Source organism: Fusobacterium ulcerans, from assembly GCF_003019675.1.
GTDB classification, from domain to species: domain Bacteria; phylum Fusobacteriota; class Fusobacteriia; order Fusobacteriales; family Fusobacteriaceae; genus Fusobacterium_A; species Fusobacterium_A ulcerans.
Window position 1 is genome coordinate 230,686 of record NZ_CP028105.1, and the last position, 230,686, is coordinate 461,371.

Annotated in this window: 227 protein-coding genes, 1 tRNA gene, 1 pseudogene and 3 riboswitches (2 of these 232 running past the window's edge); of the genes and pseudogenes, 63 read left to right on the plus strand and 166 right to left on the minus strand. The window is 30.3% G+C overall.

Annotation, left to right across the window (positions count from 1 at the left end):
- Positions 1-95 carry the final stretch of an RrF2 family transcriptional regulator gene (locus tag C4N20_RS01080; protein WP_005981767.1) on the plus strand. Its footprint begins 340 nt before the window's first position, so only the last 95 of its 435 coding nucleotides appear in the window; the start codon falls outside the window, past its left edge; its stop codon occupies positions 93-95.
- Positions 96-157: 62 nt separating this feature from the next.
- Here C4N20_RS01080 and C4N20_RS01085 read toward each other — a convergent pair whose 3' ends face one another.
- Both C4N20_RS01085 and C4N20_RS01090 read right to left on the minus strand, forming a co-directional pair.
- Positions 158-709 carry a toxin-antitoxin system YwqK family antitoxin gene (locus C4N20_RS01085; RefSeq protein ID WP_005981765.1) on the minus strand — a complete coding sequence of 184 codons (552 nt, stop codon included), beginning with the start codon at positions 707-709 and terminating at the stop codon, positions 158-160.
- A 94-nt stretch (positions 710-803) separates the two neighbouring features.
- The gene (locus C4N20_RS01090) at positions 804-1,928 is read right to left on the minus strand and encodes an ABC transporter ATP-binding protein (RefSeq protein WP_005981763.1); all 1,125 of its coding nucleotides are present in this window, start codon (positions 1,926-1,928) and stop codon (positions 804-806) included.
- A 137-nt stretch (positions 1,929-2,065) separates the two neighbouring features.
- Positions 2,066-2,157: riboswitch (SAM riboswitch) on the plus strand.
- 80 nt (positions 2,158-2,237) lie between these two features.
- Between C4N20_RS01090 and metF the strand changes: the two genes are divergently transcribed.
- The 3 genes from metF to C4N20_RS01105 are packed head-to-tail and all read left to right on the plus strand — an operon-like array spanning position 2,238 to position 6,802.
- Positions 2,238-3,119 (plus strand): methylenetetrahydrofolate reductase [NAD(P)H], encoded by an 882-nt coding sequence (metF, locus tag C4N20_RS01095; protein WP_005981760.1) that lies wholly within the window; start codon positions 2,238-2,240, stop codon positions 3,117-3,119.
- Positions 3,119-6,460, plus strand: coding sequence for a methionine synthase (gene metH / locus C4N20_RS01100; protein WP_005981758.1), 3,342 nt, complete (start codon positions 3,119-3,121; stop codon positions 6,458-6,460). Before metF ends, metH begins: the two co-directional genes overlap by 1 nt.
- A gap of 54 nt (positions 6,461-6,514) precedes the next feature.
- Positions 6,515-6,802, plus strand: a complete 288-nt coding sequence (locus C4N20_RS01105; RefSeq protein WP_005981756.1) for a putative quinol monooxygenase — start codon at positions 6,515-6,517, stop codon at positions 6,800-6,802.
- 43 nt (positions 6,803-6,845) lie between these two features.
- On the opposite strand, the gene C4N20_RS01110 is transcribed toward C4N20_RS01105, so the two are convergent.
- The 11 genes from C4N20_RS01110 to glmS all read right to left on the minus strand — a co-directional run bounded on the left by C4N20_RS01110 (position 6,846) and on the right by glmS (position 19,173).
- Positions 6,846-8,024, minus strand: a complete 1,179-nt coding sequence (locus tag C4N20_RS01110) for an NAD(P)-dependent malic enzyme (protein WP_005981753.1) — start codon at positions 8,022-8,024, stop codon at positions 6,846-6,848.
- Positions 8,025-8,383: 359 nt separating this feature from the next.
- On the minus strand, positions 8,384-8,593 hold the full coding sequence (locus C4N20_RS01115) for a hypothetical protein (RefSeq protein ID WP_005981751.1): 210 nt from the start codon (positions 8,591-8,593) through the stop codon (positions 8,384-8,386).
- 111 nt (positions 8,594-8,704) lie between these two features.
- A complete protein-coding gene (locus tag C4N20_RS01120; protein ID WP_005981749.1) occupies positions 8,705-9,856 on the minus strand; it encodes a CD0519/CD1768 family membrane protein in 1,152 nt (383 codons plus the stop codon).
- Between the two features lie 237 nt (positions 9,857-10,093).
- On the minus strand, positions 10,094-11,248 hold the full coding sequence (gene metK / locus C4N20_RS01125; protein ID WP_005981747.1) for a methionine adenosyltransferase: 1,155 nt from the start codon (positions 11,246-11,248) through the stop codon (positions 10,094-10,096).
- A 94-nt stretch (positions 11,249-11,342) separates the two neighbouring features.
- A riboswitch (SAM riboswitch) is annotated at positions 11,343-11,430 on the minus strand.
- A 61-nt stretch (positions 11,431-11,491) separates the two neighbouring features.
- Complete coding sequence (citF, locus tag C4N20_RS01130; protein WP_005981745.1) at positions 11,492-13,036, minus strand: citrate lyase subunit alpha; 1,545 nt, start codon at positions 13,034-13,036, stop codon at positions 11,492-11,494.
- Positions 13,037-13,061: 25 nt separating this feature from the next.
- Positions 13,062-13,934, minus strand: coding sequence for an HpcH/HpaI aldolase/citrate lyase family protein (locus C4N20_RS01135; RefSeq protein ID WP_005981742.1), 873 nt, complete (start codon positions 13,932-13,934; stop codon positions 13,062-13,064).
- Between the two features lie 35 nt (positions 13,935-13,969).
- On the minus strand, positions 13,970-14,230 hold the full coding sequence (gene citD, locus C4N20_RS01140) for a citrate lyase acyl carrier protein (RefSeq protein WP_005981741.1): 261 nt from the start codon (positions 14,228-14,230) through the stop codon (positions 13,970-13,972).
- A gap of 131 nt (positions 14,231-14,361) precedes the next feature.
- Complete coding sequence (locus C4N20_RS01145) at positions 14,362-15,606, minus strand: methylaspartate ammonia-lyase (protein WP_005981739.1); 1,245 nt, start codon at positions 15,604-15,606, stop codon at positions 14,362-14,364.
- Between the two features lie 186 nt (positions 15,607-15,792).
- Positions 15,793-17,265, minus strand: a complete 1,473-nt coding sequence (locus C4N20_RS01150; RefSeq protein ID WP_005981737.1) for a methylaspartate mutase subunit E — start codon at positions 17,263-17,265, stop codon at positions 15,793-15,795.
- Between the two features lie 26 nt (positions 17,266-17,291).
- Positions 17,292-18,698, minus strand: a complete 1,407-nt coding sequence (gene glmL / locus C4N20_RS01155) for a methylaspartate mutase accessory protein GlmL (RefSeq protein ID WP_005981735.1) — start codon at positions 18,696-18,698, stop codon at positions 17,292-17,294.
- Between the two features lie 55 nt (positions 18,699-18,753).
- Entirely contained in the window at positions 18,754-19,173 is a 420-nt protein-coding gene (glmS, locus tag C4N20_RS01160; RefSeq protein ID WP_005981733.1) for a methylaspartate mutase subunit S, read from the minus strand.
- A gap of 571 nt (positions 19,174-19,744) precedes the next feature.
- On the opposite strand from glmS, the gene C4N20_RS01165 reads away from it, so the two are divergent.
- The 16 genes from C4N20_RS01165 (at position 19,745) to gmhA (ending at position 38,127) form a co-directional block, all read left to right on the plus strand.
- A complete protein-coding gene (locus C4N20_RS01165) occupies positions 19,745-20,224 on the plus strand; it encodes a ribosome maturation factor RimP (protein ID WP_035959771.1) in 480 nt (159 codons plus the stop codon).
- 29 nt (positions 20,225-20,253) lie between these two features.
- Positions 20,254-21,339, plus strand: a complete 1,086-nt coding sequence (gene nusA, locus C4N20_RS01170; RefSeq protein WP_005981730.1) for a transcription termination factor NusA — start codon at positions 20,254-20,256, stop codon at positions 21,337-21,339.
- On the plus strand, positions 21,332-21,859 hold the full coding sequence (locus C4N20_RS01175; RefSeq protein WP_005981729.1) for a DUF448 domain-containing protein: 528 nt from the start codon (positions 21,332-21,334) through the stop codon (positions 21,857-21,859). The genes nusA and C4N20_RS01175 overlap by 8 nt, the downstream gene beginning before the upstream one ends.
- A gap of 20 nt (positions 21,860-21,879) precedes the next feature.
- Positions 21,880-24,117, plus strand: coding sequence for a translation initiation factor IF-2 (gene infB, locus C4N20_RS01180; protein WP_005981727.1), 2,238 nt, complete (start codon positions 21,880-21,882; stop codon positions 24,115-24,117).
- 45 nt (positions 24,118-24,162) lie between these two features.
- Positions 24,163-24,510 carry a 30S ribosome-binding factor RbfA gene (gene rbfA / locus C4N20_RS01185; RefSeq protein ID WP_005981725.1) on the plus strand — a complete coding sequence of 116 codons (348 nt, stop codon included), beginning with the start codon at positions 24,163-24,165 and terminating at the stop codon, positions 24,508-24,510.
- A 4-nt stretch (positions 24,511-24,514) separates the two neighbouring features.
- Positions 24,515-26,236, plus strand: coding sequence for a single-stranded-DNA-specific exonuclease RecJ (gene recJ / locus C4N20_RS01190; protein WP_227372257.1), 1,722 nt, complete (start codon positions 24,515-24,517; stop codon positions 26,234-26,236).
- Between the two features lie 14 nt (positions 26,237-26,250).
- Positions 26,251-27,537, plus strand: a complete 1,287-nt coding sequence (gene tig / locus C4N20_RS01195) for a trigger factor (protein WP_005981723.1) — start codon at positions 26,251-26,253, stop codon at positions 27,535-27,537.
- 107 nt (positions 27,538-27,644) lie between these two features.
- Entirely contained in the window at positions 27,645-28,220 is a 576-nt protein-coding gene (gene clpP / locus C4N20_RS01200; RefSeq protein ID WP_005981721.1) for an ATP-dependent Clp endopeptidase proteolytic subunit ClpP, read from the plus strand.
- An 11-nt stretch (positions 28,221-28,231) separates the two neighbouring features.
- Positions 28,232-29,482, plus strand: coding sequence for an ATP-dependent Clp protease ATP-binding subunit ClpX (gene clpX, locus C4N20_RS01205; RefSeq protein WP_005981719.1), 1,251 nt, complete (start codon positions 28,232-28,234; stop codon positions 29,480-29,482).
- Positions 29,483-29,495: 13 nt separating this feature from the next.
- Positions 29,496-31,805: an endopeptidase La gene (lon, locus tag C4N20_RS01210; RefSeq protein ID WP_005981717.1), complete on the plus strand. Its 2,310-nt coding sequence runs from the start codon at positions 29,496-29,498 to the stop codon at positions 31,803-31,805.
- 21 nt (positions 31,806-31,826) lie between these two features.
- Entirely contained in the window at positions 31,827-32,417 is a 591-nt protein-coding gene (gene yihA / locus C4N20_RS01215; RefSeq protein ID WP_005981715.1) for a ribosome biogenesis GTP-binding protein YihA/YsxC, read from the plus strand.
- A gap of 34 nt (positions 32,418-32,451) precedes the next feature.
- Positions 32,452-35,112 (plus strand): valine--tRNA ligase, encoded by a 2,661-nt coding sequence (locus C4N20_RS01220; RefSeq protein ID WP_005981713.1) that lies wholly within the window; start codon positions 32,452-32,454, stop codon positions 35,110-35,112.
- A 78-nt stretch (positions 35,113-35,190) separates the two neighbouring features.
- The gene (locus C4N20_RS01225) at positions 35,191-35,505 is read left to right on the plus strand and encodes a hypothetical protein (RefSeq protein ID WP_005981711.1); all 315 of its coding nucleotides are present in this window, start codon (positions 35,191-35,193) and stop codon (positions 35,503-35,505) included.
- Between the two features lie 85 nt (positions 35,506-35,590).
- Positions 35,591-36,373: a Cof-type HAD-IIB family hydrolase gene (locus C4N20_RS01230; RefSeq protein WP_005981709.1), complete on the plus strand. Its 783-nt coding sequence runs from the start codon at positions 35,591-35,593 to the stop codon at positions 36,371-36,373.
- Between the two features lie 297 nt (positions 36,374-36,670).
- On the plus strand, positions 36,671-37,543 hold the full coding sequence (locus C4N20_RS01235; protein ID WP_005950969.1) for a LysR family transcriptional regulator: 873 nt from the start codon (positions 36,671-36,673) through the stop codon (positions 37,541-37,543).
- A gap of 8 nt (positions 37,544-37,551) precedes the next feature.
- A complete protein-coding gene (gmhA, locus tag C4N20_RS01240) occupies positions 37,552-38,127 on the plus strand; it encodes a D-sedoheptulose 7-phosphate isomerase (protein ID WP_005981707.1) in 576 nt (191 codons plus the stop codon).
- Between the two features lie 151 nt (positions 38,128-38,278).
- Here gmhA and C4N20_RS01245 read toward each other — a convergent pair whose 3' ends face one another.
- The 29 genes from C4N20_RS01245 to C4N20_RS01385 all read right to left on the minus strand — a co-directional run bounded on the left by C4N20_RS01245 (position 38,279) and on the right by C4N20_RS01385 (position 74,905).
- On the minus strand, positions 38,279-39,193 hold the full coding sequence (locus C4N20_RS01245) for a hypothetical protein (protein WP_005981705.1): 915 nt from the start codon (positions 39,191-39,193) through the stop codon (positions 38,279-38,281).
- A gap of 10 nt (positions 39,194-39,203) precedes the next feature.
- Positions 39,204-40,637: an MBOAT family O-acyltransferase gene (locus C4N20_RS01250; RefSeq protein WP_005981704.1), complete on the minus strand. Its 1,434-nt coding sequence runs from the start codon at positions 40,635-40,637 to the stop codon at positions 39,204-39,206.
- Positions 40,638-40,835: 198 nt separating this feature from the next.
- A complete protein-coding gene (locus tag C4N20_RS01255) occupies positions 40,836-41,117 on the minus strand; it encodes an HU family DNA-binding protein (RefSeq protein ID WP_005981699.1) in 282 nt (93 codons plus the stop codon).
- On the minus strand, positions 41,107-41,418 hold the full coding sequence (locus C4N20_RS01260; protein ID WP_005981697.1) for an HU family DNA-binding protein: 312 nt from the start codon (positions 41,416-41,418) through the stop codon (positions 41,107-41,109). Before C4N20_RS01260 ends, C4N20_RS01255 begins: the two co-directional genes overlap by 11 nt.
- A 12-nt stretch (positions 41,419-41,430) precedes the next feature.
- The gene (locus tag C4N20_RS01265) at positions 41,431-43,146 is read right to left on the minus strand and encodes an ABC transporter ATP-binding protein (protein WP_005981695.1); all 1,716 of its coding nucleotides are present in this window, start codon (positions 43,144-43,146) and stop codon (positions 41,431-41,433) included.
- A gap of 10 nt (positions 43,147-43,156) precedes the next feature.
- On the minus strand, positions 43,157-43,840 hold the full coding sequence (locus tag C4N20_RS01270; protein ID WP_005981692.1) for an acylneuraminate cytidylyltransferase family protein: 684 nt from the start codon (positions 43,838-43,840) through the stop codon (positions 43,157-43,159).
- An 8-nt stretch (positions 43,841-43,848) separates the two neighbouring features.
- Positions 43,849-45,003, minus strand: a complete 1,155-nt coding sequence (gene neuC / locus C4N20_RS01275) for a UDP-N-acetylglucosamine 2-epimerase (protein WP_005981690.1) — start codon at positions 45,001-45,003, stop codon at positions 43,849-43,851.
- Positions 45,000-46,001 carry an N-acetylneuraminate synthase gene (gene neuB / locus C4N20_RS01280; RefSeq protein WP_005981688.1) on the minus strand — a complete coding sequence of 334 codons (1,002 nt, stop codon included), beginning with the start codon at positions 45,999-46,001 and terminating at the stop codon, positions 45,000-45,002. Before neuB ends, neuC begins: the two co-directional genes overlap by 4 nt.
- Positions 45,988-46,644 carry an acetyltransferase gene (locus tag C4N20_RS01285; RefSeq protein WP_005981686.1) on the minus strand — a complete coding sequence of 219 codons (657 nt, stop codon included), beginning with the start codon at positions 46,642-46,644 and terminating at the stop codon, positions 45,988-45,990. The genes neuB and C4N20_RS01285 overlap by 14 nt, the downstream gene beginning before the upstream one ends.
- Before the next feature lie 15 nt (positions 46,645-46,659).
- On the minus strand, positions 46,660-47,832 hold the full coding sequence (locus C4N20_RS01290; RefSeq protein ID WP_005981684.1) for a LegC family aminotransferase: 1,173 nt from the start codon (positions 47,830-47,832) through the stop codon (positions 46,660-46,662).
- A 16-nt stretch (positions 47,833-47,848) separates the two neighbouring features.
- Positions 47,849-49,258, minus strand: a complete 1,410-nt coding sequence (locus tag C4N20_RS01295; protein WP_005981681.1) for a polysaccharide biosynthesis protein — start codon at positions 49,256-49,258, stop codon at positions 47,849-47,851.
- Positions 49,255-50,394, minus strand: coding sequence for a hypothetical protein (locus C4N20_RS01300; protein ID WP_005981679.1), 1,140 nt, complete (start codon positions 50,392-50,394; stop codon positions 49,255-49,257). Before C4N20_RS01300 ends, C4N20_RS01295 begins: the two co-directional genes overlap by 4 nt.
- Positions 50,395-50,412: 18 nt before the next feature.
- A complete protein-coding gene (locus tag C4N20_RS01305; RefSeq protein ID WP_005981677.1) occupies positions 50,413-51,138 on the minus strand; it encodes a CDP-alcohol phosphatidyltransferase family protein in 726 nt (241 codons plus the stop codon).
- Positions 51,139-51,218: 80 nt separating this feature from the next.
- Positions 51,219-51,800 (minus strand): dTDP-4-dehydrorhamnose 3,5-epimerase, encoded by a 582-nt coding sequence (gene rfbC / locus C4N20_RS01310; protein ID WP_005981674.1) that lies wholly within the window; start codon positions 51,798-51,800, stop codon positions 51,219-51,221.
- A gap of 14 nt (positions 51,801-51,814) precedes the next feature.
- A complete protein-coding gene (rfbA, locus tag C4N20_RS01315; protein ID WP_005981672.1) occupies positions 51,815-52,678 on the minus strand; it encodes a glucose-1-phosphate thymidylyltransferase RfbA in 864 nt (287 codons plus the stop codon).
- Positions 52,679-52,680: 2 nt separating this feature from the next.
- Positions 52,681-53,748: a glycosyltransferase WbsX family protein gene (locus C4N20_RS01320; protein WP_005981670.1), complete on the minus strand. Its 1,068-nt coding sequence runs from the start codon at positions 53,746-53,748 to the stop codon at positions 52,681-52,683.
- 69 nt (positions 53,749-53,817) lie between these two features.
- The gene (locus C4N20_RS01325) at positions 53,818-54,816 is read right to left on the minus strand and encodes a glycosyltransferase family 2 protein (RefSeq protein WP_005981668.1); all 999 of its coding nucleotides are present in this window, start codon (positions 54,814-54,816) and stop codon (positions 53,818-53,820) included.
- Positions 54,817-54,937: 121 nt separating this feature from the next.
- Positions 54,938-55,708 carry a glycosyltransferase family 2 protein gene (locus C4N20_RS01330; protein ID WP_005981666.1) on the minus strand — a complete coding sequence of 257 codons (771 nt, stop codon included), beginning with the start codon at positions 55,706-55,708 and terminating at the stop codon, positions 54,938-54,940.
- 4 nt (positions 55,709-55,712) lie between these two features.
- Positions 55,713-57,023, minus strand: coding sequence for an exopolysaccharide biosynthesis polyprenyl glycosylphosphotransferase (locus C4N20_RS01335; protein WP_005981664.1), 1,311 nt, complete (start codon positions 57,021-57,023; stop codon positions 55,713-55,715).
- Between the two features lie 987 nt (positions 57,024-58,010).
- Complete coding sequence (locus C4N20_RS01340; RefSeq protein ID WP_005981661.1) at positions 58,011-59,255, minus strand: glutamate-5-semialdehyde dehydrogenase; 1,245 nt, start codon at positions 59,253-59,255, stop codon at positions 58,011-58,013.
- Positions 59,256-59,266: 11 nt separating this feature from the next.
- Positions 59,267-60,070: a glutamate 5-kinase gene (proB, locus tag C4N20_RS01345; RefSeq protein ID WP_172453958.1), complete on the minus strand. Its 804-nt coding sequence runs from the start codon at positions 60,068-60,070 to the stop codon at positions 59,267-59,269.
- 324 nt (positions 60,071-60,394) lie between these two features.
- A tRNA-Leu gene (locus C4N20_RS01350) sits at positions 60,395-60,480 on the minus strand.
- Positions 60,481-60,587: 107 nt separating this feature from the next.
- Positions 60,588-61,139, minus strand: coding sequence for a ribosome hibernation-promoting factor, HPF/YfiA family (hpf, locus tag C4N20_RS01355; protein WP_005981657.1), 552 nt, complete (start codon positions 61,137-61,139; stop codon positions 60,588-60,590).
- A gap of 107 nt (positions 61,140-61,246) precedes the next feature.
- Complete coding sequence (locus tag C4N20_RS01360; RefSeq protein WP_005981654.1) at positions 61,247-61,936, minus strand: ABC transporter ATP-binding protein; 690 nt, start codon at positions 61,934-61,936, stop codon at positions 61,247-61,249.
- Positions 61,929-63,092, minus strand: a complete 1,164-nt coding sequence (locus C4N20_RS01365) for an ABC transporter permease (RefSeq protein ID WP_005981651.1) — start codon at positions 63,090-63,092, stop codon at positions 61,929-61,931. The genes C4N20_RS01360 and C4N20_RS01365 overlap by 8 nt, the downstream gene beginning before the upstream one ends.
- 1 nt (position 63,093) lies before the next feature.
- Positions 63,094-65,370: a penicillin-binding protein 1C gene (pbpC, locus tag C4N20_RS01370; RefSeq protein WP_005981648.1), complete on the minus strand. Its 2,277-nt coding sequence runs from the start codon at positions 65,368-65,370 to the stop codon at positions 63,094-63,096.
- Positions 65,370-70,223 carry an alpha-2-macroglobulin family protein gene (locus C4N20_RS01375; protein ID WP_005981646.1) on the minus strand — a complete coding sequence of 1,618 codons (4,854 nt, stop codon included), beginning with the start codon at positions 70,221-70,223 and terminating at the stop codon, positions 65,370-65,372. Before C4N20_RS01375 ends, pbpC begins: the two co-directional genes overlap by 1 nt.
- Positions 70,224-70,241: 18 nt before the next feature.
- The gene (gene recQ, locus C4N20_RS01380) at positions 70,242-72,158 is read right to left on the minus strand and encodes a DNA helicase RecQ (RefSeq protein WP_008695933.1); all 1,917 of its coding nucleotides are present in this window, start codon (positions 72,156-72,158) and stop codon (positions 70,242-70,244) included.
- Between the two features lie 485 nt (positions 72,159-72,643).
- A complete protein-coding gene (locus C4N20_RS01385; RefSeq protein WP_005981642.1) occupies positions 72,644-74,905 on the minus strand; it encodes an adenosylcobalamin-dependent ribonucleoside-diphosphate reductase in 2,262 nt (753 codons plus the stop codon).
- A gap of 312 nt (positions 74,906-75,217) precedes the next feature.
- On the opposite strand from C4N20_RS01385, the gene mnmH reads away from it, so the two are divergent.
- Positions 75,218-76,246 carry a tRNA 2-selenouridine(34) synthase MnmH gene (gene mnmH, locus C4N20_RS01390; RefSeq protein WP_005981640.1) on the plus strand — a complete coding sequence of 343 codons (1,029 nt, stop codon included), beginning with the start codon at positions 75,218-75,220 and terminating at the stop codon, positions 76,244-76,246.
- An 85-nt stretch (positions 76,247-76,331) separates the two neighbouring features.
- On the opposite strand, the gene C4N20_RS01395 is transcribed toward mnmH, so the two are convergent.
- Positions 76,332-77,567 carry an aminopeptidase gene (locus C4N20_RS01395; RefSeq protein ID WP_005981638.1) on the minus strand — a complete coding sequence of 412 codons (1,236 nt, stop codon included), beginning with the start codon at positions 77,565-77,567 and terminating at the stop codon, positions 76,332-76,334.
- A 13-nt stretch (positions 77,568-77,580) separates the two neighbouring features.
- Entirely contained in the window at positions 77,581-78,222 is a 642-nt protein-coding gene (locus tag C4N20_RS01400; RefSeq protein ID WP_005981636.1) for an esterase/lipase family protein, read from the minus strand.
- A 160-nt stretch (positions 78,223-78,382) separates the two neighbouring features.
- Between C4N20_RS01400 and C4N20_RS01405 the strand changes: the two genes are divergently transcribed.
- The 3 genes from C4N20_RS01405 to C4N20_RS01415 are packed head-to-tail and all read left to right on the plus strand — an operon-like array spanning position 78,383 to position 82,235.
- A complete protein-coding gene (locus C4N20_RS01405) occupies positions 78,383-81,145 on the plus strand; it encodes a M16 family metallopeptidase (RefSeq protein WP_005981634.1) in 2,763 nt (920 codons plus the stop codon).
- A 20-nt stretch (positions 81,146-81,165) separates the two neighbouring features.
- Positions 81,166-81,495: a DUF1904 domain-containing protein gene (locus C4N20_RS01410; protein WP_005981631.1), complete on the plus strand. Its 330-nt coding sequence runs from the start codon at positions 81,166-81,168 to the stop codon at positions 81,493-81,495.
- Complete coding sequence (locus tag C4N20_RS01415) at positions 81,495-82,235, plus strand: YaaA family protein (RefSeq protein WP_005981629.1); 741 nt, start codon at positions 81,495-81,497, stop codon at positions 82,233-82,235. Before C4N20_RS01410 ends, C4N20_RS01415 begins: the two co-directional genes overlap by 1 nt.
- A gap of 55 nt (positions 82,236-82,290) precedes the next feature.
- On the opposite strand, the gene C4N20_RS01420 is transcribed toward C4N20_RS01415, so the two are convergent.
- The 19 genes from C4N20_RS01420 to C4N20_RS01510 all read right to left on the minus strand — a co-directional run bounded on the left by C4N20_RS01420 (position 82,291) and on the right by C4N20_RS01510 (position 97,835).
- A complete protein-coding gene (locus C4N20_RS01420) occupies positions 82,291-82,569 on the minus strand; it encodes a hypothetical protein (protein WP_005981628.1) in 279 nt (92 codons plus the stop codon).
- Between the two features lie 12 nt (positions 82,570-82,581).
- Complete coding sequence (locus C4N20_RS01425) at positions 82,582-83,157, minus strand: hypothetical protein (protein ID WP_005981626.1); 576 nt, start codon at positions 83,155-83,157, stop codon at positions 82,582-82,584.
- Positions 83,158-83,519: 362 nt separating this feature from the next.
- Positions 83,520-84,275: an MIP/aquaporin family protein gene (locus tag C4N20_RS01430; RefSeq protein ID WP_005981623.1), complete on the minus strand. Its 756-nt coding sequence runs from the start codon at positions 84,273-84,275 to the stop codon at positions 83,520-83,522.
- A 23-nt stretch (positions 84,276-84,298) separates the two neighbouring features.
- On the minus strand, positions 84,299-85,120 hold the full coding sequence (gene eutJ / locus C4N20_RS01435; RefSeq protein ID WP_005981621.1) for an ethanolamine utilization protein EutJ: 822 nt from the start codon (positions 85,118-85,120) through the stop codon (positions 84,299-84,301).
- A gap of 17 nt (positions 85,121-85,137) precedes the next feature.
- Positions 85,138-85,695: a BMC-T shell protein gene (locus tag C4N20_RS01440; RefSeq protein WP_005981619.1), complete on the minus strand. Its 558-nt coding sequence runs from the start codon at positions 85,693-85,695 to the stop codon at positions 85,138-85,140.
- 145 nt (positions 85,696-85,840) lie between these two features.
- Entirely contained in the window at positions 85,841-87,250 is a 1,410-nt protein-coding gene (locus tag C4N20_RS01445) for an aldehyde dehydrogenase family protein (RefSeq protein WP_005981617.1), read from the minus strand.
- Between the two features lie 12 nt (positions 87,251-87,262).
- Positions 87,263-88,258: a cob(I)yrinic acid a,c-diamide adenosyltransferase gene (locus C4N20_RS01450; RefSeq protein WP_005981615.1), complete on the minus strand. Its 996-nt coding sequence runs from the start codon at positions 88,256-88,258 to the stop codon at positions 87,263-87,265.
- A gap of 11 nt (positions 88,259-88,269) precedes the next feature.
- Complete coding sequence (locus C4N20_RS01455; protein WP_005981614.1) at positions 88,270-88,536, minus strand: EutN/CcmL family microcompartment protein; 267 nt, start codon at positions 88,534-88,536, stop codon at positions 88,270-88,272.
- A gap of 17 nt (positions 88,537-88,553) precedes the next feature.
- Positions 88,554-89,264: a flavoprotein gene (locus tag C4N20_RS01460; protein ID WP_005981613.1), complete on the minus strand. Its 711-nt coding sequence runs from the start codon at positions 89,262-89,264 to the stop codon at positions 88,554-88,556.
- A gap of 58 nt (positions 89,265-89,322) precedes the next feature.
- On the minus strand, positions 89,323-89,943 hold the full coding sequence (gene pduL, locus C4N20_RS01465; RefSeq protein ID WP_005981611.1) for a phosphate propanoyltransferase: 621 nt from the start codon (positions 89,941-89,943) through the stop codon (positions 89,323-89,325).
- Positions 89,944-89,951: 8 nt separating this feature from the next.
- Positions 89,952-90,230: a propanediol utilization microcompartment protein PduA gene (pduA, locus tag C4N20_RS01470; protein ID WP_005947636.1), complete on the minus strand. Its 279-nt coding sequence runs from the start codon at positions 90,228-90,230 to the stop codon at positions 89,952-89,954.
- Positions 90,231-90,279: 49 nt separating this feature from the next.
- Complete coding sequence (locus tag C4N20_RS01475; RefSeq protein WP_005981608.1) at positions 90,280-90,702, minus strand: BMC domain-containing protein; 423 nt, start codon at positions 90,700-90,702, stop codon at positions 90,280-90,282.
- Positions 90,703-91,071, minus strand: a complete 369-nt coding sequence (locus C4N20_RS01480; protein ID WP_005981606.1) for a glycerol dehydratase reactivase beta/small subunit family protein — start codon at positions 91,069-91,071, stop codon at positions 90,703-90,705.
- Entirely contained in the window at positions 91,068-92,888 is a 1,821-nt protein-coding gene (locus C4N20_RS01485; RefSeq protein WP_005981604.1) for a diol dehydratase reactivase subunit alpha, read from the minus strand. The genes C4N20_RS01480 and C4N20_RS01485 overlap by 4 nt, the downstream gene beginning before the upstream one ends.
- Positions 92,889-92,910: 22 nt before the next feature.
- Entirely contained in the window at positions 92,911-93,414 is a 504-nt protein-coding gene (locus tag C4N20_RS01490; protein ID WP_005981602.1) for a diol dehydratase small subunit, read from the minus strand.
- Positions 93,415-93,437: 23 nt separating this feature from the next.
- On the minus strand, positions 93,438-94,100 hold the full coding sequence (locus C4N20_RS01495) for a propanediol/glycerol family dehydratase medium subunit (protein WP_005981600.1): 663 nt from the start codon (positions 94,098-94,100) through the stop codon (positions 93,438-93,440).
- Between the two features lie 16 nt (positions 94,101-94,116).
- Positions 94,117-95,781, minus strand: a complete 1,665-nt coding sequence (locus tag C4N20_RS01500; RefSeq protein ID WP_005981598.1) for a propanediol/glycerol family dehydratase large subunit — start codon at positions 95,779-95,781, stop codon at positions 94,117-94,119.
- Between the two features lie 49 nt (positions 95,782-95,830).
- A complete protein-coding gene (pduB, locus tag C4N20_RS01505; RefSeq protein ID WP_005981596.1) occupies positions 95,831-96,616 on the minus strand; it encodes a propanediol utilization microcompartment protein PduB in 786 nt (261 codons plus the stop codon).
- Between the two features lie 112 nt (positions 96,617-96,728).
- Positions 96,729-97,835, minus strand: a complete 1,107-nt coding sequence (locus C4N20_RS01510; RefSeq protein ID WP_005981594.1) for an iron-containing alcohol dehydrogenase family protein — start codon at positions 97,833-97,835, stop codon at positions 96,729-96,731.
- Positions 97,836-97,987: 152 nt separating this feature from the next.
- Between C4N20_RS01510 and C4N20_RS01515 the strand changes: the two genes are divergently transcribed.
- Genes C4N20_RS01515 through C4N20_RS01525 form a run of 3 tightly spaced genes read left to right on the plus strand, consistent with a single transcriptional unit; the run spans position 97,988 to position 101,403 of the window.
- The gene (locus tag C4N20_RS01515; RefSeq protein WP_005981592.1) at positions 97,988-99,889 is read left to right on the plus strand and encodes a hybrid sensor histidine kinase/response regulator; all 1,902 of its coding nucleotides are present in this window, start codon (positions 97,988-97,990) and stop codon (positions 99,887-99,889) included.
- Positions 99,882-100,553, plus strand: coding sequence for a response regulator transcription factor (locus C4N20_RS01520; protein WP_005981590.1), 672 nt, complete (start codon positions 99,882-99,884; stop codon positions 100,551-100,553). Before C4N20_RS01515 ends, C4N20_RS01520 begins: the two co-directional genes overlap by 8 nt.
- A 16-nt stretch (positions 100,554-100,569) precedes the next feature.
- Positions 100,570-101,403: a PocR ligand-binding domain-containing protein gene (locus C4N20_RS01525; RefSeq protein ID WP_005981587.1), complete on the plus strand. Its 834-nt coding sequence runs from the start codon at positions 100,570-100,572 to the stop codon at positions 101,401-101,403.
- 59 nt (positions 101,404-101,462) lie between these two features.
- On the opposite strand, the gene mgtA is transcribed toward C4N20_RS01525, so the two are convergent.
- The 3 genes from mgtA to recA form a co-directional block, all read right to left on the minus strand.
- Positions 101,463-104,210 (minus strand): magnesium-translocating P-type ATPase, encoded by a 2,748-nt coding sequence (gene mgtA / locus C4N20_RS01530; protein ID WP_005981586.1) that lies wholly within the window; start codon positions 104,208-104,210, stop codon positions 101,463-101,465.
- A 285-nt stretch (positions 104,211-104,495) separates the two neighbouring features.
- Positions 104,496-104,657, minus strand: a riboswitch (M-box (ykoK) riboswitch).
- Positions 104,658-104,787: 130 nt separating this feature from the next.
- Positions 104,788-105,933, minus strand: a complete 1,146-nt coding sequence (nagA, locus tag C4N20_RS01540; RefSeq protein ID WP_005981584.1) for an N-acetylglucosamine-6-phosphate deacetylase — start codon at positions 105,931-105,933, stop codon at positions 104,788-104,790.
- Between the two features lie 193 nt (positions 105,934-106,126).
- Positions 106,127-107,248, minus strand: coding sequence for a recombinase RecA (recA, locus tag C4N20_RS01545; protein WP_005981580.1), 1,122 nt, complete (start codon positions 107,246-107,248; stop codon positions 106,127-106,129).
- A 130-nt stretch (positions 107,249-107,378) separates the two neighbouring features.
- Between recA and C4N20_RS01550 the strand changes: the two genes are divergently transcribed.
- The 6 genes from C4N20_RS01550 (at position 107,379) to C4N20_RS01575 (ending at position 112,269) form a co-directional block, all read left to right on the plus strand.
- The gene (locus C4N20_RS01550; RefSeq protein ID WP_005981579.1) at positions 107,379-108,788 is read left to right on the plus strand and encodes a BglG family transcription antiterminator; all 1,410 of its coding nucleotides are present in this window, start codon (positions 107,379-107,381) and stop codon (positions 108,786-108,788) included.
- Between the two features lie 18 nt (positions 108,789-108,806).
- Positions 108,807-109,181 carry a hypothetical protein gene (locus C4N20_RS01555; protein WP_005981577.1) on the plus strand — a complete coding sequence of 125 codons (375 nt, stop codon included), beginning with the start codon at positions 108,807-108,809 and terminating at the stop codon, positions 109,179-109,181.
- A 140-nt stretch (positions 109,182-109,321) separates the two neighbouring features.
- Complete coding sequence (locus C4N20_RS01560) at positions 109,322-109,972, plus strand: YczE/YyaS/YitT family protein (RefSeq protein WP_005981576.1); 651 nt, start codon at positions 109,322-109,324, stop codon at positions 109,970-109,972.
- Positions 109,973-110,039: 67 nt separating this feature from the next.
- Positions 110,040-111,017: a UDP-glucose 4-epimerase GalE gene (gene galE / locus C4N20_RS01565; protein ID WP_005981574.1), complete on the plus strand. Its 978-nt coding sequence runs from the start codon at positions 110,040-110,042 to the stop codon at positions 111,015-111,017.
- A 1-nt stretch (position 111,018) separates the two neighbouring features.
- Positions 111,019-111,345: a hypothetical protein gene (locus C4N20_RS01570; RefSeq protein WP_005981572.1), complete on the plus strand. Its 327-nt coding sequence runs from the start codon at positions 111,019-111,021 to the stop codon at positions 111,343-111,345.
- Between the two features lie 99 nt (positions 111,346-111,444).
- A complete protein-coding gene (locus C4N20_RS01575) occupies positions 111,445-112,269 on the plus strand; it encodes an EFR1 family ferrodoxin (RefSeq protein WP_005981569.1) in 825 nt (274 codons plus the stop codon).
- A gap of 44 nt (positions 112,270-112,313) precedes the next feature.
- Here C4N20_RS01575 and C4N20_RS01580 read toward each other — a convergent pair whose 3' ends face one another.
- The 7 genes from C4N20_RS01580 to C4N20_RS01610 form a co-directional block, all read right to left on the minus strand.
- Positions 112,314-112,985, minus strand: coding sequence for a murein L,D-transpeptidase catalytic domain family protein (locus C4N20_RS01580; RefSeq protein WP_005981567.1), 672 nt, complete (start codon positions 112,983-112,985; stop codon positions 112,314-112,316).
- Positions 112,986-113,001: 16 nt separating this feature from the next.
- Entirely contained in the window at positions 113,002-113,205 is a 204-nt protein-coding gene (locus tag C4N20_RS01585) for a hypothetical protein (protein WP_005981565.1), read from the minus strand.
- Between the two features lie 49 nt (positions 113,206-113,254).
- Positions 113,255-113,605, minus strand: a complete 351-nt coding sequence (locus tag C4N20_RS01590) for a hypothetical protein (protein WP_005981563.1) — start codon at positions 113,603-113,605, stop codon at positions 113,255-113,257.
- Between the two features lie 287 nt (positions 113,606-113,892).
- Entirely contained in the window at positions 113,893-114,744 is an 852-nt protein-coding gene (locus tag C4N20_RS01595) for an ankyrin repeat domain-containing protein (RefSeq protein WP_005981561.1), read from the minus strand.
- A gap of 16 nt (positions 114,745-114,760) precedes the next feature.
- The gene (typA, locus tag C4N20_RS01600; protein ID WP_005981559.1) at positions 114,761-116,578 is read right to left on the minus strand and encodes a translational GTPase TypA; all 1,818 of its coding nucleotides are present in this window, start codon (positions 116,576-116,578) and stop codon (positions 114,761-114,763) included.
- A 22-nt stretch (positions 116,579-116,600) separates the two neighbouring features.
- Positions 116,601-117,461: a tRNA pseudouridine(55) synthase TruB gene (gene truB / locus C4N20_RS01605; RefSeq protein ID WP_005981556.1), complete on the minus strand. Its 861-nt coding sequence runs from the start codon at positions 117,459-117,461 to the stop codon at positions 116,601-116,603.
- Between the two features lie 80 nt (positions 117,462-117,541).
- Positions 117,542-119,236, minus strand: a complete 1,695-nt coding sequence (locus tag C4N20_RS01610; RefSeq protein WP_005981553.1) for a putative glycoside hydrolase — start codon at positions 119,234-119,236, stop codon at positions 117,542-117,544.
- Positions 119,237-119,396: 160 nt separating this feature from the next.
- On the opposite strand from C4N20_RS01610, the gene C4N20_RS01615 reads away from it, so the two are divergent.
- From C4N20_RS01615 to C4N20_RS01650, 9 genes are all read left to right on the plus strand, one after another.
- Entirely contained in the window at positions 119,397-120,515 is a 1,119-nt protein-coding gene (locus tag C4N20_RS01615; protein WP_005981551.1) for an aminotransferase class I/II-fold pyridoxal phosphate-dependent enzyme, read from the plus strand.
- A complete protein-coding gene (locus C4N20_RS01620) occupies positions 120,493-121,086 on the plus strand; it encodes a pimeloyl-ACP methyl esterase BioG family protein (RefSeq protein WP_005981549.1) in 594 nt (197 codons plus the stop codon). Before C4N20_RS01615 ends, C4N20_RS01620 begins: the two co-directional genes overlap by 23 nt.
- A 1-nt stretch (position 121,087) precedes the next feature.
- Complete coding sequence (locus C4N20_RS01625; RefSeq protein ID WP_005981547.1) at positions 121,088-121,756, plus strand: methyltransferase domain-containing protein; 669 nt, start codon at positions 121,088-121,090, stop codon at positions 121,754-121,756.
- Between the two features lie 77 nt (positions 121,757-121,833).
- The gene (locus C4N20_RS01630) at positions 121,834-122,343 is read left to right on the plus strand and encodes a GNAT family N-acetyltransferase (RefSeq protein ID WP_005981545.1); all 510 of its coding nucleotides are present in this window, start codon (positions 121,834-121,836) and stop codon (positions 122,341-122,343) included.
- A 75-nt stretch (positions 122,344-122,418) separates the two neighbouring features.
- Positions 122,419-123,195, plus strand: coding sequence for a nitroreductase family protein (locus tag C4N20_RS01635; protein ID WP_005981543.1), 777 nt, complete (start codon positions 122,419-122,421; stop codon positions 123,193-123,195).
- A gap of 93 nt (positions 123,196-123,288) precedes the next feature.
- On the plus strand, positions 123,289-124,170 hold the full coding sequence (locus tag C4N20_RS01640; RefSeq protein WP_005981541.1) for a hypothetical protein: 882 nt from the start codon (positions 123,289-123,291) through the stop codon (positions 124,168-124,170).
- A gap of 100 nt (positions 124,171-124,270) precedes the next feature.
- Positions 124,271-124,393, plus strand: coding sequence for a hypothetical protein (locus C4N20_RS16780; protein ID WP_256390329.1), 123 nt, complete (start codon positions 124,271-124,273; stop codon positions 124,391-124,393).
- Positions 124,394-124,620: 227 nt separating this feature from the next.
- The gene (locus tag C4N20_RS01645; protein ID WP_005981539.1) at positions 124,621-125,355 is read left to right on the plus strand and encodes a basic amino acid ABC transporter substrate-binding protein; all 735 of its coding nucleotides are present in this window, start codon (positions 124,621-124,623) and stop codon (positions 125,353-125,355) included.
- 61 nt (positions 125,356-125,416) lie between these two features.
- On the plus strand, positions 125,417-126,616 hold the full coding sequence (locus tag C4N20_RS01650; RefSeq protein WP_005981537.1) for an argininosuccinate synthase: 1,200 nt from the start codon (positions 125,417-125,419) through the stop codon (positions 126,614-126,616).
- Between the two features lie 36 nt (positions 126,617-126,652).
- Here the strand turns inward: C4N20_RS01650 and C4N20_RS01655 are convergent, their stop codons facing one another.
- The 3 genes from C4N20_RS01655 to C4N20_RS01665 form a co-directional block, all read right to left on the minus strand.
- Positions 126,653-128,527 (minus strand): GGDEF domain-containing phosphodiesterase, encoded by a 1,875-nt coding sequence (locus tag C4N20_RS01655; protein WP_005981534.1) that lies wholly within the window; start codon positions 128,525-128,527, stop codon positions 126,653-126,655.
- A gap of 393 nt (positions 128,528-128,920) precedes the next feature.
- Positions 128,921-129,556 carry a DUF6037 family protein gene (locus C4N20_RS01660; protein ID WP_005981532.1) on the minus strand — a complete coding sequence of 212 codons (636 nt, stop codon included), beginning with the start codon at positions 129,554-129,556 and terminating at the stop codon, positions 128,921-128,923.
- A 369-nt stretch (positions 129,557-129,925) separates the two neighbouring features.
- A complete protein-coding gene (locus C4N20_RS01665) occupies positions 129,926-130,333 on the minus strand; it encodes a hypothetical protein (protein WP_005981530.1) in 408 nt (135 codons plus the stop codon).
- Between C4N20_RS01665 and C4N20_RS16825 the strand changes: the two genes are divergently transcribed.
- Entirely contained in the window at positions 130,324-130,584 is a 261-nt protein-coding gene (locus C4N20_RS16825; RefSeq protein WP_415050673.1) for a cyclic nucleotide-binding domain-containing protein, read from the plus strand. The genes C4N20_RS01665 and C4N20_RS16825 overlap by 10 nt on opposite strands.
- Positions 130,523-130,924, plus strand: coding sequence for a Crp/Fnr family transcriptional regulator (locus tag C4N20_RS01670; RefSeq protein WP_197712129.1), 402 nt, complete (start codon positions 130,523-130,525; stop codon positions 130,922-130,924). Before C4N20_RS16825 ends, C4N20_RS01670 begins: the two co-directional genes overlap by 62 nt.
- A 193-nt stretch (positions 130,925-131,117) precedes the next feature.
- On the opposite strand, the gene rlmD is transcribed toward C4N20_RS01670, so the two are convergent.
- The 8 genes from rlmD to C4N20_RS01710 form a co-directional block, all read right to left on the minus strand.
- Positions 131,118-132,473, minus strand: coding sequence for a 23S rRNA (uracil(1939)-C(5))-methyltransferase RlmD (gene rlmD / locus C4N20_RS01675; RefSeq protein ID WP_005981528.1), 1,356 nt, complete (start codon positions 132,471-132,473; stop codon positions 131,118-131,120).
- Positions 132,474-132,491: 18 nt separating this feature from the next.
- Positions 132,492-132,752, minus strand: a complete 261-nt coding sequence (locus C4N20_RS01680) for a hypothetical protein (RefSeq protein ID WP_005981526.1) — start codon at positions 132,750-132,752, stop codon at positions 132,492-132,494.
- Positions 132,753-132,754: 2 nt separating this feature from the next.
- A complete protein-coding gene (gene rsmH / locus C4N20_RS01685) occupies positions 132,755-133,696 on the minus strand; it encodes a 16S rRNA (cytosine(1402)-N(4))-methyltransferase RsmH (protein WP_005981524.1) in 942 nt (313 codons plus the stop codon).
- A gap of 80 nt (positions 133,697-133,776) precedes the next feature.
- Complete coding sequence (locus C4N20_RS01690) at positions 133,777-134,034, minus strand: YggT family protein (RefSeq protein ID WP_005981522.1); 258 nt, start codon at positions 134,032-134,034, stop codon at positions 133,777-133,779.
- A gap of 40 nt (positions 134,035-134,074) precedes the next feature.
- On the minus strand, positions 134,075-134,608 hold the full coding sequence (gene pgsA, locus C4N20_RS01695) for a CDP-diacylglycerol--glycerol-3-phosphate 3-phosphatidyltransferase (RefSeq protein ID WP_005981520.1): 534 nt from the start codon (positions 134,606-134,608) through the stop codon (positions 134,075-134,077).
- A gap of 29 nt (positions 134,609-134,637) precedes the next feature.
- Complete coding sequence (gene rimO / locus C4N20_RS01700; RefSeq protein ID WP_005981518.1) at positions 134,638-135,975, minus strand: 30S ribosomal protein S12 methylthiotransferase RimO; 1,338 nt, start codon at positions 135,973-135,975, stop codon at positions 134,638-134,640.
- A 74-nt stretch (positions 135,976-136,049) separates the two neighbouring features.
- Positions 136,050-138,149 carry a polyribonucleotide nucleotidyltransferase gene (pnp, locus tag C4N20_RS01705; protein ID WP_005981516.1) on the minus strand — a complete coding sequence of 700 codons (2,100 nt, stop codon included), beginning with the start codon at positions 138,147-138,149 and terminating at the stop codon, positions 136,050-136,052.
- A 317-nt stretch (positions 138,150-138,466) separates the two neighbouring features.
- Complete coding sequence (locus C4N20_RS01710; RefSeq protein ID WP_005981514.1) at positions 138,467-139,090, minus strand: hypothetical protein; 624 nt, start codon at positions 139,088-139,090, stop codon at positions 138,467-138,469.
- Positions 139,091-139,342: 252 nt separating this feature from the next.
- On the opposite strand from C4N20_RS01710, the gene C4N20_RS01715 reads away from it, so the two are divergent.
- Positions 139,343-141,658: a patatin-like phospholipase family protein gene (locus C4N20_RS01715; RefSeq protein WP_005981510.1), complete on the plus strand. Its 2,316-nt coding sequence runs from the start codon at positions 139,343-139,345 to the stop codon at positions 141,656-141,658.
- A gap of 18 nt (positions 141,659-141,676) precedes the next feature.
- Complete coding sequence (locus C4N20_RS01720) at positions 141,677-141,871, plus strand: hypothetical protein (protein WP_005981508.1); 195 nt, start codon at positions 141,677-141,679, stop codon at positions 141,869-141,871.
- A gap of 79 nt (positions 141,872-141,950) precedes the next feature.
- On the opposite strand, the gene C4N20_RS01725 is transcribed toward C4N20_RS01720, so the two are convergent.
- The 4 genes from C4N20_RS01725 to abc-f form a co-directional block, all read right to left on the minus strand.
- Positions 141,951-142,781 carry a TSUP family transporter gene (locus C4N20_RS01725; protein ID WP_005981505.1) on the minus strand — a complete coding sequence of 277 codons (831 nt, stop codon included), beginning with the start codon at positions 142,779-142,781 and terminating at the stop codon, positions 141,951-141,953.
- A 44-nt stretch (positions 142,782-142,825) separates the two neighbouring features.
- Positions 142,826-143,248 (minus strand): hypothetical protein, encoded by a 423-nt coding sequence (locus C4N20_RS01730; RefSeq protein ID WP_005981503.1) that lies wholly within the window; start codon positions 143,246-143,248, stop codon positions 142,826-142,828.
- 187 nt (positions 143,249-143,435) lie between these two features.
- Positions 143,436-144,404: a type I phosphomannose isomerase catalytic subunit gene (locus C4N20_RS01735; RefSeq protein ID WP_005981501.1), complete on the minus strand. Its 969-nt coding sequence runs from the start codon at positions 144,402-144,404 to the stop codon at positions 143,436-143,438.
- Between the two features lie 106 nt (positions 144,405-144,510).
- Positions 144,511-145,998, minus strand: a complete 1,488-nt coding sequence (gene abc-f / locus C4N20_RS01740; RefSeq protein ID WP_005981499.1) for a ribosomal protection-like ABC-F family protein — start codon at positions 145,996-145,998, stop codon at positions 144,511-144,513.
- Positions 145,999-146,509: 511 nt separating this feature from the next.
- Here abc-f and C4N20_RS01745 point away from each other — a divergent pair.
- The 4 genes from C4N20_RS01745 to C4N20_RS01760 all read left to right on the plus strand — a co-directional run bounded on the left by C4N20_RS01745 (position 146,510) and on the right by C4N20_RS01760 (position 150,527).
- Positions 146,510-148,570, plus strand: a complete 2,061-nt coding sequence (locus tag C4N20_RS01745; RefSeq protein ID WP_005981497.1) for a BglG family transcription antiterminator — start codon at positions 146,510-146,512, stop codon at positions 148,568-148,570.
- Between the two features lie 15 nt (positions 148,571-148,585).
- A complete protein-coding gene (locus tag C4N20_RS01750) occupies positions 148,586-149,026 on the plus strand; it encodes a PTS sugar transporter subunit IIA (protein ID WP_005981494.1) in 441 nt (146 codons plus the stop codon).
- 31 nt (positions 149,027-149,057) lie between these two features.
- The gene (locus C4N20_RS01755) at positions 149,058-150,125 is read left to right on the plus strand and encodes a PTS fructose transporter subunit EIIC (RefSeq protein ID WP_040490880.1); all 1,068 of its coding nucleotides are present in this window, start codon (positions 149,058-149,060) and stop codon (positions 150,123-150,125) included.
- Positions 150,126-150,209: 84 nt separating this feature from the next.
- Positions 150,210-150,527 (plus strand): PTS fructose-like transporter subunit IIB, encoded by a 318-nt coding sequence (locus tag C4N20_RS01760; RefSeq protein ID WP_040490879.1) that lies wholly within the window; start codon positions 150,210-150,212, stop codon positions 150,525-150,527.
- Between the two features lie 407 nt (positions 150,528-150,934).
- Here C4N20_RS01760 and C4N20_RS01765 read toward each other — a convergent pair whose 3' ends face one another.
- The gene (locus C4N20_RS01765; RefSeq protein ID WP_005981492.1) at positions 150,935-151,456 is read right to left on the minus strand and encodes a M23 family metallopeptidase; all 522 of its coding nucleotides are present in this window, start codon (positions 151,454-151,456) and stop codon (positions 150,935-150,937) included.
- Positions 151,457-151,578: 122 nt separating this feature from the next.
- Between C4N20_RS01765 and C4N20_RS01770 the strand changes: the two genes are divergently transcribed.
- A complete protein-coding gene (locus C4N20_RS01770; protein WP_005981490.1) occupies positions 151,579-151,974 on the plus strand; it encodes a cupin domain-containing protein in 396 nt (131 codons plus the stop codon).
- Here C4N20_RS01770 and C4N20_RS16645 read toward each other — a convergent pair.
- Positions 151,955-152,404: a helix-turn-helix domain-containing protein gene (locus C4N20_RS16645; protein WP_231940474.1), complete on the minus strand. Its 450-nt coding sequence runs from the start codon at positions 152,402-152,404 to the stop codon at positions 151,955-151,957. The genes C4N20_RS01770 and C4N20_RS16645 overlap by 20 nt on opposite strands.
- A 39-nt stretch (positions 152,405-152,443) precedes the next feature.
- Positions 152,444-152,728: an AraC family ligand binding domain-containing protein gene (locus C4N20_RS16650; RefSeq protein ID WP_040490878.1), complete on the minus strand. Its 285-nt coding sequence runs from the start codon at positions 152,726-152,728 to the stop codon at positions 152,444-152,446.
- 215 nt (positions 152,729-152,943) lie between these two features.
- On the opposite strand from C4N20_RS16650, the gene C4N20_RS01780 reads away from it, so the two are divergent.
- Positions 152,944-153,699: a peptidoglycan-binding domain-containing protein gene (locus tag C4N20_RS01780; RefSeq protein ID WP_005981488.1), complete on the plus strand. Its 756-nt coding sequence runs from the start codon at positions 152,944-152,946 to the stop codon at positions 153,697-153,699.
- Positions 153,700-153,881: 182 nt separating this feature from the next.
- The gene (locus C4N20_RS01785) at positions 153,882-154,106 is read left to right on the plus strand and encodes a hypothetical protein (RefSeq protein ID WP_005981486.1); all 225 of its coding nucleotides are present in this window, start codon (positions 153,882-153,884) and stop codon (positions 154,104-154,106) included.
- A 115-nt stretch (positions 154,107-154,221) separates the two neighbouring features.
- Here the strand turns inward: C4N20_RS01785 and C4N20_RS01790 are convergent, their stop codons facing one another.
- The 37 genes and pseudogenes from C4N20_RS01790 to C4N20_RS01965 all read right to left on the minus strand — a co-directional run bounded on the left by C4N20_RS01790 (position 154,222) and on the right by C4N20_RS01965 (position 183,223).
- Positions 154,222-154,803, minus strand: a complete 582-nt coding sequence (locus C4N20_RS01790) for a hypothetical protein (RefSeq protein WP_005981485.1) — start codon at positions 154,801-154,803, stop codon at positions 154,222-154,224.
- Between the two features lie 45 nt (positions 154,804-154,848).
- The gene (locus C4N20_RS01795; RefSeq protein ID WP_231940475.1) at positions 154,849-155,463 is read right to left on the minus strand and encodes an AfsR/SARP family transcriptional regulator; all 615 of its coding nucleotides are present in this window, start codon (positions 155,461-155,463) and stop codon (positions 154,849-154,851) included.
- A gap of 5 nt (positions 155,464-155,468) precedes the next feature.
- Positions 155,469-157,016 (minus strand): amidohydrolase, encoded by a 1,548-nt coding sequence (locus C4N20_RS01800; protein ID WP_005981481.1) that lies wholly within the window; start codon positions 157,014-157,016, stop codon positions 155,469-155,471.
- Positions 157,017-157,163: 147 nt separating this feature from the next.
- Complete coding sequence (locus C4N20_RS01805; protein WP_005981479.1) at positions 157,164-158,351, minus strand: M20 family metallopeptidase; 1,188 nt, start codon at positions 158,349-158,351, stop codon at positions 157,164-157,166.
- Between the two features lie 16 nt (positions 158,352-158,367).
- A complete protein-coding gene (gene nhaC / locus C4N20_RS01810) occupies positions 158,368-159,756 on the minus strand; it encodes a Na+/H+ antiporter NhaC (protein WP_005981477.1) in 1,389 nt (462 codons plus the stop codon).
- A gap of 254 nt (positions 159,757-160,010) precedes the next feature.
- A complete protein-coding gene (locus C4N20_RS01815) occupies positions 160,011-160,277 on the minus strand; it encodes an HU family DNA-binding protein (protein ID WP_005981474.1) in 267 nt (88 codons plus the stop codon).
- Positions 160,270-160,560 (minus strand): annotated as a pseudogene (locus C4N20_RS01820) (HU family DNA-binding protein). Before C4N20_RS01820 ends, C4N20_RS01815 begins: the two are co-directional and overlap by 8 nt.
- 19 nt (positions 160,561-160,579) lie before the next feature.
- Positions 160,580-163,840, minus strand: coding sequence for a hypothetical protein (locus C4N20_RS01825; protein WP_005981470.1), 3,261 nt, complete (start codon positions 163,838-163,840; stop codon positions 160,580-160,582).
- A 356-nt stretch (positions 163,841-164,196) separates the two neighbouring features.
- Positions 164,197-164,502 (minus strand): hypothetical protein, encoded by a 306-nt coding sequence (locus tag C4N20_RS01830; RefSeq protein WP_005981468.1) that lies wholly within the window; start codon positions 164,500-164,502, stop codon positions 164,197-164,199.
- 11 nt (positions 164,503-164,513) lie between these two features.
- A complete protein-coding gene (locus C4N20_RS01835) occupies positions 164,514-164,768 on the minus strand; it encodes a hypothetical protein (RefSeq protein ID WP_005981466.1) in 255 nt (84 codons plus the stop codon).
- Positions 164,769-164,886: 118 nt separating this feature from the next.
- Positions 164,887-165,375, minus strand: a complete 489-nt coding sequence (locus tag C4N20_RS01840) for a phage holin family protein (protein ID WP_005981464.1) — start codon at positions 165,373-165,375, stop codon at positions 164,887-164,889.
- A 3-nt stretch (positions 165,376-165,378) separates the two neighbouring features.
- Entirely contained in the window at positions 165,379-165,630 is a 252-nt protein-coding gene (locus C4N20_RS01845) for a hypothetical protein (protein ID WP_005981462.1), read from the minus strand.
- A 2-nt stretch (positions 165,631-165,632) separates the two neighbouring features.
- Positions 165,633-166,016, minus strand: coding sequence for a M15 family metallopeptidase (locus tag C4N20_RS01850; RefSeq protein ID WP_005981460.1), 384 nt, complete (start codon positions 166,014-166,016; stop codon positions 165,633-165,635).
- 15 nt (positions 166,017-166,031) lie between these two features.
- Positions 166,032-166,634 carry a DUF4376 domain-containing protein gene (locus tag C4N20_RS01855; protein ID WP_005981457.1) on the minus strand — a complete coding sequence of 201 codons (603 nt, stop codon included), beginning with the start codon at positions 166,632-166,634 and terminating at the stop codon, positions 166,032-166,034.
- Positions 166,635-166,646: 12 nt separating this feature from the next.
- Positions 166,647-167,342: a hypothetical protein gene (locus C4N20_RS01860; protein WP_005981455.1), complete on the minus strand. Its 696-nt coding sequence runs from the start codon at positions 167,340-167,342 to the stop codon at positions 166,647-166,649.
- On the minus strand, positions 167,343-167,873 hold the full coding sequence (locus C4N20_RS01865; protein WP_005981453.1) for a hypothetical protein: 531 nt from the start codon (positions 167,871-167,873) through the stop codon (positions 167,343-167,345). It abuts the gene before it with no gap.
- A gap of 4 nt (positions 167,874-167,877) precedes the next feature.
- Positions 167,878-169,032 carry a baseplate J/gp47 family protein gene (locus C4N20_RS01870; protein WP_005981451.1) on the minus strand — a complete coding sequence of 385 codons (1,155 nt, stop codon included), beginning with the start codon at positions 169,030-169,032 and terminating at the stop codon, positions 167,878-167,880.
- Complete coding sequence (locus tag C4N20_RS01875) at positions 169,029-169,379, minus strand: contractile injection system sheath initiator (protein WP_005981449.1); 351 nt, start codon at positions 169,377-169,379, stop codon at positions 169,029-169,031. Before C4N20_RS01875 ends, C4N20_RS01870 begins: the two co-directional genes overlap by 4 nt.
- A 9-nt stretch (positions 169,380-169,388) precedes the next feature.
- Positions 169,389-170,042 (minus strand): Gp138 family membrane-puncturing spike protein, encoded by a 654-nt coding sequence (locus C4N20_RS01880; RefSeq protein WP_005981447.1) that lies wholly within the window; start codon positions 170,040-170,042, stop codon positions 169,389-169,391.
- A gap of 5 nt (positions 170,043-170,047) precedes the next feature.
- Complete coding sequence (locus tag C4N20_RS01885) at positions 170,048-170,860, minus strand: hypothetical protein (RefSeq protein ID WP_005981445.1); 813 nt, start codon at positions 170,858-170,860, stop codon at positions 170,048-170,050.
- Positions 170,857-171,189, minus strand: a complete 333-nt coding sequence (locus tag C4N20_RS01890) for a phage baseplate plug family protein (protein ID WP_005981442.1) — start codon at positions 171,187-171,189, stop codon at positions 170,857-170,859. Before C4N20_RS01890 ends, C4N20_RS01885 begins: the two co-directional genes overlap by 4 nt.
- Positions 171,186-171,761: a phage baseplate protein gene (locus tag C4N20_RS01895; RefSeq protein ID WP_005981440.1), complete on the minus strand. Its 576-nt coding sequence runs from the start codon at positions 171,759-171,761 to the stop codon at positions 171,186-171,188. The genes C4N20_RS01890 and C4N20_RS01895 overlap by 4 nt, the downstream gene beginning before the upstream one ends.
- Entirely contained in the window at positions 171,754-173,448 is a 1,695-nt protein-coding gene (locus C4N20_RS01900) for a hypothetical protein (protein ID WP_005981438.1), read from the minus strand. The genes C4N20_RS01895 and C4N20_RS01900 overlap by 8 nt, the downstream gene beginning before the upstream one ends.
- A gap of 188 nt (positions 173,449-173,636) precedes the next feature.
- Positions 173,637-174,089, minus strand: coding sequence for a hypothetical protein (locus C4N20_RS01905; RefSeq protein WP_005981435.1), 453 nt, complete (start codon positions 174,087-174,089; stop codon positions 173,637-173,639).
- A 3-nt stretch (positions 174,090-174,092) separates the two neighbouring features.
- Complete coding sequence (locus C4N20_RS01910; protein ID WP_005981433.1) at positions 174,093-174,536, minus strand: phage structural protein; 444 nt, start codon at positions 174,534-174,536, stop codon at positions 174,093-174,095.
- Positions 174,537-174,548: 12 nt separating this feature from the next.
- Positions 174,549-175,547: a hypothetical protein gene (locus C4N20_RS01915; protein ID WP_005981432.1), complete on the minus strand. Its 999-nt coding sequence runs from the start codon at positions 175,545-175,547 to the stop codon at positions 174,549-174,551.
- Positions 175,540-176,040: a hypothetical protein gene (locus C4N20_RS01920; RefSeq protein ID WP_005981431.1), complete on the minus strand. Its 501-nt coding sequence runs from the start codon at positions 176,038-176,040 to the stop codon at positions 175,540-175,542. The genes C4N20_RS01915 and C4N20_RS01920 overlap by 8 nt, the downstream gene beginning before the upstream one ends.
- Entirely contained in the window at positions 176,033-176,365 is a 333-nt protein-coding gene (locus C4N20_RS01925) for a hypothetical protein (RefSeq protein WP_005981429.1), read from the minus strand. The genes C4N20_RS01920 and C4N20_RS01925 overlap by 8 nt, the downstream gene beginning before the upstream one ends.
- 2 nt (positions 176,366-176,367) lie before the next feature.
- On the minus strand, positions 176,368-176,820 hold the full coding sequence (locus C4N20_RS01930) for a hypothetical protein (protein ID WP_005981426.1): 453 nt from the start codon (positions 176,818-176,820) through the stop codon (positions 176,368-176,370).
- On the minus strand, positions 176,820-177,218 hold the full coding sequence (locus tag C4N20_RS01935) for a DnaT-like ssDNA-binding protein (protein ID WP_005981425.1): 399 nt from the start codon (positions 177,216-177,218) through the stop codon (positions 176,820-176,822). Before C4N20_RS01935 ends, C4N20_RS01930 begins: the two co-directional genes overlap by 1 nt.
- A gap of 1 nt (position 177,219) precedes the next feature.
- Positions 177,220-177,390: a hypothetical protein gene (locus C4N20_RS16450; RefSeq protein WP_005981423.1), complete on the minus strand. Its 171-nt coding sequence runs from the start codon at positions 177,388-177,390 to the stop codon at positions 177,220-177,222.
- 1 nt (position 177,391) lies between these two features.
- Positions 177,392-178,504 carry an SU10 major capsid protein gene (locus tag C4N20_RS01940; RefSeq protein ID WP_005981421.1) on the minus strand — a complete coding sequence of 371 codons (1,113 nt, stop codon included), beginning with the start codon at positions 178,502-178,504 and terminating at the stop codon, positions 177,392-177,394.
- A gap of 16 nt (positions 178,505-178,520) precedes the next feature.
- Positions 178,521-179,111: a phage scaffolding protein gene (locus C4N20_RS01945; RefSeq protein ID WP_005981419.1), complete on the minus strand. Its 591-nt coding sequence runs from the start codon at positions 179,109-179,111 to the stop codon at positions 178,521-178,523.
- Positions 179,111-179,899, minus strand: a complete 789-nt coding sequence (locus tag C4N20_RS01950; protein WP_005981417.1) for a minor capsid protein — start codon at positions 179,897-179,899, stop codon at positions 179,111-179,113. The genes C4N20_RS01945 and C4N20_RS01950 overlap by 1 nt, the downstream gene beginning before the upstream one ends.
- Entirely contained in the window at positions 179,899-181,392 is a 1,494-nt protein-coding gene (locus C4N20_RS01955) for a hypothetical protein (RefSeq protein WP_005981415.1), read from the minus strand. The genes C4N20_RS01950 and C4N20_RS01955 overlap by 1 nt, the downstream gene beginning before the upstream one ends.
- Before the next feature lie 111 nt (positions 181,393-181,503).
- Entirely contained in the window at positions 181,504-182,847 is a 1,344-nt protein-coding gene (locus tag C4N20_RS01960; RefSeq protein ID WP_040490877.1) for a PBSX family phage terminase large subunit, read from the minus strand.
- Positions 182,780-183,223, minus strand: a complete 444-nt coding sequence (locus C4N20_RS01965; RefSeq protein ID WP_005981411.1) for a helix-turn-helix domain-containing protein — start codon at positions 183,221-183,223, stop codon at positions 182,780-182,782. Before C4N20_RS01965 ends, C4N20_RS01960 begins: the two co-directional genes overlap by 68 nt.
- 205 nt (positions 183,224-183,428) lie before the next feature.
- Here C4N20_RS01965 and C4N20_RS01970 point away from each other — a divergent pair, with 205 nt between their 5' ends.
- Positions 183,429-183,926 carry a hypothetical protein gene (locus C4N20_RS01970; protein WP_005981409.1) on the plus strand — a complete coding sequence of 166 codons (498 nt, stop codon included), beginning with the start codon at positions 183,429-183,431 and terminating at the stop codon, positions 183,924-183,926.
- Positions 183,927-183,943: 17 nt separating this feature from the next.
- Here C4N20_RS01970 and C4N20_RS01975 read toward each other — a convergent pair whose 3' ends face one another.
- From C4N20_RS01975 to C4N20_RS02050, 18 genes are all read right to left on the minus strand, one after another.
- Positions 183,944-184,180 carry a helix-turn-helix domain-containing protein gene (locus C4N20_RS01975; protein ID WP_005981407.1) on the minus strand — a complete coding sequence of 79 codons (237 nt, stop codon included), beginning with the start codon at positions 184,178-184,180 and terminating at the stop codon, positions 183,944-183,946.
- A 114-nt stretch (positions 184,181-184,294) separates the two neighbouring features.
- Entirely contained in the window at positions 184,295-185,191 is an 897-nt protein-coding gene (locus tag C4N20_RS01980; protein ID WP_005981405.1) for a DNA adenine methylase, read from the minus strand.
- A gap of 267 nt (positions 185,192-185,458) precedes the next feature.
- Positions 185,459-185,596: a hypothetical protein gene (locus C4N20_RS16455; RefSeq protein ID WP_167537218.1), complete on the minus strand. Its 138-nt coding sequence runs from the start codon at positions 185,594-185,596 to the stop codon at positions 185,459-185,461.
- A 141-nt stretch (positions 185,597-185,737) separates the two neighbouring features.
- The gene (locus C4N20_RS01985; RefSeq protein WP_005981403.1) at positions 185,738-186,472 is read right to left on the minus strand and encodes a sigma-70 family RNA polymerase sigma factor; all 735 of its coding nucleotides are present in this window, start codon (positions 186,470-186,472) and stop codon (positions 185,738-185,740) included.
- Positions 186,473-186,565: 93 nt separating this feature from the next.
- The gene (locus tag C4N20_RS01990) at positions 186,566-187,159 is read right to left on the minus strand and encodes a hypothetical protein (RefSeq protein WP_005981401.1); all 594 of its coding nucleotides are present in this window, start codon (positions 187,157-187,159) and stop codon (positions 186,566-186,568) included.
- A gap of 40 nt (positions 187,160-187,199) precedes the next feature.
- Complete coding sequence (locus C4N20_RS01995) at positions 187,200-187,994, minus strand: prohibitin family protein (RefSeq protein ID WP_005981399.1); 795 nt, start codon at positions 187,992-187,994, stop codon at positions 187,200-187,202.
- Between the two features lie 17 nt (positions 187,995-188,011).
- On the minus strand, positions 188,012-188,161 hold the full coding sequence (locus C4N20_RS16460; RefSeq protein WP_167537217.1) for a hypothetical protein: 150 nt from the start codon (positions 188,159-188,161) through the stop codon (positions 188,012-188,014).
- A gap of 43 nt (positions 188,162-188,204) precedes the next feature.
- Complete coding sequence (locus C4N20_RS02000) at positions 188,205-188,438, minus strand: hypothetical protein (protein WP_005981395.1); 234 nt, start codon at positions 188,436-188,438, stop codon at positions 188,205-188,207.
- A 16-nt stretch (positions 188,439-188,454) separates the two neighbouring features.
- Positions 188,455-188,727, minus strand: coding sequence for a hypothetical protein (locus C4N20_RS02005; RefSeq protein ID WP_005981393.1), 273 nt, complete (start codon positions 188,725-188,727; stop codon positions 188,455-188,457).
- Entirely contained in the window at positions 188,724-189,101 is a 378-nt protein-coding gene (locus C4N20_RS02010) for a hypothetical protein (RefSeq protein ID WP_005981391.1), read from the minus strand. The genes C4N20_RS02005 and C4N20_RS02010 overlap by 4 nt, the downstream gene beginning before the upstream one ends.
- Positions 189,102-189,181: 80 nt before the next feature.
- Positions 189,182-189,583: a phage protein GemA/Gp16 family protein gene (locus C4N20_RS02015; RefSeq protein ID WP_005981389.1), complete on the minus strand. Its 402-nt coding sequence runs from the start codon at positions 189,581-189,583 to the stop codon at positions 189,182-189,184.
- Positions 189,584-189,585: 2 nt separating this feature from the next.
- Positions 189,586-190,230, minus strand: coding sequence for a DUF3164 family protein (locus C4N20_RS02020; RefSeq protein ID WP_005981387.1), 645 nt, complete (start codon positions 190,228-190,230; stop codon positions 189,586-189,588).
- 62 nt (positions 190,231-190,292) lie between these two features.
- Positions 190,293-190,544 (minus strand): hypothetical protein, encoded by a 252-nt coding sequence (locus C4N20_RS02025; RefSeq protein ID WP_005981384.1) that lies wholly within the window; start codon positions 190,542-190,544, stop codon positions 190,293-190,295.
- A gap of 10 nt (positions 190,545-190,554) precedes the next feature.
- Positions 190,555-191,523: an AAA family ATPase gene (locus tag C4N20_RS02030; RefSeq protein WP_005981383.1), complete on the minus strand. Its 969-nt coding sequence runs from the start codon at positions 191,521-191,523 to the stop codon at positions 190,555-190,557.
- Positions 191,524-191,532: 9 nt separating this feature from the next.
- On the minus strand, positions 191,533-193,422 hold the full coding sequence (locus tag C4N20_RS02035; protein WP_005981382.1) for a Mu transposase C-terminal domain-containing protein: 1,890 nt from the start codon (positions 193,420-193,422) through the stop codon (positions 191,533-191,535).
- A gap of 11 nt (positions 193,423-193,433) precedes the next feature.
- Positions 193,434-193,844 (minus strand): hypothetical protein, encoded by a 411-nt coding sequence (locus tag C4N20_RS02040; protein WP_005981380.1) that lies wholly within the window; start codon positions 193,842-193,844, stop codon positions 193,434-193,436.
- A gap of 208 nt (positions 193,845-194,052) precedes the next feature.
- Positions 194,053-194,838 (minus strand): phage integrase N-terminal SAM-like domain-containing protein, encoded by a 786-nt coding sequence (locus C4N20_RS02045; protein ID WP_005981375.1) that lies wholly within the window; start codon positions 194,836-194,838, stop codon positions 194,053-194,055.
- Positions 194,835-195,440 carry a BRO-N domain-containing protein gene (locus C4N20_RS02050; protein ID WP_005981373.1) on the minus strand — a complete coding sequence of 202 codons (606 nt, stop codon included), beginning with the start codon at positions 195,438-195,440 and terminating at the stop codon, positions 194,835-194,837. The genes C4N20_RS02045 and C4N20_RS02050 overlap by 4 nt, the downstream gene beginning before the upstream one ends.
- A gap of 366 nt (positions 195,441-195,806) precedes the next feature.
- Between C4N20_RS02050 and C4N20_RS02055 the strand changes: the two genes are divergently transcribed.
- Positions 195,807-196,424 carry an XRE family transcriptional regulator gene (locus C4N20_RS02055; protein WP_005981372.1) on the plus strand — a complete coding sequence of 206 codons (618 nt, stop codon included), beginning with the start codon at positions 195,807-195,809 and terminating at the stop codon, positions 196,422-196,424.
- A gap of 605 nt (positions 196,425-197,029) precedes the next feature.
- On the opposite strand, the gene C4N20_RS02060 is transcribed toward C4N20_RS02055, so the two are convergent.
- The 8 genes from C4N20_RS02060 to C4N20_RS02095 all read right to left on the minus strand — a co-directional run bounded on the left by C4N20_RS02060 (position 197,030) and on the right by C4N20_RS02095 (position 207,118).
- On the minus strand, positions 197,030-197,296 hold the full coding sequence (locus C4N20_RS02060) for a hypothetical protein (protein ID WP_005981369.1): 267 nt from the start codon (positions 197,294-197,296) through the stop codon (positions 197,030-197,032).
- Between the two features lie 408 nt (positions 197,297-197,704).
- Positions 197,705-197,944 (minus strand): helix-turn-helix domain-containing protein, encoded by a 240-nt coding sequence (locus C4N20_RS02065; RefSeq protein WP_005981974.1) that lies wholly within the window; start codon positions 197,942-197,944, stop codon positions 197,705-197,707.
- Positions 197,945-197,966: 22 nt separating this feature from the next.
- Positions 197,967-198,773 carry an ATP-binding protein gene (locus C4N20_RS02070; protein WP_106878538.1) on the minus strand — a complete coding sequence of 269 codons (807 nt, stop codon included), beginning with the start codon at positions 198,771-198,773 and terminating at the stop codon, positions 197,967-197,969.
- The gene (locus C4N20_RS02075; protein WP_106878534.1) at positions 198,760-199,617 is read right to left on the minus strand and encodes a hypothetical protein; all 858 of its coding nucleotides are present in this window, start codon (positions 199,615-199,617) and stop codon (positions 198,760-198,762) included. The genes C4N20_RS02070 and C4N20_RS02075 overlap by 14 nt, the downstream gene beginning before the upstream one ends.
- Positions 199,618-200,704: 1,087 nt before the next feature.
- A complete protein-coding gene (locus tag C4N20_RS02080; protein ID WP_005981365.1) occupies positions 200,705-201,205 on the minus strand; it encodes a type III toxin-antitoxin system ToxN/AbiQ family toxin in 501 nt (166 codons plus the stop codon).
- 693 nt (positions 201,206-201,898) lie between these two features.
- Positions 201,899-205,252, minus strand: a complete 3,354-nt coding sequence (gene cas13c / locus C4N20_RS02085) for a type VI-C CRISPR-associated RNA-guided ribonuclease Cas13c (protein WP_106878539.1) — start codon at positions 205,250-205,252, stop codon at positions 201,899-201,901.
- A 723-nt stretch (positions 205,253-205,975) separates the two neighbouring features.
- Entirely contained in the window at positions 205,976-206,788 is an 813-nt protein-coding gene (locus C4N20_RS02090; RefSeq protein ID WP_005981363.1) for a MerR family transcriptional regulator, read from the minus strand.
- A gap of 69 nt (positions 206,789-206,857) precedes the next feature.
- Positions 206,858-207,118: a UTRA domain-containing protein gene (locus C4N20_RS02095; protein WP_231940476.1), complete on the minus strand. Its 261-nt coding sequence runs from the start codon at positions 207,116-207,118 to the stop codon at positions 206,858-206,860.
- Positions 207,119-207,443: 325 nt separating this feature from the next.
- Here C4N20_RS02095 and C4N20_RS02100 point away from each other — a divergent pair, with 325 nt between their 5' ends.
- Positions 207,444-209,153 (plus strand): DUF6138 family protein, encoded by a 1,710-nt coding sequence (locus tag C4N20_RS02100; RefSeq protein ID WP_005981358.1) that lies wholly within the window; start codon positions 207,444-207,446, stop codon positions 209,151-209,153.
- Between the two features lie 130 nt (positions 209,154-209,283).
- Here the strand turns inward: C4N20_RS02100 and C4N20_RS02105 are convergent, their stop codons facing one another.
- The 3 genes from C4N20_RS02105 to C4N20_RS02115 all read right to left on the minus strand — a co-directional run bounded on the left by C4N20_RS02105 (position 209,284) and on the right by C4N20_RS02115 (position 212,497).
- Positions 209,284-209,751 carry a hypothetical protein gene (locus C4N20_RS02105; protein WP_005981357.1) on the minus strand — a complete coding sequence of 156 codons (468 nt, stop codon included), beginning with the start codon at positions 209,749-209,751 and terminating at the stop codon, positions 209,284-209,286.
- A 119-nt stretch (positions 209,752-209,870) separates the two neighbouring features.
- Positions 209,871-210,941: a M42 family metallopeptidase gene (locus C4N20_RS02110; RefSeq protein ID WP_005981355.1), complete on the minus strand. Its 1,071-nt coding sequence runs from the start codon at positions 210,939-210,941 to the stop codon at positions 209,871-209,873.
- Positions 210,942-210,970: 29 nt separating this feature from the next.
- Complete coding sequence (locus C4N20_RS02115) at positions 210,971-212,497, minus strand: ABC transporter substrate-binding protein (protein WP_005981353.1); 1,527 nt, start codon at positions 212,495-212,497, stop codon at positions 210,971-210,973.
- Positions 212,498-212,698: 201 nt separating this feature from the next.
- On the opposite strand from C4N20_RS02115, the gene C4N20_RS02120 reads away from it, so the two are divergent.
- The 6 genes from C4N20_RS02120 (at position 212,699) to C4N20_RS02145 (ending at position 220,322) form a co-directional block, all read left to right on the plus strand.
- The gene (locus tag C4N20_RS02120) at positions 212,699-213,751 is read left to right on the plus strand and encodes an aldose epimerase family protein (RefSeq protein ID WP_005981351.1); all 1,053 of its coding nucleotides are present in this window, start codon (positions 212,699-212,701) and stop codon (positions 213,749-213,751) included.
- Positions 213,752-213,765: 14 nt separating this feature from the next.
- Positions 213,766-214,041, plus strand: a complete 276-nt coding sequence (locus C4N20_RS02125; RefSeq protein WP_005981349.1) for a hypothetical protein — start codon at positions 213,766-213,768, stop codon at positions 214,039-214,041.
- Positions 214,041-214,643, plus strand: a complete 603-nt coding sequence (locus C4N20_RS02130) for a LysO family transporter (RefSeq protein ID WP_005981347.1) — start codon at positions 214,041-214,043, stop codon at positions 214,641-214,643. Before C4N20_RS02125 ends, C4N20_RS02130 begins: the two co-directional genes overlap by 1 nt.
- Positions 214,644-215,036: 393 nt before the next feature.
- Entirely contained in the window at positions 215,037-219,224 is a 4,188-nt protein-coding gene (locus tag C4N20_RS02135; protein WP_106878540.1) for an autotransporter outer membrane beta-barrel domain-containing protein, read from the plus strand.
- A 265-nt stretch (positions 219,225-219,489) separates the two neighbouring features.
- Positions 219,490-219,750, plus strand: a complete 261-nt coding sequence (locus C4N20_RS02140; protein WP_005981343.1) for a hypothetical protein — start codon at positions 219,490-219,492, stop codon at positions 219,748-219,750.
- A 26-nt stretch (positions 219,751-219,776) separates the two neighbouring features.
- On the plus strand, positions 219,777-220,322 hold the full coding sequence (locus tag C4N20_RS02145; protein WP_005981341.1) for a DJ-1 family glyoxalase III: 546 nt from the start codon (positions 219,777-219,779) through the stop codon (positions 220,320-220,322).
- A 227-nt stretch (positions 220,323-220,549) separates the two neighbouring features.
- Here the strand turns inward: C4N20_RS02145 and C4N20_RS02150 are convergent, their stop codons facing one another.
- The 9 genes from C4N20_RS02150 to mutL form a co-directional block, all read right to left on the minus strand.
- Positions 220,550-221,713 (minus strand): iron-containing alcohol dehydrogenase, encoded by a 1,164-nt coding sequence (locus tag C4N20_RS02150; protein WP_005981339.1) that lies wholly within the window; start codon positions 221,711-221,713, stop codon positions 220,550-220,552.
- Positions 221,714-221,868: 155 nt separating this feature from the next.
- Positions 221,869-222,561, minus strand: coding sequence for an LrgB family protein (locus tag C4N20_RS02155; RefSeq protein WP_005981337.1), 693 nt, complete (start codon positions 222,559-222,561; stop codon positions 221,869-221,871).
- Entirely contained in the window at positions 222,542-222,907 is a 366-nt protein-coding gene (locus C4N20_RS02160) for a CidA/LrgA family protein (protein ID WP_005981335.1), read from the minus strand. Before C4N20_RS02160 ends, C4N20_RS02155 begins: the two co-directional genes overlap by 20 nt.
- A 186-nt stretch (positions 222,908-223,093) precedes the next feature.
- Positions 223,094-224,575, minus strand: coding sequence for a lysine--tRNA ligase (gene lysS, locus C4N20_RS02165; protein ID WP_005981333.1), 1,482 nt, complete (start codon positions 224,573-224,575; stop codon positions 223,094-223,096).
- A gap of 28 nt (positions 224,576-224,603) precedes the next feature.
- The gene (locus tag C4N20_RS02170) at positions 224,604-226,016 is read right to left on the minus strand and encodes a tetratricopeptide repeat protein (RefSeq protein ID WP_005981331.1); all 1,413 of its coding nucleotides are present in this window, start codon (positions 226,014-226,016) and stop codon (positions 224,604-224,606) included.
- A gap of 57 nt (positions 226,017-226,073) precedes the next feature.
- On the minus strand, positions 226,074-226,442 hold the full coding sequence (locus C4N20_RS02175) for a hypothetical protein (protein WP_005981329.1): 369 nt from the start codon (positions 226,440-226,442) through the stop codon (positions 226,074-226,076).
- Complete coding sequence (locus C4N20_RS02180; RefSeq protein WP_005981327.1) at positions 226,442-226,777, minus strand: hypothetical protein; 336 nt, start codon at positions 226,775-226,777, stop codon at positions 226,442-226,444. The genes C4N20_RS02175 and C4N20_RS02180 overlap by 1 nt, the downstream gene beginning before the upstream one ends.
- A 50-nt stretch (positions 226,778-226,827) precedes the next feature.
- Entirely contained in the window at positions 226,828-227,295 is a 468-nt protein-coding gene (rlmH, locus tag C4N20_RS02185; RefSeq protein WP_005981325.1) for a 23S rRNA (pseudouridine(1915)-N(3))-methyltransferase RlmH, read from the minus strand.
- Positions 227,296-227,325: 30 nt separating this feature from the next.
- Entirely contained in the window at positions 227,326-229,272 is a 1,947-nt protein-coding gene (mutL, locus tag C4N20_RS02190; protein ID WP_005981323.1) for a DNA mismatch repair endonuclease MutL, read from the minus strand.
- A gap of 163 nt (positions 229,273-229,435) precedes the next feature.
- Here mutL and C4N20_RS02195 point away from each other — a divergent pair, with 163 nt between their 5' ends.
- Positions 229,436-230,686: the 5' portion of a transglycosylase SLT domain-containing protein gene (locus tag C4N20_RS02195; protein ID WP_005981320.1), read on the plus strand. The gene runs 597 nt beyond the window's last position; only the first 1,251 of its 1,848 coding nucleotides appear in the window; it begins with the start codon at positions 229,436-229,438; its stop codon lies beyond the right edge, outside the window.

The window sequence follows — 230,686 nt, forward strand, 5'->3', positions numbered from 1 at the left end:
AGGAATTAGAAAAAAAGATTTTGAAAAAAATTACTTTTGATATGATTATAAATAACAAAGTTAATCTAAAAAATATATTAGAAGATACTCTTTAATAATATAAAAGCTGCCTGCAAGGATATCCTTATCTTCAGGCAGCTGCTATTTTCTTTTCTGATTATCTAAATTGTTCAGAACCATTAGAATAATGGCACTCTTTTACTAATTTACCTTCTGCGTCATACTCTTTGTAAACACCATCTAATTTTCCATTGTCTCCATAGTTGCATTCTATATATAAAACACCATTTGAAAAATACTCTTTGTAAGAACCATACATAGCTCCATTTTTAAAATTAACATCAAGTTTCACTTGTCCATTCGGGAAATACTTTACATTTTTTGTTGTTGTTGAGTTGCTGACATGTTCTGACGATTTTTTTAATTTTCCATTTGGAAAAAATTCTTCATAAAGTCCAACTGTCTCTCCATTTACTAGAGTACGTCTAGAACTTAATTTTCCATCACTATAGAAAGTTTCATATACTCCATGGATATTTCCATCTTTATAGAATTTATGAGTTTCTACCTGACCATTCATATAATATGATTTATATTCTCCTTCTCTAATTCCATTTACATAATTTTTTTCTTCTTGAATTCTCCCATTATCGTAAGTTTTTACCCATAGTCCTTCTTTTTTTCCATCTTTATTATACTGATTTGTCATGATTATTCCCCCTTTGAATAATGATAATGATGTATAGTTAATATTAGTATACCTCATAATCTTTAAGAAATAAAGAGATTAAATTAAATTTTTCCTATTTTAATATATTTTTTTCTGTTTTATAATGGAAAATATGAATATTTAACATATTAAAGTCAAAAAATAGTTTTTTACCAAATGAAATGTTTTTAATTACATCTGTTGAAGCCCTTGCTGTAAACTCCTTTTCTCCTATTTTGAAATATATATATACTTCATTTCCCATGTTTTCAACAACACTTACTACACCCTGGGCTCTATTTTTTTCCTGACTGTTTTCATCTGAAACTTTTATATTTTCTGGTCTTATTCCAAACCAGATTTTTTCTCCAATATTATTTTTTGCTTTTTCAGCTTTTTCTTTATCCAAAATTAAATAGGTATCAGTATCCAGCTTTACTAGAACTTCTCCATTTTTTTCCAGAAGTTCTCCTTCAACTATGTTCATAGCTGGTGACCCGATAAACCCTGCTACAAATTTATTTACAGGAAAATTGTATATGTTCATAGGCGTATCTACCTGCATAACTTTTCCCTTATTGAGTACACATATTCTATCTCCCATAGTCATTGCTTCTACCTGATCATGAGTTACATATATCATCATAGTTTCTTTTCCTTCACTGAGAAGTTCCTTATGGAGCTGTGTTATCCTTACTCTCATAGACACTCTTAACTTAGCATCCAGATTAGAAAGAGGTTCATCAAAAAGAAATACTTTAGGCTCTCTTACTATGGCTCTTCCTAAGGCCACTCTCTGCTTCTGTCCACCTGACATCTCTTTAGGCTTTCTATCTAAAATATCGCTTATTTCCAATCTTTCAGCAGTTTCCCTCACTCTTTTATCTATCTCTTTTTTAGGAAATTTTGCCATTTTCAATCCAAAGGCCATATTTTCATAAGTAGTCATATGAGGATAAAGAGCATAGTTTTGAAATACCATGGCTATACCTCTGTCTTTAGGAGGAAGCTTATTGGCTAGTTTTCCCTCTATCCATAATTCTCCCTCTGTTATTTCCTCCAGTCCAGCTATCATTCTAAGCATAGTTGACTTGGCACAGCCAGAAGGACCTACAAGCACCATAAATTCTCCCGGCTTTATCTCTAAATCTATTCCATGAACAGCCTTAAAGCCGTTTGGATATACTTTTTCAATATTTTTTAAAATAACTCCGCTCATATCTGCTCCTTTTTCTGTATTCTTCAATAAGAATTATACCATATTTTTCCCCTATTGCATAAAGACAAAAGCTCAATCTTATATTTTTCCTCTATTGACAATAATTTTTGAATATGATACAATTCATGAAATAATTAAGTCCATAGAGAGAGATGGAGGGACAGGCCCTTTGATATCTCAGCAACCTGCTTTAAATGTAAGCGTGGTGCTAATTCCTGATAGATGGTTTAGATTCTAGAAATTTTAAGCTTTTTTCATCTATCAGGTGGAAAAAGCTTTTTTTATTGGATTCAAACAGGAGATGAGCAGATGAAAATTTCAGAATTATTTAAAAACAAAAAAACAGTTGTATCCTTTGAAGTATTTCCACCAAACACTATATATTCTTTAGAGGATGTTTATTCTTCCATTGATGAGCTGGCAAAATTACAGCCTGACTTCATGAGCGTCACATATGGAGCTGGGGGAGCAACTAGAGGAAGAACAGTAGAGATTGCATCAAAGATTAAGAATGATAATAAAATAGAAGCTCTGGCACACCTCACTTGTCTTGGAGCTAAGGCAAATGAAATTGATGATATATTAGAACAGTTAAGAAAAAATAATATAGAAAATATTCTTGCTTTGAGGGGAGACAAGCCTAAAGATGGACTTCCTGTTGAAGAGGGGGATTTTAAATATGCACAGGATCTTATTTCTTATGTAAAGGGAAGAAAGGATTTTTCAATAGGAGGGGCATATTATCCTGAGGGGCATCAGGAGACAAATGATCTTCTGGATCTCTTTAACTTAAAAACAAAAGTAGATTCTGGAACTGATTTTCTTATCTCTCAAATATTCTTTGATAACGAATCTTTCTATCGTTTCAGAGATAAAGTGGATAAGCTTCAAATAAATGTTCCATTAGTTGCTGGAATAATGCCTGTTGCTAATGCAAAGCAGATCAGAAAAATAACTTCAATGTGTGGATGCAGCATCCCTGAAAAATTTCAAAAAATATTAAACAGATATGAGGATAATCCTAAAGCATTGAAAGAGGCTGGAACTGCATATGCAACAGAGCAGATTATAGATTTAATAACTTCCGACATTGATGGAATACACCTGTATACTATGAATAAAGTAGATACAGCTAAAAAAATAATGGCAAATATAGCACATATAAGAGAAATTTCTGGAGGTAGCAGATAATGATAAATGAACTGAAAAAAAGAGTACTTGTATTAGATGGAGCTACTGGAACAGCTATCCAAAAATATAATCTTACTGATGAAGATTTTCAAGGTAAAAAAGGCTGCAATGAAATCCTGAATATAACAAGACCTGATGTAATAAAAGAGATACACACTAAGTATATTGAAGCTGGTGCTGACATTATAGAAACAAACTCATTCAACTGCAACAGAATATCTCTGAAAGATTATGAAATAGAAGATATGTCTTACACTCTTTCAAAAAAAGGAGCTGAACTGGCTAGAGAAACAGCAGATAATTTTTATAAAACTTCTGGGAAGAAAATATATGTTGCTGGTTCTATTGGTCCTACAAGCAAAAGTCTTTCTCTTCCAATGGGAGATGTTCCCTATGAAAGAGAAATTAACTTTGATCAGATGAAAAAAATCTATTCTGAGCAGATAGAAGGGGTCATAGATGGCGGTGTAGATTGCCTCTTGATAGAGACTATATTTGATGGACTAAGTGCCAAGGCTGCCCTTGTAGCTGCCGAGGAACTTTTTGAAAAAAAGAATATACAGCTTCCAATTATGATATCTGCAACTGTAAACAGACAGGGAAAAATTTTCTCAGGACAGAGCATAGAATCTTTAATTACAGCTTTGGACAGACCTTCAATTATTTCCTTTGGTCTTAACTGTTCTTTTGGAGCAAGGGATCTTATTCCAATGATAAAAAGAATAGCTTCTTTTACAGATAAATATATTTCTCTCTATCCTAATGCTGGACTTCCTAATGAAGAGGGAGAATATGAGGAGACTCCTGAGATAACTGCTGGATATTTAAAAGAATTAGTAGATGAAAAAAAGGTAAATATTCTTGGTGGATGCTGTGGAACACATTTTTCGCACATAAAAGCAATAGCTGATTTAGTAAAAGACAAAGAACCTAGACTTCCAGTTTCGAAAGAAAATAGATATTTTCTCTCTGGAAATGAAATATATGATTTCAGCAATAAATTCACAATAGTTGGAGAAAGAAATAATGTAGCTGGTTCTAAAATTTTCAAAACATTGATTGAAGAAAAAAACTATATAAAAGCTTTAGAAATAGCTCGTTCACAAATAGAAAAAGGAGCTGCTGTACTGGATATCAACCTTGATGACGGGCTGTTGATACCTCATGAGGAAATGGAAAGATTTTTAAGAATAATTCAAAATGATCCCATAGTCTCAAAAATTTCTATAATGATAGATTCATCAGACTTTTTCACTATTGAAACTGCCTTAAAAAACATAGCTGGAAAATCAATAGTAAATTCCATCTCTCTAAAAGAGGGAGAAGAAGCTTTCAGAAAAAAAGCCAGAATAATAAAAAAATATGGTGCTGCTATGGTTGTTATGGCTTTTGATGAAAATGGGCAGGGAGTCTCTTATGAAAGAAAGGTAGAAATCTGCAATCGTTCATATAAAATATTGGCTGAAGAAGGAGTTCCCAGCTCAGATATAGCTTTTGATCCAAATATACTGACTATAGGTACTGGAAGTGAAGATGACAGATATAATGGGCTGAATTTTATAAAAACAGTTCAATGGATAAAAGAAAATCTTCCTCAATGCAGTATCACTGGAGGACTTAGCAATTTATCCTTTGCCTTCAGAGGAAACAATCCTTTGAGAGCAGCTATACACTCTTTGTTTATTGAAAATGCAAAAGAAAAAGGAATGAATTTTGCTATAATGAATCCTGGTGAGAAAGCTCCTCAGCTTACTTCAGAAGAAAAAAATACAATCCTATCCTTAATAAACGGAGAAGAGGATTCTCTTGATTCTATATTGGAACTTGCTGTAAAATTAAAAAATGCCTCTGATCTTCTTAAAAAGAACAGCTCCTCTGCTCCTAAAATAATAAAGAATGATTTTGATTCTTTAAAGGACAGAATAGAAAATGCTCTTATTTACGGAGGCAGTACAACTTTTGATACAGATATAAATACTGCTATGGAAACTATGACACCTTTAGATATTATACAAAATATTCTGATGAAAGGTATGGATAAAATAGGTGTTCTTTTTGAAAAGGGAGAACTATACCTTCCACAGCTTATAAGATCAGCAAGTGTTATGAACAGAGCTGTTGATATTTTGAAACCTCATATGAAAATAGAAGCCAATATAGGAATAAAAGGCAAAGTTCTTATGGCTACTGTAGATGGAGATGTTCATGATATTGGTAAAAATATTGCTGGAACAGTTTTGAAATGCAATGGTTATGAAGTGATAGACTTAGGGGTAATGGTAAGCAAAGAAAAAATACTTGAAGAAGCTGTAAAAAACAATGTGGATATCATTACATTAAGCGGTCTTATCAGTCCTTCATTAAAAGAAATGAAAAAGATTCTTTCTCTTTTAGACATCAGCAAACTTTCTATCCCTGTATTAATTGCAGGAGCAGCTACTTCTAAATTGCATACTGCTGTAAAATTAGAGCCATTTTATCAAGGAAAAACTTTTCATACTACAGATGCTTTAGATACTCTTACAATAATAAATAAGTTGATTTATGGTGACAGAGATTTATTTATAACTGAAAAAACAAAAGAACTCAGAGAGTTATGCAAAGTATATTTGAATAATAAAAAAGACACTTCTAAAATATCAGTATCTCCTAAAGAAGATTTTACTTCAGAAGTTATAGCTCCTAAACAATTAGGAAAACAATATATAGAATTTCCTCTGCAAAAGATTGAAAAATATATTAACTGGAATTTTCTTCTTCATAATATGAAAGTAAAAAATACACCTTTAGAAGAAAATACACTAAATGATGCTAAGTATATTTTAGAAAAAATGAAAGAAAATGATATAAAGGTCAAATGTGCTTTTGGAATTTTCCCTTGCACAAAAGATTCTGATAATTTAACAATAAAAGATAGTGATAAAAATTGGTCTATCTCTTTTATAAGAGGGGAAGTAAAAAATAATGATATTGGAATAAGTGATTTTTTCAATGAAAATGACTTTATAGGGACTTTTATTATTTCAGTAAACAGCTCTCTATTTGATGAAGACAACTATATGAGCATAATGGAAAGCATTCTTCTTACAAGAATTGCTGAAGCTGCTTCTGAATTTATGGAAAATTATTTGAAAGAAGAAAATATCTGGCTGCCTAATATCAGACCTGCTATAGGTTATTCATCTATTCCAGATCATTCTATCAAGAAAACTATTTTCGAAATCACTGAAGGTGAAAGAACAGGAGCATATCTTACTAATAATTTTGCTATGTCTCCACTGAGTACTGTATGTGGTATTTATATTTCCAATCCAAAGAGTTTTTATTTTGATTTGAAATAATTTTAAATACCTGATACAGTATATTTATACTAAGAAAATTAAGGAGGCAATATTATGATAGTTGTATATGCAAAATCTATTGTACCTGAAAAAAATATTGATAAATATTTAGAGATAGCAAAAAAATTAGCAGAGGAAACAAGAAAAGAAAAAGGAAATATTTTTTATGAAATGGTACAGGACAAAAATAACAGAAGTGTTCTTGCTTTTATAGAGAAATGGGAAAATATGGAAGTTTTAGATAAACATATGAAAACTCCACATTTCACTACATTTGTTCCTCAATTAAATGAATTAAGAGAAGGAGAATCTGAACTCGCTATACATGAAGTTCTATTCTAAAAAAAATTGGCAGCCTGTATAAAACAGACTGCCTTTTTATTTATTAATCTCTGCATATTCCTTGTTCTTTTGCTACTTTTTCAACTGCTGCTGCTACTGCATCTGCAACTCTTTTATCAAAAGCATCTGGAATGATGTAATTTTCATTCATTTCTTCATCAGTAATAAGAGAAGCTAATCCTCTTGCTGCTGCAAGTTTCATTTCTTCAGTTATTTTTCTAGATTTTGCTCTTAAAGCCCCTTTGAATAATCCTGGGAATACAAGAACGTTATTTATTTGGTTAGGATAGTCTGATCTTCCAGTTCCTACTATTTTTGCTCCTCCTGCTAAAGCATCTTCTGGCATTATTTCAGGAGTAGGATTTGCCATTGCAAATATTACAGCATCTTTATTCATTGTTTTTACCATTTCAGTAGTAAGAATATTTCCTACAGATACTCCAACAAAAACGTCGGCTCCTTGTACTGCAAATGCTAAATCTCCAGCAAGATCATTAGGGTTAGTTATTTCAGCTAACTCTCTCTTAGAGAAGTCATAAGATTCTTTATCACTTTTTCTAAGGATTCCAGGTTTATCAAGAACTAATATTTCTTTTGCTCCTAAATCTCTTATAAGTTTAGTTATAGAACTTCCTGCTGCCCCTGCTCCATTTACTACAACTTTAGCATCAGAGAATTTTTTACCTACAACTTTGAAAGCATTGATAAGTCCAGCAGCAACTACTATTGCAGTTCCGTGTTGGTCATCATGGAATACAGGAATATCTAATTCTTTCTTTAATCTAGTTTCTATTTCTATACATCTTGGTGCTGATATATCTTCTAAGTTTACTCCTCCAAGTCCTGGAGCTAGTAATTTTACTGTTCTGATAATTTCTTCTGGATCTTTAGTATCTAAACAAATAGGAATTGCATCTACCCCTGCAAATTCTTTGAATAGTACACATTTACCTTCCATTACTGGAAGAGCTGCTTCTGGACCGATATCTCCAAGTCCTAATACTGCTGTTCCATCAGTAATAACTGCAACCATGTTTCCTTTTGCTGTATATTTATATACATCCTCTTTGTTAGCTGCTATTTTTCTGCAAGGTTCTGCAACACCTGGTGAATAAGCAAGACTCAAATCATCTTTATTAGCTACTTTCACTTTTGAAACTATTGATATCTTTCCTTTATTTTTTTCATGCATTTCTAGTGCTCTTTCGAATACTGTTGACATAATATCTCCCTCCGTTTATTATAAAATATTTTTTGAAAATTTATTTTCATTTATTGTGACAGTGCAAACTATATTCAAATAATATATATTTGCCTTTAAAGCTTTATATGATGTATTATATCCCCTTTTTGTACAAAAGTAAAGTATTTTCTTTTTTTCTTGTCTTATTTACGTATTTAATATCTAATATTGATATAATAAACTTAAACTAGTACATATATTTTCTGAAAATAAATTTTTAAAATATTTTTTTCATCCGTGTACAATATATATTGTTTATTATCTATTTTTCCAACAAAAATTTAGGTGATTGAAAAATTTTTTTTACTTTTCAACCACCTCCATTTAAAGCAATGTTCTTATTTTAGTATTCCCAATTTCTTTAATTTCTCTTCATTTTCCTCTACAAATTCTTCAGTAATAGCATAAGCTACAGTTTTAGTAACTACTATTGCTGTTCCATCAAAAGATATTTCCACTTTCCTATCTTTTTCCAAAAATTCTTCTCCTCTTTCTACAGCTTTAGCTAAATTCTCTGCGTCTATTCTTTCTTTTAATATGCCTCTCATAAAAATACCTCCTTCATTAGGTTTTCTTCTTCTTATATATTATACAAGATCAATTTTCCTTTCCTTTTTTTCAAATGAAAAAGAGGATGCAGTTCACATCCTCTGTTTTATCTATACAAATAATGAATACAAGAAGTTTGCTGCCATTCCAGCTGCCAATCCTCCAATAGTATGACTGAATATTGCTTTTCCAGTTAATTCTCTATATTTCAAACTGTCCATCATAGCTACATGAGTGCTTAAGTATCCGCTCCAGCACATTCCCATACTTGTAAAAACCGCTATCTCTCTTGGCCCTATTACGCCCTCTTTTATAAATTGAGGTACAAGTCCAATAGCAGCTCCCACTGCTCCAAGTGCTGTTATAGGAAAAGCTATTGCCTGTGGACTGGTAAATCCAAATAACGGCTTTAATATAAAATTAAGTTTTGCTCCAATTATTGGAAGTATTCCTATTCCTTCATAAGCTGCTCCTGTATAGCCACCTTGAGGCATACCATTTGTAAGCATAAGAACTGTTGTACATATGATAATTACTCCAGGAATTATCGCAATTCCCATATCTACTCCTACTTTTCCACCTTCCAGCATGGCTTCTAAAAATCTTCCAAAAATTGATCCTCTTCTTATTTCTCTTGTATCAAGAACAAATTTTTCTATTTCCTTTTCTTCTTCTGATTCTCCTATACTTTTAAAATATTTTTTACTATAATGCAGCATTAAATTTACACTTATTATACTTCCTACCACTGCTCCAAGATTTCCTATAAGGACTGCCTTAAAAAGATTTTCTTTCATAAGTCCACCTTGTGCCACCATAAATGCTGATACTATGAATCCCATCCCAAAAGATGTTCCCAAGTTAGTAAGAGCTGTAAACTGATAGTTCTTAAAATATTTTCTAAATTCTTTATTTGCTGCTAAACTAAGTACAGCTGGATTATCTGATATATATGTTGTCACTATTGCTAATGCTGAAGCTCCTGGCAATCTATACAAAGGATAAATTACAAAATAAAGCAATTTATTTATCAGGGATATCACTCCAAATTCAGATAATATTTCTGAAAGAGCTCCTGCTAATACTGCAACTCCCATTATAAAGAATACTGTGTTTATCAGAAGATCATGTGCCGTTCCCATTACAGTATTTATCATATTCACAGGTCCCATTATTTTAGCAGTTGTTATAAAAGATCCAGCTAATAATCCCAGACATATAAAAGCTTCTAAACTTATTGCTTTCTTTTTTAATTTTTCCATTATTATCTCCTTAGTGTTTACTTATACCTTAAAAGTATAACATCAGACATAAAAAGTGTCAATATTTTTGCACCTTAAAAGCTTTTTTATAATAAAAAAAGTGTCTCTCTAAGTATTGATTTTTCAACATCTAAAGACATACTTATATTAATATCCAGCTTTATGTTATTTTATTTCTACAAAAAAAGATCAAAAATCTGAAACATAATTTCAAATTTTTGATCCCTCTCTTTTTTACTATTTATTTAAAGCTTTTTTTAATTCTTCTACTTTATCAAGTTTTTCCCATGGAATATCTAAATCAGTTCTTCCTATATGTCCAAATGCTGCAAGATCTTGATATTTGAATTTTCCACTTCTCAATTCAAGTGCTCTTTCTATCCCTCTTGGTGTTAGATCAAATACTTTTTTAACAGCTTCTGCTAATTCAAATTCATCTACTTTTCCAGTTCCAAATGTATCTACTTTTACTGATGTTGGTTCTACAACTCCTATTGCATATGATAATTGGATTTCACATTTATCTGCAAGGTCTGCTGCAACTATATTTTTTGCAACCCATCTTGCTGCATAAGCTGCTGATCTATCTACTTTTGAAGGGTCTTTTCCAGAGAAAGCTCCTCCACCATGTCTAAAGAATCCTCCATATGTATCTACTATTATTTTTCTTCCAGTTACTCCTGTATCTCCGTGTGGTCCTCCAATTACAAATCTTCCTGTTGGATTGATATGGAAATGTTTTACTTGATCAGGATCAAGCCCATAAGATCTCAATACTGGTTTTACTACTTTTTCTATTACTTCTTCTTTTATTTGAGCTTGAGTTACATCTGGATTATGTTGTACAGACACTACTACTGTATCAACGTGATCTATCTTTCCATTTTCATCATAAGCTAAAGTTACTTGTGATTTTGCATCTGGTCTTGCCCATGGAAGTTCTTTTGCTCTAGTCATTTTAGTAAGTTTCACTAATATTTCTCTAGCTAATACAAGAGCTAACGGCATTAATTCTGGAGTTTCTTTTACAGCTCCTCCAAACATTATACCTTGGTCTCCTGCTCCTCCAATATCTACTCCCATAGCTATATCTGGTGATTGAGCATGGATAGCACTTAATACTCCACAGTTAGAATCGAATCCCATTCCTTCTTTATATCCGATTTCATCAATTTTACTTCTTACAATGTCTTGGATATCTATATATGTAGTAGTTGTGATTTCTCCTCCTACAACAACCTGTCCTGTTGTACAAAATACTTCACACGCTACTCTTGAATTTGGATCATCAGCAAGACATGCGTCTACTACTGCGTCTGAAATTTGATCTGATACCTTATCTGGGTGACCAGGTGATACAAATTCTGATGTGAAATAAGTTAAATTTTTCATTTTTCCTCCTTAAAATATATTAATAATTTAATGTGTCAAGATAAAAAAATCCCTTTCACCAGACAGATGAAAGGGATTAAGTGTTAAATCCAATATTCCATCTCTCAGGAGTTAGCACCACACTTAAAAAGCAGGTTGCTGAGATTTCAACGGGCCAGTCCCTCAATCTCTCTTGATGGTATTCTTTATATTTATCATTTACACCTTATTATATATTTTTTTACTATTTGTGTCAATAATTATTTAGTTATTTTTTACTTGTCTTACAACATCCACTATAGATCCGTCTCTGTACTGCACTACAGCAACTACTTTATCCTCAAATTCTATTGCTTCTTCTTTTCCAGTCATAGCTTCTGCTATTTCTTTTAGCTCTTCTATTGTTTTGATTGGAAGATTAGAATTTTTGAATTTTTCTATTAGATCTTTTCTTAATGGATTAATTGCTATTCCTCTTTCTGTTACCAGTACATCTACTGTTTCTCCAGGAGTTGTTACAGTAGTTATTCTGTCTTTTACTACTGATATTCTTGCATTTACTAATTGAGAAACTATTATACATAGTTTTGATCCAGCTGCTGTATCACTGTGTCCTCCAGATCCTCCCATGATAACTCCATCTGATCCTGTAGTTACGTTTACGTTGAAGTTTGTATCCATTTCTGTTGCACCTAGGATAACTATATCAAGCATATTTACTACTGAACCTTTATTATTTGCATTTGCATACATTGTTGCTGACATTTTTATATGGTTTGGATTTTCTTTTGCTGATTTGATTGCATTAAGGTCAAAACATTGTACATCAAATAGAGCTTTGAAAAGTCCATCTTTATACATATCAACTATATATCCTGTTATTCCTCCAGCAGCAAAACTTCCTACTATATTTTTTGATTTCATAAGATTTCTAACTTCTGCTGCAACTGCAAGTGATATTCCTCCTGCACCTGTTTGGAAGCTCATTCCATCTTTTAAATATCCTGATTGCTCTATGAATTTAGCTGTAAGATCAGCAACTTTTAATCCTATTGGGTTTTTAGTGATCTGAGTAGTTCCAGATACTATTCCTTTAGGATCTCCAATAGCATCTACTACTAATACATAGTCTATTAAAGTTTGATTGATTTCTATTGTTGTATTTGGATATGGAACTAAGTTATCAGTGATAGCTACTACTAATTTAGCATTTTCAACATCTGAGTGAGCATATCCTAAAGCTCCACATGCTGATTTTCCATCTACTCCATTTATATTTCCATATTCATCTGAAGTTGGAGCTGCAACAAAAGCTATATCTACTTCAACCTCTCCTGTTTCCATTATTCTTGCTCTTCCACCATGAGTATGCATAACTGCTGGTTTTTGCATTTTACCTTGTGATATTGCCTGAGCAACTGGTCCTGACATGTATCCAGCATATATTTGTGTTACTATTCCTTTTTCAATCATTTCTACTACTGGTTTATGGCATGGGAATATAGAACTTGCAACTAATGTTACATCTTTATATCCTCTTTTTGCTATTTCTGCCATTACTAAATTTAATACATAATCTCCATTTCTTAAATGGTGGTGGAAAGATACAACCATTCCATCTTTTAATGGAAGTTTATCCATTAATTTTTCAAAATCAGTATGAAGTTTTTTATCATTAGGAGTTACAGTTTTAAAGTTATAATTCTTTTTTACTACTCCAGTTGTATTTGCTAAATATCCATTATAATGATTGATTTTTCCGTATCCTTCTATAAAATCAGGAACTTCTCTTCCTAAAATATTTTTCATCTATAAACACCTCACATATTATTGATTAATCTATTAGACCAATAAGTCTTGCAACATCCAATGTATGAATAGCTCTATTTATAATTGGAAGGTCAACCATTTTTCCATCTAATGAGAATACTCCAAGACCTTCTTTAGCAGCTTCTTCTTTAGCAGCTATTACTCTTAAAGCATGATTGATTTCAGCTTGTGATGGACAGTAAGCTGCATGGATTGTATCTATTTGTCTTGGGTTTATAGCAAGTTTTCCTGTAAATCCTAACATTTTTGCTTTTAATGAGTCAGCCATTAATCCTTCATAGTCATTTGTATCTGTAAATGGAGTATCTATTGCATCTACTTTACAAGCTTTACATGCATTTACTACTTTTGTTCTTGCATAGAATAATTCGTCTGATGATTTAGTTCTTTTTACTCCCAAATCAACTGCAAGGTCTTCTCCACCTAACAAAACAGAAATTACTCTTGGACTTGATTTTATAGTTTCATATACTGTTTCTACTCCATAAGTAGTTTCTACTAGTGGGTGTATTTTTATACTTCCTGCTTCAAATCCCATTTCTTTTTCTATTTCATTTAATTTTTTATCTAATACAACTATATCTTCAGGACAAGCTTTTGGAAGAAGTATAGCATCTGGTTTCAATCTTGCTATTACATCTATATCTTTTTCTGCAAATGGAGTAGATAAAGGATTAACTCTTACTACTACTTCTACATCATCATATTTATTTGTTCTTAAAGCTTCACTTATCAAATATCTTGCAGCATCTTTTTCTGTTAATGCAACAGCATCTTCCAAGTCAAATATAACAGCGTCTGAACCGAATACAGCTGCTGTTTGAAGCATTCCTGGGTTATTTCCAGGCATAAATAACATAGTTCTTCTTAATTCCACGATAAACACCTCTCATATAAAAAATAATATAATTATTATAATCCTCTAGCAACAGCAGCTTCTATTCTTGCTCTGACAGTATAATCAAGAGCTCCCTTATCTTGAGCTTGAACTTTTACTCCATCAATCCCAAGTTCTACAAGTTTATTTTTTATAACTTCTCTTATATGAGCTCCAAATTGTTTTTCCACAGTACTTTCTAATTCAATTTCTATTCCGCTTTCAGCTGGAGTTAGAATCACAAATATATCATTTGATTCTAGAGTACCACATTTAGCAGCTTTCTTTATTGTCATTTGATTCACCTCATTATTAAATTCTAAATAAAATTCTCTATAAACATTAGGGCTAATTAAAGGAAAAAGGTAGTCATATAACTACCTTTTTCAAAATCAAAATAAATTATAATTATACTCTTAAAAGAAAACTATTTCTTTCTTCTGTTTACTAAAGCTTCAACTCTAGACATTTCGTTGAATACGATCATGTATCCTTCGTCAACACCCATTCCTGGTTTAGCAAGAACTTGAAGAGCTCCACAAGCCATACCGATGTTAGTAGTAACTTCAGCAGATCTGTTAGTTTCGTTACAAGTTCCTCCACAGTATGATCCGATTCCTACTTTGTTACAGTAAAGAATTGCATCAGCTATGTTGTTTACTCCTCCAAGGTCTGGAGTTTTGATTTGAACTACATGTCCAGCTTTTTTGTCAGCGAACAATTTAATATCTTCTAATGTATTACACCATTCGTCAGCAACTAATTCAACTGCAATTCCTCTAGCGTCTACTTCAGCAGTTAAAGCAGCAAGAGCTTCGATTTGTTTATCTCTGTCTTCAACGTCCATAGGTCCTTCTATTCTTAATTTGAATGGTTTTGCAGCTTCTACTAATGTAGCAATGTAGTCAGCCATTTTTTTAGTGTCACAATCAAATGCAGCACCGATAGTTCCATAAACGTCTATGTGGAATATTGGAGAATAGTCAGCATCAGTTCTTTGAGAAATGATTCTGTCTCTTAACCATTTTACATAGTCAAGTAAGATTTCCCCGTGTAATCCTAATTTTTCTTTTACATTGTTAATCAAAGCGTGAGGTAAAACGTCAGCTTCTTTGATTATCATTTTGTCAGCAGCAACATATCTGTCGTCTCCTGATTGAGTGAATATAGGTCTCTTAGTGATTTCTAATCCTGTATTGTAGTCAGCTTTAATAACTTCAGCTAAAGTTACTTTTCTAGCTTTTGCAACACCATCAAGTAAAGCTTGAGTGATTCCATATCTTATTGCAGTATGTAATCTTTTTCCATTAACTTCTAATGCATCAAATTCTTCAGCAAGAGATTTGAAGTTATCAAGTTCTCTTCCTATTAATTTTGGAGCGATTTCTTTTTGGATTACTGGAATAAAGTCTTTTGCTAGGAATAAAGGATCTCTTCCTCCCGCACCTGAGTATTGAACAGCAGCACAGTCTCCATGAGCAACTTGTCCATCTTCAAGAACTAGTAAAACAGAGATAGCTTCTCCTGCTTGTCTGATTGATTTGAATCCTGGTGTTACTGGAGTTCCTAGATAGAACATACCATCATGTCCAGCTCCTGCTTTTATTGCTCTTTGGTCATCAAAATAGAATCCTGTTTTTCCTGCAGAACATACTACATCTACAATTTTCATAATTAAGCCTCCTAAGATTTTAAATTGTGTGGGAATTTTGCAATTCCCACTTTCTTCCTAATTAAATATATAATCTATTTCCAACATAATTGCAACCAACATTTAAAAATTGATTTTCTAAATTATTTTGCATTTATCATATCAATTTTATACTATGATTTCTACAAATTTTATTCGTTAATCGAATTAATTGTTTTTCATATGTTCAGTTTCAGGTCTTCCAATAAGAGTTCCTTTTCCTACTGCGAATATATCATCAACAGTCATTTGGAATCCAACTGGTCTTCCTTCAAATTTAGCTCTTTCTTCTAATTGAGCTAGGTTAAAGTCTACTAATTCTTTGCTTAATGGTACGTTTCCAACAGCTAGGTATCTTACTTTACCTACGTTGTCTCTAGCTGGCATCATTTTACCTGCATTGTATTTAGATGGAGCGAATGGAACGTCTAGTACACCTTGTTCGAAAGCTTTAACTACACCAACAGCCCAGTCTCCTTCTCCTAATTCTAATACTTTATTTAAGATACATTTAGTTTCAGCTTTAATAACATCTATTTCTTTTGCTAATTCTGGAGACATTGATAATTGTTGTCCTTTAAGAAGGTTAAGAACCATTTTTGTAGCTTTAATTCCCATTGCATTAGCTTCTTTTGTAGGAACTCCAATAGCTTCATGAGGAGTTTTAACAATAACTTTTGTAGCTCCAGCAAGAGCAGCAGCAGAAGCACCATTAGAAATAACTCCAAATGCTTTAGCTTCATCTTCTGGGAATCCTCCCATCCATTGGTGGAATACAGTTGTTAAATCAATATCATTATATCCATACTCTTTGAAATACTCTTCTCCTTGCTCAGTTAATGCTCTAATAGCAGCAACGTCTTGGATTAAGTTTCCACATTGTCCATATCCTAAAGTAATATTTTTAACTCCTTGCTCAGCAGCTAGTAATCCTTCAAGGATTCCAACAGCATTTGACATTGATGGAGGAACTAATGTACCAGTTAATGGTCCAAATGGTTCTCTGTTGATTGATACTCCGTGCTCTTCATACCATCCAACTAGTCTGTCAACATATTGCCAGTCAATTAGTGTTCTTTCTAGAGAAACTGATTTAGCGTAAGGAACGTTATAACTGATTCCTCCACCCTCATCAGAAGTATATCCAGCTGCGATCATGATTTCAGAAAGTAGTCTAGCATCTGGAGTTCCATGTCTCATTTGTAGAGGTAGATCTATAGCTTCAACAACTTGTCTACATCCTGTAACTCCGTGGTTTACACCTGGGAATCCATTAAGAAGTGATCTTCCAGCTTTTTTAGATTCTTCTATTCCTTTTTCACAGTTTTCATATTTATTTTGTCTTGTATAAGAGTCGATAGTTGATGGAAGTAAGTCTGCTCCTCCAACTTTATCTAAGTAGTCTAATAATTCTATATGTTGTTCTATTAAAGCAACCCCTGCTCTAGGTTGTGCTAGAGTAATTCCTGCTTTTTTAGCATCTACTAATTTTTTAGAGAAGCTTTTTGATTCTGGTAATGCTTTATGGAAAGCTACAGCTTCTTCTAAGTTTACTTCTTTCCCTGTAGGCCACCCTTTTAAAACTTCTTCTCTCATTTCGAAGAACTCTTCTTCAGTCCATTTCTTAAATCTAAGTTTCATATTTAAATATTCCTCCTTATAATTTCTTATACTTCGACTAGATATTTTTTCATTATTCTAACAGCTAAGTTTGGATAATCCTGGGCTAACAGTCCCATTGATGACAATATATATGTTTTGTCTACAAGGAATTTTGGAGACATAGGTTTCAAGTGAACAGGATCTTGTTCATTGAAATTTCCAGCTTTTAATATTCCTTGAGGATTTAAACTATGAATGATAACTCCTCCTGTACCAATAACATAAGGTGCATCAGTCAAGTCTTTTCCACTTTGATTAAACATTGTTCCCATTGGAGTATAAACACACTCTAGCACTCCACAGTGTCTTGTCATTGCAATTTCAGTAGCTGCCATTGCCATTGCCTCATCAAATCTGATCTCTTCTTCATTTTGAGGCACCATCTTGATATGATCATGTCTATACTGACATGCAGCTTTCACATCAATTTGCTTTAATGAATCATGTAAATAGTTTCTTATTTTTCTTGTTCCTGCTGCTTCTAAAAGAGCTACTGATGAGTATCTCATTCCAAGATCTCCTTCTACAGTTCTTTTAGCAAATGGTTCTTCCAAACCTTTTATCATGATAGAAGGTTTTGTAGGATCTCCTTTAGCTATTGAGTGAACATCTGTTGTTGCTCCTCCAATATCTACTACTATTAAATCTCCTATTCCATCTTCATCATCAGTACCCTCTGCAAGTACCTCAGCAGCTTTTAATACAGCTGCTGGTGTAGGCATCAGTATACCTCTTATAAACTCTTCTGCGTTTTTCATTCCTTTAGCTTCTACTATTCTATTCATAAAAACTTTTCTGATTTCTTCACGAGAAGGTTCAACATTTAATTTATTTATTACAGGCATTACATTTTCTGTTACAAAATAATCTATTTCAGCTTCTTTGAAAATAGCTTCCACCTGGTCAATAGCTGCTTTATTTCCTGCAACTACAACTGGCACATCAAGTTTATACTCTGCAATCATTTTAGCATTATGAATGATACAGTCTTTATTACCACCGTCTGTTCCACCAGCTAATAATATTATGTCCAGAGGAGTAGCCTTGATTTCTTCAAGTTCTCTGTGATTTAATTCGTAAGCATATGTCTTTATTACTCTTGCTCCAGCTCCTAGAGCAGCTTTTTTAGCAGCTTCAGCTGTAAGTTCAGGTACAAGGCCTATTGCTACCATTTTCAATCCACCAGCAGCAGATGAACAGGCAGTTTTACTTACAAACTCCACAGAATCAAAATCAACCTTCTCATTTATTGCAGCTTTTAATTTGTCATAAGCCTTATTAAATCCGATCATGATATCTTCTTCAACTGTAGTAATATCCTTTGCTGTCGCTAAAATAACTTCATTATCCATATCTATAGCAGTAAGTTTAGTGTAAGTACTCCCAAAATCTATGGCTAGATAAACTTTCATAACAACCACTCTCTTTTATTGTAAAGTTTTTTTGAAAAATTTCAGTTGATTAAGATTAAGCAATCCCTAAATCTTTCTTTAAATCTTCTGTTGTATCTTCGATAGGAGTTCCTGGTCTGTAAACTCTATCAAATCCCATAGCTTTAAATCTTTCTTCTACTTCACTCCAAACTTGTTTTCCAACAACAATGTTTCCACCTACATAAAGGATGATGTCATTAAGTCCTGCTTCTTTACATTTTTCTCTCATTCCTTGACAATCTAGTTCCCCATGTCCATATAAAGAAGAAACTATTATAGCATCAGCACTCGTTTCAACAGCTGCGTTGATGAAGTCAGCTTGTGGTGATAAAACTCCGATGTTTACTACTTCAAATCCATTAGACTCTAAAACGTGATGAATAATTTTGTTTCCAACTGCGTGACAGTCTGATCCAATAACTCCAATTACAACTTTTTTTCCATTTTTTTCCATGAAAAATAGCCTCCTCTGTGTATGATATTTAAACTTTAATAATAATATACCTCTTTTTTGTAAAAAATCAAGCATTATTAATAATATGAATGATAAAAATTTATTTTTTTAATCACATATATAAAACTCGCTATTTTATGCCATTTTGTTAAATATTTGTTAATATTTTTCAATTACTGGTTAACAGATTTCCATTTTAGGTAATATTTCCTTTTTTATGTTGTAAAAAATATATTTCATAATTATAAAAAATATATGTTTTTTTTCATTTTTGAATAAAAAATGGTCAAACCAAGGTTTTTTATTAACATTTTTTTTGATTAATTACTTTACACTAAAATATTTTCAAAAAACTTTTTTTAATTGAATTTAAAAACTATCCTTACTTTTTCTTAAATATCCTTTGCTCATCTATGTTTTTCAATGAAACTTCCATTAGGAAAATTTGATTTTTTCAAGAATGTGTGTTATAATATCTTGAAAATAAATTATACTAGCTAATGTAGGGGAGTGGGTTTTGGTCCACTCCCTCTTTAGTAGTTATCTTGAAAGTGAGGTGAATACATACTTTATGGAAAAAAATAACAAGGAAAATATTTTGAAAAAAATTGAAACCATTGTTACCCCAGTAGTAAATGAAATGGAATTATCTCTTGTTGATATTGAATACCTTCAAGATGGAGGTTACTGGTATGTGAGAATATATGTTGAAAACCCTGAGGGAGATATAACTCTCGAAGATTGTGCAGCTATCAGTAATAAGATAGATGAAGACATTGACAAACTCATTGAACAAAGATTCTTCTTGGAAGTGTCTTCTCCAGGCATTGAAAGACCACTGAAGAAAATAGAAGATTATATCAGATTCAAGGGAGAAAAAGCTAAACTTAGTCTTAAACATAAAGTTGATGACAATAAAAACTTTGAAGGAATAATTACAGACTGTAAGGATAGTATTATATATTTAGAACTAGAAGATGAAAAAGTAATGGAAATTCCCTTTTCAGAAGTAAGAAAAGCCAATCTTGTTTATGAATTTGAAGAATTTTAATAGAATTTTCAGGAGGTAATGAAAATAATATGAAAAGTAAAGACGCTAAAGTTTTTTTAGAAGCCCTAGATGAATTAGAAAGAGAAAAAGGAATAAGTAAAGAAAATCTTCTTTTAACTGTTGAACAAGCTCTTTTGGCAGCTTACAAAAAAAATCATGGTGAAGAGGAAAATGTAGAAGTTGAAATCAACAGAGAAACTGGTGATGTAAAACTTTATGAGGTAAAAACTGTTGTAGAAACTGAAGACCTTTATGATGCAGCTATTGAAATCTCTCTTGATGATGCTCAAGAAATTAAAAAGAGAGTAAAAGTTGGTGATATAGTAAGAATAGAAATCAACTGTGAAGAGTTTAGAAGAAATGCTATCCAAAATGGAAAACAAATAGTTATCCAAAAAGTAAGAGAAGCTGAAAGACAATATATTTATGACAGATTCAAGGGAAAAGAAAATGATATCATTAATGGTATTATTAGAAGAATCGATGAGAAGAAAAATATATTTGTTGAGTTTGATGGTATAGAAGCTATCCTTCCTACCACTGAACAATCTCCAGCAGATACTTATAGAGTAGGAGAAAGACTTAAAGTATTCTTAGCAGAAGTTGAGAAAACTAATAAATTCCCTAAAATAGTTATTTCTAGAAAGCATGAAGGATTATTGAAAAAATTATTTGAACTTGAAATACCAGAAATTACATCTGGATTGATAGAAATAAAAGCAGTTGCCAGAGAAGCTGGTTCAAGAGCTAAAGTCGCTGTATATTCAGCTGATCCTAATATTGACACTGTAGGAGCATGTATAGGTCAAAAAGGACTTAGAATAAAAAATATAGTTAATGAATTAAATGGAGAAAAAATAGATATTGTTATTTGGAAAGAATCTGTTGAAGAATTTGTTTCGGCAGTATTAAGTCCAGCAAAGGTAAAAAGTGTTGAAGTTATTGAAGATGAAAATACTGCAAGAGTTATTGTTGATAATTCACAATTATCTCTGGCTATTGGTAAAAACGGGCAAAATGCTAGACTTGCTGCCAAATTAACTGGTATGAGAGTTGATATAAAAACTGAGAATAGTTCTAAAGAGGATTCTTTAGAAGGAGAACAAAGTGAGTAATCAGGATTTTCCAGAAAGAACTTGCTTGATCTGTAAGGATAAAAAAGATAAAAAAGATTTATTCAGATTGGTTAAAGCAGGGGATGATAAGTATGTTTTTGATGAAAAACAAAAGCAGCAAAGCAGAGGCTACTATGTCTGTAAAACTCATGAATGTCTTCAAAGACTTGCTAAGCATAAGAAGATAAAAATGAACACAGATGACCTGATGAAGATGTTGAGTCTTTTAAAAAAGGGAGAAAAGGACTATTTGAATATTTTGAAAGCAATGAAAAATTCACAAGTTTTATCTTTTGGAATGAATATGGTTTTAGATGAGATAGAGCATACTCATTTCTTAGTTCTGGCACAAGATATAAGCGAAAAAAATGAAAAAAAACTTTTGCTTAAAGCTAAAGAACTAAATATAAACTTTGTTTATTTTGGAAATAAAAATCAACTTGGAGATATTTTTGGCAAAGATGAAGTAAGTGTCGTCGGTGTTAAAAATAAAAAAATAGCCCGTGGCCTCATAAATTAACCTAATTTAGGAGGTAATTAATGAAAGTAAGAGTACATGAATTAGCTAAAAAATACGATATGGGAAATAAAGAGTTTTTAAATCTTTTAAAAGATGATATTAAAATTACTGTTTCATCTCATTTATCTGGTTTAGCTGAGGAAGATGTGAAAAAAATAGATAAATATTTTGAAAATATAAATAATAATAAAGAAGAAATGATTGTGAAGCCTGAAAAAACGACTTCAAATGGAAAAGGAGATAGTTTGAATAAAAAGGTTGTAGAAACAGAAACAGATGATATATTTGAAGAAGAAGGATTAGGTAACGGTAAAAAATCTCAACAAATAAAAATTGGAAAAGATAAGAAAAACTGGAAAGGAGCTAAACCAGCTTCTGGAGAGAAAACTACTGATGATGAAAAATCTAAAAAAAATAAAAAGAAAAAAGGAAGAAGAACTGACTTTGTTATGAAAACTGTTGATAATGCTGGTTCTGAAACTATTGAAGAAGATGGAGTAAAAATAATCAAGGTAAGAGGAGAGATCACTTTAGGTGATTTTGCATCAAGACTTGGTGTAGGTAGTGCTGAAATAATTAAAAAGCTTTTCCTTAAAGGACAAATGCTTACTATAAACAGCCCTATATCTATAGAGATGGCTGAAGAAATAGCTATGGATTATGATGCTTTAGTTGAAAAAGAAGAAGAAGTAGAATTAGAGTTTGGAGAAAAATTTGCTCTTGAGCTTGAAGACAAAGATGAAGATCTTGTTGAAAGACCTCCTGTTATTACTATTATGGGACACGTTGACCATGGTAAGACATCATTGCTTGATGCTATTAGAGCAAGTAATGTAGTTTCTGGAGAAGATGGTGGAATTACTCAAAAGATTGGAGCTTATCAAGTTGTTAAAAGTGGTAAAAAAATCACTTTCGTTGACACTCCTGGACATGAGGCTTTTACTGATATGAGAGCCAGAGGAGCACAAGTTACTGATATTGCTATATTAGTTGTTGCTGCTGATGATGGAGTTATGCCACAAACAATAGAAGCTCTGTCACATGCAAAAGCTGCTAATGTTCCTATTATTGTTGCAGTAAATAAAATTGATAAACCTGAAGCTAACCCACAAAAAGTAAAACAAGAGCTTATGGAACATGGACTTGTTTCTATTGAATGGGGAGGAGATACTGAATTTGTTGAAGTATCTGCTAAAAAACAATTAAACCTTGATACATTGCTTGATACTATACTTATCACAGCTGAGATTCTTGAACTTAAAGCTAACCCTAAGAAAAGAGCTAAAGGAGTTGTTCTTGAATCTAAACTTGATCCTAAAGTTGGACCTATCGCAGACATTCTTGTTCAAGAGGGTACACTAAAAATAGGTGATGTTATAGTTGCTGGAGAAGTTTATGGTAAAGTAAGAGCATTGATTAATGATAGAGGAGAAAGAGTAGAAAAAGTAGAACTTTCTCAGCCAGCTGAAATTATTGGTTTCAACCAAGTACCTCAAGCTGGAGATACTATGTATGTTATTCAAAATGAACAACATGCTAAAAGAATTGTTGAAGAAGTGGCCAAGGAGAGAAAACTTTCTGAAACTAGTAAGAAGACTATCTCGCTTGAATCATTATCAGAGCAATTTGATCATGAAAACCTTAAAGAACTTAACCTTGTATTAAGAGCTGATTCTAGAGGTTCTGTAGAAGCGTTAAGAGAATCATTGATGAAACTTTCAACTAATGAAGTTGCTGTTAATATTATTCAAGCTGCTTCTGGAGCAATTACAGAAAGTGACGTTAAACTTGCTGAAGTTTCAAATGCTATTATAATAGGTTTCCATGTAAGACCTACTACAAAAGCTATAAAAGAAGCTGATGTTAATGGTGTTGAAATAAGAACTTCAAATATCATTTATCACATCACTGAAGATATAGAGAAAGCTCTGACTGGTATGCTTGAACCTGAGTTCAAAGAAATATACCTTGGAAGAATTGAAATCAAAAAAGTATTTAAAGTTTCTAAAGTTGGAAACATAGCTGGATGCGTTGTTGTTGACGGAAAAGTTAAAAATGACTCAAATATCAGAATACTAAGAGATGGAATAGTTATGTATGAAGGAAAACTTTCTTCATTGAAAAGATATAAAGATGATGCTAAAGAAGTAGTTGCAGGACAAGAATGTGGACTTGGAGTAGAAAACTTTAACGATATCAAAGAAGGAGATATTGTTGAGGCATTTGAAATCCAAGAAATTAAAAGAACTCTGAAATAAGAAATAACTAGATCAATAGTTCATATAGAAAGAGAGTGATGAAAAATGAAAAGACAAAGATTAGCAGGAATAGAAAAAGAAATGGCTAGAGTTATATCTCAAGCTCTTCTTGAAGAAGTAAAAAATCCAAAAATAAAAGGTATTGTATCAGTTACAAGTGTGCATGTTACTGAAGACCTAAAATTTGCAGATGTATTTTTTAGTGTAATGGGACAGGAAGATGTAAATACTGATGAAGTATTAGAAGGATTAAATCAAATAAAAGGATTTCTAAGAAAAAGAGTAGCTGAAGAGATCGAAATCAGATATATCCCTGAAATAAGAGTTAAAATAGATGACTCTATTGAACATGCAGTAAAAATATCAAAACTTTTAAATGATTTGAAAAGGTAGTGGTATGATGCATTGGGAATATAGTTCGCTACCTCAGACTCTTATTGATACTAAGGCTGCTCAATGGAAGAAGAATAGATTACTTACTACCTTATTACTCAATAGAGGCTTTGAAGATGGAAAAAAAGCAGATGAATTTATAAGCCCAAAAATTTCTGATTTTAGAGACCCTTTCAAATTTGAAAAAATGGAAAAAGTAGTAGATAAAATTTTAGAAAAAAGAGAAAAAAAGGAAAAAGTTTTTATTTATGGAGATTATGATGTTGATGGAATAACAGCAGCTGTATTTCTTGTTCTAGTCTTCAGAAACATTGGAATAGAAGTAGACTATTACATTCCCAATAGAATGGAAGAAGGCTATGGACTGGATAAAAAAACCATTGACTTCATTAATAAAGAGAAGGGAAAACTGGTTATCACTGTTGATACTGGTGTCAATTCTATAGAAGATGTAAAATATGCAGAGAGTTTAGGGATAGATGTGATAGTCACTGACCATCATAAAAGTATAAAAGAGGAGGAAGATGATCATCTCCTTCTCTTGAATCCCAAATTAAGTGATACTTATGAATTCAAATACCTGTCTGGAGCTGGAGTTGCTTTAAAAGTAGCTCAGGGTGTATATCAAAAACTTAAAATTGATATAAAAGACCTGCACCAGTATATGGATATAGTTATGATTGGCACGGTTGCTGATGTTGTTCCTATGACAGATGAAAACAGAATAATAATTAAACAGGGTCTTAGAGCTTTGAAAAAAACTAAAGTAAAAGGGCTTATGTATCTTTTGAAATATCTTAAATTTCAAAATAAAACTATAAATACAACAGATGTAAGTTACTTTATATCTCCTCTAATCAATTCTCTTGGAAGAGTAGGAATTTCCAAAATGGGAGCTGATTTTTTCTTGAAAGAGGATGATTTTGAAATCTATAATATAATAGAAGAAATGAAAAAATCAAATAAGAAAAGAAGAGAACTTGAAAAAAATATATATGATGAGGCCAATCAGGAAATTGCAAAAGTAGGACTTAAAAATCTTAAATGTATATTCTTAAGTTCAGAAAAATGGCATCCTGGAGTTATTGGTGTTGTGTCTTCAAGATTAAGTGTAAAATATAACATTCCTGTAACACTTGTCGCATTTAAAGATGGAATAGGAAAAGCATCTTGCAGAAGTGTAAAAGGAATAAGTGTTTTCAATATATTTCAGAATATGGGTAAAAAGCTTGTTAGATTTGGTGGACACGATCTTGCGGCTGGCTTCATAGTAAAGTCTGAAAATTTTGAAGAGGTAAAAAATATTTTTGAAGCAAGTATAGAAAATATAAAAATAGAAAAAGAAAAAAAGAGTTTGAAAATAGATACAGAATATTCTATTGAAAACATTGATGAAGATATGTTTGAGACTATGGAAAGTATATCACCATATGGGCTTGAAAATCCACATCCTTTATTTATTGATAGAGATCTTTCCTTTGAAACTATCAAAAAATTTGGTGTAGATGAAAGACATTTTAATGGAATAATAAGAAAAAATGGAAAAAATTATCATATGGTAGCATTCGATCTAGGTCATAAAATAAACGAAATAGAAGCTAAAATTCAAAAGTTTGATATTGTTTATTACCCTGAAAAAACTCTGTATAGAGGAGAGGAAATTTTTCAAATCAGGGTAAAAGATATTAAAATAAAAGACGATTTTTATGAAATTTTTACTAAATAGATCAAGGAGGAAAAATGAAACACGAAATCAAAAAATTAGAAAATTCAGCAGTAGAAATCAAAATTTCTCTTACTACTGAAGAAGTAAGTCCTATTAAAAATGAGGTATTAGCAGAACTTGCAGGTAAAGCAGAAGTTCCTGGATTCAGAAAAGGGAAAGCTCCTCTAGACAAAGTTGAAGCTCAATTCAAAGATGCTCTAAAAGAGGAAGTTACTGAGAAAGTTTTACATAAATACTATGAAGAAGTAGTGAAAGCTGAAAACATCATGCCTATAAGCTATATTCACAGTGTAGTAACTAACCTTAATGATGCTTTTGATCTTACTTTCAAAGTTGATGTATATCCAACTGTTGAATTAGGAGAATATAAAGGATTAGAAGCTGAAAAAGAAACTTTTGAAATGACTGAAGAAGTTTTAAACAAAGAACTTGAAATCATGGTAAACAGCAAGTCTAAATTAGAAGATACTGAAGCTGGACACAAAGCTGAAATGGGAGATACTGTTGATCTTGCTTTTGAAGGATTTGTAGATGGTGTTCCTTTTGAAGGAGGAAAATCTGAATCTCATACTTTAAAATTAGGTTCTAAGATGTTTATTGATAATTTTGAAGACCAACTAGTTGGTTATACAGCTGGACAAGAAGGAGAAATTAATGTAACTTTCCCTGAGCAATATCACGCTGCTGATCTTGCTGGAAAACCTGCTGTTTTCAAAGTTAAAATCAACGCTATCAAAAAACTTGTTGTTCCTGAACTAAATGAAGAATTAGCTAAAGAATTAGGATTTGAATCTATTGAAGATCTTAAAGCTAAAAAAACTGAAGAAATCAAAGCTAGAGAAGAAGCTAGAATCAAAAATGAGTACATTGGTAAATTATTAGATAAAGTTGCTGCTAGTTCAAAAGTAGAAGTTCCTTTCTCTATGGTAGCTACTGAAGTTAAAAATAGAATCTCTGAAATGGAAAACCAACTTTCAGCTCAAGGTATAGGAATGGATATGTACCTACAAATGACTGGAATGGACAGAGCTAAATTAGAAAATCAAATCGCTCCTATGGCTGCTGGAAAAGTAAAAGTAGATCTTATACTTGAAGCTATAGCTAAAGCTGAAAACTTAGAAGTTTCTGAAGAAGAAGTTACTGCTAAAATGACAGAAGTTGCTAAATATTATGGAATGGATTTAGCTAAATTAGAAGAAGAATTAAAAACTCACAACAACTATGATAACTTTAAATATACATTAAAAGGTGAATGTATGATGCAAAAAGCTATCAACCTTTTAGTTGAAACTGCAAAATAATAATCACAATACTATAGGAAGCAGCTAGCTGCTTCCTATAGCTTAAATAAATAACTGAATAATGGAGAAATCTATCATTTTGTTATTTATTTAAGGAGGTAATATTTATGTATAGTCCAACAGTAGTAGAAAGTACAGGTAGATCAGAAAGGGCCTATGATATATATTCAAGACTTTTAAAAGATAGGATAATATTCTTAGGAACAGAAATAGATGATAATGTAGCAAATGCAATTGTGGCACAACTTCTTTTTCTTGAAGCTGAAGATCCTGATAAAGATATCATTATGTATATAAATAGTCCTGGTGGAGTAGTTACAGCAGGAATGGCTATATATGATACTATGAACTATATAAAACCTGATGTACAAACTGTCTGCATTGGTCAGGCAGCAAGTATGGGTGCTCTTCTTTTAGGGGCTGGAGCAAAAGGAAAAAGATATGCTCTAGAACATTCTAGAATAATGATTCACCAACCTTTAGGTGGAGCAAGAGGTCAGGCGACAGATATAGAAATACAGGCAAAAGAAATATTGAGAATGAAAGAGATGCTATCTCAAATAATGGCTGACTGCACAGGAAAATCACTTTCAGAAATCCTAAATGATACTGAAAGAGACAACTATATGTCAGCTGAAGAAGCAAAAAATTATGGTCTTATTGATCAAGTCTTTAAAAAATAAAGGAGAATGATATGAGTAAAAAAGCTAGATGTTCCTTCTGTGGAAGTACTGAAAATGAAGTTTCTAAATTATTCAGTGGAATAGATGGAGCTCTTATCTGTGACAGATGTATAGAAAGCTGTTTTGATATCCTTGAACTTTCTAACGAAAAAATGGGAGAAAAACTTCCAGAAGATATATCACCAGATTCTCTTTTGACACCAAAGGAGATAAAAGAAAAACTTGATGAATATGTAATTGGACAGGATGAAACAAAGAAAATCCTTTCAGTTGCCGTATATAATCATTATAAAAGAATATTAGATAAAAATACTCAGGAAAATGAGGATAATAATGTAGAGCTTCAAAAATCTAATGTCCTTTTAATCGGACCTACTGGTTCTGGTAAAACTCTTCTAGCACAAACTCTTGCAAGATGTCTAAGTGTGCCTTTTGCAATAGCTGATGCTACTACTCTTACTGAAGCAGGATATGTAGGAGATGACGTTGAGAATGTATTAGTAAGACTTCTGCAAGCTGCTGATTATGATGTAGATGCTGCTGAAAGAGGAATTATTTATATAGATGAAATAGATAAAATAGCAAGAAAATCAGAAAATGTATCTATTACAAGAGATGTTTCTGGTGAAGGAGTGCAACAGTCTCTTCTAAAAATAATAGAAGGAACTAAATCACAAGTACCACCTCAAGGTGGAAGAAAACATCCTAATCAGGAGCTTATTGAAATAGATACAGCAAATATCCTTTTCATAGTAGGAGGAGCTTTTGAAGGACTTGAAAAAGTAATAAAATCAAGAACTAATAAAAAAGTTATAGGTTTTGGTGCTGATGTAAAGAGTGAAACTGACGAAAGGGTTGGAGAAGTATTTATAAAAGTTTTACCTGAAGATTTGGTAAGACAAGGAATAATTCCAGAATTAGTTGGAAGACTTCCTGTTATAACTACTTTAAAAGATCTTGATGAAAAAGCTCTTATCAGAATACTTACAGAACCTAAAAACGCAATCGTTAAGCAGTACAAAAAACTGTTTGATTTAGAAGGAGTAGATTTAGAGTTTACTCCAGAAGCACTTAAAAAAATCGCCGTTCTTGCTCTTGAAAGAAAAATAGGAGCAAGAGGTCTTAGAGCAATAATAGAACAAACTATGCTTGAATTAATGTACGAAGTTCCTTCTGATGATTCTATATCTAAGGTTACAATTGGAGAAGAAGCCGTCCTTGATTCAACAAAAGCTATTATTGAAAAAGAACAAAAAAATTAGGAGGGATAACTTTATGAGTAAAACACTATTTTTACCTACTAGGGACTTAGTTATCTTCCCAGGTATAGTAACACCTATATATGTAGGTAGAGTAAAAAGTATCAATACACTGGAATCAGCTGTAAACAGCAAAAGCAAATTAGTACTAGGGATGCAGAAGGATCCTTCTAAAGAGAATCCTGATTTTCCTGAAGATATATACAATATTGGAGTAATAGTCAACATACTTCAAATAGTTAAAATGCCTAACAATAACATAAAAGTATTGGTAGAAGCAGAAGATAGAGTAACTATTGATGGAATAGAGGTAGGAGAGACTGAATATAAAGCTACATATAAAATTTTGAAATGTACTAATGGAAAAACTAAAGAAACTGAGGCAGTATATAGAAAAGTTTTAAGCTACTTTGAAAAATATGTAGGTTTAACTGGGAAGATATCTTCAGAACTTTTAGTCAACCTAAAAGGTATCAAAGATATTAATAATGCTTTTGATATTATTTCATCTAATCTTCCTGTAAAAAGTGAAATAAGACAGGAACTTTTAGAAATATTTGATATCAAAGAAAGAGGATATAAGCTATTAGAACTTCTTACTAACGAAATGGAAATAGCTTCTCTTGAAAAGAAAATAGATGATAAAGTAAAAACAAAAATGAACGAAGCTCAAAAAGCTTACTACATAAAAGAAAAAATATCTGCTATGAAAGAAGAATTGGGAGATTATTCACAAGATGATGATATGCTTGATCTTGTTGAAAAACTAAAGAAAGCTAAACTTCCTAAAGAAGTTAAACAAAAACTTGATGTTGAGATGAAAAAGCTTTCTAAAATGCCTCCATTCTCTGCTGAAGCAACAGTATCAAGAAATTATATTGAAACTGTACTTGATCTTCCATGGGAAAAAACTACTAAAGATATTCTTGACTTGAAAAAAGCCAATGAAATTTTAGAAAGAGATCACTATGGATTAAAAGATGCTAAAAACAGAGTTTTAGATTATCTTTCTGTGAAGAAACTTAATCCAAATATGAAAGGTGGAATCCTTTGTCTTGCAGGACCTCCTGGAATAGGAAAAACTTCCCTTGTTAAGTCTATAGCTGATGCTATGGGAAGAAAATTTGTAAGAGTGTCTCTTGGTGGAGTAAGAGATGAAGCTGAAATAAGAGGACACAGAAGAACATATATTGGTTCTATGCCTGGTAAACTTATCAAAGCTATGAAAGATGCTGGAACTAAAAACCCTGTTATCTTGCTGGATGAAATAGATAAAATGTCTAATGACTACAAAGGAGATCCAGCTTCAGCTATGCTTGAAGTACTTGATCCTGAACAAAACAGCCATTTTGAAGATCACTACGTTGATATGCCTTTTGACCTTTCAAAAGTATTCTTTGTAGCAACAGCAAATGATCTTAGAAATGTTTCTCCTCCTTTGAGAGACAGAATGGAAATAATAAATATCTCTTCATATACAGAGTTTGAAAAACTTCATATAGCTAAAAAATATCTTATCAAACAAGCTAAAGAAGAAAATGGACTTAAAGATTATGATATTCATATTCCTGATAGTGTCATCATGAAAATTATTGATGAATATACTAGAGAAGCTGGAGTAAGAAATCTAAAAAGAGAAATTATAACTCTTTGCAGAAAAATAGCTAGAGAAGTAGTTGAGCAAAAGAAAAAGAAATTCACAATAAAAAGCTCAAGTCTTGAAAAACTTTTAGGAAAACCTAAATTCAGACCTGAAAAGGCTAAGGAAAAACAACCTAAACAAGGTGTAGTAAATGGATTAGCATGGACTTCTGTAGGAGGAGTTACTCTTGAAGTACAAGGAGTCTCTATCCCTGGTAAAGGAGAAATATCTCTAACTGGAACATTAGGAAATGTAATGAAAGAATCAGCTCAAGTAGCATTTACTTATGTAAAAGCTAACCTTGATAAATATAAATTAGAAAACCCAGAATTCTTTGAAAAGAAGAATATACATCTTCACTTCCCAGAGGGAGCAACACCTAAAGATGGTCCTTCTGCTGGTATAACTATTGTTACAGCTATACTTTCTGTCCTTACTGGAAGACAGGTAAGACAGGATATAGCAATGACTGGTGAAGTTACTATTACTGGAGATGTCCTAGCAATAGGCGGAGTAAAAGAAAAAGTTATAGGAGCTCACAGAGCTGGTATCAGAGAAGTTATCCTTCCTGATGACAATAGAATGGATGAAAGTGATATTCCTTCTGAAGTAGCAAAAACTATGACTATCCACTTTGCTAAAACATATGATGATGTAGAAAAACTGGTTTTTGCAGACAAATAATTTTTTAAGTGAGGAAGATTTATGAATGTAAAACAGGCAGATTTTGTTAAATCGGCAGTTTATGAAAAAGATTACCCAGAGCAATTAAATAATATGGAATTTGCTTTTGTAGGAAGATCTAATGTAGGAAAATCCTCTTTAATCAACAGCATTACTGGTAGAAAAAAATTGGCAAAAACAAGTAAAACTCCAGGAAGGACTCAACTTATAAACTATTTCAAAATAAATAATGAATTCTTTATAGTTGACCTTCCAGGATATGGATTTGCCAAAGTACCTAAAGAGATGAAGGCTGAATGGGGAAAAACAATGGATAGATATATTGCCAGTCCAAGAAAAAAACTGGTATTTGTCCTTTTAGATATAAGAAGAATCCCTAGTCAGGAAGATATAGAAATGCTTGTATATCTTGATCACCATGATATCCCTTTTAAAATAATTTTTACTAAAATAGATAAAGTTTCAAATAATGAAAAATTTAAAGTAATGAAAGAAATAAAGAAAAAGATAGAATTTCATAATGAGGATGTTTTCTTTCATTCTTCACTTTCAGATAATGGAAAAGAAGATATTCTTAATTTTATAGAAACTATGTTGGAAAAGAATGATTAAATATTATATATAAGTTTATTGGGAGGAATTTTAAATGGAAGAACTTAATAAGACTTATTCCCCTAAGGAAATAGAGTCAAAATGGTATAAGATCTGGGAAGATTCTAAATACTTTGCAGGAAAAATGGAAGAAGGAAAAGAAAGCTATTCAATAGTTATCCCTCCTCCAAACGTCACTGGTATACTTCATATGGGGCATATACTTAATAACTCTATCCAAGATACTCTAGTAAGATATAAGAGAATGTGTGGTTATAATACTTTATGGCTTCCAGGATGTGACCATGCTGGAATAGCTACTCAAAATAAAGTTGAAAGAAAACTTGCTGAAGAGGGATTAAAAAAAGAAGATTTAGGAAGAGAAAAATTTATTGAAGAAACTTGGAAATGGAAAGAAAAGCATGGTGGTATTATCACTACTCAATTAAGAAAAATTGGTGCTTCTCTTGACTGGGACAGAGAAAGATTTACAATGGATGAAGGACTTTCAAAAGCTGTAAGAGAAATATTTGTTCACTTATATAATGATGGACTTATCTATCAAGGTGAATACATGGTAAACTGGTGCCCAAGATGTGGTACTGCTCTTGCTGACGATGAAGTTGAACATGTGGAAAAAGATGGTCATTTATGGCATGTTAAATATCCAGTAAAAGATTCTGATGAATTTATAATAATAGCTACTTCAAGACCTGAAACAATGCTGGCTGACGTAGCAGTTGCTGTACATCCTGAAGATGACAGATATAAACACCTTATAGGAAAAAAACTTATCCTTCCATTAGTAGGAAGAGAAATTCCTGTAATAGCTGATGATTATGTAGATAGAGAATTTGGAACTGGAGCTCTTAAAATAACTCCTGCTCATGACCCTAATGACTTTAATGTAGGGAAAAAACATGATCTTCCTATAATCAACATGCTTACAAAAGAAGCTACAGTTACTGATGAATTTCCTAAATATGCTGGACTAGACAGATTTGAAGCTAGAAAAGTAATGGTTGAAGAATTAAAAGAAACTGGAGCTCTTATTAAAGTAGAAAATATAAAACACAATGTAGGTCAATGCTATAGATGTCAAACTGTAGTTGAACCAAGAGTTTCTAAACAATGGTTTGTAAAAACTGAAACTTTAGCTCAAAAAGCTTTGGAAGTAGTAAGAAATGGTGAAATAAAAATCATGCCTAAGAGAATGGAGAAAATCTATTACAACTGGCTTGAAAATATAAGAGACTGGTGTATCTCAAGACAACTTTGGTGGGGACATAGAATCCCAGCATGGTATGGTCCTGATAAGTACATATTTGTAGCAAGAGATGAAAATGAAGCTAAAGAAATGGCTGTTAAACATTATGGAAAAGAAATGGAATTAATTCAGGAAGAAGATGTACTAGATACTTGGTTCTCATCTGCATTATGGCCTTTCTCTACAATGGGATGGCCTGAAAAAACTAAAGAACTTGAAACTTTCTATCCTACATCTACACTTGTAACAGGAGCAGATATCATCTTCTTCTGGGTAGCTAGAATGATCATGTTTGGGCTTTATGAAATGAAAGAGATTCCTTTCAAAGATGTATTCTTCCACGGAATTGTAAGAGATGAGCTTGGTAGAAAAATGTCTAAATCATTAGGAAATTCTCCTGATCCATTGAATTTAATAGAAGAATTCGGAGCAGATGCTATCAGATTCTCTATGATATATAACACATCTCAAGGGCAAGATGTACACTTCTCTGAGAAACTTCTTGAAATGGGAAGAAACTTTGCTAACAAAATATGGAACGTTGCAAGATTTGTTATCATGAACCTTGAAGGATTTGATGTAAAATCTGTAAATAAAGAAGAGCTTAAACTTGAATTGGTTGATAAATGGATATTCTCTAGAATGAATGAAACTTCTAAAGAAGTAGCTGACTACATTGATAAATTCCAATTAGATGACGCTGCTAAGGCTGTTTATGAATTCTTAAGAGGAGACTTCTGTGACTGGTATGTTGAACTTGCAAAAGTAAGACTATACAATGATGATGAAGCTGGAAAAGCATCTAAAACAACTGCTCAATATGTACTTTGGACAGTATTGGAAGCTGGACTTAGAATGCTTCACCCATTTATGCCGTTCATAACAGAAGAGATCTGGCAGAAAATTAAAGTTGAAGGAGATTCTATTATGATACAGCAATATCCTGTAGCTGATGAATCACTAATCAACAGAGACATAGAAAATTCATTTGAGTATATTAAAGATGTTATTTCTTCTTTAAGAAACATTAAAGCTGAAATGGGAATCTCTCCAGCTAAAGAAGTAAAAGTTGTTATCAAAACTTCTGATGAAATGGAACTAAAAACTCTTGAAGACAACTACATTTTCATAACTAAGTTAGCTAAAATAGAAGAACTTAAGTATGGTAAAGATATGGAAAAACCTGAACAAAGTGGATTCAGAGTAGCTGGAAATTCTGAAGTATATATGATACTTACTGGACTTTTAAATGCTGAAGTAGAAATCAAAAAAATTCAAGAACAGATAGAAAAAGTACAAAAAGATCTTGATAAAGTTAATGCTAAACTTTCTGATGAAAGATTTACTTCTAAAGCTCCTGCCCATATTCTGGAGAGAGAAAGAAGAATTCAAAAAGAACATCAAGATAAGATGGATAAACTTACTGAGAACCTTAAAAACTTTATGTAATATTAAAAATCTATTTTAAAAAACTTAAGAAAGTTGTATAATGAAATTGTAGAAGGCTTTTTTAAGGAGGTAGATCTTATGAATTTACAAGAGATGGTTTTCAGAGCCCTTTTGGACTTCGAAGCTCAAGGGGAAATATATATAGAAAAAGAGAGAGTAACACTTGGCTGTATGGCTAATGGAAGTGAAATGGAAACTGTAAGAAAGTTTTTAAATACTGTTGAACTACAGGAAAAATTTAAAGATTATCCTTTAAGTGAAATCAATAACGCTGTACAAAGTCTTGTAGAAAAAGATTTTATAAAAGCTAGAAGAGTTACTACTACTACTGGTGTTAACTTCTATGAAATTCTAAATAGTGAATGTGATTTAGAAGAGTTCTTAGAGGGATAAAAGTATTTTATTTTGAGAAAATAGGGCTGGCTCAAAAGTTAATTTTGACCAGCCTATTATTTTATCTTTATTTAAGGAGGATTAAATGATAAAAGCTGTATTTTTTGATATTGATGGAACTCTTGTAAGTTTTAATACTCATAAAGTTCCTGAAAGTACAATGAAAGCTTTTGAGCTGCTTCATGAGAAGGGAATAAAAACATTTGTTGCAACAGGAAGACATCCTTCAATTATGTCATTAGGCAACAATCTTGATCAATTAAAATTTGATGGCTATGTAACTCTTAATGGACAGTATTGTTTTAATGATAAAGAGATAATATATAAAAATAGTATATCTCCTGAAGATATAAAAAACCTTGTTGAATTTCTAAAAGACTATCCTCATCCTTGTGGTTTTGTAGAAGGAGATGGGGGAATGTATATTAATCATATAAATGATAATGTTAAAGCTGTTTTGGATGCTGTAAACCTTCCTATGCTTCCTATAAAGGATGTATCTAGAGCTTTAGAGAATGAAGTATTTCAGTTAAATCCTTATGTATCTCCTGAAGAGGAACATATTTTTATGAATGCATTAAAAAATTGTGAAGCTACAAGATGGAATCCACTATTTTTAGACGTCATCCCTGCTGGCGGAGGAAAACATGTAGCAGTGGAAAAAGTCAGAGAATATTATGGTTTTTCTAAAGAGGAAACTATGGCCTTTGGAGATGGGGGAAATGACATCACTATGCTTTCAAATGTAGGAATAGGAGTTGCCATGGGAAATGCTAATGATGATGTAAAAGAGATTGCTGATTATGTTACTGATACAGTAGATAATGATGGAATCTTTAAAGCTCTTAAGCATTTTTCTATTATTTAAAAAATATACAATTTTTTATATTAAATATATTAAAAAAACTCTTTTTATTAATTTTTTATTATTGTATCATTTCTAAAAATAAAGTTCAATATATAAAAAATTTATGTAACTGAACTTTTTATTTTAATTTTTAAAACTTATTGTATTAAATAAAAACATTATTCTATTTTTTTCAAAAAATAAAATAAAATATTTTAATTTTTTTTATAAAAAAGTTATGAAATATAAGATTTTTATGATAAAATAGATGTACGCATAGTTATTTATTACATATATATTTCTTTGGGGAGTGGTCAAATGGATTTACATTATTTAAAAATATTTTATGAAGTAGCAAAAGAGAAAAGTTTTACTAAGGCAGCAAGCAAACTTTACATCAATCAATCAGCTGTATCTATTCAAGTTAAAAAATTTGAAGAGATTTTAAATGCAAAACTTTTTGACAGAAGTTCTAAAAAAATTAAGCTTACTTATACTGGGGAAGCTCTATATAAAATGGCTGAAGATATATTCGACAAAGTTAAAAGAGCAGAAAAAGAAATATCTAGAATTATTGATCTGGATAGAGCTAGAATCTCTATAGGAGCTACATCTGTTATTGGTGAACCTCTTATCCCAAGATTAATGAAAGGATTTTCTAAGGCTCATGAAGAAATCGAGTATGATGTAACTATTGCTGATAAGGCATGGCTTTTAAAACTATTAAAAGAGGGAGATCTTGATATCCTGATCATAGATGAGGAACATATCACTGACTCTAACCTTGAAGTTTTAACTATTGAAAAAATGCCTTATGTTCTTGTAAGTAAAAAAGAGTATCATAGTATGGAAAGTGTGTCTAAAGATCCACTTATCACTAGAAAAACTATTCCTAATAATAATGAAGCTATTGCTGTAATTGAAGATAAATACAGAATATCTTTTGATACAAAGATATCTGTACTTGGAAACCTTGAAGTAATAAAAGGAATGGTAAGAGAAGAGATAGGAAATGTAATCCTTCCTTATTATGCAGTTCATAAAGAGATCGAAAGAGGAGAATTCAAAATAATCTATAAGGTTAATGAAGTAAAAGATGGATATCAGGTAGTTATCACAAAAGATAAGAAAAGCCTTATTCAAATTATCAAATTCATCAACTTTATACAGGATTACAAGATTCAATATTAGGAGGTTGAATGAACTTAATAGATTCATACAAGACAGAACTTGTACTTCTTGAAAATTTTATCAAGGAAGAAGAAAAAAGAAAAGAAACTGAAAAAGTTGCCAAAGTTTTGGCAGAGGTTTTCAACAATGGAAATAAAGTATTGATATGTGGTAATGGTGGAAGCAACTGTGATGCTCTGCACTTTGCAGAGGAATTTACAGGAAGATTCAGAGGAGACAGAAGAGCTCTTCCTGTTATAGCAATATCAGAATCATCTCATATAACTTGTGTAGGGAATGACTATGGATTTGATTATGTCTTTTCAAGAGGTGTAGAAGCCTATGGGAAGTCTGGAGATATGTTTATAGGTATTTCTACCAGCGGAAACTCTGGCAATGTAATTAAGGCTGTAGAGGCTGCTAAGAAGATAGGGATGAAAACTTGTGTCCTTCTGGGAAAAGATGGAGGAAAACTTAAAGGAATGTGTGATTATGAATTTATTATTCCTGGAAAAACTTCTGACAGAGTACAGGAGATACATATGATGATACTTCATATCATCATTGAAGGTGTAGAAAGAATAATGTTCCCTGAGAACTACTAATACAAAAAGAGCCTGAATAAATATATTCAAGCTCTTTTTTGATTTACAGTAACTACTCAATTTTCAAAGACGAAAAAAGATTCAAAATCATTTTTTGAATTTGAATCCTAACTTTATTATACAAATAATTACTCTTCTTGTAAAACACAAATTATAAAAGAGAGCTGATTTTATTATTTAATTCTTCTGAAAATTTGTTTGCTCCTTTCTCATTTAAATGTGTTACATCTTCAAAATATTCAATATTAGAATCTAAGTAATGAGAGTAATCTAAATAATCAATTCCAATATTACTTATAAAAAATTTTTTATATTTTTCTACTATCTCTTTTGGATAACATTTTTCTTCTACTTTTCTTAATGGAGCCATTACCATAAATACTTTTATATTATTTTTTTTACAATATTCTAATATATAAAAAAAATATTTTTTTTGTACTTCTAATATTTCCCATTCTCTTTTGACAGTATCAGATAATTGGCCTTTCTTATTAATTTGTTCATGATACCATCCATTTTCTTCTAATTTATAAGTTTTAATAATTTTTCTATTTTTCATTACTTCTAATAAGGTGTTTAATGAGATTTTAAATTTAGTAGCCTTTTCTTCAAAGTAAAAATTTAATTTATTGATAAAATTTTTACTATTCTCAAAATCTTTCATATATTCATTGGAAAATTTATTCCCATATATATAGTTTCTAGTATCACTAAGAAAAGAAAATTGAAAATAATCTACCCCCATAATTAAATATTTTATTTTTTTATTTGATTTATTTTCTACATATAATAATTTATAATACATTTGATTAAAAGAGTCATTATCATGAGCAAAATTATAAAAATTCCCAAATTTTAACTTGTCAGGATTAATTCCTCTATACATTCTTGAATTTCCCAAAATTATTCCATTATATTTTAGATTTTCAATTCTTTTAAAAGAATACTCTATTTGCTCTTTAGTTGTTAAGCCATATGTTTCTTTTAAAAATTTTGTTGTCAGAACATTTATTAAAAGAAAAATAAATATTCCTATTAAAATATCACTATAAAAACTTCTCTTCAATTTTTTCTCCTTAAAAATTAAAATATAAAAAATCAGATGTTGTACTAAGTAGAAATATACTTAATAGTATATACATAATCTTTTCACTTCTAATATTTTTCTTACTTTTCTCATAACTATTATTCATAAAAACCACTATTATTGTAGCTAGTAATAAGAATACTAAATTAATTTTATTTCCTAACATTCCTATAGTTAATTCTCTATATGACTTTGTCATTTCTCCTATTTGCCCCATATGTGTTCCCGTATATATTAATCCTTTTATATCAAACATTCCTTTTAGTACTTTTATTGCTCCATTTAATGTTTCTGCTCTAAAAAACACCCAAAATATATTTACTAGATTTATTGTTATAAACCATCCTAATAGTTTATTCATTTTTCTTCCACTATTTTTCCATACTCTATGTACTAGAATGCATATTCCATGTAAGCATCCCCATATAATAAAGTTCCATCCTGCTCCATGCCATATTCCACTTGCCATAAATACTATAAATAGATTTCTTAAAGTTTTTCTTTCCCCTAATCTATTTCCTCCAAGTGGAATATATAAATAATTTGTCATAAATCTCCCCAATGTCATATGCCATCTTTTCCAAAATTCCTGTATATTTATTGACTTATATGGTGAGTTGAAGTTTAATGGTAATACTATGTTAAACATAAGAGCTATTCCCATTGCCATATCACAATATCCGCTAAAATCAAAATATAGTTGTAATGTATATGATATTGAAGTCATCCATGCTTCTATAATATTTAATGTTTCCATTTGATCAAATCCTGCATTTGCAAAATTTGCTATTGTATCTGCTATTATTACTTTCTTAGCTAAACCAATGGAAAACATATATAGTCCTCTATTCATATTTTCATAATTTATTACCTTATTTCTTTTATCTTCAAATTGTGAAAGCATTTCATTTGGTAGTACTATTGGTCCTGCTATTAACTGTGGAAAAAATGTTACAAATAGACAATAACTTAAAAAATCATATTTCATACTTTTTTCATTGTAACTATCTATTACAAATGAAAGCTGTTGAAATGTAAAAAATGATATTCCTAATGGCAGTAGTATATGTAATAAGGTAAAATTTGTTCTAAATACTGTATTTATATTTTCTACAAAGAAATCATAATATTTAAAATATCCTAATAACCCTAAATTAAATATTACCCCTACTATCATCCATATTTTTCTTCCTCTTCCAGTTAAGCTTTTATGATTTAATTTATTTCCAATAAAATAATTTATTATTATTGAAGTTAAAATTAAATATAAATATGAAAGATGAAAATATGAATAAAAATATAGGGAAGCTATTACTAGCCACTCTTTAGCTATATTATTTTTACCATATCTATTTAAAGTAAAATATATTATTAATGTAATTGGTAAAAATAGGAAAATAAACTCATATGAATTAAATAACATTATTCCTCCAAGATTTAAATGTTCGCTTTTATGTATAAAAGAGAACTCTTTATTTTTTGCAAATACTCTTTATTTAATAATTTAATAAAAATATTATTAGAATTATTTTTTTAACTTTATTTATTAAAGTTTTTAACTTCTCTACCTTCAAAGGTTTTAAAACTTCGCCTTTATACATAAAAGCGAACTCTTTTTTTCTCAGTTTATTTCTAATATTTTTGACTGTACAAATTTTATTGTTTTTTTAGGAACTATTTCTCTTACTTCTTTTGAGGTTGGACTGCCTATTCTTCTTTTTTTTCTTTTTAAAAGTGAAAATGTTCCTTTATTTTTAAATTTTACTTCTTCATCCATAGCTATTACTTCTGCTATAAGGTTAAATATCTCTTCTATTTCTTCTCTTGCTTCTTTATCTTCTATTGTTTCATCTTGTTCTCTTCTCAATTTCTTGTAATATGATACAAATTCTCTAGTGTTCATATTCTTCCTCCATTAGAGTATTGAGTTCATTTACTTTATCTATCATTTTCATTCTAGGTTTAAATTTAATAACTTTCTTTTCTTCTGTTATCATCATTTCTCTAGTAGCTAGATTTAATATCTTTCTTGGTTTTACTTCTTTCTTTTCAAATATTCCCCAATCTTTTATTATTACTTTTTCTTCTTCTGCTAAAACATCAAAAAGAGCTTTCCAAAAAGAATCTAATCTTTCTTTTGCTTCTCTTATGCTTTTTAGATTCCTTCTTTCTTTGTATAAGGTTAAAAACTCTTTTTCTGTCATTTTATTTCCTTTCTATAATTCCTCTACCGATTTTACTATTCTTCCTACTTCTCCATTACTTATAACAAATATTCTATCACAGTCTTTTAATGTTGTAAGTCTATGAGCTACTATAATCAAAGTTCTATCTTTTGATACATCATAGATTTCTTTCATTATCTCTTCTTCAGTTTCATTATCTAAGGCTGACGTTGCTTCATCTAGTACTAATACTTCTGGATTATCATAAAGAGCTCTAGCTATTGCTATTCTCTGCTTCTGCCCTCCAGATAACATTATTCCTCTATCTCCTACTACTGTTTTTATTCCTTCTTTCTTCTTTAAAAATTCCCATATTCTTGCTTTTTTTAACGATTCTATTAATCTTTCTTCATTGTATTCTCTATTAAATACAACATTATCTGCTATTGTCCCATCAAAAAGATAGACTTCTTGTGGTATATATCCTATGCTTTGTCTCCAATATCCAATATTTTTATCTTCTAACTTTGTATCATCTAAATATACATTTCCATTTTTAGGTTTATATAGTCCTGTGATTAAATCTACAAGAGTTGTTTTTCCAGAGCCTGATTCTCCTACAAATGCTACTTTTTCTCCTTTAAATATATTTAGATTTATATTTTTTAGAACCTCTTTTCCTTTTTCAAATTCAAAACATACATCTTTTAATTCTATATTTTTATTAAACTCTATAGGATTATTTTCAATATTTTCAACTTCGTTTTCTAATTCATCAACTATGATATCAAGAGATTTTCTATAAAAAAGAATTCCTTGGTAATGAGTAATAATCCTATTTACTGATGGCAGTATTCTATATAACCCTATAAAAAATATTGATATTATTGGCATTATTTTAGCTAATCCATTTTCATCATACATTATTACAGAAAATATTATTAAAACTACCACTATTGAAAATCCTAAGAATTCTAAAATTAATCTTGGTACTGGTTGAGAAGACATATACTTTTTATCAACTTTTATATATTTATTACAAGAATTTTGAAAATTATTCATTATTTTCTCATCATTTGATTGTAATTTTATAAACTTATAGTTCCCAAATGTTGAGCCAATTATTTGATAATACTCTTCTATAGCTTTACTTCTTTCTATTCCCCATTTTTTTGTTTTATTTAATATTAGGTGTTTTATAAGAAGTATATTAATCCCCATAAATACAGTAACAAATAAAGTTATTTTTAAATCAACATATAACATTACCAAATATATAAAAAATACTACACATATTTCACTTAACATCATTAAGAAATTTTGAATCAATATAACTAATAAATTAGCTTCTGTTGTTATATTTTTCATAAGATCATTTGAGTTCTTTTTTATAAAGTTTTGATATGGATATTTCAAATAATTCTCCATTAACTTACATGTAAATTGATAATATGAATTTCGAGAAAAAGATACTAAAATATAATTAAAAAATATATTTAAAATATTTTTTATTAAAAATATTATTATTATAGTTATTCCAAAATAAAATATAAAATTCTTAGTACTTTCAAAGTTAAAAAAACTATATATTACTTTTAAATATTTATTCTCAAATATTATATTTTGATTAGTTACCATTGCCATAAATGGAACTATTGTTGATAGTCCTACTACTTCACTTAAAGAAATTATTATTGAAAAAACTGTTATTCCTAATAGCTTTTTCATTTCATTTTTAGAGAATAGTTTCTTTATTTTTTTTATCATCATTCTTTCCTTATTTATTTTTTATTAAATACTCAGCTATTTTAAAATCTAGTTCATCATCTATATCTATTGAATTTTCTTTTTCCATTATATATGCATAACTATCTTTATAATAAAAATCTTGATACTTTTTAAAATATTCTACATTCGCTATATAAAGAGCCCCATTAATTCTATAATATGTTTCTAACTCTTGCCTATTTTTATTTACATCAATTCCTTTTAAAAAAGAATCCATCCTTCTTTCTTCATTTAAAATATTTGCCCATAGAGGTGAATGTTCCATTTCACAAACTGAAACAACACTACTTGCTTTTTTTTCTAAGTACATTTTATAAGCTTCTATAATATTTTTTTCTGTTCTTAAAGGTGATGTTGGCTGCAACATTATAAATGAATCATATTTTTTTTCTACTCTATTTAAAATATCTAATATTACATCACTACTCTTAGCGTTATCATTTGCTAATTTTTTATCTCTTAAATATGGTACACTTCCTCCATATTTCTTTGCTATTTCTGCATATTTTTCTGAATCTGTTGATATTATTATATCCTCAAAAATTTTACTGTTTTGAGCTGCTTCTATAGTATAAGCAATCAATGGTTTCCCATTCATCATCTTTATATTTTTATCTTTTAATCCTTTTGAACCACTTCTAGCTGGAATTATTACTAATATCTTTTCTTTCATTCTATGCCTCACTTAATATCATAAAATTCTTTTTTTAAATTAATATTTTTAATATTTTTTATTATATCAACTATTTTAAAACTAACTTCTCCATTTCCATAAGGTGAAACAGTTTTTTGAACTTTTTCTTTATATTCATCAGTCAACATTATTTTTATCTTTTCTATTATTTCTTCTTTTATTGGATTACAGTTCAAAGTTGAAGAGCTTTGAATTCTTCCCTTTTGTCTATCTCCTATATTAAGATTTCCTACTTTTAAATATGGTAATTCTACTATTCCACTTGAAGAATTTCCTATTAATCCTTTTGAATATTTTAAAATGCTAAAATATTCTTCAACAGTCAGGGAAGAAAATACTTTATATTTATCATTATTTTTTTTAGAAAACTCTTCTATTTTTCTATTAATTGCCCTTCCACCAGAATCTGCATTACCTTTTATAAAAATAACATCTATATTTTCAATTTCTATTGCCTTTAATAATTCATTTAACTGAGATTCAGCTGTATTTTTTTCTAATGTTACTGGATGAAAAATTACAACAAATATCTTACTTGTGAATTTTATATCCAATTTTTCTTCAAGTTCATTTTTAGGTATTATTTTTAAATTTTTTATATTTTCTAGTCCAATAGCCCCAACATTAAAAACTCGTTCTGGACTTTCTCCAAGTTGAATTACTCTTTTTCGATATTCTTCAGTGCTTATAAAATGTAAGTAACTCATCTTAGTTATACAATGCCTAAAAAATTCATCATATGCCCCTTCTGTAGTTTCTCCTCCATGTAAATGGCAAACAGGAATTTTTAAAATACCTGCACATGAAACTAGAGAAAAAATTTCAAATCTATCTCCTAAAACAACTATTAAATCTGGAATTAGTCTTTCTAAAGCTTCTGAAAATAATATCATTCCTAAACCTACTGATTTGCAAATTCCACTGTCCTTATCTGAGCTTAATAAAATTTCTATTTTTTCATCTATTTTAAATCCATCTTCTTCTATTTGTTTATAAGTTAATCCAAATTCAGGAGATAAATGCATTCCTGTCACCAAAATCTGCAATTGTAATTGTTTCTCTTCTTTTATTCTTTTTATTAATGGTTTTAAAAGTCCATATTCAGCTCTAGTTCCAGTAACTATACATATCTTCTTTATCATATCTCTATCAACTCATCTTCTTCAAAATTTCTAATAGAACTCTTCCCTATAACTTCATCCCACTGCATTGGTGAAATTCCATTTCCTGGTCTCTTTACAGTTAAGTTTTCTTCTGTAAAAATTTCTCCTTTTTTTATATTTTTTTTAGCTACTATGCTTTTTCTAGCTATATCTTTATTCTTTTTTTCAGATTCACTTACTTCTTTTTGTTTTTTTCCTAAAGCTTCTTCTATATTTCTTATCCCTGTTACCATTTTCTTTAGTTCTTCTGGTTCAAGACTTGCTTTGTGATCTGGTCCTTCCATATTTTTATCTAAAGTAAAATGTTTTTCTATTATTCTTGCCCCTAAAGCTACTGCTGCTATAGAAACTTCTATTCCCAAAGTATGATCTGAATACCCTACTTCTACATTAAATTTTTCTTTTAATAACTCCATAGCTCTTAAATTAACATCTTCCATAGGTGTTGGGTATTCTGTATTGCAATGTAAAATTAATATTTTTTTATTTTCTTTTTTCAATATCTCTACAGCTTTACTTATTTCACACAAATCCGACATTCCTGTAGATAAGATTATCTCATCTGCTACTTCTGCTATTTTTCTTAAATAAGGAAGATTTGTTATTTCCCCAGAAGGTACTTTCCATATTTTCATTCCTAATTTTTTTAAAAATTCTATGCTATCCAAATCAAAGGGAGTTGATAAAAACTTTATTCTCATTTCATCACAATATCTTTTTAGTTCTATAAACTGTTCAAAAGACAATTCTAGTTTTTTTATCATTTCTAATTGGGATTCTTTGTTATTTGTATTTAATTTTTGATAGTTAGCTTTTTCTGTATTTCTAGAAACTAAATTTTTAGCTATAAATGTTTGAAATTTAATAGCATCCACTTTAGCTTCTACGGCTTTTTCTACCATTTTCTTAGCTAACTTCAAACTTCCATTATGATTTACTCCTGCTTCTGCTATTATAAAAACTTTATTTTTCTTCATATTCATTCCTTTTTATCACTTTAGCTGGATTTCCAACAACTGTACAATTATCTTCAATATCTCTTATAACTACTGTTCCTGCTCCTATTATTACATTTTTTCCTATTTTAATATTTGGTTTTATAATGCTCCCTGCTCCTATCCATGAATTTTCCTCAACTTTTACTCCACCACATAAAATTACTCCTGGAGAAATATGAACATAACTTTCTATAACATTATCATGTTCTATTATTGCTCCAGTATTTATAATTACATTCTCTTTTATAATGGTAAAAGAATTTATTGTAGTATTTGCCATAACTACTGTGCCTTTTCCAATCTGTACATTTATTCCTATAATAGAAGAGGGATGAATAATATTTAATAATTTTATAGTTTGGTATTTTTGTGATATTTTTTTTCTTGTTAAATTATCTCCGATAGCTATAACAAAGTAACTTTCTTCTTTTAGTTTTTCTATTAAAGAAATATTTCCTAATATAGGAAATCCAAAAATTTCCTTTTTATCTAAATTTTTAAAATTGTCATCTAAAAAGCCTAAAATATTTATTTTTTCATTCAACAATTCTTTTCTTTTTAATAAAATATCTAAAATTACCTTTGCATGTCCTCCTGCTCCAATAATTACAATATCTTTCATTTTTCCTCTACTTTCTCAACTTTTATATTTTTTTAATTTTTCTATTACTATATCTACCTCTTCCTCAGTAAGATTTGTACTACATGGTATATTTAATATTCTATCAATGTAATATAGAGATTTTTCCATTTCATAGGCTTCATTATTTAGATAAGGTTTCTGTTGATGAATGAGTCCCCATATTGGTCTAGACTGTATATTTTCTTCATTCAACTTCATTAAAAGTTCATCTTTATTTAATCCATATTTTTCTTTATCTACTAATAGAGAATAAAACCAATGGTTTGATCTGATATTCTTATTAAAAGTCATTAGTTTCAGTCCTTCTATTTTTTCTATTGCTTCTTTATATCTTTTATAGTTTCTAATTTTTATATTTATAAACTCCTCAAGCTGATCTATCTGTTCTGTTCCTAAGGCAGCTTGTAGATTAAGCATTCTGTAGTTATACCCAATTTCATCATGAATAAAATATAGTGGGTCAGTTTTTGCTTGCACTGATAAAAATCTTACTTTATCTAAAAGTTCTTGGTTATTTGAAACAACCATTCCTCCCCCACCAGTAGTTATTATCTTGTTTGCATTGAAAGAATAAACTCCAATATCTCCTATTGTTCCTGCAAATTTTCCTGTGTATCTTCCTGATATATAATAAGTTCCTAATGCTTCTGTTGAATCTTCTAATACTTTTAAATTATACTTTTGGGCTATATCCATTATTTTTTCCATATCAGCCATATTTCCAAAAACATGGACTACCACTATTACTTTTATTTGCTTTTTAGTTTTCTTGTTATAAAGTTTTCCCTTTATTATTTCACATTCTTCTCTACAAAATTTTTCTAATTTTATTGGGTCTATACAAAATGTATCATCACAATCTATAAATACTGGTTGTGCTCCTAAATAAGTTATTGGATTTACTGCTGCAATAAATGTTAATGTAGGGGCTATTACTTCCTCATCTCTTTCTACTCCCAATACTCTCAAAGCTGTATGAAGTCCTGCTGTTCCACTTTGTATTCCCACTGCTTCTTTTACTCCTACATATTTAGCTATTTTATCTTCAAATTCACTTATAAATCTTCCTCCAGTTGATACCCATCCACTCTCTAAACATTCACTTAGATTTCTTAGAATATTTTCTTTCCCCAGATTTGGAACTGATAAATTTATTACTCTTCCCATTTTCTTTTCCCCCATTTTATTTTGATTCTTTATATGTTGGAACTATTAATTTTAAAATATTTTTTATTTTCTCATTATTATATTCATTTAATGATTCTTTTAATTTTTCTAATAATTCTTCTAAATTATTGTTTTCAGATTTTAATTTAGCTATATATATCTTCTGTGATTCAGTTTTTTCACAATGTTTTACATCATAAAGTAATTCCTCATATAGCTTTTCTCCTGGTCTAAGTCCAGTTATTTCTATACCTATTTCTTTTTCTAATCCTGATAATTCTATCATTTTCTTTGCTAAATCTATTATTTTTATTGGTTCTCCCATATCAAGAACAAAAACTTCTCCCCCATTGCCAAGGCTTCCTGCTCTTAATACAAGTTGACTCGCTTCAGATATTGTCATAAAATACCTTATTATATCTGGATGAGTTACTGTTAAATTTTTTCTTTCTGCTATCTTCTTTTTAAAAATTGGAATAACACTTCCATTGCTTCCTAAAACATTACCAAATCTAACAGCCATAAATTTTGTTTTTCCTTTTTCATTATAGTGTTCCACAAGCATTTCAGTTACTCTTTTAGTTGTTCCCATAACACTTGTAGGATTTACTGCTTTATCTGTTGAAATTAAAACAAACTTTTCCACTCCATTTAATATTGAACTTTCAATTAGATTTTTAGTTCCATATATATTATTTTTTACAGCCTCTTCTGGGTTTCTCTCCATTAACGGCACATGTTTATGAGCTGCTGCATGAAATACTAATTGAGGTTTATATTTATCAAAAAGATATTCCATTTTTTTCTTATCTCTTATATTCCCTATTTCAATATTCAATTTAATTTCTGGATATGTTTCTCTTAAAAAAAGTTCTAGAAAATATAGATCATTTTCATTTATATCCAACAAAATCAATTCCTTAGGATTATACTTTACTATCTGTTTTGACAACTCACTTCCTATTGATCCTGCTGCTCCTGTAACTAGTATCTTCTTATTTTCTAAAAAAGTTTTTATCTGTAAAATATTATGCTGGACTACTTCTCTTCCTAATAAGTCTTCTATTTCAAAATCTTTTACTTGCGAGAAAAAATTCTTTGACATCATAAGTTGGGACATATTAGGAATAATTTTTATTTCTATCTTATTTAAATTTAATACTTTAATAAGTTTTTCTAAATCTTGTTTTGATATTGACGTACTAGCTATTATACAAATATCTACTTTATTTGATTTTAAAAATTTTTTTAAATTGTCACTTTTATCTTTTACTTCTATTCCTAAAAATTTTTTCCCCACTTTAAAATCATCATTATCCAAAAACCCTACAACATTATATTGAATTTTATCTTCTACTATTCCAGCAGCCACAGCTTTTCCTGCATATCCTGCTCCTATAATTAGTATCTTTTTTTTCATATTCATAATTTATCTCCATTAATAAATTGTAAAATACTATCTTTAGCAGATTTTAAATTTATTCCATCTCCAAGATATTCATTATAATATTTTTGATATTTCTCTTTGTTTATCCTTAATTTTGGTATATTCTTATAAGCAAAAACATCCATATTAATAATTATTATATCTAATACTTCTGCTATTTTTTTTACTTTTGATTTCATAAATTCTGAGAAATCATTGTTTTCTATTAAAATAATTGCTTTATTTTCTATCGTTCCTAATCCTATAGTAGTACTATAACTAGCTAAAATAAGTTTGCTTTTTTTTATTTCAGTTGCTGTCTGATTTTTTACTATTTTTCTTCCATTAAATGTTTCAAGTGAGTAATTAGATTTTGGATGAGCTGCAATTATAATTTTTGCACTAAATATTTTTTCTATATAATCAAAAAAATTATTAAGCTGTTTATAATATTTCTTTGAATTTATTTTTTTTTCTCCAAGAATATCAAAATCTGGATGATTTGGTAAATCTTGATCTAAAAAAACTATTTGATTTTCTTCTTTTTCTATATCGTTTATTTTCAAATAATTTTCAAGATCCTCTGACATTACTGCAATTTTTTCAATTTTTTTGTTTTTTAAAATTCCATCCTTAAATTTTATCCCAGCATATAATATTTTTATATTTTTTTCATTATATTTACTTAGCCAATTAAGTTTTTGACATTTAAGTAAGAACCTTATATGCAATATTACTTTTTTTATATTTAAAAGTTTTTTTAATCTTTTTTTTAAAAGATCCTTTCCATCTATTTGTGGAGTACATCCCCATTTCAGAAAAATAATTTTAATCTTTTTTTGAAAAACTTTTAAATAAAAATCTATTATTTCTTTTTCAATTCCTCCTTCTTTTACAAAAATAGAATCTATTGAAATCTTATCTATTTCATTTAATAATTCTATTTTTGTTTTAAATATTTTTTCATTTTTTTGAATAATTCTATTGTAAATTACAGGTTCATTTTTATAAAAAATATAATATAATGACCAATATTCATATTCTATTTTATTTTTTTCAAATTCATACATAAACAATCTTTTTTTATATGCTTCATTTAATGGAAGAAGCCCTACTACAATTATTTTTTTTTTCATATTAATTTCACCTTAATTTTATTTGATTTTATTTATCCATAACAAACTTTCTCTAATTAATATAATAAAAGTAAATATTATATTTAATAAAGCGTAAAAAATTATTATATCAGTATTAAAAAAATATAACAGTGTACTAAATAATATAAAATTAGGATAAATAGTAAATATTTCAATAATTCTTTTTATTTTTTCTTTTATTTTTTTTGAAAAATCTACTTCTTTTTCTCTGATTTTTGTTTCTTTTTCCTTTAAATTTTTTATTAAATAGAATGCATAAATATTTCTAGAATATAAATCCAAATAAGTTATCAGAAAAAAAATAGTTACTATTAAAGTACTATTATATTTTTTAGCATCCAACATAGATATTAAAAGTGAAATAGAAAATAATGGGTGATTGATTATATGAGCTGTGTAATCCAATTCTTTTCCATATTTTGAAAAATTGTTTGTTTCTCTTGCTACTTCCCCATCTGAACAATCCAAAATAAACCATAGTTGCATAAAAATAACCCCTATTAATTTTAAATAAATATTTGAAAAGCTAAAAAATATCGCTCCTATTATTCCTGAAATTATCATATGAATTGTTATTGTATTAGGTACTACTTTTTTCTTTATATAAAATGCTGAAAAATATGGAGAAATTCTTTTAGAAATTAAAAATCCTATTAAAAAATCTGATTTAATCGTTATTTTATTTGTTTGTTTAAGTTTAATAATAATATCATAATATGACATTCTATATTCCTTTCTATGCTTTCATTTATTTTATATTTAATTTAGTTTAAAAATTTTTAAACTCCTAAAAAATTAGTTTTTTATTTCTGTAAATTGTATATTTTTATATACTCTTTAAAAGTTTGATGCTTTTTATCTTTTTCTGATAAAACTATCCCCTCTTCTTTCAATCCATATTTTTCAAAATTCCAATTAATATTTATCTCTTTATCATTCCACATTATTCCCGAATCATATTGTGGCATATAAAAATCTGTACATTTATATTGAAATTCTGTTTCATCTTCTAAAGTGAGAAATCCATGTGCAAAGCCTTTTGGTATAAAAAATATTTTCTTGTTTTCTGCACTTAATTCTATTCCATACCATTTCCCATATGTACTGCTGTTTTTTCTAATATCTACAGCTACATCATATACAGAACCTTTTAGCACTCTTACAAGTTTTCCTTGAGGATGCTTAGTTTGAAAATGAAGCCCTCTTAGTACTCCTTTTTTAGATTTAGAATGATTATCTTGTACAAATTCTTCGAATATCCCAATTTCCTCAAATTCTTTTTTGTTATATGTTTCCAGAAAAAATCCTCTTTCATCTCCAAATATAGTTGGTTCTAATATGTATAATCCTTCTATTCCTGTTTCTATTTTTTTAAATTTACTCATATCTTCCCCTCTATCTATTTGATGAGATCCATCAAATATTCTCCATATTTAGATTTAAGCAGTGGCTTTGCTAGTTCACATACTTTTTCTTTTGTTATCCATCCATTTCTATATGCAATTTCTTCAAGGCAAGCCACCATTACTCCCTGTCTGCTTTGAATAGTTTTTACATAGTTTGCTGCTTCTAGTAGAGCTTCATGCGTTCCTGTATCAAGCCATGCCATTCCTCTTCCTAGACTTGTTACATTTAAAGTTCCCTCATTAAGATACATCTCATTTAGTGTTGTTATTTCCAATTCTCCTCTTTTTGAAGGTTTTACTTTTTTAGCTTTTTCTACTACTGTATTGTCATAGAAATATAGTCCTGGTACTGCATAATTAGATTTAGGCTTCTCTGGTTTCTCTTCTAATGATATTGCTCTATTATTTTCATCAAATTCTACTACTCCAAAATCTCTAGGATTTTGCACATAATAGCCAAATATTGTTGCGCCTTTTTTTCTTGATTCAGCTTCTTTGAGCATTCCTGTAAAACCATGACCATAGAATATATTATCTCCAAGAACTAAAGCACATGAATCATTTCCAATAAAGTCTTCTCCTATTAAAAATGCTTCTGCTAGTCCATTAGGCTGTTCCTGTACTGCATAACTTAGAGATATACCAAAATCAACCCCAGTCTGTAATAACTCTTCAAACATAGGAAGGTCTCTTGGAGTAGAAATAACTAAAATATCTTTTATTCCAGCTAGCATTAAAACTGATAAAGGATAATATATCATTGGCTTATCATATATTGGTGTTATCTGTTTTGATATTGATTTCGTTATTGGATAAAGTCTCGTTCCGCTTCCTCCAGCTAATATTATTCCTTTCATCTTCATACCTCTGTTTCCATAATTTCTTTTACTGCTTCTAAATAACCATATTCAAATTTTTCATCAGGTTCTAAGTACATCCCTTCAGCCCATTCATTCCATGCATTTAAAAAAATATATTCTATATTTTTTTCTTTCATTATTTTTTTTTGTTCTAATAAATACTCTTTAAACAATTTTGGAGTATTCCCTTTAATCACATATCCTCTTCGTCCATGTCTTGATGTATTATCCCAACCTGTAAATACTCCTGGAAAACATTTTTTATTGCTATATTTTTGTGATAATTCTAAACTATTTTTCATAAAAAATTCATATTCATATTTAGAGGGAAAATACAAATAATTTTTTTTAAAAGAAGATTTTAATTTTTGAAAAATTTTTTGAAATAAACTTCTTCTTTCTAAAGAAAGTAATGGTTCTCTGATAGCAACAGCTTCACTTTTCGATGATATTTTTTGATTTTTTAAACTATTTAGAGATTCTATTATATATATTCCAGAAAAATTTATTTCTTTGCATTTCTTATCAAAAAATGCTATTATTTCATCTATTTTATTTATATCTTTAGGATTATATATCATTAAAATAGGTTTGTTTTCTATTTTAATATACCTTTCATCTTTAAAAAAATTTTTTAGATATTTAAAATGTTCTTCCCAGTCTTCTTCCACTCCATATTCTTGTTTTATAAGAATTTCATTTAACCCATTCCAAGTTTTTTTCCAAGAGTGATTAGCCCAACAAAAACAAAAATTTTGTTTTATTTCTTTCCATTTAAGTAAATTTTCTGCTGGTTTCTCCAATATTTTTTTTCCTTTAAACCAATAATGATAATAACAAAACCCATATATTCCATACTCATTTCCTAATTTAGTTTGCCATTCTATTGTTTTTTTATTTAATAAATTGTAATAATTATCATTTAATGGCTTTAGTGGTTGATTTTGTCCTTTGAATAATTTTTTTCCATTTTTGACATTTGTCCATTCTGTAAAACCTTTTCCCCACCAAAGATTATTTTCTTTAATTTCATGAAATTGTGGCAAATAATATGCTATTATTTTCATTAAACTTATCTCCTTATTTTTCTTTTGTTTAAAAAAATTATATCTATATGATAAAATTGTAATAAGAGTTTAAATATATTTTTGTATTTTAATTAGTATTTTTAAAACACCATAGCATAACTTTGGACTTAATTTATAAAGTAAAATTAATATTTTATAAAAAAAATATTCTTTTTCAAAAATAAATTTCATATTTTGAATATTTTTTTCATATTTTCTTAATTCTTTTAAATAAATACTTTGTTCTATTTTTGTTGATTTTTTTTTAACTAACTCATTAATATTTCCAATAAATGTTATTGCATAAAAAAGATAAAAATATTTTTCCATTGTCTTTTTCTTTATAGAACTTAAAGTCCTTAAATTTTGTAATGATTTTAATGTATCTAGTTTCTTTAAACTTATTTCTTTGTTCATAGCTGAACCTTGTCTTTGAAAATAAATAAAATAACTTTTATTTACATAATAAAAATTCTCAGAAAAATTGATAACTCTAATTAAAAAATTATAATCCTCACTATATGTTAATTTTTTATCAAATATTATTTTATTTTCTTCTATTATTTTTTTTCTTATTATATTCGTTCCTGTTACAGCTTTACTTATTCTTCTTAAAAACAAATTTTTCAATATAAACTCTTTTGAATAATTTCCTTCTTTTATTTTCCTATTTCTTTTTTCATACAATTCATTATTTTTAGCAATAATATATGAAAAAAATAATATATCTGGTTCTTCTTTTTTTAATATTTCTGCTGTTTCTGATAAAAAATCATTTGTTATGTAATCATCTCCATCTAAAAAATAAATATATTTTCCTACTGCTATTTTGATTCCTTCATTTCTTGCCTCAGAAACTCCTGAATTTTTTTTATTGATTACATTTATTCTTTTATCTTTTTGAAAATATTCATCTAATATATTTTTAGTTTTATCTGTTGAACCATCATTCACTAAAATTAATTCAAAGTCATCAAAGGTTTGAGTTAAAATTGATTTAATTGTTTTTTCTATATATTTTTCTACGTTATAACATGGTACTATTATTGAAAAAAAAACTTTTCCCATTATATATCTCCTTTATAATTACTTATAACAGAAAAAAATTACTTTTTTTAGTTTATAAAAAAATTGATCTATAAATTTTTTTCATCTATTTTCTTCCTTTGTATTTTTATTAATTTTTTATTTAAATCCAGCCCCATTTATCGAAATATTTTATGGCTGATTTTATATGTTCCCACATCATTTTTTTATTCTTAAAAGATTCCTTTGCATGATTATGAAATATTTCTACTTCTGGATAAAAAATAATTTTTGATATTTCTCCTATTCTTCTACACAAATCAAAATCTTCCATATACATAAAGAATCTTTCATCAAAGCCATTTACTTTCACAAATATCTCTGTTCTTAAAAACATAAAACACCCTGATAACAATGGAACTTCCCTTATTTTCTCATACCCTAAATCTCTCATTTCATATAAATAGTCTTGTTTTTCTATTATTTTTTTAAAAGGACAAAATCTCCTTAAAAATAAATTCATTGGAGTTGGATATCTTTTACATAAATATTGAATCTCTCCATTAGGATGCTTAACTAATGGCATTAATTGCCCAATATCCTTATTTAATTCCATATATTCAAAAATTTTTTCCAATACTCCTCTATCAAAATAAATATCTGGGTTTATTATCAAATGATATTTAGAATTATTTTTTATTTTTTCTATGGTTTTGTTATGTCCATATCCATATCCTCCATTACAATCATTAAACATATATTCTATTCTCTGATCATTTAAATTTAAAATTTCAACTTCTAAATCATTACTAGGTGAGTTATCTGAAATCCAAACTTTTACTTTTAATTTTGTATTCAGAAAACTATTTAATATTTTTTTTAATTCTTCTTTGTTAGTTTTGTAAGTTACAATACTAGCTGTAATATCAAACATATCTTTATATTCCCTTCCCAAATATTACTGTTTTACACGTTTTAAAAAATATAATCATATCCATTACAAAATCTTGATGTTTTATATAATACAAATCATATTCCAGTTTTATCTCTGCATCTTCTAGTGAAGCACCATATGAATACATTACCTGTGCCCATCCTGTAAGTCCTGGCTGTACTGCATATCTTAACTTATAGTTTTTTATTTTCTTCTCATATTCTCTTCCTAGTTCATTCCATTCTGGTCTAGGGCCTACAAATGACATCTCTCCTCTTAGCACATTTATTAATTGTGGTAGTTCATCTAATCTTGTTTTTCTTATAAACTTTCCCACTGAAGTAATTCTATTGTCATTTTCTGAAGCATATTTTGAAAATTTCGCAGGATCATGTAGTTTCATACTTCTAAATTTGATTATTTCAAATTCATTTCCCTTCATTCCTATTCTCTTCTGCTTAAAAAATGCTGGATTTTTAATTACTTTCATTGGACTTTTAATCCCTATATCCAGTTTTACTAATATGTAAGTAAGGACTATAAAAGGCATAGCTATAATAAGCATTGATATTGATACTGTTATATCAAAGAATCTTTTTATTCTTTTTTGTAATGTATTATTTAAAACTACAAATCCATCTGACATTACTATCCAAAGATCATCTATCTTTTCTGTATCTATTTTTCCTTCACACTTTTCTAGAAAACTTATGTAATCTATTATTTTAATTCCCTGCAATTTCAAATCAGTTATTATATTTGAATAATTTATTATCTGCTTTCTGCTGGTAAAGATTATACTTTCTATATTTTTTTCTTTTACTATTTTTTCTATATCTGTTATTTTTCCAAGATATTTTTCTTTACTTTTTTCTTCATCATTTAAATAGCCTATATAGTTATACTGTTTATTTTTTTCTAAAATATCAGCTATTTTATCTGTATTTTCTCCACTATCAATTATTGCTATATTCACTATTTTTTTATTGCAAATAAGGAGCAGATATCTTAATATATTTTGAAATAAATCATAAAAAAGAAAAGCGTGTATAAATTCTATTTTTTTATAGAAGAAATAGAATATACAAAATCCACCAAAATTTATAGAAGTAGAATATATAAAATCTTTTGTCTTATACTGATAATTATTAAAGTTGAGAAGGTCTAGTAAGTAATAGAAGAAAGAAATTAAAATAAAGATTCCATATACAGCTGTATTTATACTCAATCCTAAATATATAAAAATATTTCTATACATAAAGAAGAGCATTAGAAAATATATTATTCTTATTTTCATATTTCTGCTATGTCTCATAATCCATCCCCATTTATCATTTGTTTCTTTTTTTATATTTTTCTATTTTATATATTTTTATCATTTATTTTCTTTATTTTATATATTTTGTAATATTTTTAATCCCAAATATACATTTAGTAGTTTTATTTAAATTGGATAGATTTCAACTTATATTCTCTAACTTCTATCCCTTTTTATTTTCATTCTTTCCAAAAACTTGAATCTTATATTTTTTTCAATTTTTAAAATTTAATATCTATTTTCAATTTTTGTAAAAATTGTTACTTCCAACTAATTTAAAAAAGTTCGCATTATTACAATAATGAGAACTTTTTCTCTTCCAAAACTCAATGAAATCGTTCTAACATTTCTTAAAAATGTCAAATTATAGGTTTTTTTAGTATTGACAATATTCTATTTTAGTAGTATCATTTCACTATACTAATCTATAATTCTAAAAAGTTTCGCGTATAAATTTTTTGAAAAAAATTTATACAGGACGCCTTTTTGTAATAATGCGAACATTTACACCTCCTAACTCCCCATTTTTTAAGGAGTCATTTTTTTACCCCTCTCTTTTGGACGTTTTTCTATTTCTCTTCTCTTATGTAACTTTTCCCTTTTCTTATATCAAAATTATTAATTTTTTATATATTTCATCATACTTTATTTGTTTTTCTATATTTCCCTTCTCTCATTTTTTTATTTCATATTTTTATTTTTTCTTTGTAAAATAGTTTTTAATTGAACCTGCTATTTTTATATAATTTCTTTTCCCTTGCTGTTTTTTATTTTTTAGTATATTGATTAAAAACTATGTATTTACACTGCATTTACTTCTTTTACATCTCTTATTAAAAAAGTATGATGTATTTCATATCTTAGTTTTATTTATTTTTTAAAAATCATCTTATTTTTCAATTTTCATATACATTTTAAATTTATTTTTAGGTACAAAAAAAGGAACCCTAATCATTTAAGGTTCCTTCTCTTATTTATCTTATTCTATTTTCTAACTTGTCCATTACCAAATATTACATACTTAGTAGTAGTCAATTCTTTCAGCCCCATAGGCCCTCTTGCATGAAGCTTTTGAGTACTGATACCTATCTCAGCTCCAAAACCAAACTGTCCTCCATCTGTAAATCTTGTAGAAGCATTTACATATACAGCTGCTGCATCTATTTCATTTAAGAATCTTTGAGCATTTGAATAGTCCTCTGTTATTATTGATTCAGAATGTTTAGTTCCATATTTTCCAATATGTTCTATTACCTCATCTAAAGTTTTTACAGTTTTTACTGCTAGAATGTAGTCTTCATATTCTGTAGCCCAGTCTTCTTCAGTAGCTTTTTTAGATTCAGGGATATATTTATTTACAGTTTCATCCCCTCTTATCTCCACATTTCTCTCCAGCAGCTCTTTTCCCATTACAGGAAGCAGTTCAGCTGCTATATCTTCATGTACCAGTATAGTCTCCACTGCATTACATACTCCTGGTCTTTGAGTTTTAGCATTGATTATTATATCTACAGCTTTTTTCAAATCTCCAGTTTTATCAACATATATATGGCAGTTTCCTATTCCTGTCTGTATACATGGTATAGTACTGTTGTTGATAACAGTATTTATTAGTCTGGCACTTCCTCTAGGGATAAGTACATCTATATATTCATTAGCTTTCATAAGTTCAGCAGCTTTTTCATGGCTTGTATCTTCAAGTATCTGTACAGTATCTTCTGAAAGTCCAGCCTCTCTCAATACTTCTTTAAATACACTTACAATAGCTACATTTGTTTTTATCGCTTCTTTTCCGCCTCTCAGGATAACTGCATTCCCGCTTTTTAAGCAAAGTCCAAAAGCATCAGCTGTTACATTAGGACGTGATTCAAATATTATAGCCACCACTCCTAGAGGAACTCTTTTTTGCTGAATGATAAGTCCATTAGGAAGTGTTTTCCCATATACATATTCTCCAACAGGATCATTAAGCATAGATATTTCTTTCAATCCTGCTGCCATATCTTCAATTCTTTTCTCTGTCAAAGTAAGTCTGTCTATAAAGGACTGTTTTACACCATTTGCAAGGGCGTTTTTTACATCCTCCTTATTTATTTCAATTATTCTTTCTTTATTCCTTATTAAAGCATCTGCTGCTCTTTGAAGTATATCATTTTTTACTCCAGTAGAAAGCTGAGCTGTTTTTACAGCAGCTTTTTTAGCAGCCTCTCCTATTCTTGATATTTCCATAATATTTCCTCCTAAGCTATACAATCAAAAACTGTTCCTATATCTTCCCCAGATATTAATCTTTCTACAAGAAGAGGGTTAGAACCATCAAGTATAGCCATTACTACACCACTATCAAAGCATTCTCTTGCTGCCAGAAGTTTTGTTTCCATACCTCCAACACTGAATTCGCTTCCCTTTTCTCCACCCATTTCCATTATATCGTCAGTAACTTTCTCTACATAAGCAATTCTTTGAGCATCTGGATTAGTTTTAGGATTAGAATCATATAGAGCGTCTATATCAGTAAGTATAATTAACAGATCAGCTTTCAGCAAAGAAGCCACACTTGCAGAAAGTCTGTCATTATCACTGAATTCTATTTCAAAAGTAGAAATAGTATCATTGGCATTGACAATAGGGATAACTCCATATTCCAGCAATGTTTCAAATGTATTGTTGGTATTAGTTTTTCTCTCTCCCTCTTTGAAATCATCTTTTGTCAAAAGTATTTGAGCTGTCTTCTGGCTGTACTCACTAAAAAAGTTTTGATATATATGCATAAGTTCAGCCTGCCCTACTGCTGCTGCTGCCTGTTTCTCTCTAGTTTCTTTAGGTCTTGTTTTAAAATCAAGCTTTTTAGATCCTACACCTATAGCTCCAGATGTTACAAGTACTACATCTCTCTCTTGATTTCTCAGATCACTGAGCACCCATACAAGTTTATTTAAAAGCCCTAGATTAAGGTTTCCATTTGCATAAGTCAATGTAGATGTTCCTACTTTTACCACTATTCTTTTGGCATTTTTAACTCTTTCTTTTATATCTCCATTCATTACAGACATCACCCCTCTAATATTTCATTTAATGATATTATTATACTAAATATTTCCAAGTTTTGCACATTTATTTTTATTTTTCTCTAAAAGTGATAAAATATTTTTTAAAATTCAAAAAATAAAAAAGAGCAGCTCAAAAACAAAAATAAAGGAAACTACATCAGTTACAGCAATGCAAACTCTGGCAGGGCAGTTCCCACAATGGCTCCAGCATAAAAAATAGAATTATCCCAGTTTTTTGTCAAATTATATTAATAAAAAGGTGCTGATACTATTTTTAGTACCAACACCAAATATTATACAATTATATTATTGAGAAAATGGTGCAGAAGAAGAGATTTGAACTCTCACGGGGGCACCCCCACTGCCGTCTGAAGACAGCGCGTCTACCATTCCGCCACTTCTGCATAGCCACTCTCGTAGTATATACCTATTACATTGAAATTTCAAGTATTTTTTCAAAAATTTAAAACCCCTTCCATCTCTGAAAGGGGTAATATTTACAAATATTTAATTATTTTTTAATTGCTGGCTCTACGTGTGCGTAGTCTCCATCTTTTCTCTTATAAACTATGTTCATCTCTCCTGTTTCACAGTTAGTGAATGGATAGAATACTCTATTCAATAATTCAAGTTGAAGTATAGCTTCTTCTATATCCATTGGTTTTGGAGGTAGATAAACTTTTACTACATTTACAGCAGCTTCTTTTTCAACTGTGTTAGTTTCAGGATCATATTTTATTTTTTTAACTCCTGGAACCTGTCCATAATTGATAGCTCTTTTTTCTTTGTGTTTTTTAAGCTGCGCCTCTATAATATCAGAAACTTGGTCAATAGCTGCATATAGGTCTGTATCTGTACAAGAAGCTTTTAAAGTACTTCCACTCAGATATGCCAATACTTCAGCTGTATGGCTGCTTCCAGTTTTAGTTCTCACTGCTGATAAGCTGACATCTAAATCTATAATACTATCGTGATACTTTTCAACCCTCCCTAGTTTAGTTTCCGCATACTTTTTGATTGCATCAGTTACAACTAATTGTTTTCCATGGATAGACATTTTCATAATACCACTTCCTTTTAAGTCCGCAAGTTCTCTTTGCTTTGTATAATATTATACTTCCTTTTTTCGAGATTTCCTCTTTTTTTATAGAAAAATTTTGAAAACTTTTTCTAATCATCTGTTAAATGCAGAATACCTTTTTTAAGATAGAGCTTTTTGTCCGAAATCTTTGCCAGATCTTTTGAATGTGTAACTACTATTATAGTCTGCTTTCTATTTTTATTAATATCTCTCAGTATATCGAAGATAGTTTCACTTGTCTCCTCATCCAGATTTCCTGTAGGCTCATCTGCCAAAAGTATTTTAGGTGAATTGATTAAGGCTCTGGCTATTGCTACTCTTTGTTTTTCTCCTCCAGATAATTGTGAAGGTTTGTGTTTTACTCTGTCTTTCAATCCAACCGCTTCCAATATTTCCATTGCTCTTTTTTCTACTTCTTTCCTGTTTTTAAAATCATTCACCAAAGCTGGAAGCATTACATTTTCCAAAGCTGTAAATTCAGGAAGCAGATAATGAAATTGAAATACAAAGCCTAACATTCCATTTTTTAAAATATCTTTCTTTTCATCAGAAAGTTTTTCCACTTCCTGACCACCAATATATATTTTTCCTTTATCTATTTTATCCAACAGTCCAATTATATTCAGCAGAGTAGATTTTCCAGATCCTGATCTTCCCAGTATTGAAATAAATTCTCCCTCTTCTACAGTTAAGCTTAAGTTTCTTATAATATGAAGTTTATCTATATTCCCACTGTAATATTTTTCTATATTTTCTAATCTCAATATCTCTCTACTCATGTCTCAATGCCTCCACAGTTTCCATCTTGGCAGCTCTATATGCTGGGAATACACTCGATACAAAGATTATTCCAATATTTGCTCCAATTATTACTCCTATCTCCTTAACAGATATTTCAACTGGTATTTTAGTAAGATAATAGATAGAAGTTATAAATGCAAGAGTATAATTCTTAATGTACCACAAGAAGCACAGAGAAATAATTGTTCCTATTACTATTCCTGCAATTCCCAAGAGCATTCCCTGTATAAGGAAAATCTTCATTATACTTTTTCTTGAAAATCCCATTGATCTCATTATCCCTATATCTTTTATTTTTTCTCTTACCAGCATATTCAGTGTTACCCACACTACAAACCCTGCTATTATTACGATTAAAGAAAATACCATTATCATAACGGTTTTTTCCAATGACAGTGCTGAAAGAAGATTTCTGTTGAGATCTCCCCATGTCCTTGAGAAAATCTTTGTCTCAGACATTATTTTATCAGCTATTTCAGGAGCCTTGTATGGATCATTTAATGTTACATCAATCTTATTTACTGTATCTCCACTGTACACAAGATATTGAGCAGCCTTCAGTGGAAGAATTATCATATTTATATCATAATCATAATATCCGCTCTGGAATACCCCTTCTATCTTGAATTTTATCTCTTTATTTTCTGATGAAATAATAGTCACTTCATCTCCAAGAGAAGCCCCAATATTCCTAAAAAGTTCCTTTCCTATGAGGACTCCATTTATTTTATCAGGAGATATGCTTCCCTCTACAATCTTTTTATCCAAATCCATTGCTTTCTTTGCACTTTCTAAATCAAAGCCTTCTATTTTTACTCCAGATATGTATCCTCCATATATTCCATTATATTTAAAGATACCCTGTGTTTCTATACTTGGAACTGCTCCCTTTACTCCGGGAATTTTTTCTATTTTTTCTTTTAACTCGTTATAATTTGATAATTTATCTCCATTCTCCACCAGTACATGACTTGTCATAGAAAGAATACTGTTTATCATATTTTTATCTAATCCATTTGCTATTCCAATAGAGACTATTAAAACTACTACCCCTATTGCTATTCCTAAAGTTGAAATAAGACTCTGTCTTTTTCTCTCAAATATATGTTTCTTTGCTATAAAAAACTCTACCATTCTACTTCCTTCCTGCTCTATTTTTTACTATTTCAAATTTTACTTTTTCTGTTTCACCATTTTCAGCTACTACAGTTATTTCATATTCTCCTTCTTTTAGATTGAGACTTTTTTCCTTGTCTCTGTCTCTTCCTATATATTCCTTATTGATATACCAATAGAGATTTTGTTTTTTTAGATTTGCTACTTTTACTATGACGCTCTTTTCTCCATCAAAATCTTTTGGTATAACTATCTTTAAGTTATTTATTGGATATATGAATTTTACACTTTTTTCTTTGATTTTGCTACTAAAAATATTTGAAACATCCATATTCTGTCTTATGAAATAGTTTATTATCTCAATAGGGTAGTTAAGCACTACTTTTTCCTCTTTTTCAGTAAAGTCTTCATTTCTTGAATCTATCTCTTCTCCATCTTTGTTTAAAAAAACTTTTTTATAATATGGAGAAAGCTTCAAAGGTTTAGCTCCCACAGGATAAAGTATTTCTTTTGATGGAACATCAAACTTCATTCTATACCCAGTTTCTTGATCTACTTTTATAATTTCGAGATCTTCTTCTGGAAGTTTAAACAGAGTTGTTTTCTTTGGAAGAACATTAAATACATTAAACAAAAGTTTTCCTGCACTGACTACTCCTGATAGATTGCTGTTGCTTTCCCCAGTAAAATTTCCTACCCACACAACTACTGTCCAGTCTGGTGTAACTCCAGCTGCCCATCCATCTCTTCGTCCATAGCTTGTTCCAGTTTTCCATGAAACAGGATTTTTTTCTCTATACATACTTTCAAGACCAGGTCTTTCCAGCTGTCTTATAGTATCCAATGTTAGATATGCTGCTCCTCTTGATATAAGCTGATCTCCCTTTTCTTCCTGCCCATCTCTTGTATATTTTAAATCTTTAAAATTTCCATAATTTCCCAGTCCAGTATATAGTTTAGCTATATTTTCCACACTTAGCTCTTTAGTTCCAAGTATTAGAGAAAGTCCATATCTTGATGGGTTATTGTCTTTGAAGTCCAATACCTCTTTCAAAAAATAGAAAAATTTATCATCTTTATATTCCTTTAATAAAGATACAAAAGGAATATTCAATGATTTTATAAGAGCTTCTCTCATTTCAATCAATCCATAATATTTTTTATTGGCATTTTGAGGACTGAAATTTGAAAAATATAAAGGAACATCTGGTATTTTTGACTCTGGAGCTGCTATTCCTTCATCTATTGCCAAAGCATAAAGGAAAGGTTTTAATACAGATCCTGGTGATCTTTTAGCAGTTATTCCATCTACCTGTCCATTTGTACTAAAGTCATAAAAATTCTGTGAACCTACATATACTTTTACTTCATAAGTTTTATTATCTACCACTAATACAGCTGCATTTCCTATTCCTTCACCTTTTAGGTATTCAGAATAATCCTTCACTACTTTTTCTATTTTTTCCTGTAGCTGGCTATTAATAGTACTGTTTATTATTTTTTCATTGCTCTCCTGTGTCAATCTTCTAGTGAGATGTGGAGCAAGGGATCTGAATCTATATCTTTTTTCAGGAATAGGTTCCATTTTTGATAAAGCATACTGCCTTTCATCTATTACCCCTCTGTCCAATAACTTTTTTAAAAGAGCATTTCTCTTATTTATAAGCCTGTCTCTGTTTCTTTCCACATGCATAAGCCCGGGAGAATTAGGGAGCACTGCTAACAGTGCTCCCTCTGCCCAAGTAAGTTCATCTGGATTTTTTTGAAAGTATAAAAGTGAAGCTGTCTTATAGCCTACAATATTTCCACCATATGGAGCATTATTCAGATACATTGATAATATCTCATCTTTACTGAATTTTCTTTCTATTTTCAGTGCATGAACTATCTCTTTGTATTTATTAAAATAACTCCTCTGTTTAGGTTCGAGAACTTTTGCCACCTGCATAGTAACAGTGCTGCCTCCAGTTCTCCTCCTCTGGAATATATTATCTCTCACAGCTCTGATTATCGCTTTTGCATCTACTCCCCTATGAGAATAGAAATTTTTATCTTCATAATTCAAAACTGCTTCTTTCAATTTTTCAGGTATTTTATCTGTACTTTTTAAATGCCATTGTTCATTTTTATTAAGATAAGCTCCAAGGATATCATTTTTATCATCTAACACCACCTGGCTGTATCTCTCTTCAAATGTACTTGATATTTTATCAGTATCATATTTTAAATATGTCCATGATGTAAGAATAATTCCACTCAGAACAATTCCTGAAAATATCAGATATCTTTTTTTCATTATTTGACCTCTACTTCAAATCCTTTTAGATAAGCTTCATAATTTTTATCATACATAGCTTCTGCCATAGTTCCAGGGAACTTATATTTTCCAACTGTTACTGTATTTATTTTAACAAAGAAGCTGTTTCCTGTTCTGCTGTAATTATTGAAGCCAAAGAACCACATAACTCTGTCATCTCTGATATCTTCATAATCTATATTAGTATTTCCCATTTTAGATTTTACCCATTCTGGATATTGCTGTTTCAATGCTCTTACATTTTCTATTTCCCATCCTGTAGGAAGTACCTGTGTTAATGCTACATCATCTATATAGAAATATCCTCTTGTATTTTCAGGAAGTACTTTTACTTCTAACCAGAATGTAGTTCCAGATGTAAGAGATTTAGGATTTATTTCTGCTCCATTAATATCATAGAATTTTCTCTCTATTTTGATATTTTTAGCGATGTCTTCTCCTTCATAGTTTACAGGAACTCCTTCCCAATAGTAATTAACAAACATATCTTTTGAATTACCAGAAACTATTTTGATATCTTTTACTTTATCAGAAATTGATTCTGTGTAAGTACCATTCTTAGTTGTAAATCTTTTTAGCTGTCCATCTATTTCTATAGTTCCAGATACCTCTTCTTTAGCTCCTGATTTTACCATTTCAGCTATAGTCATCAGAGAATACCCTGTACTTTGAGTAGACAGCCAGTTTTGCGACTGAAGAGCCTGAAGTAAATTGTTGTATAATTTTTCTTCTATCTTACCATATACTTTATAGTATGCTCCAAGTATAATAGCTTTATCTCTTAAATTTGAACCATAAGAATATCTATAGTAGTCATAATCATATTCAGGTACAGTAATTGGAAGAGAATTAGCAATATCTACTGCTATCTTATCTTCACCAATTAATTTATATGCTGCTGCCATGTACCATTTACTTGTTATTGAAAGGCTTCCCATATAATTTTCATATACAAGGTTCATTTCACTTATTTCAGGAGAACCAGCTGATGCTAATAAGTATAGAGTATATGCCTTTCTGTCTAAATCAGCACCTGCTATTTTACTTTGCTTTTTACTGAAATCAAGCCATCTGTTGTACATATCCTCTGGTACATAGTATCCATTATCTCTTGCACTTATCAGTAATTGTCCAATATAGTTAGTTACCCATAAGTCAGCATCTCTATTTCCAGGCCAGTATGTGAAAGATCCATCATAAAGCTGGAATTTTGATAATCTAGTAATTCCTGAATTAATATTAGCTGTTATTCTCTTTTTATCAAAAGCATTTTCAGAAGACAGCTCTTTTATAAATAATTGTGGAAGTATACTTGATGTAGTCTGCTCTGCACATCCATATGGATATCTGATAAGCCATTTAAGTCTTTGATCTATAGCCAGTATAGGTGAACTAGAAATAGTTAATGTACTTTCTACACTTCCTTCTATTGAATCTTTTGGTGCATTAAATACAATCTCTTTTCCACCTGGTACAGTTTTTATATCATTCAAATAAATATATGGATTATTTGAATTTACATCTATATCAGTAACTTCTTCATAATTATATTTATTAGATTTTGCACTTATAGTTATTTTATCTGCCCCTATTTTATTAGGAACTTTTTCTGTGAAGTATACTGTTTTCTTCTCTTTATTTTTCAAAGTGAATTTTTCAGTTTTTGTCTCTCCATTGTAATTTATACTTACAGTTATTTCTCCAAGACCATCTTCTAAAGCAAAGATTTCCACTGGAACTTTAAATTCATCTCCAACTTTCAATGTTCTAGGAAGTGAAGCATTCATAACTATTGGAGCTTTTACAGTAATTGTAGATTCTGCTTTTCCATACATTCCTTTATCTGCTCCTATTACCATAACTCTTACAGAACCCATATAGTTAGGCATTGTAAATTCTACTTCTCCTTCACCTTTATCATTAGTAGTAAGAACTCCTTTAAACATTGCCACTGGTTTAAATCTTTGAGCTTCTTCAAGTCCCATTTGTTTATTTCTAGATTTATCCATTGCTGACATTTCAGCTAGGAATTCTCCTCCTCCAGTTTTCAATACCTGATGCACTTCTCCAAAAGTTTTTCCTATGATTTCATTATAGTTGTCATAAGACATTATTTGAAGAGCTTCTTTTTGGTAGAAATAATTCCATGGATCTGGAGTTTTAAATGCTGTTATATCTAAAAGTCCTTCATCTACCACTGCTACTGTATATTCCATAGGTGTTCCAGCTTTATTTTTAACTTTTACACTAAACTTTTCATTTGGTCTTAATTCTTTTGGAGTATTTAATTCCAAGCTAAGTTTAGTTGCCTCATTTTTTACCATTAGAGGTACAGCACCATACAGTCTTAATGGTCTGTCATTTGTAAAGTTATTATAATCTTGGAATAAAGATATAGTTACATAAGCATTTGGGAACATTCCCTCAGTAATCTCTATTTCCTCTTCATTTTTAATATTATTAACATCTTTCCAGTATCTTTTTACTATTTGACCAGATTTTTCTATAGTAATAAGGGCTTTAGCTCCCTTTTCTCCTTCATATACAATCTTAGCCTTTTCTCCTATATTGTAAGATTTTTTATCAGTTTCCATTTTAAGTTTATCTACTTTTTTACTTACACTAGGATCCATCCAAGTACTTACATATAGATTTACTCCTGTACTCTGTTCTGTTTCTAAATCCTCTACTTCTACAAATATTTCTCCTGTTCCTTCTATTGGATAATCTATAATATATGGTTTATCTCCTGATACAAATTCCTGCTCATGAACAAAAGTAGTATTTGTATCTGTCTTTATTGATTTTAGGAAACTTCCATAATCATTATAGTCCCACCACCAAGAATATTCGTTTTTATATATTCTGTATTTCATTTTTCTTCCAGGAACAAGCTTATCTCCATCACTAGATACTGCTATAACCTGAAGATTTACTTTATCTCCACTCTTCATATATCTGTCAGATGGTATTTCCATTCCTACATATGTATCGAATTTCTTTAATGTTACTACACTTCTATCTAAAACAGGTCTTCCACTTGTTTCTAATACTTTAGTAGTAAGAGTTCCTGTTAAATTTATATTTTTAGGAGTAACTTTAGCAATATCAAAATTAATAGTTCCTTTTCCTTCACTGTTTAATACTCCCTCTTTATAATCTCTGTGATAGAAATTATATGATGTAGGATTTGTAAAAGTATAGTTTTTAAATTTTTCAAATCTTACATTCTCTTCTCTTATTTGCAGTTCACTGTTAAATCTCAAATCACTTCCAGGTGCACCAAAAAGATAATCTGAAGCAACTTTCACTTCAAAATTACCAGTTTCATTTATATCCACCACTTTAGGTGCATCAACATCAACTTTTATTTTATACGGAACTATAGTTTCCACAGGAATATCTTTTCTGAATGTAGTGCTTCCTACTTGTGCCTCTACTCTCCAGATACCAGTTTCTGAATCCAGATTAGTTTTGAAAGAATATGTATAGAATCCATTTTTCCCATTATTCAAAACATAGTTCTCCAAAAATTTCTTTCCTGTTGGAGTGTATATGTTTAATTTGATTGGATGATTTTCAGGGAAGCTGTCATCTGCATTTCTAGCTATTACAGAAAGATATATATCATCTCCAGGTCTGTATATTCCTCTGTCTGTATACATAAAACTTTTTACACCTTCAGTTGCGTATATACCATCTACAGCAAATCCATCATATGATAGAAGAGAATCACTTAATTTAAGTATTGATTTTTCATCTCCAAGTTCGCTTATAATATAGAAAATTTTATCTTTTCCATCAAAAGTTACCTCTCCATTTTCATTGGTAGTTTTTTCTTCAATTACCTGATTATTGAGAGTTATAGCTTTTACTTTAGCACCTTTTACAACACCATTTTTTGCTACATTAGTTACAGTTACCAGATAATTATCCTTAGTTTTTTGAGCAAGAATACCCATATCTGAAAGTAAAATAACTTTTCCTATTTTCCCGTTATTTTCAAAGAAACTGTACTGCTGCCAGTTTTCTACACCTTCTGGGAAAGTATAGTCTATTCCATCTTTATTAAAAGATAATTCAACTATAAAGAATCCCTTATAGTTTACCAGACTTCCTAATTCAATTTCTGTTTGAATCCATTTATTTTTAATATTATTCAGATCATAATCTTTTTCAAAAAGAACATCTCCAATTTTATAGAAATCTCCCTGCAATCCATAATTGAATACATTTCCATTTCCTTTAAATACAAAATTCTGTAAAAATTGAGTAGTATTATTTTCAAATACCTTTTTAACTTTTACATTTACTTTTTTTACATTAAGAGATTTAAAACTTATTCTCTTATCATTCACAGCTGGAAGGATTATCCCTTCATTTGAAAAAGCTATCTTAGGTTCTATTTCTTTAAAAGCTACTGTTGTATTGAAATTTTCATTTAATACAACTCCGTTTTTAGACTTCAATCCTTTTAAAATTTCTACTTGATATGTTTCTCCAGTAGAAAAATCTCCTCTTATGATTATCTTATTTTTCATTTTAATAATATCATAGCCATTTTCCCCATCAACTTTTATATATGCATCTATATCACTATTAAGTCCTATTTCATCAGAAAGAGTTATTTCAATATTAGGTTTTTCTCCAGATGCAGTTGTCACATCTAAAACTTTCAATTCTGTCTCTTTCGTTGGTGGAGCTACCACTTCATTTTCTGTTTTTGTTACCTCTGTTTTCTTTTCTGGTTCAATCGTTTGTTCTGGTGTTTTATCCCCCTGGCTGCATCCAAGTGTAGTCAATAAAACAAGAAATGCCAATATTTTTTTCATTGTAACCTCCTTAATGTTCTAACTAAATAATGACTTAATTAAAATTTCTCTTAATTTTTCTGAACTTATATTTATTTGTAATTTATTTTTTAAGTCTTCCAGTTTAGATTCTTCCAGATATTTATCTTCAACTATACTTTCAAGTCGGATAATCTCCATATCTTCATCTGAAAAACTATTAATAACCTTTAAAAATTCTTCCCCATAGTTTTTAAATTTCTGATTTCCTATTCCCCTTATCTTCAGCATATCCCATCTATTTTTAGGTTTTTTCTCTGCCATTTCCATAAGTGTCAGATCTGAAAATACTATATATGGTGCTACTTTTTCTTTTTCAGCTATTCTATTTCTTAACTGATTCAGGTTTTCAAATAATGGATCTTCATAATAATCAAATGTTACTTTTTCATCTACTCTTCTAAATACAGCAGTTTCATTTTTCAAAACTTTTCTGGCTCGTTCATTCAGCCTGAGCACTGGAAAACTTCCTGCACTTTGTTCAAGATATCCATCTGATATCAAAAAGTTTATAAATTCCTCTATCCAGTTTCTATCTCTCTCCTGCATTATTCCAAAAGTAGATAATTTATGGTATTCTTTTTTATCCATCTTAGTATCTGATTTTCCCACAAGTATGTTTGTCAAAGTGGATATTCCTATACTTTCTTTTGCTCTTCCTATGCAAGAAAGTATCTTTTGAGCTTCTACAGTAAGATCTTCAACATTTTTGAAAGATTTGCAGTTACCGCATTTTCCACAATAATTCTTTATTCTCTTATCTCCAAAATATTTCAATATATATTCTCTGTAACAACTCTCCAGATAGGCATACTCCACCATCTTATCAAGCTTTTCCATTTTCTCTTTCTTCAACTGATTTTCAGTTTCCTCATTCATCTCTATGAGATATTCCTGTGTTCCTACATCTTCTTCAAAATACATGAGAACAGCTTCAGCAGGGGCACCATCTCTTCCAGCACGTCCAGCTTCCTGATAGTAACTCTCCATATCCTTTGGTATATTTCTATGAAGTACAAATCTTACATTGGATTTATCTATTCCCATTCCAAAAGCATTTGTAGCTACCATTATTTTTATTTCATCTTTAATGAACTTCTCCTGAAAATCTTTTCTCTCTTTTTCAGTAAGCCCAGCATGGTATTTCCCCACACTAAATTCCCTAAGTTCAAGATAGGCATATAGGCTGTCTACCTCTTTTCTGGTAGAAGCATAGATTATTCCTGATTTTTTAGGTGCTTTTTTCAAGTAATCTACTATATAGGCTTCTGCAACTACATTTTTCACTACCTTAAAAAATATATTTTCCCTGTCAAATCCCGCAACATAGCTGAATGGATTTTTCATTTCAAGTTTTTCCTCTATATCCTGTCTTACTTCAGCAGTAGCTGTTGCTGTAAGAGCCAGCATCTGTATTGGCTTTCCTATCTTCTTTACAAAATTAGGTATTTCCAGATAACTTTTTCTGAAATCATGCCCCCATTGTGAAATACAATGTGCTTCATCTACAGCTATCATAGCTATATTCAGTTTTTTTATAAAAGTCACAAATTTCTCATTGGCAAGACGTTCAGGAGCTATATATATTATTTTCACATTTCCGCTTCTTATTCTCCCCATAGCATCAGAATATTCTTCTCTAGAGAGAGTAGAATTTATATATACACTTTTTATTCCTAAAAGCTTTAAAGTATCTACCTGATCCTTCATCAAAGATATCAGTGGAGAAATAACTATTGTTATTCCTTTAAAAAGAAGAGCTGGAATTTGATAGCATATAGATTTTCCTCCTCCAGTGCTCATTACTCCCAAAGTGTCTCTTCTTTGAAGAACTGAAGATACTATTACTTTCTGTCCATCTCTGAAATCATCATATCCATATATTTCTTTAAGCAGTCTTCTCGCTTCATTTTTCATTAATTTTTTCACCAACATCTATTCATTATATTTGCTAATATTATACCATTGAAATTAGTAAAAAGTAAGGGATGAAAAACCTCTGTAGTCATAATATCAATTTTAAAGAAGTAGATAATTTATAAATAGAAATATAATTTTTCAGTAATTACACAGTTAAGATTTTAATTGCTCTAATTACCAAGATCCAACTGTAGAACTGCTGTAATCATTTCTAATTTCCAAATTTCTAAAATTTTATCCAACTCTTTCTTATCTACATTCTGCCAAACTTCCTAAATTCCTGTTTCTATAGGGAATTTTATTTTAACATTTTTCATCTTTCCATACTACCAACTATCTTCTACTTTTTGTCTACTGCTAGTTGCATTTATATTTTTACAAAAAAAAAGAATAATCTGAAATCAGAAATTTATTTTTAGAACTTTCCAATGGAAATATTTCTAAATTTTACTCTGATTTTTGATCATTCTTTTCTTAATTAATTATTCACATTTAGAGAACCCACAGCTTCTGCAAGTATAGCATCCTCCAGTAACATCTATTATCTCTCCACATTCAGGACAACGAGTTACATAATCAGCTTCTCTCTCACTGCTTTCTATCTCTTTTCTCTCTTCTTCATCTATTTTTTGTATAGCTTTTTCGTGTGCATCCAGTCCCATCTCTTTTTCGAAATTCTTAAGAATGTTAAGGATAGCTGATGGACATGTATTTCCTTTACTTATTTCCTGATTTTTACTTCTTGCTACAGCAAATGATGTACATCCACTTACTCCTGCTATTGCTTTCTCCAGCATGAATAAATTTCCACCTAATCTAAGTATTCCTGACATATATATTGCCACTGCCTGAATATTTTTCTCACATCCACCTACACCACTTCTTATTACATACAGGTCTTGAATAGCTCTCTCACTTGGTGAGTACCCAATCATTACTTTAAGTTTTCCACAACCTATTCTCATAGTAGTTGGATAGTATATTGTATCTGGAGCTATTGGTTTCAGCTCTCCTCTAGGCATAGCTGGTAATTTTAATTCTTCTATTTTTTCTTCAACTTTAGGTGTTACAGTAAGTATTCCCTCTCTATCACATCCAGCTCTATAGATTGTCATTCCCTTCAGACCATTTTTCCAAGCTTCTAAATATAGTTTTTCAACTTCTTCAACAGAAACTTTATTTACAAGATTGATTGTTGATGAAATACTTGCATCTATTCTTTTCTGCCATATTCCCTGCATTTTTATTCTGTCATATGGATTAAGATTTTGTGCTGTAACAAAGTATTCTGGCAGATCATCTTCATCATCAATTTCATTTTCTTCCATATATTTTTTAGCAATTGGAATAAATACCTTATAGAATACATCTTCCCCATGTAAACTTTCTGTTTTTCTTATATAAGAGAATGCAAAGTTAGGTTCTATTCCTGTACTTGTCTCCAGCATTGTTCCTATTGAACCAGTAGGGGCTATAGTTAAAAGCTGTGAATTTCTAAGTCCATATTCTTCTATTAATTGAAGTGTCTCTATGCTTGCATTTTCCAATAGAAATTCTGATTTCAATACTTTATCTGCTTTATATTTAGGATATGCTCCAGACTCTTTAGCCAAAAGAGCACTTGCCTTTAATGCATTATCAATTATAACTTTTGCTATGTTATCACAAAATTCTAAAGATTCTGGTGATCCATATTTCATTCCAAGTTTTATTAAAAGGTCTCCTACTCCTAAGATTCCCAGTCCAATCTGTCTCCAGTCTCTTACTGATTCTCTCTGCTCCTCTAATGGATGCAGAGGAAGTCCTTCATCAAGTACATCATTAAGAGCTTTTACTGATTTTTGTACAGCATTTGCCAATCTATCAAAATCAAATTCTTTTCCCTCTACAAATGTCGGAAGAATAAGAGAACCTAAAAGACAGCTTCCTCCTGCTGGTAATGGCTCTTCTGCACATGGATTTGTTCCAGCATATTCAAACTCTTCATCTTCACTTAATAGATTCCATTTTGATATTCTATCCCAGAAAAGTACTCCTGGTTCAGCAAATTTCCAGTTTTGTCTTGCAAGTTCTTTAAAAAGTTTTCTTGCATCTATTTCTTTACTGATTACTTCACCAGTATCTTCTACTAAAAATTCAGTTACAAATTGCAGTCCTTCAACCACTGCTTTCATAAAATTAGCATCTACTCTTACAGAGATATTTGCTTTTTGTATTTTATTAAGGTCAGATTTGATAGATATAAATTCTGAAACATCTGGATGATTTACATCAATAGATATCATTAATGCTCCTCTTCTCCCTTTCTGTCCTATTATATCTGTAGTCAGGTTATACAGCTCCATAAAAGATATTGATCCTGTTGTATATTTTGCTGAGTTATTTACCTCCGATCCTTTTGGCCTCAATTTAGAAATGTCTACTCCGCATCCCCCGCCATAAGAATAAGTTCTTGCCAGTTTTTTAGCAGTATCAAATATAGATTCCAGATTATCTTCTGGAGGTGCTATAACATAACAATTTGAATAAGTTATTTTCCTTCCTAATTTATATAATCCTCTATTTGAAAGAATTCTTCCTGCAAAGATAAATTCTTTGTTAGCTATCATTTCTTTTAGTTCCTGATCTCCGCCAGAAACTCTCTCTAACCATTCATTGAATGTTTCTCCATCATATTTATATTTTTTTTCCCAAATATCCATTCCTAATTTGTTATCTTTTCCTAACCAGCTAGCTATATCCATGACTACCTCCCTGTTATGTTGACAAAAACATTATAGCATAATTCTTACAAAATATAGTGTTTAATTTTTCAAATAAAACTATATATAGTATGAATTTGATTTTTTTATATTTTCAAATTATCTCAACTATATATACTTTTTCCATGCTTTTTTCCCTTTTTTATTTTTTTTATAATTTATTTTTTCAAATATTTCAGTTATAATATATACATATTTTTAATAATAATTTTTTATTAAGATTCCACTCTTTATTGACTTTGAGTCGATAAAAGGTGTATATTATATATATTATGAATTTTGGGAGGATTTTTTATGAATACAATTACCTATAGGGAACTTTTAGAAATGGATAACTACGTTTTGGTTGATGTAAGAACTCCAAAAGAATTTGAAAGTGAACCTATCCCCAATGCTGTAAATATCCCTGTTTTATTGGATGAAGAAAGAGCTGCTGTTGGAACAGCTTATGTACAGCAATCAAAAGAATTAGCTAAAGAACTGGGGGTAAATTTTATTTCTAAAAGACTTCCTGAGATTTTTAAGCAGGTGCAGGAACTTTCCTCTAAAAATAGAAGAATAGTATTTTTCTGTGCAAGAGGTGGAATGAGAAGCGGAACTATGTGTTCACTTTTTCAGGCGTTAGGATATAAATGTATGAAGCTTGAAGGAGGATACAAAGCTTACAGAGAATTTGTCTATAAGTCAATTCCTGTTCTCAATGAAAAATTTAAATATGTCATTATCCATGGAAGAACAGGTATAGGAAAAACTAAAATACTTGCTAAACTTCAGGAAATGGGATACCCTGTATTAAATCTTGAAAAAATTGCAGATCACAAAGGATCTCATTTTGGAGCTCTTGGAGAGAAAAGAAAACAAAGCCAGAAAAGATTCGAAACAGAACTTTATGAATTTCTTGTTTCTAATAAAGAAGGATATATTCTTGCAGAAAGTGAAAGTAAAAGAATAGGAAATATCTATATCCCTGATTCTGTTTATGATTCTCTTGTTTCAGGATATCATTTAATAGCTGAAACTACTCCAGAACACAGAATAGAAATACTTATGGAAGATTATGCTGATGCTCCTGAAGAAGCTTTGAGAGAGTGCATCATGAAAATCAGTCGTTATACTTCTAAGAAAAATACAGAAAACTATCTGGAGCTTCTTGAAAACAAAAAGCTTCCAGAATTGGCTGCTGAATTGATAAAAGAATACTACGACCCTCTTTATCAGAAAAGTATAGACAAGTATCAATTTAATCATAAGATACAATATGCAACTACTGATGAAGGTGTAGAAAAGGTTATTGAGTTCCTAAGAGAAAAAGAATTTATATAAAATAAAAAATGAGGATGGCTAGCCATCTTCATTTTTATTTTGGTCTATACATTCCCCTGCCAAGGAACTCTATTTTATCACTTTATTACTTTTCAGTAAAGGCAAAATTTCCATTTTTCATTATCAAAGTTTCATTTCCAAGATGGTCTATTCCAATTACTTCCAAGTCAGAAGTTCCAACCATGAAATCTTCATGTACCATTGAAATATTTACCCCTTTTTCTCTAAGCTGACTCTCATCCATTTCACTTCCATTTTCTAAGCAAATAGGATAAGCCTGCCCCAATGCCAGATGACATGAAGCATTTTCATCAAAAAGAGTATTGTAAAATATAGTATTTGAATTTGAAATTGGCGAATCATATGGAACAAGTGCTACCTCTCCAAGATAAGATGATCCCTCATCACTTTTTAAAAGCTGTTTAAGAATTTCTTTTCCCTTTTCAGCAGAAAAATCTACTACTTTTCCCTCTTTAAATGTAAGTGAGAAATTTTCTATTAAATTACCTCCATAACTAAAAGGCTTGCTGCTGTAAACTATTCCATTAACTTCATCTTTTTTAGGCAGTGTAAATATTTCCTCAGTAGGCATATTTGCTACAAAATATACACCCTCTTTTGAAGTTTCTCCTCCTGCTGTCCAAATATGCCCCTCTGGAAGACCTATCTCCAGATTTGTTCCAAGTGAATTTTTATATATCAACTTTTTAAATTTCTTTTTATTAAGATAATTCATATTCTCTTTTAATGAGTTTAAATGTTTTTTCCATTCCTCTATTGGATTTTCTTTATCTGCTCTCACTATTGAGAAAATGAGATCCCATAATTTTTCTTTACTTTCTTCTTTAGTCAATTCTGGGAATATTTTTCCAGCCCAAGCATCAGTTGGTACAGATACTACACACCATTGATTATAGTTATTCAGTATTTTATCATAATATTCCTTCAATGCTCTGCTTCTGGCTCTCTGATATTTTGCGATTTTGTTTTGCTCTACATCTTTTAATAATTCTGGATCAGAAGCATATACACTTAGAAAAGCAGCTCCTTTTCTCATATATTCCATAACAGATTCTACCTGCCATTGTGGATAATTTTCAAATAGCTCCTCTGCTCCGTATAGATACTTATATTTCCCACATATCTCATCATTCCAATGAACTATTACTTCTTTTGCTCCATTTTTATATGCAGCCTCTACAATTTTTCTTGTAAAGTCAGCTGTTTCTACAGGAGAATTTATAACCAAAATCTGTCCCTGCTGAAGATTTATTCCAATCTTTACAGCAAGTTCTACATACTTCTCTATCTTTTTTTCCATTTGCTTCCTCCAATTAATCTACTCTAAACTGTCCCTTTGATATAAAATTATTTATATATTTTGCTGTTCCCATTTTTTTATGTATTTCATCATGGACAAGAGGAAGAAAAAGAGTATCCTTAGCATAACCCAGCATACATTCTTTAGAATTTACCAGACCATCATTATATTCTCCCAGCCATTTACTAAATATTCCATCTGTCTCTGTCCCTATAATCAATCCTATCTCTATCTTTCTATCTATTTCATATTCTTTTTTTCTTTTGAAAAGCCTCAATGGTTTAAATATAGTGTCCAACAGTGGAAAAATCCTTTTTAATCTTCTATGAACAACTGAATCTCTCAGAGGAGCAGCTATCAATACTATTTTATCAACAATGTCTTCTGCTTCTTTATCTCTCAAAGTTTCCTCAATTAATAGCCCTCCAAGCCCATATCCAATGAGAACAATTTCCTCTTTCTCACTAAGTCCACCATATTTTAGATCTAAAAGAAAACTTTTAAGCATCTCCACTGAAAATTTTATATCTGGAAAAGTAAGAGGAAAATTTAAGTTTTCTACTTTATACCCTAATGAAGTTAAATTTTGTTCCAATGGCTCCATATCTCTATAATCTCTATGAAATCCATGAATCAATACTATTCTGTAGCTCATCTTCTCACTTTCCTTTTTTTAATAATTTTATCAAAATCGTCTTTCTTTTTTATTATAACATTTTTTAGAGGAACTTGAAGAAAAAAAGATAAAAATTTCTAATCTCTTTTTGGTAAAATTATGCTATGATATATTTAAAACAACTTTGAGGTGATAATTAATGCAAAAATTTAAAAAATACATTTTTACTGTTCTACTTTTCATATTTTCTATAACTGTCTTTTCCAAGCCTTTGGAAAACAGCTCAAATCTAGTTACTGGAAAACTTCCAAATGGAATAACTTATTACATATACAAAAATAAAAAACCAGAAGAGAAGGCTGAACTTAATCTTGTAGTGAAAGCTGGTTCTCTGTATGAAACAGAGCAGGAGCAAGGGCTGGCTCATTTTCTTGAGCATATGGCTTTCAATGGTACTACAAAATATGAAAAAAATGATATGATAAAATACCTTCAATCTCTTGGATTAAATTTTGGAGGAGACTTAAATGCCTATACTTCTTTTGACAGAACTGTATATAAGCTGCAAGTTCCTTCAACTACAACTGAAGATATAGAAAAAGGTGTAGAAGTTCTTAGAGAATGGGCTACAGAAGTAACTCTGGCTCCTGATCAGGTAGAAAGTGAAAAGAAAGTTATTATAGAAGAGTGGAGATTAAGACAAGGTCTTTCTCAGAGACTTGGAGATATTCATAAAAAAGCTATCTTTGGTAATTCAAGATATTTTGACAGATTTCCAATAGGTCTTCCTGAAACTATTAATGGAGCTACTTCTGAAATCTTGAAAGGTTTCTATGACAGATGGTATCTTCCTGAGAATATGTCTGTAGTTGCAGTTGGAGATTTTGATCCTGTTCAGGTGGAAAATATAATCAAAAAATATTTCAACTACACAAGTGATAAAAAAGTTACTGTTCCAGAAGACTATAAGCTTGCTGAACTTAAAAATAATTATATAGTCTTTACTGATCCTGAAATCACATATAATACTTTCTATATGACAAAACTATTGGATAGAACTATTGTAAACACTGAAGAGGGAATGGAAACAAACATCATAGACCAGCTTCTTTTCAATATACTGAATACAAGGTTAGCTAATCTTTCTAAACAGGATAATTCTCCAATTATGGAAAGTCTTGTGTATAAATATTCTATCAACAACCACAGTGATATCTTTAGTGCAGTGGCTGCTGTAAGAGATGGAAGAATAGAAGAGGGAGCTGCTCTTCTCAATGCAGCTTTAAAAACATCTACAATAAAAGGAATAAACCAAACAGAACTTGAACTGGAAAAGAAAAATATTTATAACAGTTACAAAACTTTAGTTGCAAATAAAGAAAGCATCCAGCATGGAACATATATAAACGCCCTTGTGGAATACATCATGTCTGGAGACAGCTTCCTAGATGTAGATAAGGAATTTGAAGTATTCTCAAAAGAATTAGACAAAATAAGATTATCTGATCTTAATAGAAGAATGAAAGAAATATATGACAGCAATACTCTTTACTTCCTGACTGCTCCATCTACTGGAAAAGGTGTTCCAGATGAAAAGCAGCTTGAAAAAGTAATGACTGAGAGCAGAGATGCAAAAGATAATCTATTGGATTTTTCTTCAGCAAATGTAGAGCTTCCTCCTATTAAGGTAACAAATGGAAAAATAACTGAATCTAAAGATGGAGCTTTTACTCTTTCCAATGGAATTAAAGTATTATCTAAGTCAACAGACTTTGACAAAGATAAAATATATATAAAATTATTTAAAAAAGAGGGAAGCTCAGTTGATACATACCCTGAATATTTGAATTCTATATTCAGCAGCGATCTTGTAATGAGTTCTGGAGCAGCTAATATTTCTCCTAATGATTTAGAAAACTTCATGAAGGGAAAAAATTTCAGCGTGTCTCCATATATTACTGACTATGAGCAAGGAATTTCTATGACAACAGATAAAGAAAATCTTATCCCAGCTTTAGAATATATGAGCTATACTGTAAAAGAACCTAAAATTGATGATGTAATATTTAAAACAATGATAGAAAATACTAAAGAAACTATCCTAAATAGAAATAACTCTCCAAGAGCTGTATATAATGATGAAATTTCTAAACTATACAGTGGAAACAATCCAAGAAGGCTTCCTCTGTCTCTTGAAGATTTAGAAAAAGTTAATAAAGATGAAGCTTTAAATGTATTTAAGAATAAATTTGATGATTTTAATGGTTATCAATTATTAATAGTTGGTTCATTTGATGAAAAAGAACTTCCTGCACTCCTTGAGAAATATTTTGCTTCATTGCCTAGCAGTGAGAAAACAATTTCTCCTAAGCCGCTTGCTTTGAATATCCCTAAGGATATAGTAAAAAAAGAGGTAGTAAAGGGAATTGATAAAAAATCAACTGTAACTTTAATATTCCCATATAACAGTACTTATGGAGAAAAGGAAAGAATCCTGTACAGTGGTTTCTCAAGAGTATTAAATATAGCTCTTATTGAAGATATCAGAGAAAAAATAGGCGGTGTGTACTCTATCTCATCTAAAGTTTCTCTTTCACCTAATAATTTTGGTGAAGACAGAATGATAATAAGTTTCAGCTGTGACACTAAGAGAGCTGAAGAATTAACAAAAGCAGTCCTGCAAGTTATTTCTGATATGTCCAGCAAAGATATAGATCAGAAGAAAATAGACAGTATTATAAAAAACTATGAACTTTCATATAAAAATGAATTAAAAGAAAATGTATTCTGGTTAAATTATTTCTATCAAAAATCTACTGTTGATCCTGAATACAAAGTTCCTACTCCAGAAGAATATGCAAAAATAATGCAGAAAAAAGATTTAATGGACTTTGCTAAGAAAGCAATAAACTTAAATAACTACATCAATGTAACTTTGGTTCCTGAAAAGGAATCTTTATAATAAAAATTTAGGAGGAAATTATGCCACATTTAAAAGTTAGAGGAATGGATAAAAAAGCTTTAATTGAAAACAGCAAGGAGATAATTGATGGTCTTACTGAAATAATCAAGTGTGACAGAACTTGGTTTACTATTGAACATATGGATACTGAATATATCTATGATGGAAAAATAGTAGATGGATATACATTTGTTGAACTGTACTGGTTTGAAAGAACTCCAGAAGTAAAAGCTATGGTTGGTGAATTTTTAACAAGAGCTATTAAAAAAATAAATGGAGATAAAGACTGCTGTATTATCTTCTTCCCACTTCTTGGAGAAAACTACTGTGACAATGGGATATTTTTCTAATGAAGATCATATTTTCACCAAGTAAAGAGATGAGGAATAGGGATATATTATCTCTCCCCTCTTCTCCTATATTTTTCAAAGAAAAGAATAGTGAGCTTCTGAAAATGATTCAAAGTTTTTCTAAGGAAGAGATTGCAGAAATTATGAAAATTAAGGGTAAACTTTTGGAAGAAACTTTTGAGAATATAAGAAATTTCAATTCTTTAAAAGAGATATCTGCATTTTCATTATACAATGGAGTTTCATTTAAAAATCTGGAATTAGAAAAATATGATAAAAGCAATGTTGAATATGCTGAAAATACTCTCCTTATTCTTTCTGCTTTTTATGGAGTTTTACATCCCTCTGATTCTGTTAAGAATTATAGATTGGATATGACTATGAAGCTTTCTTCATCATCACTCTATTCTTTTTGGAACAGAGAGGTTACAGACTATATCAGCTGTCTTTTAAAAAATGATTCTGATAAAACTCTTATAAACCTTGCTTCAGGAGAGTATTCTAAGATGATAGAGAGAAAACATTTTCCATATAGAATTATTGATATTGATTTTAAAGAAAATAAAAATGGAAAATTTCAATCTGTCAGCAGCTTTGCAAAGCAGGGCAGAGGAAGTATGCTTAATTATCTCATCAAAAACAGGATTAATGTTGCAGAAAAAATCAAAGAATTTTCTGAGCTTGGATATTCAATTAATAATGAATTATCTGATAAGGATAAATTTATTTTTACTAGATAATATTAAAATGAAGGTACCTCATAAAAGTACCTTCGTTTTTTATAAATCCTGCTTACTAATCTGCTATCAGCAAGTTGTTTGGAAGAATTATTCCTCTTCCATCTCCCTCTTCAACATTTCCTGATTTTGTTGTTCCATTTTCTGTCCAAACAATATATAAAGATTTTCTTCTTCCTACTAAAGGATCTCCAGCAATATCATTTCCAGCTTTAAATTCTCTTTTTCCTGCTTTATATCCTGCTTTTATTTTTTCAGTTACATTTATTGTTTTTTCATGATATCCATACCCTGCAAAAATAATAGTATTTTGTTTTATTTTATTTATTAAATCCATAATTACTCCTCCTCAATTTTTATCTTGCCATTCTTTTTCTATATTATTCCATCTTCTTTTTACATCTTCTGGATGCTCTTTTCCCCACTTTAAACCTAATTTGAAATTAAGAATATCTTCTGGGATTAGTGAAACTTTTGTTTGCAGCCATTGATGCATCTTTCCACCTTTGCTCAAACAGAATTGATTATGATAATCTACCAGATAAACGAAAGTTTTTTCCCCCATATCTGGAAGTTTTTCCAGTGAAGCCACATGAGATATCATTTTCTTTGTATGCTCAATATCGAGTTCATCTATCTCTTTTCTATGAGCTTTTAGTTTTTCATTTAGTGGAGCTATATCCTTATCAAGCCTTAAAAGTTTATCAATTTCAGCTTGTGTAAAACCACATTTGCTTCTAAGAAAATTTCTAGCTCCCTCATTATGTTTCACATCAAACTGGCTTCTTCCAAAACTATATCCAGATATTCCCCCTGCAAAGCTAAACTTGCAAATAACATTTTCATTTCCACTGATTTCATTTAAGGCTATTACCTTCATAACCTTTTCCACATTAATACTTTCACATATTTCCTTTACTTTCATTCTTACCTCCTATTTTTTAGTAAGTATAAGCTTTATGTTGTTGTCTTTTTTTATGAATTCGTAATTAAATGACTTTCTTTTTCCAAACCATTCTTTATATCCAAGATTATACCATTTTTTTTAAAAGAAAAACATATCTTAGCTTAATAAAATTTATATTCTTTCAGTATATTTTTTTATATGTTATCTCATTAATTAAATATCCCATCTTTTTATAAAAATTTTAAAATTTTTCTTTCTATCTTTTAAAGAAAATTCTTAGAATTATTTTTGAATATAAAAAACACCCTCCATCTTAGCTAGCTAAAATTTTGGGTGCAGTTCAATTACAAAATTCTTTTCTCTTATGCAATATAATTATTTTAATTAAATATAGCTGTATATAAAAGTGCTCCTAAAACTGCTCCTATGATAGGGGCTATAATCGGCACCCATGCATATGCCCAGTCTGAACTTCCTTTATGTTTTATCGGAAGAAGAGCATGCATTATTCTAGGTCCTAAATCTCTTGCTGGGTTAAGAGCGTATCCTGTAGGCCCTCCAAAACTCATACCGATTGCCCAAACTAAAAATCCTACTAAAAGTCCACCTAGTATTCCAATATTTCCTGATGCCTCTGCTCCATTAGAAAGTGTAAAAGCAACTGCTGTATTCTTTGCATTTCCTATTCCTAATACTCCAAAAACAAACATAGCAGTAGCAAGTATTTCTGTTACACAGTTCCAAAAATAATTTCTTATAGCTGGTCCTGTACAGAATATAGCAAGTAATGCTCCTTGATTTTCCTCTTCATCGAAATGCAGTTTAAAAGTCAAAAATACTAAAAGACTTCCAAACATTGCTCCAAGTATTTGTGCTGCTATATATCCAAAAAGATATTCCCATTTTAAAGCCCCTATCACAGCTAATGCTATAGAAAGTGCTGGATTAAGATGTGCTCCGCTTATCCATCCTACTGTATATACTGCTGTTGCTATTCCTAGAGCCCAAGCTGCTGTGATTACCATCCAACCGGCTCCCTGTGCCTTAGATTTCGTCAATGAAACGTTTGCTACTACCCCTCCCCCAAAGAAAATAATGATGGCTGTTCCTATAAACTCTGCTAGATAAACATTCATATTCTAAACCCTCCTATATATTTTTACTCTAAACCTGTAAGTGCTATCCCTAGTGGTGTCACTAAAAGTGGTTTATAAGTTTTGATGACTTTTCTTTTGAGCTCTTTTTCAAAAACGCTTTCAAATTCTTTAAATGTGCAAGCTCCTCCAACTATATACACATCTTTTACATCAAAATCCTGAATAAATTTTTTAACTATAGAAGCCATTTTTTCAACTACCGGCCTGATTATTTGAAAAACTTCCCCTTCTCTTTTAATATCTTTTTTTATTTTTTCAGCTTCATCAAAAGTTATTCCATAATTTCCAGCAAGCACCAGAGACATATGAGTTCCTCCAGTAGGCTCATCTGCTGTAAAAATTACCTTCCCATCTTTTAAAATGCTTATTCCAGTAGTTCCTCCCCCGACATCTACAACTGCTCCATCTTTTATTTTTAAAACTTTTGCAGCTGCTGAAGGCTCATCCACTACCTTGATTACATCTATATCTGCCGATTCTATTACATTCACTATTGCTTTTACACTTCCACTCTCTACTCCAGGCGGTATAGCTGTAAATCCCTTATTAATTTCTATTCCAAGTTTATATTCAAGATTCTCTTTCATTTTTTTCACTATATTGATTGCTCCAATAAAATCCACTACTATCCCATCTTTTACAACAGATGACTGATAGCTTTCTCCTCCTACTGGAACTCCATTTTTGTCCACTACACACATTACAATATTAGCTGTTCCTAGATCCACTCCAACATAATATTCATCTTTTTCAAAGCTCAGATTTGGCTCTTCTATGGCTTTATCAAATTGCTTTATATATTCGTTTACTTTTTTAAGATTCATATTTATCTCCCTGTCTTCTAAAAATAAAAACTTTTTAAAAATTCTCTATTTGGTGAATTAATTACCTCTGAAGATATGAGTTCTTTTAACCCCATCCCTTCTATTTTATTCACTATATTTATTACAGATGAAGTATCCCCTTCAAATAAAATAACCCCTTTATTACACATACCCAGTCCTATTTTTATAGTCAATACTTCTACTGGACTTTCATCTTCTATATAGTCTGCTGTTTCTATAGCCTGTACAGTATTTGAAAATTCAAGAACTCCTAAACTTTTTACAGAGTCAGAAAATTTCACGCTTTTATTAATCTTTTTCAGAAGGTATTCATCTACTCCACTGACTAATCTTTCAGTTATATGTTTATGTTTTTCATTCTCTTTAATTTCACTTATATATTTTCTAAGACTCTCTATCTCCCCTTGATTTCCACTGCATATTATCATGTATCTTCCAGGACATAAAAGTTTTAATATTTCCATACTTACATTAAAATTCTTAGTTATTTCATCCAGTACAAAAAATCCTGTACTTATATTTTTAAATTCCAATAGAATCAATGATTTTTTCATTTTCTTCCTCCTCTCCCTTGTATCCTTCTTATGATTCTAAAATAAATATATTTTATTCCACAACTATAAAAAAGATATTTTTGAAGAAAAGACTGACTAAAAATTAAATTTATCTTTTAAATCAGTCTTTTCCTATTGATAAAAATTATTTTATAGATAATCCACCTACAAGAACGCATCTTCTGTTTCTTGCAAAACTCTTAGCTGATGTAAGTCCTTCTCCAGTAGGTCCAGCTATAGTAAATGTAGTATGTCCTTCTCCACCTACTCCGATTCCTGCAAAAGAAGGTCCATTTTTAACTAATATAGTAGTTTCCATATCTCTTGCATATTTTGTAAGTATGTCTATATTTTTAGAATGTATCATGGCAGTATGTCTAAGTCCATGTTCTAATTTTTTTGATACCTCTATTCCTTCTAAAGCATTCTTTACTCTAATAATAGGAAGTATTGGCATTAACAATTCCTCTACAGCAAATGGATGATCTTTGTCAGCCTCAGTAATAATAACTCTTATTTCACCTCCAACATTTATTCCTAAATCCTTTAGAATATATGAAGCATCCTTTCCAACATATGCTCTATTAGGAGATCCATTTTTCAAAACCATAGCAACAAGTCTATCTATTACTGATTTATCTTTTATTAAATATGCTCCATTTTTCTGCATTTCAAATATCAGATAATCTGTTATAGAATCTACTGCCACTACTTCTTTTTCAGCAATACATGGAAGATTGTTGTCAAAACTGCATCCTGCAACTATATCTCTTGCTGCTTTTTCAATATCAGCAGTTTCATCAACCAATACTGGTGGGTTCCCTGCTCCTGCACCAATGGCTTTTTTTCCACTTGACATTACACTTTTGACTACTCCCGGTCCCCCAGTAGCTACCAGCATTTTTATATCTGGATTTTCCATCATCCTATTTGTATTTTCTATGCTTGGTTCGGCAATAGTTACTACAAGATTTTCTGGCCCTCCAGCTTTTCTTACAGCTTCGTTTATTATCTCTACAGTTTTTATTGAAGTTCTCTTTGCTCCTGGGTGAGGGGCAAATACAACAGAGTTTCCTGCTGATATCATTCCAATAGAATTACATATTATTGTCTCACTTGGATTTGTTGATGGTGTTATAGCTCCTATCACTCCATATGGTGAAAGTTCCATAACTGTAAGTCCATCATCTCCACTGAAAGCAAATGCTCTTAAATCTTCTACTCCTGGAGTTTTTTCTATTGTCACCTGATGCTTCAGAGCTTTATCAGCTGCTCTTCCCATACCAGTTTCCTTTACTCCAAGTTCTGCTAATTCTACAACATAATCTTTCATTACTTCTCTAATAGAAGCTACTATTTTTTCTCTCATTTCTAATCTCGAGCTAAATAATATCTCCTGAGCTTTTTTTGCAGCTGCAATAGCTTCATCCATTGAAGAGAAAACTCCATTTTTAGGACTCTCACAGCTTTGACACCCTGCTTTTATATCTGTTTTCTTCAATTCCTTCATTATCAGAGCAACTATTTCATCCATGTTATTTGCTTCTAAATTCATATTAATTTCCTCCTAACTTTTACAAAAAGCTTCTACACAAGCTTTTGCAACTGTCATATCTTCATCTACTGTTCCTCCGCTCACTCCTACTGCTCCTACTATTTCACCATTTTTCTTCAGCGGAGAACCTCCGCCAAATACTACATACCTTTGATCTGTATGCAGTCCATATAGAGAGCCGTTAGGCTGAACCAGTTTTGCAAGTTCTGATGTTTCTATTTTTAAAGCTGCTGCTGTATATGCTTTTTTCAATGCTATTTCTATACTTGCCAATATAGCATTGTCCATTTTTTCTTCCAGTATAAGATTCCCTTCTGAATTAACAACTGCCAGAACAAAATCTTTCTTTATCTCTCTAGCTTTATTTTTCCCAGATTCCACTATTTTTTTTGCTTCCTCTAAAGACAGCAGATTCTTTTTTTCATAAACATTAATTTTTTCTATAATAGCATTTGAAATATGTCTTACTGCTTCCTGATCTTCTACTACTCTAGCTAAAACGAATAATATATCTGAAACTCTATTGACATACTTCAATACTTCAGGAGCTACTTCATCTCTTTCTTTTAAAGCTACTATTTTTCTTTCGCTTCTTCTCACTACTGTTCTGGCTACATGAAGAGCGGCAGATTCTATATTTTCCCCTGGAATAATAAACTTATATAATGGAAGAAGATTTTTTGAATATTCATCCATTATTTTTTCAAGATTTTCTATATCTGATATTTCTATTTTTTCTTTAAGTTTAGTTATTCCATTTTTATCACTTGCTAAATATGCCCCTATTACAAGAAATTTTTCCTGTATTTTATAGAGTATATCTTTTATTTCTTTATCCTTTATTAAAGCTCTGGCAGCTCCTATGAATGCAGCAGATTCATCTATATTTCCATAAGTATCTACTTTGATACTATTTTTTGATATCCTGCTCCCACCATATAGTCCTGTTTCTCCAGAATCTCCTTTTCTTGTATATACTTTCATTAAATTGGTGTAGACCTCTTTCATCTCTTCACCACCTAACTCTGCTCTATAGTATCAATTATAGCAACTATGGCTGAGTCGATGGGGATATGGTTTTCACCAAAAGCATACATAGACACACTTCCTCTAGTGACAAGAACCTGATCTCCAATTCCTGCTCCCACACTGTCTATGCTCACTATTTCTTTTCCTGTCACTGCTCCATTCATATCTATTGGAGCAATAATAAGGATTTTTTTACCATTAAGTCCTTCATCTTTTGTTGTTGATACTATTTTTCCTACGACTTTAGCTAAAAACATATATTATCAACTCCCAATTATTTTTCAGTTTCAAAAATGATTCCATTATTTTCAGCCTTTTCTCTTGCCAGAGTTGTTACAATTGTACTTTTAGATACTATAATTTTTTTATTCTTTATATCATAAATATCTTCAGCAGTGATTATTTTTTTCTCTTTCAGAGAATTTATTTCTAAATTTCTCCTGTTTAAAATATAGTCAGATAACTCACTGCTCTTTACAAATATAATTCCATAACTCTTCAGCTTTTCTATATTAAAGTTAATTTGGTTTCCATATGCTGTTTTATTATCTGCTATACATGAATCATATACTGCTACTATCTCTTTCTGAGCCAGCAGAGCTTTTGAAATAAGATAAGTTACTGCATTATCTCTAATTCCAACAGCAATCTTAGCACAGCTGTTTTTTGTAAGTAATGGAAGAATTATAATATCATTTTTTTTCAGAAGAGGTTCACAAGTCTCCATTTCAAACTTATCAATTACATTAAAATTTTGAAATTTCTCTTTCCTGACTATCTTTTCTCCTGCCTCTGAAAAAACTATATCCAGTTCATATCTTTCACTTATTTTTTTAAGCTCCAATATAACCTGTTCAAGATTTCCAGTTCCTCCATTGATTATAACCAAACCTCTATTTCTTTCTACTTTATATGCTGTTTCATTTAACTCAATTTTTTTTAATACTTCCTGGACAATGTAGTCCACCATCATATCAAAGTCCATTTGTCACCCCTCACAGGGTTTTTATATATGGGTGACCAAAAAGCCACCCATATTTTTATCAATCCCTTATTATTTTTACAAAATCATTATTTTTTAATCCAGAAGCATTTGATTCGTCCATATCCAGATGAATCTCCTTTGCCATATTATTTCCAACTCTCATGAGAACATTGTATAATAATACTTTTCTTTCTCCACATGTTTCAACTTTTACTATATCCCCATCTTTATACCCTTTTATATCAGCTATAAATTTAGGCATATGTATGTGTCTTCCAGCAACTATTACTCCATGCTCTTTTATTACTTCTCCTTTAGGACCTATTATTTTCACTCCTGGAGTTCCATCGAGTTTTCCAGATTCTCTTACTGGAGGTTTTACTCCCAGTTTAAAACTATCAGATATTGATATCTCCACCTGAGTTTCCTTTCTCACTGGTCCTAATACTCTGACCCCTTCGAATTTTCCTTTTGGTCCTTGGATAGTAACTGTTTCTTCTGCTGCAAACTGCCCTGGCTGTTTCATATCTTTCATTTTTGTAAGAACATGACTCTTACCAAATAATATTTCTAAGTCTTCTTGAGAAAGATGGATATGTCTGTTAGATACTCCGACTACCACATCATCAGAAATGATCTCTGTAAGCACCTCTCTCAAAATATTTTCCAGTGATTTCATTTAAAAGCCTATTTTACTAATTTTGGTAATAATTTTTCTGTATCAGCATGTGGTCTAGGAATTACATGGATAGATTGAACAGTTCCAACTCTTTCTGCTGCTGCTGCTCCAGCATCTACTGCTGCTTTTACTGCTCCTACATCTCCTCTTACCATTACAGTAACAAGTCCTGATCCTATTTTTTCATATCCTACTAATTCAACATTTGCAGATTTAGTCATAGCATCTGCTGCTTCGATTGCTCCTACAAGTCCTTTAGTTTCTATTAATCCTAATGCGTTACCCATTTTTATTCCTCCTCTGATTTTTTATTTTTTAATTTTTTTCTTGATGTTTTTATTTTTTTTTTAAAGGAGCTTCTATCTCCTCAACTACTTCTACTACTTCAATTTTTTCTTCAACTATATGTTCTGCAACTGTTTTTTCTTCTGATATTTCTGGAGTTTCAGTTTCTGCTTCTTCACAAGAACATTGACATTCTTCTTCAGTACTCTCTATCATTTTGGCTACTTCTTCAGATGGTCTTGCAATAACAAGATGACTCACTACAGTAGTAAGTTTTTCAGCTGCCATAACTGCTGCATCTACTGCTGCTTTTACTGCTGAAACTTCTCCCTCTATCTTTACAGTGACCATTCCTCCACCTTTTGTTAATTCATAGCCCAATAGTCTTACATTAGCTGCCTTTACTGCTGTATCTCCTGCTTCTACTGCTCCTACCAGTCCTACTACTTCTATTAATCCTAGTGAACTTATCATCTATTTTCCTCCTGTCATCTCTGGGATAATAAATGGATTTCCCTTTATGAGTCTGGCTCCATTTACTCCCACAGCTCTAAGGATATCTTCATCACTATCTAAATTATATCTAAATAATGGTTTATCCATTTCCAGTTTTTCCTGATATAAGGTTACTTCCTTTTCTCCTATTCCTATTCCTACACCTAATTTAGAGGATTTAGAAGCTGCACTTCCCATCTTTTCCGCATCAGTGTCTTCTGTTGGAACAAGAATGTATGGAATCTCTTCCTCTTCTATTCCCCATAAGATATTACTTAATTTCCCATTTATATCTATCTTTGATGAATAGAAAATATTTATTCCTATCTCTTCTTTTTCTCTTCTCATAACTGTCCCTCCTCATATGAAAGGGCCAGCCCTGTAGCAACTGCATTTCTTGGACCTTCTGTTCCTCTGATATTTCCTCTTCCTGCCACCACTCCATAATATGAAAGCTTGTCAGTCACCATTTGAGGAACTTCAAAGTCAAGAGCTGAACCTCCAACCAGAACTACATGATCTATATCTCTGATGTTTCCACTTGGAGAAACTTTTTTCAAAGCTCTTACAGCATTCACTACAAATACTTTTTCTTTGGCATCTCTTCTTACTTTTTTTATTTTTTCAATTGGTTCATCTATATCCAGAGGAATCATTTTTCCTTCTTTCAATATTATGACCCTTGCAAAGGCTCTTGGATCAAGAGTTTCTTCAAAGAATTCAACACTTCCATCTTCATGTCTGATATGGAAAAGACTTTCTACTTTTGCTAAAGGATATTTTTTTATATCTTCTGCCAGATCAAAGTTTTCTAATCCCAATTCTTTATCTATAAGCATTGTGACCATATTTCCTGCTCCAGCCAAATGACACGATGATATCCTTCCATCTCTTGTTATTACAGAGGCATCTGTAGATCCTGCTCCCATATCTATTATGGCAAGAGGTTTATTAGTTCCCGGAGTAGTCAAAGCTCCAATTATTGCCATTTCAGCCTCTACTCCTCCAACCATTACCTTTTTCCCTAATTTTTCCTGAAGATCCAAAGCTATTCTTTCCATTTGAAGTCTGTCAGCTTTTACCATAGCAGCTAATCCTATAGCATTTTCCATTGAAAATTCCTCTGCTATTCCACCTTTTACCTTTTTAGGAACAAAAGTGTTTACTGCCAGCAAGTCCTGTATTTTGATATTTTTAGGATCCTGATCTGTAAGCTGTGCCATAACTATTCTTACTTTTTCAAGCATACCTCCAGCATTTGTTCCAGTTTCTCCCCAGATATCACTTACAGGAAAACAAGCTTCCAGAGCTTCCATTATAGGTTCTGCCCCTTTATCCACTTCTATCTCTCTATTTTTTGACATTCCAGCTATATGTATTTTTCCAGCTGGAATTATTCTTGATTTTACATCTCCCTTAGGAGTTTTTATTACTACAGCTGATCTATTTCCTATCAGAGCTCTTGAAATAGGCACTATCATTTTAGTTTCTTCAGAATTAAGCTTGAATAGAGTTGCTATTCCATAAGGGTTTGAAAGCATAGATATAACCTTTCCCTTTTCAGCAACTTCCAAAGCTGTCAGCATATTTACAGGTATTTTTTCAAAGTACAGTACCTCATCTACAATAGGTATCTTTTTATTCAGTCTGTTATTTATCAGAACTGCATCATCCTTTTGGGCTACTGCCCCTCTTATATTTACACCTTTTGCTGTCATCTCATTTATTTTTCTTGCTGCTTCCTGAAAATCCATATTTTTTGATATAAGGGCTATCACATCTTCACCTGATAGTTTTTCATCTATATTCTCAATAAGAACAGATATCCCCACTCCTATCCCTGCTCCTCCTGGAGTAGTAGGATTATGACCTATCATAGTAGATTCAGTTATTATAGTTTCTGTTATTGTCTCCATTGCAACATCTCCTATAACAGGAGCAGCTTCATTTATTCTCACCATAGATAATTCAGACATATCTCTTCCAGCACTCTGGAAAGCTTTCTGCAAAGATGCAAATACACCTTTTACATTTTCCTTTGTACCTTTTATTCCAGTGGTTTTTACTATTCCACTGCTTAAAACATTGATATCTCCTCCATTTACTTCAGCAAGAGTACTTTCAGTTGTTGCATTTCCTATATCTATTCCTACAATAAGCTTCATTTTTCCTCCTAACAGGGAAAGATTAATCTTTTCTCAATCTGTCTCTTTTTTCATATAATTCTGCTGCTTCTCTGATGAACTGTGCATTTACAACAGCTTTATATTTGTTTTCTAATTCTTCTGCTATTGCTATAAGCTCAGCTTTTGTTGATCTATATGGTCTAAGACTGTTGTATATTTCAAGTATTCTTGCATCTGGCACTGCTATAAGCTCTGATGCTCTTCTTAGATTTCTTGCAAATGAATCTCTATTTACGCTTTCAGCTATTTGAGCCTGCATTTCAAGAGTTTCTGGAGCAATTCTACAGTCAGCAGCTCCTACTTGTCCACTCATTACATTCTCTATAGTAAATTCATCTAATCTTTTTCCAGTTGCTGATTTTACTGTATCAGCTTTCTTTTTACTCAATGGATAATCAGCTTTTCCATAACTTGATGCTGTTGTTGTATTTGAATTACTGCTCTCTCCTTTTGCCATTGAAAGCATAACTTCTCTTATCATTTTTTCAAGTAATTGTTGGTCCAAATTAATTCACCACCCTTAATTTTTTATTTAAAAACAGCTTTTAACTCCACAGGTTTAGCATCCTTTACTACATGTTCAGTTTCTTTTATATGCAGTAATGCTGCAATAGCTTGATACTTAGGTCTTGCCATCTGGTCATTCATTTGAGGAACTGGCTTTGGTGACTCACCTTTAGCATATTTAGCAGCATTTTTTCCTATCATTCTGTAATGCTCTCTTTCTAACAATGGAGCTTGTGGAAATAATTCAAGATTTGTTAAAGGAAAAAGATCTTTTTGATGAATAACTGTTGTCCCTTTAGACTGAATCCCTATACCAATCCCTGATCCACTAAGTTTTGCTCCATCATTTGCAAGTATAGATACATCTGAAGTTCTTAATACTCTGATAACTCTAGGTGTAAGCCCTTCCTCTTCTATCCCTGCCATTATTTCCTTCAGTACATCTTCGTGAGGAATATGAGTTATTGTTTCAGTTTGGAATTTTCCAAATGCTGGTGCTAAAGCTATTATAACTTCATCACTTTTAACTCCCTTTTTAGCCTCTCCTATTTCTACAAGTTCAAGATTTCCTGATCTATTTACTTCAACAGCTGGTTTTGATACTGGAGCTACTGCTCCTTCTCCAGCATATCTTTTTATAACTTCTTCAATTATTCCTCTGATTTCATTTTCATTCAGTTGCATCTGTTACCTCCCTGCTCTATTTGATTTTTGATGCATCTACTGCATTTCCGATATTTGAAAGTTCAGTCCATCTTTCAGGAGAGATTTGATATCCTGTTCCTGGTCCACTATAATCATTTTTGTCATTTACAGCACTGATTACATTAAAATCTTTATCTAAAATTGCTGATGTGTGTAAGTGATCTCCTGCAACTCTCAATTTCATTAATTTCAATAGATCTGAAGCAACATCATCAAATCCTTTTGACTTAAGAGCTTTTACTACATCTATTCCAGTAATTCCTCTTTCCATCATTTCACTTGCTGCTTTGATATCTGCAACCATATCTCTTTCAGGCATATCTTTACTTCCGTGAGCATAAGTAGCTGCTTCTACTTCTTCATCTGTAATTTCTGGAAGTCCTAAAGCCTCAAATACTGCTTGAATAGCTTTTGCTGCTTTATTTCTAACCTTAATTACATCTTCTTCTCTTACAGGTTTCAATCCTGCATCTATTCTTAAATCTCTTTGGATTATATTCCAGTCATCATAGTCCTCTGCATCCCAGTTTGATCCAGCAAACATATTGTCATAGTTAGGAGTTGAACTGTATCCTGAACAGATAAAGTCAGTTCCTGGTATCATCTGCATCAATGATCTTGCTACTCTTCTTAAATCAGAGTGAGTGAAAGTCTGATCGTTACTTGAAGCACATTCAAGGTCAAGCATCATAGCAACTAAGTTTTCTGCTAAGATTTCTCTTACTCCACCAGGTACTGCTCCAGGTACTCCTACACAACTTACTGATCCATTTTGTATTCCCTGCACCCCTGCTCCTTTAGTTATAAACAGGCAACGAGCTTCAAGATACAACATTGAGCATCCTTCTGCATATCCCATAAGAACTTCTGATCCGCTTCCTGATGTGTATCTCATTTTTAATCCTCTTGATGCATATGCTGATGCTAGGAAAGTTTTTGACCAAGGAGTGTCATCTCCATCTATGAATACAGGTTCTGTTCCATAAACTGAAACTGTTTCTGCATAAGCTGTAAGCCCTCTCATTCCTAATAAAAGCTCAGTAGCTTCCTCTACAGAACATTGAGTAAGTATTCCCGGTCTTCCTACTTGTGATCCAACTAATAGTGATATTGCATTAAAAGGTGCATATCTTGCTACTGCTACAGTTGTTTCTTCTTCTGAGAATCCTCTTAATGATCCCTCTGCTGCATCTGCTGCAATCTGTACAGGATTATCTTTGATATTTGTAACATGACATTGGTTTGATGGAGTTTTTCTTGCTCTCATTTTGTTAACTGCCATCATCATTTCCAACACTGTCATTTTCCCCATTACTTCAGCTACTTTTGCTGGAGTAAGAGAAAGAGTTATTTTCAATATTTCATCTCTTGATACATTTATATCAACTAATTTTCTTGCTATCTCTGTAGAATCCATGGCCATTACTTTTTCAGCATTTTCTGCTATAATTCCATAATCAGCAATAAAATAGTCCAAAAGGTCAAAGTTTTCTCTTTTCTTTCCATCAAGTTCAACTATTTTCCCATTTTCTACTTTCACACTTGGTTTTGGATCTAAAGGAGAGTTCATTGCTATTAACCCTACTTCAGGCCATTCTTTTACATATCCATCTTTATTTACAGGTCTTGCTCCTAATATTTCAAAACGCTTTGATCTCATTCTAACCTCCTATTTTTCTAACTCCATCATTTTAATTATGGTTCTCTTTCTAGATATATGGAGTTGCTGCTGAAGGAGCAGGTCCTCCCAAAGCTTCAAGAAGTTTTACTCCAACTTCTTTTGCAGCTAATATAGCTTGTCTTACAGCTCCAGAATCTCCACAGATAGTTAGTATAACTTCATTTGAGAAGCTAGTTCCTTTTGCTGGAGAAGAGTATGATAATACTTCAACGTTTGCAGCTTTTAAAGCAGTATCTGCTGTTACTACTCCAATTGCTGCTGGAGCTCCAACTATTATTCCAAATGATTTTCCTAAAGGTGCTCCAAAAGCTTTATTACAAGCATGAGATGCTCTCGCTGTATATTGAAGTTCTATATGTCCAGCATCATTTCCATAGACATCTCCAAACTTTTCAGTTACAGCATTTATTGCCACTTCCACTGCTCTTTTTGCATCTGATACATCTTCAGCTCCAAAAAGTATTAATGATCCATGCCCTGCTCCACCTTTGGTATCTCTAGGAAGTTCTATTGAGATAACTTCAGTATTAGTAGCTTTTACTGCTTCGTCAGCTGCCATTATGAAAGGCCCTGCACCAGTTCTAGCTCCTATTATTCCAATAGAACGATATTTTTTATCTATTCCCATTGCCTCATGAAGAGCTGGATCAACATTTGCTATTACCAATCCAATTCCATCCCCATGTGTAGTAACTCCTACAAACTCTGTTAAACGACATTCTTTTTTAGATGGAACACATCCTGAATTATTATTTTTTTCTTTCAGTTTTTCCATTACTTCTGCCATCATTTTTTCTACTAAATTTTCTTGCATTAATTTACCCCCTTATTTATTTTATGTATTTAAAGGTTTTATATTACATATCATTTTGATTATAAAAAGATAAAATGTCATAAAAATGTCATCTTTAATTTTTTTTAATACATTAAAAAACTTTTTTTAGAAGAATTTTCATATCTTCTAAACTGACTTTTTTTATATTTCCACTTGTACATATATCTTTTAAAGCTGACTCTGCCATTTCTGGTATAAGCTCCATATATTGTTTTTCATCTACTCCCATTTCTCTCACACAGCTGGGTATTCCCAGAGTTTTATTAAGTACTTCCACTGCTACTGCTAAACTCTCTGCTCCTTCTGCTACTGTACTGCATGGAAATTCCATTTCTTTTGCAATTTCATAATATCTTCTAGTTGTCTCTTCATCAGAAGAATTAAATCTTATTATAAATGGCAGTATAGTTCCATTTGATCTTCCGTGAGACTTATGGAATTTTCCTCCAATAGCGTGTGCCAGACTGTGATTTATCCCAAGTCCTGATTTTTCAAAAGCAAATCCTGCTATACACGAAGCTTTTCCCATCTCTGTTCTCGCTTCTCTATCCTCTATATTGCTGTACATTCTTAGAAGATTTTTAAATATCCCCCTTATTGCTGCCATTGCATATATTTGAGTATAAAGATTTGCACTTTTACAAGTATATGACTCTATTGCATGAGTAAGTGCATCTATTCCTCCATCTGCAACTACTACTTTAGGAAGCGTCTTGGTAAATTCTGGATCAAGCACTGCTATTTTAGGTATCATTCCATCATCTTTAATAGGTATTTTTACATTATTTTCTCTGTCTGTAATAACTGCATAAGAAGTTACTTCTGAACCAGTACCGCAAGTTGTTGGTACAGCTAAAACAGGTATTTCCTTCCCAGTATTTTTCATAAAATATGCTGCTGCTTTTGCTGAATCCAGTGTAGAGCCTCCTCCTAATGCTATTATCATTTCAGGAGAAAAATCTATTACCATATCCAATGCTTTTCTTATAGATTCCAGTGAAGGATCTACTTCTACTCCATCAAAGATTTCATATTGAATATTCATACTTTTTAAAATATTTTCTATTTTCTCTGCTAAACCAACTTTTCTCATCATTGAGTCAGTTATAAAAATAATCTTTCTAGACTGTAAATTTTTTAAAACTTCTCCAACCCCTATTCCGGCAAATATTTCAGTGGTTGCCTGAAAAATTTCCATAATTTTACCTCCTGATTTTAAAAAAAATGGTTGATATATTTAGAATATTAATATATTATTAAATTAAATTGTCACAATAATGTCATTTTATTTTTTTTCAATACAAATAATCTTAAATCATATCTTAGAAAAACAGATATCAGGAGATACCAATGAGAATTCATAAAAAAATAGCAGTTTCAAACACTATTACTTTTATTATATTTTTAATAATAATATTCTTTCTAATGAGGGAATATATTGACCTTTCTAGCATAAAAAATACTTCTATACTAAAAATAGCTGTATCTATTTTTATCTTTTTTCTATTCTCAAACTTTATAAGTAAATTTACACTTTTAAATATATATAATACATTAGAAAAATTTGATAAAACTATAACAATGGTTAACGAAAAATTTATAGTTGATTTAAAAAACGAATTTATGAACATGGAAGATTGTTTTTATAAAGTATTTTCATCAGTTAAGACAGATATTATGGATATTCTTGTAAAAGAAGGAGAGATAAAAAGAGAGAAGGAAAAAGCTGAAGCTCTCAGTGAAGAACTGAGATTATTAAATAAAAATCTAGAAAGCATTGTAGCAACAAGAACAAAGGAGCTGATTATTTCAAAAGAAATTGCTGAGTCAGCAAACAGAGCTAAAAATGAGTTCCTAGCTAAAATAAGTCATGAGATGCGGACACCTTTAACTCCAATAATTGGTTATTCTCGTCTATTACTTAAAGAATTTCCTGATTCACCCCTTAAAGATAAACTTGATATAATACACACTTCTGGAGTAAAGCTTTTAAACTTCACTAATGAACTTTTAGATTTTTCTAAAATAGAAGCTGGAAAAGTAGATTTAAATTATGAATCTTTCAATATAAAAGAACTATTTCAAGATATCTATCATGAGCATAGCACCCTTGCATCAAGCAAGAATATCAAATTTAAAATAGAGTTTTCTGCCAATGAAGTAATAATCTACTCAGATAAAATGAAAATATACGAAATAGCTAAAAATCTTATTCATAATGCTATCAAATACACTGAAAAAGGTTTTGTTTTATGTGAAGTTGATATAAAAGATTCTTATCTGTCTTTCAATGTATATGACAGTGGAATAGGAATTTCTAAAACTAATATAAACTATATTTTTGAAAGTTTTGGCCAGATAAATAAACAGTCTTCTGGGGCAGGGTTGGGACTCAGTATTACAAAAAAACTTGTGGAGATACTCAATGGTACTATTGAAGTGGAAAGTAAAGTTTTAATAGGTACAACTTTTAAAGTGAAAATCCCTATTGAAATTTTTCATAGAAAAAATGAGAATTTCTCTGCTATCCTTACAAAAATTTTAAATTCTAATAACCAAAATATAAAATCTATAATATTAAAAAGCATCTTAAAGTTTCCTATCAGACTTAAAAATTTAAAGTCTGCCTATAAAAAACAGGATGTGGAAAAAATAAGAGAGATCAATCACCTTATACTAGGAACATATGGCAATCTCAATCTTACTCTTATTTATGACATATCAAAGAATATTTCTAATGAACTAAAGAAAGAACATATCAATTTTGACAGTATACTTTCCCACATTGAAGAGCTTGAAAGAATGACGCACACTTTGGACTACAGCGATCTTTTCAATGTATATTTAAATTTTAAGAATAAAAAAATTAAACTTCTTATTGCAGAAGATGTTGAAGAAAACAGAGACTTCTTAAAAGCTATACTTGAATCACCTTTGATAGAGGTTATCTGTGTAGAAAATGGTCTTCTAGCTTTAAAAGAGATACATAACCAAAAATTTGATATTGTATTTCTTGATATACAGATGCCTGTAATGGATGGAGTTCAGGCTATATCCCATATAAAATCAAAAGCTGAATTAAAGGATATTCCAGTAATAGCTCTTACTGCTCAAGCTATAATCGGAGATAAAGAAAAATATCTTCCCTATGGTTTTGATGGTTATATTACGAAACCTATTAATGAATCTGTTTTATTCAGTTATTTAGAATATTTTACATTTAGTGGAAAAAAAGGTGATAATAATGATTAACTTATTAATTATTGAAGATTCTGAGGAGACAAGAGACTTTCTGAAAGTTATTCTTTCTGAGGAGGCAAATATCAATATTTTAGAAGCTTCATCAGTTGCAGAGGGATTAAAAATAGTTAAAAGGGATATTCCCAATATTATTCTTTTAGATTTATCATTACCAGATGGAAGTGGAAGTTCCATTTGTAAAGAAGTAAGAGGAAATTCTGAATTTTATGGTTCTCCATTTATTCTTGCACTTACTGCTGATACTTCTCAGGAAAGTGTAAATACAAATCTGGAATTAGGCTGTGATGATTATATCAAGAAACCTTTTGATCCTAAGGAACTTCTTATAAGAATAAAAAAATTTACCAGCAGAATACCAAAGGACAAAGAATTTTTACAATATGAAAATATAAAAATATTTCTAAATAATAAAGTTGTCACTTATAATAACGAAAATATAGTACTTTCAAAAAATGAATTTGAACTGCTCTCATATTTTATTCTAAATAGAGGACTTTTGCTCACAAGAGTAACCATTCTGGATAATGTATGGAATGAAAATTTTGATATTAGTGATAAAGCTGTAGATCAGTGTTTAAAAAGATTAAGAAAAAAACTTCCTATTTTAAATGAAGTTTTAATTTCAAAAAGAGGTTTTGGCTATATATTAAAATAAGGAGAATGATATTTTTATGAATAATTCAGAAAAAAATAGTAAATTTCCAGAATTTTTAGATATTGAGTTTTTTCAAATACTTCAGGACAGATTGGCAGAAGAGTTTGGAATTGGAAGCGTCATAACAGATATAAATGGACTCCCCTTAACTACACCAAGCAATTTTTCCGATTTTTGTATTAAACATACTAGAGGAACAGAAATTGGAATGAAGAAATGCATGCTTTGTGATGCTTATGGGGGATTAAAAGCGAAATCTCTAAAAAAGCCCATTGTTTATAGATGTCATGCAGGATTGATAGATTTTGCCAGCCCTATTATAATGGGAGATACTTTAGTTGGCTGTTTTCTTTGTGGACAGGTTCTTTCTGAGAAACCAGATGAAGATAAATTTAGAAAAATAGCTCATGAAATAGGAATTGATGAAGATATATATATTGAAGCTTTGAGAAAAGTAAAAATACTCCCTTATGAAAAAATAGAGTATATAGCTGATTTTGTCTATGAAATCTCTTCAAGAATATCTAATTTTACCTCTCACCAGAATACTGGAATGTCTGCCAGTGAATGTTGCAGAAAAAGTATGGAAGAATTTGATAATTTTTTAGACAGAGTAAAAAACAAAAATCTTTCTTTAGAAAAAAATATAGTTAAAAATGGATTTCAATTTAATTATATTTTAAATAAAATACATGATACCTTATTTAAAAAGTTTTCCATTGATGAGGAAAAACTTTATCAAATTGAAGAAAATATGAATACTTTTTCAAATGAAACATTTAAAATGACAGAAAAAATAAAAGACACAGGTAAAAATTTCAGTTCTTTTGATATAAATGAATTAAAATAAAAAATATATCTTATCAAAAAGAGGATGCAATTCCAAAACTGCATCCTCTTTTTTAAATTCTATAAAAGCTCTCCATAACGTCTTACATATATCTTTTTCAAGAATGTAACCAATACCATATAAAGTATAACTGTAACTATAAGGAAAGGCCAATATACAGCTGGTAGAACTGTAAGACCTATCATCTCTCCAAGTTTTGTATATGGAATTAATGAAAGGAACAATATTCCACTGCAAGTAAGGAAAGTTACTGATAATGAAGCTCTGCTTTGAATAAATGGAATTTTTGGTGTTCTTATCATATGGATAACCAGTGTCTGCGTCCACATAGATTCAACAAACCATCCTGTTTGAAACAAAGCTATAAACATAGTTCTCATTGATTCATCTGATGCAGGAATCATATGATAAGGAAGTCCTCCAGATACAAACATTGGGCATATTATAAAATAAAGTACAAGATATGTTGTTATATCAAATATTGAACTTGTAGGCCCTATCCATAGCATAAATTTTCCAACAGATGAAGCATCCCATTTTCTTGGTATTCTCAGAAATTCATCATCTACATTATCCCAAGGAATAGCAGTACAAGAAAGATCATAAATCAAGTTTAAAAATATTAATTGTACACTCATCATAGGTAAAAATGGAATGAAAGCACTTGCTGCAAGTACTGAGAACATATTTCCAAAATTTGATGAAGCTGTCATTTTTATATATTTTATCATATTGGCATATGTTTTACGTCCCTCTATTATTCCCTCTTCAAGCACCATAAGATCTTTTTCCAAAAGAATAATATCTGCTGATTCTTTCGCAATATCCACTGCTGTATCCACTGATATTCCTATATCTGCTGCCTTCATAGCAGCTGCATCATTTATTCCGTCTCCCATAAATCCAACAGTATGTCCATTGTCACGAAGTACTTTCACTATTCTAGCTTTTTGATCAGGAGAAAGTTTTGCAAAGACGCTTATATTTTCTGCTGCTTTTCCTAATTCATAATCACTCATTTTTTCTAAGTCAGAACCTAAAAGTATCTTCTCTACTTTAAGTCCCACTTTTTGGCATATACTTCTTGTAACCTTATCATTATCCCCTGTTAGAATTTTAGTAGTTACTCCATATTCTTTTAATGCCTGTATAGCTCTGGCAGTCGTCTCTTTTGGCGGATCAAGGAAAGCAAGGTACCCTATAAGAACCATGTCACATTCATCTTTCACTCCAAAAGCACCAACTGGAGATGGATTTGTTTTTTGTGCTACTGCTATAACTCTCATTCCATCTTCATTTAAATTATCTACTGTTTGAAGTATATCTTTTTTTAATTCCTCATTTAAAAGTTCTACTTTTCCTTTATATTCCACAAATTTACATATAGAAAGCATTTCCTCTACTGCTCCCTTAGTAATCATCTGTGTTTTTCCATTACCGCCTTCAACAACCACTGTCATACGACGACGAGAAAAATCAAATGGTATCTCATCTACTTTTTTATACATCTCATTTAATTTTCTTAAAGAAACATCCTCTCTGCTTTCCTCTTCTGTCCTTTGAATTATAGATACATCCATGAGATTTTTAAGCCCTGTCTGATACCAGCTGTTAAGAAAAGCATGACGAAGAACACGGCTGTCCTCTTTTCCATGGACATCCATATGATATTCCAATACTACTTTATCCTGTGTCAAAGTTCCAGTTTTATCTGTACAAAGAATGTCCATAGCTCCAAAATTCTGAATAGAATTAAGATTTTTTACTATAGTCTTTTTCTTTGACATAGATACTGCACCCTTTGCCAGACAAGTAGTCACTATCATAGGAAGCATTTCAGGAGTAAGTCCTACTGCTATTGATACTGCAAAAAGAAAAGCCTGTATCCAGTTTCCTTTTGTTATTCCATTAATAAAAAATACCACTGGAACCATTACCAGCATGAAACGGATAAGCACCCATGAAACTGAGTTTACACCTTTTTCAAAGCTTGTAACTACCGGCTCTTCTGATATTGATTGTGCCATTGAACCAAATATAGTATCATCACCAACAGAAATTACTACTCCAGTAGCTGCCCCACTGATAACATTACTTCCCATAAATGCCAAATTATTATACTCAGTAAGAGTTTCCTTTTTTTCTTTTGATACCTCTGGTATTTTCTCCAAAGGTTCACTTTCTCCAGTTAAAGCCGACTGGCTAATAAATAAATCCTTAGCTTCAATTATTCTCATATCTGCTGGAATCATATCTCCAGCTGCAAGATGGACTATATCTCCCACTACAACTTCTTCCAGAGGTATCTCTTTTTTTCCATCTTCCAGTCTTTCTACACATGTAGTAGTGGTAATCATTTCAAGAAGCCTTTCTGCTGCATTATTGCTTCTTGCCTCTTGTATAAAACGAAGTGCTCCTGATATCAGTACCATAGTTAAAATTATTGTTACAGTCATAATATCTATATCTTCAGGAGTATTATGATAAATAGGAAGAATAATATCTGTTATTCCAGATACTATTGCTAAGCAAAAAAGTATTGCTGTAAAAGGATTTATAAAAGCATCACATATCTTTTTGAAAAGAGATTTTTTCTTTCCTTGTGTCACCTTATTTTTTCCATACTTTTCTTTAGAAAATTTTACTCTCTCCTTTGCTATCCCTTTTACTGTACTTCCTAATCTCTTTAATATGTCAGCAGTATCATTATTTGCTGCATATTCCATTCTTACATTTACCTCGTCTCTGTGGACTGATTTTTCTGTGATTTTTCTTAGATTAGTTTTTTTCATTTTTTCTTTCATCATTGGTCTGTTCCTCCTTTACTTTCTAATAAGTTTCTGAAAGCAGCAGAACATAGCTGAAAGAACAAAGATTATATATTATATATTTTTACAGAGCAGAAGGATGGACATTCAGCCTCATCTATTCTGCTCATACTCTGCCCTTTCAGGTCTGTACTGTTACTATTTCCCGTGTCCATCCTTCTCACCTCGCTATTTTCTAAAAATTATTTTTAATAAAAAAATCCCATACCAAAGCAAAAACAATGGTATGGGAAAATATCCCAAAATACAAAAATCACTATAATATGATTTACGCCACCGTTTGAGCTTTAACTCTACAGGGCGGTGAAGTTGCATTAGATGATACCTTGGTTTCGATATCGCCTGTTCAAACCAACGCATAGTGTCTCCACTATTTTGCGGCAGCAACCCATATCCCTGTAGTAGCCTTACCTACCGGATCTATTTTATTCATGTCTATTGTAGATGTTATTCTTATTTTTGTCAAGAACTTTTTTTGTCACCAAAATCAAAACCAGGTTCTTTTCAAGAATAGATCATCAAAATGAATTGTATTTTTATATTATTTTTTATTTTTTTAAGCTTGATATTTTAATTTGCCCTTTACAAAAGTCATATCAACAGAATAATCGTCATTTAATACAACAAGGTCTGCATCTTTTCCTTCTGATATCTCTCCAGTATTAAGTCCAAATTCTTTAGCTGCATTTGTACTTGTCATTTTAACTGCATCAAAGATACTGTATCCTAATTCAATAACATTTTTAAATGCTTTATCTAAAGTAAGTACACTTCCAGCCAGTGAATCATTACCTACAAGTCTTGCCTGACTGTCTTTTACATAAACATCAAGTTCTCCAAGTTTATAATTTCCATCAGGAAGTCCAGTTGCACTCATAGCATCTGTAATACATTCTACTTTATCTACACCTTTTGCTTTTAACAAAAGTCTTACTGCTTCTGGATGTACATGTATTTTATCAAATATAATTTCTGCCATTACAGCATCATTAGTTAATACTGCCCCTACTACTCCAGGTTCTCTGTGAGTAAATCCTCTCATTCCGTTATATGTATGTGTTGAGTGACTTAATCCAGCTTTTATAGCTTTCTGCACATCATCAAAATTTACAGCTGAATGTCCTACTGATACCACTACACCATTTTCTTTTAAAAATTTGATTGCTTCAAGTGTAGTTTCATCTTTAGGTGATAATGAAAATAATTTTACAAGTCCCGGTTTTACACTTAAATATTCTTTTATTTCTTCTATACCAGCTGGCTTCATATATTTTTCATTTTGAGCACCTTTATATTGTATATCAAAATAAGGTCCTTCCATATGAGCTCCAAATATATTTGCTCCGTCTAATTCTTTATCTTGTACTTCTGCTACTTTCTCCAAAACATTTTTCAATATTTCTTTTGTACTTGTAAGAGTTGTAGCTAGAAAATTAGTAGTTCCATGTTTCACTACAAATGATGAAATAGTTTTTAATGCTTCCACAGTACCATCCATAGCGTCTGCTCCATATGCCCCGTGGATATGTGCATCAATAAATCCAGGTACTACATATTTTCCTTTTAAATCTATTCCATTTTCATATAATGGATTTTCTTTTTCTGTTATTTTTTTTATTTTACCATCTATTATTAATAAATCTCCTGAAACAATTCTATTTGCCAAAACAAATTTCCCATTTTTTAAAAGTATTTTTTCCATATACCTCATCTCCTCTTGGGGTTTTGAATTTTAAAAACATAATTTTTATCTTATAATAATATTTTATTACATTTTCTACTTTTTCTCAACCATTTTTTTATTCTTGCCCAAAGAGAAACTTCAGCATATAAATAATTTCCTCTGCCAGATTTAAATATCTTCATAAAACAGCTCCTATCTTTATCTGTAAAAATTATATGTCCTCTTCAATAATTCCTTCATTTTCTCCATCAAAATCCAATCCGTCACTTTCATCAGATTCAGTACTTTCTGTAGGCTTCTTTTTAGAAGGTTTATTACCTAATTCGCCTTTTTCAATTATTTCAAGTACTTTTTTCTCTATCTGTTCAAATAATTCCGGTTCTGCTTCAAGTCTTGCTTTCACATTCTCTTTACCCTGTCCCAGTCTTATATCTCCAAAACTGAACCAAGCTCCTGATTTTGCAACTATATCATTGCTCAAAGCTATTTCCATTATCTCTCCTACTCTAGTTATTCCTCTTCCATACATTATCTGGAATGAAGCTTCTTTAAATGGAGGTGCTACCTTATTTTTAGTAACTTTTACAACAGTTTCATTTCCTATTACTTCATCACCTTGCTTTACAGAACCTATTCTTTTTACTTCCAATCTTACTGATGAATAGAATTTTAAAGCTTTTCCTCCAGTAGTTGTAGTTTGAGGTCCAAATCCAAATCCACCTATTTTATCTCTGATCTGATTTATAAATACCATTGTTGTTTTTGATTTATTTAACGATGCAGTAAGTTTTCTCAAAGCTTTTGACATAAGCCTTGCTTGAAGTCCCATCTGCTGATCTCCCATTTCTCCATCTATTTCTACTTTTGGTACAAGAGCAGCTACCGAATCCACTACTATAATATCTACAGCGTTTGATCTTACAAGCATATCTGCTATTTCAAGAGCCTGTTCTCCATAGTCTGGCTGAGATATTAACAGTTCATCTACATCTACTCCTAAAGCTTTGGCATACACAGGATCCAAAGCATGTTCAGCATCTATAAATGCTGCTATACCTCCAGCCTTTTGTGCCTCTGCCACTATATGAAGAGCTATTGTTGTTTTCCCTGAACTTTCAGCTCCATATACTTCAATTACTCTTCCTCTAGGAACCCCCCCTACACCTAGTGCCATATTAAGATTCAAGCTCCCAGTTGAAATAACTTCTACATGCATACTTAGATTATCTCCAAGTTTCATTATAGATCCATCTCCAAACTCTTTTGATATTTGTTTTATAGCCAGATCTAATGCTTTTTCCTTACTTACTTCTTCATTTTTTTTAGCTGCCATTATAACCACCTCTTTTTTTAACTATATATATTTATGTATAGATACTACCATATTTTTTTCCTTTTGTCACTTAATTTTCATAATTTTTTCCTATAATAAAATATAATATAAAAACTAGAGGAGTGTTCTAATGATTTTAACAAAACGTTCTCTTAAAATTATTAACTTATTCCTCACTGGGAATAAGTTTACAATTGATGAACTTGCAGATTTTTTTTCCATAACAAATAGGACTGTAGCAAACAACATAAAAACAATTAAATCTTTTTTAGAAAGCAATGATTTAAATTCTTTAGTAGAAAACAATGGTGTTTACTACATTAAAAACAAGGATTTTAGATTGATATCTCATCTTATTTCCAAAGAAGTTATCACTGTAGAAGAGAGAAAAGAGTATATTATCTTAAAACTACTTACAGATAACCTTATAACATTAAATCCAATAGCTGAAGAACTTGGAATAACAAGAAGAGCTCTCAACTATGATATGATAGATATAAAAGAATTTTTTTTACAAAAAGATATTGGACTCATTCCAGTAGCTGGAAAAGGGGTTACTTTAGTTGGAAAAGAAGCTGACATGAGGCAGCTTCTTAGTCAGTTTATAGAAAAGCTGTTGATAAAAAAAGGAAATATTAATAAAATATTTCAAAAATTCTTAAAGGTGTTTAATGAAAATTGCAGTATATCCTTAATAGATAGGATGCTCATGGAGGTTACAAGAGATATAAATATTACTCTGCCTCCAGAAAGTTTCTATTACGTTATAGGCATCATACTATCTGGAAAATTAAGGAAAAATTTCAAGGATGATTCTTTAAAAGTAGAAAATAATTCCCATTCTCCAAAATATCAGAATCTTAAAGAAAAACTATTAAACAATATCCATATACCTATTGAAGATTATGAAACTGACCAGATCATATCTGTTTTTCTTGATTCAGACATTGAAACTTATAAAGGAGAGTATAAGTTAAAACCAAAGATTGAAGAATTTCTTTCTATTTTAAAAGAAAAATTAAATATTAATTTTACTATTGATGAGAATTTTTTGATGATACTTTCATATTCATTTACCCTTTCTAATTATAAGGCTGAATTTAATATAAGTCAGCATCAAAAGAAAATCTCTCATGTACCTGAATCATGTGAAGATATTTTTGAAGTTGTAGATGAATTTACTAAAAAAGTATTTAGGCAGTTTCATACTGATGATCTTCTTTTCATCACTTTACTGCTAAAAAATCATATTTTGAAATCTGATGATTCTAAAACAAGCAGAAAAAGTATTTTGATAATAGATAATTCCATAAAACATTTTTTAGGAAAACTTGTCTCGAAATATCTTAAAAACTTTTATAAGATAAATAACATAACTATAATCTCTAGTTATGAACTGGATTGTTTTTTCTCATCTAATATCAAACCAGATTTGATTCTAACTCTTGACAATGGTAAAATAAATACTAATATTCCTATAATCAAGCTTGATTTTGCAGAACTATGGCCTAACCTGAATTTTTTAGAATACTACTTTTAATTCTTTGGAGGTACATTTATGAAAAAACAGCTTATAGGATTAATGCTGGTTATGTCTTCTTTTGCTTTTGCTGGAGGAGATAATACATTTGATTTATTAGAAGAAAAAATGGAATTGAAACATTCTTATATCACTGATGGTACACATAAATTAAAAATTGATGATATTGATATAGGAGTAGTTAATGGAACACCCTTTGTCGTTATAGAAACTGACAGTCTTTTCACTGATAGAGCCTGGAAAGAATTTAATAAAAAAGCTTATAACGATGTGGCTAAAGATATAGCAGATGAAATAAGAGCTGCTTTAAATACAGATGCTGAAGTAAATATTTCACTTATTTTAGATAAAGAATTTGGAAAAGACAAAGTTCTTTCAGAAGCTCAATATTAAAATATATTAAATATACATTCAACTATAAGAACATATCAAAAATAAATTTTGATATGTTCTTTTTCTTTTGATATAGTTGATATTTTATGCTATAATCAAAAATTAGGGAATATACTTTATTTTAATAAGTGAGGGAAAGAATGAATTTGAATATGGTCAAGAAATATGCACTTTGGATTTTTTCAATTTTTGTAAATGCGTTTGGTAATTTTTTATTAATCAAAGGCGATATTGGAAGCGGCCCTTGGGTTGCTGCAAGTATAGGAATGTCAAAAGTTTTTCTTCTTCAGATAGGTATATGTACCATTATTCTCAATTTTTTAGTTTTTATACCTATTATCTTTATAAGTAAAAAATTTGAAATTTTCAAACTTGCTGGTTCTTTTTTTGTAGCATATATATTTGGAAAATTTCTTGATTTCTTTTTAAATGTATTTTCATGGGTGCATCCTGAGCATATAATTTCTAAAATACTTTTTTTCATAATTGGAAATCTTGTACTCAGCTGTGGAATATCTGTCTATCTCAGACTTAACATAGCTATGAATCCTTTTGACCAGTTTTTAAAAACTGTCAATGACTATCTCATTCCTGATATGAAAAAAGCAAATTATGTATATCTGGGTGTTCCATTTGTTATAGCTCTTCTTTTTGGAGCTTACAATAAATCTCTTCAAGGTATTGGAATAGGAACAGTGATTATGCTTTTTTTTAATGGAAGTTTCATAAAAATGTTCAATAAAAAAGTGTCTATCCCTGACAATATTTTGACCCCTAGAAAATATATCTAAATTTACCATTCAAACTTACTTTTTTTAATGTTATAATATGTTGATACTAGTTTATTAGGAGGTCCTTATGAAAAATATTTTAGTTACAGGAGGGGCTGGATACATAGGAAGTCATGCTGCGGCTGAACTTCTTGATTCTGGTTATTCTGTTGTTGTCATAGATAGTTTGGAAAATGGTTTTATGAAGCTTGTAGATAAAAGAGCAAAATTCTATCATGGAAATGTTCAGGATAGTAATATGATGGATAAAATATTTACTGAAAACAAAATAGATGCTGTTATGCACTTTGCAGGATATATAAAAGTTCCTGAAAGCGTTGTAGAACCCAATAAATATTATATGAACAATACTTATACTGTTATGTGTCTGTTGGAATCAATGAGAAAAAATAATATTAAAAATATAGTTTTTTCTTCTACAGCAGCTGTTTATGGAGATGTAAAAGAACCTGAACCTGTAGATGAAAACCACTCAAAAGATCCTATCAATCCTTATGGAATGAGTAAACTTATGTCTGAAAGAATTATTATGGATTGTGCTGAAGCTTATGGATTAAATTATTCTATATTCAGATATTTTAACGTAGGTGGAGCTCATGAAAAGCATGATATAGGTCAGATGGGTGAAGGAATCACTGCACTTATCCCACTTATATTAAAAGCTGCTAAAGGAACTATTCCTAAGCTCTCTATCTATGGAAATGATTTTGATACTAAAGATGGAACTGGAGTGAGAGATTACATTCATGTTGTAGATTTAGTAAGAGCTCATATACTTTCCCTCAAAAAATTAGATGAAAATGTAAGCGGTATATATAATCTTGGAAATGGCAGTGGTTTTACAGTTCTTGAAATGCTTAATGCTGCAAGAGAGGTAACTAAAATAGATATCCCAGCAGAAATTACATCAAGAAGACCTGGAGATCCTCCTTGTGTTATAGCTTCAAGTGAAAAAGCTATAGCTGAACTTGGATGGAAACCTTATTATACTGATGTAAAAGATATTATAAGAACTGCATGGGAATGGAATTTAAAGGTGAATTAATATGAAACCAAAATTAACTACAAAACTCTATTATCAATATGTTGGGAATGTCCCATGGCTGAAAAATGAAGTGTTGAATGGAAAATATGATGCTTTAAAATATCTATTAGCTGTGGAGGAAAAAAGTAAAAGTAATTTTTTTATAAATATATACAAAGATCCAGATGATGATAATATTAGATATGTTTCTTTCTTCATCACAGATAAATTTCTCAGTGTATTTTCTGTAAAAAAATCTCTTGGAGAATTTGTTATATTTAGCAAAGAAAATTTTGTTAAGCTTTTTAATTTTTTAAAAGAAACTACAGTTGAAAATATAGAAGAATAATATAGAAGTACCTCTGTATCTTTCAAGATACATGAGGTATTTTTTTATAAAATATGTTATCATATTTATAGGAATTATTTATGTAAAAGGAGGAATAACATGAAGATAAAAAAAGTATGGGCAGTATATTTTAGTGCAACTGGAACTACAAAAAAAATAGTTACAAAAATAGCATCCACTATGGCTGAGAAAATGAATGCTGAGTTTAAGATTTTTGATTTTACTCTTTTAAATGCAAGAAAAGACATTCTTTCCTTTGAAAAAGATGATTGTGTAGTTTTAGGAACACCAGTATATGCTGGACGTGTTCCTAACCTCCTTTTAAAATATTTAGCTGCTATTCAGGGAAATGGAGCTCTTGCTGTTCCTATTGTCTTATTTGGAAATAGAAACTATGATGACGCTCTGATTGAACTTAGAGATATTCTGGAAAAAAATAACTTCCATACTGTTGGAGCAGGAGCATTTGTTGGAGAACATTCATTTTCAAATATACTTGCTAAAAACAGACCAGATGAAAAAGATATACTTATAGCTGAAAATTTAGGTGAAAAAGTCTTTGAAAAATTATCAAATTCAGCATTTTATCCTGATTCTCCTATTGAAGTAACTGGGGGTCCTTATCCTTATCGAGGTTATTATCAGCCTCTCGATAAAGAAAATAACCCTATTGATATGAGGAAGGTTAAACCTCTCACAAATAATAACTGCACTGATTGTAAAATATGTGTGTCTGCCTGTCCTTTAGGTTCCATTGAGTACGATGATGTATCTAAGGTTACTGGTATATGTATGAAATGTGGAGCCTGTATAAAGAAATGTCCTGTACATGCAAAATATTATACTGATGAAAGTTTTCTTTTTCATAAACATGATTTAGAAGAAAAATTTACAAGAAGAGCTGAACCTGAAATATTCATATAACAAAAAACCTCTAAACTAAATCAATAGTCTAGAGGTTTTATTTTTTAAAGATTTAAACTTACATATCTTTCTTTAGTTAATTTTAATTTGTCTGCATAAACATATATGATGCTTCTTCCTTTAATAGCATCAATTATCTCATGATTCATATCCACAGGGACTGCAAAACATCCAAAGCTTCTTCCCAGCCTTCCAGATGTTTTTATCATTTCAGGATTAGCATAATCAGCACCATGTACCACTATATTTCTTTTCATAGCGTTATCATTTATTCCTTTTTCTAATCCTGCAAGTCTTAATGAGTATCCATTACTTCCCTTATATGGTGCCTCTGTCATATAAAATCCTAAAGAACTCTTATTAGATTCTGCTACATTGGAAAAATTTTCTGCATATAGATCTCCAGTATTTTTCCCATGAGATACATAGGATTTAAAAAGAATTTCTTTATTTTCTAAATCTAAAACATACATTCTTTCTTCTGTTGAAGGTCGAGAAAAATCCACGATTGTAAGAATGTTTTTCTCTTTCTTATCAATCTTATTAAATCCTTCTACACCCTGTACAAAAACATCATATCTTATAAGTCCGTTTAATTTCATCTCATTATATAGCTCTTTTGCATGAAATTGTGTACAAGCAGTTCCATTTGCAAAAACTGCTACTGATAAAAATAACCCCATGATTAATGCTATCGACTTTTTTCTTAAATCCATCCCCTTTTACTCCTTATTAACTAAATCTTTTCACTAAAAGTTCCGCTATTTTAAAAACTATAAATAAGGCAATAGCACAATATGATATCAATAATAGAGTAGCTCCAAATCTATTGTCATACTCATATTCATCCTCAATTTCCTTATTTGTCTCATCATCTATTTTACTATTCATTAATTCTAATTCTTCCAATTCTATTTTCTCTTTTACACTTAACATTTTTATTCCTCCATTTTTTATAATTGTTATTTAAAAATGAAAGAATATATCAGATTCGCAATACTCTTTCTCGATACCGAGAAAGTATGGTGTATAAAGGTTTCTTATACTGTTTATTCTCAATTTTTTCATGAGTGATTATTTTTTCTTCTTGAATGTTGCTTTCTATTAAGATTTCTGGTAGGAAATCTTTCCATACAGCTACATCTGTGTTATTGTTGTCTGTTAAATTTGCAGAGACATAATTTTGAATTGGTTGTTTTTCATGTAAAAGAATTAGATTTTCTTGTGTGCTTCTCACTATCAAAGGAGGGCTAGTGGTCTTTATATTTAAAGTTGAGGTAAAAAACAAAAAGACAAATGCCATAAAATAATACACAATCCCTGTTTTTATCTTCATTTTAAATACCACCTCCTTTTATGTAAATAGTCTTTGTTAATTTATATTTTACTATTTTATTTAAAGAATTTCCACTTTTTTTTGACAAATTTTAATATATTCTATATTTTTGAAAATTTCACAATATAATATATGAGTATTTTTATAGCTTTAAAGATACAATAAGTCTCAATTTTTATTATTTTTTTTAATAAAAATAGTAACTTTTTTATTATTAAGCATATACAAAAAAGAGAATGACACATAAGCAGAGGTTTTCTCTAAACTTTTAGTCATTCTCTTGTTAATTATCTTATTCCTTTTGAATTTAAAAATTTTATCATAGATTCATTTCTATTATCTTTTGCTATTGATAAAGCACTATCTCCATAGGACATATAATTCGGATTCACTCCCATTTCCAGAAGTTTTTCTATTACAGAAATATAGTTGTGGGATACTGCTCTCAGATAAACTTCTCCTAAGATATTCTCTCCATTTTTATTTTCTGCATTCAAATTATAATTGGTATGGTCTAATAATTTTAATAGAATCTTTTCATCTTGAGCATAGTATATTGGAAAATTTCCTTTTAAATCCTGTTTATTAAAATCTCCTCCACTATTTTTCATAGCATCTATAAGGGAAGTATCCTTCCCAACTGCTGCTCTAAATACTGGTGTCCAGCCACTTTCTTCCACAGCATTTACATCTGCTCCATGCTCAGTGATATATTTACTATAACTTAAAGGTTTGTTTTCTATGAAATAACTTAATAAAGTTTTTTCACTACTATTCTTTTTATTTATATCTGATCCTGCTTTTACCATTTGTTCCAAAGCATTTAGACTCCTTACATAAAATATAGGGGTCTTTCCCTCTTCAAAAGTTTCTTCTAAATCTACCCCTCTTACAAGGAGCATATCTAAAACCTTTTGACTGTCATTTTCCAATGCCACTATTAAAAGACTTTTTCCATCCTTATTTTTGTATGCAACTGGAAAATCTGATGCAAAAAAATTATTTAAAAGCATTGTATTATCAGTTTCCACAGCATTCAGCACCTCTTCTGATGTAGGTACATGAATATTTTTGTTTCCAAAACTGCTGCAACTAATAATTGTGATAGATATTATGAAAAGTGTCAGTAGTTTTTTCATATTTTACCTCTCTTAATTAATCTTCGTTTCTCTTCTCAAATTTTCTTCTTTCTCCCTCTTTAAGGACTTTCTTTCTCAATCTGATATTTGTTGGAGTTACTTCAACTAATTCATCTTCTGCTATATAATCAAGAGCCTGCTCTAAACTGAATCTTCTAGGAGTAGCTAATTTAACTGCATCATCAGTTCCTGCCGCTCTCATATTAGTAAGTTTTTTAGTTTTGCAAACATTTACTACAAGATCGTTTTCTCTGTTATGTTCTCCAACTATCATTCCTTCATACACAGGAACACCTGGATCAAGGAAAAGTATTCCTCTGTCTTGAATATTATTAAGAGCATATGGAACTGTTACTCCTGGCTCAGTTGCTATAAGAACACCTTTAGTTCTCATAGGGATTTCTCCTTTATGAGGTTCGAAGCTAAAGAATGAATGATTGATTATTCCAGTTCCTTTAGTATCTGTAAGGAATTCATTTCTAAATCCTATAAGTCCTCTTGCTGGTACTTTAAACTCTAAACGAGTATACCCATCAGCACCAGGAACCATAGATACCATTTCCCCTTTTCTGCTTCCTATTTTTTCTATAACTACACCTGTATAACATTCATCAACATCAATAAGAGCCATTTCAATAGGTTCCATTTTTTGTCCATTTTCTTCTTTCATAAGAACTCTTGGCTTTGAAACCTGTATTTCAAATCCTTCTCTTCTCATATTTTCAAGAAGTATAGAAAGTTGAAGTTCTCCTCTTCCTTTTACAACGAAAGCATCTGGAGCGTCAGTTGCTTCTACTCTCATACTTACATTTGTTTGAAGTTCTTTTTGCAGTCTTTCCCATATATGTCTAGAAGTTACAAATTTTCCTTCTTTTCCAGCAAACGGCGAATCATTTACCATGAATGTCATTGCAAGAGTTGGCTCATCTATATCGATAAGTGGTAAAGCTACTGGATCATTTACATCAGCAAATGTTTCTCCAATATCGATATTATCTATACCAGCTATACAAACTATATCTCCAGCTTGGGCTTCTTGAACCTCAGTTCTTTTCAATCCTTCATATCCATAAAGAACTGAAATTTTACCCTTAACCATTTTTCCATCTCTTTTTATTAACATAACTTCCTGATTTCTTCTTACAATTCCGTTATGTATTCTTCCTACAGCTAATTTTCCAACATAGTTGTCGTAAGCTATATTAGTAATAAGGAACTGCATTGGTTTTTCAGGATCTCCCTCTGGATCATCAACGTGATCAAGAATAGTTTCAAATAATGGAGTCATATCATCACTTACATCAGTAAGTTCTTTTTTAGCAAATCCACCTTTTCCAGAAGCATATACTACTGGGAAATCTAATTGAAGATCATTTGCATTTAATTCTATGAAAAGATCGTAAACCATGTACAATACCTCTTCTGGTCTTGCATTTGGTTTATCTACTTTATTAACTACAACTATTGGTCTATGTCCTTGCTCCAATGCTTTTTTCAAAACATATTTAGTCTGAGGCATAGGTCCTTCAAAAGCGTCAACTAATAGTACAACTGATTCAACCATTTTCATGATTCTTTGTACCTCTCCTCCAAAGTCAGCATGGCCTGGAGTATCAACTATATTAATTTTATAGTCCTTATACTGTACAGATGCATTTTTAGAGAAAATAGTTATTCCTCTTTCTTTTTCAATGTCATTTGAGTCCATTACTCTTTCTTCTACTTTTTCAAGTTCGTGGCTCCCAAATACTCCTGCCTGTCTTAAAAGACAGTCTACTAGTGTTGTTTTTCCGTGGTCAACATGGGCAATTATTGCTATGTTTTTGATTTTCATTCTTCAACCTTCCTTACGGGAATTAAAAATATTTATATCCCTTTAATAAATTATTACTTACATTACATAATCCTAAAAATTTTCCAGCATCATCATATATCCTATATCTACCATCAGCAGCTGTGAATCTTACTGTATTACCATTGAGGAAAAGAACCATATTCTTTTCTCCTTCCAATGTTATTTTAGGATATTTAAAGAAATCTTCTACACTGCATAAAAAATCTAGCTTTTCTTCAAGAGACATAGCTTCTATCTCTTCCAGTGTATAAGAATTTTTGATACTTGAACTTCCCACTTTTTCTCTCACTAAAGATGTCATTGTAGCAAGAGTTCCTAAAGCTTTTCCTATATCATCTATCAATGAACGGATATATGTTCCTTTTGAAACATCACATCTGATTTTTCCTTTTACTCCATCAAATTCTATGATATCTATAGACTTTATCTCTATTAATCTGGCTTTTCTTTCAATTTCTATTCCCTGTCTTGCCAATTCATAAAGTTTTTTTCCATCTACCTTTAAAGCTGAATACATAGGTGGTATCTGTTCTATTTCTCCAATGAAATTTTTCAATACCTCTTGAAGTTTATCCAAAGTAATATCATTGACTTCTCTTTTTTCTATTACCTGCCCCTCTGTATCATAGGTATCTGTTCTATATCCAAGTTCAAATCCTGCTGTATAAGTCTTTTCATATCCCTCTATATCCTGAACCATTTTTGTTGCTTTGCCTATACATACGACTAAAACACCTTGGGCTAAAGGATCTAAAGTTCCTGTATGACCTATTTTTCTTTCATGCAGAATTCTTCTCAATTTTCTTACGACATCAAAAGAAGTTATTCCGCTAGGTTTATTCACATTAATTATACCTTCCAAAATATCAACTCCTACACAGAACTATCCTTTATTATAACATATCTTATTCAATATTCAAACACTTTTATTAATTTTTCTATTTATGGCTTTTTCACTTCCTCAGTTTTCTTTACCTCAGTTGCTTTTTTAGTTGCCTCTTTTTCTTTTACAGGCTCTGCTTTTTTATCTGAAGGTGGATTTTTTTCTATTCTGTATCTATTTGTAGGACTCCATAAAATATATTCATTTATTCCTAAATCTTTTAGAGCTTTTACCTGTAATTCTATTTGCTCAGGTCCATAAGTTATATATCCCTTTACCCATCTAGCAGTAAAAGCCTGTATCCATGGTCTAATCATAGCTGGTGTATCTATATTGGCATTTCTGTTCATTGAATCCTGAGTTGAACGATATACAGTTTTATATGGTTCAGCATCTGGAACAGGAAGTCCATAAACTCCTTTTCCATAGTGGCTTGGATATATCATTGGACAGATATAATCAACCACATTACTTACAGACTCCCAGTGCTGTCCAAGAGCCATATCATCTGGAAGGCTTCCCACCTGACCATATACATCAGCTGCAATATATACTCCTAAAGGTTCTAATTCTTTTCTTGCATACTGAAGATATTTTTGTATAGTTTCAGGTTTTGATTCTTTGTTAGGATTTCTGTAATCAAGGTCTTTGTCAAGCTTTCCACCATTGGAAGCTGGAAATCTTACATAATCAAACTGTATTTCATCGAATCCTGCAAGAGCAGCTTCTTTAGCTACTGCTATATTGTATTCCCATAGATATCTGTCATGAGGAGATACCCATATAACTCCGTCGCTATTTGTAAAAGGTTTCCCAGTAGATTTAGTAATAATAGCTTTATCTGGATTAGCTTTTGCATAAGTAGGATCCTTAAAAGATACTACTCTTGCTATAGTATAAATATTATTATCTTTCATTTTTTTCATAAATTTATCAATATCTTTTATTGGAGATCTTCTGTTAGCATTTGGATTATATTTTTCTCCTGCTTTCATTTTAAATAAAAGTGTTCCATCATCCTCTTTTACATCTATTACAAAAGCATTAATCTTAGTTCTCTTAGATAGAGCTATAAGATCATCTACTCTTTTTGTCAATGAAGCTGAACTGCTTGTTACATATATTCCCCTTACTTCTCTTCTTTTATTCTCAGGATAATTTTTTTTCTCTATTGGAGAAAAATCAAGATTCTTCCATTCCTTAGGAAGAGTCGCCCCAAGACTGTCTACCAACTGCTTGCTTTTTATCCAACCAGTTCTCTTCTCTCTATTTTTTTGATATGATATTTTTTCCCAATTTTCAACAGTAGTAGTTTTTTGAACCTCTGTTTTCCCATCTGGTTTTTTTACAGTTTTTTCTTTTACTATTTCAACTTTTTTCTCCTCAATAACTTCTAATCTTGTTCCTATTTTTAAATTATCTTCTGCTTTAGGCGTTATTTTGGCTTCTTTAAAAACTCTTATATTCCCCTTGGCATATTTATATTTGTCATTTATTATTTCAGAAGTTTTTTCTTGAACATCATCATCTTTTACTGTTGATGTTTCTTCTATTTTTTCTGTTTCTTCTGTTGTTTTTTTATCATCTTCCAGTTTTTGCTCTAATACTGCTTTTTCTTCTGGCAATGATTGCTCTCCCAAAGACATACCTTTAGTAATGTCCACTGTTGCAACCAGAAATACTATATAACAAAATATTGAAAATAGTACCTTTCTGATAAACCATACCTGTTGCTTCGTTCTCTTATGTTTCACTTAAATCCCTCCAAATATTTCACGTAATCGCTCTTATTATTTTATACCATTTAGGAAAATTTATCTATATTGAAATTTTATTCATTCTATTTTGTGAATTGAAATATTGCTTTTTTAGTGCTATGATTGTATATACTTTAAATAAAGATGGTGAATTTTAATGAAAAAAGAAATTTTAATAAAAGAACTTTGTGATCTTAAATCTACTAACAATTTTAGAAAATTAAAGGAATGTGATAATTCCCTTATAAACCTTTCATCTAATGATTATTTAGGAATTGCAAATGATAAAGATCTATTAAATGAATTTTACTCTAAATACACCCCAAAACTTTCTTCAAGTTCTTCCAGACTAATAGATGGTTCATATTCTGAGGTTATGCAGTTGGAAAAAGAGCTTGAAAATATTTATAAAAATTCAGCTATATTATTTAATTCTGGGTTTGATGCTAATTCCTCTATAATAGAAACTTTTTATAATAAAAAATCATTAATACTCACTGACAGATTAAATCATGCCAGTATTTATGATGGTATTCTTAATAGTGAAGCTGTTTTTATGAGATATAAACACTTGGATATGGAAAATCTTGAAAAACTTCTTATAAAATACAGAGACAGCTATGATGATATTCTTGTAGTGTCAGAAACAGTCTACAGTATGGATGGAGATATGGCTGATCTTGAAAAACTTATTCAATTAAAAAAAATATATAACTTTGATCTTATGATAGATGAAGCTCACTCTTATGGAGTTTATGGTTATGGAATAGCTAAAGAACTTGATATTGTTAATGAGATTGACTTCCTTGTGATTCCCTTAGGAAAAGGTGGAGGCTCTGTAGGAGCATATGTTATCTGCTCTCAATTATCAAAAGATTACATAATTAATAAAAGTAGAAAATTTATATACAGCACTGCTCTTCCACCTGTTAATCATATGTGGAATCTTTTTATATTGAAAAAAATTCCAGACTTTAAAGATAAAATGAAAAAACTTCAGGAAATAAAAGAATATACTTTCGCTCTTTTGAAAGAAAATCATATAGAAACTATATCTTCAACTCATATAATCAGTATAATAATAGGGGACAACTCAAAAATTATAAAAATATCTGACAATATGAGAAAAAAAGGATTTCTGCTTTATGGAGTGAAAGAACCCACAGTTCCCAAAGGAACAGCCAGATTTAGAATAGGCTTGAATCCTTCTCTTTCAAAAGAAGATATCTCAAGATTTGTAAAGGAGTTAAAATATGAAATTGATACTATTTTTTAACGGTTGGGGAATGGATGAAAATATTATTTCTCACATAGAAGTTCCTGCTGAATATATTTTAAAAGTATTAAATTTTCCATATAACCTTGATGATAATATTTTTCAGCAATATGATCAAGTTATTCCTATTGGTTGGTCTTTTGGAAGTTATTATCTTGCTAAATATCTAACAGAAAAAAATATAAAGTGTAAAAAAATAATCTCATTAAATGGTTCTCCAGAAATGATTGGAAAAAATGGAATTTCTCAAGGAGTGTTTGATCTTACTCTTAATACTCTTACTCCTGATACTTTGCAGAAGTTCTATGGAAATATGGGTATTGACAGTACCTTTTCTCCAGCAGAAAAAGTTTTTCAGGATATAAAAGATGAATTGCAATATTTTAAAGATAATTATGTCCCACAAAAAAATGTATTTACTCATGCTTTTATTGGAGAAAAGGATAAAATAATTCCTGCCTCAAGACAAAAAAAATATTTTGAAGCTAATGGAACTATCATTACTGAAATACCTTGTGGACATTATCCATTTTCTATAATAAAAAACTGGGATATTTTGATTGGAGAATAACATGACTTTTGACAAAAATTTTAGTACTTATGATAAAAATGCAATAGTTCAAAAAAAAGCAGCTGCTAATTTAGCTGAATATATAAAAAATGATATTTCTCTATCTAAAAATATGAACAAAGTCATTGAACTGGGGTGTGGAACTGGAATATTTACAAGGGAATTTCTTTCTAGGAATACCCCTGCTTCTCTCATTCTTAATGATTTTTTTGATGTAAGGGAATATCTATCAAACTTAGATTATGACGATTTTATCCAAGGGGATATTGAAAATATTCCTATTCCAAAAGCTGATATCATAATTTCAAGTTCAGCTTTTCAGTGGGTAACTTCTTTCAAAAAATTGATAGATAATATTTCCAGCTCAAGTAATAATTTGGCTTTTTCTATTTACACAAAAGGAAATTTAAAAGAGATAAATGATCACTTTAATATCTCATTAAATTATTTAGAAAACAGTGAAATTAATAAGATATTAAAAGAAAAATTCAAAAATATAAACTTCAAGAAAGAAACGATAATTCTTAAATTCAACAGTCCTTTAGAAGCATTAAGACATTTGAAAAATACTGGTGTTACAGGATTTCAAAAGACAAGTATAAGCAAAATACGCTCTTTTACTTCCTGCACTCTGACTTATGAAATAAGTTATTTTATCTGCAAAGCTTAGCTGTTTAAAAAGTCTGCTGGCTATTTATAGTAGTCTTATATATTTTTAGAATAATGTATATACAGGGAGAGATACAAATGAATCTAAAACTAATAAAAATGAATGAAATATATAAAGAGCAGCTAAACAATATGATGGAAGAATGGTATGCTGCTGGAGAAAAAATTGTTCCATATGCAATTGTCAAAACAGATTATCATGATTTTACAAATTATGTAATTAATTTAGAATCACCAATTGGGATTGCTGGATTTGTTCCAACTTCCACTTTCTTTTGTTTAGATATTGACAGAAATATACTCGTTGGAGCAATAAATATCAGACACTGCTTAAATCAAAATCTTTTGCTCAATGGAGGACATATTGGAGATGGAGTTCGCCCCTCAGAAAGAAGAAAAGGAATAGCTACAAAAATGATCAGTTTGGCACTTGAAGAATGCAAAAAACTTGGAATACATAAAGTATTGATGGTTTGTGATAAAAAAAATATAGGTTCAGCCAAAAGTATTATTAATAATGGTGGAGTTTTAGAAAACGAGATCATTGTTAATGGAATTGTTGAACAACGTTACTGGATAGAAAATTAAATAAGAAAATATTTTAATTCTTAAAAATACATAGTATACTATTTTTAAGAATATTCTTATCTCGGGAGGTATTTTATGAATTGTTTAGATCTTATCATGAAAAGAAAATCAGTAAGAGTGTATGAGGAAAAAGAAATTCCGATAGAAGTAAAAGATAAAATATTAGCAGCAACTTTTCAAGCTCCCACTGCTGGTAATATGATGATGTATTCTATTATTGAAATAGATGATCAGTCTATTAAAGATAAGCTTGTGAAAACTTGCGACAATCAAGGAATGATTGGAAAAGCTCCTCTTCTCCTTTTATTTCTAGCTGATTTTCAAAGATGGATGGATTACATAGAAGCCTCTGGAGTAAAAGATTTTAATAAAGAAAATAACTTTGAAGAATATATTCCAAAGGAAGGGGATATGTTCCTTGCCATCAATGATGCTCTGATAGCTGCTCAAACCGCTGTCCTTGCTACTGAAGATCTTGGACTTGGAAGCTGCTATATTGGTGATATCATGGAAAATTTTGAAATACACAAAGAACTTTTTAATCTTCCTAAATATACTCTGCCTATTACTATGTTGTGTATTGGGTATCCTACTGAGCAACAGAAGAACAGAACAATGAGAAGAAGATATTTTTCTAAAGATATGATTGTTCATAAAAATAGTTACAGAAAACCTTCTGTGGAAGAATTCAAAGCTATGGATAAGAAAATAGTTGAAAAAGACTCTCCTGTGTTCCTTCCAGGATGCCACAATCAAGCTATCCATATGTATAAAAGAAAAATAACTTCTGATTTTATGTCTGAAATGAATCGTTCAGTTAAAGCAATGATAGATTCTTGGATGGAAGATTAAAATTTAACTTTATTATATTAAAAAAGTATTCAAAATATCTGTAAAATATAGTATAATTTTAAGGTATTAAAACTTTAACAAGGGGGAAAATCTATGAAAAAAATTATTATTGCTGCTGCACTTATCATCAGCTGTGCAAGTTTTGCAGAAACACCTAAAAAGGAAAAACCAGTTCTTGAGTGGAGTGTACAGCCTCAATTAGGTATCATCAAAGGGGATTACTACAAAAATGAAAAAAGATTCCGTCAAGGACATCTTGGAACTTTAGAAGTTGTAAAAAAAGATGGAAAAATTGTTTTAGTTGAATTTAACGAAATGACTAGACCTAACTACTACAACCGTTACTTCCAAAACGTTTCAAAGCGTATGTCTTCTTACAACTTCAAAATGGGAGAAGCTAAAGGAGCTGCTTGGATTCAGGGAGTTTTAAAAGCTGAAAAACAAATGATGGATGAACAAAGATTAACTGGAGATTTTGATACAGTAGCAGGAGCTTCTAACAGTATTCAGCAATCTATGGTTCCATTAGCTGCTGAACTTGCTCCAGCAACTGAAAAACCTTCTAAAGCTAAATTCTACAGTATAGCTGAAGATCTTGGAAAAGGAATTACTGGAAGATTAAAAGTTGTTGTTGAAGATGGAAAAATCATTTCTTGCAGATATGATGAAATCTTTGCAGATTCTCCTGAAGATATCAAACTTCCTAGACAAAAACAATACTACAGACAATCAAAATATGAAAGTGTAGATTTCGATGAAGATTCTCGTATTGGATTCAATATTCAAATGGATGAACTTAATGATAAAGTTGTAGCTACTCAAAATATGCTTGATCTTACAGGGCTTCCTGCAACTGAAGAAACTGGAGATTATAAAAAATCAGGATTCACTATCCGTAATACTGCATGGGACAACTATTTAAAACTTGCAGAGAAACTTCAAACTGAAATGAAAAAGGATAAAGTTATCAAATAATAAAAATAATTTTTCAAAAAATCTTTTTTAAAAAAAGATTGACTTCAAAAATATGTTGTGATATTATTAGCTTATTAAAAAATAAAAAAGGAGGGTCATCATGTTAAAGGCATTAAAATTGAGGAACAGGAAATATACTACAAATGCATATTCTATCTTTTTTAATGAATCTGATAACATTATGGCTTATTCTAAAAAAGATGTTTTTTTGAGGCATAGGTAATAGTTTATTTCCTGAAAATATTTTGAAGATTAATAAAATTCAATTTATACTAAAGGTATGAGCTATATTTCTATTCAAAGAAGCATCAGCCATATCACTGTGTATTTTATATTTTAAAATATCAACAGATCAGCATTAAAAAATTTGCTGGTCTGTTTTTTTTATACCCAAATATAACCAAAACATTTATTATAAATATATTAAAAAATTAAAGGGAGGAAAAAATTATGAAAAAATTATTTTGTGCAGTTATGTTATTATTTATGGGGATTGTTGGAAGTGTAAGCTTTGCTAAAGAAAACAAAGTTCTTTATGTTGGGACTAATGCTGAATTTCAGCCATTTGAATATCTTGAAGATGGAAAAATAGTTGGATTTGATGTGGAGCTTATGGAGGAAATTGCCAAGCTACTGGGAAAAGAGATCGAATGGAAAAATATAGCTTTTGATGGACTACTTCCAGCTCTGCAAGCTAAAAAACTAGATGTGATTATAGCTGGAATGACAGCTACAGAGGAGAGAAAAAAATTCGTCAACTTCTCAGAAACTTATTATACATCTAATCAAATGATTCTGATAAACAAAGAAAATCCAGTAGTTGAATCTTTTGATAAACTTGCTGGTCACAATGTTGGAGTTATTCTCGGATATACAGGGGACATTGCTGTAAGTGCAATAGATGGAGTTAAAGTTCAGAGATACAATGGAGCAGCAGAAGCTATAATGGCTCTTAAAGCTAAAAAAGTAGATGCAGTAGTTTTAGACTCTGAACCAGCTAAAAACTATGCTAAACAAAATAAGGAACTTGGACTTATCAACACTGATGTATCTAAAGAAGAATATGCAATAGCTGTTGGAAAAGACAACAAAGCTCTTGCTGATAATATAGACAAGGCTCTAAAGACACTTAATGAAAACGGAACTTATGATAAACTTATTCAAAAATATTTTGGAGATAAATAAAATTTGAATATAACTAAAAGATTATAAATAGATTATTTTAAAACTTAAGGGAGGAATAAAAATGAAAGAGAAAGTTGTTTTAGCATATTCAGGGGGATTAGATACTTCAGTTATCATTCCATGGTTAAAGGAAAATTATGATTTTGATGTTATAGCTGTGGCAGTAGATGTTGGACAAAAAGATGATTTTGCAGCTGTTGAGAAAAAAGCTTTACAGATAGGGGCTTCAAAATTCTATGCTGCTGATAAAAAAGAGGAATTAGTTAATGATTTCATAATTCCTATGCTTAAATCAGGAGCTAAATATGAAGGAACATATCTATTGGGAACATCTATAGCCAGACCTGTAATAGCTAAAGCTCTTGTTGAAATTGCTCAACAGGAAGGTGCTTCTTACATAGTTCATGGAGCTACTGGAAAAGGTAACGACCAAGTAAGATTTGAATTAGGTATCAAAGCTCTTGCACCTAATATGAAAGTTATTGCCCCTTGGCGTATCTGGGATATCAAATCTCGTAAACAGGAAATTGAATATTTGAAATCTCATGGAATAGAACTTCCATTTAAAGAAAATACTTCTTACAGTAGAGATGAAAACCTATTTCATATAAGCCATGAAGGACTCGAACTTGAAAGTCCTCATAATGCCCCTGACTACAATCATGTATTGCAGTGGGTGCTTCCTCTGGAGAAAACAAGTGATACTCCTGAGTGCATATCTATAGATTTTGAAAAGGGGGTTCCTGTAAAACTTAATGGAAAATCTATGTCAGCTCTTGATATTATCAACTCTTTAAACGAAATAGGAGCAAAGCATGGAGTGGGAGTTATAGATCTTGTTGAAAACCGTCTGGTTGGAATGAAATCTCGTGGAGTATATGAAACTCCTGGTGGAACTATACTTTTTTTTGCACATGAAGAACTTGAAAGATTATGTATGGACAGAGAATCTCTTCAGGCAAAAATGAAACTTTCTAATGATATGGCTAAATTGATATACAATGGTCAGTGGTTTACTAGATATAGAAAGGCTCTATCAGCTTTTGTAGAAGTAACTCAGGAATTTATAACTGGAACTGTAAATCTTAAACTTTACAAAGGAAATATTCTGTTAAATGGTATGGATTCTAAATATTCTCTATACTCTGAAGAATTCTCTACATTTGATGAGGATACTGTATATAATCAAAAAGATGCTGAAGGATTTATCAATCTTTTTGGACTTCCTATTAAAATAGAGGCTCTTTTAAGAAATAAATAATCTACAAAAAAAGAGGATGATTATTAAAATATAATTTTAATAATCATTCTCTTTATTCCATTCTATCCAATTTATATTTTCTAATTTTTCAAATTCTTCTATAGGCATAGGTTTATAGAATACATATCCCTGTATTCTGTCACACCCAGCTTCTCTTAAAAAGTTTACCTGCTCCTGTTCTTCTATCCCTTCAGCTACAGTTTTCATATTAAGATTCTTTGCTAATTGTATTATTCCTTTTATAATTATTTTTTCTCTTTCTTTATCCTCGCTGTCATTAAAAAATACAGAGTCCATTTTAAGAATGTCCACTTTCATATCTTTTAAAGCATTCAAAGATGAGTATCCATTTCCAAAATCATCTATTGCACAAAGAAATCCATTTTGATGAAGGTCTTTTATTATCTCTTTTACTCTTTTTATATCATTAAATATAGCAGATTCTGTAAATTCTATTATCAAAATCTCATCTGGAATATTATATTTTCTCTTTATTTTACTGTATACTGGTATAAAGTCCAAACTGTAAAACTGCATTTTAGATACATTTATAGAAATAGGAACTAGTCTTTTAAATTCATCCATCTGCTTTCTTATCCACTGGCAAGTTTTTTCAAAAACATACTGATCTAAAACGCTTATTAATAAATTCTTTTCAAGTACTGGAATAAATAGTCCTGGAGGCACTAGATTTCCTAATTCGTTTCTCCATCTTACTAAGGCCTCTGCATTTTCTATCTTATTCCCTTTTAATTCTATTTTAGGCTGAAAATAAATTATAAACTCTTCATTTGCAATAGCTTTATGAATATTATCCCTTATATAATTTTCTTCCCACATTTTATCTCTTATGCTTTTATTGTAAAAAGCAAAATTGATTACCTGTCCTTTTATTGTTTTCTGAGCAAAGTTAGCTCTATCTATTAGTTCAGTTACTTCTATTTTTTCATTTATATCCTCAAGACAGCATATTCCATAATATATAAAAGCATTGTAACGTTCATTACTTCTTTTTACAACCTCTTTTAATTTTTCATCAACATTTTTTTGGCGTTCTATAAGCTCAGATTTATCTTTATACTTTCTCATTGCAACAAATCTATCAGCAGTAACACGTCCATACGCTTCTTTATCTCCGATATCTTCCTTTAAAAATTTATTATATTCTTTCAATATGTAATCTCCAAATTTATATCCCAATACATCATTGCAGTATTTAAAATTTTCAAAATCCAAATAAAAAATGGCGAATTTAGTTTCTGGATTTTCTTTTATTAACCTCTCTGCATCTAGCTTAAATTTTTTTAAATTCCCATCTCCTGTCAATTCATCTTTATATATCATATCTTTTAACTTTTCATTCATTTTTTCTAGGGAGCTTTGATTTTTAGACTGCATTATAAAAACAACCAGCCATGTGATCAATGAAGATACTGATAAGAATATAATCAAGAGAGTTAAATTTGTTGCTTGCTTTCTTGCATACTTTTCCCCTGCAAAAACAGTATTGTTAGCCATCTCAAAAAAATCTTCACTTTCTTTTAAAAGAACTGCTGAATCTTTTCCATTTCTCACATCAAAAATTTCCTGTTTAATCTCTTTCCATTTAGCGTCCAGTTCTTTTAGATCTTCTATATAAATACTGTCTTTTTCTACATAAGGAAGTTTGTATTTTCCTTTGCCTGTTGAAAGGTCATATAAAATATCATCAAGGTATTGAAGTAATTCATCACTTCCCTTATGAGTTATTTCTAATTTAAATGCTCTTTGAGATGCTCCTCTTACTATTCCAAGATAGTTAATCCAGTGTCCATATTTTTGGATTTGAATTATGGAATTTATCGACACTAAGCATGCTGCACATAATAAAATGAAAAATATAGATTTCGTAAATTTTTTATTTTTCGCCATTTTTGCTCCCTAATTACTAATAGTTTTATATTTTTTAGCTTGAGAATTTTATTGAAGAAGTTTTAGATTTTAGAATGTCAAGATGAGTATTTTTATTTCGTATTTATTTTTCAAAAACTTGTCTTTAAACTTGAAAATTATACATGTTATTATAATAATACTATTTTAAATTAAATTTTTCAATGCTTTTTTTAGTTTTTAACAAAATAATTTAAAGATAAAAAGAGAAGACAGTTTACAATTTGCATTTTATCTGTCTTCATTTTCTTAATTTTTTATGTTTTATTTGATGAATCTTCCTAATTTAATAGGATAAAATAGATATTCTACCCCTCTAATGGAAAAAATATTTCAATGACTTTACTATTCTTTCTCTTATACATGAAAATATATCTATTTGCGCTTCGCAATATTTGATATTATAATTTCATCAGATAATTCATCTTCTTCATTTTCAGAAAAGAAAAAACTTAAATTTGAATCGTCTTTATAAAGTTCATATAATTTTGGACGTAACACATTTGCTTTATTACTATTTTCAATACTTCTTTTATTTAAATTTCCATTTTCATTTATTCCATTTCGCCTTACATCAAAGCAATAAATAGCATTGATATTATTTCCTTCTGCTCGACTACCTAAAATTCTTCTTTCAACTTGATCATTCTTATGTATGATTTTTTCCTTCGGAATAATTTGAGTAAAATATGTAGCAAAATTCAAAAATAAATTACGTCCTCCATTTTTATTTTCTATATTAAAAAATTCTATAAATCTATTTGCATTCTCAAAATGAACTTCATAAAAATCGATATATGCATTTATTGAGTTATTAATATTTTCACGCTCAATGAATTCAAGTTTTGCTTTTGCATATTCATTTGGTTTTTTTTCTTTCTCTTTATATCGCTTAAGAATGGCAATTACATCAATATCATTATATTTAAATGAAAAAGAGTCAATTACCCATTCTTTTTTCTCCATATCATTAAGCAATAATTTTAAATTTTCATATCTTAATTTAGCCAATTTTATCCTCCTATCATAAAAGATTTTCCAATACAAAGTCTCTTTTAAAAACTAACACCATTTTCTAAAAAATTCATATAAACATTCTACTTTTTCTATTTCTATTCTTTTTTGCTAATTCCATTAACAATAATAATTAATTTTTCATCAGTATTATTTATAACACTATCATTTATTTTATTGTCTATATTAATAGTATATAAAAGATATCTACCTTCATTTTCTTAGTTTTTTATATTTTATTTAGTGAATCTTCCCACTACTTCAGTGTGGGCTATATAATGTCCAAACTATATTTTATCGTTATTTATTTGTTTTTATAGAATTTTAATCAACAGCATATTTATATAAATATTTTTTATTCTTATTTCATTCATTAAATAATAGAAGCCTATCTAATCCAATACCACTAATTAAACATCTTTCTTTTTTATTACCAAGTATCTGAGAAATCCAATCAACAAATCCACCATCACCAATTTCAATTTGACCGTCTTTTGTTTCTAGCATTATCTTAAAGTTGATACCCTGATAATACTTATTATCCACATCTTCAAAGTCAAATGAGAGTGAAGTTTCAGGGAATATAGTTTCTATAGTCTCAATCATTTTACCAAAAAAACCATCAATATCTTTGTAGCCTCCCCTTTTCCGTAAAATAATTGATACCTTTGCTCCAAATTGTGTTTGAAGTATTTCTTTATAAAAAGTTAAGTGTTTTTCTAATAGCTTTTTTTCACTAGTATAAGAACCATTATCCTTACATGATGATACCATACAATATATTCCAAAGTGAGAAAAAAAAATTACAACACAATACATTTTCTCCAGGTGAAATTATACTTTATGCAGAAACTGAAAATGATTATGTTCATTTCTTGATTGATGGTATGGCAGAAGCTTATATTCCAAATTCACAAGGGGGGTTTTCAACTGTTCATATTTATAAACCAGGTAGTTTTTTTGGTGAAGCAGAACAGTTCTATACAGGAAGAAAGCTCTGCTATGACTCCATGTATAGTAGATAAACTCCATAGAAACGATTTTTTTGATTGGATGAAAAAGGATTTTGAAGTAACCAAACTAATTATCAAAGAGATTGTTCATAAGTTGATTTTGAATAGTGAGTATATCGAGGAGATATCACAATTGACGGTTAAAGAACGTTTTTTACGCTGTATTGCTACTCATTATCAACTTAACAACATAAAATCTCTAACAAAAGAAGAAGTGGCAAAAGAAACTAAATCCCCTGTGCGAAGTATCAATCGTGCTATTGCAGCATGTACAAAAGAAGGTATACTATGTTATAAAAATAGGCAAATTCATATTTTAGATAAAGAAAAGCTACAAACATATTTAAGGTAAGTAAAAAAGAGGTTGGTGTAAACCTCTTTTTTACTTGTCGTTTTTACAAACAGACTTTTTCTATTTTCCTACTTAATTGTATTACTTTTTTAAAGGAAAGCCAAATAATTTTTTATTGAAGGAAAGATAGGTGTAATATCTCTCCTAGGCAAAAACTACCAGTATTCTATTTTTATTGTTTCAAACACTTATTTTACTTGATAAATCTTCCCACTACTTCAGTGTGGGCTGTACCTGGAAACATGTCTACAGGCTGTACTTTTTCAAGAGTATACCCTTGTCTGCTTAGTATCTCAGCATCTCTGGCAAAAGTAGATGGATTACAAGAAATATATACTATCTCTTTTATATTGCTCTCTGCCACTTTCAGCAAACTGCTTTCATCTATTCCTTTTCTTGGAGGGTCAAAGATAATTGCATCTACCTTTTCTCCTTTTTTTATAAGCTCAGGAAGTCTGTCTTCTACAGCTCCATTTATAAATTCTATATTCTCAATTTTATTTTCTTTAGCTGTTTTTATTCCATCATTAGTTGCCGACTGAACTAATTCTATTGCAAATACCTTTTTAGCTTTCTTAGAAAGTATCATTGCAAGAGTACCAGTTCCTGAATAAGCGTCTACAACATTTTTATTTTCAAGATCTTCAAAATAGTTTACAGCTGTATTGTACAGTTTTTTAGTTTGAGGAAGATTTATCTGGAAAAAAGAAAGAGGTGAAATATTGAAATTTATTCCATCTATTTCTTCAGTTATAGTTTTTTCTCCCCATATAAATATATTCTTATCTCCCAAAGCAACATTAGTTCTCTTCGGATTTAAAGATATGTAAATAGATTTTATCTCTTCTACTTTATTTTTAAGTTCCATAAGAATATCTTTATATCTCTTTTCAACTTTTACTGCATTTATGATAAGTACCAGCATAGCTTCATTCTTAGAATTTGTTCTTACCATTACATTTCTCAGTATTCCCTTATGCTCATTCTCATCATATACAGAAACTTTTTCTCTGTTCAGTATACTCTTCAGTTCTTTTATTATTTTATTTCCAAGTCTAGAATTCAATATATTTTCTTCTACTTCAAAAACATCATGTGACTTTCTTTTAAAAAATCCGCTTATAATTTCTCCCTTTGATTTTCTGAAAGGTTCTATTATCTTATTTCTGTAATGATATGGATCTTCGCTTCCAATAACATCTTCTACAGATACATTCTCTATTTTACCAATCTTTTTAATAACATCTTCTACCATAAGTTTTTTATATTTTAATTGAGCATCATATTTAAGCATTCCAAAATCACAGCCTTGAAAATCTTCAAAAGATATTTTAGCTGTGTCTTCTATTCTCTCTTCTCCTGCTGTAATTATCTCTTCAATCAATCCTCTGGCATAAGTCTTTTTAACAGAAATTATTTTTACTTTTAATATATCTCCAGGAACAGACATAGGGACAAATACTGCAAAATCATTATAGTATCCTAGCCCTTCTCCTCCATTTACTATCTTATCTATTTTGAGTTCAATTATCTCAAACTTTTTTACCATTTTTCCTCCAAAACAACATTATTCCTCAATCTGGAAAAATTTTATGCTGTTAGATATTTCCATCTTATTCTTATTTCTCATTTCTTTTCCTATTTTTTCCAAATCCACTTTAGAATCATATTCTATAATTTTCTTATCCAGATCTTTCTCTACTGTTTCCAATGTTTTTCTATCAGCGTTTATGGCTATCTCCAGCTTTGATATTTTTATTAAAAACATTCCATGTATAAGCCATACTACAACTATAGTAATAAGTACACTAAAAAAAGTCTTTCTCACTTTTATCCTATCCTTTCAACTACTCTCAATTTTGAAGAGTGAGCTCTATTATTGAATTCTACTTCATTTCCCTCTGGAATTATAGGCTTCTTAGTTATCAGTTTCACTTTAGCTTTTCCTCCACATACGCATATAGGAAGTCCTGGTGGACATTTGCATGCAGTTGCTAAATCTTTAAATTTAGTTTTTACCAGTCTGTCTTCAAGAGAATGGAAAGTTATTATTCCCAATCTTCCTCCTACCTTCAATGAATCTACAGCTTTATCTATAGCCTTTTCCAACACTTCGAGTTCTCTGTTTACTTCAATTCTAATAGCTTGGAATGTTTTTTTAGCAGGATGTTTTGCTGCTCTTTCTGGATAGGCTCTCTTTATTATGGCTACAAGTTCTCCAGTAGTTTCTATCTTCTTTATCTCTCTCGCTTCACAGATAAATTTTGCTATTCTTCTTGAATTTCTCTCTTCTCCATATTCAAATAATATTTTCATAAGAGCTTCTTCACTATACTCATTAACAACTTCATAGGCAGACAGAGGATTATTCTGATTCATTCTCATATCAAGTTTTGTATCATATCTATATGAGAACCCTCTCTCTGGGTCATCCAGCTGTGTAGATGAAACTCCAATATCCATAAGTATCCCATCTATTTTATCATAGCCAGCCATATATATAACTGTATCCAGATTTTCAAAGTTATTTTTAAAAACCTGCCATTTATTACCATATTTTTCTAATCTTTTTTTGGCAAAATCTATTGCCTGCTGATCCTGATCTATAGAGATAAGTCTTCCCTTTTCAGAAAGCTCTTTTAGTATTCCTTCAGAATGACCTCCTCCTCCAAGAGTACAGTCAAGATAAATACCATCCTTATTTATAACAAGGTTATCAATACTTTCTCTATACAAGACAGGTATATGATATTCGCTTATAATTTCTTCCACTCTATAATCAACTCCTGTTTTATTGTTCTTAAAATTACAAAATATGGGTGACCAAAAAGCTATAAGTCACCCACATCTAATTAAAGCAGTATCATAAAAACTACTTTTCTTACTATTCCAAAAAAGATATATGCAACTATTGGTGCTATATCAAGCCTGAAATTTCCCATTGGCAGCAACACTCTAAATGGTCTCAAGATAGGTTCAGTTAAATTATAAACCAGTTCTGTAAAACCATTTGATGAACTAGGAGAAAGCCACGAAAGTATCACTCTTATTAATATAAGAGTATTTATAACTGTTATTAATAAATCAAAAATTCTAATGAACATATACATAAATAAACACTCCTTTTCTGTATTAAACAATTATTTTATTCTATTTTGAATTCATAAAATAATGTTTAGCTTTTGATGTGTATTCCCATCCAGACCATAACGTTAAGATTATTGGTATAAGCATAAGATAGAAGTTATACCATTGATTTCCTACTACAATCATTATCAGAATAACTATCATCTGACTTGTTGTCTTATATTTTCCAAGCTTTCCTGCTGGAATAACTTCACCTTTAGCAGCAGCAAGCATTCTTATTCCACTTATAAGGAATTCCCTTGCTATTACTATTATTGACATCCATGCTGGAATATATCTCAATTCGACAAAAAGTACCAAAGCAGATATGACCAGTATCTTGTCTGCCAATGGATCCATAAGTTTTCCAAAATCAGTTACCAGATTATATTTTCTAGCTAGATAACCATCAAAAAAATCTGTCAATGAAGCCACTACAAACAATGCAAAAGCTATCATTCTATATACAAAACCTTCAGCATTTGATTCCTGAAGAAAATATATGAAAGGTACAGCCAATACTAATCTTATAAAAGTTAACTTATTAGGTAAGTTCATAATTTGACATCCTCCATAGAATTTATTATTTACTGCTCATTTTCAACTATTGGCCCTATAAAATCATAATCAAAGTTCTGTTCCAGTTTAACTTTGACAATCTCTCCAGGTTTTGCCGTTCCATCATTTGTAAGTACTTTTCCATCTATCTCCAGAGCCTGACCTTTTGTCCTTCCTTCCAATAAGTACTCACTTTCAGTAGAAACACCATCTATCATTACTTCTACAATCTGTCCAAGCATATTCCTGTTTTTGCTTTCAGCAATTTTACTTTGAAGATTAGTAATCTCTACCCATCTCTTTTCCTTTATTTCCTCTGGAACTTGATTTTCCATGTCATAAGCTTTTGTATCTTCTTCTCTTGAATATTTAAAAACTCCAACATAATCAAACTTGTATTCTTCAATGAAAGCTTTAAGTTCCTCAAAATTCTCTTCTGTTTCTCCAGGGAATCCAACTATTACAGCTGTTCTTATCACTGCATCTGGTATCTCTTTTCTTATTCTGTTAAGTATTCCTTTGATATGATCTCCAGATTTAGCTCTTCCCATTTGCTGAAGAATATTGTCAGATATATGCTGAACTGGTATATCAAAATATTTACATATTTTATCTTCATTTTTCATAACATCTATTAGCTCATCAGTAAGAGAATCTGGGAACATATAGTAAGTTCTAAGCCATTTCAGTCCATCTATTTTTACCAGTTCTTTCATCAATCTTGCTAAAGACTTTTCTTTGTATAAATCTATTCCATACTCTGTAGTCTCCTGAGCTAAAAGATTAAGTTCCTTCACTCCAGATGCTACAAGTTTATTTGCTTCTTTGAGTATATCTTCTATAGTTCTGCTTCTCAACTTTCCTCTTAATTGTGGAATTATACAGTAAGTACATCTTCTGTCACAACCTTCAGCTATTTTCAAATAAGCTGTGTGAGAAGCTGTAGTAAGAACTCTGTCAGTTTCAGAATTTGCAAGAAAATCCATTTTTGTACTTTCTACAACTCTTTTATCTGCCAGTATCTCCTCTACTACTTTTTCTATTTTATCAATTTCACCAGTTCCAATTACAGCATCAACTTCAGGAAGCTCTTTTAATATTTCCCCTGCGTATCTTTGTGCAAGACATCCAGTTACTATTATTTTTTTCAGATTGCCATTTATTTTTAAATCACTAACCTCTAGTATAGTCTCAATTGACTCTTTTTTTGCATCTCCAATAAATCCGCAAGTATTAACTATAATAATATCTGCTTCCCCTAATTCACTAGTTACTTCAAATCCTCTTTTGTTTACTAATATCCCAATAAAATTCTCGCTGTCCACAAGATTTTTGCTGCATCCCAAGCTAATTAAAGCAAATTTCATTCTTCACCTCATCTAAAATAACTTCATACTAAAGAGAACACAGAAAAATATCTGTGTTCTCTTTGTATAAAGAACTAAATTTTCTTTTTACTTAAACTAATTTTTCCATTTTCAGTAGAGATAACTTTTACATCAAATCTATCTCCAACTTTTAACACATCTTCCACATTTGCTACTCTCTCATTTGAGATTTCAGAAACGTGAAGAAGGCCTTCTTTTCCTGGAAGTATTTCCATAAATGCTCCAAATTTAGCAATATTTACTACTCTTCCATTATAGATTTCTCCTACTTCTACATCTTTTACAAATGCATTTACAAGAGTTATTGTCTCTTTCAATACTTCTTCATCTTTAGAGAAGATAGAAACATTTCCATCATCGCTGATGTCGATAGTTGCTCCAGTTTTCTCTATGATTCCTTTGATATTCTTTCCTCCTGGTCCAATTAAAGCAGCTATCTTATCAGTAGCTATTTTCATTTGGTGGATTCTAGGTACATTAGGTCTAAGATCTGCTGGTGCAGAAATAGCATTATTCATAACTACTAATATCTCATTTCTAGCATCTAATGCTTGTTTCAAAGCTATTCTCATTATTTCTTCTGTTATTCCAGTTATTTTTATATCCATTTGAAGTGCAGTTATACCATTTTTAGTTCCTGCTACTTTAAAGTCCATATCTCCTAAGTGATCTTCAAGTCCCATGATATCTGTTAATACAGTGAACTCTTCTCCCTCTTTAATAAGACCCATAGCTATTCCAGCTACATGCTCTTTAATAGGTACTCCAGCAGCCATAAGTGAAAGTGATCCTCCACAAATTGATGCTTGAGAAGATGATCCATTTGATTCAGTTATCTCAGATACTACTCTTATAGTATATGGGAATGATTCTTCTGATGGAATTACATAGCTAAGAGCTCTTTCAGCAAGAGATCCATGTCCTAATTCTCTTCTACCAGGTGATCCCATTCTTCCTGTTTCTCCTACTGAATATGGAGGGAAGTTATAGTGAAGATAGAATTTTTTGAAATATTCTTTTTCTAAGTCATCAACTAACTGCTCGTCTTCTTTAGTTCCTAAAGTAGTTACTACAACAGCTTGAGTTTCTCCTCTTGTAAACATTGCTGATCCGTGAGGAATAGGAAGAACTCCAACTTCTGCAAATAATGGTCTTATTTCAGTAGTTTTTCTTCCATCTACTCTATGTTTATGATAAAGGATAGCTTCTCTTACTAGTTTCTTCATAAGATCATGATAGTAACCTTTGAATTCTCCAATTACTTCTTCTGGAATATCCTCTTCTTCAATACCTTCATAATTTTCAAGAATAAATGCTTCCATTAATTCTTCTTCTAATGAATCTACTGCTTCTTCTCTTGCTTTTTTACCTAAAGTAAGAACAGCAGCTTTAAGTCTTTCCATTCCTTTTTCATCAATGAAATCTTTTACTAATGGTAAAACTTCTTTTTTAACAAAATCTATTTTCTCTTTTCCAGCAACTTTTGCAAATTCTTCTTGAAAAGCACAGATTTTTTTGATATTTTCATGAGCAAACATTATTGCAGCAAGCATAGTTTCCTCATCTAATTCTTTTGCTCCAGCCTCAACCATGTTTACAGCATCTTTTGATCCTGCTACTGATAATTCAAGGTCACTTGTTTCTAATTCTTCTGGAGTTGGGTTTAAAATAAACTCTCCATCTTTGTATCCTACTACAACCCCTGCTACTGGTCCTAAGAATGGAAGGTCAGAAAGCATAAGTGCCATTGAAGATCCTATTATTCCTAAATAGTCAGGTGTATTTTTCTCATCATATGAAAATACAGTATTTACAATATGTACATCATGATTGAATCCTTCTGGGAACATTGGTCTTATAGGTCTGTCTATAAGTCTAGCTGTCAATGTTGCATTAGTTGAAGGTCTTCCTTCTCTTTTGTTGAATCCTCCTGGAAATTTTCCAGCAGCATAAAACTTTTCAATATAATCAACTGTTAAAGGGAAAAAGTCAGCCCCTTTTCTTGGTTCTTTGCTACGGTTTACAGTACTCAACAATACAGTTTCCCCATATTGAACCATTACAGCTCCGCAAGATTGTCTTGCTATTTTTCCAGTTGAAAAACTTAGCGTTCTTCCTGCTAATTCTAATTCAACTTTTTTCTCATCAAACATAAATTCCTCCTATTATTTTCTTCTAGTCTTCTTTAAAACTTAAAAGGTAAATAATAAGGAGTAAAAGCAGAAATGCTGTTCATCTTTTACCTCTTACTACTTACAATCTTTTAAGTTTCAGTTTTCTAGTAATTATATCACAATTTTCTCATTTTTTCCATATCTTATTATCTAAGTAGCTTCATACTTTTTTCTATATCTCTAGGTACTGCTGTAAAAGAAATTTTCATAGATCTAAGGATTATCTCTTTTTTCTTCTCATTCAAGTAAAATATATAAAAAAACTCCCAATAATTAAGGGAGCTTATATTTTATTCCTATTCAGCTTGAACATCTTTTTTAGTAGTTTTTTTAGCATTTTTTTTAATCTCTTTTAATTCTATCATTCTTTCAGCTACTAATTTTTTAAATTCCAGTAAATCTTCAAGACTAATATCTTTCATTATAAAGTTTTTTGCTTTAGTTCTAGTTGATCTATATGTTGAATCCAGTTTACTATTTTCTTTAGCTTCGATTTGCTTTCTAAAACTTTTTTCTAATCCTGCTAAATATCCATTACTTGGATAAAACAGGTATCTATACCCTACTTTAATTTCAATTATAATATCTCTTAAACTTGGTGTCATTCCTAATTTAGAAAACAATTTATGTTTTTTAGAAAAATCTTCCTTTTTAAAAGCAAACTCTGTATTATATATTTCCTCAAGTGCTTTTTTTATTTCAGCATTTTTCATGCCATTACCAAGTAATTCTTTTAAATGTTTGGTTCTTATAGTTGCAATGACATAAGTTGAATTATCTATTTTAGTAATAGATTTTTTTGGATTTTTTTCTTTAAAGTCATTTTGTAATAAAGCAATTAAATTCCAAAATATTTTTTCATTGATTTTAGTCATCTCATAAGTACTTCCTATCAGTTCTGGGTGTCTATCCGCTTTCATTTTCAGTTCTCCTATTTTTTTAAAATATATTATAAAAAAATCTTTTTTATTCTATTCTAGTATATTTTCAAATGAATTTATAAAAAAAATTTTAATATTTTTTACGTTTCTTTTCTATATTCCTAGCAATTATAACATTTTTGTTATTAAAAATCAAATTTAAGATATTTCTTATTTTATTTATTATGAAAAATTGATATAATATAGATTATATGTTAAGACATTACCAGAATATTACACTAGGAGGATTTCATGAAGAGAAAGTTTTTTCTCATTTTTACTATACTTTTCATCATATTAATGCCTTCTAAAAGTTTAGCAAATTTACAATCAATAAATAACAATCTAACTTTCGAGGAAGATATTGAAATAGATAAATTAAAATCCCAAATAAAACTTTTAGAAGAAAAAATACAAACATTAGAAAAAACAAAAGCTGTTAAGCTTAAAAAAAATAAAGTCAATATCAAAATTGGACTTGCTCTGAGCGGTGGAGGTGCAAAAGGTCTTGCCCATGTAGGAGTTCTTAAAGTTCTTGAAGAACAAAATATCAAGATTGATTATATTACAGGTACAAGTATGGGAGCTGTAGTTGCTGCTCTTTATTCAGCGGGATATACTCCTGATCAAATAGAAAATATACTGCTGGATATAAACTGGAATGGATATATAAGCGGCGAACTTGACAGTAAAAAAGTGCCTCTTGAGAAAAAATTAGGCAATCAAAAATATGCTGCTTCTGTAAGATACGATAAAGAATTTAATTTTTCTCTTCCTAAGGGATTTGGAAGTACAGAAATGATATATTTAAGATTGAAAAAATTACTTGCCAATGTGGAGAATATTAATGATTTTGATAAACTTCCTATTCCTTTGAGAATAGTGACAACAGACTTAAATACTGGTAAAGCAGTAGCTCTTTCTCATGGAGACTTAGCCAGAGCAATCACTGCCAGCGTTGCTATTCCTACTATCCTTGATCCAGTAGAAATAGACGGCAGTCTTTATGTAGATGGATTGATTTCAAGAAATCTTCCTGTTGAAGATGTGATTGCCATGGGAGCTGACATAGTAATTGCCAGTGATGTAGGAAATGAAGTAAAAGATAATAAAGATTATAATATTCTTAGTGTTATGAATCAGTTGGTAACTATACAAAGTGCCTCTTCTACACAGCAGCAAAGAGAAATGGCTACTATACTTATTTCTCCTGATATTCAGGCATACAATGCTACAGATATGAAGAAAGGAAAGGAATTTATAACTCTTGGATTTAATGCTGCCCAAGAAAAAATAACTGATTTAAAAAAACTTCCTAAGAGAGATCAAGAAATTAAATTCCCAGTTTCTGATAATAGCATTTATATTAAAAATATTGTGTATTCCAATAAGTTCTCTTCAGATAAACAGGAAATATTAAATAACCTTCTAGCTAAATATATGAACAAATCCATTACTGATGATGAAATGGAAGATATTATGCTGAAACTTTATGGGGTAGATTTTATAAATAAGATTTACTATGAAGTTGAAGGAAATACCCTTGTTCTCGATGCAGATATTAATCCTGCAAATGTTTTCGGTATAGGAGCAAGTTATGCTACTGGTTATGGAACTACCTTTAATATTGGTACTGAACTTTCAAATGCAAAAAAACTTGGAAGCAGCAGTACAATCAATGCACAATTTGGAGATTATCTAGGTTTATCTACCAGAAATTTCTTTTACTATGGAGTTTCTAATAAAATAGGTATCTTCGCCAATGCAAGTTACAAGGAATCACCTCTCTATTTATATGACAATACAAAAAAAATTGCTGACTATACTACCAAAGCTCTGAGATTTGAAACTGGAGTTCTTACTCAATATGAAAATCAGCTTTTAGCCTCTTATGGAATAGCTGTAAATTACTCTAAGCTTGAACAGGAAACAGGTCTTGAATGGACTGATCAATTTGAATATTCCAAAAACTATAATGAAGCTTTCTTTAAATTATCTCTGGATAGTTTAAGTGGAACAAACCGACCTTCTTCTGGTGTAAAAGGAGAGTTGAATTATGTTTGGGGTGGAACATTTGGTGCTTCAAAATCAAATTTCTATGGTCCTCTTTATCAGTTTGACGGATATGTTCCATTAAACAAAAAGTTTATTTTTTCTTATGGATTCTATGGAGGAGTTATCTCAGGAGATAATATTCTTCTTGATCAATATATAAAACTTGGAGGAACTAAAAATAATATTCAGAATAAATCATTTGCTTTCTATGGATATGAAGTGCATCAAAAACTCGTTGACCAATTCCTTATAGGAAGATTAGGATTGGATTATGAATTATCTAACAACCTCTATTTAGGAACTAACTGGAATATAGGAACATATAGGGAAGTTAAAGAAAAAAGTGATAGTATGAGCAAAAATGATAATCTTTTATGGGATGATTACCATCAAGGATTTGCTCTTTCTTTAACATATGAAACTATGTTTGGTCCAATAGAATTTTCAGTGTCTAAAGATAATAAAAAAGGAGATGTAATATCTCAGTTCAGTATTGGATATGTATTTGATTAAGAAAACAGAGGTGAAATAATGAATAATTACAAAATAAATATAATAAATGAAATTTACTTTACTAAGTTTTTTATGATAGTAAAGGCTGAAACGAAAGAACAGGCTATAGAAAAAGCTATGGTACGTTATAGAATGAGGATAGTAAAAAAGTTAGGTCATTCAGAACCTAGAATAAATATCCAAGATAATATAATTATTGAAAAAATAAACTAGAATAATAGTAAAAAACAAAGAGGGCAACTCCTAAGCAGAAATATAATCTGGCTTTGAGTACCCTCTTTTATTTATCTCATTATTTCATAAACATTGTCATGATATTTTTTATTCCTGCTCCTACATCTATTCCAAATATAGATTCAGCAATCATTTTTGAAAGAACTACTGTAGTTACTATAAGGAACATAGGTTTGATAAATTTTGTCCCTCTTGTTACTGCCATCTTAGCTCCAATTATTGCTCCAACCACCATTATGGCAGCCATTGAGAAAGAATATACATATGCAACTTTTCCCATAGATACAAACATTATAACACTTGCCACATTACTTGAAAGATTCAATATCTTTGCATTTCCACTGGCATTAGTAAAATCTATCTTGAATATTCTGATCATAGCAAATATAAGGAAAGAGCCTGTTCCCGGACCAAAAAATCCATCATAGAAACCTAAAGCAAAAGCCATTATAATTCCCCATTTTACATTCTGCCCTGTTAATCCCTCAAATCTATTCTCTTCTCCAAGATTCTTATTACGAAGTGTATATATCAATACCATAACAAGAAGAACTATAGCTATTGGATAGAGGTATTTTGAATCTATCATTACTACTGTTTTTACTCCAAGTACTGCTCCAATAAATGAAAATGCTGCTAATTTCTTCATCAGCTGCCAGTTAATTTTCCCTGATTGAGCAAATTTAGCACTGCTGGCTATTGTAGAGCAGCAAGCTGCAACCTTATTTGTACCAAGTGCCACATGAGCAGGAAGTCCAGAAGCCAGAAAAGCTGGTAAACTGATAAGTCCTCCTCCACCTGCTATTGCATCAATAAATGCTGCAAAAAAGCAAGCTATCCCTAAAAAAATAAATCCTGATAAATCCATACCTTCCATTAAACCAAACATTGCTTCACCCCAAATTTAATTTTATGTTTTATCTTTTAATACTATTACCATACTCTTCTTGCTTCATAGCTTTCTACACTATTGATATAAAAATCCATATCCTGATTAAAATTTCTAATAAAATCTTTTCTTTTATCAATTTCATTCCACTGAGTATTTACCTGTTGTCTCAAAGCCAGCATTTTTATTCTTAAATCTTTGACTTCTTCCATATTAGGATTTTCCTGAGCACTGAGTTTATCATATCTCTTTACAAGATATTTGTAATTCTTAATATAGAAATCCCTATATCTGCTGTCTGATCCCCAATCACCATCAGGCTTCATCCATGTATTCAGAGATATTCCTGCTCCTACTCTTCCTCCGCTTCCCCAGCCTATTCCAATTCCAGGAGAAACTCCAACAGTAGTACACCCACTCAAAGCTGCTGCTATTATCAGACCAATAATATATTTTTCTGCTTTCATAAGTAACTCCTTATTTAACCTTTCTTATATTATAAACGTAAGCAAAGCTTTATTCAATATATTTTTAGAAAAATATCAACAGTGAGATTGTATACCATATATTTTCAAATTTTCCTCTAAATAAAAAGAAAGAGATGATTCAAATTTTATATCTTTTAAGACATTCGAATCATCTCTTAATTTAAATTTACATGAAAGATTTAAGAATTTCTAACTTACCAGTTATTTTTAGTTCCAGTCCTGCTGGAATAAAATATGTATCCCCTTTTTCAGCATGATATTCTTTTCCATTATATATCAATTTACCTTCACCATCTAATATAGAATAAATCTTAAAGTTTCTGTTTATCTCATCTTTAAATTCTCCATCTACAAGATACTTATCTATGCTGAAATACTCTCCTCTGATAAGTTCCTCTTTCTCTGCTCCTGCTAAAAGTATTTTCTTTCTTCCAGCATCAGTAGTTATTTCTACATCTCCTTCGAAATCTATTACATCAAGAGCTTTATCTATATGAAGTTCTCTAAGTTTTCCATCTACTAATCTGTCAAAATCATATATTCTGTAAGTTGTATCGGAATTCTGCTGTACTTCACAAATCAAGATAGATCCTTCCATAGTTGCATGGACAACTCCCGGACATAGATTTATAAAGTCTCCTTTTTTTACTTTTACTGTATTGAACAGTCCATCAAATTCTTTTGCCTCTACTTTTTCTTTAAATATCTCTTTTGTTATACCATCTTTGATTCCAAGTATAAGAGTAGCGTCGTCACTAGCTTCCATTATATACCAGCTTTCGCTTTTCCCAAACTCTCCCTCTACTCTTAAAGCATACTCATCACTTGGATGTACCTGTACTGAAAGTCTATCATTGATATCAAGATATTTTATAAGAAGAGGAAATTTTCCTTTGAATTTATCTGTTATCTCTTCTCCTAGTATATCTTTCCCATATTTTTCTATAAGTTCTATTAAAGATTTCCCTTGAAATTCACCATTCTCCACATAAGATAGTCCACCTTTGTGAGAACTTACCTCCCAAGATTCTCCATATAATTCATCATCTGGAAGTTCCATATTTAAAATTTCCTTAAATTTTCTTCCACCCCATATTTTTTTTACAAGATTCTTTTTAAATTTTAATGGATACATCTATATTCCTCCTGCTTATATTCTTTTTCAATTATAAGTGTACAATTTATTTCAAATTTTTTCTATGTATATTTTCTTTCAAAAAAAATTGAAACTTTCTATCTCCTTATAATTTTACTATTTTATTTGCAATAGTTTCAGAAAATACCATATCATGTTCTACAAAAATTATAGTGGGCTGGAACTCCAGAAGAAGCTCCTCTATCTGTATTCTTGAAAGAACATCTATAAAATTCAATGGTTCATCCCACACATAGAGATGTGCTTTTTCACATAGACTTCTTGCTATAAGAACTTTCTTTTTCTGCCCTCCACTGTATGAGCTTAAATCTTTATCAAACTGCTCCCTTGAAAAATCCATTTTTCTCAATATAGCTCTGAACAGTGCTTCATCTATCCCGCTGTCACGAGCAAAATCTGAAAGTTTCCCTTTGAGAAAACCAGTTTCTTGAGATACATATGATATTTTCATTCTGCTCCCTCTATAAAAATTCCCTGTATACTTCAGATCTTCTCCTAATATGAGCTTTAATATAGTAGATTTTCCAGAACCATTCTTTCCTCTTAAAGCGATTCTGTCTCCCTTTTCTATAGTGAAGCTTACATCTTTACACACCTCTTTTTCTCCATAAAATATAGAAATCTTATCTAAGTCTATCATTCTATTTGAATGGTACTCTTCTGGCTTTATTTTTAAAGACTCTGAAAGCTCTATATTTTTAAGAAGTTTTGTTTTTTCTTCTAAGGCAGAATTCTGTCTTGCTTCCAGATTTTTTGATTTTTTCATCATTTTAGCTGCCTTTGCTCCTACAAATCCTTTATCTATCATGGCTGGAGCTCTTCCACCATAGCTTTTTTTGCTTTTCTTTTCCTCTTTTTTATCTGACCATTCTGAAGTACGTTTAGCTGCCTGTTCTAGTCTTTTGATATCCTTTTTTAACTTATAGTTTCTTGCAATTTCAAAATTATCCTGCATCTCTTTGTTCAGTTGCCATGAGGAAAAATTCCCCTTCTGTATCTCTATATTTGTCCTGTTTATTGATAAAATATGATCTATACAATTATCTAAAAATCTTCTGTCATGAGATACAAGAATAAACCCGTTTTTAGATTTAAGATATTCTGCTACTACCTCTCTCCCCTCTGCATCTAAGTGGTTTGTAGGCTCATCTATAAGGAGGAATCTGTCCTCTCTCAGAAAGAGAACTGCTAGAAGTATTTTAGTCTGCTCTCCATTGGATAATGTATCAAATCCTCTATAGAGTACATCTTCTGAGATATCTAAAAGTGACATCTCCCTTTCAAGCTCCCACATTTGGTAATCATGGTTTAAGTTATTTATTATATCTATTGTTTTTAAAGTTTTATCTTTTATTTCAAAAGGAAAATACTCAAATATTGCCCCTCCAGAGATATTCCCTCTATATTCATATTTTCCCAGAAGAAGATTTAGAAAAGTAGTTTTTCCTCTTCCGTTTCTTCCAGTAAACCCAAGCTTCCAATCTGTATCTATCTGAAAAGATACATTTTCAAAAATATTTTCCCCACTGCCTTCATAGGCAAATGTCAAATTTGATATATTTATTAGTGACATAAACATCCCTCCTGTGAAATTAATAAAAGCCGCAAGAAAGTTAATTCTTACAGCTCACAAAGTCACAGAAAAAATATAGATCAAAAAAGGATTTTCTGTATATATAAATGAGAGAAAAAATGAATAACTTTCCTGCTAAGGCACATCAAAATCAACGGCGATGCCGTTTGTCATTTTTTTGATACACCATTTAAAATATTAGCAAGAAATTTTCTTCATCCCTTCACCTCCGTTTTTTGTATATTGTAACCTAATTATACAGATTTTACTTTTAAAAGTCAATAATCTCTCATGGTAATTGATTGATTTGTACTTTTAACAGTCTTCCTTAAATAATTTTTCTATCTTTTCTTCAACTTTATCCATACTAAAAACATACATATAGTTTTTTTAAAATTCAAAATATTCCTATTGATATATTTCTTTTCACAAAAAAAGTGAAAACCATTTTACTTGAATATATTATGAAAGAAAAGTATACTTAGAATATATTGAGGGAGGTTGAAGTTATATGGCCATGACTAGAGATATTCTAAATCTCATAAAAAACATAACTCAGAACAAAATCAACACACTGGAAGAAAATTCTAAAATTATGGATCTCAGTGAAAGAAGTCTTAGATATAAGATAGATGACTGCAACTACCATTTAAACATTTTAAAACTTCCAGAATTAAATATTAAAAAAGGTATAATCACTTTTTCTTCTACTCTGGATACAGTAGTGGAGAAAATAAATGAAAACATATATCTTTATAGTTTTTCACAAGATGAGAGGGAAAAGATAATAATCAACTTCTATCTTTTCAAAAAAGAACCTACTACTATAGAAGATATAAGTATATTCCTAGGAGTAAGTGCTGTAACATTAAAAAATGATATTAAACGTATAAAAAAATATTTAAAGACATTTATGCTGAATCTTTCTAACGAAAATAATAAATGCCTTACTATCACAGGAGATGAAAGAAATGTCAGAAAACTTCTTCTGGATATTCTTTTAAAGAACTATGACATCACATTTAAAAATGATGAAATAATCATAACTAAAACATATTACCATGGATTTTTTATCCCATGGAAAGAGATGGACGATTTCTTTGATAAAGCTATTACAGATAAAGCATATAAGCTTTTGAAAGGCATTCTCAAAGAAAACAACAAAAATATAAGCGACGAAGCTTTCAAAGTTTTGTTTTTCTATATTCTTGTGCTACTTAACAGATACAAAGATCATGAAATAACTACAATAAAAAATATGAACTTTCTATCAAATACACCTGAGTATCAGGGAGTAAAGGAATTTCTCAAAGAACCTGAATTTTCAGAGGGAGAACTTCTTACACTTACTGAATATTTTCTTGGAAGCAATACTTTTAATTTTGATCATTCATTCTATGGAAACTGGGTGCAGATAGAGACATTCATAATGCAGTTGATCAAAGAGGTAGGAAAATTTGGATATTCTGGTCTGGATAAAGATGAAACTCTTCTGGAAGGACTCATCAACCATATAAAACCTGCTATCTACAGAGCAAAAACTGGAATACAGCTAAGTTCAGAAATATATAATGATTTCAAAGAAAGCTACCCATTGATACTGTCTCAAGTGGAGGAAGCATGGAAAAAATGCGACTTTCAAGGATTGAGTATGTCAGATGAAGAGATAGCCTATATAGCAATGCACTTTCAGCTGGCAATCAAAAGGGTTAAAAAAAGAGTATTTAAAGATATTCTCATAGTATGCGGTTCAGGATACAGTACATCTAAATTTTTAGCAGAGAGTATTCAGGAAAAATTCTCAGTAAATATTGTAGATACTATTCCATATAATATGCTTGAAACTTACAAGAATGTTGAGAATATAGACTTGATAATAACTACTATCACCAATTTGGAAAGCACTCTTCTTCCTGTGGTAACTGTATCTCCAATATTGAGCAGAGAGGACGTAAGAAAGCTGGAAGCTCTTCATCTTTCTCAATCTAAAAACAAGATAAAATTATCTAAGCTTTTAGAGCTTACAAAGAGAAATGCAGATATACATGATGAAGAAAACTTTATCAAAAATATGAAAAGACACTTCAAAAATGAAATATTAGATGATATTTCAAAATCAAGCTTCTTAAAATTTACTGATATGATCAGTATGTCAAGAATTGAAAAAAGAGAAAAAGCTGATAGCTGGGAAGAGGCAATCAAAATGAGTGGAGAAAAGCTCCTTCATGAAAATATTGTGTCTGAAGGTTATCTTGATGAAATAATAGATCTTACCAACAAATTCGGAAGCTATATGGTAATACAGGAAGGAATAATTCTTTCTCATGCAAGAGGAAATGAAAGTGTATCAAAAACAGGTATCAGTATTCTGCTCTTAGACGAGCCTGTGGAGTTTCCTGAAAATGAAAAAGTAAAACTTCTTATCACTCTTGCCAGCAAGGACAAGAGGGAACATCTCAATGGATTGATGGAATTTATCAACACATTGAGAGAGGTAAAGCTTCTGGATACTTTAGAAAATTGTCAAACTATTAGTGAAATTTACATAACATTTAAAAATTTATTTAATTAATTAGGGGGAAATAAAATGGCATTAATAAATGCAAATCGTATCTTATTAAACAAAACTATGAAAAACAAAAATGAAGCAATTAAAGAGATGGCAAAATTATTCGTTGAAGATGGGGTAGTGGATAATTATGATGAATATCTTAAATCTTTAATGGACAGAGAAGCTATTGCTGAAACTGCTGTAGGTTATGAAGTAGGGCTTCCTCACGGAAAAAGTACTGCTGTAAAATATCCTGCTGTAGCTTTTGCAAGACTTAGCAATGACATCATGTGGAGCGAAGAGGAACAGGAAACTGCTAAATTTATCTTTATGCTGGCTATTCCTAGTGCTGCTGCTGGAAATGAGCATATCAACATACTTGTAAATCTTTCTAAAAAAATATTAGATGATGACTTTAGAGAATTTTTAGCAACATCTAATAATGTAGAAGAAATAATGAACGCAATAAATAACTAATATAAATAAAAATATGGGGAGGAAACAAACAATGAAAAAAACTTTACTTGAACTTAGAAAGCATCTTCTTTTTGGAACTAGCCACATGCTTCCATTTATCGTAGCAGGAGGGGTGCTTTTATCTCTAGCTGTAATGATGGGTGGAAAAGGAGCTGTTCCTGATTCTGGATTATTAAAAAATATATCTGATATGGGTATCGCTGGTCTTACTATATTCCCTGCTGTTCTTGGAGGATATATTGCATATTCTATAGCTGACAGACCTGGACTTGCTCCTGGTATGATTGGTTCTTGGATTGCTGTTCAACAATACAGTACTGGTTTCTTAGGAGCTATCATAGTTGGATTCTTAGCTGGATTTATTGTTAATCAACTGAAAAAAATCAAACTTCCAGCAAGTATGAAATCTGTTTCAACAATATTTATCTGTCCACTGTTTGGAACTTTAATTACTTGTGGAGTAGTTATGTGGGTAATAGGAACTCCTATTGCATTGATGATGGCTGGATTAAATGGTTGGTTAACTGGAATGCAGGATGCCAGCAAAGCTGTTCTTGGAGCTATTCTTGGAGGAATGACTGCATTTGATATGGGAGGACCTATCAATAAAGTTGCCACTCTATTTGCTCAAACTCAAGTTGGAGAGCATCCATGGCTTATGGGAGGAGTTGGTATAGCTATCTGTACTCCACCTATTGGAATGGGACTTGCTACATTCTTAGCACCTAAAAAATATACACAAGATGAAAAAGAAGCTGGTAAAGCTGCTGTACTTATGGGAATGATCGGAATTTCTGAAGGAGCTATTCCATTTGCAGTATCTGATCCATTAAGAGTACTTCCTTCTATCGTTGTTGGTGGTATGGTAGGAAATATCATTGGATTCATTATGAATGTTATCAATCACGCTCCTTGGGGAGGTTGGATTGTACTTCCAGTAGTTGAAGGAAAAATAGGATATATCATTGGTACTATCGCAGGAGCTGCTGTCACAGCTGTTATGGTAAATACTATGAAAAAACCAATATCTGAATTAAAAGAAGCTATCCAAGCTGAAAAAGAAGAAGAGGAACTTGAATTAGAATTAGATTTCGACTAAAATATAATCAGGGTTATATGGGGTAAATTTAGAATAACAGTAAACAAATAATTTGTAAATAATTTTTGATAAGGGGGAATTATAATGAAAATAGTTGCAGTTACAGCTTGTCCTTCAGGAGTAGCTCATACATATATGGCTGCTGAAGCTCTTAAAAAAGCTGGAGAGAAATTAGGTGTAGAAATAAAAGTAGAAACTCAAGGTGGTATTGGTATAGAAAATGTTATCACTGAGGCTGATTTAACAAATACAGATTATGTAGTTTTAACTAAGGAAGTTGCTATTAAAAATGAAGAAAGATTCAAAGGGAAAAAAATAGTAAGAGTTAAAATAGCAGATGCTGTAAAAAAAGCTGAAGATATAGTGAAAAAACTTATTGAGCATCATAACTCTAATAATTAATTTGCTTTCACTCAAACTCAAATATAAAAAAGCTGCCTTTAATAGGGCAGTTTTTTTATTATTCTAAACTCCTTAAAAGGCTTTACAAAACTTTAAAGCCATGATAAAATAAGTTATTAGCACAAACCCATTGGGTTACAGTTGATAAGGATAAAATGCGATGAGATAAGCTCTCACTTTGTGGGAGCTTTTTTCATACCTATAAGTTAGTCGCATTTCTTGTAGGTAGTTGACCCTTATTTACTGGAGGTGCTGAATGAATTTTCTAAAAGAACTAGCCTTGCAGGTTGTTGCCAGTGTACTAGCTAGTATTATCTGCAAATGGTTAGATAGAAAATAACCTCACGCCTTGCCCAATGGGGCTTTTTTTTATTATATTCAAAAAGTCCATTAATTATTTATTTCTTTTAATTTTCTGCTTTATTTAAATATTCTATTGGATTCAGATACAGCATCTTTCTCCATCCCTGTCTTGAATCATCTTTCAGCCATGGATACGGGATCAACGTCACTATTGAATAATGAAGATGATGAGGCTTTCCTGCTGCATTTCCAGTATCTCCTACACTTCCTATCTTCTCTCCTCTTTTTACAAAAGAAAATCTTTTTGTATCTATAGTTTTTAAATGTGCGTAATAATGCAGTCTCCATTTAGGTCCAAGGACTAATACAACATTTCCCCCTGACTTTATATTTCCTTCATATATAACAAGCCCCATTGTAGAGCTCAGTACATTTGTTCCAGACTTAGCAAAAATATCCACTCCCTTATGAGTTATAGATTTTCCCCATGGATAAAACCAGAAACTTTTTTGATTGTAGTCTCTTTTTGTCCCATTCTCCACAGGCATAGAAAATTTTTGAGGAATAATCATTCCACATATCACTATCAGCAGTAAAAATTTAAGTATTTTTGATTTTAGTTTCATTATCTTTCCCCTTTTTATTTATTTTTTTCTAAATCAATATCTAGCAATTTTATACAATACCCCGATTTTTATCTATGATAATATTAAAACATCTAGATAAAACTAATTATAGGAGGTTTTAAATGAATTTTATAAACTTATTTGAAAATTTTAATACTAATGGAAAACTTTTACTGCCAGAAAAAACCATCTCTTTTAAAGATATTCCATGGTCTAAACATCCAACATTTGAAGGAGTAGAGTTAAAGCATTTACTCACATCAAAAGAAACAAATGGAGAATTCAGCTATCATTTAGTAAAAATAGCTCCAAATAAGAAAATTGGCAGTCATATCCATGAAACTCAATTAGAAACTCATGAAGTAATAGCTGGAAGCGGTATCTGTATAAATTCAGAAAAAGAATTTATATATGAATCAGGAAGCATATCTATTTTTCCAATGAAAGTACCCCATGAAATAATTGCAGGTAAAGATGGATTATATCTTTTTGCAAAATTTATTCCAGCTCTTCTTTAAAAAGATTAATCCTCTTAATTGAAGATTGATATTCTAAAGGTGTCATCTTTACTATTTTTTTAAAATTTCTTATAAAGTGGCTTTGATCATAAAACCCTGTGGTCAGAGCCACTTCTGTTGTTATAGAAAGTTTTTCTAAAAGCTTTTGAGCTTTTCTTATACGATTTTGTATCTGAAATTGATGTGGTGTAAGTCCTGTTCTTTCTTTAAATCTTCTTATAAAATTATACTTGCTTGAGAAAGCACTATCTGCCATTTCATCTATACTAAAAATATTTTCTGGATAGATTTCAATATATTCTCTTACCTTTTCCAAATGAACATCCTTTTCTCCATCAATATTTATATATTTTTCTAAAACTTTTAAACTATTTAAAAGCAAATCAATTTCTTCACTATCTATTTTTTCACTCTCCAATATATTTTTCAATATAAGATCCAATAATTTTTGAATTCCTGTAATCCCTTTCTATCTTAATAAATTTTTATTTATACATATACTCAAAAGAGAATATGATTTATCAGCTTCTATTCCATGAGAAATATATGGTGGTATTACAAAAAATTGTCTTAACTTATAATTATAGGACTTCTCTGCTATTTTAAGTTTTATCTCTCCATTTAATACCATTCCAATAATAAAAACTGATACATGATTATGCAAAGGGTAGGAATGCATAGAATTTTCACTTATAACTAATTCTATTCCTGTATTTAAATAATGAAAAAATTTTACCTTTCCTTTATTTCCCATTCTTCCACTCCGCTTCTTTTAAATATTCTTATATCTATTATACTAAATATCACCTGATTTTATTATTAATATTTCTAAATTATATTACAATAATTTGAGTGAAACTTTCTTTGATCTCTTTAAATTTTACGTTTTTATTAAAATATAATTTTAAATAAATTACATTTTTTTATGATATAATTAATATAATTAATTAAGTACTAGGAGAATCTTAAATGGAAAATATGTATGATGAAAAAGAAAATATAATAAAAAAATTAACTGTTGAAAAAGAAGCTCTTGTTCAAAGGCATAAAAAAGAAATAGATGAGAAGAATAAAATTATTTCACTTCATGAAAATAATATCAGAACTTTAAAACTTGATGTTAATGAAAAAAATAATTCTATAGGAAGACTTAAAGATGAAATTGAAGAAAAAAACAGAGAACTCAGCAAAAGAAGATTCCAGCTTATAATCTGTTTTGTTCTCATTGCTTTTTTTATTCTTCTTTCTGTATTTTTTAAATTATCAGAATCTAAGAGAGAAGTAATTGAAGAAATAAATCCAACAGAAAATATTGTGGCTGCTCTTCCAGCTAAGAATGAGAATAAAGAAGATAAAAAAGAGATTCAGGAAGATAAAGAAATAATAGAAATTGAAATCTCTGCTCCTGAAGAAATTGTTTCTATTGTTCCATCTGTTCCTAAAGAAGTTATCTCTATTATCCCGTCTCTTCCTACTCCTGAAAAGGAAGAGGTCAAACCAGCAGAAACAGTAAAAACTGAAGATATTAAAATAACTAAACCTGTTCCTCCTAAACCAAAGAAACTTGTATATTCAGAAGATGAAGTATATACAAAACTCATCTGGAAAGGATATAGAGGAGAAAATGCGATTTATGAATTTCAAAGAGATAATGGCATGCCTCAAACTGGAAGAATTGATGAAAAACTTTTAAATAAGCTTGGAATAAAACCAAGATTCAAATAATTCAAAAAAGGACTACTGTATATTAATTTCTCTTAAAGATCAACAAATTCTATTTATAGAACATTTTATTTAAATAATTTTTTCACGTTTAAAACAAATTTAACAACTAAAAAAGTACTTTTTATAATCTTTACGTTTATGATACAATAAATTATATTAATTTTGTTTTATATGGAGGAAATATGGACTTTAGATTGATATTTCATTTTGTAATGACTTTAGTTTTTATTATATTAACATGTTTGGGATTATTTTTATTTATAATATTCTTAACTAAATGGAAAAAAGATAAAAATAATGAAAAAACAAAAAGAAAGATGCAGATTTCTCTAGTATTTTTTATCCTCATGATAATAGCCAATGTTACTTCGGCAATATGGGGAATGTATTATATAGCTTCTAAATAAAAAGACTACTATTTCCAGTAGTCTTTTTATTTATCACTTATTTTTTTCATTATTTTTAGTTTTATTAGTTTGACAGTTATAATTTTTATTCTAAATTAAACTATATTTTTGATAATTATTTGATCTTTGGAGAATCCTTATATACAGTTATATACTTTTCTATATATGACAATTCTTCACAGCTTAATGTATTGGCAAGATATATGTTCCCTTCAATTTTATTAGAAAATACAAGGTATTTAAAAAAATCAAAAGAAATTTTATCTATAAAATGAAAATTTTTTATTATGAGCAGCAACTCATTTTTCTCAGAAAAAATATTCAATAATTTAATAAAAGAATTAAATAATCTTATTTTATAGGTTTCTATATCAGGGTAATAGCTATTTCCATTAAATTCCACTTCTGAATTAATGTGAGATATATCTTTCAAAATATTCATATCTTTTATCTCTATATTTTTTATAAGGACAACAGATAATTCATATAGAAAACTATATTCAAGCCTGCTTGGAAAACATTCTACAATGAGGATATTTTCTCTTTCTTCTTCCCTTAAAAATATATTTATTTTGTGAGTTTTTATATTCTTGGGAACAGAAGATTCTTTAATTATCTCTTCCCATTCTAACAAAAACTCTGTAGGAGATATATTTAATTCCTCTCTAAATATATTTATACATTTGTTATAGTACATCAAAGCATTTTTTTTATTATTAAGAGCAAGATACCCTTTAATTATCTAAATGTAATTCTCTTCATTATAGGGATTCAAATTTATCAATTCTTTTAGTATTTTTATTGAATCATTATACATATCATTTAATTGATAATGCTCTAACAAAATTTTTATCATGGTAGTATAAATTTTTTGAAATTCCTCTCTTTTATTGTATACCCAGTCATTAAACTCAAAACACTCTTTTATATATACACCTTCAAGAAAAAGTTCTCTATATTTTTCTTTTTCTGAAATTATATCTTCTATTTTATATTCACCAGAGTTTAGTTTTTTCTCAATCTTCAGTAAATTATCAGTGTCTAGTTCAATATCTATTTTAGGATTTATATAGAGTTCTTTTCCAACAGAATCAATTAATTTCTCCAATGACTGATCTTTTATAATTTTATTGATAGACCACAAGTTATATCGTAAATTATATTTAGCAGAGCTGTCCTGACTATTTCCCCATAAAAAATCTACTATTTTATTTCTTTTATGCTTTGTTTCTCTATAAAAAGATAAGTATGACAAAAGAGCCAGTGATTTTCCACTTAAAAGAGAGGTTATATTTGTATCATTAAAAAATATCTGAACATTCCCTAATAGTTTTAATTTCAGTTTATTCAATATCATACACCTCAAAAATTCTCATATATTATATTTCCATCTTTTATAGTCATCTCTACTTTTGCATCTTTTATATTTTTTTTATCCATTTGAAAAATATTTTTGTCTATTATTACCATATCAGCTCTCTTACCGTTTTTAATACTTCCTTTTTCATTTTCTTCAAAAGAAGCATATGCAGCATTGACAGTAAACATATTTACAGCTTCTAATACAGAGACACTGCTTTTCTCTTTTGGATGATTAACAGCACTATATATTCCAAGTATAGGATTTATTGCACATACATCACTATCTGATCCACCTATTATGAGAATTCCTTCATCTATTATCTTTTTAAATCTGTTTGAATTATCAGAATAACTCTTTATAAGCCTCTTTTCATAAAGTCCATCTTTCTGCCCAAATATAGTTTCAAAGATAGGCTGCATAGATAGTATTATATTCAGTTTTTTTGCTTTTTTTATCTGTGCATCAGTAGCTAGTTCAAAATGCTCTATCCTGTTTCTAAAAGATCTTCTGTTTTTTTTCTTCTGTGCAAATTCAATAGCATTTAGTGCCTGTTCTATAGCTCTGTCTCCTATAGCATGAAAAGCTATCTGTATATCATTTTTTACTGCTTCTTCAGCAAAAGCATTTAATTCGTGCTGATTATAGTATAATTTTCCAAAATTATTTTTTTCTCTTTTATATGGTTTGGAAATAGCAGCAGTTTTAGATGCAAAGGAACCATCTATAAAAATATCTCCTCCCAATCTTTTTAAGTCATTAGTATAGGCTTTTGTTATATCTATAGTTTGAAAAAAAAGGAGAATATCCTGTTCAAATTTATCTTTATTTTTCAAAATAAATTCAGCATCTCTATTATTAAAACTATATCCTCCCTCCATGGCATGAATAGTAGTTACTCCATTACAGCTGGCAGTATAGAGAGCTTTTTCTACAGCTTTTTCTCTCATTTTATCATCTATCTTCTGAGATATTCTATTCTTTACAAAAGCTCCTGCTTTTCCACTTAATATCCCTAATGGAAGATTTCTCTCATCTCTTGGCATTCCCTCTATATCATAAGGAAGGTTAAGCTGTAGCAGAGCCATTGAATTTATAACACTAGTGTGATATTCAATACTGTTTATCCATACAGGGTTATTTGGAGCAATATTATCAAGTTCCTTCCTAGTAGGATATCTATTTTCTTTTATATTACTGATATTAAATCTTACTCCTTGTACCAGTTCCCCCTCTTTAAGAGTGTCTGCCTTATTTTTTATCAGTTCCAATACCTCATCTATAGTGGAAGCCTCACTTAAATCCACTCCAAAAAGTATATTTATCCCTGTCTGTACCAAATGAACATGGCAGTCATAAAACCCTGGAAGAACAATTCTTCCTTTTAAATCAATAGATTTTTTAGAGAGTTTTAATAGAGATTTATACTCATTATTACAGCCAGTTTTATATATTTTTCCATCTTTTACAACTACCCAGTTGTATACTTCATTCTCCATAGAGTAAATAGTCCCATTGTACAAAAGCAGAGAGATATCCTTTTTCTCCATATACTAACCACCTTTTCTTTTTTCCCTATTATACCATGCACAGTAATATTTTATAAAAAAACTCTCATAAAAACTATTAGTCATATTCTGTATTCTATTTTCAATTAAAGCAAAAATCTAAATCTTTAACAGCAGTAATTATTATTTTTATACAGCTAAATATTTAACAAGAAAATCATAGATAACTTCTATTGTTTCATAAAAACTTTCTATATCCACTGCTTCATCACTTCCATGAAAATTATCTCCTGAAGCTCCATATATTATAACTGGTATATTCAATTTTGAAGCTATTGAGTTGAAGTCCCCAATACTTGAAAAATATTTTATTTCAGCTTCCTTAGAAGTTACTTTCTTTATAGAATCTTTCAACAGATCTATTTCTAATAAGTTTTCATCTACTACATATGGCATAAATCCATCTGCATTTTCTAATGGAGCTTCACGGAATACTATCTCATATTCTCCTTTTAATTCACATTTTTTTGCTGCTTCATCTATCTCTTTTATTATAGTAGCCTTGCTCTCCCCACGTACTATATGTCTGAATACTTTTATTTCAGCATTATCAGGAACCGAGCAGGCAGCTCCTCCCCCTTTTACTTCAATCACACAATGACTTGAATATCCTAGTTTTTCATCATATACAGGAACTGTTTTGCTAAGTTCAACTAAAAGTTTTCCAGCTTCATCTACAGCATTTATTCCATTTTCCGGAGTGGCTGCATGACTTGATTTTCCATATATTTTGATACTGTATCCATATCCTCCCCTTGCTCCCAGACAGATAACGGGTGTTTTCATATGAAGAAAACCACTGCTTGGCTCTGTTACCAATGCTATATCACTTTCAGCCATTAATCCATCATTCAGAAGAAAGTTTGTTCCCAGTCCATATGGCCCTTCTTCATCTGAAACAAAAGAATATATTATTTTTCCTTTAAAATTCTTTACATTTCTTTTAAATTCTCTAAGTGCCATCATAGCAGCTACACACCCTGATTTCATATCAAGAGCACCTAATCCATAGAGTTTTCCATCTTTTTCTTCAGGAACATACGGATTCTTACTCCATCCAGTACATTCTTCCACTGTATCAAGATGTCCATTTATAAGGAGAACTGGCCCCTCTTCCGTTCCTTTTATCTCTCCTATTGTATTTATTCCATTAAAATTTGTTACCTTATCATCTATATAATGATGATATGAAATATTCATATCATTATTTCTAAACCAGTCATAACAATATTCCATTATCTCTTTTTCATGAAAATAATTACTTTTTATACTTATTAACTTTTTTAATAAATCAAGACTTTCTTTTCTGTTCACCATTCTATATACCACCTTATTATTTTTCTGTTTTAAAAATAAATTTATTTGTCCAGCCATACGCTATTGTGATGAGTGGAGCCAGAAAAGCAAGGAATGTATAAGGAGCATATTCAAATGTACTTACACCTAGAGCTCCAGTAAAAAATAAGCCGCACAATCCCCATGGAACTAAAGGCGATGTTACAGTAGCACTATCTTCACATACTCTTGAACATACTGATGGTTGAATCCCTTTTTCTTTATAGCTTGGAGCAAGCATTCTTCCAGAAAATATAATTGCCATATGCTGACTTGCTGAAAAGAAATTAATAGCTATTGCCATAAGAGTATGAGTAGTAATAAGTCCTCCCACACTTTTTGTAACTCCTTTCAATCTTCCAAGAAGTACATCTAATATATATGTTTTTTCAAATAATCCCCCTAAACTCAAAGCTATCAAACCAAGTGATGTAGTCCACATCATGCTCTGCATTCCACCTCTTGAAAGAAGTCTGTCTACTTCTGCAATTCCAGTTTTAGAGACAAATCCGAAATCCATAGCATTCATTATCTCTCCTATTCCATAACCACCGAATGTGATAGCAAAAAAGCCTCCCAGTAAACCAGCTATTGCCATTACAGCCAATCCATTTACTTTTTTTACTGCCAGTATGATTACAATTACCATTGGCAGAAATGCTATTGGACTTATAAAGTAGTTTTCTTTCAATCCTGTTGTTATTAAATCTATTTGTGATGAATCTATATCTCCACTGAATTTCATTCCTAGGAAGAAATATATAATAAGAGAGATAATTATAGCCGGCCCTGTGCTATACATCATACTTTTTATATGATCAAATAAATCAGCTTCTGCCACTGCTGCTGCTAAATTTGTAGAGTCAGACATTGGCGACATCTTATCTCCAAATATTGCTCCAGAAATAACTGCTCCTGCTGTCATAGCTGGTGGAATATTTAATCCCATACCAATTCCCATAAATGCTACCCCTACTGTTGCTCCTGTAGTCCATGAACTTCCAGTGGAAAGTGAAGCAATACAGCAAATAAGGCAAACTGTAAATAAAAATATTTTTGGGTTTAAAATTTTTAATCCATAATAAATAATTGATGGAATTGTTCCTGCTGGTATCCATGATGCTACTACCACTCCTACCAGTATCAAAATAAGTGCTGGTATCATAGCTAAATTAGCTCCATGCATTATTCCACCCTGAATATCCTCCCAAGTAAATCCTGAAATGAATGCAACCACTACTGTCACCACTGTTACCCCAAGAAGTGTGATATGTGCTATATCATTGTTTTTGATTATAAATATCTGTGCTGCCATTGCAAAGATTAAAAACAAAAATACAAACATAGCTGCCAAAAAACTTGGTCTTTTTTCAATTTTTTTATCCATTTTTCAAACCTCCACGTTTCATGATAGCACAATAATATAATATGATAGTATTATCTAAAAAAAAGAACTTGAGATTATTAATAAATATAACAGGCACAATAATATAATATGATAGTATTATCTAGTGTTTTATTTATTGTTTTATTATAAAATTTATTAAGAAATTTTCAAAATTCTTTTTTAAAAATAAACCATAAAAAAATCTTTGTTTAGATAATTAAAAAGACAGAAATTTCTCTCTGCCTTTCAACTAACTATTTTATTTTTTTAGATGCTCTGAATTTTATTATTTTCTTAGGATAAATTGTCATCTGCTCTTTTGTTACTGGATTAGCTACTACTCTTGGCTTTCTTGTGAGTATTTCAAATATTCCTCTTCTTGGAAATTTTACCTCTCTATCTAAGGCTATTGCTTCTTTCAATGTCTCAAGAAATTCTTCTATCTCATCTTCTGCTTTGATTATTGATAGTCTATCTGGGCTCATTTCACTGTATAGCTTTGCCATTTCTCTTCTATTCATCTGTATCACCGTTAGCTATTTCTATGAGGCTTTTTCCTGCTCTAAATTTTACTACCTCTTTAGGCTTGGTATAACCTGCTTCTTCTCACATTGGCACCAGTACTTTTCTGGCTTTCCTCTCTCTTTTTTCAAATACTCCCCAGTTTTTAAATATTACTTTTTTATCTTCATCTAAAGCTTTCAGCAGTACATTCCAGAATAAGTCTATCTTTTCTCTGACTTCTTTATGGCTTTTAGAATTATTTCTCTTCTTGTAAAATCTTATAAACTCCTCTTCTGTCATATTTTCCCCCTAAAAATAATCAAAACTTATATTCTATTTTAAATGTTGTCATTGTTTCTCCTAAAGTATCTGCGGAAAAACTTAATGTTCCTGATAAATTATCTTTAGATTCATATCTGGCTGAAATTACTCCTAATCCTATTCCAGCATCATATTCCTTCACTGGTTTATCATATTTTGCATAACCTCCAGTTCCTATTGAAAATTCATCTCTCCAATCTTTTATAGACATTAGCTCTTTTTTATATCCTAAATATGTACTTATACCAAAATTATTTTTCCCTTTATTTTCTCCAAGTTCATAACTTTTGTTCATAAGTACCCCTAGATTGATCTCATTAGATATTCCTACTTTTTCTTTTATTTCTATATTTCTCTCACAAGTCAAATCTGCTCCATGTTCTTTTATTTTTTCATGCCCAAATACTGTTGTTTTTAATCCTGCTGTAAACTCAGAATAAGTCAGCCCTTTTATATCTAATTCTCTTGCATATTCATTCTTCATATTTAAATTATATGATTTAAAATTATCTCTTTTTCCATTTCTATCCATAGCATTAAATGTAAATGCACCATTTATATAATTTCTATATTCTGATATTCCATCATTTAATGGTTTGATATAGTTATGTCCTGCAAATATACTTGTTTTTCTTAGATTGCTGTTTCTATTTTTATAGTCTAATTTCGAATAATTCATCCCAATCATATAGTTTTTATTATTTTGAAGTATAAGAGTAGTTCCTTCCAAGTCATATTTATATGTTCCAGGAACATGTACATCAAGATCTTTGTCTGAATTCAAATAAAATACTCCTACCTTGATTTCATTTTGTGGATTAATTATTACTGCATCAAAACTATTTTCTTTACTGAATTGGCTGCTCAAATAAGTCTTATCTGTATTCATAACTTTTTCCTGATTATCTAACAATACTTTTCCAGACTCAACTATTTGTCCATTTAAATTTGCATATTCCAGTCCTAATAAATTTTCAAGAGTTTCTCCATCAGATACCTTTCTTGATATCATTGTTGAAAATTCTTTATTATTTTTTACAAATTCTGAATCTTCTCCATAAACTGCACTATCTATTTTCAATTCTTTTACCATTCTTCCTATGTTCCTATTTTTTTCTAAATCTTCTATATTTTTAGTTTTATTCATTACAAGATCAACTATATTTTCAGAGTTTTCTCCTGTTCTTTTTATTATGGATATCTCGTATACTCCTGAAGAAACAAGATTTTCCAGTCCTGATATTTTTCCTTCTTTTCCATTTCCTCCTGCTGTAATAAAGTTCTCTTTAAAGTATTTATCACCTTTTCCCACTTCTGCCATTATCTGCATTTCACCTTTAAGGTCAAAATCTCCTGCTGATTTATATCCTGATTCAGTAGAAGAATTAATTCCTCCTCCAACAGTTAAAGTATCAAAGGAATCTTTCAATTCAAGCCATCCATAATTATATACTTTTCCACCATTAGTAACTCTCATATATGCTGTATCAATTCCATTTTCAATCTTTCCTGTTACTCCAGTTACTATAATGCTCCCATAATTAAATGCTTCTGAATCTTTCCCATCTGCCCACATTCCAGTTCCCATATTTTCAGGTATAAGACCTTTATTATCCACTTCTATTATTCCGTAATTAAATCCTTTTGCTCCACCTGCTATTCTCATTCCTGCTGTATCTGAAGATGTTCCTTTGACTCTTATCTGCCCATAATTACTTGCTGTTCCTTTATATCCCCTTATAAATTGTCCAGCTGTCAATCCCTTTCCTTCTGACTTTATTACTCCATAATTATACATATCAGATTTAAAATATTCCTTAGCTGACCAAGTCTTTAGAAATTGTCCGATACTCTCTCCTGTTCCAGTTACTTCAATATCCCCATAGTTATACATTTCATTTTTATCAATTACTACATTAACTTCATAAAACTCATCACCTTCCCATTCTTCTATCCTTGTAAATTGCCCATAGGAATTTACTCCATCAGAATCTGCCAACACACTTAAAGTTCCAAAATTAAAAATATTTGACATAGAATTAGTACCACTTAAATACCCATATTGTCCATATGAATAGCTTTCATTTATTTTACTTCCTTTTATCTTTGATTTTATTTTTATTGTTCCATAATTATATACTTCATGTTTTACTGAAGTACTGTCTTCAAGTCCTCCAGCATATTGTCCATAATTATATCTATATACATTTTGTCCAGAATTTTTTTCAGGTTCATCAAGCAATTCCATTTCTCCATAATTATATAGTTTTCCAATAGAAGCAGCAGCATTTTCAAAAATCAATTCCTGCCCAACAAGTCTATTACTATAACCATAATCATATTTAAATCCAGTTAATTCCCCATAAGAGTGCAATATCATTTTTCCATAATTATATAGCTCATTCTGGCTATTTTCATTATCTCCTACATTTCCTGTTTCCTGTCCAGTTACAATTCCTCCAGAACGATTACTTATTTTTATTATTCCATAATTATATGCCTTATATTTACCATTAGGATCCCTAACTCCAAGTTTTTGCCCTATCCCACCTCTTTCCCGTGTATCTGAATTACTTTTTACATTTAATTCTATTATCCCATAATTTATGAGCTCACTATTTGATGCTCCTGAATTTTGTCCAGTAAAATTACCTTCATAACCACTTCCTGTTTTTATTGTTCCATAATTTATAAGCTTACTCTGGTCTATATTTTTATCCCATGCAGCTAAAACTATCTGCCCTGCTCTATCAGACCCTCTCACTTGTGTAGTGCTTTGAGTTCCTTCAATTGTTCCTTTATTTATTAAAGTAGCTTCTTCGATAGGAGTTCCTTTACTGGTTGTTTCCAATGATTGCCCATTAATACTGTTACTATATCCATTTATTTTTGTTTTTATTTCTGTTGTTTCAGATTCTGAAAAACTTCCATAACTATTAAGATGTTCCTCTCCTAAAACTCCTAATTTTTCTTTAATTTCTGCTTCTGAATCTGTACTATTTTTTAAGTTATATGTAGTACTGCATAAATTGTATGTATTGTTATAATTTTCAATCTCAGTTATATTTTTTAAACTTGTATTCTCAGTAAGCATTTCTAATCCTTTATCAAAAACTTCTTTATTTCCATGATAAAGATATTCGCTTATTTTATCTGCATTTTCTCCAGAATTTATTGCGGCTATAATATTTTCAGAATCTACATATCCCAATCCATTGCTTGAGCTAAATAAAGTATTTGAAGCATTATTATTTAACATCCAGTTCTTTTCATCTTTATTTTTTATTCCATCACCATCAAAGTCCCCTTCTGGATTATAAACATCTGCTATTCCATCCCTATTTTCATCTTGTAGTTCTATTACTTCCCATTTTTTTGTTTTTTTATTCCACTCTCTTTTTAATATTGCAGTATATCCTCCACTGCTGTCAGGATCATGATGTAACGGGTGTAAGGCGAAACGTAAAATGATAATTTTTTTAAGATGAAATGATAAAAATATTTAAATGTAAAACGATAAAATAAAAAAAGCCTCCATAAAAAATATTATGAAGTCTTTTATATATTAGCCTTCCTCTTTCAAAATCATTTAAAATCAATTTTGTGAGGTCATTTTTATATCAAATTTGGGTTTTCAACTTTAAAATACCTTGTGGTATGTCCAAGAGGAGATTGATATTCCCATGTTTCATAAACATAGTTTTCAAGCCCTAGTTTTTTCATTATTTCAAGTATTTCATCATCAGATAAATTAAATGATTCCTTTTTACTTGATAGGGAAATAAGTGTTTCTTCATTTTTCTCTATTGTTGCTACAAGTGGATATTCCTTATATCTTCCATAAAATAAAACTTCTTTAGACAATGCAGCTAAAAATTCTGGTGCTTCTACCTTTTTAAAATTAGTTTTTATTTTTCTCATAATCCCTCCTCTTAGTTCATTAGCATATAAAATTCTATTGCTTTTTTCTTCATATCTTCCATATCTTTGAATTGTGTTTTTTCCTTAAAAATAATTTTTAGTAATTTATTCATATCTGTTCTTTTGGTAGTCCTCTTATTTATCTCCTCTTCCATGTCTTCATAACTATTAAATTTTGTATACTGCTTCATGAATTTTTCATTAAGAATATCTTCAGTTGATATTTCTCCTTCTCTTATTTTCTTTTCAAAAACATCTTTTTCCATAAAATATCACCTCTTATCTATTTTTATATATAAATATTGTATATGGAAATAGATATTTTTTCAAGTTGTTTTTAAAAATAATTTTAGGAATAATAAAAAAGCTAGGTTACTAGCTCTTTTACTCTTTTTTTATTTCCTTTTCTTTACATTGTTCTAATATATTTTTTAATTGTCTAGGAACTTTTAATCCTGCATTAACTGCATTCTCTAATATACTTAAGCCTTCGTTCGCTGTATAAAAACATATTACAACATATCGGCAGTTATATTTTAAGCCTTTAATTTCTAGTAACTGGTCTATTTGATCTGCAAGTGCTACTATAAGCAACATAAAAATCTTTTTCAAAAAACCTTTGAAACCAATCTTACTATTTAAATTACCTTTCATTATAGACTTAAAAATCCCTGAAACATAATCTATTGCCATTACTGCAAGCAAGCAATATATAAGCTTATCTTTTCCACCAGTTATAAAAAATATTGCTGAAAATAGCATTCCTAATACCACTACACTCTTATCAAATAAAACTTTTAAAACCTCTACAAATATTTTTAAAAACTCCATAACTATGGTTATTAACTCTTTAAAATCCACCTTTAAATTCATTTTTTAAATTCCTCCCTGTAATATATAATTCCAACCTTTTTCGAACATAGAATAAAACCATGGCGAAACATATAACTTTGGAAATAGTCCACCTAAAATACATATAATAAGCAAAATTAGGGTTATATAAGCTATATAAATTTTAAACTCTGTAAGTTTTTTTTCTTCTATTTCTTGTTTTTTTTCTCCACTTTTAGCGGTTTTTTTAAATATATCTATAACTCCTGTTAGTAATCCTAAGATAAAGGTTTTCATTTTTATTCCTCCCTTTTTAACTCTATATGTGGTCTATCCCAGCCCCAATCATAACCAAGTTCTAGTTTGATTCCTAACATTTCTCCTGCTTTTCTAAAAGCCTCTATTATAGGAAGCCATCTTGAATCATCTTCTTTGTCCTTATTTGTCCATCCTGTATAGTAAATATCTACTGCTCTACCAAGCTGATGATTAGACTTCTTGTTTATTCCATCTAATTTAGTAGTCCCTTTTCTGTAATACTCTTGTTGCTTCTCAACAGTTCTTAATCCTTCATTTACAAAAAAATCTCCCTCACTTATAGCCAGAGCATATCCTACAACCAATTGTAGCTTATAATGTACTCCTTTAAGATTAGTTAATGTTCTTTTACTTACTTTATTCATTTCTCCCCCTTTTTACTACACTGCTTTGACTTCTGAATTTTCATTTACCTTTTCTCTAAACTTCTCTACAGTTAAATCTGAAATAATTTCTCCTTGTTTCAAATATGCTTCTACTCCATATACTGCTGTAATAAAATTCATTCCAGATATTCTCATTTGCTTCAATTGTTCTAAACTCATTTTTGCTATATCACTATCTGAGAAAGCCCATGAAAGCTCTTCTGTTCCCCCAGCATCTTCTAAAGCTGCTATCGCATTACTTAGAAGAGCCAAGTCCTTATCTCTGCATTTTTGATTATGTCTTTCAAATATAAAACCCCTTTCTAAAACTTTTGCTTTATAACTATCTATTTCTTTTTTAAAAAGCTCTCTTTTTTCCTCATCTGTCATTTTTTTTATAATTCCAGCCTCTTTTAATTCTTCTGTTGTCATTTCTCTCATTTTCCCATTGTCTTCTACAGGGTAGTTTAAAGGAGCTCCACCTATATAGAGGATATCTCTTTCTTTCCAATCTGGGAATACTTTGTCATACTCTCCTGCTTCCCAAAATTTTATATTTTGTTCATCAGGTCTGATATTATCTTGAATTAATTTACCATTTCTATATTGAAAATACATTTTTATTCCTCCTTATATGTTGTTAACCGAAATGTATACTTGCGTTATAAAATATGATGTAGTAGATTGTAGAGTATGCATAGTTGCTCCGTTATCTCTTGAAGATAATTTTCCATCTGGGCCTATTTTTATATAAGGATTTCCAGAAATACATGAGTATGTAATATATGTGTTTGCTGAAGGTCTAAAATTTTCAGGTACAACATATGTATCAAGTACAGCATTTATAGATCCGCCACGTGTATTGCAGAACACAATAATAACTTTTCCAACTTTTCTAAATGTAAGTTCATGCTGTACAGGATTCCCTATTTCAATTAAAAAAGTTTCTTCATATACATCTTTTGCTAAATTCTTATTATCTGCTGTAATAAAATTACTTGTAGGAGTTATATCTTCTGTAGTTTTTACACAAAGATAAGGTACCTTGGGAGTTACTGAGTTATCCCAATATATTTCTCCTTTTATTTTTGTTCCAAGCTCTTCTATGTTTTTCACTTGAGTAATGCCTGTATTTCCTTTTAGTAAAGTGAATACATTTTCTACATTTTCTTCTATTTTTTCTGCGAAGATATCTATCTTATCCCACCATTCATTCCACCATTTCCTAAAATCTCCCTTGCAATAAGACTTCCAAACTGGTAGTTTTAAATGCCTAGATACTTTTTCAACCTCTTCTCTTCCCTGGGGATCACTAATAAATGGCATCTACACTTCATCTCCTCTCGCTAATTTTATTTCTGTAAGCTCTGTAAGTTCCTTTTCTGTTAAGTCTGCAAGTGTAAAATCTATAATATACACTTCAAAGTCTATTAAAAAGCCTACTCCTGCACTTTTTATTCTTTTTACTACTTTTTTTACTTCTTCTACATCTAATGTATCTGGTACTGTTAAAAGAATTTTTCCTGTAGCTTCTAATACTGTAAATTCTTCTGGATCTCTTTTAAAATAAAATGCAAGCATATTTTTAAGGTCTTCTATATTCCCTATAAAACTTACTAAAGTTAATTCAAACTTTATCTTTTTTATATATTCTAAATCTGTAAGCCCTTCTCTAAATACCTTATAATTTCCTCCAAAATGATCCAAAGCTCTCCCAGATAGTTTTGTATAGTCTTTAAAATCATTTAGTTCCTGCCACATCTGCTTCTTTCTTTTATGTTTTTCATATACTATTTCAAATAATTTTAAAGCATACTTTGTATCATGAAAAATATGTGGAATTCTATTATAATTCATAATTTTACTCCTTTATTTCCACATTTATTAGTATATTTTCTTCTAGTAATCTTGGAATATTTTTATTCAGAAGCTTATAATCTATTGCTTTTAAATCCTCCATACTATCCCCTAATAATACTTCTAAATTTATTATTCCTTCACTATTTTGATATGTTTCTCCAATTAGTTTCCATATATACACAGTCCCTGCTACATCTACATTATCAACATAAGAAATAAGAGCCTTTTTTATATTATCTATATTTTCTTCTTTCCAGTATTCCTTACTTGCTGTAAGCTCTATTCTTATATATAAATCTTTTACTGTTGCCCTAGAAAAACCATATGTTATATTCTCTATTTCTTTTCTTATATCTCCCCAAGTTCTTATTCCTGCTAGTTTATAGTCTTTTATAATTTTAAACATATTTTCATCTGTTTCTCCAGTTACTATTATTTCGTAAGAATGTGGTGGTCTCCCTGCTTCATCATACTCATCTGTTTCATTTTCTAAAACCTGGCATCTATCTACAGAACTGTTATTTATTACATAGTTTCTTATTCCTTCACAAGAAAAAGAATTTATACTATCAACCCTTTTTAAAAATCTTTCTCTTAATTCACTATCACTCTCACTATCCTTTCCACCTACTGCTGCTCCTTGATTGGTTATTTTATTTATTCCAATTAAAACCTGTGTCATAATTGTTATTGTATTTTCTTCTGTATTTCCTATTTTTCCAGCTTCTAAAGCTATAACTTCTAATTCTTTTTTCTTTGTATTATCTATTATTTCTGTTGTAGTATTTAAAGTTACATATTTTTTACCATCCTCTGTCTCCACTCCCCAGCCTGCTGGTATTTCTGTTCCCTCTTCTGCCTCTATTGTTATCTTTGCTGTTGCTTTTGTTGCTGCTCTCCATTTCATATTCAAATAACTTGTTATAATACCTAAATCCTGCCCTGTAGCTGTATATACACTTCTATTATTATATTGTGCCAATCCTTGCAAATCTGTGTCATACTCTTCTGCTGCATCAAATTTTAATAAAGATATTATTAAATTACTATCTGTTACCCTTATATCTGGTTTTACAGTTTTAAATTCTGCTAGTTTTCTTTTGTATATCTCTGTAAGTGTAGGGACAATAAAGCCGTTTTCTGTTATATATATCATTCTATTATCAACTCCCTATCCTGCCCTTTCAGTACTATTTCTATCTTCAAATTGTTATTATCCGTGAATTCTATTTTCTTTATTCTGTCTATTTTATATTTTTTTATAACTTTTGATATTTCATTTATAATTCTTCTATTTTCTACCTTTCCTTGCAATATTCCTGTATTTCTGTCATTTAACCAGGGAACTCCAAAATTTGTATTTAGATGCCATTGTTCTTTATTTTGGCATAGTTCAACTCTTATAGCTTGCATTATGTCTTCTTCTTCACTAACAAGCCCACATTGCCCTATATCATCAAATACTATTTCATTATCTTTATCTAGTTCTATACTTGCTCCCATAGTTCCCCCCTAACCTGCTTTTGTTGTTCTTCCTTGTCCTACTGGATGTTCTGGCTGCTGATATCCATGATCATGTTCTTTTAAGCTGATATCTCCAGCTTTTACATCTCCATTAGTTGTTATATTTCCTGTCTGCGTGAAATCCCCTACTTGCTTTATATTCCCTTTTATCTCCAGATCACTTTCTATTATCATTTTATTAGCACCTGTTTTGATAAAAATTTCTCCATTTCCTTTTATTAAAATTAATGTTCCTTTTCCCTCTAGCACTATATCTTCAAGAAATTTTTCATTATATTCTATACTTTTAGGAGTAATACTCCCCTTTATATATGCTCCATTCAAACTGAACCTATCCCAGCTTGGTGGTTCTTTTTCTTTACCATCCAAGACATTATAATAATCTAGTTCTGTAAAACCTACCCATACCAAGTCCCCTTTTACATAAGGGTATCTTATTTTCCAACCACCAAAGCTTTTAAAATCAAGCATTACATCTATTAGAGGTGGTACACTTATTATTTCTTTACAGAGTATTCTTTTTGGTAAAATTTGGACTGTACAGTACCCTTTTACTAAATCCAATTTCTCTATTCTTCCTGGTAGTGTTGTATGTATTTCTTCTTTTAGTTCATTTATTACATAATCAAGAATTTCTTTCATATCAATCACTTCCCACTTACTTTAATTACCTCTGCTACTGCATAGACACTAAATTCTTCTAACCCTTGCGCACTCCTTGTTAATTCTACTACTCTATATGTTCCAGGATAATATTTACTGTCTATCTCTAAAATAGCATCTTCTACTATGTCTGGTATCATAAGAGTTTCTATCAAATATCTTTCTTTTTTTGTTTTATCCTCTATTTTTTCTATATTTATAAGCCCTTCTGCTGCCCCTATTCGAACAGCTTTCGAATAAGCTTTAGAAGGTGCTTTGAAATAAATTCTTTTTTCATCAAAATTCACTTTAGCTCCTGTATCTCTTCCAAGTACTTCTATTACTTTACTAAGTCTATTAGAAAAAATTTTTCCTCCAGGATATGGATCATCTTTTGGTAGATCCATTATTTCTATGGTATACGGAGTTATACTGTTTAATGTCTTCAATATTTCACTAGGTCTTATATTGGCTTTGAATTGTACATTAATGGCTGTATTAGTAAAAGCAACATTGCTTGGAGTGGCTATTATCCTAGTTACAAAGTCTTCTTGTTCTCTGTAGGTATTTACTTTATCTACAATTCCATTGAAAGATACTTTATTATAATTTTTATAACCATCTTTTACAGTGCATAGCAGCCCTTTTTTTATTTTCTCTTTGGTAGTTTCTGAAAGATTATAAAGAAAAATAACAGCTTGATTAGTCTTTGTATCATTTGTTTTTGTTATTTCAAAGTCTATATCTATATCTTGATATTTGAATAACATATCTCCAATTTTTACCTCTCTTACCTGCTGCCATAATTCATGCTTCATTTTTCTTCCTCTCCTATTAAAAACATCTTGTAATCTTTATTAAAATTTTCTGGTGTTATTTTGTCATTTTCTTCTGCAAATTCATTTACTTTTATAACCCTCAACTGCTGTCCCCAATCTGTTTTACGCTTATTCATATCAAGATAATCTATGTTAGGAACTAGCTTTGTATGCCCTAGCACCCTCTCTCCTGTATCTTCTAGTATTCCCATGTATATATACCCATCAAATGTATTATAGAGAAAATCCAACTTAAATTTTTCTCCCTGTACATCTACTTCTAAATGGTTTGTTTTCAATTCTTTTAAGTCTATTTCTACTATTTTCACTTAGAAAGTCCTCCTATCCAGTCCCAACCTGCCTTAATTATTGTACTTCCCCTCTCTTTTTCTTTTGGAGTAGGATCCTTAACCTCTGCTGTTTTCACTATTTTATCCCCTCCACTTCCAGTCTTAGTACTTACTTTTTCTGTTGCTTCTATTTCTATCTCTGCTGTTTTTATTATCTTTAAAGAAATATCATATGTAAGTCCTGTAGCCTGTTCAGAGCTTTCTGTTTCTTTTATATTTGTTATAATTACATGATCATAATAGTCCCTTCCTGAATAATCAAATTCTGTGTATTCTCCACTATTAGCAAGTTTTTTTAAATTTATTCTATTTGTAAGATACTCAAAAGAATTATCTACAACTGTTATATCAAGAAGCAAACATTCAGATCTTGTGCTATCTGAAATATTAAAACCCTTTTCTACTCTTCTGTTTGTGCTGGATATCTTTGTAGTCTCACTTTTACTTGATATTACTTCCAGTTCTATTCCACCTAGTGTAGATTTTGCTTTAAATAAGTCTGGAAATTCTTTTTCAGCAGCCTTTTTTAATATATCAGATATCCTAAACATTCAAGCCTCCTCCATATGTATTTTTTAATTTAGCTACTACCTCTTCTTCATTGTTTCTGTTCACTTTTTTCATTGCTTCTTCTAGTTCTGTTTGACTTAGTCTACTACCTTCTATTTTAGTATTATTTTTCTGTTCAATTTTAATATTTACTACTGTTTCTTTTTTTTCATAGTTATTTTTTAATCCTGCTTCTAGAGATATTGGCTTTAATTTAGGGATATCTATATTTTGTTTTTCTAGTAAATATTTCTTTTGGATCTCTTGTTCTAAAAAATCATTTTTTTTAGGAATAGGTAAAAATGAATTATTTAATAAAGGCTTATTGTAATCTATTCCATCTGCTCCTATTGGAACTTTTTCTGGTAAAACTGGTAAAGATGATACTCCTCTTTTAGAATCTATGAATTTTGTTAAATATTCTTGGTTATTATCCCATCTTTCTATACCTTTATTCAGCCCCTTTTTTGCAAGACTGTAGTCCCCTGTTATAAGTCCTTTACCTAGTCCTGCTATTATTGTAAGTCCATCTCCTACCAGTCCTATACTTGCCTGTAAATTTTGTAAAAATGCTGCTACCCAGCCTCCTTCATCAAATGCCTTCCACAGCTCTTTTACATCTTTTTTAAATCCTTCAAAATTATAGTCATAGTCAAGATAGTTCATAAGTGCATTAAAGGCATCTTCTGTCACAGATTTTTGCCCGTTAAAAGCTCCTATTATATCTGCAATAACAAGCCCTGCTGCTGCAACTGGAAAAGTTGTTATAGCTAAAAATCCCCCTATAAGCTTTATTGTAGTTTTCACATCTTCTGGCATATCTGAAAAGGCTTTGTATATCCCTTTTGCTGTTCCTACTGCCCCTTCTCTGAGTAGCTCCAATGTATCCAATCCTGCCATTATAAATTTTTCTGCTCCATCTAGATTATCTCCTAAAAAAGCAAACCATTCATATCTAGACTTTCTTAATCTAAACCCTACATTTTCATATACATCTCCAATTCTATTTTGAACTTGTACTATTTTTCCTTCTGGTGTATCTGCAAAGGCTTTATTTTGCTCTCCTACATTCATTGTTACTGCTTCTACAAGTGCTGCAACCTTTTGTTCTGGTGTTCCCACTTTTATAAGCTTTTCCTGCTGTTCTGTCAAAGAAATACCAGCCTTTAAAAGCATTCCTGTTTGTCCTTGTAATCCTTTTGCTAACATATTAGCAACTCCTACAGCATCTTGTCCTGTTCCCTTTAGTCCTTTTTGCTGTACTATTATATTTTGCATAGCTGGCATTAATGCTTTCAAAGATTTTTCTGTAAGGTTGAAAGTTGCTAACTGCTGTGCTCCTGCTAATGTTACTTCATCTCCTACAACTCCTAAACCTTGTAGTTCACTTGCATAAGCTTTTATATTTTCTATCTGCTCTTCCCTAAATCCTTGTGCTTTCATGGTAGAATACAACTTAGTTTCCTGTTCCATCTGATATTGTGCTGCTTGAATAGACTTGTTATATTCTCCCATCAATTTAGTTACAGAAAAAATTCCAGCTCCCATTTTTAGAAAGGTAGAAGCAGAAAGACTTTCCATACCTAAAAAACCTTTTTTTCCTTTATCTATTTCATCTTCAAGTTTTTTAAATCCATCGCCTTTCAAGTAGCTCATTATGTCTACTGCTAGCTTTCTTACTGCTTCCATCTACCTCTCCTTAATTAAAATTCTTTCTGTAACTAATTATTCTTTCTGCTGTGCTTATAAGCTCTCTATAAGTCATTTTTTCTGCTTTTTCAAAATCTCTTAAAAATCCCCCTACTAAACATATAAGTTCTTGTATTGGTTCATTAAATCGTTCTACTTCATAATCTCCTATTTTTTTATCTAAGCTATTACAAGCTACGAAAGATATTTCTTATAGTCAATAAATGTCCTATATCACCGACTTGTTTAAATATTTCTGCTCCCATATCTCTTAATTTAGAATATTTAAAACTATTAATATCCTTTTTTACTGCTTTTATAAAAGCTTCTGCTACATAAGCTGTATTGCTCTCTTCATTTTCTCCATAAATAGACCTAAATAGTTTAAAAGCTCTTCTTAAATCTTTTTTTCCATCCCTCATTAAAGAAAGTTCCATGCCTTCACAAACTACCACTTCTGGAATATTTAATATATCTTCTAGTGGTAAATTTGTTTCCGCTGGATATTTTAAAATTTCTTGACAGTATTCTACTAAGTCATTTTTATTTCCAAACTTTCTTTCTAGATCTAAAGTAAAAGATGCTGGTTGTTCCATAATTGTTACTTGTTTTCCATTTATTTCTACTATTTCTTTTCTCATTTCTTATATTCCTCCTGCTAGTAATAGAGCAAATGATGGTATTAAGTTTACAGCTCTTATTGTATAATCTCTTGTTCCTGCATTTGCACCTAAATTTAAGTCTGGTATTTTTGTAAAATATGCTTTACTTGATACATTCCCCACATCTCCAGAAAAATTCTTGTCTATATGTGCAAGTAAGAACTGTTCTCCTGAATATGCTGCTGTTTGTAATACTGCATTAAGTGGAGATGATTGTAATATTTTTACTGTTACAATAGCATTTCTATTGTGGTTTTCAGATGTTGTCCCTGCTCCATCTGTTCCTGTTATTTCTGTTCTAAAATCTTGCTCATAGGCAATAGTTGCCTTTGTATCATTTCCATAATCTTTTAAAGCATATGGAATTCCCCCTATTGTAAGTACAATGTCATGCTTCTTGACATCATAATTATAATTATTTGACATTTTCTATCCTCCCTATACTGCAAAGTATATATCTTCATTTATTTCTTTAGTTCCATATCTGTATTTAATCTGTATTTTCACGCCAAAAAGAACACCATTTAAAACATCATTATCTGGTATTTCTTCCAGTGGTGGAAAAGAAATAACTGTTTTTCCTGCTCTTAATGCTCCTGAATTTTCAAATTGTGTAGTCCGTTTCAAAATAGTTGTTTTTAATGGACTTAAATCATCATAAGAAGGTTTTGGAGTATTTATAAGGTATGCTGTCATATCCTCTTCTAGCCTAAATTTTAAAGCATACAGGCAATGTATAAAGTCTATTGGATCTCCTGTTACTGTTTGTCCCTCTGCTAAAATTATCTGCCCTTTTGCTCTAGCAAAATAAGAGCTTTTAGCTTTTTTTACAGTTGCTTGCTCTGCTCCACTTAGTCCTCCATCTATTCCACCATTCATTACTTTATTGGCTATAAGAATAGCTCCAGGACTTTGTGGTATTGCATATCCTGCAACAATAGCATCTGCTTCATTTTGATTTTTAGAAATTATTATTGCTGTCCCCTGTGTTGTTATCCCTGCCATTTTATTTATAAACGCTTCATTTATTTCTGTCTCTTTAGCTGGTGTCCAAAATAGCATCTTTTGTCTAGCTGCTAATTCTTTAGACATTAAAGTTACTTTATCTATATCTATTTCATCTGTGACTGTTCCAAACCAATCATTTGAAAGACTATTAAATAATTCTGCATAGTCCTCTGCCCCATCTTCTTGTTTTCTACCAAAAATTAAAATTTGTTTTGCTCCTGCTGCAAAGCTATCCCTTACTTTTGTATATAATAATTCTGTAGTTTCTAGTCCTTCCACATCTTTTATACTTGTTATTAATTGCTCTTTTACATCTTTTTTAGTAGTAAAAGCTCCTATTATATTTACTGTAGCCTGATCTATCACGCTCGGTTTATGCACATTAAGAAATACAAGTACTTTTTCTGCTCCTCTAATTATTTCAGACATTTACTATCCCCCTTATCTTTAAAATTACTTTTTTTACTAATGGAACTTTTGCTATACTTGAACTTTGTATTCTTACAGATATATCAATAATATTTTTTTCTGTATAACCTGCTGGAAGTGCTGTAGATATATCTATTATGCTTCCAACATTTTCTAGTACATATTTCAAGCCGTTTCTAGCTATCCACCAATTCTGCCCCTGCATATGTTCAAAAAACTTTCTAGCCTCTTGAACATGTTTCGAATTCCCTATGAATACAAATGAAATTGTATTTCTATATATATTAATTTGTTCATATACTCTATTATCTTTTTCATCATGTGTCTTTGTGTATTTCTCTATTATTTCACTTGTTAAGGTTCTACTAACACATCTTTCTTTTTTTAGATCACTTGCATTCATATACTGCAAATCAGAACTTGAAAATACTTGTACTCCAGTAATTTCCTGTATCTTTTCTAAAAAGTCTACTTCTATATCTCTTCTATTCATCTGTTTTCTCCAAAGTAAATTCTTTAAAATCTGCTCTTATTCTTGGCAATATTTCAGATACTTTATATTTTATATCTTCTATATACACATAATCTCCATGTTTTAGCGGATATATTTTTAAAATTTTTCCACACATCTGACCAGTTATTGTGCCTCCATTTGTATCTGGATTATATCCCCTTAAAGTCTTTTTATATATAAACATAGGGTACTCTTCTGTTATTTCTTCTCCTTTTGGATTTTTAAGATCCCCTTTTATTTTCTTTAGAACTTTATAGTTTTCTAGTTCTCCATCTTCTATAAAATCATTTAATTTATATTCCATTTCTACCACTCTATCCTATATACAATGCTAGTTAATAAAGCTTTAGTATCAATAAGAGGTTTATCAGATCCTTTTCTTTTTATTGTACTTTCTGCAAGTTCTGCAAACTCTCCATTTTCAATTACTTCTTTTATCTTCTGTACCATATACTTTCCTAGTTCATGCCCTAAAGCTTCCGCTGTTCCATTTCCTGTAATTATTAAATCTACCCTTTTTTCATAAAGCTTTTTCAATTTTTCAATATTGGTATCAAATCCTGTTCTGAAATAGGGACGAGCTGGATAATTTACATTAAATTCATCTGCTCCAAACTCCATCCATATTGCTACTTTTTCTACTTTTTCTCCAGTAGAATAAATTTTATCTGGATCAATTTCTACAATAACTTTCATATTTCCAAGTTTTTCTAATTCTTCTTTTATCTTATTAAAACCAAAATCTTCATCTTTAAACATTAATAACTCTTCCTTTCAAATCTTTTTAATGTTTGTGCAGCCTGTGAATTACAAAAATTTACAAGTCCAATTTTTTTAGTTTTATCATAGCTTACAGACATGTCTCCAATAGATTTAGAAGTTATTCCATTAAGCATCTGTGCCTGCTCCTCTTCTTTTCCACTAGCTATACTGTAGGCTTCTAGCATTTGTGCCATTTTTATTAAAAAAGGAACTTCCTGTTCTCCTCTGCGAGGGAAGACTTTTTCGCCTTCCCCCTTAAACCTAACAGGGATCTGCTCTATTTTGTCAAAGGCACGATACAAAGCTTTAGTTAGTTTTTCATCACTTAGACTTTTAATATCGTATCTTTCAGAAAGCCACTCCTTAGCTTCTTCTAATGTCACATACCCTATCATTTTATTTCTCCTCTTCTATAATTTCTTCTTTGACTTCTTTTATGCTTGGATTTCTTAATAATTCTTTACAAAGTAAAGTATCTGGTACATCTGCTCTACCTTCTGCAAAAACTATTTCCTTGCCTTTTACAGTTACTGTTACATTCTTATATTTTTCATGTTTTAATATCATTTTATACCCCCAAATTTACAATTTTCCCTTGTTCATGCACTCCTCTTACCTCTAGTGTAAGTTCTCCTAATATAAGTCCTTTTGTGTTGTCACCAGTTTTCCCCATATATTCGTGAAATAAATCTCTATTTATCAAAGGTCTTATTTCACAATTTTCATGATTTACCAATAACATTTCATTATCTGGTAAATTTGGTGTCATTATAAGCGGAACTATTCCATAGCTTGTATAGACTTCTTTTACGACCGCTCCAAGTGTAGAGCTTGTTTGCTCTTTTACAATATATTTTTCTATCTCTTTGTTGAGGTTTGATTGTTGTTTAGGTGGAATATAGAAAGCATAATATCCATTTTGTAAATCTCCCCCCACTAAATAGGCTTTTTTCAATAGTGCTTCTAGCTTTTCGATTGATATTTTTTCGTTATTAGCATCTACAATTTGCCCTTTATCCAATATAGTTCTTATTCCATCCATACCTCTATTTTTCCCAGTTGCAAATTTTTTCCCTGCTACTATTGCTTTTTCTACCTTTCCTACTGCTTTATCCATCTTTCTTGTCATTTCTAAAGAATAAGGATCTAGTCCTTCTCCTGATGGAACTGTTAAAGCTTGTGCTGTTCCTGAAATAGAAATTTCTTCCCTTATAATTTGCGTATAATTAGTGAAATTTTCTCCTGGCTTATATGATGCTCCTAATAAATCTGCTCCCTCTTCTATATTGTCATTTATAAAGTAGGCTGGTACATTAATAGCATGTGCTGCTGCTACTGTTCCTAACTGTCCTCTTACTACAGTCAAAGTTTTACCTGCTATACTTTGTACTAATATAACCTCTTCATCTATTCTCATATATGAATTTATTGGGAAAACTGTTGGATCTGCTACATCTATATTTGTATCTGATACTCCTACTGCTACTGTTATAACTGTTTCTGTTCCTTCACAACTATAATCTACCCATGAAGCTGTTGTAGCTTGTATTGGTCTTACTTTTCCTAGTGCTATCAAATTCAAATAAAATGGTGCTTTGTTAGGATTTATATATTTTAGTCCTGGACTTAGCTCCTCTTTTAATCCTACTATTCTGTCTGTTGTTGTTATTGTTCCTGGCATTTCTCATCACTCCCTATTATTTATTTAATTTTGCTAATTGTATTTCTAATGCTATTAGTTTGGTTCTAGTCTCTGTAGACTTAGGTAATTTAGAAAGTCTTTCTATTTCATTTTTTATCTTTTCTACTTCTCCATCTGGCTCTGTCCTTGCTGGTGGTGGCGGTGTTTGTTTTGGATCTGTTATGAATAAATCTGGATATGTTGCTTTTAGTGTTGTCAGCTGCTCTTCTAGCCCCTCCAGCTTATTTTCTCCAAATGTTATTTTTCCCATATCCAATTTACTTGTAAGAAGTTCTGGATATTTTATTCCACTTAAAGCCCCTGCTACTGCTACTTTTTTATACTTTTCTGTTTCTGTAGCAAGCATTATAGGCTTATCTAAAAGCTCTTCTACTTTTTCTTTTACTCCTAATTTCTCCCCTAAATAGCTTGTTACTGCTGTTCTTGTAAGTTTAGTTTTAAATTCTGTGTTGCCTTCTATAAACTTATTCACTCCCTCTTCTGTTATTGGTGTTGGTTCTGCTGCTGGAATAAGATTATGTGTTGTAAGCTCTTGTCTTCCTTCCTCTGTTTTTAGATATGCTATATCTTCTGGTTTTAATGGCATTATTTTTCCCTCCCTTTGCTAGTAATAGGCTCTGCCCAACAACGGCAGCCATAGTCTTCTCCTGGAAGAAGCCCATCACTTACTTTATATTTTTTTCCATTTCTTTCTAAATGGCTTTCTCTAGTTCTTCCATCTTGCATAGAACGCCATATATATTCTTCTATGTCGTTTTCTATCCAAAGATCTTTCAAATTTGTTGCTTGTAAGTTTCCTGTTTCATTTCTTGCCCAAAGCTCATTTCTTCTGTTAATCCACTCTTTTAAACCAGATAAACTTTTTTGATCTGGGACAATTCCTTTTTCTAGGTCTTCAAGCATCATTTTTATTTTTAAGTTAGGATTAGGAATTTTCTTTACTTCATGTATAAGTTTTTTTAAATCTCCTTTTCCTATTTTTCCTATTTCAAGCTTATTGAAACGGTATCCTACAGACTTATTAAGAATGTTATATGTTTTTATTACTTCATTTTCTCTATTCTTTAGCAACTGTTCTGGTATTATCTTTTCTAGTTTTTCTAGTAATAAATAATTTTTTCTTATCCATTTCTTTGCCCCTGTTAGATCACTTCTTGCCACTTCTTCTTTACTCAAAGTTTTCCAACTATCAAAAGTTTGGTTAGCTTGTTCTATTGCAAGTTTTTTTATTTTTTCTAAAAATTCTTTTTTATCTTTATTACTAAGCTTTACCCGCCCCGCTTCCCCTAACATCTCCTTATGTTTTTTTAAAAGCTTATCTGTATAGAATTTGAAGGTTTTTTTTAATTTCTTTTCAATTTCTTTTGGATACATTATTCATCATCCTCATTTAGCCCAAACTCTTCTATTAACTTGTCTACCTGCTCTTGTATAGACTTATCTAATTTTCCTTCTGTATCTATTTGTTTTAATTTTTCCAACAAGTCTAATAGCTTTGTTCTATATGCTAGATCAGATTTTATTCTTTCCAGTTCCTCTTCTGTTGTTATTTCTGTAAGGTTTATATAGTCTACTGCTGCTTCTAAACTCATTATTCCAGCAGTTATTGCAGTATTTGCTATATTCACTTTTTCAGCCGTTGAAAGGCTTATTATTTCCTTACATTGCAAAGTAAAATCTAAACTTTCTTCTTTTCCTAAATAAGCATAACCCCACTTTACAATTTTTTCATATGCTCTTATTATTTTATTTCTTTTTGTTTCTACTGCTGCCAGAGTTCTTTCCATACTCCTGATTTTACTTTCTCCAGAAGCAGCACCATTTTTATCTATTCCAAACGCCTGCTCATTTGTTCCAGTCGCTTGGTAAATTTGATACATATAATTGTCTCTTTGTATTTTCCATTCTGCCGTTTTAGTTTCCAATACAACTTGCTTAAGCTCTTTATCTCCATCTCCTACTATTGCTGTTCTATCTTTTAAATTTATACAGTAATCGCCAGTTTCTGGATCTGTCTCTAACATACTTTCTGGCACTTGTAAAAGTGGATTTGCTACTTTGTCAAAGGCTTGACTTGTCAAGGTGTCTCCTATTAATAGTTCTCTATTTATAACTATCAAATCTGGTAAATAATCTGTTTGTCTACTTATATTATCTACCTCTGCTACTTGCCAGCCTTTGTATTTATCTATATATCCTTTCCCATCTACTTTCATTCCATAGCTTTCTAAACTTTCTGGACATGGTATCTCCTCTACAGCATCTTTACCTATTGTAAAAAACCTGTATTCTGTACTTCCTTCTTTATATATTTCACATTTAAGTGTACTTTTTTTAGAATCTTCTTCAAAGAATACATAGGCTTCTGCTAGATCAGGATTTAAAATATTAGGAATTTTAAAATAATTTACTGGTGGAACTATGAAAAAACTTAATTTATTATTTATCATCGTTCCTCTAATTAAAAGTCTTCCTGCATAACTTTGTATTGCTATCGCCTCTGATAATTCGTCTTGAAAGTCTATTAATTCTAAAAATTCCCTCTTATCTTCATCCACTCCTAATGTAGGAGGCTTATTTGCTGCAAGTTCTACAAATAACTTTGTTACTGCTCCTAAGATGTTGTTTCCAACTATCAAATTATCAAATTTTTTGGACTTCCATTTCATCTTGTTTCCATCAATATAGAATTCTCTATAATTGTTTCTATCATCTAGTAATCCCATATATTCAAGTTTTACTCTTCTTAAAACATCTTTATAGAAAACCTCTATGCTCTTCCCTTCATAGAGTTTTTTATTTGTTTCATAATTTTCATATATTTCACTTTTTTTTAACCCTTTTAATCCTTCTATTATCCCTTTCATTTTTCCACCTTGTAAAACTTATTTTTAAGCCTTCCATCTTTTTCTTAACCTATTTATCGTAAAAATGTTTATGAGTAGTTTCGAAGGCTTGTCGAAGGCTCGTAGCTATATTTAAAAACCTTTCGGTCTTATTATTTTATTGTTTCTTGTTTTTCTGTGTCTTTTCATATCTGCTTCCAGTGCATAACGAGCCTCATCGATTGTGTGGTTATTTCTATCCTCCAATCTTGGAAGTGGTTCTCCCCACCTATCTGTTGCATAATCTATCTGCTCAAATTCTCTGGCTGTATTTGGTGTTCTTTCTGGATCAATTACAATAGTTATTTCAGATAACCATTTTTCTCCATATTCAACACTACCCTTTCCCTTTTTAGCAGATACTGCTCTTACTCCATAACTTCTCATTTCTGCAATACTTTTAGGTTCAGCACTATCACAAGTTATTATTTCTCTATATTTCTTTTTGTTTATATATGTTGCCAGTTCTCTATTACTCTTTTGTATCCCATAAAATTCATCTACTGCATAAAGTATCCTACGCATTGAATCCCAATGCCAACGACCAAATGCTACAGGATCAACTCCATACCCCCAGTCAATTCCGTTTCTGAAGTTATCAAAACTTCTAATTTCTTGATCTGTTATCTTTCTTAATATTAAATTTGGAAATGGTATAATCCCCTGCCCCACAACCTCTCCTAAAAATTCTCCTCTATATGTTGTAGGATCTTTTTCTTTGGTTGCTTGTGCATCTTCCTTAAACTCTGTAGATATATATGGATTATCTAAATAAGTCGAATGATGTACAAATGTATTTTGAGGCTTTGTTGAAAAACTATATTTTTGATTTACCCAATGTTGCTTCTCTCTAGGTGGATTGTAAGAAAAGAAACCTCTATATTTCATCTTTTTTATTTTTTTCTCTCCAAGCATATTAGTATATTCATATTCTTTTAAATTTTCTCTAAGAATAGACTTTATAGCTGTTTCCACTTCCTTTTCATTTTTGAACTCTGCTAATTCCTCAAACCACCAAGCACCTATTGGAAAATTTGCTGTTACAATAGATTTTGTTTTTTCTGCTTTATCTAGCCCTCTAAAAATAAATTGATTTCCTCTTTCTTTGTAAATTATTTCTAGTGGGGAGGTTTTAAAAACAAAAAATTCTTCTATTCCTAAAAGCTGTATAGCTTTTTTTATTTGCTCATATACAGATGTTTCTAAATTATCCTTTATCTTTCTAAAGCAAATTATATTTATTGGTTCACTTATGAGTGTAAGAACTAACATAAGAGCTATATGTGTAGACTTAGCAGAGCCTCTTCCACCTTTTAAAACATAACGAAGATAATCAAAGTTCTTCCATGCTACCCACACTTCCCAAAATTTAGGAATTATCACTTTTGATAGTTTCTTTTTCTCCCTCTTCAACAAGGTATTTGTGTTCAATGTCATCAATTAACAGTACCCCCCAGCTTTTATCTGTATCTCCTTCTAATAGCCCTGCTTTTTCTCTTGTAGACTTAGCAGACATCTTTTCCAATATATTTATTACCTTACAAAGTGAATCAGCTGTTTTAGAATCTAGTAGCTTGTTTGGATCTGATAATACTTCTATTAAAAGTTTTTTATGGCTTTCATCTATCATTTCCACCATGTCATCTGTTGTAAATTCTGCCAATTCCTTGCTTTTTTTAAATTCCATTTTTGGATCTTTTATCCATCTGTAAATATTAGAAATATTTATTCCAGTTTCTTTTGCTATTTGCTTTGCTGTTTTTCCTTCTATATACAATTTCTTTACTTTTCTTTGCTCTAGTGTTAGTTCCACTCTTCCCCTCCTTCTCCTCTATACATAGCAATCATAGCAGAGTTTTTTAATTTAATTTGGGATGCTTGGGATATTTGGGAAAAGTACAAAAAATACAATAAAAAAAGAAGATCTATATTTAAATCTTCTTTAAAAAATTTTGTTTATTTTAATTCTAAAATATTATATAATCTATGTATTAAAATGAATTAAAAGGGGATTATTTATGAAAAAAATATTAATTTTATTTTTCTTTATCTGTACCAGCATAGCCTTTGCAAAGTATGAAGATGTATATAATGTAAAAATAGAAAAGGAAGAAAATAAGGTTTCTTACAAGATGAACACTAATTCTTCCTATTCTGAATGTGAATATGGTGTTTCTTATGCTCCCAGTAAAGAAAAGGCTAAAGAAGTCTTTGAACAAATACCTACTTTTTTTTCAAAGTACTCTATGGAAAAAAATAAGAAAAATTTAGATGTTATAGAACATAAAATATTTTCAAATTCTGGAGTTTTTATCTTCAGTACTCTAGATGGGGTTGATAAAAAATCTACTTATTATCTTGTCGTTTTTTGGGCAAAGGCAGAAATTAGAATGTTTGGCTTTACTAAAGTTTCAGAAGCAGAAAAATTTTTTAAATACTTAGATATTAATAATCTTTTTTCCTCTTCTGCAGAAAGCCTTTACATAAAATCAACAATCTTGAAAGCTAAATATTAAATATATAAAAAGTGGTCTTAGAACAATCTTCTTTGACCACTTTCTTTTTTATCTTGGTATATACTTTTAAATGTTGTATTCTCTTCAAAGAGTTCTAGACTTCCTTTGTCAATCATCCAGCTTCCCTTACTCTTGCCATTTCCCCTGCTATATCTTCCACCTAGTCTTCCATCTCTACACATATTATATACAGTCTCCAAGCTAACATTTAATCTTTTTGCTGCTTGTGTTGCTGTTAGCCATATTATTTTCATCTAATCACCTCTATAAAAATGTTCTACCATATATAATATCATTTTTTTCATAAAATCATTGGTTAAATTTTTTTATAAAGTTTAAAGTCTTTATTTTATATAAAAATAGACTTGTTATTTTAACAAACAAAACCATTCTAATCTGTCTGTTAATTTTCCAAAAGTTTGGAATTTATAAGTTTTCTCTGAAAATTCTGCATTTTTAAAATTTTTCTCTATAAGTTTTTTAAGATTATTTTCTGCACTTCCAAATATTAGGAATACATTATTTTTATTTAGATTATTTTCTATAAACTTTATTAGTCTATCATCATCTTCTAATCCCCACTCTTTTCCTCCGTCTCCTGCATATCCATACCCAACAAAATTTTGTTCTTTATCTAGTTTTGTCTTTTGGATATATGGAGGATCTAAAAATATAAAGCTATCTTTATATTCCCAAGTTTCATCAAATTCTTTAAAGTGTACCTTTATTTTTTTAATTCCTTCAATGTACCCCTTAAATTTCTCTGCCTTTGCTATGCTATAGAAAGTATTGGAAAGACTTTCCCCTTTTCCACCAAACCCCATTAATGCTTTTAGAATTTCCTTTTCATCTTCAGAAAATTCTTTATTTTCTACATTGTTATCTATCTTTTTACCACAACAAGGGCAAACATTCTGGAATATACTTTTAAATTTAATGTTTATTTTATCAAATTTTTTTCTATCTTTGTCATATAAGATCCTTGCACTTTTAAAATCTATCTTGCCACATATATGTGTCAATGCCCTTTCGTACAATCTTTTAACATCCTTGTGTTTTACAAAAGCCTCTATTTTACTATCTTTGACATTTGTTTCTACATTTAACTCTGGGAATTCTTCCTTTAAATTTACTGGTACTTCCATAGCTCCAGCAAATAGATCTATGAAGTCCTCTTTTTTATTTTCTTCAAAAATTTTCTTTATTTCTTTGTAAAATCTTCCTTTGCTTCCCATATATGGGAATGGAACTTTGATTCTGCTCATCTTCCAACTCCTATTTTATATATTTGATAATGCAGTTTTTATTAAAAGGCTGAACTGCTAACAGCCAAGTAGAGAGCCTGTCATATCTGCTCACTCTCTCTACACAGTTTAAGGACTTCACATATAAAGCTCCTATCCCAGACAGGCGTATTTTATACTTTCTCTGCGAACCGTCGTATACAACAATCATACTAAAGTTTTCAAATTTTATTTGGGATGCTTGGGATACTTTGTAAAAATCCAAAAAATACAATAAAAAAACCAGCCCTATTTAAAAAGTGACTGGTCTTTATATTCCTTTTTTAGTTCTTTAGTTTTTACAGAATAAACTTTATAGAATGTTGCTTTAGATATCTTTAATCTTTCATAAATTACTTTATTCTTTACAGCATAGTTATTTCTCACTATTTCATCTATCTTTTTGAAATTTTCTTCCTGATCCTTTGTGCATTTACTGTAAGTGGTGCTTTTTCTTTGCCTTGTATTTTTCAATTTTTTTATTAATTTTTTTGTTCTGTAGATATTATGGATAGTAAATATTCCCTTTCATCTTCTGTTATATTTACTCTCATTTTTTACCTTCTTTTTAATTTTATTTATTCCACTATTTTTTATAAAATGTACTCCACTAGCAGTTATATTATATATTTTTGCTAACTCTTGTTCTGTATATTCTTCAAAATAGAGCAACTTTATTATTGTTGCCTCTCTTTTGGTACAATATTTTTTTATTAACTGCTCTAGGTATTCTCTATTGACAATTTGTTCTATTGCTACTGTTCCTGCATCTGTACCTAGAAATTCCCAACTTCTCTTATTTTGCAAGCTTATTTTTGCATACGTTGACCTCTCTATGCCTCTTAAAGTGCTTTCAGAGATCTGTAATTTTTTTAAAACTTCTTTCTTTGGAAGTAAAGGATCATTTTTTATAAGTTTTTCATACTTCTTTCTTCTCTCTATAAAAGAAGTATTTCCATCATAGTTTTCTTTATCTCTAGTTCTGTTTATTCTCTGTTTTATCCAAAAGTAACAGTAAGTAGAAAATTTTATTCCGTTGTTTTTATAGTTTCTTATCCCTTCAATCACTCCAAATATAGCAGATTGGAAACAGTCTTCACTTCCATTGCCATATCTATTGTTTAAGTGTGTTATATACCTTAAATAACCCACTATAATTTTGTTTCTGGCTTCTATGTCACCTTCTTGTGCAAGAGGCAGAAGCTCTTGCACTTCTACCTCTGTTATTGCTGGATACTCTCTATACATGTTTCTAGTCTTCATAAGACTTCCTTTTATGTCCAGTTAGATAATATTTTATTTTCCTCTTCCTGAATAAAAAGTTCCATATTTTCTTAAACATTGTTATCAGCCCCTTCATATAGCTAATTTACTTCGTACTAGTTTTTCTCTTATATTGTAAATCTTTGCTTTTAATTCTCTAGAAGTAGCCAGCAGATGTTCATGTTCTGCTTCCAGTATCTTTTTTTCTGCTCTCAATCTATTTAATTTACTCTCCAGCTCTTCTATTTCACTATTTTTTAACTTTATTTCATTTTTAGACAAGGCTATTTTTGCTCCAGAGGTTAACTCCCAATTTTCTTCCTCTTCTAAAGCTCTTTTAAGAGCATTCTTAAAACCCATGTATATTTCTTTATTACCTTTCTCATCTAACTCAAAATCTATCTTATAGCATGTTACTATATTGTTATCTGCTACAATATACGTCATCATCTTTTCTTCATTTACATAAAACTCTGCTTTTCTATGTTTATCATAACTAGCTGTTGTTATATATTCAGATCTTGCAAATTCCTCTTTTATTAATTTTTCTATTTCTATAACCTTCTCTTCATTGTTATTTCGCCAGATATCAAAGGTTCTCTCTGTTATTATCTGTCCACTATATACTCTGGCTGCATACCTCATAATTGCATGTCTTGTTACATTCACATTCTTTTTTTCTTCCATATTTTTTATTCCCCTCTTGTATAATATTTCTACTCAATTACTACTTTGTATTTATATCTATAAGGGTATTGCTTCCTGCTCCATTTACTTGTGGAAGCTTTCCATCCCATTTTTCAATAGTTAATTTTTTTAATAATAATGGTGACAATGATTCGGCTTCCACTTGGTTAGCTTTTGCTTGAAGTTCTTTTTCTTTTAATTGATATTCTGCTAATTTAACTTTATTTTCTGCCTCTACTCTAAATTTTTCTTGTTCAAACCTGCTTCTTTCTACTGTTTGTTCTGCTACCTTTTTTGCCTCTATTGCTTTTTCATATTCCATTGAAAAATCGTGGTTTACTATGGACACATTTGATACTGCCAAGCCATACTCTTCAAAGTCATCTTTCAAATCTTGAAAGATCATTCTACTTAATTCTTGTCTTTTAGAAACAAATTCTTCAATAGTGTATTTACTAATAGATGCTTGAACTACTTCTTTTGTTCTTGGAATTATGAAATTTGTTTCATGTAAACCCCTAAATCTTCTATATAATTTCTCTGGATCACTTATTGAACTCTGAACTGTTAGATCAAGTATAATTGACTGCATATCTTTAGTACTCACAGACATTTGATTAAAATCATATATTTGATCTCTTACTACCATTGTTTTTTTAGCTTGTACAATTGGAATTTTAAAATTCAACCCTTCAGTGTCAATCCTTGAAATTTTACCCCAGTTAGAAATAATGGCTACTTCTCCTGTTTTTACACTATAACAAGACATTAATAAACTTATAAATGTCAATACCACTCCTGCTACTATTCCTGCTCTTATCAATCTTTTTTTCATTTTGTTCCTCCTTCTTATTATTTACTTATTGTATATATTGCAAATACTATTATTCCTATAATTCCATGTGCTGCCATTAGTAAAAAAATTGTACTTGTTTTTACTTTCACATCTGTTAAAAACTTTAATATTATAAGTACCTTTGTTGCTAAATCTAACATTTTCACAAATTCTTCTATTAACCACATTTTTTCTATTTTTACCCTCTCCTTAAGTTAAAATAAATTTATCTTCATCTTTTTTGATTAGTCCTTTGTCTTCTAAATTCTTACAATACTCAACCACTTGATGCAGTTGAAAGCCTATTCCTAAAATTCCACACATTTCTTTTATTGTATAACTTCCATTTACAAGAGAAATTAGTGTATATACAATAACTTCCCTCTTTTGTAGTTTTAATCCTTCTATTTTTTCTTTATCAAGAGTTACTATTCTATTTTTCATTAATTTTCACTCCTTTTTAGTCATTAAATTTATTTGCATATTGTTCAAATTCCTCATTTCTCTTCAATAACATTACTTTACTTGCACATGTTCCTACTGTTCTCCCTAAACATAAAGCAATATCCTTACTTCTCATTCCTTTATGTCTTCTTTCCCACATTCCACATAGATATATTAAGTCTTTTACTGTCCATGCTTTAAAATGGTTATAATGTAATTCTGGAGTGTATACCAATCTATGATTTGATTTTGTATAGGTGTAGCCGTCTTTCTCATATCTCTCTGTCATTTTATCTCCTCCATTATTTCTACGATTTCATTTTTCTCAAATATTTCTCCCAGTGTCTCAAAACCATTACTACATCTTGTAGATTTTAAGATTCCAAGTGTTATCACAAGGTCTAGGCATTGTTTTTCTATTTTTAAACTATTTTTAAAGTTTAAACTAGGTATAGGAGCAATTGTTTCTTCCAGCTTCTTCATTTTCTCCAAAACTTCTCGGATCACTTTTTCTTCTATTTTATCTTTTACTTTAAAAAATACCTCTTCTTTTCTTAATTCAAGCTCTTTTTCTATTTTAGTCATTAGCTTCTCCTCATCTTCTTTTATGTATATAGCCAGTGCTATAAAAGCACCAGCTATAATTATTAATAAGTATTCCATAATATCTTCTCCAAGTACCTATTTTAAGGTTACATCATATATTCTAAAATTAGCCCCATACCACTTAATTCTATTTCCTCTTACCATGTTTTCTTCCCCTTATTTTTCCAATCAATCATTTTATCTAAACCATTTATTACATCTTGTGCCTCTTTAACTAATAATCTTCCTAGCTGTTTCTCCTGCCCTGTCTGTTTCTTTATAAAAGCTTTCAATTCCTTGTTAAAGTCCTTACCCCAATAAATTTTTGCTTTATTAAGAATATTACTTAACTGTTTTCTAGTTAAATACTTGCTTTTATATCCTAGCTTTTCAAATGTTTCCATTAATGCTTTAAATTGTGGTATTGTTAAATCTTTACTTGTTGTTACATTAAATCTACTTTTCAGAACTGTTCTGTAGTTATCCTCTGTCATCTTTATCTCTGCTTTAGCTGCATGTATTAGAGCAATTTTATTTCGATCCACCTTTTCATAGGTCATTTTTAATCACTCTCCATATCTACACTAGAAATAGAAAGTGGAATAGCTACCTTTTTCCCATGTTCGTCTTTATAATAAGCTTCAATAAAAGTAGAGCTTTTAGCAGGTTTATAAGCTGCTTCTATGATTTTTACTCCATCAAGAAAATCATAATCATTCACTTTTTCAGCTATTTTCTTTAATTCAAGCACTCTATTAGCCTTCATGTTTCCATTTTTATCTTTTTTAAGAAGCAGATCCAACATCATTTCTACTTCTTTTTTCTCTCCAGAGGCAACTCCTTGTATATACTCTCTCACTTTAGCAATTCCAGTATGTACAGTGTCATCGAAGGTATCAATAATTCTATGCCCTATTATTATTGTTAAACCTTCATCTGTAGAAAAAGTGTGACTTTGTTGATTTTCTCTAATTCCATATAACTCTGCTTTCATATTAAGTATTGTTATAAAGTCTTCAAAGACTGTTTTTTTTAAGCATGAAAGGGCTTTAGATATTTTTTTAACTTCTTGAAAATTTCTAGTAACAGTTTCTTTTACCAATTCTTTATATTCATTTCTTTTCTTTTTTTCTCCATCTTCTTCTGCCTGTAATGCTATTAACATTGCTTTTTTCTCTTCTGGTGTCATTTTTGTAATATCTACCATATTAATTCTCCTTTATTATTTTATTTTTGCTTGGTAACATATGCTCAGTAACATATATTCAGTTATTTTTTAAACATTTCATTTAAACTCTTTATTTTTAAAACTATATCTTTGTTTAACTGTTTATATCTTTTTTCATATAATATTGTATTTTTACTTTCTTCATTATCATTTGCTATAATTTTCTTTACTAGGTTCTTTCTCGTTAAAACTAAGTTTGCTAGTTCAGATAGTTCTCTGTTATATCTTTCAGGATCTTTTATATTAAGCTCTGTTACCAGAGCCTCTTTCATTGCCTCTATTTTTTTATTCATCTATTGCCTCCTATGCAACCGCCATCATTGTAACTGCTGCTTTAATATAATCTAGTGTTAATAATCCTTTCGTCTTCTCTAAGTTATCTGGATAATTAGCTATTACTGTTGCCATACTAAGCAGGTTATTAAGCTGTCTGGCACTCCCTCTTACTATCTTATTAATGTATTCAATCATTACAGTAAGTTTTTTTTCTTCATATAATATTTCATCACTTCCTAAAAAGGTTCTTGTTATCAAGCTTACATCTTTTAAACTCAAATCTTGTAATTGCATCCAAATTACTGCTCTACTATACAAGTATTCATAAGCTCCTGTCTGTGTCATTAATTTATGTTTCAAATGTTCTGTTCCTGCTACAACTAAGCCCACTCCTGTTTGGTCCGCAATACTTCTTACTGCATCTATTACCTTTGGTGGAAGGTTTTCCCCTTCATCAATTATTATTATTGTCTCTGTAAATAAAAGTTTATTTTTAATATTTTCTCTGATAGTAGCTGTATGTCCTGTTGTAGCAAGTTTTAATCTAAGTGCTATTTTTCTTACTATGGTGCTTATAGTATCACTGTTTTCTGCTGTTATAAATACTATTTTTGCTTCATAATCTTTTGCATATTCTTGTAATGCTTTTGTCTTTCCTATACCTGCTCTTCCTATTATATAGGCTATTTTTGCACTTTCTAAAAGTTCCTCTCTTACATTACTACTCACATATTTTTTTATTAGATCTATACTATAATAAATTTTCTTTTTTACATCTGTATCTGCTATAAAGTTAATTCTTTTCATTTTCTCTTCATGTCTATTTAAGAAAGCCCTTATTTTTGTATAGATTGTTTCAGTTTCTCCATTATATTTTCCAGATCTAATTTCACTTAATGTACTAGCTCCTATTCCCATAGCTTTCGCTATTTTAGAATAACTCATTCCTCGCTCTTGCGAGAATTGCTCTAAAGCAAGCATCAATTCTTCTCTCATTTTTACCCCCTAATCATCTATTATAATTTCCATTCCATCTGCTATTTTTATGCTCTTTTTTTCTTTCTTCTTTTTCTCTTCTTTAAATACAAGTGGCTTTATCTCTTCCTTTTCAAGTTTTTCCCTTCTTTCAAAAGAAAACTCAATCATCCCATCCACTTCTCTCTTTTGATTTCTAGCATCAATAAGGTTGTTTTCAAGTTTTTTAACTTTTTTAACCAATCTTTTATGTTCTTTCATTTCTTCTACTGTGCCGAATCCAGATTTATTTATTTTATCTGCTTTACATAAAAACTCTCCACTGCTCAAATATACATAAATGTATTCTAAATTGTGTGGATCATATTTGATTTTAACTTGTTCTTTCAGATGAAAAAATAAATGTTCATTTCTATATGTGTTCCCTAAGTATGTTACCCCATTTTGTTGAATTGTTTTTATATCTTCATATAGGAATAACAATCTTAATTGTTCTGCTGTAAGCATTTTTCTTTTATTTATTGGCAATGTATTAAAAACTTCTAAAGGTGTCATATTATTCATACTATCTCCTCTATGTGCTTTTTTCTTTGCCATTCTCCTTATTGCATAATACATATGGTTTTTATACTTTACCCATTCGCTTATATACTCTTTCAGTTCCTCATATTCCAGTATTTTTCCCTTTAAGATTTTATCTTTCAAAATATCTTTTAAATCTTCTTTTCTTTCTAAAATATGTCCCCCTTTATATGTAAGACTATTTTTGGTAAAGCTTTCTTTAAAATCTAAAAACCATCTTTCTATTGGCTTTGCCTGTGCATTTCTAACAATAGCATGTCTTGCTTTTATTCCTAGAGCTGCATATATACCATCTAATCCATCATCAGTACTTTTAGTACCTTTTAATACTTTACCTCTATAAGCCTTTCCATTGTCTGTATATACCTGTTTTGGCTTTCCATAATGCTCTATACCATTTTTCAAAGCTATTGCTATGCTCTCTGCTGTTTCTCCCCAACTTAATGTCCACCCTGTTATCATCCTACTCCTCATATCCATCCAGATAACAAGTTTAGGAGTTGCAACTTTTCTTTCTCCTCTTGATGTTTTCTCATAAGGATGGAAGCAAGACATTTCTAGATCATGCCCATCAGATACCCACATTTCATTTACCTCAAGAGTACTGTAGTCTCTTTCTATATAAAAATCGTGCATATCTCTAAATTCTTTTTTGCCCATTCTTCCTCTATCTTTTTCAATAGAGTTCAAATCATATTTTATATAATTTCTTAAAGTACCATAGCTTATTGCTTCTGTTCCATGCTTCAATACTATTCTTTCATATACATATGTCATTTTGGGCTTATTTTTACTTAAATATAGACTTTTTACATCTTCCAGAACTTCTTTATTTACATTTCTTAATCCTTTATTTGTTCCATGCTTGGAGCAGAGAGCCAAAGGATCACTAGGAGATTTTGAATAAGACATAAACCATCTACGAAGTGTTGGTACAGATATTCTTTTTAAGACTTTCATTTGTTCTGGGTAATCTTCAAAGGCTCTATTTACAAATTCTTTAATTATTACTTCCTTAAGTTCCCCTCTTTCCTCATAAGCCTCATCTAGCTTTAAACAAAGCATATATCTCGCCCATGCTACACGCTGGTTCCACTCTGGCAATTCATCTACAGCTACAGCTTCCTTTTTTATCACTGTTAAAGTTCTAGTAGCATTCTCTTTAGTTTCTGTAGATATACCTAAAGACTTTTCTACATCAGATGCTAGATAATAATTTTTTGTTGTTCCATTTTCAGCAACTTTCACTACCTGCCAGTTATATTCTTTTGCCATACGCATTACTTGGTATCTGCTCTTATTCAATTTTTGTTCTAAATCTTTTACAGTGTAGTTCATTGCTACTCCTATCAGCAGAACAATTTCTCATCAAGCAAATTTTCAAGTTTCTGCTCTAATTCTCTATCTCTATTTATGTTCTCTCCTCTTATTGTTCTGTATATTTTATTTCTATTTACCTTCAATGTATCTTCGAGTTCTGTTATTTTTATACCCTTTTTTAATAAAATCTTCTGAAAGTGTTTAAACTCCTTGTCACGCTGTATTATTGCTTTTGGTGTATTTTTTATAAGCTTTTCTACAGCTGCTTCTTTATCTTGTAGTTCTCCAGCTACAAGCTTCCTTAATTCATGTACTGTCAATCCTAATTCTTTTTTTAAGATATTAAAACTTATTTCAGCATCTATTATTTTTTCTCTTAACTCTGTAGCTCGTAGAAGATTTTCTTTATATTCAAGGACTTTTTTATCTATACCTTGCATCTTAATATCTCCTTTTCTATTTTTTCAATCATTCTTCTATATGCGTTTTTCCCCTCACTGCTCTCTAATGCTATCAATAGACCTTTTAAAAATTCTACCTTAGACATATGCCCTCCCATTATGGTATAATTGCAATAAGCTTTTTATAAAGCTCTCACAAGTAGGGAGATAAGTCTTGAACGCCAATTCTTTAGCTTATCTTCCTGCCTTAGTATTGCAAATCATAACCAAAGTTTTTAAAATATTGTTTTATACTTCCTTTACTCTTGTTTCTTAAGTATTTTGTTACCTTATCCACCTCTCCTCTTTTCCACATTTCTAAAGCTATTCCATGTCTCATTTCATTCAAACCATATTTAATTCCTAATACCTCTTCTGTTTTCTCTCTAAACTTTTTTCTTATAACTGTTCCATGCAGTCCAGTTTTCTTTCTACTTAAAAAAATTTCTTCCTGTATTCTGTGTTTTTCCATATAGTTATACATGGTTCTTGCCAAATCAATAGAAATATTATATTTAATACCATTTACTACTATAAACCATTGATTATCTGCACACTTCAAGTCTTCTACTTTTATCATTCCTATTTCTTCAGATATAATCCCAGTTTCTTTCATAAGGGTATATATAAGCCTCTCTCTGTCTTTGCTCAAAGCTATTACTGTTTCTATTTCCTTCATAGTCATTAATTTATATTTATACTCTCGCTTGTACTTGTAAATATCCTTTGTTATATCTAGCCCCAGCACCTCTTCAAAAAAGAGTTCTAGAGCATTTAATTTTATTAGTATTGTATTTTTGCTTACTTTTTCTCCTTGTTTATCAAGGTATCTTATTACATCTCCTTTTCTAATTTTTATTATTTCTTTATCTGTACTTTCTAAAAAGTCTTTTACTGTACTTGTATATATTCTGCATGTGCTCTCGCTATATCCTCTATATATCAACTCCCCTTTCAGCGTTAGAATCTCCATGAAAAACTTATCTATTATCATCCCTCTTCTCCAAAAGCTTTTAAAAAGTCATCCATTTGTCTAGACATAAGGTTAACTGCTTTTTTTAAAGCTTTTACATCCTCCTTTAAATTATCAAAATCTGTCAGTTTACCTTTAAGTTCTTCTAAAAGATTTACTACTTTTTCTGTATTTCCTTCCAAATTCTCTAATAGATCTTGACGATCTTCAAAAGTAGAAATTATTCCATCAAATTTCTTTTCCATTAAACTCCATCTATCTGCTGGAAGTTTTGGGATCATTTCTCCTTTTCTTACAGATTTTAAAATAGTACCTGCAAATCTTCTGAATTCTCTAGCTCTTGGAGTAGATGCTAAAAAGCTTACTTCGTAAATACCAGATTCAGTAAAAAATCTCTTTTCCCTCATTTTAGTTACTCCACCTTCAAGGTTTGGGACTTTCTTCTTATAGCTGTATTCTTTTTCTAAAAGTTCAGGGTGTGTTTCAAATAACTCCTTAATTTTCCTTCCACTACTGTATCCTGTAACTTTTCTAAGTTGTTCTATATCCATCACAACTTCGTCAATATCTAAGAAAAAATCAACTTTTTCTTTTTTAAATTCTGTAGCTAACAATAACTCCATATTTCCTCCTCTCTTTTTTTATGAGACTTTACAGAGTAGTTCTCAAACTCCGAGATTGTATTTTGTTCAACGTTTTTTTGCTCATTTTTTTCTAAAAAATAAAGATACTTTTTTAATTTTCTAAAGAATTTTATCCAAATTCTTTAGTTTAACTAATTGTATCCAAGTTTTAAAAATGGTATAATTGTTATACGGAAAGTTAAATATTTACATATATAAAATTTTATTCTTAAAAAATCTTACGTTTGTATTATTTAAAAAAATAATAACACATATATTTTTTATTGTCAATATAATTTTATAAAACAAACGTAAGATTATTTACAAAACATTTACAATTGTATAATTAAATAGGGGGGATGTGTTGTGTATAATCTTGGACAAAAAATAATGTTATTAAGAAAAAAAGAAAATATGACTCAAGATGAATTGGCAGAAAAGTTAAATATATCTAAGCAAAGTATATTGAATTATGAAACTGAAAAAAGATTAATTCCAATAGATGTTCTTTCAAATATTGCAAAATTATTTAATTTTCCAATTGAAAATTTTTTTTCAAATACTTTTGATGATAATGAAATTTTAAAGAATTCTTCAAAAATAAAAAAAATCCCTATTATATCAAAAGTTAGTGCAGGAACAGGAGTTTTTGGTATAGAAGATGTTTTAGACTGGTTAGAAATGCCTACAAGTTTATGTAAAAATTGTGATTTTGCAACTTTTATTGATGGGGACTCGATGGAACCTAAAGTTTATGATAATGATTTAATTTTAGTACAAAAAACAACTTTTTTAGATAATGGAAGTATAGGAATATTTAAAATAGGAGAAGATGTTTTTTGTAAAAAGTTCTATCAAAACCCAATCACTAAAGCTATTGTTTTAAAATCTATTAATAAAAGTTATAATTCTATTTCCATTACTTCAGAAGATGAATTTTATATTTTAGGTAAAGTTGTTTGTAAAATAGATTATAATTTTTAGTGTTCTATTTCAACCAGTGCCCAAAAAGGCACTAGTTGAAATATCAACTTTTTTTATTTCTTGATTTCATTAGGTTTATTCAAAAAACAACTTTTTTTATCCTACTGTAATTATCTCTTAGTGTTCTATTTATGTATTTAACATTTTTTCCATATTTTATTCATTCTTTTCTTAAATTCTTTTTTATATCATTTTAACTCTCGTTAGAATTTTTTCTATTTCCATCTATCAAAAGCTTAACATAGTCCTTTTTCACTTTTGCACAGCGGCAGCTTGCACAGTGATTTTTTACAATATCTTATTTATAGCAACTTTTCTCCACTGTGCAGCACTTTTATAAAAATGCGGGATTTTTAATTTTTGCACAGTGTTTTTTTTCCAAAAATAAAAAAAGAATGTTTTCTGAAGCTCTATCGAACAGAGTTGCGAACATTCTCATTTTTTTTATTTTTTCTCATTTTCACTGTGCAAATTCTCATTTTTTTCTTAATTTTTCTCATCTTTTATCATTTTATTTCATCTATTTTTAAGTCTTAATTTTCTTATAACTCCCTATTTTTTCTAGCTTTTATAACCATTACACTTCAATTTTACCATTTATCATTTCACATATACCCCCACAACGGGATTCCATCTGTTACTGCTGAACTTGGAGCATCTGCTCCATCCAAGTCACTTCCATTAACTGAATTTTTTCTCTCTTTAAGAGACCATAACCATTTTATTTCTTTGTCGTATATTGCTTTTTTCTCTAAAGGCTCTGAATATCCCATCTCCCCTGTTAGAATCAATCCAATTGTAATTCCAATGGTTATATTCCTCCCTCTTTTTTTATTCCCACTTTTTACTGCTTTCATAATCTTTTCTATCATCTTTCCCTCCCCAAAATATTCATTCATAACTTTACTAAATATGCCTCTCAGTGTAGAAATATCCTTGATTTATATGTTTTAACTTTATAAACTTTAGAGCACTTTTCTACTGTTCGCATTTATATACTTTTGCGAACAGTAGTCTGTTTATTAATTTTAGAGAATATTATTTAAATTAAGATATTGACTTTTTTATCGAAATAATGTATCATCTACAATGTGAGTATATAGCAACAAATTACGAGTTAAAGAAAATTTTGGTATAACAAAAATAAAAGTGTTCGCGTTTGTATATAAAAGAGAACTCTTTTAAACTGTCTTTAAATTTGAAAGTCTCCAGTAAATCTATACTGAGGATTTTTTTATTTTATTCTTTTTTTATGAGAAAATTTTTTTGTAGATTTAAATTTATTCCAGTAAAAAAATTAGGCTCCTTGTGTAGATTAAAATACTTGTTCCCATTTTTCTGTGAAGAATGTCTCCCTCTTCCACTTTGTTGTAAATAGTATTTCTATGTTTTTTAAAATACTTTGCCACCTCATTTATTGTTGCCCATTCTCCCAGTTCTTTTACTATTTCATCTGCTAAAGTTTTATTCATTGGGGATAGATTTCCAAGTTTTTTAAAAATATATTCCTCTCTCTCCATACATCAGTCTCCCTTTTTAGTTTTAATACATAAATTCAAAAAACTTCTGCTTTGTCATCCCTCTTTTGCTCTTCCCTGTTACCTGTACAGGAAAGCACATGTCAATTATCCTGTCTCTTATTCTGTTCTGTCCATGACTTGAAAACTTCTCGCTTATCTCGCACTTTTCCTCATCTTTGCTGAAATTCAAATTTGTAGATATTATCAAAGGTTTTTCACTTCTGTATCTTGCGTCTATGAGATTATATATCTTCTCTCCTCTCCATCCAGTTTGATTCTTGTCCAGTCCCTTTTCTCCACCAAAATCATCTATCACCAGAAGATCGCATTTTTCCACCTGTTCCAGAATGTCTCTTTCAGCTGCTCCCCACTCTATTGTGAGCTTATTGAGATATAGCCCCAGATTCATTACCAGTACTGTCTTTCCTCTCTCCATGAGGTAATTTGCTATACAGGCAGTGGTGAAAGTCTTTCCTGTTCCCACCCCTCCATAGAACAGCAGTCCTTCCTGCTTCTCTTTTTTCATAAAGCTTTTTACATACTGCTGTGCCAGCTGCATTTGTTCGCACTTTATATCAGCATTTTCAAATCTGCTGTTTTGAAATTTCTTGTCTATTACAGAGATATCCTTGCATTTCTGCATTTTTTTCTCTATATTTTCTCTGGTTCTTTTTCTTTCCAACTCTTCCAGTTCTCTTTCTTTTTTCTTTTCCAGACAGTCGCATGTTGGAAGATACTCTAAATTTTTTCTAAAAGTTTCAGAAAGGTTTTTAAGATAATCACTCTCATTTTTCACATATTCTTTTCCGCAGTATTCACACTTCTTCATCTTCAATTCCATCCTCTTTTGCTATTTTATTTAAAAGCTCCTTGATAAAGTTCCCTGTAGAATCCTCATATACTGGTCTCACGAATTTTTTCTTAGGTTCCTTTTTCTCTTTGCTCTTTTTTTCTTTGTCTTTGAAGTTTCCATTCAAGGCTTTCTTTAAGTTCTCTATCTTGAATATGCTGTTGATGCTCATATTGTTTTTAACAAACTCTGACTTTGACATCAATGTCAGTGCTTCAAAAAGTTTTACAGCGCCAAGTTCTCTCCACACTCCCAAGAGTACATAGTTGTCTGGGCGATAGTTATATTCTGGCAGATTCAGCTCCTTATATTTTTTTAATATGTCCTGTATCTCCATAGGTGCATCACTGAGTTTTTCTTTTTCCTGTTTTAGATTATCACTCACTTTTTCCTCTTCCCCTGTGTGTGTATTATTTATATCTTTTACTCTTTTAATATCTTCTAAATAAGAACTATCTTCTGATGGCTCTAAAAATTCAGTAATGGTTTTATCAGGAATGATATTTTCAGGAGTGAATATTAATCTTTTCCCTTTAAACTTTCCCTTGCTTCTTTCCTCCACCAGCTGTATCACTTTTAACTTTTCAAATATTTTTAATCCTTTAGGAATCCAATCCTTGCTTAAACTACTGTATTTGGCTATTGTCTGAGTGTAGTATTTGATATCTCTCCCATTAAAATCACTGTAGATTTCAGTAAGAGTTAAATACAGATTTCTAAGCTTGTCATGTTCCTTTCCATCATACTGACATCTCAATAATCGCAGTATCTTTTTTTCCTGCCAGCAGAATGGTTGATTCTTTGTGTTTCTTTTGTTCTCCATTGTTCACTTCTTTAATTTCATAGTAATATATACTAACTTTTTTATATTTAATACCTTTTTTTTAATATTTTTTAAAGCTATTTAAAATTTTCATAAATATAACGATTCATATACTAGCATAACATTCTATTTTTGTATATCAAAAAAATAAAATCTGAAATAAAGACACAAATAAAAAAAATTCTGAAATTCTTCTAACATCGCTCTTAATCAATTTATTCTTTTAGTGTTTTTCAAGGCATTTTTTTAATAAATTTTTTTTGTTTTTTTCATTTCAAAAAGTTCATCATTTTCATCACAATTTCAAGAAATAAACCACCAAAACAAAAAATCACCCACAAGGTAAAATAACCTCACGGGTGATGATTTTTTTATTAAAATAAGTTTTTTTGTGTGTAGATTTAGTCGTAGATAGATTATTTAAACAAGGGCTACTTCAATAATTTAAATTCCACTTATGTGGATTTAGTCCATGTTATCTTCTTTGATAACTGTCGAAGCTTTTGAATCGTTTAAATTCCACTTACGTGGATTTAGTCATAAGCGAAAAAGCTTTAGAAGTAACGGGGATGACATGTTTAAATTCCACTTACGTGGATTTAGTCTCGTTAGGTTTTTTTCCCTTATTTTTCAATGCTTTCTCTACTGGTTTTTGTCTATCTCCCTTTATTTTCTATTTTTTCTTTTGGCTTTATTTTATTAGTTCTAAACCTTTCATATTTTCCAGCTTCTTTTTTTGTCAATCTGTTATAATTTTTAGAGCATTATAGACTGACAATCTTCTATGCTAACTATTATACCACATTCATTTAATATCATTATATTATTTCTCTCTATCCCTATAAATATTTTCTACAAAATTTTCATATATTTACCCAAAATCATCTACAAGGTAAATTTCCCTCATGAGTGACGACTTTTTACTAAAATAGATTTTCTTATCTATGTTGTTTTAAAACAAAAAGGAGATATCTAGTTGTGACAGATACCTCTCCACTTGATACTATTCTAATTTAAATTACTTTACTGTGTCTTTATTATATAAAGAGTCTATTTATAAATAAAGGAGATGAAATAAACTTTTTATCTAATTTGTCTTTTTATATTCTTTTGCTATTTTTTCCAACAAAATAAAATCACAGCATCTACTCCAAAAATGGCTTTTTTCTCTTTTTGATGTTATTTCTTTATACAATCTTTCAGCTGTTCTATAAATTTTTTCTTTGTTAGAACTTACATTACACCAAGAAATCTGATTTATTAATAGGTTCTTATATTTAATATCCATTTCTAAATTTATATCTTTTTCAAAATGCAATTCTTTTGGAACTGGAAACATATTATTGAAATTTATAGCTCCTAATAATCCGTTATCTATTTTAAGAAAATCTATATTATTTTTCATTTTTTTATGTTTTTCTTTTGGTGAAGTTAAAGGAATTATGTAATCAAGATTATCTATTTTAAGAACTATTCCAATAAATTTTCTATTTGATTTAGAATTGATGCTATCCATTATTTTTTTTTCAACTTTTTGAATATATTCCATATAATCCAAATCTACTTCATAAAATCTTAATCTTTCCATAAAATTTCTCCTTAAAAAAAGAAGAGTGATAAAACACTCTTCTTTATACTTTTTTAACTCCCACTCGATGGTAGGGTACACCGCTTTTTTAACTCCCACTTGATGGTAGGGTACACCGCTTTTTTAACTCCCACTTGATGGTAGGGTACACCGCTTTTTCTTAATTTATTATATCATTTTAATCCAAAACTGTCAATTTAGTTAATTTCTCTATTTCACTATATCCTACTTTAATCTTTTATTTTCTTAGTTAACTATTCCACATTATGTGGATTTAGTCAGGAACTTATGAATTATAGACTTGAACAACTTAAAGAGTTTAAATTCCACTTATGTGGATTTAGTCCAAAGTGAATCAGGAATGAAAATAAAAAATGATAATAGTTTAAATTCCACTTATGTGGATTTAGTCCCTGTTAGGTTTTTCACCCTTATTTTTCAATGCCTTCTCTACTGGTTTTTGTCTATTTCCCTTTATTTTCTATTTTTTCTTTAAATTATTTTTCCTCTTTTTCTTTTTATCCCTCTTATTCTATTATTTCTCCTTTGTCTATCTCCAGCATTTTTTTCACTATTGGTTAGTGACAAAAAAAACTGACTATCCAAAGACAATCAGTTTAAGCAGGATATCTTATTTACTCATACTGATATCCTGCTAAGATTACCCTATATTTATTAAAAAATTATAAGATTTTAATAGATAATTTTTACATTAAAACAGTAGTGATTATTTAACATAAGTTTATTTTCTTTATTTTTTTCAGTTTTAAATTCTTTTCCCTCTAGTTTTTTTGCTGGAATTACTTTTAATTCATTAGTTTCAGTTATTTCTAAAGTATAGTATTCAGTAACATATTTTTTATTATTATCCTCAAAAAAATATTCTTCCTTTGAATTATTTCTTTTTACTAATATTTCTTTTGATATATTTTCAGGAACTGCTTTTGAAGTATCATATACTGTTACATATATTCTTTTTTCTTCATCATGTTTAAATATTAAAATTAACTTTTCTTTTAATTTTTTTACTACTTCTGCTTTATACATTCCCATAATATCTGAACTATCTTTAAGTAATTTTCTTTTTATATTCTCTATTCTTTTTTCTTCATCTTTTACTTTACTATTAACTTTATTATTTTTTACTTTATATAGTCCAATTTTTTTCAGAAAAGCACTATCCTCTAAAAGTGAAGAAGAATTTGCTCTTTCTCTTAAATTATTTGATGTTTCATAAAACTCACTCAAATTATCACAATTTAGTTCATAGGTTTCTTTAAGTTTTTTATTATTCTTCTCTTTTCTTTCTCTTTCAGTTGTTATACTATCTGAGTTTCCTTCTTTTACTTGTTTTATTTGTCCAAACATAAATTGCTCTTTTTTCATAAAAAAATCATTGATAAAATTAAAACCTAGCTCTACTTTATCTAATTCATTTTCTTTAATAAAGTTTATTACTTTTCTAATTTTTTCATTTAAAGTTGCTTCTTTATTTTTTTCACTAATTTCTGTTTTTAAGATTTCTTCTATTATTTCCTTATAATTTAAATGACAAATTCCATTTCTAAGATTGCTTATTTCATTTAATTTTTCCAATTCTTCTTTTGTTTTTGTTTTAATTTCTTCTTTTTCTGGAGTCAGTAAATGTAGCCTCAAATATTTTGCTTCTAAATTTTCCCAGATTTTCCGATACTCTTCTTCAGTGCTTGAATTATTATTTTGCTTTATTACATAAAGAAATTCTCGAAAATTAATATTTTTATTACCATAGCTTTTTAAATCCCTCAATATTTTATCCAGATCAGATGATATATTAAATAAGCCATGTATTTCTAAATCGTTGTACAATCTAAAAATAATCTGATAATATTTAAAAATTGTAAGAATTATATTTTTATTAAATATTCCTATTTCGTCAGTCCCTTTTTCATATTCAAAATAAGGTACATCTAATTCCAATAATCTAAAATATCTTTTTATTTCATCTGATGTTAAAATAGAATATTTTATTATTTCATATCTTTTTGTATTTTTTTCAAATAAACGAATTTTATGGAAAAAACTATCTCCAATCATTTTATCTAACTGTACTTGAGATAATTCTTTTTCACTTTCATCTGTAAAATCTACATTCTTTATATCATAGTAATGTTTCTTCACAACTCCTAAAAAATCTCCTTTAAATTCCATAGGCAGTAGTAAATAGGTTAAAATATAGAATTTAAATAAATTGTTTTCTGAAGTATTTTCCAACCATTCCTCATTATGTGTATCTTTATTTTCAAATATTTCTTCAAATGGAAATTCATAATTTTTTTGAGCTTCTTTGTCTTTATAATACTTTAAATATTTAACACCTTTTTTTAAATATTTTTGAACTTCCTCCATTTTAGAACAATCAAATTCATCTTTAAATTTAGCAATATTTCCTCCAAATTCTATTTCTAAAAAGGCATATGCTATCTGCATTTTATATTTCAATCTAAACAAAGAATTACTTTTAGTAATTTCTTCCATCTCTTTTTTTATTCTTAAAAGTTCTACATTAATAGCAGTTATTACTTCTTTATCTTTTATTTCATTTATTTGTTTATTATATTCTTCTATTAAACTTTTTCTTTTATTGTACAATTTTTTATATGTAGTTGAAGTATGAATATCCCATACATAAGCACAGTTCAGTCTTTGATAGTGCTGCTCCATTTTCTCTAATTCTTTTTCCAATTTTTTAGATTTTTTTATATTTCTTTCTAATCTTTTCTTAGCATTTACAAAATGTTCATCAATAAGTTTTTTAAACTCAAGATTTTCTGTTCCATCTTGAACAAAAAAGCTGTTTATAAAATTATTAAAGCCATTCTTTTGCTCAGCTAAAAGGTTATAATGACCAAGAACCTCTTTAGCTTTTATATTTTTTCCTATAATATTAAATTCTTCCCTACCTTCTAAATAATTAGTCTTATTTTCAATTTTCATCTGTCTTAATAGAGTAAGGTTTTTAAATAGGTTCAAATTTAATAATTCAGCTAATTCTTCATTTTTTTTGTTTTCAAATAAATTTTCAAAGTATTTATATTCATAGTGCATTAATGAATGTCTTAAATCAGAAAATATCTTTATTATTTTTATGACGTCTGCTTTAATCTCTTCATCAGTTAAAATCTTTAATTTTTGAGACTTTAATTTATTCAATTCTTCTAATTTTTTATTTTTTTCACTTTCTTCTTTTTTTTCAGAATATTTTAACAATTCCTTCTTATCAATAATATTATCTATTCTGTTATTATAATTTTCAATCTCTTTAGTAAAATACTCTTTAATTTGTGCAACTAATATATTGTAGTTCTCATCAAAGTCTATCTTTTTATTATTTCCTTTATTTTCCATTTTCCATATTTCATTTATTTTTTCACCTTTTTTATTTTTTAAGTTTTTACATAAAAAATCATTTATCAAAGCAAAAAACAGTAACATATTAGAACGATAGCTCAAAAATCTCTTTACTTTATAGATTTTTACAGCATCTATTTCTTCAACTGGACACTGTGCTATTTGAGCATAGTTATGACAAATAGATTCTGCTATAAGTTTTCTTTCAGTTTTTGATGCTTTTCTTCTAGGATTTCTTATTCCTTCTCTCGCTATGTCATCTTCTAATAAGTCTTCTATGGCAGCTGTAATCATATTTCCAGTTTTACATTTTTCATCTATTTCTAAAGTTATTTTATATTTTCTTATTTCTTTAAATTTTTCTGGAGCTGCATTATCTATTTTAGTTATAACAACACTATTAGATGGAGCAGAGAATTTCTCTTTTCCATCATATGTAAAGCTATATCTATTCTTTTCTCTGGCTTTAACTCTAAATTCACTAATTAATATAGAGTTATTACCTTTATCAAGAGTAGTCTGTAGAATAAAAGTATCCAGTTGTGCTTGTTTTCTATAACGAACTTTTATCTCTTTTATTCCTTTTGTGTCATAGTTAGAAATTATAATTCTAACTATTGAACCTCTATTGGGTTTAGTTTTATTTTTATTTTCCATAAAATTCCTCACTTTATATTAATTTAAATATTTTAAATCCACTTACATGGATTTAGTCGGAAGTAGAAAAAATACAAAAAATGATTGAATATAGTGTTTAAATTCCACTTACATGGATTTAGTCTCCAATTGGAACAGATTCTTGAACCACTGTTGTTTTAGTTTAAATTCCACTTACATGGATTTAGTCCCGTTAGGTTTTTTACCCTTATTTTTCAATGTGTTTCCTAGTAGTTTTTGTCTATCCCTCCTTTTTATTCTATTTTTTCTTTAACTTTATTTTATTATTCCTTCACCTCCCATATTTTCTAACTTCTTTTTTTGTCAGCCTTCTATAGTTTTTACAGCATTACAGAGCGACAATTCCCTCTATTAACTATTATATCATATTCACTTAATATAGATTCTATTTTTCTCTCTATTTCTATAAATATTTTTTTTAAAGCTTTTATGTATTCAAATTATCAAAAAAAGAGATATCTGGTTACGACAGATATCTCTCTACTTGGTGCTTATATTGAAATTCGTTCTTTTGTTGTTACTTAATTATATCCTAATTTACCCAAAAATGTAAGGTGGATATTAAACACAATATCATTTTAAAATTTAATGACTTATTCTGGAAGCATACATACTTTCATCTATATATTTAAGAATTCTTCCATCATCAAGTCTTGTGATACGAGATATCTTTAATAGAACTCCATTTTTTACTTTAGCTTTTTATAATTTCTTTATAGGAATCTGTAATTCTGTTAACCATTCTTCTTTATTTTTTTTATTCCATATTCCATCTATGTAAACTTCTCTTGCTTTATCAATACATTCATAGTTATTCTTATTTATCCATGAAAAAAGATAATTATATGCATCTCTTAAATTATTGTAATCTCCCTTATGTAATGTTGATACAACTAAAATGCTTGAGAGCTTTTTAAATTTTATTGATTCTGTTTCTTTTCCAAATTTTGTTACAGCTTCACAATATTCAATACTAAAATTCTGCTCTTTATATTCATCATCTAAGTATTGTATAAAACAGTATTCTGGAATCATACATTTTAAATCTGGATTTGCTTCTATTACTTCTTTGCCTATCTGTGGAATAACTTTAAAATAATCATTATAATTTGCTATTGATAACTTCTTGTAATAAACAATACATTCAGATGTATTTTTTATAGCTGCTTGATAATTCATAAAACCATCTCCTTTTATATTTTCATTAGAAAAATTGTTTAACCTTGTAAGTTGATCCACTAAACATGCTATTTCTTTTTCTAAATCAATCTTTTTTCTATTTATTATTTGTTTGATATTATTGTTATTTAAAATTGTAGAAATTTCAGATATAGAAAACCCCATTTGTTTTAAGCACAATATTTTATGAAGAGTATATAATTGCTCTGTTGTATAGTATCTATAATTATTTTCTTTATTAATTATAGAGGGTTTTAATAATCCTACTTCATCATAATACCTTAATGCTTTTATAGTTGTTTTGGTTATTTGTGAAAACAAGCCTATTTTATACAAAATAAATCACCTCTTAAAAATTTTATACCATCCTGTAAGAAGAGAGTCAATAATAATTTTGATTGTTCTTTAATATATATTTTCAACTGTAACAGTTGATACTTCATCCCAAACTTCCAGATTCAATCCATATTCTTTTATATATTCAAAGAATGATCCCTCTAATCTAGTTGCTTCTATAACAGGAAGAGTACTGCAAGGAACATAGTCATAACTAATAGCTACATTCATTCCATTCCCTGTTCTTAATCTAGAAAAGAAATGTACAAAATCATTAGACTGTACATTTAATTTTTGAAAGATATTTTGAGGAAGCTCAGAAGCTCGCAATATTCTATTTTAAAAGGCAAGTATATTATTGCAAAATGGTACAAAAAATTTTCTTATAAATACTCAACTTATTTTTATATAAATTTCAGATATATTATTATAAATTGTCTATAATTTTCAAAAGTATTTAAAATCATTTTTACAATTTTATATTTTTAGTCACTAAATTTCTTTATTTCATATTTTTAAAGGCTCTTGTCAACCATTAAGTGCGTAATTGAATATTCAGCTTTCTTGTCTGCAATCACAGATTGTGATATAAGATATTAAGACATCCCCATATAATATACATCTTTGGGCAGACAAAACATTGGAGAGTGATTACATGGAAAACAGAGGGAAAGTAGTAGCAGAGAAAATGATTGAAATTTTTGAACTTCTTGAAAAAGAAATCAGAGAAACTATCAAAAATAAAGAAACATTGCCAGAAGATAAATTTATGCCTGGCTGGGCAAAAGGAATTCATTTTTCTTGGTATCATCACATGGAAAAGCCTGAATATGGTACTAAAGAGAGCAATAAAACCACATGTTTTTTTGAATTTAATAGTATTCATGTATCTCATCACAGAATGGAAGAGGAAGTGGATATTGATTTAAAATTTCTGACAACTGAAATTTTCAAAAATGATATTGTTCCTACAGTACAAAGTTGGCTGCAAAACAAAGTGGATAATGAACCTTATGGTGGACTGTACAATGCTTCCTTTGGAATCACTGTAACATTTAGTGTTTCTCGTGATCCTCTGCCTACAGATGCTCCTCATATGCAGGGGCAGATATGGGAGCAAACCAGAATAACAGCTAAAGATGAAAAACGTCTGAATAAACGTAAAGAATTGATATACAATTTTATTAAAAATGAAGAGTATAAGAGTGCTGATATCAGCGAAATAGATAATTCTCTAACTCCTATATGCTCTGTTGCTGTAGAAGATTTCCTTGAAGAATTTGGCAGAGTCCATCTTATAGAATTTTTTACTGCTCTTATTGCACAAGCTAAAAAAGCTCGTTTCAAAAGTACGATGAGTCATCTGATCTATGGATTTGCCAATGGAGCAGCCATACTTACTCGGGCAAATGAAAATCATACTCCTAATAATGAAGAACTGGCTCTTGCCTGTTGGTTATGTATGATGATGCTGATACATGGAACTGATAAATATGAAAGACAATATGGACGAGATTATTTGAAAACAGCTGGTGAACTTGGATACAAAGAGGCTAAAAATATATTGAAATTTGGTACAGGGCAGATTCCTGCTGATACAGTACAATTCAAAAATAAATATGTTACTTGTCTTGGAAATGATATTGATAAGGTTATAGATTTGAAAATAAAAGAGGAATGTGAAGAAGCATATAAGTCTATGGTTGAATTTATTATTAAGTTGATAAAAGCTGGATTTCCTAATGAATACAGCATAAAATTTAATTCTAAGGTAAAAGAATTTCTTCCTATCCCAGATTTAAAGAAAACGAAAGCAAATACTTTTTGGAATAACTGTGCAAAATATCCAGCTCTTTATCCATTAATGAAAGAATATGCCCATACTATAATGGACTCATATGATTATTACAGTGATGCTGACTGTGAACAAGCTGTTCCAGTTGGAGGATATGCTGTATTTGCTCTGGGGCTGGCTGATATCTCAAATGGTGATATAGTACAGGAATTTATGGAGCAGAATGATTCTGAACACTCTATCAGTCCAAGCTGGTTTGTAGGAGAATATATAGATAAATTCGGCATCACTTCTGAAAATATTCCTGTGGTTATTGCCTGTCTGACTAACTCAAATAATCATGGCTATAAAGGAAGTAATTTTGCTGGATTAAATAATCCAGATATTTTAAAGAAGTTTGTAGAAGAGTTAGAGAATAGTGAAATCAGCAGTTATTCTGTCTATGAGATTATAGAAAGTATATGGGATGATGAAGATGGATTGGAAGAAGCTATCAGTGCAGCTGAGAAAGTAAATCAGAAATATCTTCAAAAAATTCTTGAACTCTCTGAAGAAGATGATGAAGATTAGAAGAAATTGTTAAAGATATAATAATAATGAATAAAAAAATATAATTTATAAAAACCCCAGATTATTAAACTCAATAATTTGGGGTTTTAAATTTTTTTAAATATTCTTTTATATTATTTTTTCAATAAAATTAAGATTCCCAGAATGGATCCACTTCAGTTTCTCCATAATAATATCCACCATAGATAGTTACTGACATATCCTCATCAATATCAGGCATAGCGTCTCCGATCCAATGATACACTTCACTATCTAATGAAAGGTATCCCTCTGGATGATTTCCAAAACATATATGTTTTATCAATTCCATACACTCATTAAAATTCTCACTTTTTGCTATGTAAAAAACACTCTCATCCTCTTTGCTGCTCAGCTCACTTCCATCACCTGTGGCAAATGCAAAAAGCTTCTCATCAACATCAGCAATAATAATAATCTTATTCAGCTCATCATCTTCATTCTGCATTTCTTTGAATTTTTCCAAAGCAATGTTTATATGCTTTGAAAGTTCAGGAACTAATTGCTCATTTCCTATCTCAAAAAAAAGTTTCCCCAATTCATTAATTGTTTTTTCAGCATACTTTTCCATAATGTTCATAATTATACCTCCGTAAACGAATTTTATGTACTATAAATATGATAACATTTTTTTATAAAATATAATATTAAAAAATCACCCATAAAGTAAATTTACCTTATGGGTGATGATTTTTTTTATTAGAATGATTTTATTATATCTTTATTCAATTCTTTGATTACTTCTACAGCTAGTGAAATAGCTGCTGTTAAATCATCTATTGAAGCATAAGAATAATGAGTGTGGATATATCTAGTAGGGATACCTAGCACAATTACAGGAATACCAGTTTCAGAAATATGATATTTTCCTCCATTAGTTGATCCTTTTTCTCTTGCTATCATTTGGTATTTTATTCCCTTTTTATCAGCTATATCTCTTGCAAATTTCAAGACTCTAGGATTAGATATCATAGCTCCATCTACAACTCTTAGCTGTACACCTTTTTTCAATGCTCCATGAGAAGCTGTTCCTTCTTTGAAACTGTCATCAGCAGGTGATCCTTCAAACACTATTGCAAAATCAGGTTTTACTCTGTAAGCAGCCACTTGAGCTCCCCTCAGTCCAACCTCTTCCTGTGAAGCGAATGCTCCTACTACATTGACATTTTTTATTCCATTATTTTTTACAGCCTTCAGCACTTCAATAGAAGCTGCACATCCAAGTCTGTTATCAAAAGCTTTTGCTCTCATTATACCTATTTTTTCATCATATACAAAACTTACATCTGGAACGATTGGATTTCCTACTTCTATTCCATATAGCTCAACAGTTTCTTCATAACTGCTTGTTCCTATATCAATAGTAAGCTCTGACATTTTTGGAAGTCTGTTTTTTTCTTCATCAGTCATAAAATGAGGTGGTTTAGATGTAACTACACCTTTGATATACTCTCCCTTATTATTTTTAATAACAACAGCACTGGCAGGAACATTTCCTACATGCCATCCTCCTAAAGTAAGGAAACTTATAGATCCGTTTCTATTAATATTTTCCACTATGAATCCTACTTCATCAGTATGACAGTCCAGAGCTACTGTAGGGACAGCTGAATCCTTTTCTCCAAGTCCTATATACAGATTATTTATTGAATCTCTTTCTGCACTTAGAAAGTTTACCTCTTTTTTTATTTTTTCCATGACCTCATCTTCAAAACCAGGAGCTCCAAAAGTATTTGTCAGTTCCTCGATCATATTAATAAGTTCTTTCATTGATTATGCCTCCATCTTTATCTAACAGTTTATTTTTTAAAACTTAATTCATCAAAGTTGATGTAGCTTGTTGCTTTTACTCCTTCTATTCCTTTTACAGCTGCTACTGTATTGTTAGAATAATACATAGGAATAACTGGAACATCATCATAAATAATTTCTGCAACTTCTTTATATAGCTCTTTTCTCTTATTTTGGTCTACTTCTTTCTTAGCATCATCCAATAATTTGTCCATTGCTGGATTTACATATTGTGATCTGTTTCCTGCTCCACCTAATTGAGAACTGTGGAAGTTAGGGTAGAATCCATAGTCGCCATCATATGTAGATGGTCCCCATCCTAGTGTAAACATATCAAGATCTCCTCTACCAGTTGCTGCAAGGAAAGTTCCCCACTCTAGTGATTCGATAGATACATCTATTCCTACTTCTTTTAATTGAGCCTGAATTATTTCACACATTTGCATTCTTACAGGACTGTTGCTTACTCCAAGACTTAATTTAGTACCTGTTAATCCTTTTTCTTGAATTATTCTCTTAGCTTCTTCTGGATTATAGTCTAAAACTTTTGAATCTGGACTGTATCCAAATGTTCCTGGAGCTATGAAACTGTTAGCTTTATCAACTGTTCCCATCATGATACTATTGATAATATCATCTCTATTGATAGCCATTGCTATTGCTCTTCTTACATCTCTATCTTTTAAAACACCTTTGTCTGTATTTATTCCTACATAGTTTACAGATATTCCACTTGATTCAAGATAGTTTATTTTATCTTTGTTATCTAAAACTATTTTTCTTGATTCTGCACCAAGATCAGCAGTCATATCAATTTCACCAGTTTCAAGCCCTATAACTCTGCTGTTTTCTTCTGGCACTGCTCTTACAACTATATATTTTATTGCAGGTTCACCTTTGAAGTACTCAGGGAATGCTTCTAAAGTTATTCTGTCTCCTATTTTCCAGTCTTTATATTTATATGGACCAGTTCCAACAGGATTTTCAAAATATTTATTTCCTTTTTCAGCATAATATTTTTCACTTATTATAGATGCTGTCTTGTGGCTCAAGTGAGCTAATAACGGAGCAAAAGGCTCGCTAGTTATAATTTTTACTGTATTATCATCTACAACTTCTACATTGCTTATCAATTTATATAGGTGTCCTACTTTTGGTAAGCTTTTAGCTCTTTCAATAGTAAATTTAACGTCATTTGCTGTAAATTTTTCCCCATTGTGAAATTTTACATTTTCATTAAGATGGAATAAAAGAGTATTGTCATCTATTCTTTCCCAGCTTTTTGCCAGTCCAGGTATTGTTTCTCCTGTCATTTCATCTACTTCTACAAGTCTGTCATAAAGTACATTTATTATTCTTTGAGAATACTGCTCTGTAGTATCCTGTGGGTCTAAAGTTTTACATTCAGATATTTGTGCAAATACTAATGTATCTTTTGGTCCAGAAGCTGCTTTTTCAGCTGTCTTACTTCCTCCACAACTAACTAATAAAAAAGATAATAAACATGATAGTAATACTAAAATTCTTTTCTTCATTAAATCCCCCTCTTTGAAATATTCTGTTTTCCTTGTCCTTTATATATACCATATTTTCCGAATAATAAAAATATTATATTTATATGTATACGATTTATTTTATTTACAGTATTACTTTTTCCTTAAATTCCCTTATGTTTGCTTTTACATCTATCTTTTATTGCCGTTTTATGTTAGAATATTGCTCAGAGGTGAGAATAAATGGAATTAACAGTTAGAAATTGGGGCAAAACAAAATTTAACGAAATAGTGAAATTATATACTCTTAAAAATAATTTTTTAGAAGTTGAAATTCTAAATTATGGAGGAATTATAAGAAAAATATCTTTTCCAGATAAAAATGGTAAAGTTGAAAATATAGTTTTAAACCTAGATAGTATCTCTGATTACGAAGAAAGATCTCCTTACTTTGGAGCTGTTGTCGGAAGAAATGCTGGAAGAATATCAAATGCTGAACTAAAGATAAAAGATACTATATACAAACTTAATGCTAACAGTGGCAAAAATAATATTCATGGTGGGATAAATAATTTCAGTCATAAAATATGGAATGCTGAAGAAATAAAAGGAAATGACTTTATCGGAATAGAGCTGACACTTAATAGTCCTCATTTAGAAGAAGGCTTTCCGGGAAATATTTCTATCACTGTAAGATATATCTTAAAAAATGATGAATTGTCTCTTGAATATTCAGGTATTACAGACAGAGAAACATATATGAATCTTACTAACCATTCATATTTCAATCTAAGTGGTGACTTTAAAAGGGATATCAGAAATGAATATTTAAAACTTGATTCAGATGCTTTTATTGCTGTAGATGAAGCTACTCTTCCAGTAAAAATATCTGAAACACATAACACACCTTTTGATTTTCATGAGTTTTCTCTTTTGAAAACTTCTCTTGATTCTGAATATCCTCAAATCAAGATAGTAAATCATGGACTGGATCATCCTTTTATTTTAAATCAAAATAGAGATATTCCTGCTGCTCAGCTGAAAGATGATATCTCTGGAAGAATGCTGAAAGTATTTACTGATCAGCCAGCAGTTGTTATATACACTGGAAACTATCTTCACGAAATAGGAAAACTTTCTGATGGTTCAGATTGTAAAAAACATATGGGTATCTGCTTTGAGACACAGGATTATCCTAATGTTTTAAGCTTCCTTCCAGAAAAAGGAAAGATCTATACACCATCAAATTCTTACAGTCAAAAAACTATTTTTAAATTTTTAATAAATAAAAATTAATATAAGGAGGAATAATGCAAGACATCATATTGTATATCCTAATAATCTCTGTTGGTTATTTTATAACTAAAAAAGGATGGATTCCTAAAATCATTGACAGAAAAGTTGGGCTTCTTCAAACATTATCTTTATTTTTTTTACTTGGGGTAATGGGGTACAAAATAGGTTCAGATGACAAAATCATCGCTAATTTTCATATCTTGGGACTAGATTCTATCATAGTAGCAGTATGTGCAGTGTTAGGAAGTATACTTCTGACTCATATTTTCTATAGAGGAGGGGATAAATAATGCTTGGAATAGCTTTGTCTGTTATTATTGGAGCTCTTCTTGGATTTTTCTGTAAAAGTCCTCTTGTGCTGGCTCATGCTGATAATCTTATTAAATTTGGACTATGCCTTCTTCTTTTCTTTGTTGGAATAGACATAGGAAAAAATCAAAGTGTATTTGAACAGTTAAAAACTTTAAATAAAAAGGTATTACTGCTCCCTTTTGTAACAATAATTGGTTCTTTGCTTGGAGGAGTTCTTGCTTCTTTCATCACTACACTTTCTCTGGGAGAAGGGGTAGCTGTAAGTTCTGGTATGGGTTGGTATTCATTTTCAGCTATAGAGCTTTCTAAAATAAATGCTCAATTAGGTGGAACTGCCTTCCTTTCAAATGTATTTAGAGAGCTTCTGGCAATATTTACAATTCCATTTATAGCTGCTAGGATTGGATCATTCCAATCAGTATCATCTGCTGGAGCTACTGCAATGGACTCTGTACTTCCTGTTATCAACAGAAGCAATCCGCCAGATATATCTATAATTGCTTTTTATTCAGGACTTGTTATTACAATAGTTGTTCCTATCTTGGTGCCAGCTGTTGTAGCAATATTCAATTTGGGGTAAATTTTTAAAACAACTATTAAAAAATAATCATTTAGTTTGAATACAAACAGTCATTAAAAATAAATTTAATGGCTGTTTTTTTATTTTTAATAAAGTAAAATTTCAGAAAATTTTATAATGAGATTGAAAAAACATAAAAATAAAATCAATTTCCTGTTTACCATATATGTTTTTTACATTGTCATTTCTATCATCTATAAGTTTAGTTTTATTTTATAGAATTTTGTAAGTTATCAGAGGCAACAAATATTTGCTATTTACTTTAAATTTAATTGTACATTTTAAAGGAATAGCTATCCTTCCATTGTATACACAATATAACATTAAAAAAACTATTGTTTAGATAGCTCAATTGCTAAAAAAGTTGACTTTAATTTTTTTGTGTTAGCTTTAATGTATATAAAATATGAGGTGATTAAGATAATGTCAGAAAATTCTGCAAGAAAAAATAAAATGAAAAAGAAAATCCTATCTCCACTGCTCACAGTAGGTATCATGTCCATTTGTATACCTTTAGAAGATGCTTGGGCCAGCAGCCCTGTTGACTATGTGGGAACAGTCAACCTCCCTGCTTCTATTGGTACAGGTAAAGAAACTGCGAATGATGGTTGGACAGTGACCATTGGTAACGGCAGTACTCCAACTAAAGTAACACAGGATGGTAAAACAGTTATTAGTGTGAATGACAATGCTAAGATCACAGTCAAAACTGATGCTGCTGTAGAAGGAAATAGTAATTCTAATAGTGAGGGCCATTTTAACAGTGGCCCTAATGTCATTGAGTTTAATAGCAAATCTACATTGACCATTGAGGCTGGAGGTACTGTGCAGCAACTAGGTTCTACTACCAATGGAGAAGCCATCAATGCACATGGATTTGGCAACACCATTATCAATAATGGAACTATTCACAGCAACAATGGAGCAGCCTTATGGTTTCAAGATACCAGTATCTCTGTGTCAGTTGCTGATAGAAATAAGGTTGTAAATCATGGAACTATCTCTACAAGTAAGGGCGATGGTTACAATGTGTTTGGTAGCAGTCGTGGCAATGCCGGTCCAGGTCTGGTATTTGATAATTATGGAACTATTAAAGGATCTTTGAAATTTGGTAGTGGTGATGACAGTCTGCTTTTTGGACCTGGCTCAAAGATTACTGGTAACGTTGATGGTGGTGGTGGAACAAATGATTTGACTTTGGATGCTAATTCAGGGGAGTCAGCTACATTGGCTGGTTCAGTTCTGAACTTTTCATCTATTACCAAAGATGGTGAAGGAGCATGGGCAATTCTTGGTAGTGTTCCAGCTGTTCCTGGTGATCCACATCCATCATCACCTATCAATGGTTCATTGAAAGAGGTGGATTCTCTAGTCATTAAAAAAGGTCTGTTGTCATTGGTAGGAGCCAACCCAGACTTCAATGGTACTGTCAATATTGATGCTCCTGGTCAATTGAGTGCTCAAGCTCAAGGAATAAATGGTGCTACCAATATGACAAATAATGGTAAACTAATTTTTGAACAGCCTATAGATGACAGTTATACTGGCAGTGCCATAACTGGAACTGGGCAAGTCGTTAAAAGTGGTACTGGCTCTTTGACTATGTCTTCTGGTACTGCCAATACCTACAGTGGTGGTACATTTATCAATGAGGGAGCTTTGGTTGTGGACAAAGACAGTGATCTTGGAGCTGTATCTGGCAGCATCACCCTTGGTACAGATAATACAGCTGGAGGAACTAATGGAACTTTACGTTTTGACAGTTCTTTTAATCTGGAAACTACTCGGGCAATAACTCTGATGGAAGGTGGTGGAACCATTGACACTCAAGGATATATCACAAATATTGATCAGACTATTGCAGGTACTGGAACTTTGACAAAGACTGGTTCAGGCACTCTGACTTTGAATGCTACAAACAGCTATATTGGTGGTACTGTCCTTCAAGAAGGAGTGTTAGGTATAAACTCGGATTCAGCTTTAGGAAACAGCAACAGTCGTTTGGTAATGTATGACACTACAACACTTCAACTCAATGGAAATGTTGATTCAAACCGACTTGTTACTCTAGCTGGTGGGCCATCAAGTATGATGACAATCAATACACAGGCTAATAATGGAGCTTTTAATGGTAATATAGATGGACTGGGAAGCCTTGTGAAAACAGGTAGTGGTACACTGTCCCTCTATGGAAACAATCTATATCAAGGTGGTACAAAGGTTAAGGAAGGAACACTGGCAATTAATTCTGATGCTTCCCTTGGTGGAGTTAATGGTTTACTTGAGTTGGAGAGGAATACTACCTTGAAGCTGGATGGCAACGTCTATATGAACTCAAGACCTGTGATTATTGGTGGTGGTGATAATGCTACACTGCCACAATCAGTGACTATTGATACACAAGGATATACAGGAGTTATTTCACAAAATATTGACCAAAATGCAGGTGAAAAAACTGAATTAATCAAAACTGGTACTGGTACATTGGGATTATATGGCAATAATACCTACAGTGGAGGCACATGGGTAAAGAATGGTACAGTAGCAATTACATCTCCCCTTAGCTTGGGAAAAAGTGATGTGCAACTGGGTGATCATGAAGATACTTCTTTAGATGGAAGCGGCAGTACACAGGGTACTTTACGTGCTGATGCTGATATTGATTTCAGAGGTTCAGGAAAATCCATCATTTTGAACAAGGGTGGTGGTACAATCAATACTAATGGAAATGCTGTTATATTAGATGAAAATTCTCTAAAAGATGGTATTGCAGGAACTGCTTCTGATTTAGGAAGAGATCTGCATAAAACAGGTGCAGGAGTGTTAACATTACTCGATAATCAGTATTATTCTGGTCGTACTTTTATTGATCAGGGAATCCTACGCCTAGATGCTGTTGAGCCCAACACACCTTTGAGCAATTCTAAAGGTTTGTTGAATACTTCAGAAGTGACTATTGCTGCTGGATCCAGATTAGAGGGACAAGGTATTGTGGGAAATTCCATGAATGTACAGCTTAATAATTCAAATGCCCCAGTTGCTGCAAATTTAACAACTATTATTAACAATGGTACCATCGCTCCAGGTCTTGAGCGTTTTAATAATACTTTTGATAGTACAGATTCTCAATTTGTCCCTCTGACTCTGGCAGGTAACTACAGAGCTGGAAAGGGGGCAGCAGTAGAGATTCATACTGAACTTCTGGATGATATATCCAATCATGGCTCATTAACTATTGATGGTGTAATTGATTCGGCTTCAGACAAAAGCGGAACTGGTGTAGTTGTTATTCATCAAGGAGGAAATGGTGCAACAACAAATCATGGTATTGAGATAATCCGTCTACGTGGCAATAACTCTGGAGCTACTCAGGCTGATTTAATCAAACAGCTTGATGAAAATTTCCACCTTGTTTCTGATTTCAAAACAAGTAAAGGTCAAAATGCAGTTGTAGCTGGTGCTTACAGCTATATTATGGAGAGTGACAAAGATTGGTATGATAATCCTAATAACCAGGTTGGACTATTTTTACGTAATGCTACCAATAATGATGGTTCTCTGGTGCCCCATCCAGCAACACCACTTTATGAGACATATTCATTGATTCTGGGTAGCCTTAACAAACTGCCTACACTGGAACAAAGGATTGGTCATCGTCCTTGGCTGAACGATAAAAATGGATATGAGACAGGCTATGACCGAGGCAAAACTGAGATTTATCCAAATAATGTCTGGATGCGTGTAGAAGGAATGAAAGGCTATTATGAGCCACACCTAGATTCAAACAAGGGCAGTACAAGTTCTTATAGACTGCGTTTCAGTAGAGTTAATGTTGGTGTGGATATGCCTATCTATGAAAATGCTGATGGTTCTCGTCTAATTGCTGGAATCAATGGTAATATGAGCAGAGCTTGGTCTGACATAGATTCTATCCATGGCAGTGGAGATATAACTACTACTGGATATGGACTTGGAGCTACTTTGACTTGGTATAACCACAATGGTTTTTATACTGATGCTCAAGCTTGGCATAATTGGTTCAAAAGTGATATTGACTCTAATACAATCACTACAGACTTAGATCAAGTAAAAGGAAATCATGCTAAAGGTTATGCATTAAGTCTTGAAGTAGGACGTATTTTTGACCTTAATCAACACTGGTCACTGACACCTCAAGCTCAGATAGCTTATTCACGTGTCAATTTTGATAGTTTTACTGATATCCAAAACAGCGTAATCATAAATGAAAAAGATTATGTTGGGTTGGAAGGAAGACTTGGTCTAGCTCTTAATTATGAAAAGAGCCACCTAGATTCTTCTGGCAAAATGAGACGTAACAAGCTGTATATTTTAGGTAACATCCATCAGGAGTTCAAGGGTGACTCCACTGTCAGTATTTCTGGTGTAGATTATGAAAGTAAAATGAACAATACTTGGGTGAGTGTAGGAGTTGGTGGATCACATAATTGGGATAATGATAGATTTTCTATATATGGTGAATTAAGTTTGGCCAGCAGTACAAAAAAATTTGGTGAAGAATATGAATTGGCTGGAGAAATAGGTTTACGTATAGCTTTTTAGATTTTAGATAACAGTATGTCATTTTCTTTTTAAACAATATATTTTTTAATAATCATTTTTTCATTTTAATGATATAATATAATAGTATAAATTTTTATCTCATAAATATATCCTGTCATTTAAAATATCAATGAGTTAAAAGCTTAAATATGGTTTTTATCTATGGATTACCCACAGCATAAAAATTGACATTTTCAGTAAGAAATGTTAAGATAATTCTGTTATCTTAAACAAATTTAATACATATAAAGAGGTGAAAAAAATTATGTCTATAATTGAAAACTGGGAAGAGCAGATGTACGATTCTACTTTCGATACTATATATGAGGCTCTTATTGAAGAATATAAAAGAGGAGACCTTACTGTTGAAGAGTTGGATAGAAATATTGCTGAACAGCAGCAAATACTTCTTAATGCATTCTTTGAGGGAGAAACGAAATCTGTATATTGTAACGCAGTAGTAGATGCACATCAGTTTGTCCGTTCATTAATCATTCAAGGAAAATTAACTGTAGAAAACCAATAATTAAATATACCCAAGGAGGCATCAAGATGAAAAAAGTTTATGTTTTATTAGCAGATGGTTTTGAACTCATTGAAGCCCTAACTCCTGTTGATGTGTTGAGAAGAGGTGGAGCAGATGTTGTTACTGTTTCTATCACTTCTGAAAAAGATGTTATGTCAGCTCAAAAGGTACTTGTAAAAGCTGATACAACTTTAAAAGAAACTGATCTAAAAGATGGAGATATGATTGTACTTCCAGGAGGATATCCTGGATATGTCAACCTTGGAAATTCCAAAGAAGCAGTAGAACTTATTAAATATTATGTAATTAATGACAAATTTGTGGGTGCTATATGTGGAGCTCCTTCAATTTTAGGAAATAATGGTATTGCTTCTGGAAAGAAAATAACATGCCATACTTCAGTGAAAGAACTTATGAAAAATTACCAGTATGAAGAAAAAAATATTGTCAAAGATGAAAAACTTATAACTGGTATGGGTGCTGGATACGCTTTAGACTTCGCTTTTAAACTAGCCGAAGTTTTATTGGAGCCAGATACTATTAATAAAATAAAAACTGGTATGGAATTATAAAAAATCTTTAATTTTTGTTATTTTTTTATTTGATTGTGGAAAATTTTAATATTGACTAAAAATAATAGATAGGGTATACTTTAATCGAGACTGACACAATAAATTAGATTTCTGTAACCCCCAGAGTCTATTTTTAGTCTTTGTTTTTTTAACACTCCCCCGTGTTATAAAAAAAGCCCCTCTATTGCAGAGGGGATTTTTTTATTCTGAGATATTATTTTGTAATTTTATCTTGCTAATTTCAATATTTCAAATACATCATTTTCATACAATTTTTTGAAATTTCCCTGTGGACCTTTTCTGCAACATTTCTCTGCCATTTCCTTCAGTCTGTCATCAGGAATATCCACTTCTCTCAGGTATACAGGCAATCCCAGACTATAATAGAATTCCTCTAGTTTTTGAATTCCCTGTTTTACTACAAGCTCTTTATCTGTAAGTGTCATGCTTACTCCAAATACACGAACAGCAAACTGGACAAATCTATCCATATTCTCATGGCAAACATATTTCATCCATGCAGGGAATACAATTGATAATCCTGCCCCATGAGCTATATCATATATAGCACTGATTTCATGTTCTATCTGATGAGAACCCCAGTCTCCAAGACGTCCTGTATTTAAAAGGCTGTTGTGAGCTATTGTTCCTGCCCACATAATTTCAGCACGTACATCGTAATTTTCTGGTTCTTTAATTGCAAGAGGAGCATAGTCTATTACTGTCTTCATAGTAGCTTCTATCAATCTGTCTGTGAAGTCAACATGTTCTACCTGTGTAAAATAACGCTCCATCAGATGTGCTAATATATCTGACGCTCCACAAGCTGTCTGATAATTTGGAAGAGAGAATGTAAATTCTGGATTCATTATTGCAAATTTAGGTATCATCGAAACATTTCCACATGAACGTTTCAAAAGTCCTTCCTCTTTTGTGATAACGCTTCCCATACTTGATTCACTTCCTGCTGCCGGTATAGTCAGCACTACACCAATTGGAAGAGCTTCATCTGGTCCAGCTTTTCTTTCATAAAAGTCCCAGACATCTCCATCATAATTTGCCCCTGCTGCTATTCCTTTGGCAGTATCAATAGTACTTCCTCCACCTACTGCCAATATTGCATCAAGCTTATGCTCTCTGCATAGTTCAATACCATCTCTTACCAATTTCAATCTTGGATTAGGCTGTACTCCACCTAATTCCACAAAAGAGATATTTTCGGCATTTAAAGCCTTCACAACAGTATCATATAGTCCTATTCTCTTAATAGTTCCTCCACCATACACTAAAAGCACACGGCTTCCTAATTTTTTCATTTCTTTTCCTACTTGATTCTCTGTCCCTTTTCCAAAAATTATTTTTGCTGGGTTGTAAAAAGTAAAATTATCCATCTTATACTTTCCTCCTCGTTCTTTCCTATACTTAGTATATACATTAGAGTCTCTCCTAAGTCAAGAGCAAAAAATAAAAAAAGATGATTTCAAAAATAATTAAGGCTTTAAACACTTTTTATTTTAACAAATCATCTTGCTCTATTATTTATTTTTTATACAAACATTCTTACAAGTGGTGCAATAACTATTGTAAGTATCCCTGCAATAACTATTGATAACGCACTCATAGCTCCTTCTATTTCTCCCATTTCTATTGCTCTGCTTGTTCCTACAGCATGGCTTGATATTCCTATTCCAATACCTTTAGCTACTGGATGTTTTATTCTAAATATAGAAAGTATATATGGAGCAGAAACATTTCCTGTTATTCCTGTTATTATTATTGCAAACACTGTTATTGAAGGAATCCCTCCAAGAAGCGTTGAAAGTTCAATTCCTATTGGTGTAGTGATAGATTTAGGCATAAATGAAAGTAAAAGCTGTTCATCTATTCCCATTAATTTTCCCAAAACTACTACTGAGACAATAGCAACAATTGATCCTACTATACCTCCACCCATTATTGGAATGAAATTCTTTTTCAAAAGATTTATCTGTCTAAAAAGTGGTATAGCCAGCACAACAGTAGCTGGTGCCAGAAAGAAAACTATAAAATTCCCTCCCTGCATATAATTATTCACAGGTATTTTGAAAAAATGAAGAAAAAGTATAACTATGACAGTTCCAATAAGAAGAGGATTAAATAATGCCATCTTTGTTTTTTTAAATACCAGTTTCCCTATTTCAAAGGCTACTAAACTTATTATAACTCCAAAGAATGGAGTATTAGTTAATACTTCCACCATATTTTTTCTCCTTTCTCTCTATGAGATACTGTACAGTGATTCCTGTCACTACCATTGTCAATAAAGTTGTAAAAACAAGGAGAAATAATATTTTCAATAACCCTGTTTTTAATAAATATAATGATTCAATAAGTTTTACAGAAGGAGGCATAAAAAATATTGTCATATTCAGCAGCAAAAAATCTCCTGCTTTTTCTATCTTTTCCAGCTTCAACACTTTAAAATAAAGCAGTACAAAGAGTAAAAGCATTCCACTGATCGTTCCTGGAATTGGCAAATTAAACACTTCTGTAAGAATAATCCCAATATAATTAATTATAAAAATAATTAAAAATTCTTGTATCATTTTCTTCCCTCCTACATTCTTAAAAAAATATTTTAGCACATTTTGTTCTTAGTTGCAAAGTAAAAAAATATTTTTTCTTTTTACAAACTACTTTTATACTAAAAAAGTACACCTCAAAAGAATAGTTTAATTCCATTCCTATGGGTGTACTTTAATATTTATTTTACAATATCTTTAAGACTTAAATTAGTCTCTAGGTTTCATTTGTGGGAATAATAATACGTCTCTGATAGAGTCAGACTGAGTAAGAAGCATGATAAGTCTGTCGATACCGATTCCCATTCCTCCTGTAGGTGGTAATCCATATTCTAGTGCTTCTACGAAATCATCGTCTATTACTGGAGTAGCTTCATCGTTTCCTCTTTCAGCCTCTTCCACTTGATCCTCAAATCTTCCTCTTTGGTCAGCTGGATCTTGTAGCTCAGAGAATGCATTTGCATATTCTCTTGCATCTATAAATAATTCAAATCTGTCAGTGAATCTAGGGTCTTCTTCATTTCTCTTAGCTAGTGGAGAAATTTCTACTGGATGTCCGAAAACAAATGTAGGTTGAACAATTTTCTCTTCACATTTTTCTTCAAAGAATTGGTTAACAACGTGTCCTACACTATTCATATGATCAGCAACTTCTACATGATGTTGTTTTGCAAGAGCTTTAGCTTCTTCAAAAGTCATATTTTGATCCCAGAAATCTACTCCTGTAACTTCTTTTACAAAGTCTACCATATGTATTCTTTTGAAATTTTCAAGAACTAGAGTTTTTCCATTGTACTCAACAGTTGTAGTTCCTAATACTTCTTTAGCAAGAGTTGTGATTATTTCCTCTGCTAAATCCATCATATCGTTGAAGTCAGCATAAGCTTGGTACAATTCAATCATTGTAAATTCAGGGTTATGTCTTGTTGACATTCCTTCATTTCTAAAGTTTCTTCCTAATTCATATACTTTTTCCAATCCTCCAACTATTAATCTTTTTAAGTATAGCTCAGGAGCTATTCTCATGTATAGATCAACATTTAGTGCATTGTGGTGAGTAACGAATGGTTTTGCAGCTGCTCCTCCTAAGATTGGATGCATTAATGGAGTTTCAACTTCTAAGAATCCTTTATTATCAAGTATTGATCTGATCCCTTTTATAATTTGAGTTCTTTTGATAAATGTATCTCTTACTTCTTTATTCATAATAAGGTCTACATATCTTTTTCTATATCTAGTTTCAACATCTGTCAATCCGTGGAATTTTTCTGGTAAAGGTCTGATGTTTTTAGATAATAATTGAATAGAAGTAACTCTTAAAGTTAATTCTCCAGTATGAGTTACAAATAATTCTCCCTCTACTCCTACAATATCTCCAACTCCGATTTTATTTACCATTTCAAAAACTTCATCACCTAATTCATCTTTTCTTAGGTACAACTGAATTCTTCCAGTACGGTCTTCTATATGAGCAAATAAAGTTTTTCCTTTCCCTCTGTATGCCATTATTCTTCCAGCTGTCTTATATTTTAAATTTTCTTCAGGAGTATGAGTTAATATTTCTCCTACCATGTACTTTTTGTCAAACTTACTTCCAAAAGGTTTTACTCCTAGCTCTTTTAATTCTTCTACTTTTTTCCATTTTTCCATAACTAAACTTTCTTTAGCTACTCTGTCAAAATATCTTTCCATGGTTCTTCTCCTTATAAATTTTTTGATTTTAATTTAATTTTAACAAATATATACTACTTTTTGTACTCCATGATGATTTTGGATATTTCTGTCTTACAAAAGTAAAATAATTTCTACTTTCTTCTTTATTTCCAAGTTTATCATAAGCTATTCCCATATTATAGTATATTTCTGCTTTTTTGTCATCGCTTTTTTCTAGGTCAAGAGCTTTTTTGTAATTCTCAATAGCTTTTTGACCATTATCCAGCTGAAGATTACTCTGTCCCATATAGAAATAAATATCTTTAGTTTCAGCATAGTTTTTATTTATTTCTAAGGCTTTTTCAAAATGTACAAGTGCTTCTACATAACTTCCCTTATTAAAACTGCTCTCTCCATCATTTAAAAATGATCTGAATTGAGTATAATTTTTATTTTCAAGTTCTGCCATTGGATCTACTGTTCCCTCTTCATTTTTTGTAAATATTGATTCAAGAAGTTCAGGAGCAATTCCCTCAATAGTTCCATTTATATATTGTGTACCTTTGTTTATATCTCCATTTCTTAGATACCAATTTCCTATAAAGTCTGCTGCCTCTTTAGTTGGTTCATCTCTGAAATCCTTTTCTAAAAACTCTATCTCATCCTTTTTAGGAGAAGATTTTGCAAGTATTATCCTTTTAAGTTCTTTATTAAGAATAGTATTTGCTGAATCATATTCTAATAATACTGGATCAAGATTAGAAGATGTTGCTCCTATTGCTGTAAGAGTATCTAATATTGTCAATTTATCCTGTTCATCTAAAGTTTTATATTTTTTCAAAAACTCTATCTCTTCTTTTACTATTCCAATATTACCATCCTTTCCTGCCAGCTCCATCAACATAAAAGAAATTTCTTTATCTCTGAAACTATCTGGATAAGCCATTCTATGTAAAGCTACACTATTTTGTAATTGTTTTATATCATTTGAAGCGTAATTTTTTAGAATTATATCATAATTATTCTGTTCCGTAAATCTATATTTTAATTTATTTGAAATTTTTACTCTTCTTGTCACCTCTCCCAATGAGTAGAAATCCAGAGTAAATTCTCCTTGATAGATACTTCTAAATACTAGATTATTCCCTTTTATTCCTAATTCATAAGAAATATTTCTTGGATAAGAAACCAATTTAAAGTTATCTTCAGATTTTAAAGGAATAAATAGATAATCTCCTGCATATACTTCAAAAGTATTACCATTGTAACTTCCTGAATATTCTTTAGATTTTCCTTCTCTCAGCGTTCTTGAAACCTCGCTTAAAATACCTGATGGATCATTTTCTGTTAAAATAATTGTTTCCTGTGTTAATGGCTGTTCTTCACTTCTTCCCCAGATACTTCCCAGATCCGGCTTTTGAGGAAGTCCAGTACAACTGTACATAGTAAGAAGAATTAATAAGTAACCTATTGCTTTCATTTTACCTCCCGTTTATAAAAATAGAGCATAAATCAGATATGCTCTATTCAAAGATTATCAATATTCTTTAATGGTAATTGAAATATTATTGACTTCTTCTCCATTATCTAATATTTTGTAGGAAAATTCCAATATATTTTGTTTATAAGTTATTTTCTCTCCTAGTATGTGAAAGTTTTTCTCAAACCCTTCACCACAGTATAAAAATTCAGTCATATTGTTCAAATCAACTTCTATAACATTTTCTATACCATTATTTTTTCTTTGGATAAACACTTTTTCATTGTGAAGAAATATTTTACAATCACCTAATTTACTTTTATATTCATAGGTAATTTTATCATCTTCCTCTTTTTTTAATCCAGTAACCATCTCAAATGATTTTTCATTATAACTATCCAGACTTTTTATCATGAACTTATTCATTAATAGTATTCCTCTTCATCTTCATAGTAATCTTCATTATCAAATTTCTCGCTGTAGTCATCTTCTCTGTCATAATATTCATCTTCCTCATAGTCACCTATATCATCACCAGACAGATACTCTTCTCTCCAATATTCTATAACTTCCATAGCGTCGCTGTCTTCCATCAGATAAATATCTTCTTCCTCTTCGTCGTATAAAAATACATGAATTTGTCCATCAAAATCCTCTGTAATTATATACTCCTTATCTCCCATTACAACATTTTCAATTACATGTAATTCGTACTCTTCATCATCAATGTCATGATAAAAAGTTTCTCCTTGCGAATACATAACTTTTCCCTCCTAAATTTTATTAACTTTAAATATTTTTGCTGACTCTGTTATTTATGGTATTTAGTATTTTTTATAATACTGAACCATCTGTAAATCTGTTCACTAAGTATCAGCCTCATCAGTTGATGAGGAAAAGTCATCTTAGAAAAACTTAGTCTCATATCCACAGCTTTTCTTACACTTTCTGATACTCCATATGAACCACCAATTATAAAATTTATACTGCTCACACCATTCACTGTAAGCCTTTCTATTTCTTCCGACATCTCTTCTGATGAAAAATTTTTCCCTTGAATATCAAGGAGGATATTATATCCACCTAATTTCTCCATAGCTTTGAGAATATCTTCTGATTCTTTTTCAATGGAAATATTTCTGCTGCTGTCATTTCCATCCTCTTTCAATTCCACAATTTTCATTTTAGCAAAAGACTGCATTCTTTTCAAGAACTCATTTATTCCCTCAATTATATACTTTTCCTTTACTTTTCCTACACATATAATAGATACATTCAAAATATACTCCTTTTTTCCAAAAAATTCAATTTATTTTCTCTTAAAAAGTTTTTCCAGATCATTCAGAGTAATTTTTACTATAATTGGTCTTCCATGAGGACATGTATATTCTCCTATCTCATGAAGCCTTCTTATTATTGTTTCCATTTCATGAAGGGTTAATTTTTCATTAGCTTTTATAGCTCCTTTACATGACATTGAAATTATAATGCTCTCTCTGATATCTGTTTCTTTATTTTCTTTAAGATTTTTAATTATATTTCTGAAGATATTTTCTGTACTGTCTCTAAAATTCATTACTGGAACTGATCTTATCACTACTTCATTTTCATCAAATTCATCTATTTCAAATCCAAATGCTGTAAAATACTCTATATTTTCAAATATAAGCTCTCTTTCTCTTAGATCAAGAGTTATTCTCAACGGCACCAGCAGCTGCTGTCTGCTTACATTTGTTCCATAATATTCTTTCTTCAATTTTTCATAAAGTATTCTCTCATGAACTATATGCTGATCATAAATTTCAAATACTCCATCTCTTTCTACTAAAATGAACGAATCAAATATCTGTCCCAATACTTTAAAATCTGTTTTAGGAGCAGTAGCTCTCTCTTCTGATACAGCTGCTTCACTTTTTATAATATCTTCTTTTACTTCAGCTCTTATCTCAGAAACAACATCGCTTTTTATTGTATCAGATTTTTCATTTCCTTCAAATACTTTTATTTCCTCTTTTATCTCAAAAGTAGAATTTTTCTTTTTTTCACTGAACATATTTTCAAAATCATCTTCATCAGATTTCTGAATTTTTACTGCTTCTTCAGTTTTTTCAGTTTCTTCCTCTGCCTCTATAGGAGAAATTTCTGTTCTTCTTTCTTTTGGATATCTCTCTACTTCTATTCCTTCAAATGTTGTGTTTTCAGCCTTCATAGGAACAAATTTTGAAAACTCTGTAAAGTCTATTAAAGCTTCACTTTCCTTTTCAATATTCTTTTCCATAGTTGGCGATACAAAAACATCATCACCATCAAAACAGTTTTCAATTTCTTTCAAAACTTTTCCATATATATTAGATTCATTTGAGAATTTCACTATTTTCTTTGAAGGATGGACATTGACATCAACCTCTTTAGGATCTATCTCTAAAAACAATATTGCAAAGGGATATTTCCCCTTCATAAGTTTTGTGTAGTATCCATCAATGATAGCATTTTCCAGAAGTTTTGACTTTACCATACGTCCATTGACAAATGTAAATATAGAATCTCTTGTAGCTCTGTACAATGAAGCATTTCCCAGATACCCCATAGAAAAAGCCTTTGAATTTTTCAAAACATTTCTTCCAAATATTTCTACAATAGTATTGTCTATCCCATTTCCTGTTGTCTTTATACTTACTTTATCATCAAGTATAAGAGTTATGGCAGTGTTGGGATTTCCCAATGCTTCCTGTACTATTATATCTTTTATATTCATATACTCTGTTGTAGTTTTTCTCAAAAATTTTAATCTTGCAGGAGTGTTAAAAAACAAATCTTTTATTTCGATTGTTGTTCCTACATTTCTTTGTATCTCCTTCAGGCTCGTTATTTTTCCACCTGAAACAGTTATTGCTGATCCTGTTTCATCATCTTTAGTCCGAGAAGACAGAGACATTTTTGATACTGCCGATATAGAAGATAGTGCCTCACCTCTGAATCCATATGTAAAAAGATTATACAAGTCTTCTTTTTTAGCTATTTTACTTGTTGCATGTCTCTCTACAGAAAGAAGCAGATCATCCTGAGTCATTCCTTTTCCATCATCAGATATTATTACATGTCTTCCACCAGATTTAACTTCTATTTTTATACTTTTGCTCTCTGCATCTAATGAGTTTTCCAAAAGTTCTTTCAGCATACTGGCTGGATTTTCAACCACTTCTCCCGCTGCTATTATGTTAGAAACTGATTCGTCTAATACTTTTATTATTCCCATCTCCACCTCCTAAAAAACAAAATACTGCTTTTCATTATCTAATATATTTCAAATAATTTCAATATTTTTTTTTAAAAATAAAAAAATAATATAATTGTTGCCATTTTTAAGTAATTTTGTAATAATTATAGTAGCAGATATTTTAATAAGAGGTGTCTTAAAAATGAAAAAAATATTTATGATTTTATTCTTTATTATAAATAGTTCTATGGCTTTTACGTATACATATGAAGATTACGATATTTTCATTCAGGGAAAAAATGCCTATCAAAATGAGGAATATGAAGAAGCCCAAAACAAATTTGAAACTCTTTTAAACAGTTATTCCTTTTCTCCTATCTTAAAAAACAATTATGCTTTTTATTTTATAGGGATGACTTATTATAGAATGGGTGACTGGAAAAACGCTGTTTTCTATCTTGAAAAAGCTGTTTTCAGCCACAAACTTTCTTTTTTCAACAGAGGGTCAGAAATAGAAAAAAATATCTATTTTGCTGAAAGAGATTATTCTCTTGGAGATGCTCTTATAAAGTCAGGAAATAAAGAAACTGGATTAATATATTTAAAGAGACTGGATTATTCCACTTTTTCACCTATCACTTCACATTTTGAAGAAAGAGCTCTTGAGCTTTTAGCAAAAGAAGACAGCCAGTATCGAAATTATTATAACCTTAAATACAAAAATGATTTTTCTCGTATTAAAGAAATTCCAACAGATGAACTTTTAAAAGCTGCTCACTTTTTTTATTCAAAAAAAGAGTATGACAAGGCTGAAAAACTTTATATGATAGTTTTAAAAAATCCTGATATTGCAATAGCTGATAAAGAAAAAGCTGAATCAGAACTTTTCAGGACTTTAATCAGAGTTGGAAAAAATAAAGAGATTATTGCTTTGGCAGATGAATATGGAAAAAAAGGAAATAAAGATTTATACTTTTTCTATAAGGGGCTTGCTTATTATCGAATGAAAGATTATTCAAGATGTCTTTATGCTTTTGAAAATGTAAAAGGAAACAAATACGGCTCTCTTGCATTATTCTATAGAACAGGTATCTACTATTCCTTTGGAGATTATGAACAGGTATTAAAAACAGCAGCTAAAATACACCGTAAAAATATAATAACAGATATAATGATTGCCAATTCATATTTAAAGCTTGGAAATAATAAGCTTTTTGAAAAAAAAGCTGAAAATATAATAAAAACATATCCTAATTCATATGAAGGAATGTTTTATTCATTCCTTTTGAAAAATAAAGATATTGATATAAACAAGCATAACTCTGTCTTTAAAATTGGATTGATACTTGACAATCTTCTTGCAAACTGCAAAAATATAGATGATAATTTTATTAATACAGTAGATAAATTAGAGATTGATAAACTTTCAGCTATTGCTGCTATGCAGGATGAA

Excerpts from the sequence above, each read along its gene's own strand:
- C4N20_RS01635 (WP_005981543.1), top strand. The coding sequence starts at position 122,419 with ATGAATTGTTTAGATCTTATCATGAAAAGAAAATCAGTAAGAGTGTAT.
- C4N20_RS01405 (WP_005981634.1), top strand. The coding sequence starts at position 78,383 with ATGCAAAAATTTAAAAAATACATTTTTACTGTTCTACTTTTCATATTT.
- C4N20_RS01580 (WP_005981567.1), bottom strand. The coding sequence starts at position 112,985 with ATGGATTTAAGAAAAAAGTCGATAGCATTAATCATGGGGTTATTTTTA.
- C4N20_RS01825 (WP_005981470.1), bottom strand. The coding sequence starts at position 163,840 with ATGTTAAATAATAATGCTTCAAATACTTTATTTAGCTCAAGCAATGGA.
- C4N20_RS01305 (WP_005981677.1), bottom strand. The coding sequence starts at position 51,138 with ATGTCATATTATGATATTATTATTAAACTTAAACAAACAAATAAAATA.
- C4N20_RS01220 (WP_005981713.1), top strand. The coding sequence starts at position 32,452 with ATGGAAGAACTTAATAAGACTTATTCCCCTAAGGAAATAGAGTCAAAA.
- C4N20_RS02105 (WP_005981357.1), bottom strand. The coding sequence starts at position 209,751 with ATGAACATTATGGAAAAGTATGCTGAAAAAACAATTAATGAATTGGGG.
- C4N20_RS01590 (WP_005981563.1), bottom strand. The coding sequence starts at position 113,605 with ATGAAGATAAAAACAGGGATTGTGTATTATTTTATGGCATTTGTCTTT.
- C4N20_RS01760 (WP_040490879.1), top strand. The coding sequence starts at position 150,210 with ATGAAAATAGTTGCAGTTACAGCTTGTCCTTCAGGAGTAGCTCATACA.
- citF (WP_005981745.1), bottom strand. The coding sequence starts at position 13,036 with ATGAAAAATATTTTAGGAAGAGAAGTTCCTGATTTTATAGAAGGATAC.
- C4N20_RS01850 (WP_005981460.1), bottom strand. The coding sequence starts at position 166,016 with ATGAATAAAGTAAGTAAAAGAACATTAACTAATCTTAAAGGAGTACAT.
- C4N20_RS02060 (WP_005981369.1), bottom strand. The coding sequence starts at position 197,296 with ATGATAGAAAAGATTATGAAAGCAGTAAAAAGTGGGAATAAAAAAAGA.
- C4N20_RS02005 (WP_005981393.1), bottom strand. The coding sequence starts at position 188,727 with ATGACAGAGAGATATGAGAAAGACGGCTACACCTATACAAAATCAAAT.
- C4N20_RS01950 (WP_005981417.1), bottom strand. The coding sequence starts at position 179,899 with ATGTATCCAAAAGAAATTGAAAAGAAATTAAAAAAAACCTTCAAATTC.
- C4N20_RS01885 (WP_005981445.1), bottom strand. The coding sequence starts at position 170,860 with ATGAAGCATGAATTATGGCAGCAGGTAAGAGAGGTAAAAATTGGAGAT.
- C4N20_RS02035 (WP_005981382.1), bottom strand. The coding sequence starts at position 193,422 with ATGAACTACACTGTAAAAGATTTAGAACAAAAATTGAATAAGAGCAGA.
- C4N20_RS01495 (WP_005981600.1), bottom strand. The coding sequence starts at position 94,100 with ATGCAACTGAATGAAAATGAAATCAGAGGAATAATTGAAGAAGTTATA.
- C4N20_RS01460 (WP_005981613.1), bottom strand. The coding sequence starts at position 89,264 with ATGGACTTTGATATGATGGTGGACTACATTGTCCAGGAAGTATTAAAA.
- C4N20_RS01550 (WP_005981579.1), top strand. The coding sequence starts at position 107,379 with ATGATTTTAACAAAACGTTCTCTTAAAATTATTAACTTATTCCTCACT.
- C4N20_RS02175 (WP_005981329.1), bottom strand. The coding sequence starts at position 226,442 with ATGAATAAGTTCATGATAAAAAGTCTGGATAGTTATAATGAAAAATCA.
- C4N20_RS02010 (WP_005981391.1), bottom strand. The coding sequence starts at position 189,101 with ATGGAATACTTATTAATAATTATAGCTGGTGCTTTTATAGCACTGGCT.
- C4N20_RS01960 (WP_040490877.1), bottom strand. The coding sequence starts at position 182,847 with ATGACATTGAACACAAATACCTTGTTGAAGAGGGAGAAAAAGAAACTA.
- C4N20_RS01755 (WP_040490880.1), top strand. The coding sequence starts at position 149,058 with ATGAAAAAAACTTTACTTGAACTTAGAAAGCATCTTCTTTTTGGAACT.
- nhaC (WP_005981477.1), bottom strand. The coding sequence starts at position 159,756 with ATGGATAAAAAAATTGAAAAAAGACCAAGTTTTTTGGCAGCTATGTTT.
- C4N20_RS01835 (WP_005981466.1), bottom strand. The coding sequence starts at position 164,768 with ATGGAAAAAGATGTTTTTGAAAAGAAAATAAGAGAAGGAGAAATATCA.
- C4N20_RS01555 (WP_005981577.1), top strand. The coding sequence starts at position 108,807 with ATGAAAAAACAGCTTATAGGATTAATGCTGGTTATGTCTTCTTTTGCT.
- C4N20_RS01785 (WP_005981486.1), top strand. The coding sequence starts at position 153,882 with ATGGACTTTAGATTGATATTTCATTTTGTAATGACTTTAGTTTTTATT.
- C4N20_RS01420 (WP_005981628.1), bottom strand. The coding sequence starts at position 82,569 with ATGGATTTAATAAATAAAATAAAACAAAATACTATTATTTTTGCAGGG.
- C4N20_RS02115 (WP_005981353.1), bottom strand. The coding sequence starts at position 212,497 with ATGAAGAAAAGAATTTTAGTATTACTATCATGTTTATTATCTTTTTTA.
- C4N20_RS02160 (WP_005981335.1), bottom strand. The coding sequence starts at position 222,907 with ATGATACAAGAATTTTTAATTATTTTTATAATTAATTATATTGGGATT.
- C4N20_RS01525 (WP_005981587.1), top strand. The coding sequence starts at position 100,570 with ATGAATAATTCAGAAAAAAATAGTAAATTTCCAGAATTTTTAGATATT.
- C4N20_RS01110 (WP_005981753.1), bottom strand. The coding sequence starts at position 8,024 with ATGTCAACAGTATTCGAAAGAGCACTAGAAATGCATGAAAAAAATAAA.
- clpX (WP_005981719.1), top strand. The coding sequence starts at position 28,232 with ATGAGTAAAAAAGCTAGATGTTCCTTCTGTGGAAGTACTGAAAATGAA.
- C4N20_RS01765 (WP_005981492.1), bottom strand. The coding sequence starts at position 151,456 with ATGAAACTAAAATCAAAAATACTTAAATTTTTACTGCTGATAGTGATA.
- C4N20_RS02150 (WP_005981339.1), bottom strand. The coding sequence starts at position 221,713 with ATGGATAATTTTACTTTTTACAACCCAGCAAAAATAATTTTTGGAAAA.
- C4N20_RS02180 (WP_005981327.1), bottom strand. The coding sequence starts at position 226,777 with ATGTATTCGCAAGGAGAAACTTTTTATCATGACATTGATGATGAAGAG.
- C4N20_RS01900 (WP_005981438.1), bottom strand. The coding sequence starts at position 173,448 with ATGGAAGCAGTAAGAAAGCTAGCAGTAGACATAATGAGCTACTTGAAA.
- C4N20_RS01400 (WP_005981636.1), bottom strand. The coding sequence starts at position 78,222 with ATGAGCTACAGAATAGTATTGATTCATGGATTTCATAGAGATTATAGA.
- C4N20_RS01365 (WP_005981651.1), bottom strand. The coding sequence starts at position 63,092 with ATGGTAGAGTTTTTTATAGCAAAGAAACATATATTTGAGAGAAAAAGA.
- C4N20_RS01260 (WP_005981697.1), bottom strand. The coding sequence starts at position 41,418 with ATGACAGAAAAAGAGTTTTTAACCTTATACAAAGAAAGAAGGAATCTA.
- C4N20_RS01090 (WP_005981763.1), bottom strand. The coding sequence starts at position 1,928 with ATGAGCGGAGTTATTTTAAAAAATATTGAAAAAGTATATCCAAACGGC.
- C4N20_RS02110 (WP_005981355.1), bottom strand. The coding sequence starts at position 210,941 with ATGAAAGAACTTATTAATATGATCGAGGAACTGACAAATACTTTTGGA.
- abc-f (WP_005981499.1), bottom strand. The coding sequence starts at position 145,998 with ATGTCACTAATAAATATATCAAATTTGACATTTGCCTATGAAGGCAGT.
- C4N20_RS01340 (WP_005981661.1), bottom strand. The coding sequence starts at position 59,255 with ATGGAAATATCAAGAATAGGAGAGGCTGCTAAAAAAGCTGCTGTAAAA.
- C4N20_RS02140 (WP_005981343.1), top strand. The coding sequence starts at position 219,490 with ATGTCTATAATTGAAAACTGGGAAGAGCAGATGTACGATTCTACTTTC.
- C4N20_RS16450 (WP_005981423.1), bottom strand. The coding sequence starts at position 177,390 with ATGATATTAAAACATGAAAAATATAAGAATGTAACAGTAACTGTAAAA.
- C4N20_RS01570 (WP_005981572.1), top strand. The coding sequence starts at position 111,019 with ATGAAACCAAAATTAACTACAAAACTCTATTATCAATATGTTGGGAAT.
- C4N20_RS01105 (WP_005981756.1), top strand. The coding sequence starts at position 6,515 with ATGATAGTTGTATATGCAAAATCTATTGTACCTGAAAAAAATATTGAT.
- typA (WP_005981559.1), bottom strand. The coding sequence starts at position 116,578 with ATGAAAATCAAAAACATAGCAATAATTGCCCATGTTGACCACGGAAAA.
- C4N20_RS01620 (WP_005981549.1), top strand. The coding sequence starts at position 120,493 with ATGAAATTGATACTATTTTTTAACGGTTGGGGAATGGATGAAAATATT.
- C4N20_RS16780 (WP_256390329.1), top strand. The coding sequence starts at position 124,271 with ATGTTAAAGGCATTAAAATTGAGGAACAGGAAATATACTACAAATGCA.
- gmhA (WP_005981707.1), top strand. The coding sequence starts at position 37,552 with ATGAACTTAATAGATTCATACAAGACAGAACTTGTACTTCTTGAAAAT.
- C4N20_RS01320 (WP_005981670.1), bottom strand. The coding sequence starts at position 53,748 with ATGAAAATAATAGCATATTATTTGCCACAATTTCATGAAATTAAAGAA.
- C4N20_RS02000 (WP_005981395.1), bottom strand. The coding sequence starts at position 188,438 with ATGAAAAATAGAATAGTAACTCTTGATAAAGAAAAAATAGAAGGATTA.
- C4N20_RS01945 (WP_005981419.1), bottom strand. The coding sequence starts at position 179,111 with ATGCCATTAAAACCAGAAGATATAGCATATCTAAAAACAGAGGAAGGA.
- C4N20_RS01450 (WP_005981615.1), bottom strand. The coding sequence starts at position 88,258 with ATGAAAGAGGTCTACACCAATTTAATGAAAGTATATACAAGAAAAGGA.
- C4N20_RS01285 (WP_005981686.1), bottom strand. The coding sequence starts at position 46,644 with ATGAAAGATATTGTAATTATTGGAGCAGGAGGACATGCAAAGGTAATT.
- C4N20_RS01235 (WP_005950969.1), top strand. The coding sequence starts at position 36,671 with ATGGATTTACATTATTTAAAAATATTTTATGAAGTAGCAAAAGAGAAA.
- C4N20_RS01970 (WP_005981409.1), top strand. The coding sequence starts at position 183,429 with ATGAAAAAAATATTAATTTTATTTTTCTTTATCTGTACCAGCATAGCC.
- C4N20_RS01925 (WP_005981429.1), bottom strand. The coding sequence starts at position 176,365 with ATGGAATATAAATTAAATGATTTTATAGAAGATGGAGAACTAGAAAAC.
- C4N20_RS02065 (WP_005981974.1), bottom strand. The coding sequence starts at position 197,944 with ATGGAGAGAGAGGAATATATTTTTAAAAAACTTGGAAATCTATCCCCA.
- C4N20_RS02040 (WP_005981380.1), bottom strand. The coding sequence starts at position 193,844 with ATGCAAGGTATAGATAAAAAAGTCCTTGAATATAAAGAAAATCTTCTA.
- C4N20_RS01410 (WP_005981631.1), top strand. The coding sequence starts at position 81,166 with ATGCCACATTTAAAAGTTAGAGGAATGGATAAAAAAGCTTTAATTGAA.
- C4N20_RS01800 (WP_005981481.1), bottom strand. The coding sequence starts at position 157,016 with ATGGAGAAAAAGGATATCTCTCTGCTTTTGTACAATGGGACTATTTAC.
- C4N20_RS01865 (WP_005981453.1), bottom strand. The coding sequence starts at position 167,873 with ATGAATTATAATAGAATTCCACATATTTTTCATGATACAAAGTATGCT.
- C4N20_RS01910 (WP_005981433.1), bottom strand. The coding sequence starts at position 174,536 with ATGTCAAATAATTATAATTATGATGTCAAGAAGCATGACATTGTACTT.
- C4N20_RS02080 (WP_005981365.1), bottom strand. The coding sequence starts at position 201,205 with ATGGAAAGATTAAGATTTTATGAAGTAGATTTGGATTATATGGAATAT.
- neuB (WP_005981688.1), bottom strand. The coding sequence starts at position 46,001 with ATGAAGAAAAATAAAGTTTTTATAATAGCAGAAGCAGGAGTAAATCAT.
- C4N20_RS01375 (WP_005981646.1), bottom strand. The coding sequence starts at position 70,223 with ATGAAAAAAATATTGGCATTTCTTGTTTTATTGACTACACTTGGATGC.
- C4N20_RS01875 (WP_005981449.1), bottom strand. The coding sequence starts at position 169,379 with ATGGGAGCAAGTATAGAACTAGATAAAGATAATGAAATAGTATTTGAT.
- C4N20_RS01395 (WP_005981638.1), bottom strand. The coding sequence starts at position 77,567 with ATGGAAAAAAAGATAGAGAAGTATGTAGAACTTGCTGTAAAGATTGGA.
- C4N20_RS01975 (WP_005981407.1), bottom strand. The coding sequence starts at position 184,180 with ATGAAAATAATATGGCTAACAGCAACACAAGCAGCAAAAAGATTAAAT.
- mutL (WP_005981323.1), bottom strand. The coding sequence starts at position 229,272 with ATGGGAATAATAAAAGTATTAGACGAATCAGTTTCTAACATAATAGCA.
- metH (WP_005981758.1), top strand. The coding sequence starts at position 3,119 with ATGATAAATGAACTGAAAAAAAGAGTACTTGTATTAGATGGAGCTACT.
- C4N20_RS02170 (WP_005981331.1), bottom strand. The coding sequence starts at position 226,016 with ATGAAAGCAATAGGTTACTTATTAATTCTTCTTACTATGTACAGTTGT.
- C4N20_RS01430 (WP_005981623.1), bottom strand. The coding sequence starts at position 84,275 with ATGAATGTTTATCTAGCAGAGTTTATAGGAACAGCCATCATTATTTTC.
- C4N20_RS01715 (WP_005981510.1), top strand. The coding sequence starts at position 139,343 with ATGAAGAGAAAGTTTTTTCTCATTTTTACTATACTTTTCATCATATTA.
- C4N20_RS01295 (WP_005981681.1), bottom strand. The coding sequence starts at position 49,258 with ATGAATATGAAAAAAAAGATACTAATTATAGGAGCAGGATATGCAGGA.
- C4N20_RS01485 (WP_005981604.1), bottom strand. The coding sequence starts at position 92,888 with ATGAAGCTTATTGTAGGAATAGATATAGGAAATGCAACAACTGAAAGT.
- C4N20_RS01625 (WP_005981547.1), top strand. The coding sequence starts at position 121,088 with ATGACTTTTGACAAAAATTTTAGTACTTATGATAAAAATGCAATAGTT.
- C4N20_RS02135 (WP_106878540.1), top strand. The coding sequence starts at position 215,037 with ATGTATATAAAATATGAGGTGATTAAGATAATGTCAGAAAATTCTGCA.
- C4N20_RS01710 (WP_005981514.1), bottom strand. The coding sequence starts at position 139,090 with ATGAAAGCGGATAGACACCCAGAACTGATAGGAAGTACTTATGAGATG.
- C4N20_RS01840 (WP_005981464.1), bottom strand. The coding sequence starts at position 165,375 with ATGAATTTAAAGGTGGATTTTAAAGAGTTAATAACCATAGTTATGGAG.
- pduL (WP_005981611.1), bottom strand. The coding sequence starts at position 89,943 with ATGAAATCACTGGAAAATATTTTGAGAGAGGTGCTTACAGAGATCATT.
- C4N20_RS01955 (WP_005981415.1), bottom strand. The coding sequence starts at position 181,392 with ATGAAAGGGATAATAGAAGGATTAAAAGGGTTAAAAAAAAGTGAAATA.
- C4N20_RS01115 (WP_005981751.1), bottom strand. The coding sequence starts at position 8,593 with ATGAGAGGCATATTAAAAGAAAGAATAGACGCAGAGAATTTAGCTAAA.
- C4N20_RS01120 (WP_005981749.1), bottom strand. The coding sequence starts at position 9,856 with ATGGAAAAATTAAAAAAGAAAGCAATAAGTTTAGAAGCTTTTATATGT.
- C4N20_RS01655 (WP_005981534.1), bottom strand. The coding sequence starts at position 128,527 with ATGGCGAAAAATAAAAAATTTACGAAATCTATATTTTTCATTTTATTA.
- C4N20_RS01640 (WP_005981541.1), top strand. The coding sequence starts at position 123,289 with ATGAAAAAAATTATTATTGCTGCTGCACTTATCATCAGCTGTGCAAGT.
- C4N20_RS01930 (WP_005981426.1), bottom strand. The coding sequence starts at position 176,820 with ATGTTTAAAGATGAAGATTTTGGTTTTAATAAGATAAAAGAAGAATTA.
- C4N20_RS02045 (WP_005981375.1), bottom strand. The coding sequence starts at position 194,838 with ATGATAATAGATAAGTTTTTCATGGAGATTCTAACGCTGAAAGGGGAG.
- rimO (WP_005981518.1), bottom strand. The coding sequence starts at position 135,975 with ATGAAATTTGCTTTAATTAGCTTGGGATGCAGCAAAAATCTTGTGGAC.
- pduB (WP_005981596.1), bottom strand. The coding sequence starts at position 96,616 with ATGCAAGAAAATTTAGTAGAAAAAATGATGGCAGAAGTAATGGAAAAA.
- rfbA (WP_005981672.1), bottom strand. The coding sequence starts at position 52,678 with ATGAAAGGAATAATATTAGCTGGAGGAAGCGGAACGAGACTTTATCCA.
- C4N20_RS01480 (WP_005981606.1), bottom strand. The coding sequence starts at position 91,071 with ATGAGAAGAGAAAAAGAAGAGATAGGAATAAATATTTTCTATTCATCA.
- C4N20_RS01385 (WP_005981642.1), bottom strand. The coding sequence starts at position 74,905 with ATGGATATAGCTAGCTGGTTAGGAAAAGATAACAAATTAGGAATGGAT.
- nagA (WP_005981584.1), bottom strand. The coding sequence starts at position 105,933 with ATGGAAAAAATACTTTTAAAAAATGGGAAATTTGTTTTGGCAAATAGA.
- C4N20_RS01935 (WP_005981425.1), bottom strand. The coding sequence starts at position 177,218 with ATGATAGGGTATGTGACATTAGAAGAAGCTAAGGAGTGGCTTTCTGAA.
- glmS (WP_005981733.1), bottom strand. The coding sequence starts at position 19,173 with ATGGAAAAAAATGGAAAAAAAGTTGTAATTGGAGTTATTGGATCAGAC.
- rlmD (WP_005981528.1), bottom strand. The coding sequence starts at position 132,473 with ATGGTAAAAAAGTTTGAGATAATTGAACTCAAAATAGATAAGATAGTA.
- C4N20_RS01270 (WP_005981692.1), bottom strand. The coding sequence starts at position 43,840 with ATGAAAGAAAAGATATTAGTAATAATTCCAGCTAGAAGTGGTTCAAAA.
- C4N20_RS01795 (WP_231940475.1), bottom strand. The coding sequence starts at position 155,463 with ATGATATTGAATAAACTGAAATTAAAACTATTAGGGAATGTTCAGATA.
- C4N20_RS01520 (WP_005981590.1), top strand. The coding sequence starts at position 99,882 with ATGATTAACTTATTAATTATTGAAGATTCTGAGGAGACAAGAGACTTT.
- C4N20_RS01870 (WP_005981451.1), bottom strand. The coding sequence starts at position 169,032 with ATGATATATATAACAGAAAACGGCTTTATTGTCCCTACACTTACAGAG.
- C4N20_RS01940 (WP_005981421.1), bottom strand. The coding sequence starts at position 178,504 with ATGCCAGGAACAATAACAACAACAGACAGAATAGTAGGATTAAAAGAG.
- C4N20_RS01650 (WP_005981537.1), top strand. The coding sequence starts at position 125,417 with ATGAAAGAGAAAGTTGTTTTAGCATATTCAGGGGGATTAGATACTTCA.
- C4N20_RS01780 (WP_005981488.1), top strand. The coding sequence starts at position 152,944 with ATGGAAAATATGTATGATGAAAAAGAAAATATAATAAAAAAATTAACT.
- C4N20_RS02025 (WP_005981384.1), bottom strand. The coding sequence starts at position 190,544 with ATGAATAAAAAAATAGAGGCAATGAAAGAGGCTCTGGTAACAGAGCTT.
- C4N20_RS01845 (WP_005981462.1), bottom strand. The coding sequence starts at position 165,630 with ATGAAAACCTTTATCTTAGGATTACTAACAGGAGTTATAGATATATTT.
- C4N20_RS01630 (WP_005981545.1), top strand. The coding sequence starts at position 121,834 with ATGAATCTAAAACTAATAAAAATGAATGAAATATATAAAGAGCAGCTA.
- C4N20_RS01730 (WP_005981503.1), bottom strand. The coding sequence starts at position 143,248 with ATGAAAGCAGAAAAATATATTATTGGTCTGATAATAGCAGCAGCTTTG.
- C4N20_RS01455 (WP_005981614.1), bottom strand. The coding sequence starts at position 88,536 with ATGTTTTTAGCTAAAGTCGTAGGAAAAATAGTATCAACAACAAAAGAT.
- C4N20_RS01905 (WP_005981435.1), bottom strand. The coding sequence starts at position 174,089 with ATGAGAAAAGAAATAGTAGAAATAAATGGAAAACAAGTAACAATTATG.
- C4N20_RS01585 (WP_005981565.1), bottom strand. The coding sequence starts at position 113,205 with ATGTTAAGTGTAAAAGAGAAAATAGAATTGGAAGAATTAGAATTAATG.
- C4N20_RS16825 (WP_415050673.1), top strand. The coding sequence starts at position 130,324 with ATGATACCATACAATATATTCCAAAGTGAGAAAAAAAAATTACAACAC.
- lon (WP_005981717.1), top strand. The coding sequence starts at position 29,496 with ATGAGTAAAACACTATTTTTACCTACTAGGGACTTAGTTATCTTCCCA.
- pduA (WP_005947636.1), bottom strand. The coding sequence starts at position 90,230 with ATGGGTAACGCATTAGGATTAATAGAAACTAAAGGACTTGTAGGAGCA.
- C4N20_RS01665 (WP_005981530.1), bottom strand. The coding sequence starts at position 130,333 with ATGGTATCATCATGTAAGGATAATGGTTCTTATACTAGTGAAAAAAAG.
- metK (WP_005981747.1), bottom strand. The coding sequence starts at position 11,248 with ATGAAAAATTTAACTTATTTCACATCAGAATTTGTATCACCTGGTCAC.
- C4N20_RS01475 (WP_005981608.1), bottom strand. The coding sequence starts at position 90,702 with ATGATAAGTTCACTAGGATTAATAGAAGTAGTAGGACTGGTAGGAGCA.
- C4N20_RS01860 (WP_005981455.1), bottom strand. The coding sequence starts at position 167,342 with ATGCCATTTATTAGTGATCCCCAGGGAAGAGAAGAGGTTGAAAAAGTA.
- glmL (WP_005981735.1), bottom strand. The coding sequence starts at position 18,698 with ATGAAAGTTTATCTAGCCATAGATTTTGGGAGTACTTACACTAAACTT.
- C4N20_RS02125 (WP_005981349.1), top strand. The coding sequence starts at position 213,766 with ATGCAAGACATCATATTGTATATCCTAATAATCTCTGTTGGTTATTTT.
- pbpC (WP_005981648.1), bottom strand. The coding sequence starts at position 65,370 with ATGAAAAAAAGATATCTGATATTTTCAGGAATTGTTCTGAGTGGAATT.
- C4N20_RS01265 (WP_005981695.1), bottom strand. The coding sequence starts at position 43,146 with ATGATAAAAAAAATAAAGAAACTATTCTCTAAAAATGAAATGAAAAAG.
- pgsA (WP_005981520.1), bottom strand. The coding sequence starts at position 134,608 with ATGAACTTACCTAATAAGTTAACTTTTATAAGATTAGTATTGGCTGTA.
- neuC (WP_005981690.1), bottom strand. The coding sequence starts at position 45,003 with ATGATAAAGAAGATATGTATAGTTACTGGAACTAGAGCTGAATATGGA.
- C4N20_RS02155 (WP_005981337.1), bottom strand. The coding sequence starts at position 222,561 with ATGGTGGAAGTATTAACTAATACTCCATTCTTTGGAGTTATAATAAGT.
- C4N20_RS01720 (WP_005981508.1), top strand. The coding sequence starts at position 141,677 with ATGAATAATTACAAAATAAATATAATAAATGAAATTTACTTTACTAAG.
- recA (WP_005981580.1), bottom strand. The coding sequence starts at position 107,248 with ATGGCAGCTAAAAAAAATGAAGAAGTAAGTAAGGAAAAAGCATTAGAT.
- C4N20_RS01575 (WP_005981569.1), top strand. The coding sequence starts at position 111,445 with ATGAAGATAAAAAAAGTATGGGCAGTATATTTTAGTGCAACTGGAACT.
- C4N20_RS01790 (WP_005981485.1), bottom strand. The coding sequence starts at position 154,803 with ATGTACTATAACAAATGTATAAATATATTTAGAGAGGAATTAAATATA.
- C4N20_RS01335 (WP_005981664.1), bottom strand. The coding sequence starts at position 57,023 with ATGAGACATAGCAGAAATATGAAAATAAGAATAATATATTTTCTAATG.
- C4N20_RS01515 (WP_005981592.1), top strand. The coding sequence starts at position 97,988 with ATGAGAATTCATAAAAAAATAGCAGTTTCAAACACTATTACTTTTATT.
- C4N20_RS02015 (WP_005981389.1), bottom strand. The coding sequence starts at position 189,583 with ATGACCTATGAAAAGGTGGATCGAAATAAAATTGCTCTAATACATGCA.
- nusA (WP_005981730.1), top strand. The coding sequence starts at position 20,254 with ATGAAAAGTAAAGACGCTAAAGTTTTTTTAGAAGCCCTAGATGAATTA.
- C4N20_RS01980 (WP_005981405.1), bottom strand. The coding sequence starts at position 185,191 with ATGAGCAGAATCAAAGTTCCATTCCCATATATGGGAAGCAAAGGAAGA.
- C4N20_RS16650 (WP_040490878.1), bottom strand. The coding sequence starts at position 152,728 with ATGGGAAATAAAGGAAAGGTAAAATTTTTTCATTATTTAAATACAGGA.
- C4N20_RS01255 (WP_005981699.1), bottom strand. The coding sequence starts at position 41,117 with ATGAACACTAGAGAATTTGTATCATATTACAAGAAATTGAGAAGAGAA.
- tig (WP_005981723.1), top strand. The coding sequence starts at position 26,251 with ATGAAACACGAAATCAAAAAATTAGAAAATTCAGCAGTAGAAATCAAA.
- C4N20_RS01150 (WP_005981737.1), bottom strand. The coding sequence starts at position 17,265 with ATGAAACTTAGATTTAAGAAATGGACTGAAGAAGAGTTCTTCGAAATG.
- C4N20_RS01330 (WP_005981666.1), bottom strand. The coding sequence starts at position 55,708 with ATGTTTGATATTACAGCTAGTATTGTAACTTACAAAACTAACAAAGAA.
- lysS (WP_005981333.1), bottom strand. The coding sequence starts at position 224,575 with ATGGAAAGATATTTTGACAGAGTAGCTAAAGAAAGTTTAGTTATGGAA.
- C4N20_RS01415 (WP_005981629.1), top strand. The coding sequence starts at position 81,495 with ATGAAGATCATATTTTCACCAAGTAAAGAGATGAGGAATAGGGATATA.
- hpf (WP_005981657.1), bottom strand. The coding sequence starts at position 61,139 with ATGAAAATGTCTATCCATGGAAAACAATTAGTTGTAACTGATGCAATC.
- C4N20_RS02100 (WP_005981358.1), top strand. The coding sequence starts at position 207,444 with ATGGAAAACAGAGGGAAAGTAGTAGCAGAGAAAATGATTGAAATTTTT.
- galE (WP_005981574.1), top strand. The coding sequence starts at position 110,040 with ATGAAAAATATTTTAGTTACAGGAGGGGCTGGATACATAGGAAGTCAT.
- C4N20_RS02145 (WP_005981341.1), top strand. The coding sequence starts at position 219,777 with ATGAAAAAAGTTTATGTTTTATTAGCAGATGGTTTTGAACTCATTGAA.
- citD (WP_005981741.1), bottom strand. The coding sequence starts at position 14,230 with ATGACAATAAAGAAAGCTGCTAAATGTGGTACTCTAGAATCAAATGAT.
- infB (WP_005981727.1), top strand. The coding sequence starts at position 21,880 with ATGAAAGTAAGAGTACATGAATTAGCTAAAAAATACGATATGGGAAAT.
- C4N20_RS01290 (WP_005981684.1), bottom strand. The coding sequence starts at position 47,832 with ATGGGAAGAGTAATAAATTTATCAGTTCCAAATCTGGGGAAAGAAAAT.
- C4N20_RS01325 (WP_005981668.1), bottom strand. The coding sequence starts at position 54,816 with ATGGGAAAAGTTTTTTTTTCAATAATAGTACCATGTTATAACGTAGAA.
- C4N20_RS01360 (WP_005981654.1), bottom strand. The coding sequence starts at position 61,936 with ATGAGTAGAGAGATATTGAGATTAGAAAATATAGAAAAATATTACAGT.
- C4N20_RS02070 (WP_106878538.1), bottom strand. The coding sequence starts at position 198,773 with ATGAAGAAGTGTGAATACTGCGGAAAAGAATATGTGAAAAATGAGAGT.
- C4N20_RS01560 (WP_005981576.1), top strand. The coding sequence starts at position 109,322 with ATGAATTTGAATATGGTCAAGAAATATGCACTTTGGATTTTTTCAATT.
- rfbC (WP_005981674.1), bottom strand. The coding sequence starts at position 51,800 with ATGAGTAAATTTAAAAAAATAGAAACAGGAATAGAAGGATTATACATA.
- rbfA (WP_005981725.1), top strand. The coding sequence starts at position 24,163 with ATGAAAAGACAAAGATTAGCAGGAATAGAAAAAGAAATGGCTAGAGTT.
- C4N20_RS01510 (WP_005981594.1), bottom strand. The coding sequence starts at position 97,835 with ATGGAAATTTTTCAGGCAACCACTGAAATATTTGCCGGAATAGGGGTT.
- C4N20_RS01250 (WP_005981704.1), bottom strand. The coding sequence starts at position 40,637 with ATGTTATTTAATTCATATGAGTTTATTTTCCTATTTTTACCAATTACA.
- pnp (WP_005981516.1), bottom strand. The coding sequence starts at position 138,149 with ATGTTTGATGAGAAAAAAGTTGAATTAGAATTAGCAGGAAGAACGCTA.
- C4N20_RS01745 (WP_005981497.1), top strand. The coding sequence starts at position 146,510 with ATGGCCATGACTAGAGATATTCTAAATCTCATAAAAAACATAACTCAG.
- C4N20_RS01165 (WP_035959771.1), top strand. The coding sequence starts at position 19,745 with ATGGAAAAAAATAACAAGGAAAATATTTTGAAAAAAATTGAAACCATT.
- C4N20_RS01615 (WP_005981551.1), top strand. The coding sequence starts at position 119,397 with ATGAAAAAAGAAATTTTAATAAAAGAACTTTGTGATCTTAAATCTACT.
- C4N20_RS01750 (WP_005981494.1), top strand. The coding sequence starts at position 148,586 with ATGGCATTAATAAATGCAAATCGTATCTTATTAAACAAAACTATGAAA.
- mgtA (WP_005981586.1), bottom strand. The coding sequence starts at position 104,210 with ATGATGAAAGAAAAAATGAAAAAAACTAATCTAAGAAAAATCACAGAA.
- clpP (WP_005981721.1), top strand. The coding sequence starts at position 27,645 with ATGTATAGTCCAACAGTAGTAGAAAGTACAGGTAGATCAGAAAGGGCC.
- C4N20_RS01990 (WP_005981401.1), bottom strand. The coding sequence starts at position 187,159 with ATGGAAGAAAAAAAGAATGTGAATGTAACAAGACATGCAATTATGAGG.
- C4N20_RS01145 (WP_005981739.1), bottom strand. The coding sequence starts at position 15,606 with ATGAAAATTGTAGATGTAGTATGTTCTGCAGGAAAAACAGGATTCTAT.
- C4N20_RS01085 (WP_005981765.1), bottom strand. The coding sequence starts at position 709 with ATGACAAATCAGTATAATAAAGATGGAAAAAAAGAAGGACTATGGGTA.
- mnmH (WP_005981640.1), top strand. The coding sequence starts at position 75,218 with ATGAATACAATTACCTATAGGGAACTTTTAGAAATGGATAACTACGTT.
- C4N20_RS01445 (WP_005981617.1), bottom strand. The coding sequence starts at position 87,250 with ATGAATTTAGAAGCAAATAACATGGATGAAATAGTTGCTCTGATAATG.
- C4N20_RS01880 (WP_005981447.1), bottom strand. The coding sequence starts at position 170,042 with ATGAAAGAAATTCTTGATTATGTAATAAATGAACTAAAAGAAGAAATA.
- yihA (WP_005981715.1), top strand. The coding sequence starts at position 31,827 with ATGAATGTAAAACAGGCAGATTTTGTTAAATCGGCAGTTTATGAAAAA.
- metF (WP_005981760.1), top strand. The coding sequence starts at position 2,238 with ATGAAAATTTCAGAATTATTTAAAAACAAAAAAACAGTTGTATCCTTT.
- C4N20_RS01770 (WP_005981490.1), top strand. The coding sequence starts at position 151,579 with ATGAATTTTATAAACTTATTTGAAAATTTTAATACTAATGGAAAACTT.
- C4N20_RS01920 (WP_005981431.1), bottom strand. The coding sequence starts at position 176,040 with ATGAATAGAAGAGATATAGAAGTAGACTTTTTAGAAAAGATACAGGAA.
- C4N20_RS01735 (WP_005981501.1), bottom strand. The coding sequence starts at position 144,404 with ATGTATCCATTAAAATTTAAAAAGAATCTTGTAAAAAAAATATGGGGT.
- C4N20_RS01300 (WP_005981679.1), bottom strand. The coding sequence starts at position 50,394 with ATGAAAAAAAAAATAATTGTAGTAGGGCTTCTTCCATTAAATGAAGCA.
- C4N20_RS01895 (WP_005981440.1), bottom strand. The coding sequence starts at position 171,761 with ATGTTTAGGATATCTGATATATTAAAAAAGGCTGCTGAAAAAGAATTT.
- C4N20_RS01425 (WP_005981626.1), bottom strand. The coding sequence starts at position 83,157 with ATGAAAGTAAAGGAAATATGTGAAAGTATTAATGTGGAAAAGGTTATG.
- C4N20_RS01645 (WP_005981539.1), top strand. The coding sequence starts at position 124,621 with ATGAAAAAATTATTTTGTGCAGTTATGTTATTATTTATGGGGATTGTT.
- recQ (WP_008695933.1), bottom strand. The coding sequence starts at position 72,158 with ATGAAAAATGAAGCGAGAAGACTGCTTAAAGAAATATATGGATATGAT.
- C4N20_RS02050 (WP_005981373.1), bottom strand. The coding sequence starts at position 195,440 with ATGGAGTTATTGTTAGCTACAGAATTTAAAAAAGAAAAAGTTGATTTT.
- C4N20_RS01595 (WP_005981561.1), bottom strand. The coding sequence starts at position 114,744 with ATGAAAAAACTACTGACACTTTTCATAATATCTATCACAATTATTAGT.
- C4N20_RS01815 (WP_005981474.1), bottom strand. The coding sequence starts at position 160,277 with ATGAATAGAAGAGAAATGGCAAAGCTATACAGTGAAATGAGCCCAGAT.
- C4N20_RS01915 (WP_005981432.1), bottom strand. The coding sequence starts at position 175,547 with ATGTCTGAAATAATTAGAGGAGCAGAAAAAGTACTTGTATTTCTTAAT.
- C4N20_RS01805 (WP_005981479.1), bottom strand. The coding sequence starts at position 158,351 with ATGGTGAACAGAAAAGAAAGTCTTGATTTATTAAAAAAGTTAATAAGT.
- C4N20_RS01500 (WP_005981598.1), bottom strand. The coding sequence starts at position 95,781 with ATGAGATCAAAGCGTTTTGAAATATTAGGAGCAAGACCTGTAAATAAA.
- C4N20_RS02075 (WP_106878534.1), bottom strand. The coding sequence starts at position 199,617 with ATGGAGAACAAAAGAAACACAAAGAATCAACCATTCTGCTGGCAGGAA.
- C4N20_RS01230 (WP_005981709.1), top strand. The coding sequence starts at position 35,591 with ATGATAAAAGCTGTATTTTTTGATATTGATGGAACTCTTGTAAGTTTT.
- C4N20_RS01690 (WP_005981522.1), bottom strand. The coding sequence starts at position 134,034 with ATGTATATGTTCATTAGAATTTTTGATTTATTAATAACAGTTATAAAT.
- C4N20_RS01440 (WP_005981619.1), bottom strand. The coding sequence starts at position 85,695 with ATGAAAAAATCATTGATTCTATTGGAATTTAAAAATATAAGTACAGGA.
- C4N20_RS02030 (WP_005981383.1), bottom strand. The coding sequence starts at position 191,523 with ATGAGAGAAGAATTGATGCTTGCTTTAGAGCAATTCTCGCAAGAGCGA.
- recJ (WP_227372257.1), top strand. The coding sequence starts at position 24,515 with ATGATGCATTGGGAATATAGTTCGCTACCTCAGACTCTTATTGATACT.
- C4N20_RS02120 (WP_005981351.1), top strand. The coding sequence starts at position 212,699 with ATGGAATTAACAGTTAGAAATTGGGGCAAAACAAAATTTAACGAAATA.
- cas13c (WP_106878539.1), bottom strand. The coding sequence starts at position 205,252 with ATGGAAAATAAAAATAAAACTAAACCCAATAGAGGTTCAATAGTTAGA.
- C4N20_RS01725 (WP_005981505.1), bottom strand. The coding sequence starts at position 142,781 with ATGTTTGGTTTAATGGAAGGTATGGATTTATCAGGATTTATTTTTTTA.
- C4N20_RS01225 (WP_005981711.1), top strand. The coding sequence starts at position 35,191 with ATGAATTTACAAGAGATGGTTTTCAGAGCCCTTTTGGACTTCGAAGCT.
- C4N20_RS02020 (WP_005981387.1), bottom strand. The coding sequence starts at position 190,230 with ATGGTAGATATTACAAAAATGACACCAGAAGAGAAAAAAGCAATGTTA.
- C4N20_RS02130 (WP_005981347.1), top strand. The coding sequence starts at position 214,041 with ATGCTTGGAATAGCTTTGTCTGTTATTATTGGAGCTCTTCTTGGATTT.
- eutJ (WP_005981621.1), bottom strand. The coding sequence starts at position 85,120 with ATGAATCTTAAAAAAGTAAACGAATATATAAAGCAATTTGATAAAGCC.
- proB (WP_172453958.1), bottom strand. The coding sequence starts at position 60,070 with ATGAATGGAGATATAAAAGAAAGAGTTAAAAATGCCAAAAGAATAGTG.
- C4N20_RS01995 (WP_005981399.1), bottom strand. The coding sequence starts at position 187,994 with ATGAAAAAAAGATTGATAAGAGCAGGAATAGTAGCAGGAGTGGTATTG.
- C4N20_RS01830 (WP_005981468.1), bottom strand. The coding sequence starts at position 164,502 with ATGAGAAAAATAAAAACTAATTTTAAAAAGGTAGAAGCACCAGAATTT.
- C4N20_RS01855 (WP_005981457.1), bottom strand. The coding sequence starts at position 166,634 with ATGTATTTTCAATATAGAAATGGTAAATTAATTCAAGATAATATCAGA.
- C4N20_RS01985 (WP_005981403.1), bottom strand. The coding sequence starts at position 186,472 with ATGAAGACTAGAAACATGTATAGAGAGTATCCAGCAATAACAGAGGTA.